General features: G+C 62.3%; 177 protein-coding genes, 2 pseudogenes and 2 riboswitches. Of the genes and pseudogenes, 100 read left to right on the top strand and 79 right to left on the bottom strand.

What is annotated here, in order from left to right:
* The first annotated feature begins 31 nt into the window (after positions 1-31).
* Both ABIC35_RS20025 and ABIC35_RS20020 read left to right on the top strand, forming a co-directional pair.
* Positions 32-460 (top strand): hypothetical protein, encoded by a 429-nt coding sequence (locus ABIC35_RS20025; protein ID WP_183049524.1) that lies wholly within the window; start codon positions 32-34, stop codon positions 458-460.
* An 86-nt stretch (positions 461-546) separates the two neighbouring features.
* Positions 547-816, top strand: coding sequence for a DUF3768 domain-containing protein (locus ABIC35_RS20020; RefSeq protein ID WP_354278574.1), 270 nt, complete (start codon positions 547-549; stop codon positions 814-816).
* Here ABIC35_RS20020 and ABIC35_RS20015 read toward each other — a convergent pair.
* The gene (locus ABIC35_RS20015) at positions 794-1,066 is read right to left on the bottom strand and encodes a DUF6894 family protein (protein WP_121079904.1); all 273 of its coding nucleotides are present in this window, start codon (positions 1,064-1,066) and stop codon (positions 794-796) included. The two genes, ABIC35_RS20020 and ABIC35_RS20015, sit on opposite strands and share 23 nt — an antisense overlap.
* 331 nt (positions 1,067-1,397) lie before the next feature.
* Between ABIC35_RS20015 and ABIC35_RS20010 the strand changes: the two genes are divergently transcribed.
* The 4 genes from ABIC35_RS20010 to ABIC35_RS19995 all read left to right on the top strand — a co-directional run bounded on the left by ABIC35_RS20010 (position 1,398) and on the right by ABIC35_RS19995 (position 5,567).
* Entirely contained in the window at positions 1,398-1,766 is a 369-nt protein-coding gene (locus ABIC35_RS20010; RefSeq protein ID WP_121079906.1) for a response regulator, read from the top strand.
* 716 nt (positions 1,767-2,482) lie between these two features.
* Complete coding sequence (locus ABIC35_RS20005) at positions 2,483-3,589, top strand: DNA adenine methylase (protein ID WP_220667405.1); 1,107 nt, start codon at positions 2,483-2,485, stop codon at positions 3,587-3,589.
* 65 nt (positions 3,590-3,654) lie between these two features.
* Positions 3,655-4,425, top strand: coding sequence for a DpnII family type II restriction endonuclease (locus tag ABIC35_RS20000; RefSeq protein WP_220667406.1), 771 nt, complete (start codon positions 3,655-3,657; stop codon positions 4,423-4,425).
* An 83-nt stretch (positions 4,426-4,508) separates the two neighbouring features.
* Entirely contained in the window at positions 4,509-5,567 is a 1,059-nt protein-coding gene (locus ABIC35_RS19995) for a hypothetical protein (protein ID WP_147425988.1), read from the top strand.
* Here the strand turns inward: ABIC35_RS19995 and ABIC35_RS19990 are convergent.
* The 6 genes from ABIC35_RS19990 to ABIC35_RS19965 form a co-directional block, all read right to left on the bottom strand.
* Complete coding sequence (locus tag ABIC35_RS19990; RefSeq protein ID WP_121079912.1) at positions 5,530-5,871, bottom strand: helix-turn-helix domain-containing protein; 342 nt, start codon at positions 5,869-5,871, stop codon at positions 5,530-5,532. The genes ABIC35_RS19995 and ABIC35_RS19990 overlap by 38 nt on opposite strands.
* 340 nt (positions 5,872-6,211) lie before the next feature.
* The gene (locus ABIC35_RS19985; RefSeq protein WP_354278573.1) at positions 6,212-8,236 is read right to left on the bottom strand and encodes a TonB-dependent receptor; all 2,025 of its coding nucleotides are present in this window, start codon (positions 8,234-8,236) and stop codon (positions 6,212-6,214) included.
* Positions 8,237-8,407: 171 nt separating this feature from the next.
* Positions 8,408-8,626, bottom strand: a riboswitch (cobalamin riboswitch).
* 167 nt (positions 8,627-8,793) lie between these two features.
* Complete coding sequence (locus ABIC35_RS19980) at positions 8,794-9,822, bottom strand: methionine synthase (protein ID WP_121079971.1); 1,029 nt, start codon at positions 9,820-9,822, stop codon at positions 8,794-8,796.
* A gap of 26 nt (positions 9,823-9,848) precedes the next feature.
* The gene (locus tag ABIC35_RS19975) at positions 9,849-10,832 is read right to left on the bottom strand and encodes a DUF1852 domain-containing protein (RefSeq protein ID WP_121079914.1); all 984 of its coding nucleotides are present in this window, start codon (positions 10,830-10,832) and stop codon (positions 9,849-9,851) included.
* Between the two features lie 124 nt (positions 10,833-10,956).
* A riboswitch (cobalamin riboswitch) is annotated at positions 10,957-11,177 on the bottom strand.
* A gap of 115 nt (positions 11,178-11,292) precedes the next feature.
* The gene (locus ABIC35_RS19970) at positions 11,293-12,309 is read right to left on the bottom strand and encodes an IS30 family transposase (RefSeq protein ID WP_121079916.1); all 1,017 of its coding nucleotides are present in this window, start codon (positions 12,307-12,309) and stop codon (positions 11,293-11,295) included.
* Positions 12,310-13,105: 796 nt separating this feature from the next.
* Positions 13,106-13,273 carry a type IV toxin-antitoxin system AbiEi family antitoxin domain-containing protein gene (locus ABIC35_RS19965; RefSeq protein ID WP_121079918.1) on the bottom strand — a complete coding sequence of 56 codons (168 nt, stop codon included), beginning with the start codon at positions 13,271-13,273 and terminating at the stop codon, positions 13,106-13,108.
* Between the two features lie 284 nt (positions 13,274-13,557).
* Between ABIC35_RS19965 and ABIC35_RS19960 the strand changes: the two genes are divergently transcribed.
* From ABIC35_RS19960 to ABIC35_RS19950, 3 genes are read left to right on the top strand one after another with little or no spacing between them, the layout of a single operon-like run.
* Positions 13,558-16,074 carry a TonB-dependent receptor gene (locus tag ABIC35_RS19960; protein ID WP_121079920.1) on the top strand — a complete coding sequence of 839 codons (2,517 nt, stop codon included), beginning with the start codon at positions 13,558-13,560 and terminating at the stop codon, positions 16,072-16,074.
* On the top strand, positions 16,074-16,772 hold the full coding sequence (locus ABIC35_RS19955; RefSeq protein ID WP_121079922.1) for a tetratricopeptide repeat protein: 699 nt from the start codon (positions 16,074-16,076) through the stop codon (positions 16,770-16,772). Before ABIC35_RS19960 ends, ABIC35_RS19955 begins: the two co-directional genes overlap by 1 nt.
* Entirely contained in the window at positions 16,766-17,449 is a 684-nt protein-coding gene (locus tag ABIC35_RS19950) for a Fe2+-dependent dioxygenase (protein ID WP_121079924.1), read from the top strand. Before ABIC35_RS19955 ends, ABIC35_RS19950 begins: the two co-directional genes overlap by 7 nt.
* Before the next feature lie 378 nt (positions 17,450-17,827).
* On the opposite strand, the gene ABIC35_RS19945 is transcribed toward ABIC35_RS19950, so the two are convergent.
* From ABIC35_RS19945 to ABIC35_RS19925, 5 genes are all read right to left on the bottom strand, one after another.
* The gene (locus ABIC35_RS19945) at positions 17,828-20,386 is read right to left on the bottom strand and encodes a TonB-dependent receptor (RefSeq protein ID WP_121079926.1); all 2,559 of its coding nucleotides are present in this window, start codon (positions 20,384-20,386) and stop codon (positions 17,828-17,830) included.
* Positions 20,387-20,575: 189 nt separating this feature from the next.
* On the bottom strand, positions 20,576-21,280 hold the full coding sequence (locus ABIC35_RS19940) for a phosphatase PAP2 family protein (RefSeq protein ID WP_121079928.1): 705 nt from the start codon (positions 21,278-21,280) through the stop codon (positions 20,576-20,578).
* A complete protein-coding gene (locus tag ABIC35_RS19935) occupies positions 21,277-22,278 on the bottom strand; it encodes a YncE family protein (RefSeq protein ID WP_121079973.1) in 1,002 nt (333 codons plus the stop codon). The genes ABIC35_RS19940 and ABIC35_RS19935 overlap by 4 nt, the downstream gene beginning before the upstream one ends.
* A 55-nt stretch (positions 22,279-22,333) precedes the next feature.
* Complete coding sequence (locus ABIC35_RS19930) at positions 22,334-23,731, bottom strand: sensor histidine kinase (protein ID WP_121079930.1); 1,398 nt, start codon at positions 23,729-23,731, stop codon at positions 22,334-22,336.
* The gene (locus tag ABIC35_RS19925) at positions 23,718-24,395 is read right to left on the bottom strand and encodes a winged helix-turn-helix domain-containing protein (protein ID WP_121079932.1); all 678 of its coding nucleotides are present in this window, start codon (positions 24,393-24,395) and stop codon (positions 23,718-23,720) included. Before ABIC35_RS19925 ends, ABIC35_RS19930 begins: the two co-directional genes overlap by 14 nt.
* Before the next feature lie 149 nt (positions 24,396-24,544).
* On the opposite strand from ABIC35_RS19925, the gene ABIC35_RS19920 reads away from it, so the two are divergent.
* From ABIC35_RS19920 to ABIC35_RS19905, 4 genes are all read left to right on the top strand, one after another.
* Positions 24,545-24,862, top strand: coding sequence for a PepSY domain-containing protein (locus ABIC35_RS19920; protein ID WP_354278571.1), 318 nt, complete (start codon positions 24,545-24,547; stop codon positions 24,860-24,862).
* Positions 24,863-24,935: 73 nt separating this feature from the next.
* The gene (locus tag ABIC35_RS19915; protein ID WP_354278570.1) at positions 24,936-26,306 is read left to right on the top strand and encodes a TolC family protein; all 1,371 of its coding nucleotides are present in this window, start codon (positions 24,936-24,938) and stop codon (positions 26,304-26,306) included.
* Positions 26,303-27,334 (top strand): efflux RND transporter periplasmic adaptor subunit, encoded by a 1,032-nt coding sequence (locus ABIC35_RS19910; RefSeq protein WP_354278569.1) that lies wholly within the window; start codon positions 26,303-26,305, stop codon positions 27,332-27,334. Before ABIC35_RS19915 ends, ABIC35_RS19910 begins: the two co-directional genes overlap by 4 nt.
* Complete coding sequence (locus ABIC35_RS19905; RefSeq protein WP_121079934.1) at positions 27,334-30,390, top strand: efflux RND transporter permease subunit; 3,057 nt, start codon at positions 27,334-27,336, stop codon at positions 30,388-30,390. The genes ABIC35_RS19910 and ABIC35_RS19905 overlap by 1 nt, the downstream gene beginning before the upstream one ends.
* A gap of 23 nt (positions 30,391-30,413) precedes the next feature.
* Here the strand turns inward: ABIC35_RS19905 and ABIC35_RS19900 are convergent, their stop codons facing one another.
* The 3 genes from ABIC35_RS19900 to ABIC35_RS19890 all read right to left on the bottom strand — a co-directional run bounded on the left by ABIC35_RS19900 (position 30,414) and on the right by ABIC35_RS19890 (position 33,176).
* Positions 30,414-31,490 carry a sulfite exporter TauE/SafE family protein gene (locus ABIC35_RS19900; protein WP_121079630.1) on the bottom strand — a complete coding sequence of 359 codons (1,077 nt, stop codon included), beginning with the start codon at positions 31,488-31,490 and terminating at the stop codon, positions 30,414-30,416.
* 276 nt (positions 31,491-31,766) lie between these two features.
* On the bottom strand, positions 31,767-32,783 hold the full coding sequence (locus ABIC35_RS19895; protein ID WP_121079632.1) for an IS30 family transposase: 1,017 nt from the start codon (positions 32,781-32,783) through the stop codon (positions 31,767-31,769).
* 129 nt (positions 32,784-32,912) lie between these two features.
* Positions 32,913-33,176, bottom strand: coding sequence for a hypothetical protein (locus ABIC35_RS19890; protein ID WP_121079634.1), 264 nt, complete (start codon positions 33,174-33,176; stop codon positions 32,913-32,915).
* Positions 33,177-33,383: 207 nt separating this feature from the next.
* Between ABIC35_RS19890 and ABIC35_RS19885 the strand changes: the two genes are divergently transcribed.
* On the top strand, positions 33,384-33,578 hold the full coding sequence (locus tag ABIC35_RS19885) for a hypothetical protein (RefSeq protein ID WP_121079636.1): 195 nt from the start codon (positions 33,384-33,386) through the stop codon (positions 33,576-33,578).
* Positions 33,579-33,586: 8 nt separating this feature from the next.
* Here the strand turns inward: ABIC35_RS19885 and ABIC35_RS19880 are convergent, their stop codons facing one another.
* Complete coding sequence (locus ABIC35_RS19880) at positions 33,587-34,081, bottom strand: hypothetical protein (protein WP_147425955.1); 495 nt, start codon at positions 34,079-34,081, stop codon at positions 33,587-33,589.
* Positions 34,082-34,187: 106 nt separating this feature from the next.
* Between ABIC35_RS19880 and ABIC35_RS19875 the strand changes: the two genes are divergently transcribed.
* Positions 34,188-34,358, top strand: coding sequence for a hypothetical protein (locus ABIC35_RS19875; protein WP_183049511.1), 171 nt, complete (start codon positions 34,188-34,190; stop codon positions 34,356-34,358).
* 176 nt (positions 34,359-34,534) lie between these two features.
* Positions 34,535-35,338 carry a hypothetical protein gene (locus tag ABIC35_RS19870; RefSeq protein ID WP_220667396.1) on the top strand — a complete coding sequence of 268 codons (804 nt, stop codon included), beginning with the start codon at positions 34,535-34,537 and terminating at the stop codon, positions 35,336-35,338.
* 357 nt (positions 35,339-35,695) lie between these two features.
* Here the strand turns inward: ABIC35_RS19870 and ABIC35_RS19865 are convergent, their stop codons facing one another.
* Complete coding sequence (locus ABIC35_RS19865; protein WP_147425957.1) at positions 35,696-36,358, bottom strand: hypothetical protein; 663 nt, start codon at positions 36,356-36,358, stop codon at positions 35,696-35,698.
* 910 nt (positions 36,359-37,268) lie between these two features.
* On the opposite strand from ABIC35_RS19865, the gene ABIC35_RS19860 reads away from it, so the two are divergent.
* The 7 genes from ABIC35_RS19860 to ABIC35_RS19830 all read left to right on the top strand — a co-directional run bounded on the left by ABIC35_RS19860 (position 37,269) and on the right by ABIC35_RS19830 (position 42,240).
* A complete protein-coding gene (locus ABIC35_RS19860) occupies positions 37,269-37,802 on the top strand; it encodes a DUF736 domain-containing protein (protein ID WP_121079937.1) in 534 nt (177 codons plus the stop codon).
* Between the two features lie 80 nt (positions 37,803-37,882).
* Positions 37,883-38,914, top strand: a complete 1,032-nt coding sequence (locus tag ABIC35_RS19855; RefSeq protein ID WP_121079640.1) for a DUF2493 domain-containing protein — start codon at positions 37,883-37,885, stop codon at positions 38,912-38,914.
* A 472-nt stretch (positions 38,915-39,386) separates the two neighbouring features.
* Positions 39,387-39,692: a hypothetical protein gene (locus ABIC35_RS19850; protein WP_121079642.1), complete on the top strand. Its 306-nt coding sequence runs from the start codon at positions 39,387-39,389 to the stop codon at positions 39,690-39,692.
* Positions 39,693-39,717: 25 nt separating this feature from the next.
* Positions 39,718-40,209, top strand: coding sequence for a hypothetical protein (locus tag ABIC35_RS19845; protein ID WP_121079644.1), 492 nt, complete (start codon positions 39,718-39,720; stop codon positions 40,207-40,209).
* Positions 40,210-40,465: 256 nt separating this feature from the next.
* Positions 40,466-40,831 (top strand): hypothetical protein, encoded by a 366-nt coding sequence (locus ABIC35_RS19840; RefSeq protein ID WP_147425959.1) that lies wholly within the window; start codon positions 40,466-40,468, stop codon positions 40,829-40,831.
* 319 nt (positions 40,832-41,150) lie between these two features.
* Positions 41,151-41,426 (top strand): hypothetical protein, encoded by a 276-nt coding sequence (locus ABIC35_RS19835; protein ID WP_121079648.1) that lies wholly within the window; start codon positions 41,151-41,153, stop codon positions 41,424-41,426.
* Positions 41,427-41,658: 232 nt separating this feature from the next.
* A complete protein-coding gene (locus tag ABIC35_RS19830; RefSeq protein WP_121079650.1) occupies positions 41,659-42,240 on the top strand; it encodes a hypothetical protein in 582 nt (193 codons plus the stop codon).
* Positions 42,241-42,472: 232 nt separating this feature from the next.
* Here ABIC35_RS19830 and ABIC35_RS19825 read toward each other — a convergent pair whose 3' ends face one another.
* The gene (locus tag ABIC35_RS19825) at positions 42,473-42,697 is read right to left on the bottom strand and encodes a hypothetical protein (RefSeq protein WP_121079652.1); all 225 of its coding nucleotides are present in this window, start codon (positions 42,695-42,697) and stop codon (positions 42,473-42,475) included.
* A 288-nt stretch (positions 42,698-42,985) separates the two neighbouring features.
* Between ABIC35_RS19825 and ABIC35_RS19820 the strand changes: the two genes are divergently transcribed.
* The 7 genes from ABIC35_RS19820 (at position 42,986) to ABIC35_RS19790 (ending at position 52,240) form a co-directional block, all read left to right on the top strand.
* Positions 42,986-44,275 (top strand): tyrosine-type recombinase/integrase, encoded by a 1,290-nt coding sequence (locus tag ABIC35_RS19820; RefSeq protein ID WP_354278568.1) that lies wholly within the window; start codon positions 42,986-42,988, stop codon positions 44,273-44,275.
* A complete protein-coding gene (locus tag ABIC35_RS19815; protein WP_121079654.1) occupies positions 44,272-45,474 on the top strand; it encodes a tyrosine-type recombinase/integrase in 1,203 nt (400 codons plus the stop codon). The genes ABIC35_RS19820 and ABIC35_RS19815 overlap by 4 nt, the downstream gene beginning before the upstream one ends.
* A gap of 291 nt (positions 45,475-45,765) precedes the next feature.
* Entirely contained in the window at positions 45,766-47,202 is a 1,437-nt protein-coding gene (locus ABIC35_RS19810) for a deoxyguanosinetriphosphate triphosphohydrolase family protein (protein ID WP_121079655.1), read from the top strand.
* Positions 47,202-47,987, top strand: a complete 786-nt coding sequence (locus ABIC35_RS19805; RefSeq protein ID WP_121079657.1) for a hypothetical protein — start codon at positions 47,202-47,204, stop codon at positions 47,985-47,987. Before ABIC35_RS19810 ends, ABIC35_RS19805 begins: the two co-directional genes overlap by 1 nt.
* Positions 47,988-48,234: 247 nt before the next feature.
* On the top strand, positions 48,235-48,486 hold the full coding sequence (locus ABIC35_RS19800; RefSeq protein WP_121079659.1) for an HTH domain-containing protein: 252 nt from the start codon (positions 48,235-48,237) through the stop codon (positions 48,484-48,486).
* On the top strand, positions 48,483-51,602 hold the full coding sequence (locus tag ABIC35_RS19795; protein WP_183049513.1) for an HsdM family class I SAM-dependent methyltransferase: 3,120 nt from the start codon (positions 48,483-48,485) through the stop codon (positions 51,600-51,602). The genes ABIC35_RS19800 and ABIC35_RS19795 overlap by 4 nt, the downstream gene beginning before the upstream one ends.
* A complete protein-coding gene (locus ABIC35_RS19790; protein WP_121079663.1) occupies positions 51,599-52,240 on the top strand; it encodes a hypothetical protein in 642 nt (213 codons plus the stop codon). Before ABIC35_RS19795 ends, ABIC35_RS19790 begins: the two co-directional genes overlap by 4 nt.
* A 33-nt stretch (positions 52,241-52,273) precedes the next feature.
* Here ABIC35_RS19790 and ABIC35_RS19785 read toward each other — a convergent pair whose 3' ends face one another.
* Positions 52,274-54,367 carry a hypothetical protein gene (locus ABIC35_RS19785; protein ID WP_121079665.1) on the bottom strand — a complete coding sequence of 698 codons (2,094 nt, stop codon included), beginning with the start codon at positions 54,365-54,367 and terminating at the stop codon, positions 52,274-52,276.
* 6 nt (positions 54,368-54,373) lie between these two features.
* A complete protein-coding gene (locus ABIC35_RS19780) occupies positions 54,374-54,586 on the bottom strand; it encodes a hypothetical protein (RefSeq protein ID WP_121079667.1) in 213 nt (70 codons plus the stop codon).
* 725 nt (positions 54,587-55,311) lie between these two features.
* Here ABIC35_RS19780 and ABIC35_RS19775 point away from each other — a divergent pair.
* The 8 genes from ABIC35_RS19775 (at position 55,312) to ABIC35_RS19740 (ending at position 63,985) form a co-directional block, all read left to right on the top strand.
* Entirely contained in the window at positions 55,312-55,602 is a 291-nt protein-coding gene (locus tag ABIC35_RS19775; RefSeq protein ID WP_147425961.1) for a hypothetical protein, read from the top strand.
* Positions 55,589-57,877, top strand: coding sequence for a type IV secretion system DNA-binding domain-containing protein (locus ABIC35_RS19770; RefSeq protein ID WP_121079671.1), 2,289 nt, complete (start codon positions 55,589-55,591; stop codon positions 57,875-57,877). The genes ABIC35_RS19775 and ABIC35_RS19770 overlap by 14 nt, the downstream gene beginning before the upstream one ends.
* Positions 57,878-57,880: 3 nt before the next feature.
* The gene (gene mobF, locus ABIC35_RS19765) at positions 57,881-61,003 is read left to right on the top strand and encodes a MobF family relaxase (protein ID WP_121079673.1); all 3,123 of its coding nucleotides are present in this window, start codon (positions 57,881-57,883) and stop codon (positions 61,001-61,003) included.
* A 29-nt stretch (positions 61,004-61,032) separates the two neighbouring features.
* Positions 61,033-62,220, top strand: coding sequence for a nuclease-related domain-containing protein (locus ABIC35_RS19760; protein ID WP_147425963.1), 1,188 nt, complete (start codon positions 61,033-61,035; stop codon positions 62,218-62,220).
* Positions 62,213-63,019 (top strand): CsgG/HfaB family protein, encoded by an 807-nt coding sequence (locus ABIC35_RS19755; RefSeq protein ID WP_121079677.1) that lies wholly within the window; start codon positions 62,213-62,215, stop codon positions 63,017-63,019. The genes ABIC35_RS19760 and ABIC35_RS19755 overlap by 8 nt, the downstream gene beginning before the upstream one ends.
* 69 nt (positions 63,020-63,088) lie before the next feature.
* Positions 63,089-63,343 (top strand): hypothetical protein, encoded by a 255-nt coding sequence (locus ABIC35_RS19750; RefSeq protein ID WP_121079679.1) that lies wholly within the window; start codon positions 63,089-63,091, stop codon positions 63,341-63,343.
* Positions 63,333-63,539, top strand: a complete 207-nt coding sequence (locus ABIC35_RS19745) for a DUF5818 domain-containing protein (protein ID WP_121079681.1) — start codon at positions 63,333-63,335, stop codon at positions 63,537-63,539. Before ABIC35_RS19750 ends, ABIC35_RS19745 begins: the two co-directional genes overlap by 11 nt.
* A gap of 8 nt (positions 63,540-63,547) precedes the next feature.
* On the top strand, positions 63,548-63,985 hold the full coding sequence (locus ABIC35_RS19740; protein WP_121079683.1) for a hypothetical protein: 438 nt from the start codon (positions 63,548-63,550) through the stop codon (positions 63,983-63,985).
* A 421-nt stretch (positions 63,986-64,406) separates the two neighbouring features.
* On the opposite strand, the gene ABIC35_RS19735 is transcribed toward ABIC35_RS19740, so the two are convergent.
* A complete protein-coding gene (locus ABIC35_RS19735) occupies positions 64,407-64,775 on the bottom strand; it encodes a hypothetical protein (RefSeq protein WP_147425965.1) in 369 nt (122 codons plus the stop codon).
* Positions 64,776-64,902: 127 nt separating this feature from the next.
* Between ABIC35_RS19735 and ABIC35_RS19730 the strand changes: the two genes are divergently transcribed.
* Positions 64,903-65,364: a hypothetical protein gene (locus tag ABIC35_RS19730; protein ID WP_147425967.1), complete on the top strand. Its 462-nt coding sequence runs from the start codon at positions 64,903-64,905 to the stop codon at positions 65,362-65,364.
* 93 nt (positions 65,365-65,457) lie between these two features.
* A complete protein-coding gene (locus tag ABIC35_RS19725; RefSeq protein WP_121079690.1) occupies positions 65,458-65,634 on the top strand; it encodes a DUF3606 domain-containing protein in 177 nt (58 codons plus the stop codon).
* Between the two features lie 59 nt (positions 65,635-65,693).
* Here the strand turns inward: ABIC35_RS19725 and ABIC35_RS19720 are convergent, their stop codons facing one another.
* From ABIC35_RS19720 to ABIC35_RS19695, 6 genes are all read right to left on the bottom strand, one after another.
* Complete coding sequence (locus ABIC35_RS19720) at positions 65,694-65,963, bottom strand: hypothetical protein (RefSeq protein ID WP_121079692.1); 270 nt, start codon at positions 65,961-65,963, stop codon at positions 65,694-65,696.
* A gap of 14 nt (positions 65,964-65,977) precedes the next feature.
* The gene (locus ABIC35_RS19715) at positions 65,978-66,211 is read right to left on the bottom strand and encodes a hypothetical protein (RefSeq protein WP_121079693.1); all 234 of its coding nucleotides are present in this window, start codon (positions 66,209-66,211) and stop codon (positions 65,978-65,980) included.
* An 8-nt stretch (positions 66,212-66,219) separates the two neighbouring features.
* A complete protein-coding gene (locus ABIC35_RS19710) occupies positions 66,220-66,486 on the bottom strand; it encodes a hypothetical protein (RefSeq protein WP_354278567.1) in 267 nt (88 codons plus the stop codon).
* A 33-nt stretch (positions 66,487-66,519) separates the two neighbouring features.
* Positions 66,520-69,783, bottom strand: coding sequence for an error-prone DNA polymerase (locus ABIC35_RS19705; protein ID WP_121079696.1), 3,264 nt, complete (start codon positions 69,781-69,783; stop codon positions 66,520-66,522).
* Positions 69,780-71,321 carry a DNA polymerase Y family protein gene (locus tag ABIC35_RS19700; protein ID WP_354278566.1) on the bottom strand — a complete coding sequence of 514 codons (1,542 nt, stop codon included), beginning with the start codon at positions 71,319-71,321 and terminating at the stop codon, positions 69,780-69,782. The genes ABIC35_RS19705 and ABIC35_RS19700 overlap by 4 nt, the downstream gene beginning before the upstream one ends.
* 163 nt (positions 71,322-71,484) lie before the next feature.
* Positions 71,485-72,246: an ImuA family protein gene (locus ABIC35_RS19695; protein ID WP_183049514.1), complete on the bottom strand. Its 762-nt coding sequence runs from the start codon at positions 72,244-72,246 to the stop codon at positions 71,485-71,487.
* A gap of 160 nt (positions 72,247-72,406) precedes the next feature.
* Between ABIC35_RS19695 and ABIC35_RS19690 the strand changes: the two genes are divergently transcribed.
* Positions 72,407-73,045, top strand: a complete 639-nt coding sequence (locus ABIC35_RS19690; protein WP_121079698.1) for an SOS response-associated peptidase family protein — start codon at positions 72,407-72,409, stop codon at positions 73,043-73,045.
* A 104-nt stretch (positions 73,046-73,149) separates the two neighbouring features.
* Here ABIC35_RS19690 and ABIC35_RS19685 read toward each other — a convergent pair whose 3' ends face one another.
* Both ABIC35_RS19685 and ABIC35_RS19680 read right to left on the bottom strand, forming a co-directional pair.
* Positions 73,150-73,809, bottom strand: coding sequence for a hypothetical protein (locus ABIC35_RS19685; RefSeq protein ID WP_147425968.1), 660 nt, complete (start codon positions 73,807-73,809; stop codon positions 73,150-73,152).
* A 50-nt stretch (positions 73,810-73,859) separates the two neighbouring features.
* Positions 73,860-74,198 carry a WGR domain-containing protein gene (locus ABIC35_RS19680; protein ID WP_121079702.1) on the bottom strand — a complete coding sequence of 113 codons (339 nt, stop codon included), beginning with the start codon at positions 74,196-74,198 and terminating at the stop codon, positions 73,860-73,862.
* Between the two features lie 159 nt (positions 74,199-74,357).
* Here ABIC35_RS19680 and ABIC35_RS19675 point away from each other — a divergent pair, with 159 nt between their 5' ends.
* Positions 74,358-75,023 carry an alpha/beta hydrolase gene (locus ABIC35_RS19675; protein ID WP_121079704.1) on the top strand — a complete coding sequence of 222 codons (666 nt, stop codon included), beginning with the start codon at positions 74,358-74,360 and terminating at the stop codon, positions 75,021-75,023.
* Between the two features lie 456 nt (positions 75,024-75,479).
* The gene (locus ABIC35_RS19670) at positions 75,480-76,781 is read left to right on the top strand and encodes a PDDEXK nuclease domain-containing protein (RefSeq protein WP_121079706.1); all 1,302 of its coding nucleotides are present in this window, start codon (positions 75,480-75,482) and stop codon (positions 76,779-76,781) included.
* Between the two features lie 334 nt (positions 76,782-77,115).
* On the opposite strand, the gene ABIC35_RS19665 is transcribed toward ABIC35_RS19670, so the two are convergent.
* From ABIC35_RS19665 to ABIC35_RS19645, 5 genes are all read right to left on the bottom strand, one after another.
* Positions 77,116-77,928 carry a class I SAM-dependent methyltransferase gene (locus tag ABIC35_RS19665; RefSeq protein WP_220667397.1) on the bottom strand — a complete coding sequence of 271 codons (813 nt, stop codon included), beginning with the start codon at positions 77,926-77,928 and terminating at the stop codon, positions 77,116-77,118.
* Positions 77,929-78,042: 114 nt separating this feature from the next.
* Positions 78,043-78,672: a hypothetical protein gene (locus tag ABIC35_RS19660; protein ID WP_220667398.1), complete on the bottom strand. Its 630-nt coding sequence runs from the start codon at positions 78,670-78,672 to the stop codon at positions 78,043-78,045.
* Between the two features lie 232 nt (positions 78,673-78,904).
* A complete protein-coding gene (locus ABIC35_RS19655) occupies positions 78,905-79,216 on the bottom strand; it encodes a DUF1971 domain-containing protein (protein ID WP_183049515.1) in 312 nt (103 codons plus the stop codon).
* Positions 79,217-79,280: 64 nt separating this feature from the next.
* On the bottom strand, positions 79,281-80,495 hold the full coding sequence (hmpA, locus tag ABIC35_RS19650; RefSeq protein WP_121079710.1) for an NO-inducible flavohemoprotein: 1,215 nt from the start codon (positions 80,493-80,495) through the stop codon (positions 79,281-79,283).
* A gap of 25 nt (positions 80,496-80,520) precedes the next feature.
* Positions 80,521-80,910 carry a group III truncated hemoglobin gene (locus tag ABIC35_RS19645; RefSeq protein WP_121079712.1) on the bottom strand — a complete coding sequence of 130 codons (390 nt, stop codon included), beginning with the start codon at positions 80,908-80,910 and terminating at the stop codon, positions 80,521-80,523.
* Between the two features lie 165 nt (positions 80,911-81,075).
* On the opposite strand from ABIC35_RS19645, the gene ABIC35_RS19640 reads away from it, so the two are divergent.
* The 5 genes from ABIC35_RS19640 to ABIC35_RS19620 all read left to right on the top strand — a co-directional run bounded on the left by ABIC35_RS19640 (position 81,076) and on the right by ABIC35_RS19620 (position 86,283).
* The gene (locus ABIC35_RS19640) at positions 81,076-81,753 is read left to right on the top strand and encodes an alternative oxidase (RefSeq protein ID WP_121079714.1); all 678 of its coding nucleotides are present in this window, start codon (positions 81,076-81,078) and stop codon (positions 81,751-81,753) included.
* An 82-nt stretch (positions 81,754-81,835) separates the two neighbouring features.
* Positions 81,836-82,327, top strand: a complete 492-nt coding sequence (locus tag ABIC35_RS19635) for an Rrf2 family transcriptional regulator (protein ID WP_121079716.1) — start codon at positions 81,836-81,838, stop codon at positions 82,325-82,327.
* Positions 82,328-82,379: 52 nt separating this feature from the next.
* Complete coding sequence (locus ABIC35_RS19630) at positions 82,380-83,696, top strand: aminotransferase class I/II-fold pyridoxal phosphate-dependent enzyme (protein ID WP_121079718.1); 1,317 nt, start codon at positions 82,380-82,382, stop codon at positions 83,694-83,696.
* Between the two features lie 164 nt (positions 83,697-83,860).
* Positions 83,861-85,336, top strand: coding sequence for a catalase (locus ABIC35_RS19625; protein WP_121079720.1), 1,476 nt, complete (start codon positions 83,861-83,863; stop codon positions 85,334-85,336).
* A 65-nt stretch (positions 85,337-85,401) separates the two neighbouring features.
* Positions 85,402-86,283, top strand: coding sequence for a dihydrodipicolinate synthase family protein (locus tag ABIC35_RS19620; protein WP_121079722.1), 882 nt, complete (start codon positions 85,402-85,404; stop codon positions 86,281-86,283).
* Here the strand turns inward: ABIC35_RS19620 and ABIC35_RS19615 are convergent.
* The gene (locus ABIC35_RS19615) at positions 86,280-86,993 is read right to left on the bottom strand and encodes a MarR family winged helix-turn-helix transcriptional regulator (protein ID WP_121079724.1); all 714 of its coding nucleotides are present in this window, start codon (positions 86,991-86,993) and stop codon (positions 86,280-86,282) included. The genes ABIC35_RS19620 and ABIC35_RS19615 overlap by 4 nt on opposite strands.
* Before the next feature lie 104 nt (positions 86,994-87,097).
* Between ABIC35_RS19615 and ABIC35_RS19610 the strand changes: the two genes are divergently transcribed.
* The 5 genes from ABIC35_RS19610 (at position 87,098) to ABIC35_RS19590 (ending at position 90,453) form a co-directional block, all read left to right on the top strand.
* Positions 87,098-87,832 (top strand): hypothetical protein, encoded by a 735-nt coding sequence (locus tag ABIC35_RS19610; RefSeq protein WP_121079726.1) that lies wholly within the window; start codon positions 87,098-87,100, stop codon positions 87,830-87,832.
* A gap of 79 nt (positions 87,833-87,911) precedes the next feature.
* Positions 87,912-88,469 carry a redoxin domain-containing protein gene (locus tag ABIC35_RS19605; RefSeq protein WP_121079728.1) on the top strand — a complete coding sequence of 186 codons (558 nt, stop codon included), beginning with the start codon at positions 87,912-87,914 and terminating at the stop codon, positions 88,467-88,469.
* 50 nt (positions 88,470-88,519) lie between these two features.
* Positions 88,520-89,221, top strand: a complete 702-nt coding sequence (locus ABIC35_RS19600; RefSeq protein ID WP_121079730.1) for a glutamine amidotransferase — start codon at positions 88,520-88,522, stop codon at positions 89,219-89,221.
* 4 nt (positions 89,222-89,225) lie between these two features.
* Positions 89,226-89,933: an MOSC domain-containing protein gene (locus ABIC35_RS19595; RefSeq protein WP_121079949.1), complete on the top strand. Its 708-nt coding sequence runs from the start codon at positions 89,226-89,228 to the stop codon at positions 89,931-89,933.
* A gap of 7 nt (positions 89,934-89,940) precedes the next feature.
* On the top strand, positions 89,941-90,453 hold the full coding sequence (locus tag ABIC35_RS19590; RefSeq protein ID WP_183049516.1) for a GNAT family N-acetyltransferase: 513 nt from the start codon (positions 89,941-89,943) through the stop codon (positions 90,451-90,453).
* Here ABIC35_RS19590 and ABIC35_RS19585 read toward each other — a convergent pair.
* On the bottom strand, positions 90,431-91,825 hold the full coding sequence (locus tag ABIC35_RS19585) for an NAD(P)-binding protein (RefSeq protein WP_220667399.1): 1,395 nt from the start codon (positions 91,823-91,825) through the stop codon (positions 90,431-90,433). The genes ABIC35_RS19590 and ABIC35_RS19585 overlap by 23 nt on opposite strands.
* Before the next feature lie 241 nt (positions 91,826-92,066).
* Here ABIC35_RS19585 and ABIC35_RS19580 point away from each other — a divergent pair, with 241 nt between their 5' ends.
* From ABIC35_RS19580 to ABIC35_RS19565, 4 genes are all read left to right on the top strand, one after another.
* Entirely contained in the window at positions 92,067-92,612 is a 546-nt protein-coding gene (locus tag ABIC35_RS19580; RefSeq protein WP_121079737.1) for a carboxymuconolactone decarboxylase family protein, read from the top strand.
* A 58-nt stretch (positions 92,613-92,670) separates the two neighbouring features.
* Positions 92,671-94,869 carry a TonB-dependent receptor gene (locus ABIC35_RS19575; RefSeq protein ID WP_354278565.1) on the top strand — a complete coding sequence of 733 codons (2,199 nt, stop codon included), beginning with the start codon at positions 92,671-92,673 and terminating at the stop codon, positions 94,867-94,869.
* Between the two features lie 91 nt (positions 94,870-94,960).
* Positions 94,961-95,215 carry a hypothetical protein gene (locus tag ABIC35_RS19570; RefSeq protein ID WP_121079739.1) on the top strand — a complete coding sequence of 85 codons (255 nt, stop codon included), beginning with the start codon at positions 94,961-94,963 and terminating at the stop codon, positions 95,213-95,215.
* Positions 95,216-95,258: 43 nt separating this feature from the next.
* A complete protein-coding gene (locus tag ABIC35_RS19565; RefSeq protein ID WP_121079741.1) occupies positions 95,259-95,636 on the top strand; it encodes a nuclear transport factor 2 family protein in 378 nt (125 codons plus the stop codon).
* Between the two features lie 295 nt (positions 95,637-95,931).
* Here ABIC35_RS19565 and ABIC35_RS19560 read toward each other — a convergent pair whose 3' ends face one another.
* Complete coding sequence (locus ABIC35_RS19560; RefSeq protein ID WP_354278564.1) at positions 95,932-96,054, bottom strand: hypothetical protein; 123 nt, start codon at positions 96,052-96,054, stop codon at positions 95,932-95,934.
* Between the two features lie 176 nt (positions 96,055-96,230).
* On the opposite strand from ABIC35_RS19560, the gene ABIC35_RS19555 reads away from it, so the two are divergent.
* Entirely contained in the window at positions 96,231-97,412 is a 1,182-nt protein-coding gene (locus ABIC35_RS19555) for an abortive infection family protein (protein ID WP_220667400.1), read from the top strand.
* Positions 97,413-97,650: 238 nt separating this feature from the next.
* Here the strand turns inward: ABIC35_RS19555 and ABIC35_RS19550 are convergent, their stop codons facing one another.
* Both ABIC35_RS19550 and ABIC35_RS19545 read right to left on the bottom strand, forming a co-directional pair.
* Positions 97,651-98,571: a hypothetical protein gene (locus tag ABIC35_RS19550; protein WP_121079745.1), complete on the bottom strand. Its 921-nt coding sequence runs from the start codon at positions 98,569-98,571 to the stop codon at positions 97,651-97,653.
* 249 nt (positions 98,572-98,820) lie between these two features.
* Complete coding sequence (locus tag ABIC35_RS19545; protein WP_121079747.1) at positions 98,821-99,291, bottom strand: DUF3885 domain-containing protein; 471 nt, start codon at positions 99,289-99,291, stop codon at positions 98,821-98,823.
* Between the two features lie 816 nt (positions 99,292-100,107).
* Here ABIC35_RS19545 and ABIC35_RS19540 point away from each other — a divergent pair.
* Together ABIC35_RS19540 and ABIC35_RS19535 are read left to right on the top strand one after the other, a co-directional pair.
* Positions 100,108-100,347 carry a hypothetical protein gene (locus ABIC35_RS19540; protein WP_121079750.1) on the top strand — a complete coding sequence of 80 codons (240 nt, stop codon included), beginning with the start codon at positions 100,108-100,110 and terminating at the stop codon, positions 100,345-100,347.
* A gap of 18 nt (positions 100,348-100,365) precedes the next feature.
* A complete protein-coding gene (locus tag ABIC35_RS19535; RefSeq protein ID WP_121079752.1) occupies positions 100,366-101,301 on the top strand; it encodes a DUF3829 domain-containing protein in 936 nt (311 codons plus the stop codon).
* Between the two features lie 76 nt (positions 101,302-101,377).
* On the opposite strand, the gene ABIC35_RS19530 is transcribed toward ABIC35_RS19535, so the two are convergent.
* On the bottom strand, positions 101,378-101,743 hold the full coding sequence (locus tag ABIC35_RS19530; protein ID WP_121079754.1) for a hypothetical protein: 366 nt from the start codon (positions 101,741-101,743) through the stop codon (positions 101,378-101,380).
* A 334-nt stretch (positions 101,744-102,077) separates the two neighbouring features.
* Between ABIC35_RS19530 and ABIC35_RS19525 the strand changes: the two genes are divergently transcribed.
* Positions 102,078-102,428: a hypothetical protein gene (locus ABIC35_RS19525; RefSeq protein ID WP_121079756.1), complete on the top strand. Its 351-nt coding sequence runs from the start codon at positions 102,078-102,080 to the stop codon at positions 102,426-102,428.
* Positions 102,429-102,668: 240 nt separating this feature from the next.
* On the opposite strand, the gene ABIC35_RS19520 is transcribed toward ABIC35_RS19525, so the two are convergent.
* Complete coding sequence (locus tag ABIC35_RS19520; protein WP_121079758.1) at positions 102,669-103,544, bottom strand: NAD(P)H-hydrate dehydratase; 876 nt, start codon at positions 103,542-103,544, stop codon at positions 102,669-102,671.
* Complete coding sequence (locus tag ABIC35_RS19515) at positions 103,541-104,344, bottom strand: histidine phosphatase family protein (RefSeq protein WP_436286792.1); 804 nt, start codon at positions 104,342-104,344, stop codon at positions 103,541-103,543. The genes ABIC35_RS19520 and ABIC35_RS19515 overlap by 4 nt, the downstream gene beginning before the upstream one ends.
* Before the next feature lie 969 nt (positions 104,345-105,313).
* On the opposite strand from ABIC35_RS19515, the gene ABIC35_RS19510 reads away from it, so the two are divergent.
* The 3 genes from ABIC35_RS19510 to ABIC35_RS19500 are packed head-to-tail and all read left to right on the top strand — an operon-like array spanning position 105,314 to position 108,376.
* Positions 105,314-105,949, top strand: coding sequence for a DUF47 domain-containing protein (locus tag ABIC35_RS19510; RefSeq protein WP_121079765.1), 636 nt, complete (start codon positions 105,314-105,316; stop codon positions 105,947-105,949).
* A gap of 10 nt (positions 105,950-105,959) precedes the next feature.
* Positions 105,960-106,970: an inorganic phosphate transporter gene (locus tag ABIC35_RS19505; protein ID WP_121079767.1), complete on the top strand. Its 1,011-nt coding sequence runs from the start codon at positions 105,960-105,962 to the stop codon at positions 106,968-106,970.
* Positions 106,967-108,376: an alginate export family protein gene (locus tag ABIC35_RS19500; protein ID WP_121079769.1), complete on the top strand. Its 1,410-nt coding sequence runs from the start codon at positions 106,967-106,969 to the stop codon at positions 108,374-108,376. Before ABIC35_RS19505 ends, ABIC35_RS19500 begins: the two co-directional genes overlap by 4 nt.
* A 1,122-nt stretch (positions 108,377-109,498) precedes the next feature.
* Here ABIC35_RS19500 and ABIC35_RS19495 read toward each other — a convergent pair.
* On the bottom strand, positions 109,499-110,620 hold the full coding sequence (locus tag ABIC35_RS19495) for a collagen-binding domain-containing protein (protein WP_121079771.1): 1,122 nt from the start codon (positions 110,618-110,620) through the stop codon (positions 109,499-109,501).
* Positions 110,621-111,126: 506 nt separating this feature from the next.
* Entirely contained in the window at positions 111,127-112,023 is an 897-nt protein-coding gene (locus ABIC35_RS19490; protein ID WP_220667401.1) for a class I SAM-dependent methyltransferase, read from the bottom strand.
* A gap of 31 nt (positions 112,024-112,054) precedes the next feature.
* On the opposite strand from ABIC35_RS19490, the gene ABIC35_RS19485 reads away from it, so the two are divergent.
* The 6 genes and pseudogenes from ABIC35_RS19485 to ABIC35_RS19460 all read left to right on the top strand — a co-directional run.
* Positions 112,055-112,465: a helix-turn-helix domain-containing protein gene (locus tag ABIC35_RS19485; protein WP_121079773.1), complete on the top strand. Its 411-nt coding sequence runs from the start codon at positions 112,055-112,057 to the stop codon at positions 112,463-112,465.
* Between the two features lie 282 nt (positions 112,466-112,747).
* Complete coding sequence (locus tag ABIC35_RS19480) at positions 112,748-113,146, top strand: VOC family protein (protein WP_121079775.1); 399 nt, start codon at positions 112,748-112,750, stop codon at positions 113,144-113,146.
* A gap of 463 nt (positions 113,147-113,609) precedes the next feature.
* Positions 113,610-114,998, top strand: a complete 1,389-nt coding sequence (locus ABIC35_RS19475; RefSeq protein WP_121079777.1) for a methyl-accepting chemotaxis protein — start codon at positions 113,610-113,612, stop codon at positions 114,996-114,998.
* 468 nt (positions 114,999-115,466) lie between these two features.
* Positions 115,467-116,084, top strand: a complete 618-nt coding sequence (locus ABIC35_RS19470) for a trimeric intracellular cation channel family protein (RefSeq protein WP_121079779.1) — start codon at positions 115,467-115,469, stop codon at positions 116,082-116,084.
* Positions 116,085-116,338: 254 nt separating this feature from the next.
* A complete protein-coding gene (locus ABIC35_RS19465; RefSeq protein WP_121079781.1) occupies positions 116,339-118,300 on the top strand; it encodes a beta-N-acetylhexosaminidase family protein in 1,962 nt (653 codons plus the stop codon).
* A gap of 166 nt (positions 118,301-118,466) precedes the next feature.
* Positions 118,467-118,763 (top strand): annotated as a pseudogene (locus ABIC35_RS19460) (HU family DNA-binding protein); the annotation flags it as partial.
* An 82-nt stretch (positions 118,764-118,845) separates the two neighbouring features.
* Here the strand turns inward: ABIC35_RS19460 and ABIC35_RS19455 are convergent.
* The 6 genes from ABIC35_RS19455 to ABIC35_RS19430 form a co-directional block, all read right to left on the bottom strand.
* Positions 118,846-119,475, bottom strand: coding sequence for a Crp/Fnr family transcriptional regulator (locus ABIC35_RS19455; protein WP_121079955.1), 630 nt, complete (start codon positions 119,473-119,475; stop codon positions 118,846-118,848).
* 1,296 nt (positions 119,476-120,771) lie between these two features.
* Positions 120,772-121,407, bottom strand: coding sequence for a DUF4198 domain-containing protein (locus tag ABIC35_RS19450; RefSeq protein ID WP_354278563.1), 636 nt, complete (start codon positions 121,405-121,407; stop codon positions 120,772-120,774).
* The gene (locus ABIC35_RS19445; RefSeq protein ID WP_121079785.1) at positions 121,407-121,703 is read right to left on the bottom strand and encodes a DUF3325 family protein; all 297 of its coding nucleotides are present in this window, start codon (positions 121,701-121,703) and stop codon (positions 121,407-121,409) included. The genes ABIC35_RS19450 and ABIC35_RS19445 overlap by 1 nt, the downstream gene beginning before the upstream one ends.
* A complete protein-coding gene (locus ABIC35_RS19440) occupies positions 121,700-123,292 on the bottom strand; it encodes a PepSY-associated TM helix domain-containing protein (protein ID WP_121079787.1) in 1,593 nt (530 codons plus the stop codon). Before ABIC35_RS19440 ends, ABIC35_RS19445 begins: the two co-directional genes overlap by 4 nt.
* Complete coding sequence (locus tag ABIC35_RS19435) at positions 123,289-123,552, bottom strand: hypothetical protein (protein ID WP_121079789.1); 264 nt, start codon at positions 123,550-123,552, stop codon at positions 123,289-123,291. The genes ABIC35_RS19440 and ABIC35_RS19435 overlap by 4 nt, the downstream gene beginning before the upstream one ends.
* Before the next feature lie 38 nt (positions 123,553-123,590).
* Positions 123,591-125,813 (bottom strand): TonB-dependent siderophore receptor, encoded by a 2,223-nt coding sequence (locus ABIC35_RS19430; RefSeq protein WP_354278562.1) that lies wholly within the window; start codon positions 125,811-125,813, stop codon positions 123,591-123,593.
* A gap of 19 nt (positions 125,814-125,832) precedes the next feature.
* Between ABIC35_RS19430 and ABIC35_RS19425 the strand changes: the two genes are divergently transcribed.
* Entirely contained in the window at positions 125,833-126,165 is a 333-nt protein-coding gene (locus tag ABIC35_RS19425) for a hypothetical protein (RefSeq protein WP_183049526.1), read from the top strand.
* Positions 126,166-126,696: 531 nt separating this feature from the next.
* Here the strand turns inward: ABIC35_RS19425 and ABIC35_RS19420 are convergent.
* Positions 126,697-127,095: a MarR family winged helix-turn-helix transcriptional regulator gene (locus ABIC35_RS19420; protein ID WP_121079791.1), complete on the bottom strand. Its 399-nt coding sequence runs from the start codon at positions 127,093-127,095 to the stop codon at positions 126,697-126,699.
* A 147-nt stretch (positions 127,096-127,242) separates the two neighbouring features.
* Between ABIC35_RS19420 and ABIC35_RS19415 the strand changes: the two genes are divergently transcribed.
* From ABIC35_RS19415 to ABIC35_RS19395, 5 genes are all read left to right on the top strand, one after another.
* Positions 127,243-128,964, top strand: coding sequence for a chloride channel protein (locus ABIC35_RS19415; protein ID WP_121079793.1), 1,722 nt, complete (start codon positions 127,243-127,245; stop codon positions 128,962-128,964).
* Positions 128,961-129,662, top strand: a complete 702-nt coding sequence (locus ABIC35_RS19410; protein ID WP_121079795.1) for an HPP family protein — start codon at positions 128,961-128,963, stop codon at positions 129,660-129,662. Before ABIC35_RS19415 ends, ABIC35_RS19410 begins: the two co-directional genes overlap by 4 nt.
* A 65-nt stretch (positions 129,663-129,727) precedes the next feature.
* Positions 129,728-130,021 (top strand): hypothetical protein, encoded by a 294-nt coding sequence (locus tag ABIC35_RS19405; RefSeq protein WP_147425975.1) that lies wholly within the window; start codon positions 129,728-129,730, stop codon positions 130,019-130,021.
* Between the two features lie 480 nt (positions 130,022-130,501).
* Positions 130,502-131,191 carry an alternative oxidase gene (locus tag ABIC35_RS19400; protein ID WP_121079799.1) on the top strand — a complete coding sequence of 230 codons (690 nt, stop codon included), beginning with the start codon at positions 130,502-130,504 and terminating at the stop codon, positions 131,189-131,191.
* 59 nt (positions 131,192-131,250) lie between these two features.
* Entirely contained in the window at positions 131,251-131,697 is a 447-nt protein-coding gene (locus ABIC35_RS19395; RefSeq protein ID WP_121079801.1) for a globin domain-containing protein, read from the top strand.
* 72 nt (positions 131,698-131,769) lie between these two features.
* On the opposite strand, the gene ABIC35_RS19390 is transcribed toward ABIC35_RS19395, so the two are convergent.
* The gene (locus tag ABIC35_RS19390) at positions 131,770-132,687 is read right to left on the bottom strand and encodes an SH3 domain-containing protein (protein ID WP_354278561.1); all 918 of its coding nucleotides are present in this window, start codon (positions 132,685-132,687) and stop codon (positions 131,770-131,772) included.
* 861 nt (positions 132,688-133,548) lie between these two features.
* Positions 133,549-134,298 (bottom strand): SDR family oxidoreductase, encoded by a 750-nt coding sequence (locus ABIC35_RS19385; RefSeq protein WP_121079805.1) that lies wholly within the window; start codon positions 134,296-134,298, stop codon positions 133,549-133,551.
* 98 nt (positions 134,299-134,396) lie between these two features.
* On the opposite strand from ABIC35_RS19385, the gene ABIC35_RS19380 reads away from it, so the two are divergent.
* Positions 134,397-135,302: an AraC family transcriptional regulator gene (locus tag ABIC35_RS19380; RefSeq protein ID WP_121079807.1), complete on the top strand. Its 906-nt coding sequence runs from the start codon at positions 134,397-134,399 to the stop codon at positions 135,300-135,302.
* Between the two features lie 294 nt (positions 135,303-135,596).
* On the opposite strand, the gene ABIC35_RS19375 is transcribed toward ABIC35_RS19380, so the two are convergent.
* Together ABIC35_RS19375 and ABIC35_RS19370 are read right to left on the bottom strand one after the other, a co-directional pair.
* The gene (locus ABIC35_RS19375; RefSeq protein ID WP_121079809.1) at positions 135,597-135,983 is read right to left on the bottom strand and encodes a type II toxin-antitoxin system VapC family toxin; all 387 of its coding nucleotides are present in this window, start codon (positions 135,981-135,983) and stop codon (positions 135,597-135,599) included.
* Positions 135,980-136,225, bottom strand: coding sequence for an AbrB/MazE/SpoVT family DNA-binding domain-containing protein (locus ABIC35_RS19370; RefSeq protein ID WP_121079811.1), 246 nt, complete (start codon positions 136,223-136,225; stop codon positions 135,980-135,982). The genes ABIC35_RS19375 and ABIC35_RS19370 overlap by 4 nt, the downstream gene beginning before the upstream one ends.
* A 443-nt stretch (positions 136,226-136,668) precedes the next feature.
* Between ABIC35_RS19370 and ABIC35_RS19365 the strand changes: the two genes are divergently transcribed.
* Positions 136,669-137,253: a recombinase family protein gene (locus tag ABIC35_RS19365; RefSeq protein ID WP_121079958.1), complete on the top strand. Its 585-nt coding sequence runs from the start codon at positions 136,669-136,671 to the stop codon at positions 137,251-137,253.
* Between the two features lie 666 nt (positions 137,254-137,919).
* Here the strand turns inward: ABIC35_RS19365 and ABIC35_RS21730 are convergent.
* Positions 137,920-138,024, bottom strand: a pseudogene (locus ABIC35_RS21730) (PEPxxWA-CTERM sorting domain-containing protein); the annotation flags it as partial.
* A 1,003-nt stretch (positions 138,025-139,027) separates the two neighbouring features.
* The gene (locus ABIC35_RS19355) at positions 139,028-139,603 is read right to left on the bottom strand and encodes a YdeI/OmpD-associated family protein (protein ID WP_121079813.1); all 576 of its coding nucleotides are present in this window, start codon (positions 139,601-139,603) and stop codon (positions 139,028-139,030) included.
* A gap of 719 nt (positions 139,604-140,322) precedes the next feature.
* Here ABIC35_RS19355 and ABIC35_RS19350 point away from each other — a divergent pair.
* Both ABIC35_RS19350 and ABIC35_RS19345 read left to right on the top strand, forming a co-directional pair.
* Positions 140,323-140,775: a MarR family winged helix-turn-helix transcriptional regulator gene (locus tag ABIC35_RS19350; RefSeq protein ID WP_220667402.1), complete on the top strand. Its 453-nt coding sequence runs from the start codon at positions 140,323-140,325 to the stop codon at positions 140,773-140,775.
* A 32-nt stretch (positions 140,776-140,807) separates the two neighbouring features.
* Complete coding sequence (locus tag ABIC35_RS19345; protein WP_220667403.1) at positions 140,808-142,151, top strand: S41 family peptidase; 1,344 nt, start codon at positions 140,808-140,810, stop codon at positions 142,149-142,151.
* A 419-nt stretch (positions 142,152-142,570) separates the two neighbouring features.
* On the opposite strand, the gene ABIC35_RS19340 is transcribed toward ABIC35_RS19345, so the two are convergent.
* Positions 142,571-143,431 (bottom strand): class I SAM-dependent methyltransferase, encoded by an 861-nt coding sequence (locus tag ABIC35_RS19340; RefSeq protein ID WP_220667404.1) that lies wholly within the window; start codon positions 143,429-143,431, stop codon positions 142,571-142,573.
* 67 nt (positions 143,432-143,498) lie between these two features.
* Here ABIC35_RS19340 and ABIC35_RS19335 point away from each other — a divergent pair, with 67 nt between their 5' ends.
* On the top strand, positions 143,499-143,909 hold the full coding sequence (locus tag ABIC35_RS19335; RefSeq protein ID WP_121079819.1) for a helix-turn-helix domain-containing protein: 411 nt from the start codon (positions 143,499-143,501) through the stop codon (positions 143,907-143,909).
* A 487-nt stretch (positions 143,910-144,396) separates the two neighbouring features.
* Here ABIC35_RS19335 and ABIC35_RS19330 read toward each other — a convergent pair whose 3' ends face one another.
* Positions 144,397-144,912 (bottom strand): hypothetical protein, encoded by a 516-nt coding sequence (locus ABIC35_RS19330; protein ID WP_121079821.1) that lies wholly within the window; start codon positions 144,910-144,912, stop codon positions 144,397-144,399.
* Between the two features lie 549 nt (positions 144,913-145,461).
* Between ABIC35_RS19330 and ABIC35_RS19325 the strand changes: the two genes are divergently transcribed.
* Both ABIC35_RS19325 and ABIC35_RS19320 read left to right on the top strand, forming a co-directional pair.
* Positions 145,462-146,199 (top strand): PEP-CTERM sorting domain-containing protein, encoded by a 738-nt coding sequence (locus tag ABIC35_RS19325; RefSeq protein ID WP_183049519.1) that lies wholly within the window; start codon positions 145,462-145,464, stop codon positions 146,197-146,199.
* A gap of 357 nt (positions 146,200-146,556) precedes the next feature.
* Positions 146,557-147,141 carry a PEPxxWA-CTERM sorting domain-containing protein gene (locus ABIC35_RS19320; RefSeq protein WP_147425979.1) on the top strand — a complete coding sequence of 195 codons (585 nt, stop codon included), beginning with the start codon at positions 146,557-146,559 and terminating at the stop codon, positions 147,139-147,141.
* A 573-nt stretch (positions 147,142-147,714) separates the two neighbouring features.
* On the opposite strand, the gene ABIC35_RS19315 is transcribed toward ABIC35_RS19320, so the two are convergent.
* From ABIC35_RS19315 to ABIC35_RS19305, 3 genes are all read right to left on the bottom strand, one after another.
* Positions 147,715-152,418, bottom strand: coding sequence for a putative Ig domain-containing protein (locus ABIC35_RS19315; protein WP_183049520.1), 4,704 nt, complete (start codon positions 152,416-152,418; stop codon positions 147,715-147,717).
* A gap of 494 nt (positions 152,419-152,912) precedes the next feature.
* Complete coding sequence (locus tag ABIC35_RS19310) at positions 152,913-153,539, bottom strand: FxDxF family PEP-CTERM protein (protein ID WP_121079829.1); 627 nt, start codon at positions 153,537-153,539, stop codon at positions 152,913-152,915.
* Between the two features lie 838 nt (positions 153,540-154,377).
* Positions 154,378-155,004 (bottom strand): FxDxF family PEP-CTERM protein, encoded by a 627-nt coding sequence (locus ABIC35_RS19305; protein ID WP_121079831.1) that lies wholly within the window; start codon positions 155,002-155,004, stop codon positions 154,378-154,380.
* Between the two features lie 259 nt (positions 155,005-155,263).
* Here ABIC35_RS19305 and ABIC35_RS19300 point away from each other — a divergent pair, with 259 nt between their 5' ends.
* Positions 155,264-156,046, top strand: a complete 783-nt coding sequence (locus ABIC35_RS19300) for an N-acyl amino acid synthase FeeM domain-containing protein (RefSeq protein WP_147425980.1) — start codon at positions 155,264-155,266, stop codon at positions 156,044-156,046.
* A 530-nt stretch (positions 156,047-156,576) separates the two neighbouring features.
* On the opposite strand, the gene ABIC35_RS19295 is transcribed toward ABIC35_RS19300, so the two are convergent.
* Entirely contained in the window at positions 156,577-156,843 is a 267-nt protein-coding gene (locus tag ABIC35_RS19295) for a hypothetical protein (protein ID WP_121079835.1), read from the bottom strand.
* 877 nt (positions 156,844-157,720) lie between these two features.
* Between ABIC35_RS19295 and ABIC35_RS19290 the strand changes: the two genes are divergently transcribed.
* The 3 genes from ABIC35_RS19290 (at position 157,721) to ABIC35_RS19280 (ending at position 161,428) form a co-directional block, all read left to right on the top strand.
* Positions 157,721-158,092 carry a DUF6894 family protein gene (locus tag ABIC35_RS19290; RefSeq protein WP_121079839.1) on the top strand — a complete coding sequence of 124 codons (372 nt, stop codon included), beginning with the start codon at positions 157,721-157,723 and terminating at the stop codon, positions 158,090-158,092.
* 501 nt (positions 158,093-158,593) lie between these two features.
* The gene (locus ABIC35_RS19285; protein WP_121079842.1) at positions 158,594-159,448 is read left to right on the top strand and encodes a flagellin; all 855 of its coding nucleotides are present in this window, start codon (positions 158,594-158,596) and stop codon (positions 159,446-159,448) included.
* A 1,386-nt stretch (positions 159,449-160,834) separates the two neighbouring features.
* Positions 160,835-161,428, top strand: coding sequence for a PEP-CTERM sorting domain-containing protein (locus tag ABIC35_RS19280; RefSeq protein ID WP_121079844.1), 594 nt, complete (start codon positions 160,835-160,837; stop codon positions 161,426-161,428).
* A gap of 366 nt (positions 161,429-161,794) precedes the next feature.
* Here the strand turns inward: ABIC35_RS19280 and ABIC35_RS19275 are convergent, their stop codons facing one another.
* From ABIC35_RS19275 to ABIC35_RS19225, 11 genes are all read right to left on the bottom strand, one after another.
* Positions 161,795-162,106: an ArsR/SmtB family transcription factor gene (locus tag ABIC35_RS19275; protein ID WP_121079846.1), complete on the bottom strand. Its 312-nt coding sequence runs from the start codon at positions 162,104-162,106 to the stop codon at positions 161,795-161,797.
* A gap of 121 nt (positions 162,107-162,227) precedes the next feature.
* Complete coding sequence (locus ABIC35_RS19270) at positions 162,228-162,479, bottom strand: hypothetical protein (protein ID WP_147425982.1); 252 nt, start codon at positions 162,477-162,479, stop codon at positions 162,228-162,230.
* A gap of 171 nt (positions 162,480-162,650) precedes the next feature.
* Complete coding sequence (locus ABIC35_RS19265) at positions 162,651-162,911, bottom strand: hypothetical protein (RefSeq protein ID WP_147425984.1); 261 nt, start codon at positions 162,909-162,911, stop codon at positions 162,651-162,653.
* Positions 162,912-163,829: 918 nt separating this feature from the next.
* Complete coding sequence (locus ABIC35_RS19260; protein WP_121079848.1) at positions 163,830-164,987, bottom strand: serine hydrolase domain-containing protein; 1,158 nt, start codon at positions 164,985-164,987, stop codon at positions 163,830-163,832.
* Positions 164,988-165,196: 209 nt separating this feature from the next.
* Positions 165,197-165,754: a recombinase family protein gene (locus tag ABIC35_RS19255; protein ID WP_121079850.1), complete on the bottom strand. Its 558-nt coding sequence runs from the start codon at positions 165,752-165,754 to the stop codon at positions 165,197-165,199.
* A gap of 167 nt (positions 165,755-165,921) precedes the next feature.
* Positions 165,922-166,569, bottom strand: coding sequence for a glutathione S-transferase (locus ABIC35_RS19250; RefSeq protein WP_121079852.1), 648 nt, complete (start codon positions 166,567-166,569; stop codon positions 165,922-165,924).
* Between the two features lie 36 nt (positions 166,570-166,605).
* Positions 166,606-167,157, bottom strand: coding sequence for a hypothetical protein (locus ABIC35_RS19245; RefSeq protein ID WP_121079854.1), 552 nt, complete (start codon positions 167,155-167,157; stop codon positions 166,606-166,608).
* 599 nt (positions 167,158-167,756) lie between these two features.
* Positions 167,757-168,770: a ParB/RepB/Spo0J family partition protein gene (locus ABIC35_RS19240; protein WP_121079859.1), complete on the bottom strand. Its 1,014-nt coding sequence runs from the start codon at positions 168,768-168,770 to the stop codon at positions 167,757-167,759.
* A 79-nt stretch (positions 168,771-168,849) separates the two neighbouring features.
* Positions 168,850-170,055, bottom strand: a complete 1,206-nt coding sequence (locus ABIC35_RS19235; protein ID WP_121079861.1) for an AAA family ATPase — start codon at positions 170,053-170,055, stop codon at positions 168,850-168,852.
* Between the two features lie 161 nt (positions 170,056-170,216).
* Positions 170,217-171,299, bottom strand: a complete 1,083-nt coding sequence (locus ABIC35_RS19230; RefSeq protein ID WP_121079962.1) for a replication initiation protein — start codon at positions 171,297-171,299, stop codon at positions 170,217-170,219.
* Positions 171,300-172,750: 1,451 nt separating this feature from the next.
* Positions 172,751-173,716 carry a lytic transglycosylase domain-containing protein gene (locus ABIC35_RS19225; protein WP_121079863.1) on the bottom strand — a complete coding sequence of 322 codons (966 nt, stop codon included), beginning with the start codon at positions 173,714-173,716 and terminating at the stop codon, positions 172,751-172,753.
* Positions 173,717-173,826: 110 nt separating this feature from the next.
* Between ABIC35_RS19225 and ABIC35_RS19220 the strand changes: the two genes are divergently transcribed.
* Positions 173,827-175,113, top strand: coding sequence for a hypothetical protein (locus ABIC35_RS19220; protein ID WP_121079964.1), 1,287 nt, complete (start codon positions 173,827-173,829; stop codon positions 175,111-175,113).
* A gap of 13 nt (positions 175,114-175,126) precedes the next feature.
* Here ABIC35_RS19220 and ABIC35_RS19215 read toward each other — a convergent pair whose 3' ends face one another.
* On the bottom strand, positions 175,127-175,396 hold the full coding sequence (locus tag ABIC35_RS19215) for a hypothetical protein (protein ID WP_121079966.1): 270 nt from the start codon (positions 175,394-175,396) through the stop codon (positions 175,127-175,129).
* Between the two features lie 466 nt (positions 175,397-175,862).
* Between ABIC35_RS19215 and ABIC35_RS19210 the strand changes: the two genes are divergently transcribed.
* The 3 genes from ABIC35_RS19210 (at position 175,863) to ABIC35_RS19200 (ending at position 182,036) form a co-directional block, all read left to right on the top strand.
* Positions 175,863-176,720: a DUF7146 domain-containing protein gene (locus ABIC35_RS19210; RefSeq protein WP_121079867.1), complete on the top strand. Its 858-nt coding sequence runs from the start codon at positions 175,863-175,865 to the stop codon at positions 176,718-176,720.
* A 36-nt stretch (positions 176,721-176,756) separates the two neighbouring features.
* Entirely contained in the window at positions 176,757-180,974 is a 4,218-nt protein-coding gene (locus ABIC35_RS19205; protein ID WP_121079869.1) for a strawberry notch-like NTP hydrolase domain-containing protein, read from the top strand.
* Between the two features lie 75 nt (positions 180,975-181,049).
* Complete coding sequence (locus tag ABIC35_RS19200) at positions 181,050-182,036, top strand: sensor histidine kinase (RefSeq protein WP_121079871.1); 987 nt, start codon at positions 181,050-181,052, stop codon at positions 182,034-182,036.
* Between the two features lie 31 nt (positions 182,037-182,067).
* On the opposite strand, the gene ABIC35_RS19195 is transcribed toward ABIC35_RS19200, so the two are convergent.
* Positions 182,068-182,328, bottom strand: a complete 261-nt coding sequence (locus ABIC35_RS19195) for a hypothetical protein (protein ID WP_121079873.1) — start codon at positions 182,326-182,328, stop codon at positions 182,068-182,070.
* Between the two features lie 117 nt (positions 182,329-182,445).
* Positions 182,446-184,308, bottom strand: a complete 1,863-nt coding sequence (locus ABIC35_RS19190; protein WP_121079875.1) for a methyl-accepting chemotaxis protein — start codon at positions 184,306-184,308, stop codon at positions 182,446-182,448.
* Positions 184,309-184,519: 211 nt separating this feature from the next.
* Between ABIC35_RS19190 and ABIC35_RS19185 the strand changes: the two genes are divergently transcribed.
* From ABIC35_RS19185 to ABIC35_RS19170, 4 genes are all read left to right on the top strand, one after another.
* Positions 184,520-186,832 carry a ParB/RepB/Spo0J family partition protein gene (locus tag ABIC35_RS19185; RefSeq protein ID WP_121079877.1) on the top strand — a complete coding sequence of 771 codons (2,313 nt, stop codon included), beginning with the start codon at positions 184,520-184,522 and terminating at the stop codon, positions 186,830-186,832.
* Between the two features lie 78 nt (positions 186,833-186,910).
* The gene (locus ABIC35_RS19180; RefSeq protein WP_121079878.1) at positions 186,911-187,801 is read left to right on the top strand and encodes an ArdC family protein; all 891 of its coding nucleotides are present in this window, start codon (positions 186,911-186,913) and stop codon (positions 187,799-187,801) included.
* A 14-nt stretch (positions 187,802-187,815) separates the two neighbouring features.
* Entirely contained in the window at positions 187,816-188,463 is a 648-nt protein-coding gene (locus ABIC35_RS19175) for a DUF6927 domain-containing protein (RefSeq protein ID WP_121079880.1), read from the top strand.
* Entirely contained in the window at positions 188,454-189,002 is a 549-nt protein-coding gene (locus ABIC35_RS19170; RefSeq protein ID WP_121079882.1) for a thermonuclease family protein, read from the top strand. Before ABIC35_RS19175 ends, ABIC35_RS19170 begins: the two co-directional genes overlap by 10 nt.
* On the opposite strand, the gene ABIC35_RS19165 is transcribed toward ABIC35_RS19170, so the two are convergent.
* Entirely contained in the window at positions 188,999-189,334 is a 336-nt protein-coding gene (locus tag ABIC35_RS19165) for an ArsR/SmtB family transcription factor (protein ID WP_121079884.1), read from the bottom strand. The two genes, ABIC35_RS19170 and ABIC35_RS19165, sit on opposite strands and share 4 nt — an antisense overlap.
* A gap of 174 nt (positions 189,335-189,508) precedes the next feature.
* Between ABIC35_RS19165 and ABIC35_RS19160 the strand changes: the two genes are divergently transcribed.
* Positions 189,509-190,156 (top strand): hypothetical protein, encoded by a 648-nt coding sequence (locus ABIC35_RS19160; protein WP_121079886.1) that lies wholly within the window; start codon positions 189,509-189,511, stop codon positions 190,154-190,156.
* A gap of 16 nt (positions 190,157-190,172) precedes the next feature.
* Here ABIC35_RS19160 and ABIC35_RS19155 read toward each other — a convergent pair whose 3' ends face one another.
* Positions 190,173-190,547: a response regulator gene (locus ABIC35_RS19155; RefSeq protein WP_121079888.1), complete on the bottom strand. Its 375-nt coding sequence runs from the start codon at positions 190,545-190,547 to the stop codon at positions 190,173-190,175.
* Positions 190,548-190,929: 382 nt separating this feature from the next.
* On the opposite strand from ABIC35_RS19155, the gene ABIC35_RS19150 reads away from it, so the two are divergent.
* From ABIC35_RS19150 to ABIC35_RS19135, 4 genes are all read left to right on the top strand, one after another.
* On the top strand, positions 190,930-192,279 hold the full coding sequence (locus tag ABIC35_RS19150; RefSeq protein WP_147425986.1) for a hypothetical protein: 1,350 nt from the start codon (positions 190,930-190,932) through the stop codon (positions 192,277-192,279).
* A complete protein-coding gene (locus ABIC35_RS19145) occupies positions 192,276-193,187 on the top strand; it encodes a hypothetical protein (RefSeq protein WP_121079896.1) in 912 nt (303 codons plus the stop codon). Before ABIC35_RS19150 ends, ABIC35_RS19145 begins: the two co-directional genes overlap by 4 nt.
* Positions 193,188-193,232: 45 nt before the next feature.
* Entirely contained in the window at positions 193,233-193,694 is a 462-nt protein-coding gene (locus ABIC35_RS19140) for a hypothetical protein (protein WP_121079898.1), read from the top strand.
* Positions 193,695-193,872: 178 nt separating this feature from the next.
* On the top strand, positions 193,873-194,055 hold the full coding sequence (locus tag ABIC35_RS19135) for a hypothetical protein (RefSeq protein ID WP_121079900.1): 183 nt from the start codon (positions 193,873-193,875) through the stop codon (positions 194,053-194,055).
* Positions 194,056-194,122 lie beyond the last annotated feature (67 nt).

Raw genomic sequence — 194,122 nt, 5'->3', positions numbered from 1 at the left:
CCCATTGCCGCCTCCGTCGTGACGGACGCCTATGAATCACACGACCACCGAAAAGGGAATCCCTCGCGATTCCGCCCATCGTGAAGATGCTCTAGTCGAACTGCGCAACCCCCACGATTTCGGCCGCTACTTCACTCTCGGCATCCGTATCGCCGACGAGGACGCCGCGATCTCAGCCGCGGCAGACTATATCGAGCAGGTCGAGAACGGGCTCGGGAGCTGGTTTGAGGCCGGCTTTCGAGCGCCCGTCAGAAACGATGACGCCGGCAAGCCGACCGAAGTCCGCGACCTGGCGGACGTCATCGTATCGGCTCTTCTGATCACGCGGCCCGCACCCGATGGGGTGTTCGCTCTCCCCGAGAACGCCGCCATCCATCAGCACCTGGTCGACGCCTATCCCTCCGCGGCGGCGATCGCCGCGGCGCGCCTAACGGGCGCCTGCGCGGGAGCTGCGGAATGAGGGCGGAGACCGTATCCCGAACGGAGCGCATTGCGCAGCTGAATGATCTCTGCCGCCGTGGCGTGTACCCTAACGGGCGCCACCAAATGACGCGGACGCTTCGCGCTACGCTCGAAGAGCCTGGTCCGGTGCCCGGACTGCTCGCGACCTCTCGCCTCATGAAGGCGATCCGCGAATACGAGTTCACCGCCGACGATGGTCCGGAGCGCGACTCTGGAGCCTTCGATTTCGACGGACACCGGGTTTGCTTCAAGATCGATTATTATGAGCCGACCATGGTGTATGGCTCGGAGGATCCGAGCGACCCATCGATCACGGTGCGCGTCATGACGATCATGCTGACGAGCGACTATTAACGCGCTGCCGGCCCTCAGCGATGACGATGACGCATTCGGCGAAGGCTATGGTCTCGACGACGGCGCCGTCGAGGAGGACATCGATTTTCCCGTTCATATCGATGCACCCTAACCCTAGGTCCTCGGCGAGGATCGAGCGAACATAGTCGATCGCGACGCGGCGCGCTGCCTCGCGATCGGAGCACATCGTGCCCTCTGGGTCGAGGAGCGATCCGTTTTGGTCGTGGACGTTGAAGAAGTAGCGCTGCATCGGCGCGGTCCATTTCGCCCCGCCTAAGCACCAGAAGAGCCCGCCAACGCTCGGGGGGAGGGGCGGGCTCTTCCTTGTGTCGCTCGGGGGGAGGGGATGCCCCGGCGCCATCGCGACCCGGCATGTCTTGTGGACTGGTCCCGGTGGAGAAGTCCTGCCTCAATCAGGGTAACGTCGCAATTAGGTACATAGACTGTATTTTGGATAGATCAGCCACCACGTGCGTTCGGACGCCTAACGTCCCGGCCAGTTGTGGTTAACGCGTGTCAAGCAACGCAGGTTGGGCAAAGAGCGTATTTTCGCCGGACTTGTACGCGCATAGGGAGAGGTAATGGGACAGCGATTTTCTTCGACGGTGCTGATTGTTGACGACGAGGAGTATATTCGTACCCTTGCATGCGCTGTGCTGAAGGACGAGGGCTTCGAGGTTCTCGAGGCTTCCGGGACAGCAGAGGCGCTGGAGCTAGCGGCGAGGCACAACATCGACGTGCTTCTGACCGACCTGCACATGCCTGGCTCGTTGGACGGCCTCCAGCTCGCGGCCGAGATCCGCGCAACTGACCCCTTGATCCGCGTGATCGTCTCCTCCGGAGACGATCCATCGGTGCTCAAGGACGACGCCAGCGGCGCGATCTTCCTCGCGAAACCATACCGACCACATCAGCTAATGGGCGCGGTCCGGATGCACAGCATCGGTTAGAACGGGTTGTTGCCGCCAGTTAGAAAAGGCACATTCTGCAGCCAGATAGAAATGGCACACCGCCGTTGGCAGCGGGGCTGCGTGGAGCCCTCCTCATAGCGACGCGCTGCCCCCGCTGATGCCCCACATGCTCGGTTCCGGCACTCTGACCCGCTGCGCGCGAAGCGGGCCCGGTCACATCGCCCCAACCTTCGGCGCTCGTGCTATCGGGCGTTTGATAAACCAGCAGACCTATATGGGGGTCGATTGCGGCTGTGGAATTCGGCGGAACGACCGCAGTGGAAAACGTTTGCCCTGGGCTATGTCGTACAGAGCCCCAACCCTCTCTAGAGGAATGCTGCATGCCTTCGGTGGCACGCGGCAGCCGTCGACCCTTCACCGCTGACGACCTGAGGGGCAGGACGGCAAGTTCCGAGCAGTGTCGATCACGTCAGAATGTGAGGCTCTCCCTTGACCGCCTCTGCCCATATTGGCTCGATGCAGTCTAAAGCGCAGCCTAAGCGTGCAAGCCATCGCATTTGACCTGACATTGTGGACGAGACCGATCTCGCTCGCGTAGCCCCGAGCACCCGCGTCGAGCAGACGGCAAGGGGAGGGGAGGAGAGGCCGATAGCGTGCGTTCGTGATCGGCATTCCGGATACAGGACTAGCAACCGCAACCCCGACCCGATACCACAATATTCCGGCGGGCGCTGCTCGCTCCAAAGTGAGGCACAATGACTCAGGCTCTGAAAGCTTTTCCTACGACCCCGGCCAAGGTCATGCCGCTTCGCGCCAAGCCGAAGGGGCCGGCCTCACTTCCGAACCGAGCCATGAGCTACCCCGAGTTGCGCTACATGGGGTCCAAAGCGCGGCTGCTGCCCTGGATCCATAGCGTTCTAGATGGTTTGGATTTTGAGACGGCGTTGGATCCTTTCTCCGGCACCGGTTGCGTTGCCTACATGATGAAGGCGATGGAGCGACGCGTCATCGCGTCGGACTTCCTGAACTTCACCAGCACCGTTGCCAGAGCGACCGTTGAGAACAATAACACTCACCTCGACGGCAAGGCGATCAAGCGCCTGCTCGATCGCACACCAGCGACACATCACTTTATCGAAGAGACTTTCAACGGCGTGTTCTACACACCTGACGATTTGCGATTTCTAGATCGGCTCTCAGGTAACATTGGCCAGCTTCAGGATCGCTACCAACAGGCGCTTGCCTATGCGGCTCTGTTCCGCTCATGTCTCAAACGCCAACCCAGAGGCGTGTTTACTATATCGGGCGACCTATCCCGCTACGACGATGGTCGTCGTGATCTTCAACTTTCGCTTGAGGAGCATTTTCTTGAGCAAATAGAAGTTTACAATGCGGCGGTTTTCGACAACGGCCGACGTAACCAGGCGCTGCGGTCCGACCTGTTCGAGCTGCCCCGCCGCAAGGTAGATCTCGTTTATCTTGATCCCCCTTACGTCCCGCGTGCTGATGATAACTGTTACATTAAACGCTATCACTTCCTGGAGGGGCTTTCCTGCTACTGGCAGGGACTGCCTGTGAATCCCTCGACCAAAGTGAAGAAGATCGCGAAGCGCTTTACGCCGTTCAGCTACCGCCGGACGGCGGTGGAGGCGTTTGACCGCATGTTTGCCCGCTTCGCTAAAAGCCAAATCGTGCTTTCCTACAGCTCCAACGGCTTCCCCGATCTCGGTCAGTTGGAATCCCTGATGAGGCGCTATAAGGATAGCGTTCGTGTGTTCGAGAAGCCGCACAGGTATCATTTTGGTACTCACAAATCTGTCGAGCGCGCCGCCGTAGTCGAATATCTAATCGTGGGGAAGTAATGCAAATACGGGACCAAACGATCCAGGAAATCGAGGATAGTCTAAGCCCGTTGAATGTTAACTGGATGGACGACACGGCAATCGAAACCCTCGCTTTGCTTGCCGAAATTCCTGTTAAAAAAAAATATACCAGAGAAGACGTCAAGAACATACTTGATCAGGGATATGATAAGGGGATTCTTTGCATCCGGCTTTTTCTTGGGTTGTCAAAAGACGCCATGGAAACTGCCCTCTCTGAAATATTGTCGCCGGGTCTGACTGGTGCTCTACGGTACAAGCGGGAATGGGAGGTTTTTCTAGACGCTCTCGACGCGCTTGGAGTGCCGGAGCAGATGGCTGCCACAATCAACTATCAGCCGGTATGGAGTGATATTTTAAAAGAGCGGCTGCGGTCGGGACGAGGATCTGCCATCCAAGGGCAGAAGAGGGGCCGTGAGCTCGAAAACTTTGTCGAAGAACTGGTCAAAGCCGTGTTTGGAAACGCTTACGAAGCGCGCTGTTCCTTTACGGGTGCAGACGGCGAACTCGCGAAGTGCGATTTCGCCATTCCAAATAAAAACCGGCCACAAATTGTGGTCGAAGCTAAAGCTTACAATGCTACAGGATCTAAGATGACCGATATCATCGGCGATCTAGATGCTATTATCAAATCGAAACGGCATGATACAAGACTGCTTTTTGTAACTGATGGTTCTACGTGGCGGGCTCGACGGTCAGACCTAAGAAAGATCGTTGAACGCCAAAACCAGGGGAAAATAGCGCGTATCTACACTATGAAAATGGCTGAGGAGCTGTTGTCGGATCTTCAGAGCCTCAAAACCGCTTTGAGGCTCTAGTATTTGCGAGGCCGGCACTCGATTGTGCGGCCAGCCGCCCATACCCTAGGTAGCTCGAAACAAATCGACGAAGGTTTCATTTGATGTCTGACGCCTCCAGGGAGATGACGATCTTTTATGCTTGGCAGAGCGATTCACCGCCGGCGACGAACCGCAATGCCATTAGGACTGCGCTGACACTTGCAGCTGCCGACGTGGAGGCAAAACGGCCAGGGGTCACGCTTCGGATAGACGAAGCCACGCGCGATATGCTCGGCGCCGACAATGTGCCCGATAGCATCCGCTCGAAGATTGAGGCCGCTGATGTCTTTATCGGCGATGTCTCCGTTGTGACCTCTGCATGTCCCGAGGGCGACAAGATGCGTCCCTGTCCTAACCCAAACGTCACATTCGAGGTCGGTTATGCGGCGGCGCATCTGGGATGGAAGCGCTTGATACTATTGCTAAATGTAGCATTTTCTAGATTCGAGGATTTACCTTTTGATTTCGATCGGCAGCGTGTCTCGTCGTATAAAATCGCGTCAGCGACGGATCGCTCCGGGAGCCAAAATCTCAGGTCCCTCCTTGCTACCGCACTTACTGCCATACTCGATCGTCCTCCGCAGCGCCCCGCGGAGCTCAAGGCGGTCGACCCTTCTGAGATTCGTACACGCCGAGACATCGAGAACGCCACCTGGGCGCTCGAACAGCTCCACATTCCGATCGTCGAGAGCCACATCGAGGCGCTCCCACACGTAGTTGAAACCGGGGCACTCCACTTTTACCATAATTATCTGGGCGTGATCGATAATGGTCTCTTCCACATCAACGATCCCGAACTAGACGCGCCGTTTCGCAGCTTGGCTGACGCGTGGAGACGGGCTCTACTCCCGAGCAGTAACTACCATACGAATAGTGGAGGAAACGCGATTTTCAGCAGCCCAGGTGATGCTCCTCTTACGCCGGATCAACAGAAGGACTGGGACGATATTCTTGCGGCTCGGGAGGAAATGGCGGCTCATTTGAGCAGGCTGCTTGATGTTGTTCGAAAGAAATATGTGACGATCGAGCTAAAGGAGACCAATCGGGTAGCTTTTCAGACGTGGCAGCGAGAGAAGGCCGCTTTCAAAAGCAAATATGAGATGGAAGTAGACAGAACTTAAAAAGGCACTCGGCCAGATATTCGACCGCCAGCGTCGGGACGAAATCGGCATAGCGCTCGCGGACGATGCCAAAAATCTGCTCGCGGTAGATTTCGCTCAACCGGCGGTTGCTCGGCCGACCGCGCTTCCGGGATATCAGGCCAGCGGCGCCGTCAGCGCGAAACCGGTCGAGCAGCCGATAGACCTGGCGCCGGCATAGCCTGAGCAGATCGCCAGCCTCGCTTGCGGTGATCTCGCCGCGCTCGACCCGCTGCAGCCTTTCGTACCGTGACAACTCGCTCCGGCTCATCGCGACCACCGTCATCAGGGTGCCCCCAATTGCTCGGGCGGCATACCACTCGGAAGGCGCCGACCAGAAAATGTGACATCTCTATCTGGCGGATGAGTGACGTTTGTACGTTGCGCTTACAGCCGTTTGAGCTTTCCATTCGAAGTGCGAAAACGGCTGTAGCAGCAGGGGCTGCGTGGAGCCATCCTCCTAGCGCAGCGCTGCCCCTGCTGGTGCCCTGGAGTCGGGGCTCCTGTCCTCGGACCCGCTGCGCATGCAGCGGGCCCGGTCACACCGTCTCAGCTATTCAGCTCGTGCTATCGGGTAACGCGTCGACGGTGACCCCGCTGCACAAGCGGAGGGGAATACCAAACGCTTAGAAGGAGACGCGACCACCGATCCGAAGCGTCCGCGGTTCCACGACCCGGCTCAGTCGCCCTTCGACCGGGCCGTCGCGATCCACCGAGGGGATGTAGGACTCGTAAAAATAGGCGATGTCCTTGTCGCGGCTGTCGAGCAGGTTCAGCACCTCGCCATAGATCTCCAGCCGCCCGATCTTCCGCGCGGCGCGGAGGTTGACTACCGTGCTGCCCTTGTCCCGCGCGCCGTTGTCCTCGATCAGCGGGTAGGGCCCGAGGTGACGGACGCGGAGGCTGGCTTCCCACGGCGCCAGCACTATGGCTACCCCTGCAGATGCCGCGTTCTCGAACGCGTTGGGGATGCGGTCGCCATTGTCGTAGCGCGAGCGGCTCGCCGTATAGTTGCCGTCGATCGCCAGCCATGGGACAGGCCGCCAGAAGGCGACCAGTTCATAGCCGTGTCGGCGACTCGCACCGGTCGGCTCCACCGCGTTGGAATCGCCGACGAAGCGGAGTTCGCTACCGACCTCCAGCCACCAATAGGTGCCGGTCAGCGTCAGCCCGCCACGCTGCCAGCGCGCGCCCAGTTCTTTGCCGGTCCCGCGTACCAGCACCGGCACCGGCGTCTCGACATTCACCGCGCCGCGCACGTCGTTGGAATGGAAGCCGCGGCCCCAGTTGGCGTAGAGTTCGATCTGCGGGGTGAGGGCATAGGCGACCGATGCCTTGGGCGAGACGATGCTGTCGCTGCCGGCACCTTCACCGAGCGCCGCCGCCGCGGCGTCCCGCGCGCGCACGGCATAACGATAGGCATCGCCGCGAAGCCCGCCGATGACGCGAAGACCCGCAAGCGGTGTCCAGATCGCCTCACCGTAGAGCGCGGCCGAGGCTTCCTCGACATGGTAGCGCCCTAGCGAGAACAGCGGTGTGCGCTGGGCGGTTCGGGCCACACCGACATTGCCGATATGGTCGTAGCGCCCCTCGCTGCCGATCGACAGCGCCAGCGCGGGCGCTACCTGCCAGCGCTTCTCGGCGCGTCCGCCGACGATCCAGCGCTTGTCGAACTGGCGGATCTGGGCGCTGGTCCCGTCGGGATCGGTATAGGTCGGGTTGGAGTACATCGACCAGTCGTAGAACTGGCCATAGAGGTTCGCGTCCCAGCTCTGCTGATGCACGGCGACGTTGCCGACCAGCCGCGTGGTGCGGCCCCGCGCGCTGGGGTCGGGCGAGCAGAACACGTCGGGGCAGGCCGCGGTGCCGATGCTCCGCTCGGGGATCTGCTCGGTCGGGCGCCAGGTGGCGTGATAGGCGTGCAGCGTGACGTCGATCGTGCCAGCGCCGAGCGGGGCGGCATATTTGGCGAAGCCGGAAGCGTGGCGCAGATGCTCGGGCTCCTGCCACGGGCCGTCATAGGCGCGCAGCTGGCCGACCAGCGTCAGTGTGCCCGGGCCGACGCCGTTCGCCGTGCCGCCGGCCGCGATCCGGCGATAGCCATAGGAGCCGCCCTCGACCGAAAGCCAGGGGCGCGCGAAGCCGCCGATGGTCGACATGTAGGCGGCACCGGCGAGCGCGAAGTCGCCGCCGTCGGCGCGGTACGGGCCTTTGCGGAAGTCCTCGCGACCGACGACCTCCGGGATCAGCCCGTTGAGGTCGAGATAGCCCTGGCCGTGGCCGTGGGTGCGCAGGTTCATCTGCACGCCGTCGACATAGGTGGTGAAGTCGGTACCGTGGTCAAGGTTGAAGCCGCGCAGGAAATACTGGTTGGCCTTGCCGCTGCCGGAATGCTGGGCGGCGATCATGCCGGGCACGGCCTCCAGCAGCTCGGCGACCCGCAGCAGGGGGCGCACGAGCAGGTCGGCCCCGGTGATCGAGCCTTCGCTCGCCGCCTGCGCTACGCCGATCTTGCTCTCGCCGCGGCCGAACACGACGATGTCGTCGCTTTCCTTGGCGGGAGCGGGCGGCGGTGTCTCGGACTGCGCATGGGCTGCGGTCGCGCCGCACGCGGACAGCGCGGCAAGGCCGGTCAACAGGATGGTTTTCAATCGTCTTCTCCGGGCGTCGTGCGACTGCCGGCGGAGGCCTGCCGTTCACGAACGGTCGGCACGTCCCGAGCGCGGACGCCGGGAGCGCCACAAGACGAACCGATGCGGCCTCCACCGCTCGTTCGTCGCTCAGACGGAGAACCGTGCCACGGCCATCCCCTGGGCCAGGGCAAGAGCGACCTCTCGCTGGCAGGTCTCCTGGCTCACGGGTCGTCGCTCGATGCGCACCTTCCCAGGTCGGGTGACCCAGTGGCTGCTTCCATCGAAGGAAGCGCGTGCATCTCGCTCGCCGCTTACAGTTGCAGGGACAGCCTCGGCTTCGGGGCGCAAGCGCCCACACCGTGTTCCCTTTTAAGCTCCTCTCGGAGCACCAGCGCGATCATGGTTCGGCTGAAGCGGACTTCAGCCGAATGGAGGCGGCGGTAGCGGCAAGAGATCGCGACCGCAACAAATCTCCATCAGTGAGCCTTCTCGTTGCCTCTTTTGAGAAACGAGCGGTGGCGGCTACAAGGTTGTCATCCCCAGCATGGAAAATGCGGGATGCTGTCTTGCGATGATCAAGCCGCGAGTTCTTTGCGGATGATCTCCGCCCCGGCGCCAAGCGCCTTGAGCTTGCCTCGTGCGACATCGCGCGAGAGCGGTGCCATCCCGCAGTTTGTGGCTGGATAGAGCTTGTCCGCATCGACGAAGCGCAGCGCGCTTCGCAAGGTGGCAGCGACCTCTTCGGGCGTTTCGACAATATTTGTCGCAACATCGATCGCACCGACCATCACCTTCTTGCCGCGGATGAGTGCGATCAGATCCATCGGCACGCGCGAATTCTGGCACTCCAGCGAGATGATATCGATCTTCGACTTCCGGAGGTTGGGAAAGGTCGCCTCATACTGGCGCCATTCGGAACCGAGCGTCTTCTTCCATTCGGTGTTGGCCTTGATGCCATAGCCATAGCAGATGTGAACGGCGGTTTCAGCCTTCAGCCCTTCGGCCGCGCGCTCCAGCGTGGCGATGCCCCAGTCGTTGGCCTCCTCGAAGAAGACGTTGAAGGCGGGCTCGTCAAACTGGATGATGTCGACGCCGGCCGCTTCAAGCTCGCGGGCTTCCTCATTGAGGATGCGGGCGAACTCCCAGGCCAGCTTCTCGCGGCTTCGATAATGCGCATCGTAGAGCGTATCGATCATCGTCATGGGCCCCGGCAGCGTCCACTTGATCGGTTGATCGGTTTGGGCGCGCAGGAAACGGGCGTCGTCGACGAAGACGGATTTGGGGCGTGAGACGGCGCCTACGACCGACGGCACGCTGGCGTCGTAGCGGTTGCGGATCCGCACCGTCTCACGCTTCTCGAAATCGACACCGTCCAGATGTTCGATGAAGGTCGTGACGAAGTACTGGCGGGTCTGTTCGCCGTCCCCAAGGATGTCGATGCCCGCTTGCCGCTGGTCGTCGACCGCCAGGCGTAGCGCGTCCTGCTTGCCCGCGATCAACGCCTCGCCCTCCAGCTTCCAGGGCGACCAAAGGGTTTCGGGCTCGGCGAGCCAGGATGGTTTGGGCAGGCTGCCCGCCGTCGTCGTCGGCAACAATGTCGTCATGGGGAATACCTTGATATGCATGGAAATCAGAGGCCGCAGGTCGCGGACCAGCGCTGGAGCGCGGCAATGTGCGGCTTGATGAAATGCTCTTCGGCGAATTTGCCTTGCTCGACGGCGAGGCGGGCACGCTCCTCGCGATCATAGACGATGCGGGTCAGCGAATAGTCCTGGTAGGTCAGGCTCGGTTGATAATGCTCCGCCGCTACGGAATTGGCGTTGTAGATTTCCGGACGGTAGATCTTCTGGAAGGTCTCCATCGTGGCGATCGTGCTGGCGAGTTCGAGGTTGGTGTAGTCGCTGACCAGATCGCCGATATGGTAGAAGGCGAACGGTGCAACGCTGTGCGGCGGCATGAAATACCGCACCTTCATGCCCATCTTCGCGAAATACTGATCGGTGGGCGAGAATTTGTCGTTTCGGTACTCTACCCCGAGGATCGGGTGGATGTTGGCGGTCCGGTGATAGACTTCCTTGCTCGACACGCTGAGGCAGATTACCGGCGGCTTGCGGAAATGATCGCGATAGGCGCTCGACGCCAGGAAGTGCTTGAACAGATTGCCGTGCAGATCGCCGAAATCCTCCGGCGCGCTGCGACCCCCGGCCTTGAGATGGTTGGGCAGGACGACGCTGAAGTCGTAGTCCCGCACATAGGAAGAGAAGTTGTTGCCGATCATGCCATCGGACCGCTCGCCGCTGGCCTTGTCGACCACAACGGTATGCAGGATCTCGATCAGCGGGAACGCTTCGTCGTGCGTGCCGTCCCCGAGCGTGAGCGCGGCCGACACGATCTTCAGTTCCAGCGTGTAGCGGTCGCCCTTCGGATTGTCCCAGTGCATCAGTGCGTTGAAACGGTGGTCGATCATCACCAGCGTGTTGCGCAAATTCTCCCGGCGGCGTTCCCCGCGCGCGAGATTGGCGAAGTTGGTCGTGGTGCGTGTGCTGTCGGCCGGACGATACTCCTCGTCGAAGGGCAAGCTGCTGATCGAGAATGTGAACCCGCTATTCGTCATGACTCACCTGGCGTTATGGGCAGAGGTCAGGCGAAAGCGCGCAAGGCGTGGAAAGGCCCGGAAAGGCGTGTAGCCCCGGAGCCTAGCGTCGAGCGCGATCCACCGGAGGAACCCCCGTCCGAGGAACGTTATGGCGTCGGAGGCAGGTCTCCTGGCTCACGGGTCAACGCGGTGGCTCCGGCCTTCCCGGGCGCTGTGCGAGCCCAGTGACACAAATTGGAGCCGCCGCTCGCCGCTTACAGTTGCGGGGGCAGCGCCGGATTCTGCCCTGACGGACACCACCGGCTTCCCGTCTTAGCCCCATCGCCATGCCTGGGATGGGGAACCTCGACAGGCTCTTTCAACACGATATACCCGTCATTGTCAATGCTGATATAAAGATATGTTTATATCTTGATGCGAAGTGCCTGTAGCTGATATTGGGATGGAAGCAGCCTCTCTGCTTACAATCCCCTCCCGGTCATAGATCCACCGAAGCCGGTAGCGTCGGAGGTTCCAGCTGCTGGCTCAAGACCTCCTGCGGGGTTTGATAGCCGAGACACTTGCGAGGCGTGTTGTTCAGCCGATCGACCATGCCTTGAAGCTGGCGGTCAGATATCGCGGCGATGTCGGTGTCGAAGGGTAGGAATCGCCGGATGCGACCGTTGGTGTTCTCGACGCTGCCCTTTTGCCAGGGTGCTGACGGCTTGCAGAAATAGGACACGATGTTCAGCGCGCTCTCGAGCGTGGGATATCGCGCGAACTCGGTGCCGCGATCGAACGTGATGGAGCGCCGGAGGGGAGGGGGAAGGGAGCGAAGACGTCGCTCGATGCCGGTGATCACCTCGGTCGAGTGCTTGCTCGGGTTGGGGCACAGGATCGTGAAGCGGCTGCGCCGCTCGACGAGCGTGGTGAGGTTTGCTTTTCCGTGAACCGCGCGGAAGGCGATCAGATCGCCTTCCCAGTGACCGAAACTGTTCCGCTCGGCGATCTCCGGCGGACGCTGGGCGATGGTGTTCGCCTCGGGGATGCGGGCGGCGCGCGGCTTCCGCCCATAGCGCGATCGTCGCTTCTTCCTGGCCATCGGGAGCAGCTTCCACAGGTGTTGGCGCTTGCCCTCCTCGCTGTAGACGTACTGGTAGATCGTCTCGTGACAGACGTTCCCGGATCCGATGCGGTGCCGACGCAGATAGCCGGCGATCTGTTCTGGAGACCAAGCTGCCTGCAGGCGGTCCAGGATATAGGCCGCCAAGGGCAAGTTCCGCGAAATCTTGAGCCCTCGGCGACGGCGAGCCGCTGCCTTGTCATTCGCAAGCGTCGGGAAGTAGCCGCGGAACATCGGCTCGTCGTCCAGATGCCGGTTGCGCTTCAGCTCCCGATAGATGGTCGACTCGTGGCAACCGAGCTCGATGGCAGCCTCACGAACACTTCTGCCGGATTGCCGAAGCTGATAGAGACGTCGCCGTTCGTCCAGATCCAGATGCCGATAATGGCGCATGCTGCGAAACCCTCAAGCGGCTGGACACCGCAGATTGCCTAGGTTTTCGCACTTCGATTTGGAATGCGCCACCGATCCGAAGCGTCCGCGGTTCCACGACCCGGCTCAGTCGCCCCTCGACCGTGCCGTCGCGATCCACAGAGGGGATGTAGGACTCGTAGAAATTGGCAATGTCCTTGTCGCGGCTGTCGATTGTGAGGGCACTGTCGAGGGACGCATGAGCCGCGTCGTGGAGCCCAGGACTCTGCGGATCGGCACACGCTTCTCCTTCTAACCAGCTTAGTCGCCTGGGCCTTAAGGAGCTTTCTAAAAGAAGGCACACTGCTCCGTGGGCGCGAAGTCGGATCGAGGCAGGCTTGGTCCGTCGATCATGGGCGTCCGATAACCGGGTAAGTAAACTAACCGGGTAGGTGGACGCGCATAATAGGCCACCCTTAGGACACGCGGCGGCTGCGCGCCCGAGTCCAGCGGTTCAGAAAGTCGATCAACCTTCCGAGCAAGGACGTAAATGGACTGCCTCCGGCTGGTGAGGGCGTTGGAATCAGTTGGGCGCACGCGAATAAATCGATGAATTAGAGCACACCGACGCCGGAAGCATCTCCAAACAGAGAATATTGAGCTCAAAGCCAAAAAATATGAGCGGCACTTCATGCCTTATCTAAAAAATAATTTAGATGAAGTTTTAGTTAGAATTGTAAATGTGCATTGTTGACTGCAGGTAATACTTCGGAATCTGGTTTACCTAACATGTAAGGTCGATTATTTTCTATTGATTAGGCAAGGCAAAAATGCATGGTCAGCACAGAAAAGACGAAATCTTATAATATCCATGCCGTACCCGTTTCAATATTCCTCTTTTTCTGAGTTGACTTATATGTTGACGTGAAATGCCCATGCTCTGCAGATAGCAGCTAGAGACTACACCGCGATCTTTGAGTGCATGGATAATCTCAAAAGATGTCACGGAATCGGCTCCGTATAATCGAGCTTTCCGGCGATATTAAAGGCGGCCGTGGGCTTATCCATCCTTTAAAATGTGTCCCTAAGGTTTAATAGGCGTGCCAATTCGGGGCTGACGGCGTTTGGCGTGGAACACGCGGCGCCCAGATCCGCCGGACGGCCTGCGTCGGCGACCGCATAGCCAATCGCCGTGAGGGGCGGGTCGGGTTACTGCAAAAAGCTCGCATTAGCATTGACTCTGCTGAGGGAGAGACCGATACGGTGGCAAAACGTTAAAAGGGGTTATAGTTGTTCAAGTCCCATTCAGTTCATGGGGGGCGCGTTCCTTCCTTCCTCGCCATTGCATGTGTGGGCTTTGTCGCCACTGCGCCAGCGCAGGCTAGGTCGGACACAAAAAGCTCAGATGCTGATGACCAGGACCGGATCGTAGTCACCGGCCAAAGCGTGCGAGAACAAGCCAACCCCAAGGCTGTTGCGCCAGTCGTGAACACTCCGCGCTCGGTGGTGGTTCTCTCGGCGGAGATCATCGACCAGACTGGCTCCACTACGTTGGCTGAGGCGTTGCGCACCGTGCCGGGAATTACGTTCGGCGCGGCCGAGGGCGGTAACCCGATCGGGGATCGTCCCTTCATCCGCGGATTCGATAGCCAGGGCTCGACCTTCGTCGACGGCGTGCGCGACATCGGCGCGCAGACCCGCGAGGTGTTCGCCACCGATCGCGTCCAGATCGTCCGCGGCTCGGATTCGACTTTGGGCGGCCGCGGAAGCGCTGGCGGCTCGATCAACATCATCTCAAAGCTGCCGGTGTCTGGCAATTTTGTCTCCGCCTCGGCCAGTGTCGGCACGGCCGATTTTCGGCGCTTCACCCTCGACGTGAACGAGAAGGTCACGGACAAGATCGGGGTCCGCATCGCCGGGATGTTCCATGATCAGGATGTCGCCGGCCGCGACGCGATCTGGAACCGCCGCTGGGGCATCGCGCCATCGATCACGCTGGGCATGGGCACGAATACGCGCCTGACCGCGGCCTATTATTACTACGAGACGCACGAACTGCCCGACAGCGGCATTCCCTACAGCTACACGCTAGCCAACGCGCCGGGCACGGGCACGATCTACAGCCCGCCCGCGATGGGCGACTTCACCACCATCGGCGGCACCAAGGGGCATATCGATCGCTCCACCTTCTACGGCCTCGCCAATCGCGACTTCCGCGACACGCAGGTCCAGCAGGCGACGCTGCGTGCCGAGCATGATTTCGGCGGCATCACGCTGCGCAATACGGCACGCTACGGCTATACCAACCAGTCCTATATCTACACGCAGCCGGACGACAGCCAGGGGAATGTCTACGGCACCAGCGCCACGGCGGCGACCGGCGCCGCGGCAGCGCGCGGCGACCAGATCCAGGGCGGCTATGTGTGGCGCCGGGCCAACACCCGCTATGGCTATACCGAGACGCTGACCAACCAGACCGACCTGTACGGCACGTTTAAGACCGGCAGCATCGAGCACAGCTTCTCGACGGGCGTGGAAGTGAGCTGGGAGAAGGCGCGGCGCGGCACCTATGTGCTGGCGACCGGCTCGACGGCCAGCCCGCGGTGCAACACGAGCACGATCGCGCGCTACAACTGCACCAGCCTGTTCAACCCGAATCCCAACGATCCGTGGGTGAACTACGCCAGCGACACCTCGCCGACGCCGGCCGCAATCACCAAGGGCGCGCCGATCACCGAGACGCAGAACGACGCCAGCACCGTTGCGGTCTATGGTTTCGACTCGATCACGCTGCTGCCGCAGTTGATCCTCAACCTCGGCGCCCGCTATGATCGCTTCAAGTCGACCGTCACGCCGGGCCAGACGGCGACCGCGACCAGCACCTTCAGCCTCAGCAAGACCAACAACCTGTTCAACTGGCAGGCGGGCCTGGTGTTCAAGCCGACGTCCAACACCAGCCTTTATGCCAGCTACGCCACCGCCGCCACGCCGCCGAACAGCTTGATCGGTGAGGGCCAGGAAGGCAATGCGCTCGGCACCACCAACACCACGACCGCGCTGGCGCTGCTCGACAGCCTGAAGGTGGAAAAGACCAAGTCGTACGAGGTCGGCGCCAAGGCCAGCCTGTTCCAGGAGCAGCTCGCGCTGGGCGCGGCACTGTTCCAGACCGACACGGACAATGCCCGCGTGACCGGCCCGGACAACACGGTGGAGTTCGTGGGCAAGCGCCGGATCCGCGGCGTGGAGCTGACCTTCAACGGCAACGTCACCAAGTGGCTGAGCGTGTTCGGTGGCTACACCCATCTCGATGCAAAGATCCTCGATGGCGGCTCGACCATTCTCACGGCCGCGGCGATCACGCAGACCGTGAACGGGGTCACGACCACCATCCAGGCCGCGAAGCCCGTGCCTGTGCCCTCGGTCAACACCGGCCGCCAGGCGACGCAGACGCCGGAGGACAGCTTCACCCTGTCGGCCAACTTCAAGCCGACGCACCGCTTCAGCTTCGGCGGCGGCGCCTATTATATGAGCCGGGTGTTCGGCGGCTATCAGGACAATCGCAGCGCCACCCAGGATGCATCGGGCTTGGTGACGGTGAACCCGGCCACGAAGCTGCTGGTGCGCACCGTGCCCTCCTATTGGCGCTTCGATGCGCAGGCGGGCTACCAGCTGACCGACAAGATCCGGATCAGCGCCAACATCCAGAACCTCACCGACAAGACCTATTATACCCAGGCCTATACCTCGCATTACGCGACGATCGCGCCGGGCCGTTCGGCCTTCGCGACGCTCAACGTGAAGTTCTGATGCGGGTCGCGCTCGACGCACTGACCGCCGACGATATCACCGCCCGCCTCTCCGGTTCGCCGGAGGCGCGGGCGGCGCTGATTCGGGAAGGGGCGGAGGCCGGCGTGGCGGAAGCGCAGACGGTGTGGGGCCAGATGCTGCTCGACCAGGGCCGCAAGACCGAAGCGTTCGAATGGTTCGGCCGCGCCGCCCGCGCGGGCCATCTGATGGCGCTCAACATGCTGGGGCGCTGCTACGATCTCGGCTGGGGCACGGCCATCGACAAGGTCCGCGCCGCCGAATGCTTCCGCGTCGCCGCCGAGCGCGGGCTCGACTGGGGCATGTACAATTACGCAACCGCGCTGGCGCTCGGCGAAGGCTTGACCGAAGACAAGGCCGCAGCACTCGGCTGGTTCGAAAAGGCCGCGGCGACGGGCAATGTCAAGGCGATCAACTATGTCGGCAGCTTCCACGAGGATGGCTGGGTGGTGCCGCAGGACATGGTCAAGGCAGCTTCCTGCTATGCCCGCGCGGCCGAGGGCGGCGACTTTCGCGGCGCGTTCAACCATGCCCGCATGCTGGCGGGCGAGGGGCTGCTGGACATGGCGGCCCACTGGCTGACACGCTGCCGCGAAACCGCGACCCCGGCCTTTGTCGAAAAGGCCCGCGAGTGGCTGCGCCGCTCGCCCTGGCCCGAGCTGGAGACCCATCTTTGCTGATTTCCATTCCCGACCTGCTCAGCCTCCAAGAGGTCGCGCAAATCCGCGCCATCATCGATGCGGCGGAATGGGTCGACGGCAACGTCACCTCGGGCGCGCAATCGGCGCTCGCCAAGCGCAACGAGCAGTTGCCGGAAGGCAGCGAAGCGCACCGCCAGGCCGGCGCGATCATTCTCGACGCACTGGCGCGGTCGCCGCTGTTCGTCGCCGCCGCATTGCCGCTCAAGGTGTTTCCGCCGCTGTTCAACCGTTACGCCGGTGGGCAGGCGTTCGGGACGCATGTGGACAATGCCATCCGCATCCAGCGCGGCAGCGACTTCCGCATCCGCTCTGACCTGTCGATGACCGTATTCCTCGAGCCGCCCGAAGCCTATGACGGCGGCGAGCTGCGGATCGAGGGGCTGTTCGGAGAGCAGAGCGTCAAGCTGCCGGCGGGGCATGCGATCCTGTATCCATCGTCGAGCCTGCACCGGGTGGACCCAGTGACGCGGGGTGCTAGGACCTCCAGTTTCTTCTGGCTCCAGTCGATGGTGCAGGACGACGGCGAGCGGCGCGTGCTGTTCGATCTCGATCGCTCGATCCAGGCGCTCGCCGTGGAGGTGGGGCAGGGCCATGGCGAGGTGGTGGCGCTGACCGGCGTCTACCACAATCTGCTGCGCCGCTGGGCCGACGCTTAGAGCTCGCGATTGAGTGTCGGCTTCTGCGACTACTGCGCCTTTAGGCAGCACGGTCTAAGCCAGAGCCCCGCAAGGCTTCGAACTACAAGCTGGCGGGCAATTGCGCGCCGAAGCTCAGACATTCAACATGGCGATTTGATCACCCCAAAAGCGGACGCGAACGACTGGCTTTTAGATCCGCCCCGCCAGGGACGCAAACCAGGACTGCTGCCGTTGGCAGATTTCACGGCGAAGTTCCGCTCTCGCCCAGAGCCGACATCTAATCGTTCGCAACCGTGCACTCGGAAGAGCAATTGGGCTGCAGACTGAGCCGAGTACGCGTCGTGCCTACAACGGTCGGTTACACCAGCCTAAGGCGGGCCATTAAGGGGGCTGCATTCAATACCGAAGCCGCACACCAGCCTCAAAGCTTTGTCTATAGAATTCGCGCTGAACGGTGCGATTCGAGAATCCCTCATAGTAGCGGAGCGGGGAATTGTTGAGGTTTCGCGCGTTAAAATACACGCCCACACTTCTTGCGATCTGATACGAGGTAGTCAGGTCGAGCTGGGTGCGCTGATCTTCGAACGTGTCGAAGTCGGGGCCGCCGCCGACGCCAAAGATCGCCGCATCGACATGGCTGAGGGACAGCCGCAATTGTAGGCCGTGCGCCTCGTAAAAGGCCGCGACGTTGTAAGTAAGTGGCGAGGTGCCTGGAAGGCGGCTCGTCTCGCCGGGTCGGATTGCAAACTTGGACCAGACATAGGTGATGTTGCCAAGGATGCCGAAACCATCGAATGGTGCCGGGAGGAAGCTGAACTTCTGGCTATACTGCGCTTCAATCCCACGCGCATGCGAGTTCTTGACGTTGCTGTAGCTGGTGACGTCATACCCGGCATAGGATGTGCCGCCCGCGTCGACATAGGTCGTGTTCTGTTGCAGATTATTGATGATATAGTTGTTGAACTCCTTGTCGAAACCACCAATCGACAGGATACCCAAGTCCGCAAGATAATATTCGAGCTGCGCATCGAACGCGTTGACGGTGGTTGGCTTCAACTTCGGATTGCCGACTGATACGGCGAGGTTCCCGGTGTCGATCACCGCGCCCGACAGCAGTTGAAGGAAGCCGGGCCGGCCGATGCCGGTGGAGTAGGTTGCGCGCGCGACCACGTGCGGCGCGAGGTCGTAGCGCAGCTGTACCGTCGGAAACACATTGGTGTACCGCGACGCCCTGCTCGACGGGTTGAACGTGCTGCCGTCGGTGATCGACGTGCCGCGATAGGTGCCTTCGGTATCTTCGACACGAACCCCGGCAAGAACCCCGAGCTTGCCGAAGGTGCCGGAATATTGCGCGTAGCCGGCATAGACATTCTCGGTGTCGTCGAAGAAGCCCTGCGCATTGCGCTCCGCATTGGCAGCGCTCGTCACCTGGGTGAGCGGCGCCAGCACTGCACGGACCCGAAGGATGCTGGGCGCATAGCCGATATTGTAGGTGCCGCCGTAATAGTTCGTGTATGGACCGCCACCGAGAACGGCGTTCAGGGACGTGGCCGGTACGCCCACATAGCTGCGATTGTCGGGCTGGTCGATCTTGTCGCGGAAGCGCAGCTTGCCGCCGACCTGGAACTTGCCATCCCCCCCAAGCAGCGTGGTCGGCACAGTGAGGTTGAGCAGGCCGGCATATTCGCGGTCGTGCGCCCGCTCGCTGGCATTGGTGGCGCTGGCCAAGGTGAACTGGGTCGGGTCGCTCGGGTTGAAGCCCCTCGGCGTCAGCGTCGGATAGACCAGTGACGTGTTGTCATAGGCCACGGTGAAGCTGGGTTGGCCCGATCGCTTGAAGGTCGAGTTGCGGTCATAGTCGCGGTGGTAGGTCGAGGCCGTATAGGAAAGCTGGTAATCGACGATTACCGGCCCAAGGTCGTTGCGGCCGCCCGCCGCAGCAATGAAGTTCAGATGGGTTTCCTGCTCGTCCCGCAGCGTTACCCGCGCATCAACGCCTGTCGCCGTGATGGTGCTGCGGCTGGTTGTGGTCGTGTCGCCGAGCCCACGATATTGCAGGATCGAGCGATGCACCGACTCGGTGTAGCCGGCATTATTGACGCGCACATAGTAACGGCTCTGGGCATCGGGGTTCCAGTCCATTTCCCCACCGAAGCCGAACCGCCGTCGGTTATAGGTATAGCGACGCAGATCCAGCGTATCGAGCACCCGGTCTCCCGGCGTACCCGGCTGCACGGCATCGAGCAGGCCGGGCTCGACATCGTCGAAGCCGCGCTTGTCGGTGTGGAAAGATCCGGTCAGGACGATCGCGAACCGCCGCTCGGGGCCGAAGGCCGTGCCCACCGCTGCCTCGCCGACGAAGACGTCCGCGCTTTTGTGCGCATTCTGATAGCCGCCTCCGATCGTTCCTTCGAAGAACGACTTTGTCAGTCCTACGGCAGTACGCGGGGTCAGTTCGACCGAACCGCCCAGGCCTTCGGCCTCCTGGTCCGGCAACCCCGTCTTGCGGACGACGAGCCGATCCACCGCGCCGATCGGCACGGTATCAAGCTCGACCGCACGGCCGCCACCGCCGAAATAGGTGCCGCCCGGCTGGGTGTTGAGCAAGGTGACACCGCCGAAGGTGGTGCCGTTCAGATTGCCGTCGATCCCGCGAATGTTCACGAACCGGCCCTCGCCGGTGTCGATCGCAAGGCTGACGCCCGGAACGCGGCCGAGCGCCTCCGCAGCGTTGAAATCGGGATATTTGACGATGTCTTCCGCCGCCTGAACGTTGATCAGATTCGGTGCTGCGCGTTCCTCGGCGCGCGCAGTCTCCGCGGCGCGCTTGCCAGTAACGACAATGTCGCGACTGTCCGCCTGCGGCTGCGAGCCCGGCGTCGTCTGCGCGTGAGCAGGCAAATGAGCGAGCGAGATCATCGCCGTCGACAGAAGCGACAACGTCCGATTCTTCATGTTGGCAATCCCCAATATGTTCTCGCACCGGCCTTTTCGAAGCGGTTGGGCGGTGCTGCGAACAGGGACTGGGTGAGCGCCGAATGTTACAACAATGGGACTTTCAGACTTGTTTTGCGTAGGTTGGGAAGAATCAATCTTGGACCAACGAGGACCGCGTAACGGGCGAGCAACTCCCTCAAGGCGAGGCTATCGCTGATCCGTGGCTGCTGCCGGCCGGTTGAGGAGCCACCAGGCGATTGCCCACCAGAGCAGCGCCCAGACTGCGCCGGTGATCCACCCCATGGCGACATCGGTGGGCCAATGGACACCGAGATATACCCGCGAGACGCCGATCGCCGCGGTCAGCGCTACCGCACAGGCGATCGTGTAGATGCGCAGCCGGGCCGTTGGCACCACACGCATCAACAGGCCAGCCAACGTCAGATACACCACCGCCGAGTCCATAGCGTGGCCGCTTGGCAAGCTCGCCGATCCGAAGCTGGTCAGGTGCGGGACGACGTCGGGACGCGGTCTATTGAACAGATGTTTCAGGATAGTCGCGACCCCGCCGCCGCTACCCGTTGCCGCGAGGAGCAATAGAGCGAGGTTTCGTTCGCGAGCAAGCAGAAGAAAGCCGAAGATCATGGCGACGACGATTGTCAGAATGTCGTTGCTGCCCAGCGCCGTGATGCTCTGCATCAAGGTCAGCAAACCGGTCTTCCACGGCGCGTCGCCATCAGTCGCTCGGCGCAGGTGTAGGAGTAACGCCCGGTCGAAGGCGAGCGTGTCTCCCTCCAATATCTCGGCGCCTATATACAGAACGGCAAGAAGCGTCAGTCCCGTAATCGCAAACGCCAGCAGGACGACCACTTCGGGTCGCCTGCTTGCGAAGGCGCGCAGCTTGTCGATCACGTCCGCTTGACGACGAGGATGCGGAACGATCCGGGGACCATCGCAGGACGAGCTCCAGGCGCCGCGGGTCCACCGAAATCTGCAGTCGGCAGATAGATCGTTCCGGTCTTGGGATCGAGGGCGCCGGTTCGTGCTCCGACCGCCGTCTTTACCGTTCCGACATGCGTGACCTTTGGTCCGGCCAGGGACAGGATATCGAGAACGCCGTCCTTCCCGCAGGGGATGAAGGCCAAGCCGCGCGCGTCGTCCAGAAGGACGGCATCCGGACCGGCTCCAATGGCAACCAAGCCCGCAAGCTGCCGCTTGTGCACGTCGACGATCGCGGCCTTGCCGTTGGCGCACGCGGCGATCAGGCGATCATGCCCCTTGTCATAGGCGAGGCCAGTCGGGCCGCTGCAGCCGGGAAGGGCAATCGGCTTGCCGGTCGAACCATGGGCGACATCCACGACGTCTACTTCGTTGGCATCCTCGTTGTTCACGAACAGCGTTCCGTCGGCTCCCAAGGCCGCATATTCTAGCCCAGGCTTCACCGGGATGGTCTTGGTCACGTTCGCCGACGCCAGATCGATCACCGACACGGTGCCGCTTTCGGCGTTCATGATGAAGGCGCGCGTCTTGTCGGCATTCAGGATCGCGGCATCCGGCTTCTTGCCGACCGGAATGCGCGCGGTTTCGCTACCCGAAGCGAGGTCGATCAGCCGCACCGTGCCGTCGGTCCCGCTCGTCACCAGCAGTTTGCCGCCGGGCAGCGGAACCGCGGCGTGCCCGCGCTGCACCGCGCCGAGCGAGGAAACGGCGCCGGTGGCCAGATCAACGACCGTGACGCTGGTGCCCCGCGCGACATAGAGATGCGCGCCGTCCGCATCGGCGCGCGCATAGTCCCAGGGCCCATCCGGGCCAGCGATGGATTGGGCAACCGTGTATGTAGGCGCGGAGGTGGTGGCGACGGTCAGCGGCAAAGCAGCAGCGAGCAGCAGGAGGAGGCGTGAGCGGCGCATGGCGGTCTCCAGGATGTGTTCATCCCTTTTGGCGCCGTGGCTGCCCCAGGTCACGTTACCGATTGCCAACCTGTTCGGGCGGCGAACCGATGGCCAGCGCGGGAAAGGTCAAGCGGACGAGCAGCCCAGGCGCGTTGTCGAGCAGTTCCAGGCGCACGTGATGTAGCGAGGCAATCGCGGCAGCCATCGACATCCCCAGGCCGGAGCCCGGCAAGTTGCGGCTGCGATCCAGTCGATAGAAGCGCGTCAGAACATTGGCCCGCTCCTCTGCTGGGATACCGGGCCCGTCGTCTCCGATCGTCACCACAACGCTGCCTTCGATCAGTCCAATCTCGCTGCGGATGCGGCTGCCGGCGGGTGTGTGCCGGATCGCATTGTCGATCAGATTGGTCATCATCTGCGCCAGCAGGCCTTGGTCGCCCTCCACCAGCAGATCCGGTGCATGCTGCGCGATGAGCAGCTTGCCTTCGTCTTCGGCAACGGGCTGAAGCGCTGCGACGATCTGGTTCAGTAGTTCGCTAAGGTCGACCGACGCAAAATATTGGCGACCATCGCCCCCTTCGAGCGTGCCGATCCGCAGCAGCGCCCTGAAAATGCCCAGAATCTCGTCGGTCTGCGTGATCGCATGTTCGATGCTCGTTTCGTAATGCGCCGGACTACCCGCTTCGAGTGCAGCCTCGAGCTGTTGCCGCAGCCGGGTCAACGGGGTCCGAAGATCATGTGCGATGTCGGTGGTGACCTGGCGCAGGCCGTTGATCAATGTGCCGATCCGATCGAGCATCGCGTTCAGGTTGATCGACAGCGCGTCGAATTCGCGGCTGATACCGATCCGCGGAAGACGTTCCGCAACGTCGCCGGCCATCACGCGGGCGATCGCAGCGTTGACGCGATCCAGCCGCCGCATGAAGAGCCCGCCGATCAGATAGCCGCCGATCAGCGCGAAGAGCGTGATCGTCAGGCCCGCAGCGATCGTGAATTGATCGAGGCTGGCGCGCAGCTCTTCGATGTCATAGGTGTCGGTGGCGACGACGAGCGTTCCGCCTTGCGGCAGTGCGACGCCCAAGGTCTTGAGAGTTTCCAGATGCGCACTTGGCTCCTGCGGGTCGTCGCGCAACGTGACATGCCCCCAGCCGAGACCGGTCGATCGCGTACCGAGGTCGTCGACCAGCAGCTTTCCGCCGATGTCGATCACCTGATAGCGATAGGCTTCCTCGCCGCCCGCGCGACGGTGCAGCGCGATCGCGCGGAGCAGGCCGGCCCGCCCGCCCTCGCGATCCTCGGCTTGCAGAATCGCGGCTTCGCTCTTCAGGCCACCGTCCGTGGCGACCGTCGCATACTGCGAAATGGAGCGCTCGACGACGAAGAGAAGCAGCGCCGCGCTGACCGCAAACATTATCGCCAGCAGGAAGGCGAAGCGGAAGGCGCCGCTCCGGAAGCCGTTAAGCAGGGGCATCGATTCGATAGCCGGAGCCGCGGATCGTGCGGATGAGTTCCTGGTCGAAGCCGCGATCCACCTTCGCGCGAAGGCGGCTCATGTGGCTCTCGATAATGTTGGTCTGAGGTTCGAAATGGAAGTGCCAGACATTCTCCAACAGCATCGAGCGCGTCACGATTTCGCCCGCGTGCCGCATCAGATATTCGAGAAGCTTGAACTCCTGGGCCTGTAGCTGAATGGGCCGGCCACCGCGCCGCACGCTGCGTTTGAGGAGGTCCAGTTCAAGATCGGCAACGCGCAGCACAGTTACGGTGCTGGTCTCCGGCTGCCTGCGCGAGAGCGCATGCACCCGGGCGATGAACTCGATGGTTGCGAAGGGCTTGATCAGATAGTCGTCGGCACCGGCGTTCAGCCCTTCCACCCGGTCATGCACGCCGTCCATGGCGGTCAGGAAGAGCGCGGGTGCGCGTATTCCCGCTGCGCGCAGGGCTTTCAGGACCGCCAGGCCGTCCACCCCGGGCACCATCCGGTCGAGGATCAGCACCGCGTGCTCGTTACTCGATCCCAGAAAGATCGCATCGCGGCCATTGTCGCATACATCGACCACGAACCCAGCTTCGCCCAACGCGCGCTCCAGATGGGCCCGCGTCGCTTCGTCATCTTCGAGCAGCAGCAGTTTCACGGCGCAAGACTACTCCCGGTTGCACCGCGGGTCACTAGCCGCAGGGCGGACCTCGCGCGCAAGTTGGGAATAATCAATCTTCAGGTCATCTCCGGCGCAGGGCGGCTGGTCTAGGAGGGGCAGTCCCGCACTTTCAGGAGCATGCACCGATGAAGCGCAGTCTTGCCAGCCTCGCCATGATGACCGCCCTGGCGGTGATCACGCCCGCAATCGCCGGCGGCGCCGGCAAGCTGCACGGAGCCAAATACCTGCCGCTCGCGCGCATCCCGCTCGCCAAGGCACGCGCAGCGGCGCTCAAGGCGCGCCCCGGGACGATCACGGATCAGGAGCTGGAAAAGGAAAAAGGCGGCAGCGGCCTTCGCTATTCATTCGACGTGCGGCGGCACAGCAAGACCTATGAGGTTGGCATCGACGCAAAAACGGGCAAGATACTCGAGAATCGAGCGGAAGGCCCCCACCCGGACTGACCGGATCTTGCACGATCGAACAAGTGGCGCCTGCTTGTTCTGGAGGACGGTTTCCTTGCGCCAGTCGGAATTCATGAGCGACAGATCACCATTTCTACGGAGCCGGGCCATCCGCATCGCTGCGGCGTTGGCGGTCGATTTCGTCGCCGGATGTAGCCATTACACGCCGCTTCCGCTGGCGGCCGCGCCTCCCTTGGCCGCCGACCTGCACGCGCTGCAGCGGCGCGATGCGGGCCTCCCCCCCGAACCTCTTTCCGTTGCACGGGTCGTCGACCTTGCACTGGCGAACAATCCTGACCTGAAGGCGGCGCGACGCAGGCGGGCAGTGGCCGCGGGGCAAACCCGACAGGCCGGCATCTTGCCCAATCCCCAGCTCACCGGCGCTTTCCTGCCGCTGCTGTCCGGGGTGGGATCGGTGCCCGCCTGGAACATAGGGCTTGCGCAGGATGTGCGGGCGCTCGTCACCTATCGGTCACGCCGTCGCGCCGCTACCGACAGCGAAGCCCAGGTCGCCGCCGATATCGTCTGGCAGGAATGGCAGGTTGCCGGACAAGCGCGCCAGATCGCAACCGATCTGATCGTCAACGCCAACAGCCGAGCGAGCTATGTCGGGGCGTATCGGCTGCTGGCGGCGCGGAACGCGAAGCTCGAGCAGGCGCTCGCCGCCGGCAACGTGACACTGGTGACGGTCGCCCCCGATCGGGTGGCGCTGCAGGCCGCCCGCAGCGCGCTGAACGCGCTCGACCAGCGCCAGCTGGCGCTGACGCACCAGCTCGACGCGCTGCTGGGCCTTGCACCCGATGTCGTAGTCCCGCTCGCAACACGGGCGGACCTGCCGCCCTTCGATCCGGCTGCGATCCGGGCAGGGCTGGCCAGCCTGCCAAAGCGACGCCCGGACCTGATCGCCCTGCAGATGGGCTATGCCGCAGCCGACGAACAGCTGCGCCAGGCGATCCTCTCCCAATTCCCCGATCTGGTGCTCGGCACCAGCGTCAACAGCGACAATTCCAGGGTCGTCAATGGCGGACCCAATCTGGCCGTGGGCCTCCCGATTTTCGACCGCAACCAGGGCAATGTCGCGATCGCACGCGCCACCCGGCTGCAGCTCCATGAAGAATATGGCACCCGTCTCGCTGCCGCCGTCGGCACCGTGGAAGCCATGCTGCGCGAGATGGAGCAGCTGTCGGCGCAGCTCGCCGCCGCGCGGGCGGATCTTCCGGCGGCACAGCGCGCCGCGACCCGTGCGGAGGCGGCCTTCGGCGCGTCCAATCTCGACGAACGCGGCTATGTCGACCTCGTCTCGAACCGCTTCATCAAGGAACAGGACATCATGACGCTCGAGTTGGCGCTGCTCGATCGACAGATCGCCATCCAGACGCTGGTCGGCGACGGCCTCCCCGCCGTCACCCTGCCGGCGGCCGATGCGGACGCGATGCCGCGATGAGGCGGTTGCTCTGCCTTGCGGCCGCGTCGATGCTGGCCGGCTGCAGCACGGGCGCGGCGCCCGAGGCATCCTCCACGGCGACGCCGAGCGTGCTGGTTTCCACCATACTGCCCCGCCAGGGCGCATTGCCCCAGACCGTTACCGCCTATGGCGCGGTCGCGCCGGCGGTGACCGGCACCCAGACCTTCAGCGAGGCACAGCCGGGCCAAGTCACGCGGCTGCTCGTCGCCGCGGGCGCGGCAGTGCGCCAAGGCCAGGCGCTGGCGGTGTTCGCCACCGCGCCGTCCGCGCGCAGCAGCTACCTTCAAGCGGTCGACGCGGTCGCCGCGGCCAGCAAGCAGCGGGCGACCACCGCACAGCTGCTGTCGCAGCAGCTCGCGACCCGCGACCAGTTGGTGCAGGCGGAGAAGGCGGTTTCGGACGCCGAGACCGCGCTTGCCGCCTTGCGCAGCGAGGGCGCGGGGAGTGCATCCCACACGCTCACCGCCCCCTTCGACGGCGTGGTCACCAGCGTCACCGCGGCACAGGGGGATCGCATCCAGCCGGGCGCCGCGATCCTGACCGTCGCCAAGGCGGGCAGCATCGTCGTCAGCGCCGGCGTCGATCCTGCCGAGCGCGGCAGGCTGGCGGTTGGCCAATCCGCATCGCTGACGCGGCTTTCCGGGGGCGCCCCGCTGTCGGGGCGGGTAATCCGCGTGAACAGCGCGCTTAACCCCAAGACGCGCCTGATCGATGTGGACATCGCCTTTCCCGCGGGCACGCTGCTCGCCGGGGAGGGCATGCAGGTGGCCATCGCCACCGGGCAGGTGCAAGGCTGGGTGGTGCCGCATCGCGCGGTGGTGACCGCCGGCGGGCCTGCCCATGTCTTTCAGGTGGATGGCGCGAAGGCGAAATCGGTGCCCGTCGCGATCGCGCTGGCGTCCGACACGGGCGACGTGGTCACCGGAGCGCTGGATCCGCACCGCCGGCTGATCGTCGACGGCGCCTATCAGGTCGGCGACGGCGATGCCGTGCGGTGGGCGCACTGATGCTCGAACGGCTGCTGCGCGAACAATCGCGCGCGTTCGTCCTTATCGCGGTCGCCGTGGCGCTGGCCGGACTGGTCGCGGCTTGGTCCTTGCCGATTGGCCTGTTCCCGCAGGTTTCCTTCCCCCGCGTCGTCGTCGATCTGGATGCGGGCAGCCGTCCGGCCGATCAGACCGCACTGACCGTCACCCGCCCCGTCGAGGAGGCGATCCGTGCCATCCCCGGCGTGCAGGACGTGCGCTCGGCGACGAGTCGGGGCGCCGCGCAGATCTCGATCGATTTCGGCTGGGGCCGCGACATGATCGCGAGCACGCTGCTCGTCGACTCCGCAGTGGCGCGCGCGCTCCCGGCGCTGCCGCAGGGCACGCAATATACCGTCCGGCGCATGGACCCGACGGTCTTCCCGATCATCTCCTATGCGCTCGTCTCCAGCTCGGCCAACCCGGTCGCGCTCCAGGATCTTGCCAAATACCAGATCACGCCGCTGCTCTCTGCGATCCCCGGGCTCGCGCGCGTTGGCGTGCAGGGTGGCGATACGGCGGAGGTGCAGGTTCTTGCCGATCCGCACCGGCTGGCCGACCACAATCTGTCGATGGCCGATGTCGCCGCGGCGATCCGCAACGGCAACGTGCTCAGTGCCGTCGGCCAAGTGCAGGATCGCGGGCGCCTGTCGCTGGTCATCGCCGATCGCAGCATGGCGAGCGCCGCGCAGATCGGCGCGATCGTCGTCAGCGCCGACCCGCAAGGGGTTGTGCGCATGCGTGATGTCGCCACCGTTCAGGACGGCGCGGTGCCGGTGTGGCAACGCATCGTCGAGGACGGCAAGCCGGCGGTCCTGTTCAACATCTACGAACAGCCCGACGGGAATGCGGTCCAGATCGCCCAGGCCGTGCAGCAGCGGCTTGCCGGCCTCAAGCTGCCGCCTGGCGTCCAGCTGGTCTGCTGGTACGACCAGAGCGAGCTGGTCACCCAATCGGTGGCAAATGTGCGCGATGCCGTGTTGATCGGGCTGGTTCTCGCCGCGCTGGTGCTGCTGTGGTTTCTGCGCAGCTGGCGGGTGACGCTGGTCGCCGTGATCGTCGTGCCGGCGACGCTGGCCGCCACCGTGCTGGTGTTGCGCATCCTGGGCATGAGCTTCAACATCATGACCCTGGGCGGGATCGCCGCCGCGGTGGGGCTGCTGATCGACGACGTGATCGTGATGGTCGAGCATATCGCCCGCCGCGCCGCTGCGCCGGGGGAGGACGGCCAGCCGCTCGGCGACGCCGCCGTTCTGCCGGCGGCGCGCGAGTTCATGGCGCCGCTCACCGGCTCCAGCCTGGCGACGCTGATTGTGTTCATCCCGCTCTCGTTCCTCAGCGGAGTGACGGGCGCGTTTTCGCAGGCGCTGTCGTTGACGATGGCGGCGGCGCTGGCGATTTCCTGGGCGATGACCGCCTTCGTGGTACCGGTCCTGGTCCGCTGGCTGGTCGATTTCCGGCGCTGGCACGATCCCGGCGAGCCGGGCCAAGGCAGGATCGCGCGCGTGCACGATCGCGCGCTGGGCGCGCTTGCGGCACGTCCCTGGCTGCTCGCCGTCGTCGCGGTGCCGCTGCTGATCCTCGGCTATGTCGGCTATGCCAATGTCCCCAGCGGCTTCATGCCCAAGGTGGACGAAGGCGGCTTCGTCATGGATTACTACACCGCGCCCGGCACCTCGCTCGACGAAACGAGCCGCCAGGTCGGCCAGATCGATGCGATGCTGCGCGCCAACCCGGACGTCCTGACCTTTTCGCGACGTCTCGGCACCGGGCTGGGCGGCGACCTCGGGCAAAGCTATCACGGCGACTATTTCGTCCGGCTCAAGCCGACGCATTCGGCGCCTACGGAAGAGATCGCAGCGGCGGTGGCCGATCAGGTTACTGCCAAGGTGCCGGGCGTGCAGGTCGAGGTCGCCCAGCTGATCGAGGATCTGATCGGCGACCTGACCGCCGTGCCCCAGCCGATCGAAGTCAAGCTCTACGCCGCCGATCCGTCGGTGCTGCAGGGAGAGGCGCGCAAGGTCGCTGCCCGCATCGCCAAGATCGACGGCGTGGTCGAGATCAAGGACGGCGTGCAGCTCGCCGGGGACGCGCTCAATGTCCATATCGATCCGGTGCGCGCCGGCCTCGAGGGGGTGACGCCCGCCGAGGTGGAGAACCAGCTCAACACGGCGCTTAGCGGCACTGTGGCCACGACGCTCGCGGGGGCGACCAAGGCGGTCGACGTGCGTGTGCGGCTACCCGACGCGCTGACGATGAGCGAAACCGGCCTGGCGCAGCTGCCGATCCGGGCGCCGGATGGCCATATGTTTTCCTTGTCGCGCGTCGCGACCGTCCAGTCGGTTACAGGGCAACCCCAGATCAGCCGCGAGAATCTGGAGCCGATGGTGGCGGTGACCGGGCGCATCCAGGGGCGCGGCATCGGTGCGGCGGTGGGCGACGTGAAGGCGGCCCTCGATGCGCCGGGCATGCTCGAGCCCGGCGTGCGCTACGAGTTGGGTGGGCTCTACCAGCAACAGCAGATCGCTTTTGCGGGCCTGGTCAAGGTCTTCGGGGCGGCGCTGGTCGCCGAGTTCGCGCTGCTGCTGGTCCTCTATCGCCGCATCTGGCTGCCGGTGATCATCATCGGCTGTTCCCTGCTCTCGACCACCGCGGTGTTCACCGCGCTGTGGGTCGCGGGCGTCGACCTCAACATCACCGCGCTGATGGGCATGACGATGATCATCGGCATCGGCACCGAGATGGCGATCTTCTATGTCTCGGAATTCGAGGAACTGGCGAAGACGATGCCGCCCGCCGATGCCGCGCGCGAGGCCAGTCGTAACCGCCTGCGCCCGATCACGATGACGACGCTGGCCGCGATCCTGACGCTGCTGCCGCTGGCGCTCGCGATCGGCCAGGGCTCGGGTATCCAGCAGCCGCTGGCGATCGCCATCATCTCCGGGCTGCTGCTGCAATATCCGCTCGTCCTGCTGGCGATGCCGGTACTCGTCCGCTTCGGCTTGTCGCGCAGGGACGTTGCCGGCGCAGAGGGATAATCGAGATTGCCCGCCGCCAGCGATCAACCATCCGGGACCAGCAGCGACAAGGCGCGGTGGCGCGGTGTTCCTCCGGGCGTCACCTCCGCCTTGTGGAGCATATCGTCATGCCGCCAGTAGATTTCATAGTAATGCCCATCGCCGTGCACCTCTTCGATCAGGACGATCGTACCCGCGGCTTCGATGCCCGGGAGAACCGCAGAGACGGGTGCCGGCAATTCCGAGCGCGCGATGGCGCGCTCCACGACCAGACCGCCATGCTCCTCGCGCTCGAGCGAAATGCGGGGGACACCGCCCCAATATAGCTGGATCTCGTGCTCATCCCCCGGCGCGACGTACGAAACCCAGGCGCGATGGACCGCCATGATCTGGCTGCCGGACAGGCTGAACATCGCAATGCCCGATGCGACCATTGCGAGCAGCCCTGCACGGCGAAAGATGCTCTCGCGCATCAGCGAGAGAAGATGCCGGGCGGCGAACGATGCGGCGACCGCGGCGACAGCGACCAGGGCGCCGGCAATCAGCGCGGATCGCGGCAGCAGCCCAAACGCCGTGTAGAGCCCAATTTTCAGAATATGCAGCAGCACTTCGTTGGTCGCGCGGGTCGCGACGATCTCCTCCTTGTCGAGCCCCATGCGATAATAGGCGCGGTTGAACACCACGCCGACGGCACCGGTGAAGCCGGACAGGAGCCCCGCCGCAGCCCCGAGCAATGGGAGCCGGCCGAGCGACAGCGGGCGCTCCGTTCCCGCCGGGGACGGCCGGCGAAACAGCGCGGGGAGGTTCAGGAGCAGGAAGCAACCCAGCAGAAACTCGACATAGACGGGCTCGAAGCGGGTCAGCAGCCACGCGCCCAAAGCTGCTGCAGGGATTGCGGTCGGGACGAAACGCCGCACGACGTCCCAGCGGATCCGTCTCCAGAACAACCAAATGCGAGATAGTGAACTCGCCGCGGTACCGATCGACAGGGCGCCGGGGATAGATGCCACTGGAAGGATCAGCCTGAGGAGCGGCACAAGGACGAGGCCTGCCCCACCGCCAGCCACGGCACTGACGACGAATGCGAGGAAGGCGCTGATGACAACGAGCGCTACGATCATACCGTCTGGTAGCCTGTCAACTCCGCGGCGCCCATGGCTGTGCATGTTATGTTTTGTTGCGGGCTTTATTCAAATCACGGGGTGGCCTCGCTGGATCTGTAAGGAAAGCAAGAGTTGTCAGGATAGGACGGTGCGAACGCCGGTTGCCGGTTGACGGCCAACATAAACCCCAGCGTCGCTAAGGGCCGCTTACGGGCTAAGCTGCCATTGTCGGCAACCTCCCGGAACGGCGTATTTTGGGCGGGAGCCGCCTGTCCGCTTTTCGTCGCGTTCCGGTCATGGATCCACCGGAACCGATAGCAAGGGAGCGTCCAGCTGCTGGCTCAAGACCTCCTGCGGGGTTTGATAGCCAAGGCACTTCCGAGGCGTGTTGTTCAGCCGATCGACCATGCCTTGCAGCTGCCGGTCAGATACCGCGGCAATGTCGGTATCGAAGGGCAGAAACCGCCGGATGCGACCATTGGTGTTCTCGACGCTGCCCTTCTGCCAGGGAGCTGACGGCTTGCAGAAGTAGGACACGATGTTCAGCGCGCTGGCGAGCCTTGGGTATCTCGCGAACTCGGTGCCGCGATCGAACGTGATGGAGCGTCGGAGGGGAGGGGGAAGGGAGCGAAGACGTCGCTCAATGCCGGTGATCACCTCGGTCGAGTGTTTGCTCGGGTTGGGGCACAGGATCGTGAAGCGGCTGCGCCGCTCGACGAGCGTGGTGAGGTTTGCTTTCCCGAAAACCGCGCGGAAGGCGATCAGATCGCCTTCCCAGTGACCGAAGCTGCTCCGCTCGGCGATCTCCGGCGGACGCTGGGCAATGGTGTTCGCCTCGGGGATGCGAGCGGCGCGCGGCTTCCGCCCATAGCGTGATCGACGCTTCTTCCTGGCCATCGGGAGCAGCTTCCACAGGTGTTGGCGCTTGCCCTCCTCGCTGTAGACGTACTGGTAGATCGTCTCGTGACAGACGTTCCCGGATCCGATGCGGTGCCGACGCAGATAGCCGGCGATCTGCTCTGGCGACCAAGCTGCCTCAAGCCGGTCCACGACATAGGTGGCCAAGGGCAAGTTCCGCGAAATCTTGAGTCCTCGGCGCCGGCGGGCCGCTGCCTTGTCATTCGCAAGCGTCGGGAAATAGCCGCGGAACATCGGCTCGTCATCCAGATGCCTATTGCGCTTCAGCTCCCGATAGATGGTCGACAGGTGGCGACCAAGCTCGGTGGCGGCCTCATGAACACTTCTGCCGGACTGCCGAAGCTGATAGAGACGTCGCCGTTCGTCCATATCCAGATGCCGATAATGGCTCACGCTGCGAAACCCTCAAGCGGCTGAACACCGCAGACTGCCTAGGTTTTCGCACTTCGATTTGGAATCCGCCGTTAGAACGGGTCCGCAACGATAATAATAGTTATGTAAAATCAGGTACTTAGTGTCTCGCTATGGGCACCGATTGAACACGTAGCAGCCCACAAAAGTCGCGTTCACCGGTGCGCTGGCCAAGCCGACGATGCTGATGCCGGTAACCGCGCAAGCCACGCTCGGTCGCGTGAACGAACAAGCCGACCAGTTGGCGACTGCAAACCAGACCACGATCAGTGCCATGAACCCTATCAGGTTAAACGGCATGTTGAGCAGCTGCGGCGCGAACAGCAGGAGCAGATAGCTCGCGACAATCAGAACTGGTGTGATCCATGCCCGCATTCGTGCGGGTTTATTGGGAGCAGGCACGCCATGCCAATTAAACGGATCAAGGCCCAGAACGGAAACGGGGCTACGAACCGGCAGTGTTCGCAGCCCCGCATCCCAAGGAGATCACTTGCGTAAGATCTGATCCAAACGCGCACCACTGGGATCAGGATCCGATGCCTATCACGGCCTTCCTTTCCACTCCATTGACGGAAATCGCGTATGTGCAGCCACAATCTCTCGCCGCTCCGCGGCAAGCTCGCTTCACCGGAAAACGCCTACGCTGTCGCCGTGCAGCTCCGCGCCGCCAGCGGCACCGAGCAGTTCGTCGTCTCCACCGGCAACCCGATGCAGCCCTTCCGCGTCAGCGAAGAGCCTCCGATCGGCCAGGAGCGGTTCCTCGCGCTCGTCGCTTGAGGAACCACTCAGCGGAAGGCGTCCACCTTCATCAGCTCCGCGGCCGTCGGGCTCTCCACCGTATCGGCATCGGTGAAATACCGCACCTGAACGTGCTTCGATGCCGCCTTCGCCATGCTGCCGCGCGCATACAGGATGGCCTTGAGCCAGCTCAGATCTACCACCGCCTGCGAAAGATGCAGGTCGCACACCAGATGCCAGATCCGCTTCTGGAACGGCCCGCCATCCTTCAGGATATCCTCGATGGCGAGGTAGCCGGCGCCGAACCGCAACCCCTTGCGGTGATCAATCTCCAGATCGGCGATACCTTCGAGCAGCTGCGCGACCGAATAATAGGCCGCCGCGAGATCGATTCCGATCGACGCACCCGCGAGCATCCGCCGCGAGTGGCTTAGCTTCGTATCTTCGAAAGCATCGCGGAGCGCGATGTCATAATCGAAGTCACGCAGAGCATCGTTGACGTCCATGGGTACTCTCCTTTGCAGGCGCGCCGTATAGAACATAATAAGAACACAGGCCAGCATTATTTGCTGTTGCCTGCGCAGAAGCTTGCAACGCTCGCACACTCAACAGATGCTAGTTTACCGACTTCTTGGATAGGATTGCTGCATGAACCCCGTTGACGATGCTGAGCGCCTTGCGCTCTGTCTGCCTGAACGCATCGCCGGCCTTTCCGACGAGGAACTCCGCCAGGAATACCTCAGCAGCTCGGCTGAAGCTGGCGATCCTTTGCAAGACGCGCTGGCGGCGGAACTCGAGGTTAGGGGCATCGACATATAGGCTGTCTCGAAGTACCCGGGGAAACAGGGCGACGCAGCCATCCTGTGCTTCATGTTGCAAGGGCGGCGAGCTGGCCGCGGCGGAACGCTCGCAAGGTGAGCTGAAGATTCAGGTGGGCACAATCTATGTTTAATCTTGTGATGGGTAACCACAATTGGGACGAGAGATCGTTCTCGATGGACCTTGAAAGGGTGTTTCAGTACACAAACCCTGACCTCATCCAGCGCTTCAGCCAGAATGAGACACCGTTATTCGAAGAGTTGCGTCATTACCCAGCGCTTTTCCTAAAGGAGGGAACGGGGCAGGAGCGGGCGCTTGTCGGTACGATAACAGCTGCGCGCCTCACAGGAAAAGAGGTGCGCTGCGATATAGCTGTTGATGACAACATTCCACCCATAACCAATGCAGCCCTATTCGCCGTGCGGCAACAGCTCGACATGAATTGCCACGTCCGGCATTGGGATTGGAGTAGGAACCATTGGGCGGTTAAAGACCCGGATCTCTATAGAGTTCTTCTGCGTGTCATTGCAGGCCAGAATCGACCGACTGCTTTCCAGATCGGCGGAGGAGTATCGACTAGGCCACGACAGCTATCCGTCATGATGCCGTTCAGCGCCGATTTCGCTCCAGTATATGAGGCCATCAAAGCTGCAGGGATCGAAAACGGCCTGCATGTTGCTCGCGCCGATAATGTTTGGGAACACCAGACGGTCATCCAGGATGTGATAAGCTTAATCGACCAGGCATCGATCGTCGTCTGTGACCTGTCCGGCAGAAATCCTAACGTATTCTACGAGACTGGAATTGCTCACTCACTTGGACGAGAGGTCATTATGATAACTCATAGTGACGGCGACGTGCCTTTCGACCTAAACCATCACCGATATCTTAAGTATCTCCCAAATACGGAAGGGTTGGAAAAGATGAAAAATGCTCTTTCCGGGCGAATCAGCACCATTTTAAGTTGTCTCGAAGCTTAACCGGCAATTGTCGGTGGTTCAGTGGAGCTGCAGGCAATGGTCCTGTTCCTTCGGCCGACCCGGGTGTACTATCCCAGCGACTGAGGCCGCTCCGAGCTAGTTCGCGGGCCGCCTGCCCTGTTGAGTAACGCCTACCTATCAAGTCGAATCGCGACGATCACGCTCCCACCGCACCTATCGAAGGCTAAGCTGGCATCCGCAGCAGCCTTCCGTCGTCAAATAATGCCCATCGGCTGTCATAGCTCGCTTTTGAGCCTTTAATCTGAAGGCCCTCGCAATCGCCTCCAGCAGGCACTTGCCAGCGCTCCGGGTCGCCCACGTAAGAGAAGTTAGCCAGCGCAGCAGACACCGAATAGATCAGGGAAGGCGCCCGAAAGCGAGGAACTTTAGCTGACCCTGGCGATCCATTCGATCCCACATATACTTAATGAGTTCAAACGCGGCATCCTCCTGCTCTTGCAGTGACGCTCCGCTGTCTTCCACAAAAGAGAGGAATGAAAGCAACATACTACGACCCTGAATGCCCTGCAGCAGGGTATAAAAATATGCTGTAGCGACATCGCTCGTGTTGATGTGTTGTCCCAGCGAAGACAGAAAGCGCTCACATATCTGCATATCACCGCGCCACGGACGACGTTGTTCCATCTCGGCGGGAGACAAAGATTCCAGAAAATGCAACCCGTCCTTCAAGTAAGCTGAACCAGAGCGATGAGATGAAGATGAAGGCGCCGCCCGCGTATCGGTTTCGTTAGCGATTGATCTATGCGTTAGACTGATACTTGTCCCGCGCCCCGCACGCCCACGTGTGAAAAAAATCCAGTAGATGCGACCCGAAATTTGTTTTTCAAAGCCAATAGAGTCCCGCATGTCTGGGTATGAAGTCGCACCGTTGCTTCGAGCATATGCACGAGCTGCGTCAAACCCTAAGGATGGGTAATCCGCCTCAGATTGGCCATGCTCAATCATCCCGTAGACATACTTCTCTACGTTTTTAGCAATTAAACGATCTAAAATCCCCACGCGCCCCACCCGAAAAGAGCTTGCTATATAGCCGAGCTAAGGCTGGCACCATACTCTAGATGATATCTCCCATCCAAGCCGTCATGAATGGACTTGTGGCGATTGCCGGCGTTGGAATTGGCCTGCGGCCAATGCGTTTGTTCGTTTGGCCGGCACCGGTGCCCTATCTCCGCGCCTGAAGGCGCTCCGACCGAGCCCGCAAGCGGTCTCAGCCCTGTCGGGTGACGACCACCTATCGTTGGACCCGCGGCGATCGCACGCCCCTCCCCCCAACCTGGCGCCTGCTCAGCCTGCATCCCTAGCAGCCTTCGGCTGTCGAATGACGCGCATCGGCGCGTCATGGGCTGCTTGTGAGCCCATGATCTCAACGCACCCTTCGCCGCCTCTCAATGTCTCTGCGTTGCAGGCCTGCCCGCCCCGGTCGGGGGCATTGATGTATCGGCCTACGGCCGATGCTTTTGTTTATTGGTAGCCCCCTCAACAGAAATACCGGGTCGCTTCTGATTTGGCCTGCGGCCAATGCTTTTTGTTTGTTGGCCCTACGGTTTCCAACGCGCAAGCGCGTCGGAGCCTCCGTCATTTATGTTGCCCGCGTCGAACAGGCCTGCCCCTTGAGCCCCTGCGAGGACGGCTCCGGGTGCGATGAGATCAAGGGCGAGCCGCGCTCAACGCAGCTATAGAGACAGAATTGGCCGCATGAGCGGCCAATGCGTTATTTGCCTTTTTCTTTGCGCCCCTAGTCGGGGCTTTTTCTTTGCTCGGACTCACCGAGTACGATGAGTTTCTGTCAAGAAATCAATGCGCTTCAATACTTAGAGGAGAGGGAGTAAAAGGAAGATGTCGGAAGGGAAGGGGAGAGGCCCCAACCGAGACACAGGGGGAAAAGCCCCCGCCTAATGGAGTAATGATCATGAACATCGGTCAGTTCAAGCGCGCGGACAACGGCGATCTTATCGGTTCGATCGCCTCGGTTACTATCGACCTCCCGCGCCTCGGTCTCCGTCCCGTTCGCAGCGACAATGATCGCGCCCCCGCTTTCGAGATCATGGCCCTGAACGTCGCCCGCCGCTGGGTCGTCGTGGGTGCCCTGTGGGAGCAGAAGAGCAACACGAACGGCGAAACCTTCTATCAGGGACGGCTCGAAGATCCGAGCTTCCAGAACCCGCTTCCGATCATGCTTTTCGGTGACGATGTGGACGGCTTCCGCGTCGTGTGGAACCGCGAAGAACGCGGCAACCGCGACATGGACGGCAACCGCCGCCGCCGCAATCGGTCGGATAACACCGCCGAGGAAGCAGGCGAACCCGCCATCCCGCCGCTGTCCGATATGGCTGGCGAGGGAGCCGCACCCCGTCGCCAGCGCGGCCAGCGCGGCCAGCGTAGCGACGCCTTCGAGGGCAATGCGACCGAGACAGGGAAGCTGATCGACGCCGCCGCCGAATAACCAACCGTCAGACGGGCGGGGAGAGCGGTGGAAACGCTCCCCCGACCCTGATCGCAACCGACTGCCAAGGATTGCATGCCATGACGAAGGAAACGACTAGCCGCCGCCTTACCAGCTTTGCCCAGCTTGGCGAAGCCCTCCGCACCGAACGGGAACAGGCGATTGCCGCCGCGTTCGCCGAAGAAACCGCCGCCCCTCAATTTGTCGAAGCGTTCGGCGACGTCGGCGCGCTTTCCATCGTGGAAGCTGGCGCGCCCGCGCAAGAGCTGGACATGCCCGAGCCCGCCGAGGCGCAGCACGATTGCCATGCAATCATGGTCACCCTTTTCGACCTCTTCCGCGATACCCGCCTAGAGACGAGCGCACAGGCGATTGCGTGGGGGTTCGTCAACAGCTTCCACTTTGAAGCCGCCAAGCTGGCCCGCGAAGAAGACGCCCTTTCGCTCGAACTCGGCGAATTGATCCGGCACCCGGACCCCTCGGAAATCTATGCGGCCGAGCTCGAGGAGCTGCAGCTGCGCACCCAAACCAAGATGGAGCAGCGGGCCGCTATCGAGTGCATGCGCGACTATGCCGCCGAATGCTACCGCAGCGAGACAGGCCGCCCGTGGAGCAGCGCGCGCGGAACCCGCGTTTCCAGCGCCACCAACGCAAGCCAGATCGCCGCCGCGGACTTCCTCAAAGCCCACGCAACCGCCCTTCGCGAACAGCGCGCCCCGAGCGGCCCGCTTGTCGTCTTTTCCGGGGGGCAGGAATGGCACGACCACGAACAAATCTGGACCCGGCTCGACCAGATCAAGGAGCGCGTGCCCAACATGACGCTTTGCACCACCGCGCAGCGCAAAGGAGCCGACGCGATCGCCACGGCATGGGCGGCAAGCAAGGGCGTGCCGGTTGTCGCCTTCACCCCTAACACGGCCCGCCATGGCAAGCGCGCGGGCTTTGTTCGCAACGACCAGTTGGCGGGCCTGCGCCCCGTTGAGGCAATCGTCTGTGAAGGTTCGGGCATTCAGGCAAACTTGCTCGACAGCCTGAAAAAGGCAGGCGTTCCCACCCACGCATTCCGCCATTCCAGTCAGGCCCCCGCCCCGCAGCGTAGCATGTGGGGATGAGGCAAAGGGCGGCGCCCCTCGCGCCGCCCTCCCCCGTTTCCTTGGCAGGAAAGAGACTGGCCAGCCCCGGGGCGATCCCTCCCCGGCGCTGGCCCTTTGTCGTGCTTTCGGGAGTGGGGGAAACCCTACAGGTTCCCCCCACGCCAGGTCGCCGCGCGCGCCACCACCAGCCTCGCCCCCGCCGGGGCTCGCTGGCGGCGTCGCGCGCGGCGACCTTCCCCCCTCCGGTAAAGGGCTGCCGCAGACTTTCATCATAGATCAACCGCGCATTCCGTAGCGGCCCACCCGGCAATTCTTGCCGCCTTTTGCGACGAACCGGGAAATCCTTGCCGCCCCATCCGGCTCGCTCGCAACGCGGCCAAGCCCTTCGGCTTGGGCGCGCTGGCTACGCCTCGCCGGCGGCCACGCTTCGCGAGCCCGATCGGCCTGTAGCCGAGAGTGGAGAGGGAGAGAAAAGAGCGGTCTCAACCGCGTGAAAGGCAGCATCATGCTCCTCTCAACCTGCATCGCTATCATCGCCTCGGATTATGCTCGGATCGTCCGATATGCGGAGCGGCGATCGCGCTTCCTCGACGCTTTGGACTGGTCGCAAATGACCCCGGAGTTCTGCCGCCGAACCTCAATGGCGGACGAGTGGGTCAACGATGAAACCGCCGAGGCATGGCTCTACCTCCAGCACCTTGATTCCCGGCTCGCGCGCGAAGGCGACGGCCCAATCGAGATGTTCGCGCGGTTCGTCATTCCCCCGCATCTCCTGCTCGCCGCGGTGCCCGCCTGAGAGCTTACCGGAAGGGGTAAGGACGATGAAGATCACCCTCGAGAAGATCCGCTTCTGTCACGAGCTTTCGCACGAGACCTGCGCCTACACCGCAATATTGTGCGTCGACGGAACGCCCGCGTTCCATGCAAGCAACCAAGGCTGCGGAGGGGCAGATCTTTACCGCCCGCTCCCCGGCTTTGCTGGTCCTACCATCGAGGAAATCGATCGTTACCTGACGGCCAACGGACCGCCCGTTCAGGCTGGGGGAGAAACCTTCGCCTGCGACCTCGAGCTGACGGTCGCCAGGCTCCTCGATCAGAAGCTGGCAAGGAACCGCCTCTCAAGCTTGCTGACGCACAAAATCGTCCTGATTCAAACGGAGGACGATCGGCCAGTTCTATACGCGTACCCGTTTGCACCCACCGCATCTGCGCTGGCGAGAGTTCGGCTCGACGTCGAGCGCGGGAAGCTTAGCGGCGTTTCGGTCAACGGCGCTGAAGAGTCCGTCATCGCCCGCGCGCTGGCGCTGGTATGATCAGGCTCGCTCGCGTCGGTACGGCCCCTTCGGGCCTCCCCTAGCTACGCATTGCCTCGGCCACAGGGGGAAATTCTCTCTCAAGTCGTCCCAGTATGTTGGCCGGCGCGACGAGCCTCAAGGACGGCGGGGCCCCACCATTTTCCCTGCGGGAAAATCGTTGCCCCCACCGCCGCTGCGCGGCCGCTGCGCGGTCCTTGACCCCCGCCACGCCGGCCAACGTGAAACCTTCGTCATCAAGACAAAGGAGACGAACATGCCTGCCATCAATCCCACTTCCGAACGTGCTGCGCCAAGCTTCAATCCGCTGCGGAACTATGCGCCTCATGAGGCCGGGTACTGGACGGCTCAGAGCTACGGCTTCGAGATGATCAGCCGCGTTGAGAATGCGATCCGGGATCGGGACAGCTGGGCGGGTCGATACACCGGCCAGCTTAATCCGGATACCGAGGAATATGACGACATCAGCGACTGCTCGGGTGAGTACGATGCTGCCGACCTCTACGCTCGGGACCTCGCTGCAGACGCAGCGCTGGGCAACGCTCGGATGATCGTCGTGGCGCAGGGACGCACCGATGAAGCCGCTCAGATGATCCTCGCCGTGCCGATCGAGCCGGGATGAGCGGGAATCGCATCGCTCGGCTCGCTCGCGTTGGTACGGCCCCTTCGGGCCTCCCCTAGCTACGCATTGCCGCGCAAAGGCGTGAACCGGGGCATCGAGCCCCGGCCCACGCCATGGGCGCGTGTGGGGATCTCTTTCTCAAAGATGTCCCAGTGTGTTGGGCGCGGCGACGAGCCTCAAGGACGGCGGGGCCCCACCATTTTCCCTGCGGGAAAATCGTTGCCCCCACCGCCGCTTACGCGGTCGCTGCGCGATCCTTGACCCTCGCCGCCGCACACAACGCGAGGGACCGTCTTTTCGACGATCTAGGAGGATCATCATGGAGGTTCTGTTGTTTCGTGCTCTGAAGAGCGCTAATATCGATGAGGAAACTGCCGCCAAAGTGGTGGAAGCGCTCGAGGAGCACATCGACGTGGCTATCGGTCAGGCAAACAAGGCGCTGGAAGCGAAGCTCGACGGCATCAAAATGAGCGTCGACGCGGTGAAGGCTGGCAACGAGCAGATGCGCGTGTGGATGGTTATCATCACGAGCATTCTTGCAATCATCGCGCTGCTTGGCAGCGTCGCGAGCGTGGTGGTGCAGGTGCTGAAGTAACATCGGGGGAGCGCTCTGCTCCTCCTTTTTCAGGGCCGCGAGGGCAACCTCGTGGCCCTTTTTCATGCCTGCTCGACAGCCACTCCCGCCGGCTCGCTCGGCCTCTGGCTTCGGCCCTGGCGGGCCTCGCGAGGCACTACGCATCGCCGGCGATATCGAGACGATCAGAAACGCTCAGGGGCGCAAGAGAGGAGAGGGAAAGAGAGGTGCGGTTCAACCTAAGGAGGTGGCGATGTCCATCAGGTTCCGCGTCGACGACGGCTTCAATCCCCTCACCATCACGCCAGCGATCATCAGCTCCGACCAGCTGGTCGAACTCTGCCGACTGCTTCGCCGGGAAGCGCAGCGGCTCGGCATCGACCTGATCATCCCGGAGAAGGCGACGATCGTCGAACGCAGCTTTTCGTTCAGCGCGCGCGTCTGCCCTCTATCGCTCGCCTCGGTATCTGCGTGCTTCGACCACTATCCCGGCGTCATCGAGGTGCTTGAGGAAGCCCAATTCCGCGGCCGTCGCATCCGGGTCTGGCGATCCGACGATCGAGATATCTGGCTCGGCCTCTCCTGCGATTCCGACGCTGCGCCCGCACTGGAAGTGCCTGACGAGCGCGGCTCTGCAATCCTTGAAATGCTGGGGCTCGACGGCTCGGAAACCATGGGCGCAATCCCATTGGATGAGCTGCGCCGTCGCCTGTCTGATCCGATCATTCACCGACGGATTTCGGACGAGCCGGACTTGGTGACCTATTTGCCCCAGCTCAACGAGATGGCGCGCGTGAAGACGCTTGAAGGTGCACCGCATCTCGCTTGGGCCTGATAGCCCAATCTCGGCCCGCAAGATCGAATGGGAAGCACTGGCCTGGCGGCCACGCTTCCCATTTTTTTGCCTGATACCGTTGAGCCGGCGGAGCCACGCCCCTGCCCTGCTCGCTCGGCTTCCGGCTTCGCGCCCACGGCGCTCGCCGTCGCCTCACATCGCCGGACAGGCAAACGGCCGCACGCGGGTTCCTGTCGCGTGCGGCCGCCGCATCGCTTGGATCCCGGGGAGACTAGGCTGAAGCCTCCAGCCTCTTCTCCACGGCGTCCAAGCCCAGCTTCTTCACCGCCTTCATCAGGCCCTCCAAACGGTCGATCGGCATCCGGAGCAATCCGGCCTTCTCGACCGCTGCGATCGCCGCTTCCCGCTGCTTTGCCTGAAGCGCCTTTCGGCGCTCAGCCAGCTTGCGTTCGTCGGCCTCGATCGCGGCCTGTTCAGCATCCAGTGATTTCGCCATTTCCATGCCTTTTCGGTCAGGCTGATCGGGCTCTGAACAGGCCCATCTTAACCGCTCCCGGATCGACGGAAAAGACCCCCTACCCCCCTACAGGATCGCCACCCATGCAGACCAGTTTGCAGCGAGCCGTGACCCCGCGCGAAGCGCCTTCCAACAACCAGTTTCGCCGTTCGGCGAGCCGGTGCCCCGCGGAATCCGCAACGGCATCCCAACGATCTGAATCGATCAGCGGCAGGATCAACTCCACCCACGATATGGGACTACAGAGAGCACACCCTACGCACCAAGGTGCTCAAAAAGACCACAGTTAAAAGTAGGAAGGCCAATGAAAACAATGTGATAGCTCTGCCGCTACCGGCGCCTAAACGCGGTCTTTCGACACCATCCACTGGCGCCCCGCTTCCCAAAACCGGCGCCGATCAAGGCCTATCTGAGAGCCCGAATCAGAAGAGAAAATTCAGGCTGGACGGCCACTTCGCGCGGCGCCTGAACCTTGCGCCGGGGCTGTATTGGGACGACCGGCTCCCTGGCTTCGGGCTAAGAGTTGCTTACAAATCCCGGTCCTGGATCGTGCAAACCCGCGACAGAGGCGAGACGCGACGGGTGACGATCGGGAAGTGCGGTCTGGTCAGTGCGAAGCTGGCTCGGCGCAATGCACGACAGGCGCTCGCCGCCCGTGCGCTGGACGGTCTGCCGGTTAAACCCGTCCCGACGAGCAAAGATGTGTCGACAACGTTCGCTGCGTTTCTTCCGGTCTTCTGGGAGCATTGTGGCGACCAGTGGAAACCGTTGACCCAACGGCGGGCACGCTCTGGCATTCGAGCGCATCTAGAGCCGGCGTTTGGCGATTTACGGCTGTCCGAGATCCGCCGTGCGGACGTGATGGCCTGGCGCGACGGCATGGCGCAGCGGACAGGCGCGTTTAATCGGACGCTCCCTACCTTGTCCGCGATCCTTCAGCGCGCCGAACTCCTCGGCTATCGCGCGCGCGGCACAAACCCGTGCAAGGGCATCGCCCGCTATAAGCGGCCGAAGAAAGAGCGCTTCCTCTCGCTTCGCGAATTACAGCGACTCGGCAACGTTTTGCGCGAGTTTGAGGGGGAGCGATCGCTTGCGATCGCGGGCATTCGACTGCTGATCTACACAGGCGCGCGGAAGAGTGAGGTGGTTGGTCTGCGGTGGGAGTGGGTCGGCCAGAACTATGCGGACCTGCCCGACAGCAAAACTGGACCGAAGAGGCTTTACCTCAATCGCCAGGCGAATGCCGTGCTGGATCGGCTGGGACGAAAGCCAAGCGGGCGGGTGTTTGAAGCCGCGGGCCGATCCGATCCATTGGCTTGCTGGCCAGCCATCCGCGATGCTGCGGGATTGAATGATCTGCGCCTGCACGATCTACGGCATAGTTTTGCGTCCATCGCGATCATGCAGGGCATTTCGCTCACCAAAATCGGCGCGCTACTGGGGCACGCGCTACCAGAAACGACCTTCCGGTACGCGCATCTGTCCGATGACAGCGTACAGGAGGCGGCGATCCGCGTGTCAGGCTCGATTGCCAAGGCGATGGGGGTGGCGCGATGACGGCGCCTCTCCGCCAGGTGGTGGACGATGCCCTCCTTGAGGGGGGGCTTGAGCCTTCTCCAGGCACCGGCGGCGGGAAGGTGAAAGCCACGATCTGGGCAGACGATCAGCCGTGCTTCGGCCTGCGCACCTATGCCTCCGGTCGGCGCGTCTACATCGTCCAGGCGAGGATGGGCGGGAGAACGCGCACGGTGACAATCGCAAATGCCGCGCTCGTCTCGCGGGCGAACGCGCGCGACGTCGCGAGGCGGGTGCTACTTCGTGCGCAGACCGGAGGCGATCCCGCGACCGATCGCCAACGAGCCCTGGCAGTGCCGACGTTTGACAGCTTCATCGCCCTTTATTGGGAGCGCATGGAGCCACGCTGGAAGCCCTCCACCCGCAGGAGCCAAGCGGTTTACCGCCGGCACTATATCGATGGGGCATTTGGTCGGAAGTCTGTGGACAAGGTCGATGCTGCGGACGCAGCGCGGTGGTTCGCGAGGACGGCTAAGAAGGCCGGTCTCGGAGGTGCAAACCGCTGCCTGGAGATCGTGCGCGCCGCTTTCAACAAGGCGGAAGCGTGGGGCATGCGGGCTCCCGACACAAACCCGACGCGCGGACTGAAGCGGTATCCGCAGCTGCGACACGCACGATTCCTTCGCCCGGAGGAGATAGCGCGTCTCGGCGCGGCATTGGATGCAGAAGCGGAGGCCCATCCGCTGCAGGTAGCCGCCCTCCGCCTTCTACTGCTCACCGGATGCCGATCGTCAGAGATTCGGGGGCTGCTTTGGTCGGAGGTTGTTGGGACCCGCCTTAAGCTAACGGACTCCAAAACGGGTCCCAGGACCGTATGGCTCGGCCACGAAGCGCGGTCGCTGCTCGGCAGCCTTCCGAAGCCGGAAGGCTCGGACCTCGTGTTCGCACGGCCGGGCCAGGATCAGCCGGTCCAGCTCGATTGGTTCTGGCGCTATCTGCGTGGCAAAATCGGCTTTGAATGCGTGCGGATACACGATCTTCGCCATAGTTTTGCAAGTCATGCAGCGATGGGGAGCGAAACTTTGCCGATGATCGGCAGCCTACTCGGACATGCGAGCGCGAGCTCAACTGCAATATATGCCCATTTAGACGATGCCGACTTGATAGAAACGGTTCAGAGTATCGGCGACGTATTGGAGGCGCATCTAGGTGGCACACTATGCCGATCATCGGTATCGTGAGCGGCGAGCTGTGGGACAACCCGTCGTTGGTGCGTACAGCTGGGAGCGCCAGGTTTCGGATGAAGCGGCCCTTTGAGGGACGGCGTTGGTCATCCAGCGAATGACCAAATACTGAGCCGCCTGCCGACCGACAGCTTTCAGGTCAACCAGCGCGCTGAGCTGCCCTTCATTAGGGTCCCAATGCCGCTGGGCACCGGCGAATGAGCTATCATCGATCTGGAAATTCGGCTCCCTCTGGAGTAGCCAGCGTTCACGCCCATCCGGGCCAATCGAAACTGACGGAGTAGTGGAGTGGCGGATCTGTGGTCCAAGCGCCGATGGGCGAATCGGAACGATCCGGCGCCTTCCGCCGAGCAGCAGGCCGACGCCGACGCTGCGGAAGCCGTTCGCTCGCGCTATCAGCAGGACTATGACCGCCTGCTATTCTCGACACCTGTGCGGCGCCTCTCGGACAAGACACAAGTTTGGCCGATGGACGAGAATGACGGCGTCAGGACCCGCCTAACCCACTCGCACGAGGTCGCGAATCTCGCCCGATCGATTGGCACCCGCGTCCACCATGGCGATGCCTCGCTCTTTGGCGATGCGGACGTACATCACGTCGTCCAGCCGATGCTCTCAGCGATAGGTCTCGCGCATGATCTAGGAAATCCACCCTTCGGGCACCAAGGAGAGGCCGCGATCGGCGGCTGGTTCGAACGTCACCAAGACTGGATATTCACCAAGGTGAGCGAGGACGGAGCGGATCTGCCCGTCGAGATAGAGAGCGAGTACCGCAAGGAGTTCACCAGCTTCGACGGCAATCCGCAGACTATCCGGCTGCTCGCCAAGCTGCAGACGTCGATCTCGCACTCGGGTCTCGATCTGACCGCCGCTACGCTAGCGGCGACGATCAAGTATCCGGTCGGCGCGCCCAACCAGGATGACAAGAACCTCATCGCCAAGAAGCACGGCTACTTTCTCTCCGAACAGTCGCTGGTCGACTGGCTTCGAAAGGAAACGGGGCTCGAGGAGGGACAGCGCCACCCGCTCACCTGGATCATGGAAGCATGCGATGACATTGCCTACTCGATCCTCGACGTCGACGACGCCATGAAGAAAGCGGTGATCTCGCCGGACGACGTCATGGCGATCCTGATTAACGATAGCCGCACGAAAAATCATGCCGTTGTCAAAAAGGCGCTGGCCGCGTTCAAGCGTGTCAATGCCGCCAAACGCCGTCCTGAGGTCGCCCGGGACATTAAGATTGGATATCTCCGAGCTTTTTTCATCGAGGCGCTGATAAGCGACGCGAGCGACGCCTTCGTGACAAATGGCAAGGCCATCAACGACTTCTCGCACACGACGCCGCTTATGGAGAAGAACGGCTTCTGCGACACGTTGAAGGGGATCGCCCGGCAATATGCCTTCAACAACCCGGCGGTGCTCAAAATGGAGACGATGGGCGCGGAGGCGCTCAATGGCTTGATGACAGCGTTCTGGGATGCGATCAGCGACCGCAAGCCGAAGGATTTCGACAATCTCAATGCGAAACGTCGCGGCGCCAAGAACAAATACGTATTCGCCCTAATCAGCCAGAACTACCTCGAGGATGCGCTCCGTTGCGCGGAAAAGGGGATCGCTGGGTCAATCCGCTATCGCGAACTTCGGTTGTTGACGGACATGCTGTCCGGTATGACTGACACGTTCACTATCAAGCTCTGGAACGACATCAAGAGCCTTAGCTGATGAGCGTCGCCGCCAGCATCCCGCTGCTTAAGAATCGAATCTACAGGTATCTCAGGGAGACCGGCTCGCCGCACAAGGCGCTTCGCGAATTCCTGAACGTCGAGCTCAAGGACTTCGACCGCATCGCGATTGTCGGCGGACTCGTTCGCGATCTCGCCCGGAGGGGCAAGGTCGGCTTCAGATCGGATATCGACATCGTAATTGACGGCGAAGTGGAAAAGGTCACTGAGTTGGCGCGGAGACTTGGAGCCACGCCCAATCGGTTCGGCGGCTTCGGCTGGAAGAGCGATCGTTGGAAGATCGATTTCTGGGCACTCGGCACGACGTGGGCCTCGACTAACGGTCACGTTCTCGTCGCCGAGCTGAGCGACATTCCGAAGACGACGTTCTTCGACTGCGATGCAGTGTGCTACGACTACAGGGCGAAGACAGTCCATGCCTCGCCGGACTACCTGCCGCGCCTGCGCGCACGAACGATCGACATAAACCTCCTCCCCAACCCGTCCGTCGAAGGCAACCTGCTGCGCGCTGCGCGCAGGATACTGCTATGGGGGTTTCGGCCAGGCGAAACTCTTCGAACCTTCATCGACGATCATCTCGATGAGGCCTCATTCCGATCGATCGCTGGCATCGAGGCCGGCCTTTTCCATAGTCCGGTGACTCAAGCCTTCGACGGAGCTGCCGAACTCAAGACCGCGCTGTTGGCCGACCAACTGACCAGTTTGCTAAACACCGCTGCGAACGAGCAGCTCATCCTCCCCGGAATGCGAGACGTGCGCACCTAGCGATCTAATCGAGATCGACGGCGTTGAGAATGGTCGGCGAAGAGCCCCGTCATCTCTTCACCGCTGCGGAGGTGACGATCGGCAAAGCGCTCTCGCCGCAACCTCAGCTTGTCGATCATGGTCCTCTCGCGGATTCGGGCACGAGCAGTTGCGGGGATGCCGTGACTGCTACTTTATCGTTCTTCGAACGTTCTTGCCTTCCCGGCACTGCGAGTCTATCGATTCATGATAGACTTGGGGAGAAAGTGTGCCGTACGATCGGAGCCTAGCTATCGCGGAGAGGCATAAAGCCCTACTCGCGCTCATCGAGACCGGTGGGCGCTCGGCTGCAACCCTTGCAAAGGCGCTCGGCGTTTCCGAGGCGACGATCAATCGCGATGTTAGCTTTTTGCGCGGCAGGGGGCACTCGATCATCGCCCGGCGCCTCGCATCTGGTTGGGCCTTCGAATGCAATGGATCGGGCCAAACGCGCTTCGCCGCCAGCGAGCAACAGCGATGACCGTTCAGCCGACCGAGGAATGGTGTAAAAGCGCCGGGATAGACCGCGCGCACTATCCCAGCCTCTTCCTTTCGTCCGATGAGGTTACACCCGCGACCCCCCAAGCGCACATTATCCGGCATGCGTTCGAGACTCTCGGACTCGATGGCGTTTTCTGCACGGAAGGCGCTCCGATCGTCTTCTTCAAGCTCATCGAGAGCTTTGCTTTGGATGAAGTGCTCGTAACCCACAAAACCTTCTGGAATCATGGCGGTGCGCCGGTTTTAGTTTTGATGTCAGGCGGACGTGCGGAAATATACTCTGGCATGTGTCGACCGGTCAGCCGTGAAGACGTCGGTACCGTCGTTCCCGCGCTCATTACCACGCTCGAGCAATTGACTACTGCCATGCCGCAGTTCCTTCTTGCCATCGAGACTGGCGCATTCTTTAGAGAACATGCCCGCTCGTTCGACGCCAGCAAACGCGTCGACCGAGACCTCTTGTCCAATCTCGGCGACGTGCGCACCAAGCTCAGCGAAGGAGCGCCCGACGCAATACCGATTGATACCCTCGACGCGCTGCTCTGCCGGCTCGTCTTCACGTGCTATCTTTTTGATAGAGGCGTCGTTGGCCATCGGTACCTGGAAAATCTTGGTTTAAGTCCTGCCAGACACTTGCGAGATGTGCTTGGCCAGAGGCCGCTTTCCCAAGCAAAGGCAGGTCTATTCAAGATATTCAGGCAGCTAAGCCAGGACTTTAATGGCGACTTGTTCAGCGACAATATCGAGGCCGAAGCACGCTTGGTTTCTAATGACCACGTGGCGATCCTCGACGCCTTCTTCCAGGGCACTCAAGTCCGCACCGGGCAGCTGTCGTTCTGGCCTTACGATTTCCAATACATTCCGATCGAGACGATCAGCGCTATCTACGAGCATTTCCTCAAGGCTGAGGATCAGGAAGACGGCGCCTTCTACACGCCGCGCTTTCTAGCCGAAATCGTTCTGGATTCCGCGCTCGAGGGAATCGGCTCGCTTCTCGGCAAGCGCTTTCTCGATCCGGCATGTGGGTCGGGGATTTTCTTGGTAGGCCTGTTCAACCGGATCGCGGAAGAATGGAAGCTAGCCAACCCAGGAGCGCGCAACGACCGCCGTGCACGGGAGCTGAGCCGGATTCTTCAGCAAAACCTATTCGGAATCGACATCAACGCGACGGCCTGCCGGATTGCCGCATTCAGTCTCTACTTGGCCTACCTGGATCAGCTCTCGCCGCGCGATATCCAAGGTCTCCAGGAGAAGGGGCGCGCCCTACCGCGCTTGATCGCCGAGCCATCCAATCCCTGCGTCGTCGCGCGCGCGGACGAGCCGGTAACGATACGCTGCGCCGATTTTTTCAATGATCAGGAATTTGCGCGGGATATCGACCTCATCATTGGCAATCCCCCCTGGGGAAGCACGGCAGGGTCGAAAACCCAGGCCGGGTTGTGGTGCGCCCGCGCCGGAAAGCCGCTTCCGGACAGCCAAATCGCGGCTGCCTTCGTGTGGAAAGCGGTGGAGCATGTGTCGGGCGCGGGGCGGATCTCCTTTGTCCTGCCGCACGGCGTCCTATTTAATCACAGCCCTGCAGCCGTGCGCTTCCAACAAAAATGGGTTGAAGAACATGCCATTGAGCGGGTTCTGAATCTCGCTGACCTTCGATTGTTTCTGTTCAGTGAGGCAATCCATCCGGCGCTTGTCGTCAATTATCGGGCACCTAGGGGAGACCGGACACGGGATTCTATCGAGTATCTTACACCGAAGGCGACCTGGACCACGACGCAGGCCGAGGTGATCGTTATCGGCGCGACCGACCGCCGTTCAATCCGCCTCGACAAGCTGCTCCTGGATCTTGATGGACCAGACGCCCCGCAGGTCTGGAGCCAAAACTTCTGGGGCTCCCCGCGCGATCTTCGTTTCATCGACCGGATGCTGCTGCAACCCCGTCTGCGCGACCTTGTGAGGCTGCCCTCCGAAGAACCGGGTGGAAAGCGCTGGGTTAGAGCCGAAGGCTATCAGCCAGCAGGAAAGAATGACGATCCGAAGCGTGCCAAGCGCCTCAAGCTTCCATCGGGACGCTTCATCAAGGCCACGCACCCCGCGATCGACCTCTTCGTGCTGCCGGAGGACGCGGTCGACCTTCCTGAAAGCGAAGTTCTGGTCAGGAGCCGGTCAAACACGAACACCGAGATTTTCCGCGCGCCGCACGTCCTGATTACCAAAGGCTTTCAGCGGATCGCTTTTGCTGACTTCGACGTCAGCTTCCGGCACGCGGTGCGGGGAATCCATGGTCCGCAGGAAGATCGCAGCTTGCTCATCTTTCTCGCGGCCTATTTGAGAACCTCGCTCGCCAAATACCTCATGTTCCACACCTCCTCTAACTGGGGCATTTACCGCCCGGAGGTCCACGTCCAAGAGATCCTCAGACTGCCAATGGTCCTGCCCGATGGCCATGAGGATCCGGTAGCTGCGCGCGTGATCGTGGAACAGGTCGTCAAGATTATTGACGGTGCTATTGGCGCGGCCTCGATGAATTATCTTATCCGCAACAACGCCGTCGCCGACGCAACACGTGCGATCGAACCGCTTGTCGACGAGTATTTTGGCGTACAGCCTTCCGAGCGGCTGCTGATCGACGACGCCATAAACGTCGTCATTCCCAGTGTGCAGCCGACCCGCTCACGGGTCGCCGTCCCAACGATGATGCCGGCGGCTGATGCCGTGCTGGCAGCGTACAAGGAGCGGCTTTGCGCGACGCTAGGTCAGTGGTCGCGAACCAATGCGGTCATTGGTCGAATCGTGCGGTCCCAGAAGCTCGGCATTGCCATGGCCGTTATCGAACGGACGGACGCGCAGAGGCCACGCGCGGCCGACGTCACGGTCGACGATATGGACGTTCTGACAACCATAGACAGGCTGCAGAAGGCTTTCCCCAGCACGAGGCGGACTCTTGATTTTGTAAGGGGGCTAATGGTTTTTGATGGTCCAAGCCTCTACATTGTTAAGTCAGATGAATGCCGATACTGGACGCAATCCTCCGCCGTGAACGATGCTGATGAGATCGCGGGGAAGCTGCTCACTCATCCGGCTCAAGCCCGTCGATGAGCTTCGGAGGCGACCCGACGGCCTGGCTGGATCTGATCGATTCCCAGGTGCCGGACATTCTTCGCCTTATCCTCTCCGCGTGGGACGAAATGCCGCCCCTCTCACCGGATGCGCTCGAAGATCCGACGACGGAGGCGCTTTGCCGCGCTCTGCGCAAGAATCGGACCAGCGCCAGCCTGCCGTTTCGCATCGATATTCAAATGGTCGAACTAGATCCAGCCGTGGGTCAGGATCAAGGTCGAATGGATATCGCGTTTTCACCAATGGTTCCACACGAGGCCTTCTACTTCTGCTTGGAGTGCAAGCGCCTAAACGTCACCCTCATGGGCCGACGGCGGACCTTGGGCACAGAGTACGTCACTCAGGGCATGTCCCGCTTTGTAAATCGGCAATACGGCGATCAAGTCCGTCATGGCGGCATGTTGGGCTACGTTCTCGACAGCCGCGTTGATCTCGCAATCACTTCGGTTCAGACTGCGATCCGAGGCCGGCGACAAGATCTAAAAATTGCCGAAGAGGGCGGTCTGCGGCAGTCGAGCGTCCTTCCCGAGGCGGAGAACGTTTTCGAGACGGCGCATGTTCGCGACGAGGCAGTCCCCCATTTCCTACTACAACACATCTTCGCGGCGGCGACGTGATCTAATGGTCGCCGGTTGAGATGACGCTCCGTTTCACGAAGCGTCTTTTCCGCCCAACACGGGAAAGTGATCGCCGCGCGCCAGTGCATCCCAGTTGGTCTTCACCAGCATCTGAAGGCCCGACAGATTGTTCAGGAACAGCACCTCGTTGTCCGTGTCCGTGACATCGCCCATCATGAGCAGCGCTGGCTCGGTTAGGTTAATGGTGCCAAGCACCCCGTTGGCACCCAGTGCGATGGCCGGCCTTCCACCCGCTGCCCTGACCTCGCGCACGCCTTGTTTGAGCCAATCCCAATCGTGATTGCTAGGCGCGACGGCGTTCAACTGATGGGCCACGGCGGGCACCAGCGTATCGAGCAGGCGGAACACATTCATTGCACTGTGATCATCCCAGGCCGTGGTCCTCGCGACCAAGTCGGCTAGGCGCAGCTGTTCATGATGGAGAGGACCGTTGGCTTTGGCTTCGGCCAGCAGGGAGAGTGCTGCGGCACGGACCTCGGAGAGTTCAGGCTCGAGCTTTGCGCGAGTAGAAGCAAAACTGTCGCCAGTCGCACGCGCCAGCGCGCTTGAGAGGGCGACTCCGCCGCGCATTCCGAGGTTGAATGCCCGGACAAAATGGGATTCGTCGCGCAGAACTTGTCTCGAGATCCAGCGGATCAGATTGCCCGTCTGCTCCTCTGGCAAAAGCACCGCCCGCAGCGAGAAGTGGAGTTCGTCTAGGGGGGCCATGCTGCTTGTCGAGCTGGCGACCAGCATGAGTTCCTCCAGCATATGTGCCGTGGTGTACGAATTCCAGAGGAATGCGGGTTCAAGCACCGGCAGTGCGGAAACCGCATTCGGATTGTTGATGATCTCACGCAGGCCACCATCCATGCCGAGCGCCGAACCAAGGGCAAAAGCGTCTGACAGATGGATTTCGCCGTCGCGTAAGAACTGGTTACCGCGAAAGGACTGAAGCAAGAAAAGCCCGAGAAAGGGATGGGTCCAGTCCATCCTGCCGCCATCAAGCAAGGACCTGCGATATCCGCGTACCGCTGGGTTAGTGAGGTAGGCCCGCGCGTGATCGCCGAGCATTCCCCAAAACTCGAATGAAATCGGCTCGGCGCGACAGAGATAGGTCTCCCGTGCTGTTTCCCAGTCGAAAAAGCCCTCCATCGTGACGCTGGCAAATTCCTCGATCACCGGACGGATGCTGCGCACGAGCGCAGATAAGGACTCGGGTGCCGTGCGCGGAGCCGCCGCCACTGCCTCCTGAAATGGAACTGTGAAATGTCCTTGAGCGCGGGTGACCTTCCCGGTGTCGACAGCCGCGTCGAAAAAGGCAATAGTATCGACGCCGCCGACCGTAATGTGGAATGTGCGATTAGCGGGATCGAGGCGGTCTCGCCACAGCATGGCAAAACCGTGTGCGCCCGCACGATCACCGGAACGCGCGAGCAAATTCATCGCGACGTATAGGCGCTGGTCGGGATCACCCTCTTCATCGGCCGCAGACCCCTCTAGGGTGAGCTGGAACGTCTGCAGACTCTCTCGCGGAAAGGCCGTTACGCCGGTGATTGACCAAGCCTCCGGGATGCGCGGCGTCAACGTGACGGCACCGCTATCGAGGCCCGCCTCAAGGCAGAGCAACTTTTTGCGCGACCATGCGCAGGCCGAGGCAGCGCTATGGTCGAGCAATGTTGACCATTCCGACGAGATCAGGACGAAGTTGAGATCGTAGTTGGCGAGAAACGGTAGATAGTTTTTGATCTCGTGCTCATAGCCAAGAAGCTCGGTGATCGCCTCTCGCGCGGTCTGTGCTGATTTTTTCAACTCGATCAGATAGACCGAGTTGGTCGACACAGAAAGGCAGATGAAATCGGGACGCAGTGTCTCGCCCCGACTCATAGATATATTGGCATCGCTTGTCAGCACGATGAGGTCGTCGATGTCCTCCAGCACATCACGCGCCGCGGCGAGCATCGCCGCGCGGGCCACCCGGTCGATAGCAAAGATCGGCAACACATCCGGCGCCGGTGCCGCGAGCCGGTCGATGTTATCTCGGCCCACGATCGCGTTGCCGAACACGCCGTCTGAAAGCAGTTCCTCGATCAGCCGCTGCATCTCCGCTTCACTGCTAAAGGTCATGACATTTTAATTCCTGTTCGTGGCAGCGATGCGGCCCACACCGTGGTCGAATGAGCGAAGCTGCATGCGCTCCAGACTGACCAATTGCTCGTCGATAAGCGACAGTTTTCTTCGGTAACAGACATTCATGGACGAGCGGCCGAGCGGCGTATGTTGGTCGGGGGCTGCCTGCGGATCATCGGCGTCTTTCGGGACATTTCTGCCGGTCGCGAGCACCATGCGGAATGTCAGGTCTTGTCACACGCCGACGTTCGGAAATGCGCGCTCGGTTAGACGTGGCTCAATGGCCAAGTATTGCAAATTTACTTTGGTGGAGGGCCGTCCACCCCATCACGTCATTTCCGGCAAACCCGGCGCGGTTTAGCCTGTTACAATCGTCGCGCCATTTAGCCCCGTTGTAGCGATACGAGGCGCGTCGAGGCTCAGAGTTTTTCTATAATCGGGTCGGCTTTGGACGCCGCCTGAGCCAAGATTACAGCGGGGTCCAAGCCGCTCGCCAACAGCAAGGCTTTCGAACGGGAGGTGATGGCTATTTGCTTTCGAAACGCCGATTTGCTTACTGAAAACGGTGTCTCTTAGGCGCCGTTTCGGCTATGGAAAGCCCATCGGAAGCGCAGTTTTCAGCCGTTTTTTGCTCAAGCTGTGGCGACCGGACCAAGCAATCTTTCGAGGCTATATGCAACACACCGTACGCACCAAGGTGCCAGTTTTTCCGTGGACTTACAGAGGGTTATCGGGGAAATTGGAGGAAACCCGGCGCAACCCACGGCGCAACCCAGTGCAACCCAGGGAGAAAATCGCGCTACATCAATCACGTAGGCGAAATACAATGCAACCCAGCAACTCACCGCAACCCAGCAATATACTTGCAGCGGCACAGGATGACGGGTAAGAGGATTCCGCCTTACGTAACCCACTAGCCTCCATCGCCAATGGAGGTGGGCTTGAAAAACTCTACCCAAACATCGCTACGGTTCGACCCGGAGCTATACGCCCGTGTAGAGAGATTTGCTGCGTCTCAGAGCCGCTCGATTGCAGACGTAGTTCGCTCGGCCTGTGAGCAATATCTGCTCGGCCAGAAGCTCCTTCATGACAGCGATTTGCGGCTTCGACGCGTTTGCGAATATGGGCAGCTCGCGCTCGACGCGATTCTGCAAGAAAACCATCCCGAGTTCCGCGATCCAATTCTCCTGGAAGTCGACAAGCGCATGGAGCGTTTCCATGGCGCGCGCTGACATCAGGAGTGACGGACGTCCCGTCACGGTCCAGCATCACTCCGCACGCGGCGAGGTTAAGCGCAATTCGGGCAACTTTACCCGCGGCAGCCAGCTCCTCAGCCATGAGGTTTTGATGTGGCTGTCGGGCGCGAAAATGCCTGTCCTGATGTGGCTGGTGATCTTCGCCCTAGCGTACACGATCGTGCTGTCGATCACGCTCGATGAGAACAACATCCAGCTCATCTGCATGCGCATCCTTTCGGCGCTTTGGGGCTGGGTCTCGCTTGATCCCATGAAGCAGGTGAATCTCCTCCTACCCGACGGGTCCGTGCGCCAAACCTACATGGGATATGTACCGTATGTCCCCGAGGTCGCGCTGGCCTGGCACAAGGCTGTGCGGGGCCTGATTGGCTGCCTGTTCATCGCCACCTTCATCACCGTCCCAGCGGCTGTCTGGTACGTCGATTTCTCCCGCCGTCGCGGCAAGAACATCCTTGAGGAGCGGCACGAGCGCGGCGCCATGCTGGTGACCCGGGAGGTGCTCCATGCCGAGATCGTCCAACACAACCAGGTCGAGTTCGAAAAGGAGGCTGCAAACCTCTTTCCCGGCCACACGCCGCAGCAGGTTCTTCGCATGCCCTTCGGGGCTCGGAAGGCCGCTGGCATCCACCACCCTTACACCCTCGCCGGCATCCCCTATCCGCACCGCCTAGAGCAGTCTCACACGATGCTGATCGGTACCACTGGTGCCGGTAAGACGACCGCGCTGCGCAAGCTCATTAAGCAGATGCAGGAGCGCCAGGATAACGCCGTCGTGTTCGACCTGACCGGTGCCTATGTGGAAGCCTTCTACGATCCGGAACGCGACACGATCCTGAACCCGCTGGACGCTCGCTGCCCCGCTTGGTCGATCTTCAACGACTGCGTGACCTACTCGGAATTTACCGCCGCTGCGGCCGCGCTGATCCCGTCGGACGGCGGCTCGGCAGAGCCTTTCTGGGCCATGGCTGCGCGTACCCTTTTCATCGAAATGTGCATGAAGCTGATCGAGAAGAAGCAGACCAGCAACCGTGCGCTCGCTGAGAACCTGATGACGGCCGATCTGAAGGCGGTCCACAAGTACCTGGCCAAAACGATCGCAGACCCGCTGACAGCGCCGGAAGCAGCCCGAATGGCAGAGTCCATCCGCGCCGTTTTCAACACCAACGCGCAGGTGCTCCGCTTCCTGCCGGATGACGGTGAACCCTTCTCGATCAAGGACTGGATCACCCGCGACAAGAAGCCGGGTTCGATCCTCTTTATCACGTCGAACTACACCGACCTCGAGATGAACCGCGCGCTGCTCACGCTGTGGAGCAACCTCGCCATCTACGCCCTAATGGAGATGCCGCGCACGCGGTCGCTCCGCACCTGGTTCATCTTCGACGAGCTCGGCGCTTTGCACCGTCTGCCGGCGATCGAGAGCGGCCTGCAAACCGCCCGAAACTTCGGCGGCGCGATGATCCTCGGGCTGCACTCTTTTGACAAGCTCGTGCATGTCTACGGCGAGGAAAACGCTCGCAACCTGTCATCCCTCGCACGCACCAAATTGATCCTCGCCGCCGCCGACCTGGAGACCGCCGAACAGTGCAGCCGCTACATCGGCAGCCGGGAAGTTCGGCAGATGGATGAGGCCTATAGCTACGGCTACAACAACACCCGCGACGCCTCGACGTTGACGCCCCGCAAACAAGTCGAACCGCTCGTCATTCCTGACGACATCACGAACCTTCCCTCGATGCACGGGTTCGTCAAATATCCTGACGGCTTTCCTGCCGCGCGCATCCAGCTGCAGTGGGAGAATTACCCCACGGTTGCACCCGGCTTTGTGAAGCGTCCGCCGGCCTCGCCGGCGGCAAGTGTTCGCGGAAGGGTTGGTGGAGGTGAGGACGGCGAAGAGGCGGGTGGCAGAGACGGATCGCCCGAGCTGGCGGAAGAGGTTGAAACCTCCCCAAGCGCCGCCGCAGCTTTGGCTGCTGGCATCCTGGCACAGCCTTCGGAGGCGTCTGAGCAAGAGGCGCAGATTAACCGGGAAGCGCAGGATCGGATAGATCCGTCCGCCCCACGCCCGACCACCGACAAAGGAGACGGAGAACGCGACCCGGAGATCACGCGAGCCGCCGAGTTGGAACGGCCGCAGACTCTTGAGCATCGAAACGACATGGCTGCTCCGCGTCCCGCAGAGGTCGAGGACCAGACAGCCATTGAGCTGCGCCAGGACTTCGGTCCGAGCGACGACGGGATGGGGATGTAGGCCATGCATTCCATCGCCTCGATCGGCTCCGCAGGCGGCGCTGCTGACTATTACGGCAAGGATGATTTCGCCTCGGCCGACTACTACGCGGGCGAGAATGCCGCCGACTATAGCGAGTGGGGCGGCGCCGCCTCCGAAGATGCCGGCGTCTCCGGCGAGGTCACCAAATCGGACCTGGGCAAGATCCTGAACGGCCAGCTCGCATCCGGCGAGAAGGTCGCCGACTATCAGGGGCGCCGCCCAGGCTACGACCTGACCTTTTCAGCGCCGAAGTCCGTATCGATCATGGCCCTCGTTGCCGGCGACAAGCGGATCCTCGGCGAGGACGGCGCACACACGAAAGCGGTGCGCGCCACGATGGCGTGGGTTGAGAAAAACCTCGCCGAAACACGCAAGGACATCGACCGCAAGAAGGTGCCGGTGAAGACCGGCAACCTGGTCTACGCGCTCGTGCAGCACGACACCTCTCGCGCGCTCGATCCGCAGCTCCACATCCACGCGCTTGTTGCGAACCTGACCAAGGGCCCTGACGGAAAGTGGCAGGCGCTCCACGCCGACAAGATCTGGTCGAACAACACCGTGATCGGCTCGATCTACCATGCCTTCCTGCGGGCCGAGATGGAGAAGCTTGGCTACCAGATCGAGACCAAGGGGAAGCACGGCACCTTCGAAATCGTCGGAGTGCCCAAGGACGTGATGGAGGTGAACAGCCAGCGTCGTGCCGAGATCCTGAAGGCCGCCGCAGCGCTCGGTATCTCGTCTCCCAAAGGGCTGGATGGGGTGACGGTCCGAACCCGCGATCCCAAGCTTTCGCTCGAAGATCGCGACAAGATGATCGCGGATTGGCGGGAGAAAGCCGCCGCCTACGGATTTGACGGCAAGGAGCTTATTGCCGCTGCTGTGCGGGCCTCAGCCGCGCCGGAGAACGCAAGCACGCTGCAGCGAGGCTATGCCTTCATGGCCGAGGTTGTGCGCGGAGCTCGGGAATTTGTCAGCAACCTCACCCGCACGCCAGATCCGTTGGTCGACAAAGGTGTCGCACGATTGGCCTCCTCCCCGGAGGCAGCGCGGGCGCAGTTCGCGGTTGCCTCGGCGATCAGGATCCACGCCCAACGCGAGGCGGCATTCGACGTCAATCGGCTCTCCAAAACCGCACTCGACCTCGGCCTCAAGGGCGTGACCATCCAGCACGTCACCGAGCGGATCGAGAAGCTGGTCGAGCAGGGGCGCATCATTCCTGGTGTCACGCGAGAGGGCGAGACGAGCTGGACGATGGTGACCACCCGCGAGGCGCTGCAAGCCGAGCAGCACATCCTCGACCGCATCGAGGCGACCAAGGGCCAGGCAACCCCGATCGTCAACGCAGAGGCCGCGCCTGACCGCGTACAGGCCGCATCCAAGCACGAGCTCAACCCGGGGCAGCTTGCCGCCGCGACCCTGATCGTCTCGAGCACCGACAAGATTGTGGCAATCCAGGGCGTCGCCGGCTCGGGCAAGTCGACGATGCTGCAGGCGGTTGCCCAAACCTTTGAGGGCGCTGCTCGCGTCGCAGAGACCGGTGGCAAGCGCCTGCACGGCCTCGCCTTCCAGACTAAAATGGTCGGTGACCTTAAGGAGGGCGCAGGGATCGAGGCGCAGACGATCGCCGCCTTCATCTGGCAAAACGAGCGCTTCCTCACCGACAAGACCAGCCCTGAAGCCGTCGCGAAGCGCGCTGAGATGAAGAACACGATCCTCGCCGTCGATGAGGCGTCGATGGTGTCGACCGACGACATGGTGAAGCTGATCAACATCACCGAGGCGCTGGGTGCCGACAAGCTCGTCCTGGTCGGAGATCGCAAGCAGCTCGGCTCGATCAACGCCGGCAAGGCATTCTCGCTGACCCAAGCGGGCGGGATCACCATCACCTGGATGAACGAAAACCTTCGCCAGAAGACGGCCCAGCTGCGGACCGTGGCAACGCTGGCGAACACCGGGAAGGCAAGCACAGCGCTGAAGGTGCTGGGCGACAAGGTGGTTACCAACGAGAACCCCGCGCTGCACGCAGCCGAGCGCTGGCTTGCTCTGTCGCCCGAGAAGCGTGCCGCCACGGCTGTGTTCGCGTCGGGGCGAGATTCCCGTGCAACGATCAACAACCGCATTCAGGAGGGCTTGGCGGCGGAGGGCACACTCAAGGGTGAGGGGCTAACTCTCACCGTGCGTGAGAGGATTAACCTCGCCACCGAGGAGCTGCGCTACGCCAAGAGTTACGAAAAGGGGCAAATCCTCGCCGTCGCCGAGAAGGTCCCCGAACTCCGCCTACACCGCGGCACCTTTACCGTTGTGGGCGTCACCGCGCGCGGCAAGGTCGAACTGGACATGGGCGGCCGCCGGCTGAAGATTGACCCGCAAAGGCTGGATCCCACCATTAAGCGAGATCGCCTCGAGCTCTCGGTGCCAAAGCAGATCCGGATCCATGAAGGCGACACGATCCGCTGGACCGAGAAGGACAAGGATCGGGATTTGCAGCGGTCCGCCCTCGCCCGCGTGACGTCGATCGACAGCAAGGGCGTGACGGTCGAGACGGCCAACAAGCAGGTACTGACGCTTCAGCACGGCGACGCGATGCTCTCGCGTCTTGACCTCGGCTACTCGCTCAACATGCACATGGCCCAGGGCGTGACCGCCGATAAGGGCATCATGGCGCTGTCGAGTGCCGAGACGAACCTCACCAACCAGCAGCTCTTCAACGTCGGCGTCACCCGCGTGCGCTCGGACCTGACCGTTGTGGTGAACGATCAGGAGAAGGTCTCCCGCCAGCTTGATCGGAACACCGGCATTAAGACGTCGGCCATGGAGACCGTCGGCCGCATCAACATCGATGGTCCGGGGAGCAGCGGCTCGCCGAACACCGGCACCGGATCGAAGGCGTCGAGGGGGCCCTCCATGAGCTTCAGCCTCAGCTCGAGCGACCTTGGCTCGCTGCCGCCCCTGCCCCGGTTCGATGAGAAGGATGCGGCCCGCTACGCCAAAGGCGGCGACGACATGGGGCTCAGCAAGAAGCCCGACGACATGGGGCTCGGGGACGCGGCCAAGAGCGCGAAGGGGCCGCCGGTGCCGGAGAAGAACCTCGGTCTGGAACTCTGACAAGTTGCACATTCAACAGGGGGAAAAGGGTGATTTCCAAGCCATCTACACGAGCTGACGAACTGCTCGAGGCGAACGAGATGATTGCCCGCGCAATGGCGCGTGGACCATCAGATCGGATCAAAAAGAAGATGCTGGCGCACAGGCGCGGCATCATTGGCGAGAAGCAGACCGCGCATATCCTGGATCGACTATTCTTCGATTCGAAAGATCATCTTGTAATCCACGACCTGCGGATACCTGATGGCATTGGGAGCTTCGCCCAATTCGATCACATCATCCTGTCGCGCTTGTCGCGTAAGGCATCTGTGGTGGAGGTGAAGAATTATTCGGGCCGCATGTCGCGCAACCAGCACGACGAATGGATGGTCTGGTATGAGGGCCGCCGCAGGCCTGTTCCAATCCCCAACCCCGTTGCCCAAGCGCGCCGGCAGCGCGACGTCTTACGGGCCTGGCTGAAGGCCCATGACCACGACAAGGCGTTCAGTGAGGTAGGCACCTTCGTCGTCATCCCTGCGGATGGGCAGCTCGATCGCACGAAGATCACCGAGGCGCTGCCGGTCTACAAAGTCGATAACTTCCACCGGGCCTGGGTAGAGTTCGCCGGCGTCAGTCCCATCGGCAAGCTCTTCTCGAGCGGCGTGCCCAGCGGCACTCTAGCCGCGATCGGCGCGCAGCTCGCAGCCGCCCACGTCTCGGACGAGCAAACCATGGCGCAGCGGCTCGGCCTCGAACCGCGATCCTATTCCCACAAGGGCGATGACGCTGCTGCCCAGGTGGATGAGCCCGCAGACGAGGAGCAGCTGGCGGCTGAAGCAGCAGAAGCCGCATTGGACCCAGATCTATCCCTACCGGTGCGGGAGGAAGAGGGAGAGATTGTGGTCATGTCGGCCGAGGAGGAAGAGGCCGATGCTCCCACCCCGCCCCTGCCCGAACAGGAGGAGGAGGCGCTCCCAGTGGCGAAGCGCAAGGCGTCGGCCGCGGTCGTGATCTCGCCGGGAATCGCAGAGCGCGAGCTGCCCGATGGACGGATCGCATTCCTCGCAGCGAGGGACAATGAAGCGGCGAAGGAGCGGCTTACTGCCGCGTGTAAGGGCCGCGCGCGCTGGCAGCCGCGCTTCCAGAACTGGATCTGCAGCGACAATGCAACCGCGCTCGAGATCCGCACCATGATCAAAGACCAAAGCAACGAGCACCAGGAGGAACAAGATGCGTAAGGATCTACTCACCGCGGCCGCATTGGCTCTTTCGATCGGCACCGCCAATGCACAGAAGATGGGCAAAGGCGGCACAGGGGTCGACGAGACCTCCGAGGTGCCCAAGTGCGCTCAACCCTTCGGCACGATGGCGATCGTCGAGAAACGCAGCGCAGCGTCGCCAACGGACGGCCTCCCTCCTCAGATCGCGGCTATGATGCGGATGGCAGAGGCCCAGCAGAACGGCGGCCAGGCCCGAGTTGACCCGATTCCGCTTCTGAAGCTGCTCGCGGCCAACTCGAACTGCTTCCTGATCGTGGATCGCGGCGAAGGCTTCGATGCCCTGCAACGGGAGCGCGAGATGGCAGGCTCGACCACTGCCGGCGCAAAGACGAACACGCTCCGAGCCGCAGACTATCTCCTCACCGCAACCGTGGTCTACTCGGACGGGAACGCGGGCGGCTATGGCGGCGGCGTCGCCGGCATGTTCGGCGGCGGCATGGGCTTCAAGAGCAAGAAGCTGGAAGCCCAGGTCATGCTGGCGCTCGTGGAAGTGTCTACTGGCATCCAGCGCGCGATCGCCAGCGGCCAGGTCCGCAAGAAGGATCTCTCGATCGTCGGCGGCGGCGTGCTCCTCAACGCCGGTATTGGCGCTCTCGGCGGCAGCTATACCAGCACCGACATGGGCAAGATCACCTCTCTGGCCCTGCTCGACGCCTACCGGAAGCTCACCGCGGACGCGAAGGTGCGGCTTGCCCCGCCCGCTGCGGCGGCAGCTCCCGCGCCTGCTGGCGCCGGCGCTGCGCCAGTGCAGCAGTGAGGAGAGGGGGAGAGGAAGGGCGAGGATGCCAGCTGGGCAGCCTCCCCTTCCCTTCCTGAGAGGTGCGCGATGGAGCAGGCTGATCTCTTTTCGGACGCCACGACACGTGAGATGGTCGAGTTGGAGGCCGAGACTCGGCAGCCAATGGCCGCGCCATGTGCTTGGCGGAACGCTGCGAACAAGCCGTGCCGGCGGCTCGCGCACGAGCCGGTTCTGATGGACGGCGAGCAGTTCTTCTACCGAGGGCATCCGATCCTTCACTGCGTGTCCGAGTGCTTTCGAGTGGCGATCAATCCAGCAACGGAGATTGACGATGGCGTCTGATCCCCCGATGCGGCTCTCCGGCAAAATGACCAGGACGCCGCGCGGCCGCATGCTCTGCGACAATGGCGGCATGCGTTGGCGCCTGACCGGAGAAGCTCTCTCACAATGCGACGACGCCGAGGAGGTCACGATCGAAGGTGTTCGACGCGGCCTCTCCGTGATCGAGGTCTATTACGTCGGAAGGGCAGGCGCATGAATGCTCCCATGCAGATCCAGGCAGCGCACTGCCCATATTGCAAGAACATCCTGTTCCAGAACCTGAAGCGCCATAAGGTTCGAGGCTGCCTCACCTGCAAGCGACCGCTCGTGATCGCCCGCAGTCCCTTCGGACGCCCGCGGCTCTACCGGATCTACAGCGTCCTGGACGTCGGCATGCTGGTCTATGCGCTGCTCACGATGGCACTAATCGCCTTCTTCGCGCTCACCGGCCACGGCGTCACTGGCTTCGTGAAAGGCTTCAGCATCGCGCTCTTCATCGTGGGTTCGGTTCTCTGCGTCGATGGGGTGCTCGCTGTACGGACAGCGAGAGACAAGACTTGGGGGAAGCAGCGCCGAGGCATCTCCGCGCGCACCATCGGCGCAGGCAAGGTGATCACTGGCCTAATTGCGTTCTTCATGACCTTTGTGGGTGTTACACTCTGAGGACTTTGTAGCGAACTGTCGCAGGTAGTTGAACCCTGGCGGCGTGTTGGTATTAGTGCCGCACGACCCAAACTTAGTAGGCGCTCCGTGGTGGAGCGCCCTTTTTTTGCCTATGCTCTTCGTCCGCGCGCGCTCGCAAAATGTTTGGGCAGGCACCTATTTCGCTGCAACGTTCGATCAATCATGGCGTTTTACGCCCCCAAACGAGGGGAAGTCATGATCGAGAGCCCAGCTTACTGTAACGACCGCGCGCGCGAGCACCGTAAGGCCGCTGAGGCAACGCCGCTCACCAACGTCCGCCAGAAGCACTTGCAGGCCGCGGACACGTGGGAGCGAATGGCTGCGCGGAAACCCACCCTCAGCCGCCATTTGGATACGCCGGCGGGAGACGGATCCTCGGAATAGCGGCAGCCGCGCAGGCTTAGGCCTGGCTATCGCCTTGTGCTTCGATCTCTGCCAGTTCGGCACGGTACTGTTCGATCGACCGCATTAGGAAGCTTGGCGCATCAGGGGATGGGCGTTCTTCCCGCAGCCGGCGGGCCCAGCGCCTCACAAACGTCTCGATGCTCTGCATGGCGTCCTTCGTGTGCTTCGGTGTCGTGATGTGCGTGTCGTTCTCGAGCAACGAGGCGATGCAAAGGGACAGAGTGTCGATAAGGTCATCGGCCGTCGCAACTCTGTCGGAGGACATGGCTCGAAACGTCTGCATCATCGCAGGTACGATGTGCGCTGCGACCTCCTTCTTGTTCTCGTCCGACACGGTGAAATCAGGGGTAGGGGTGGCGGCCAACTTTAGTCTCCTGAGCCAAGGCGAACGCCTAGCAGGCGATCATGCTTGCGCAACGTCTGCAACGAACACCGTTTCCTGAGAAGCTCATCAGCATTTCATGCGTTCTCCTTCGCTTAGGAGAGCAGCTATGTTCGACGAGCAGGAGCACAACCGGGCAGTTGAGCGAGCCCGGGCCCTTCACGCCCAAGAGGAACGTGAGAAAGCGATCGCCAGAAGCCTGCCCCCAGGTCCCGAGCAGGACGAGCACTGGATGCTGGGAGAGCGCCTCTCGGATACTGCTTGGTCGATAGAGGAGGAGTTCGACCTCGATGCTGCGCCGAGCGGCCTATGGCCGGAGGAACAGCTCCCCGCAGGAGGAACCGCAACCCGCGCGCGCAACGAGAGTTCAGCCCGCATGACAGCAAAGCCAAATAAGAAAGCCCGCCCCCAAAACGTCGAAGCCAAACGGCCGTCAAAGGGGTTCCTCAGAAGGAATCGCGGCCTGATTGCAGGAGCCGCAGGTGTGGCGGCCCTTATTGGAGGGGCAATCTACCAAACGCGGAAGCACGCTGATGAGCCGGGTAGCCCCTCAGGCGATACCAGCGCGTAGCTCCGAACACCCGCTAATTGGCAGCGATCGATATCACCCGCCGAGGCTGCGATCTCGGCGAGGCTCAGCGGTTTCGCTTTGAGAGGAGAAGATATGGCAGACGATAAGACGCAGGTTGGTGGCCAGGACCGCCAGCGGATCTCGCTGAGCGAGGACTATGAGGTTCGTGACTGGATGGAATCCTTCGGTGTGTCGAAGGAGAAGCTCGTCGAGGCAGTGAACGCCGTAGGCGATCGTGCTGACGACGTTCGCGAGTATCTAAACCGCTAACACGACGAGTGGCACCGCGCTGAGCAGAGCTGAACCTCGCTCGGCGCACTTCCGCAGTTTCAGCGAGCGGCGCCTCCCGCGCGAGGAGACGGCACATACGGGTAGGCCAAGCGCACCACTTCGGCGGCTTTCTCGATTGCCTCCAGCTCCCCGGGTTTGCCCTTGGGATCGATCCGCCAATTTGATCTGGGCGCGTCGATGATCGGCAGAGCGGTCACTGGTCCGATCAGCTTCAGCCAGTGCGCTTCATCCTCACCCGCCGCGCCGGCTAGAAGGTGCGCAAGCAAGTCGCGGATATCGTCGGTCGTTGTGGGCTTCGTCTCCGGCATGGTGCCAACCCTTCCTACCGCTTCAACACCGGAATAGGAGAAATGGTGGCATGCCCGCGGCGCCGGCACGTGCTGCACCGCAAGCGGATCACGGCTTGCTGGACGCTGCTGTCCGTGCCGAACCGCGAGAGGATCTTGTCTGCGGGCACGTTGATCGTCCGCCCGCATTCGCAGACGATCCGCATGTCCGCGCGCTCCACCGCCCACTCGCCCAGAGTCTTGTACGGACCTTCAACCTTAGCCGGCATATAGCGCTCTATCGAAGATCATGCGGCGTCACCTCCTCGTAGCAGCCGGCGCGCCGCAGCTGCCGCACAATGCCGTTGAACGCAGCAGTCACCCCTTGGGACCGCCCGATCTCATTCTCCTGGCCCGCAGCGTCCCAATAGCAGGTGAGCGGCCACTTCTCCGGGCAGTGGGGCAGCAGGCAGCGCAGCGCCAAGCGGATCTCGGGCAGATCGACACGGGATTGCGCGCACCTGGTCACCCCGCTTCTCAGAATATGCACCGAGAGCGCGATCACGACGCGCTGGTGCCTCGGCAATTTGGCCATGGCTCAATGGAAATCGTGCGACTTGAACCGCACGACGTCCTCCGGATCCATGCCGTCCGCATGCGGCGGCCAGTATTGGTTGCGCGCCTCGGGCTTCCAGGCTTCATCGCCGCGGTCCGGCGAGCCTGCATGCCGCGCGCCGTCGCCGCGGCCAGTCCTGTGCGGGAACGACATCTCACCCACCCGGTGCAGGAGATCGCCGTGGTCGATGATGCGGTCGCAGATGACGTGGATGACCTCGCCTTCCTTCTGCACCCGCCCCTTCAGGCCCACCATCGACGCTGACATGATGGTGCGGCGCTGCGCCTCAAAACGGTCGGGCCAGAGGATCCCATTAGCGATTCCGGTCTCGTCCTCGATCGTGATGAACAAGACCCCCTTTGCCGATCCCGGCTTCTGGCGGACCAGAACGATGCCGGCGACCTCGACGTGTCGACCGTCCCGGATGTTCGCGAGATCGGCGCACTTGGTAACGCCCCGCCGCCGCAAATCGTCCCGCACGAAGGACAGCGGGTGTGCGCGCAGCGACAGCTGCAGCGAGCGATAATCCTCGATCACCTCGCGCCCGTCGGTCAGCGGTCGCAGCGCTACCTCAGGCTCCATCCCTTCCGCGTTGAAGCGCTCGGCCGCGCGATCGGCGGCAGCGAAGAGCGGCAGCGGCGCTTCGCCGAGCCCCCTCACCTTCCAGAGCCCTTGCCGACGATCGGCGCCGAAGCTGTGGAAGGCGTCGCCATCGGCCAGCTTCTCGATCGACGCCCGCGGAACGCCCGACCGCCGCCAAACCTCTTCGACGCTGGTGAAGGGGGCGGTGCCCCGCGCCGCCACGATCTTGGCGCCATCGGCATTCGACAGCCCGCGAATCTGCCGCAGTCCAAGCCGGACAGCCAGGTAGCGGCCGCCCGTCCTCTCGAGCGTGCAGTCCCAGCGGCTCGCATTGATGCAGGGCGGTCGAACCTCAACGCCGTGCTCGCGCGCGTCCCGCACGATCTGCGCCGGCGCGTAGAAGCCCATCGGCTGCGCGTTCATCAGCGCCGCGCAGAACACATCCGGGTGATGGTGCTTCATCCAGCACGAGGCGTAGGAGATCTTCGCGAACGAGGCGGCATGGCTCTCCGGAAAGCCGTAGGAGCCGAAGCCTTCGAGCTGGCGGAAGGTGCGCTCAGCAAACTCGCGCGGGTAGCCGCGCTCGACCATGCCCTCGATCAGCTTCTCGCTGAAGTGGGACACGCCGCCCGTGAACTTGAAGGTCGCCATCGCGCGGCGCAGCTGATCCGCCTCGGCCGCGGTGAAGCCGGCCCCAACGATCGCGACGCGCATCGCCTGCTCCTGGAACAGAGGTACGCCCAGCGTCTTCTCGAGCACCGCGCGCAGCTCAGGGCGTGGGTACTCGGGTTTCTCCAGCCCTTCGCGCCGGCGCAGATAGGGATGCACCATGTCGCCCTGGATAGGGCCTGGCCGCACGATCGCGACCTGAATCACGAGATCGTAGAAGCGCTGGGGCTTCATGCGTGGGAGCATCGACATCTGCGCGCGGGACTCGATCTGGAACGTGCCGAGGGTGTCCGCCTTCTGGATCATGCCGAACACTGCAGGGTCATCCTCCTGCAGATCCTTCATCTCGACGTGCAGCCCCTTCTCCGCCTCAAGCAGGTTGAAGGCGCGGTTCATGCAGCCGAGCATGCCCAATCCCAGGATGTCGACTTTCATGAACTTGAGCGCGTCGATGTCGTCCTTGTCCCACTCGATGATCTGGCGATCCTCCATCGCCGCCGGTTCGATGGGGACCAGATCGTCGAGGCGATCATGGGCGAGGACGAAGCCACCCGGATGCTGACTCATGTGCCTCGGCACCCCGATCAGCTTGCGGGCGAGCTCCAAGGTCAACCGCAGCCGGCGATCTCCGATATCGAGGTTGAGCTCCTCGACCTGCTTGTCCCCCACCCCTTCGGCCGACCAGCCCCAGACCAGGCCAGCAAGCGAGGAAGTCAGGTCCTCGGGTAAGCCGAGCGCCTTACCGACATCACGCACGGCGCCGCGGGCGCGGTAGCGCGTCACGACTGCGGTCAGCGCCGAGCGATCACGCCCATAGGTCTCGTAGATCCACTGGATGATCTCCTCACGGCGCTCATGCTCGAAGTCGACGTCGATATCCGGTGGTTCCCGCCGCTCGCCGGAAACGAACCGCTCGAACAGCAGCTCGTGCTTGATCGGATCAATCGAGGTGACGCCCAGCACGAAGCAGACACAGGAGTTGGCGGCCGAGCCGCGGCCCTGGCAGAGGATCCCGCGCCGGCGCGCCTCGCGCACGATCGCGTAGACGGTGAGGAAGTAGGGCGCATAGCCAAGCTCCTCGATCAGCTTCAGCTCGTGCGCGATCTGATTGGTATAGGCCTCCGGCACGTCGCCATCGAACATCTGGCTCACCGCCTCAGTGGCCAGCTGCGAGAGCGCTTCCTGTGCGGTCAGCCCGTCGATCAGGCGCTCATGCGGGTATTGGTAGGCCAGCTCGCCCAAGTCGAAGGTGCAGGCGCGTGCGATGTCGACGCTCGCTTGCAGCGCATCGGGATAGGCGCGGAAGCGTCGGATCATTTCGTCGGGCGACTTGAGCGCGCGATCGGCGTTTACCTCGCGCCGGTAGCCGAGCTCATCCACCGTGCATTTCTCGCGCACAGCCGTCACCACGTCCTGCAGCAGCCGCGCGTCGGCTGCGTGATAGAGCACGTCGCCGGTCACGACCGCGCGCACGCCGGCACCGCCCGCCTGCCTCGCCAGCGCGTCGATCCGCACCGCGTCCCCGGGGCGACGACGCTGGAACAGCGCCATGTAGCCGCGGCGGCCGTAGACCTTCTTCAGATCGCGGAGGGCGGCCAGGTTCTCCTCGTCGGCCTCATGGGGCAGCAGGATGGCGATGACGCCCTCCGACCAGGTCTCCAGATCGTGCCAGTGGAGCAGGCATCCCCCCTTCCCTGCCCGCTTCTTGCCGACGGTCAGCAGCCGCGTGATGCGGGACCAGGCAGGGCGGTCGGTCGGGTAGAGCAGCAGCCGGCGGCCGCAGGACAGATCCACGCGCGTGCCCGCGATCGAGCGAACCCCCGTCGCCTTCTGTGCTTCCCATGCTCGCACGACGCCGGCAACGGTGCCGATGTCGCTGATGCCGATCGCCGGGTAGCCGAGCAGCGCCGCCGCGGCGAACAGCTCGTCAGGGCTCGAGGCACCGCGCAGCAGCGAGAAATGGGTGAGCACCTGCAGCTCGACATAGCGGCTCATCCGAACACACCGTGCATCCACCAGGACAGGTCGCCCGTGTTGTCCTGGAAGCCGTCGCCGCGGCGGAATACCCAGTAGCGACCGCCCTCCTCGTCCTCCACGCGGTAATAGTCGCGCACCGCCCAGGTCTCAGCATCGCGCCGCCACCACTCGCCGTGGACACGCTCGGGCCCGTCGCCGCCGACGATGGTGTAGCGCTTGCCCCGCCACTCGAAGCGGCGTGGAGGCTGATCGGGCAGCAAAGCCAGCACGTTGAAGAGCGGCTCGGGCCGCGCGAACAGGCGGATCGGTCGCTGCCAACCCGGCCACTCTCCCGGTTGCTCATTGGCATCGACCCGCGCGACCGCGCGCTCGGGCACATGGCTCTCGACAGGCGCAATGCGGAAAACGGCGCTGGGGCCGATCCTGCCGGCGATGACGTCGACGAGGCGCGAGGGGTCGCGGACCATCGTGTCGCCGGCGAGCACAGCGCCAAGGTCAAGGGCATCGAGCGGCTCGGTGTGCGGCGCGACGAGCCAGAACTGCTCGAGACCCATGCCGGGATCGATGCGATCGATGCGCAGCTTCAGTAGCCGGAGAAGGTGCGATACCTCGCGCGTCGGCCGAGATGTGCCGATCGCCACCACCTGCTCGCCGCCGTCGACGCGCAGACCCGTCAATCGAAGGGATCGAGCGCCGAGACCCCTCTCCTGCAGCACTTGGGCCAGGTCGCCCAGCAGATCGCCCATGACCTGCTCGATCGCCTCGGCCGTGCCGATCGGCTCCAGCAGTCGGCGCTCGACGAACGGCACCTCAGCGTCCTCACGAGGCGTGATGGGCTCGGCCAACGCGCCCAGCGCCTGATCGAGGCGCTCGATTGCCGGCAGACCGAGGCGTCGCGCGAGCGGGCCACGCGCGACAGGCAAGAGGTCTGCAATGCGCTCGAACCCGAACTTGCGAGCTGCAGCTTGTGCAGTCGCGGATAGGCGGAGGGCTGCGATCGGCAGCGGTGCGAGCGCGCCAGCGGTCCGGCCAGGCTCGACCCGGATCAGATCCTCTATGCCATAGCGGGCAAGGGCATGTGCCGCGCCGGGAGTGTCGGCCACTGCGACGCGCGCGGTGAAACCCGCGCGTCGGCAGAACTGGTGGAGCCGTCGGCAGAACCGCTCCTCGCCGCCATGCAGGTGCTCGCAGCCGGTGAGGTCGATCCAGATCCCGTCGGTCGGCGTCACAGCCGCCGTCGGCGACCAGCGGCGCACCGCCAGCAGCGCTAGGCGATCGAGAAGCGCTGCGTCGGCCTCGGGCTCCGCGGGACGGAAGTCCAGGTCAGATACCAAGGCGCGAGCGTGCGTGGCGGCCATGCCGGGGCGAATGCCCAGCGCCTGCGCGCCTAGGCACGCGGCCACAACTTCCTCGCGGCGGCCCACCTTCCCCACCAGCGCCAGCGGCGACTCTGATGTGATTTCAATATGAAAACGCGATGATTCCGTGGTGCTTACACTGTGAATTGCCTTGTACGGGTTGCTGGCGGGCTCCGAGCGTCGGCCGAGCTCGCGCATCGGCGGCTTCGCGTGCGAGGGCAGCGCTGCGATCTGCGCTTCGACGTCAGCGCGGGGATCAGCACCTTGCCGCGCCCAGCGGGCACCAGGTCGCCAGCCTCCGCGCCTCGGCACCGAGCAAGCGCCGGGATCATCGTCGACGGGGAGCTGAAGTGCTGGCCGCTCAGGCGGTCGCGATGCGGGCCGTTCCAACCGTCTCAGCCGCTCGATGGCCAAGTTCGGCAGGAACAGCGAGACGACCCGTCTCATCGCTACCCTCCACGATCAGGGAGAAGGATGCCCCACCACGCTGGCGTGCCAGCTCCACTGACCAGCGCGGCCGCCCCACCCCGGCGACGCTCAACCGCTCGGACGGTGCGGCGCCAATGCGCCACCGAGTCCATGCAGCCGACGGTTCGTCCAGCGGATCCTGGTCGCGGGCTCGCCGGCGGCGCAGCAGCAGCACCGGCATGTCCGCCTCGGCGGCCACAAGCTGAAGGCGGCGCGTCGCGACCATCGACACCCGGGTTGCCTCGGCCACGATTACAGACGGGGTGCCGTCGCGCACCGCGTCCTCGATGACGGCCAGGAGTGCGGCATCGTCACGGGGCTGCGCGTAGATCACGCTGGAGGATGGCAGGCCCGCTTGAGCCAGCCCTGGCGCGTACAGGTCGCTGCGGCAGCTCGCCCACAGAACCGGTCCATTCGCCTCTGCGGCTTCGCGCGCGGCGATACTGGCGAGGAAGAGCGTCGTCGCGGCATCGTCGACCATTGCGACGCTCCGCGCCGACGCCTCGTGCAGCGCACCGGCACGCAGCCCCCCTGCCCCGAGCCTGCTGTCGATCGCGTCGACGCCGAAAGGCAGCACCCGGTAGTCGGTCGCGGGCGTCGCGATCGTGCGGAGGTGCGCTATGCTGGGCGCAAGGGACTCGAGAGCGACGGTCATCGTGTTCTAAGACTCTACTCGTTCCCTTTATGTTCCCTTAAGGGGCTCGATCGGTCAAGGCGGGGCAATCACGGAGCTGTGGATTGACGGAACGGACGTGGAACAGCCCATGGCTTCCGAGGTTCGTTGCAGAGGAGGATCCGGATGCTAGATTGCCCCCATGTGCAATAGAGCGCGCTATAGCGGTGAACCCGAAACGCTGTTTGGATCTGCGGCCGAGCTGTTTGAGGAGCGGCCTCGAGACAACCGGTTCAACCCGGTCGAGCTGCGGCCGAAGTCGCGGAATTATGTCATCCGCGAGCAGGATGGGAAGCGGGCCTGGGACGTGATGACGTGGGACGTCCTCGGCGGGCAAGCCGCTTACCCGATGACGAACGTGAGGAACCTCAAGCTCCGCCAGTGGCGCCGGCTAGCTGAAAAGCCTGAGAACCGGTGCATCATCCCGCTAACCGAGTTTTGCGAGTTCACCCCGGAGAAGCACGATCTGGGTGACGGCAAGCCGCCGCTGAAGGGCGAAATGTGGTTCAGCGTTGTGGATCAGCCGACCTTCGCCGTTGCCGGCTTCTGGCAGCACACGGCCATCGGCCCCAGTTTCACGATGGTGACGTGCGACGCCAACGCCTTGGTTGATCCGATCCATCCCAAGGCGATGATCACGATCCTTGAGCCTTCCGATGTGGACCGATGGCTTAGTGGATCGTACGAGGACATCGTGGACCTGCAGCGGCCCTATGATGCTAGCCGCATGACCGTTGCTGGTCCGGTTTTCCCGACGAGGCAGCAACCACCTTCGGCATAGACCTGGACGCCCTCCGTCGCTGGCCAAGTACGGCTCACCCGCCGCGCGTTCTCGAGATTAACGTACAACGGCGGGCGCGCGCGCTGCGGTACGAGTGCGTTTCCTCAGCCGATCGGGGTGATGCGAGCCTCGAAGAAGGCCCAGTTGCCATCCTTGTCCTTGAAGTCCGGTCCATCCGCCCAAGCCGATTGAAGGGACGCAAAATCCTGCATCAGGAACATCACCGTCTCGCGGTGCCCCTCTGAAATTTTGATCGTCTGATGCTCTTTCGCGTAGAGCTCGAACGTGGGATCTCCCGAAGGCCAGTCGTAGGTAAAGACGTCAAGCTCCGCCAGCATTAGAGACGAGGGTGGGTTCTTGAGATAGATAGCTAGCTGAGGCCGCTCGATCGAGTATCCACTGCTCTCTTGCTTCTCGAAGATCAGATCGAACGCGGCAAACATGTAGTCGCCATCATCGAAATGCCCCATGCCCACGGAGCTCGGGCTGGTGTACTCGATCCACCCTTTGTCCGGGACGCTCGGGCGATCCGGCCTCAGCGTAAGCCACGGCGTTTTCAGGTCATAGGGAGTGGTCTTGCCTAGAAGCTTGGCGACGCGAGCACCTCGCGTGCGCATCAGCTCGGCACTGCGGGCCTGGTCGATCCGGACCCTCTTTGGATCAAATCGCTTCGTGGTGATCGTTCGTAGAATTCTTGGAGAAAGCATCGTCGAATCCCCCCAGGTGAGGCCTCGAACTATCGCTGAAAGCACGGAGATCTTCAAATTAAAGTTCGGCTTCTGAAGATCTTGAACTATCTTGTTTGGCAGGCATCTTATTCCGCTCGCCTGACTGCACCGTCGCTAATCTGATGGCCCGATTTCGATCTCTTTGGCCGCCGCACCAGTTGATACTCGACGCCGATGCGTCGAGGCGCGCTGGCGCGTCTTGAGAGGGTTCGCTCAACAAACTGCCGCGCGGCGGATTCTGATTGGAATGACACGCGCAGGCGTGAACCAGCCGCCCCGATGCGTCCCCACGCGAGCTCTACGAGCACGCACCCGAATAGATCTTCGCTGACGGTGATCTCGTAGGATCGCGCCATATTCTTGGCATCACAGCGAGCCTCGAGCTCGCAACGCCAATCGATCAGCTTGGTCGGCAGGTCCAGCATGGCTGAGACCTGCTTTGTTCTCCGCGACGAAGCCAACGGAGAGTTTGAATCAGTGGATGCTTGGTGATTCAGCCGTTCGATCAATGCCTGAGGCCCCGTGCCTGAGTCGGGCGGCAGGCGCCGGTGGCGAGTTAGGTTTTGAAGACCTAAATCCCGGCAATGACAGCTCACTCAAAACCGTTGCTTGATGGCCCCAGGCTCGCTCCTGTCGCGGGCGGTAAACCAACTGGCTTAGTCGTACTCCTCCACGGATACGGGTCCAATGGCGACGACTTGATCTCCCTTGCCAGGATGATCCAACCCTCCCTGCCGGGGATAGCCTTCGTTGCTCCAAACGCGCCATCGCTGATGCCGCGGATGGCAAACGCTCACCAGTGGTGGCCCATTGAGACGTTCTCGGCCGCGGAGCGGGCGATGGGTGTTGCAAACGCGGCGCCTGATCTGGACCGATTTCTCTCAAACGAGCTGAAATCCCATGGTCTCGCAGACGACCGACTGCTGATTGTCGGCTTCAGCCAAGGCGCCATGATGGCGCTCCATGTAGGGCTGCGCCGACGGAACGGGATTGCTGGGATCATCGGTATCTCGGGGATGCTCGTCAATCCGGCGAGCCTGAAGGCGGCGATTACCAATCGGCCGCCGGTACTGCTGATCCATGGGTCGGCAGATGATGTGGTGCCGTTTCGATCTCTGGAACTGGCGTCGCAGGCACTGAGCGCTGCACACGTCCCCGTCACCACGCACATTTCGAGCGGCCTCGGACACTCAGTGGATCAGGAGGGGCTTGCGGCGGCCGCAGCCTTCGTAGCTCGCGTGTTGTCCTGATGCACGAGTGGTTACGCGTGCTCTTGGGCCGTATGCCGCCAGGCAGCTTTTAGGGCGAGAAATGCGAAAGCGGACATCGGCTTGCGGCGGCCGACTCGTGCTTTCAGGTATCGCGTCCCCTGTCCGCCTCTGGGCCGTAAGCTGCCAGGCGGCTTTTGGGCTCCGAAATGCGAAAGCGGACATAGGCTTGCGGTGCCTGACTCGTGCTATCAGGTATCGCGTCCCCCGCCCGCCTCTGGGCCGTGAGCTGCCAGGCAGCTTTTGGGTGCGGAAGTGCGAAAGCGGACATAGGCTCGCGGTAGCTGACTCGCGCTATCAGGTATCACATCTTCTGCCAGATTGAGTTGGAACGGTAATCACCAGCGGTGTGCCCCATTGCGGCAGCAGGCTCCGAGGGCCTCAATCCCTTATTGTTCCCTCCTGTCTTTGCCTTGGCCCGGTGCTAATTGCAGACCCATGAGCCGCCTCTCTTCACCGTCCGATTCGAACGAATATGTCCAGCTTCTTGAGACGCTGAAGGAGCGCATTCGGTCGTCTCGCCTCAAGGCTGCGCTCGCGGTCAACGAGGAACTGATTCTCCTCTATTGGGGTATCGGACGAGACATCCTCCACCGGCAGGAAAGCGCCGGTTGGGGGGCAAAGGTCATTGATCGGCTGTCGTCGGACCTGAAGCGCGACTTTAGCGAAATGACCGGATTTTCGCCACGGAATCTCAAATACATGCGAGCCATGGCCGAGGCCTTCCCTGATCGCGAAATCGTGCAACGGGTCATTGCACAATTGCCATGGGGGCACGCAATCACGCTTGTCGAGGCGGTCAAGGATCCCGCTCAGCGCACTTGGTATGCCGAACAAGCAAGGGAGCATGGCTGGAGCCGGAAGGTGCTTACTCACCAAATCGGCAGCGACCTGTTCGGGAGGCAGGGGAAGGCTATCACCAACTTCGCTCGCACCCTCCCCGCACCGCAATCGGAGCTCGCCCAAGCACTCCTGAAGGATCCCTACAGCTTCGACTTCCTGGGCTTGGGACCGGACATATCAGAGCGCGAACTCGAGCGTAGTCTTCTCGATCACCTTCGCTCATTGATTCTCGAGCTGGGCAAAGGATTCGCTTTCGTCGGTAGCCAATATCACCTCGAGGTAGGCGGGCAAGACTATTACCTCGATCTTCTGTTCTATCACCTCCAATTGCGCTGCTTCGTTGTCGTCGAGCTCAAGATCGAAGAGTTCAAGCCAGAGTTCGCCGGCAAAATGAACTTCTACCTTTCGGCGGTTGACGATCTGCTGCGTCATAAGGAGGACGCGCCAACGATCGGCATCATTCTGTGCCAAGGCAAGAACGCTGTGGTCGTTGAATATGCGCTGAGGGACTCTCTGAAGCCCATGGGCGTAGCGGAATATAAACTTTCCCAAGCGCTGCCCACTCCGCTTCAGGCCGCCCTGCCTACGGCCGAGGAGCTTTCCCACGAATTTCCGCTTCTTTCCTTGGTGAAGCTACGGATCGACATCGAACGGCAACTGCGCGCCCTTGCCGAGGAAACCGGGGTGGCGTCCGAAGGGCCGATGGGATTGAACGAACTGGTTAGGGCTAGCGAAGGTGTGCGCCAGCTGCCGTCCACGGCCAAATTCATGCGGATCGTAGACGTTCTTCACAAGGCGGCCCACGGGGTTGAGGTGCCAAGGAACGATGCGGATCACGCGACCAAGATCTCTCAGCTCTTCCTCGCCGACATCCAAGAGTATCGAGCGGCTCGCTAACGCTAAGGCCGCCTCAACGCCTGCCATCGGCCGGGGTGCCGGGGGCGATCGCAAACCTCGCAACCGAAGCATCTGGGACATTGCTGCCCTTCTGGAAAAATAGGCTGAATGGCGGCTTTTGACATACGCCGACGATCAGCGTCCCCACAGGCAATATCGAAGAATGACAGAAAAGAGGCTACCACGCACCTCGCCGTCGCCAAAAACTTGAGAATCGCTTGAGGCCTCTTGTTGCCGCCTTTGGTTCTGCGGCACGCCCCCCGCAGCATAATGCTGCGCGGCATTGAGCATCGATTAGTCTGGCGCGAGCTCAACAACCAAGCGATAACAGCAACTACGCTTTGCTCCCAATCGCCACAACCGCCCGCGTTGTCAGTGTGATCTGCCCGTTTACCGCATGCTCGTCGACCAACGACTGGATCGCCTCTTCCACCTGCATCCGTTCTTCGGGCTGCAGCGCCCTATAGGATGGCATATATCCATGAAGGTCGCGAAGCGCGTCGAGATAGGCCGGTCCGGCGACGCCCTTCCACTCCGCCTCAATCTCCTCGACCCGCACCTCGTGCAGCCCGCTATCCAGCAGAGCACGTTCCATGCGCAGGGGATCGGACAGTGCGACAAATCCTTCCGGTGCAGGCGGCGCCGGCCGATCGGGGAAGACGGCGCGCATTGCGCGCGCCATGAGAAGGAAAGGCCCACCGCCCGGGAGCGTACGCCAGGTCGCCAGTGCCACGATGCCTCCCGGGCGGACTACACGGATCTGCTCGGCGAGTCCGCGCCGCCAATCCTGGAACAGGCTGACGCCGAGGATCGAGACGGCGATGTCGAATGCGCCGTCATCGAAGTCGAGCGCCTGCCCATCCATGACGAACGCGTCGGCGTCCGGAAAAGGCTTCAGGCGATCGTTGAGCAGTTCGACCATACCGGGAGCAATGTCGACCGCCGTCACTCGTGCGCCGCTATGCGCTGCGGGGATCGCCAGCGCGCCGCTACCGGCACCGATGTCCAGCAGGCGCGTTCCGCGGCCTATCGCCCCGAGCCTTTGAAGGACCGAATGCGCTATCGGTCCCGTGATGCGCGTCGCCGTCTTTTCGTAGGTCTGCGCGAACGCCAGGGTCATGTGCGGCGAGATCGAGGACGCATTCATTCTCGTTACTTTCTGGTAGTGCCCTTGAGCGAGGCAGGTGCAGCCGGCGAACGTCGGACCATCGTCCAACGTCTGCGACTTGGCCCGCCGCTTTCAGGTGATTTTTGCCGGACGCTACTTGCTCACTTTTTCGATCTTCCCGCAGGCGATCGGCAGCGTGACATGCGACGGCACCGGCCCGAGCGAGGCCACCGAGGTGGGCAGGCCGGAATTGCTCTCGACGCCGTGCACGTAGAGCACGCGCTTCTCCAGATCGATATGTCTGCCCTTGTAGGTTCGATCGAACGTCGCGGCGAGTTGGGCGAGCGGCACCGATTTCACATATTCGAAATCGCCGGCACGGGATGCGTGCGGATAGGTGTGCGTTGGGATCTGCATGTCTTCGGGTCGGTCGTTGAACGGCACCATCGTCGTCCCGGACATCGGCTCGGTCTCGATCAGGTCAACAAACCCGTCCTTGTTGGTGTCGTCTCGGGCGGCGGCGCACGTCGCGTTACGTGCGTCCGGGAAGCCGTGGAAATGCTCCCAATGCTCGATATTGGCCGGAACGCCGCGCATCTTGATCCGCACTTCCAGGTGGTCGCCGACGATCCGTAGCGTGGCATCACCTTCGGCCGCGCTTCCGATTTTGCCGCTGTTCAGCGCGGTGAGATGCGCGCGGTAGGTCTGCGCCTGTGCCGTCGCAGCAGCACAGGTCAAAACGAACGCCGCGCCGATCAGCGTGGCGGAAATTGGTGCGCCCATTTGTGGCCTCCATGAAGGACGGAGAGGACCAGACGCCTCCCGACAACGACTGGGTAAACGCCTTAAATGGCATATGTCAAAGATATTTATGTCATATATTATTTGTCGATTACTGAGCTTGATTTGCGCAGTCGCCGCTCGATCTCGACGCGCGCGCGTGGTTGCGTGCCGCACCTTTTCGGCGGCGGTGGGTCGATCCAGTCCGCGATAGCGCCGGTTTCGGCGGCGAAGCTCAAAAGGTCCGTCTGGCATCTTCCAGCGGCGGTTGATCGAAGAAATCGATCTGAAGCTCGACGGGCCCGACGAGCTGGACGAAGTGTGCTTCCTGCGGCGCGACGGTGACCCAGCGCGTCGGCGTCAGCAGATAGGGTGGCGTGCCATCCATCGGGTTATACTGCAGCGCGCCCGCCAGGATGCGGATTTGCGCCCACACACCCGCTTTCGTGCGGTGCTCGCGCTGCAACCCTTGCGGCAAGGTCGCCGCGGTGAATATCGGCGATGAACGATAGGGCTGCGCCGCAGCCAGGATGTCGATGGTTTTCATTGCAGCTCCTCTTTTCGATGCGGTCCGGGCGGTGCGCCGAGGATCGTCGCGCCGCCCCCGGTCGTCAGGCCGCGATGAGTTCGTCCGCGGGGCCGAAAAACTCATAGTGGATACGATCCGCGGCGACGCCGGCCAGCGCCAAGCCGCTTACAAAGGCACGCAGGAACGGCTTGGGACCGCAAAGATAGATGTCGGCGTCGTGCAGCGGCGTGGTGCGCGCCAGCCAGTCGATCGAGACGAAACCTTCGCCATCATGCGTTTCGCCGAGACGATCCGCGGTACCGGGCTCGCTGTAGAAGGTTGCGACGCGCAACTTGCCATGCTCGGCAGCCAGGCCGCGGACATGCGCGTCCATCGCGTGCGTGTCGCTGTTGGTGGTGGCGTGCACATAATGCGCCTCCAGGTCCGCGTGCTGGGCGGCGATCGTCTCCGCCATGCTGACCATCGGCGTCAGGCCGACACCGCCGGACAGCAGGATGACGGGGCGTTGCGGCGCGTCGCTAAGGAAGAAGTCGCCTGCCGGCGGTGTGGTTTCCAGCACGTCGCCGACCTGTATATCGTCGTGCAGGTAGCGGGATCCCCCCTGCCCGTCGGCCTCCCGCTTGACCGAAATCCGATAGAAGCGGCCATTGGGTGCGCACGAGATCGAATAGTTGCGCTTGAGCTCGGGGGCACCCGGAGGCTGCAGGCGGAACGTGAGATATTGTCCCGGGCGATGGCGCAGGACCGGTCCGCTATCTGCGGGGCGGAGCACGAACGACGTGATGGCGCTGCTCTCGCGAATCTTCTCCGCGACGACGAACTGGCGCCAGCCGTGCCAACCGCCTTCGGCGCGTTGGATCTCGCCGCGCAACACCGCCTCGCGCGCGGTCAGGAGGTTGGCGAGGAACCAATAGGCTTCGCCCCAGGCCTTCAGCACCGCCTCGCTGGCAGCCTCGCCGAGGACCTCCTGGATGGCGCCCAACAGCGCGTTGGCGACATAGGGATAATGTTCGGGCAGGATGTGATAACCGACATGCTTGTAGGCGATCCTGTCGATCACCGGCGCCAGCGCGCCGAGATTGTCGATATTCTGCGCGTAGGCGAGGATCGCCGCCGCCAGCGCATGCACCTGCGCGCCGCTCTCTCCCTGGTTGGCGTGGTTGAACAGGTTGCGGATATGCGCGTCCTCGAAGAGGCGCGCGTACATGGCGGTAGTGATCGCCGTACCGTGCTGGGCGAGGGCCGGGACGGTCGCCTTCACCGTCTCGATGGTGGCTTGGCTGAGCGGTTCGGTCATGATGGTCTCCTTGGCAGATGCAGGGTCAGAGCAACGCGCCGCGGGACGCGGAGCGGTAGTGCAGGGCGAGTTGCAGGCTTTCGGCGATGCGCGCGGCCTTGGCCTGCATCGCCTTGGCGGTCGCGGGCGGCAGCATTTCGTCGGTCGTATGTCCCCAGAGCTGGAGCCACCGCGCGAAGGCCTCAGGGGTCAGCGCCTCGGCATGGCGGGCGTGCAACGCCACGGGATTGCCCTTGTACCGGCCGCTGGTGAGCATCACCGACGACCAGAAGTCGGTCAGCCGGGCATGATGGTCGTTCCAGTCATCGATCGCGGCAGCGAACACCGGGCCCAACGCCTCGTCAGCCCGGACCCGCGCATAAAAGCGTTCGACGACGGGGCGGATCTCCCCCTCCTCCAGCGCGGCATCGGTCATTGCGGCACTCCCGAATCATAACATCTATGTCGGATGCATCTTATTCGGCTAAAAAGATACATAGCAAGTGAATCTTTCTCTTGCGCCGTCGCCCAGAAAGAGTCATTTCGATTGCACCTTATGCGACTCGCCACCCTGACGCGCCGCGCATCGAGGGAGGAAGACATGATCCACCACGTTCCCGTCCGCATCGACCACCGCCGGCCCGAAAACCTCGGCGACCGGATCGCACTCGACTTCACCAAGACGATGCGCTTCTTCGCGGATGCGCTTTTCCGCGAGCGTCACGGCCACCGCGCGATCGTCATCGAAACGGTTGCGGCCGTACCGGGCATGGTCGGCGCTACCCTGACGCATCTCCGCTGCCTGCGCCGAATGAGCGACGACCAGGGCTGGATCCGCACGCTGATGGAGGAAGCCGAGAACGAGCGGATGCACCTGATGACCTTCGTCAACGTGGCGCAGCCCAACCTGTTCGAACGGCTACTAATCCTGCTGGTGCAATGGGGCTTCTACTGCGCCTTCTTCGCGCTCTACCTGGTCGCACCCCGCATAGCGCACCGCGTCGTCGGCTATTTCGAGGAAGAGGCGGTGATCAGCTACACCCATTATCTCGAAGCGATCGACGCCGGACGGATGGCCAACGACCCCGCCCCCGCCATCGCGTGCCATTACTGGAAGATGCCCGCGAGCGCGACGCTGCGCGACGTGGTGCTCAAGGTCCGTGCCGACGAGGCGCATCACCGCGACGTCAACCACGGCTTCGCCGACGAACTCGGCGGCAAGGAGGCCCGCGAGAGCGCGCCCTATCCGGAACATGCCGCGCAGCTCGACGCGGCATGAAAAGGGCCTACCCAGCGCTCGAACGGCCCGGCCCGCGCCGGGCCGTTTCGCGCGTCCCGCGGCGATCTGCTAAGCACCGCCGATGCAACTGACCCGATATACCGATTACGCCATTCGCGTGCTGCTGCATGTCGGCGCGCGGGACGAAGGAAGCCTGTCCTCCATCGCCGAGATTGCCGCGGTGTACGACATCTCCAAAAGCCATCTGATGAAGGTGGTGCAGGACCTCGGCCAGGCGGGCTTCCTCACCACCGTGCGCGGTCGCAACGGCGGCCTCAAGCTCGGCAGGCCGGCCGAGGAGATCTCGATCGGCCAGATCGTCCGTCGTACCGAACAGGGGTTCGACCTGGTGGACTGCAGCGCGTGCATTATCGCACCGGCCTGTGGCCTGCCCAATATCCTCAGCGAGGCCACCCAGGCGTTCCTCGCCGTTCTCGATCGCTACACGCTTGCCGATGTGCTGCGCCGGCGCGCGGACCTTCGCGGTCTGTTCGGCGGGTTTCAGCAACTGAAGACGACAATCAAGCAGGTCGTGAACGAGGCCGAGGCGGAAGGCGCATTGGATCAGGCATAGCGCGTGGGCAGCCCCGCTTTACTCGCCGACAAGTGCCCACTAGGCGTGCAGGATGCCGCACTCCTATCTACACGGCGAAACGGCCGCCGACATCGCTGCCTCGATCGAGCGCGCCGTGCGTCTCGAACACGTACTGCCCGGGGACCGGCTTCCCAGCGTGCGCGATGCAGGCGAGTTGCTGGGAGTGAGTCGGAACACCGTCGCCGCAGCCTATGGCCGGTTGCGCGACGCCGGCCTGCTGATCGGCGGACCCGGGCGCGGCGGCATGCGGATCGCGCGCGTCCATCCGTTCGAAGGGCGTGCGCTGGAGCTGCCGAGCGGCGCGTGCGACCTTGCCTCCGGCAACATCGATTCCGCCTTCCTGCCCCGGCTGGAGCATGTCCTCACCGACGTCGACCTGCGCAGCAGCGGCTATGATGCCGAGAGCGACGATCCCGGCTTCGTCGCCCTTCTCCGCGAGCGCCTGGGCTTCGAAGGCCTCGACACGCGGCACTTGTGCCTGCTGTCCGGCGCCCTGGACGCGATCGAGCGGGCGCTCCGCACGCATATTCGCCCGGGTGCCTATGTCCTGGTCGAGGATCCCGGGTTTCCGCCGCTCTTCGATCTGCTGCGGTCGCTCGGCGCACGCCTGAAGCCGATGCCGATGGATGCAGAGGGCCCGACGGTCGAAGGCGTCGCCGCCCAGCTTCGCGGGGGCGGCGCGGCCGCGGTCATCCTTACGCCGCGCGCGCAGAACCCTATGGGCGTCGATATCAGCCCGGCACGCGCCCGCGCGCTGACCGCGCTCTTCGCGAACCATCCGGACATGCTGGTCATCCTGGACGATCACTGGGGCCCGCTGTCCGAGCACAGCCTGGCCATGTTGCCGCCGCGACAGGGCCGCTGGCTGTTCATCCGATCGGTATCCAAGTTCCTCGGACCCGATTTTCGCCTGGCGATCGCCTTGGGCGACGAGGTGACGATCGATCGCATCCGGCGCCAGCATGCGCTCGGCCCGCGCTGGGTCAGCCGGTTGCTGCAACGCATGGCCGGCGCCCTGTGGCAGTCGCCCGAAACCGAGCAGCAGATGGAGAAGGCTCGGGTCGCCTATCGCAAGCGGCGGAAGGCGTTCCTCGCCACCCTCGCCGAACATGACATCCCGGCGATGGGCACGTCCGGGGTCCATATCTGGGTTCCCGTTCGACGCGAGGCCGAACTGGTGCAGGCAATGCTGGGGCTTGGCTGGGCCGTGCAGGCGGGCGAACCCTTCCGCATCGACAGCCCGCCGGCCGTGCGGATCGGACTTGCCAACTTGACCGTCGACTCGGCCCGAAAGGCAGCGAAGGACCTGGCCCAGTGCCTCACCGGCCCCCGTCGCTTTCTTAGCTGACACAAGCACCCCGCTGTAATCCCACCCGTATCGACGCTACGCACATCGCGGCAGATTGCGCCGTTTTAATGCAATTTTATGTCATGTGTCATTGAAAATATTTGTTGTGCCAAAACCTGAGAATGACCCTATCCCATTGTTAACCGAGGATTGGGAGGGGTTCGATGACCAAGCTGACCACCGCATTCGGCGCGCCTGTCGCCGACGACAACAACATCCAGACGGCGGGGCCGCGCGGACCAGCGCTGCTCCAGGACGTGTGGTTCCTCGAGAAGATCGCGCATTTCGATCGGGAGGTGATTCCGGAGCGACGGATGCATGCCAAGGGCGCGGGGGCGTTCGGCACCTTCACCGTAACGCACGACATCACCCGCTTCACCAAGGCGAAAATCTTTTCCGAGATCGGCAAGCAGACCGAGATGTTCGTCCGCTTCTCCAGCGTCGCCGGCGAGCGTGGCGCCGCCGATGCCGAGCGCGACATCCGCGGCTTCGCGATGAAGTTCTACACCGAGGAAGGCAATTGGGATCTCGTGGGCAACAACACGCCGGTGTTCTTCATCCGTGACCCGCTCAAATTCCCCGATCTCAACCACGCTGTGAAGCGCGATCCCCATACCGGCCTGCGCAGCGCCGAAAACAACTGGGACTATTGGACGCTGCTGCCGGAGGCGCTGCACCAGATCACCATCGTGATGAGCGACCGCGGCATCCCGAAAACGTGGCGGCACATGCACGGGTTCGGCAGCCACACCTTCAGCTTCATCAACGCTGCGCAGGCGCGGGTGTGGGTGAAGTTCCACCTGCGCACGCAGCAGGGCATCGCCAACCTGACCGATGCCGAGGCGCGGCAGGAAATTGGCGGTGATCGTGAAAGCCATCAACGTGACCTCCATGCGAGCATCGCCGCGGGCAACTTCCCCAAGTGGACGATGTACGTCCAGGTCATGACCGAGGAGGAGGCACTGCGCTCCCCCTTCAATCCGTTCGATCTTACCAAGGTGTGGCCGAAGGCCGACTACCCGCTGATCGAAGTCGGCGCATTCGAGCTGAACCGCAATCCGGAGAATTTCTTCCAGGATGTCGAGCAGGCGGCGTTCGCTCCGTCGAACATCGTGCCGGGCATCGGCCTGTCGCCGGACAAGATGCTGCAGGGACGCCTGTTCTCCTATGGCGATGCGCAGCGCTATCGCCTCGGCGTCAACCACGCCCAGATCCCCGTGAACGCGCCGCGCTGCTTGGTTCATAGCTATCATCGGGACGGGGCAATGCGTGTCGACGGCAATGGCGGGCGCAACGTGCACTATGCCCCCAACAGCAAGGGCGTGCTGCAGGACCAGCCCGATCTTGCCGAGCCGCCGCTGCCTATCGATGGCGCCGCCGCGCATTGGGATCATCGCGAGGACGGCGACTATTTCAGCCAACCCGGCGCGCTGTTCCGGCGGATGACCCCCGATCAGCGGCAGGCGCTGTTCGAGAACACGGCGCGGGCCATTCACGGCGCGTCGGCGCCGGTGATCGCGCGGCACATCGCCAACTGCAGCCAGGCCGATCCGGCCTATGGCGACGGCGTGGCCGAGGCGATCGCCAGGCTGCAACAGCCCAGAAGCGAGCCCAACGCCGTCACCGATCAGGCCGCTTGATCGGCGTTACCGATGGTCGGCGCGGCGCGCCGGCCATCCTTTCGCGCCACCGGGGGAAGCCGCGCATGTTCACAGGCCTTTCTGCCTTTCCGCCGACGCCGAGCGACGCAGACGGCGTCGTCGATGCCCAAGCCTTCGCTATGCTGATCGACCGCGCGGCCTCGGCCGGCGTCGATTCGATCTGCATTCTCGGCAGCACCGGCGGCTTCGCCTATCTGGATCGGCCGCAGCGCGTCCGCGCGGTCCGCATTGCCGTCGAGGCGTGCAGTGCGCGCGTGCCGATCGTGGTCGGGATCGGGGCGATGCGCACGCGCTGGTGCACCGCCCTCGCCCAAGACGCCGAGCAAGCCGGTGCCGACGGGCTGCTGCTTCCACCGCTCGCCTATCTGCCCCTGACCCAAGGCGAGGTGGTGACGCACTACATGGCGGTCGCCGGGGCCACCGGGTTGCCGCTGTGCATCTACAACAATCCGTCGACCACCCCCTTTCACTTCACCGGCGATCTGATCGGACGCCTGGCAGGCGTGCCCAACATAGATGCCATCAAGATGCCGCCGAGCGGCGATCCCGCGGCGTCGCTGGCCCTGCTTCGCGCGACAACTCCGTCCGGGTTCAAGATCGGGCATAGCGGCGACTGGGAAGCGGCCGCCGCGCTCGGCGCGGGCATGGACGCCTGGTTCAGCGTCATTGCTGGCCTGCTGCCCGCACCCGCTCTGCGCCTCACGCGTGCGGCACAGCATGGCGACATCCAGCAAGCCCAGGCGGTCGATGCGGCCTTCGCACCCTTGTGGGGGCTCTTCCAGACTCACGGCAGCTTTCGTCTGCTTTCGAACATCGGCGACCGGCTGGGCCTGCGGCTCGGCGATCCGCCCCTGCCGCTCCAGCGAGTCGATCGCGAGGTCGCGTCGCAGATCGATGCCTGTCTGGTGCAGCTGGCTGCGCTCTAGCCTTGCCGCGGGACGTGACCGACCACTGCCTCGTTCGCCGCGGCCGAGCCATCGGACACGCGCCCCTGTTCCGTGAACCGCTCCCATGCATCCTCCTGCGCGCTTGCGGGCGCCTCGGCATGTTCGGGGCAATTGAGGCGCAGATGGCGATCGCCGAAGGCCGCATCGACATAGGCGCAATGATGCGGGTTCAGCTTGTCCGCATGGACGAACGGACGGAAATGCTCGCAGGTGACGCACATGCGCTGATGCGGGATTTCGTCGCGGACCTGCAAAGCCCGGATCACCTTGACCAGCGCCCGCAGCAACGCCGCCTGCTCGGCCGCATCCAGCGTATCGACCGCATCGGCAAGGAAGTCCGGCCACTCGCGGGTCTGATCGGCAAGCGCCTCGCCCTCCGACGTCAGGACGAGGCTGATCGAGCGCTTGTCGAGGCCGGGCGTCTTGGCGGCGAGGCCCTTGGTGACCAGCGTGTTCATCGCCTCGCTGGCGGTCGGCGCGGAGATCCCCAGCAACTTGGCAATCGCACCCAGCCGCATGCCGTCCGGCGCGTCGCGCAGCAAGCCCAGCGCATGGCCCTGGGTGGGGGTGACGCCCGCGGTGCCTGCACCTTTCCAGGCGCGGCTCCGCAGCACGAGCCCGATCTTCGCCAGGCCGGAGGTCACGCGCTTTGCGATCGGTTCGCTGATGGCATCGAAGATAGCGGTCAAAAGATAGCACTCCTAACAATCAGCTTGACGGCTGCTTGGTCATTAGTTAGCACACCTAACATTCCTTGTCCAACCACAGGGGCACGGAGGAACCGGAGGATATCATGAAGATCAAGTCCCATCTCTTCGCCGGCCTGGCCATCCTGGCCGCGCTTCCCGCCAGCGTGCCCGCGCAGCAGATCGCGGCGAAGCAGGGCAACGCTGCCAATGCCGACTTCGACATCGTCCACACCGAGATAACGCGCGCCGGCAAGGACCTGATCTTCAAGATGGCGGTGAGCGGCAAGGCCGGCGCGACCCATCCGACGCCCTCGGGCAAGCTCGCCGGGTCCTCAGTCTACTCTTATGTCTGGCCCACCAGCATCAATTCGGCCGCGGTCGGGTTCGAAAAGGATCAGGGGATCCTGGCATTCGCCGTGACGTCGCATCCCGACTTCGACGATACGCCGCTCTACGACGAGAATGGCGATGGCGATAAGACCAACGACGGCAATCTCTGGCACAGCCACTGGGTCGTCCTGGTGCCGGACGAGGCCTGCGGCAAGGGCGCGCTCAAGATCCGCGACATCCCGGAAGGTACCAAGCCGAAGCTGCCGGCAACCTGGCCCGGCCTGCCGATCCTGATCGACAGCCCCAAGATCACACCCAAGCTGACCGGCACGACGGTTACCGTGCGCGTGCCGGCCGCCAAGCTCGGCAACACCGCGGGCGTCAAGTTCGACGGGGTGACCTCGGGGCTGCGGATCAACCAGTCGGTGCACGCGCCGCTGGTCTGCGTCGCCGATGTCTTCGACGTGGCGAGCGGCGACCTCAGCCTGCCGGGCCGCATCCGCAACTGAAGTGAAGCGGGATCGGGCAGGCATCGGCTTTCGGTGGAAACCTGGACGCCTGCCCACCGCAGAAGGAAAACACATGCCAATGCCAATTTCCGCGGCGCCCGAATGGCAGGTCGAGCGCTGGCTGAACACCGACGCGCCGCTCTCGCTTTCGGCATTGCGCGGCAAGGTCGTGCTTGCCGGCGCCTTCCAGATGCTGTGCCCGGGGTGCGTCTCGACGCTCATCCCCCAGCTGATCGAGGTCCACCGGACCTTCCCGACCCAGGACCTGGCGGTGATCGGCCTGCACACCGTGTTCGAGCATCACGAAGCGATGGGCCCAGCCGCGCTTGCCGCTTTCGTTCACGAATATCGCATCCCCTTCCCCATCGGCATCGACCACCCAGGCCCGCGCGGGGATCTCATGCCGCGGACAATGCGCCGCTACCGCATGCAAGGCACCCCCACGCTGCTCTTGATTGACCAGGAGGGGAGGCTGCGTCGCCAGATGTTCGGGCATGTTCCCGATTTGCAGCTGGGCGCGCTGCTGGCCTCGTTGCTGGAAGAACAAGCAGGGCCGATTGTCGACGCGCCCGTTCTCGATGAGCCGTCGGCATCTGCCGGCGGAACCTGTACCGAGGCGGCCTGCACTCTGCGCTGAGCCGCATTGTCCAACCGAGCCGCACTCTACCTCGAGCGTGGGAGCCACCCGTGCCAAAGACCGTCGTCGCCATTCGCCACCTGATGTTCGAGGACGTCGGCTGCTTCGCGCCCGTGCTCGAATCGTCAGGCTATGAACTCCGCTACGCCGATGCTGGAATCGATGCGCTAAGCGAACCGATGATCGAGCAGGCGGATGTTCTGATCGTGCTGGGCGGGCCCATCGGGGCCTATCAGGAGCGGGAATATCCCTTTCTGGCCGAGGAGTTGGCGCTGCTCCACAAGCGTCTTGAGCGTGATCTCCCCACCTTGGGCATCTGCCTGGGTGCACAGTTGATGGCGCGCGCGCTCGGTGCAGAAGTGAGACCGGGACCTCGGTCCGAAATTGGCTTCGCACCGCTGACGCTTACCGATGCAGGCGCTCGCTCGCCCCTGGCCGCCTTCGTAGATGCGCCCGTATTGCATTGGCACGGGGATGTGTTCGGCTTGCCACGCGGCACGACACGCCTCGCCTCCACCGAGGCCTGTACCAACCAGGCCTTTTCGCGCGGGCCCAACATACTGGGCTCGCAGTTCCACCCGGAAGGGGCTGGCGACGCGTTCGAACGCTGGCTGATCGGCCATGCCGCACAACTGGTGGCAGAGGGCGAAGACGTCCCGTCGCTGCGCCAGCACCACGCCGCACTCGCGCCGCAGCTTCGCGCCAATGCGGAAAACTTCCTCCGCACGTGGCTTGCGGGATTGGCGGGCTGAGCTGATGGTGTCGATCGACACCTTGCGTGTGGGCCGGGCCGCACCTCACGGCAAAGATGGCTATCGCAGCGGCATTGCCAAATATCCCGTCGATGTACCGACCAGGCTAACTCGCGACGGGTTCGTCGGAGACGAACAGGGCGACCGGCGCTTCCATGGCGGCCCCGAAAAGGCAGTGCATCACTATGCGGCCGAACATTACGGCCATTGGCGCGAGGCGCTGCCGAGGGCCAATTGTCTAGAACCCGGCGGCTTCGGTGAAAACCTCTCGACGCACGGAATGGACGAAGCCGATATTGCGATCGGGGACGTTTTTCGCATTGGCACCGCGCTTGTGCAGGTCAGCCAAGGCCGCCAGCCCTGCTGGAAGCTCAACGATCGGTTCGGCATAGCGGACATGGCCGAACGCGTGCAGTCCACCGGGCGCGCCGGCTGGTATTACCGCGTGCTTGAGGAAGGCATCGTGGCAACCGGAAGCGAATGTCACCTGATCGATCGACCGACCCCCGAATGGACGGTGCGGCGCGTATGGCAGATCTTCTATCTCGATCCGCTCGATCGCGCGAGCTTGGAAGGGATCACCGCACTTCCCACCCTATCAGACTCCTGGCGCGGACATGCTCGGCGACGTCTTGAGACGGGTAAGATCGAAGATTGGCGCCAGAGACTGTATGGACCCTCGGGCGCCCCAGCCCGCCTTGCGACGGAGTAGCATTCACGTGACGTTGATCGACGCAGACACGCACGACGCGGAGGAGATCGCCACGCTCGTGAACGCGGCATACCGCCCCCGCGAGCGTGGACAGGGCTGGACCGACGAACAGGGTTTGGTGGAAGGAGATCGGATCCTTCCCGCGGCCGTGGTACAGGCACTTGCTTGCGATCGCTTCGTCCTGCTGCGCGATTCCCCCGGAAGCCCCATCCTTGCCTGCGCCCGGGTGTCGATGGCCGAAGACACGGTGCACCTGTCGACGCTCGCCGTCGATCCTGCCGAACAAGGTCGCGGCCTTGGCACCATCTTGATCAAGCGAGTCGAAGATTGGGCGCGCGAATCCGGCATGCGCAGCTTGTCGCTATCGGTAATCGAACAGCGCGAAACGCTGATCGCGTGGTACGAACGGCGTGGTTTCGTGGCGACGGGCGAAGTCGAGCCGTTCCCCTACGACAATCCTGCCGTAGGGCGGCCGCTGCGCGAAGATCTGGCGCTGGTCACTCTGCAGAAGCGGCTGTAATCGCATCGAGCAGCCGCGGCAGGTTGCCATAGGCTGCCTCGGTCGATTGGCGTACCCGGCGCAGCAATGCCTGACGCGATGCGTCCGCCGGGTCCACCTGCGCCGCCTGCCGGGCAAAGCCGTCCAGCCGGGATTGCCGGATCCATTCGCGCAAGCGGGGCTCGCCGGCCGCCCGCAATCGGTTGTCGAGATCGGGGACCAAGCCGCGGATATAGTCCTCGACCGTCGTCGTCACCGGGACTGGGGCTGCAAAGCGGTTTTTCTCGACATCCTCCTCGAAAGCGGTCTCCACCACTGCCAGATAGGCCGCGCTGAAAGGGATCTGGGGAAAGCGGATCGCTTGCAGCACGATGCGTCCGGACTGGAAGACCGGCTCCGCCGGCACGGGTGCAAGTGCCGAAGCGGTACAGTCTACGTAGAGCGTGCCAGTCCGCGCCTCGATCGAACCACGCTCAAGGTGCAGGCGGTTGGGATCGATCGCATACACCCGTCCAAGCCGAACCACGTCTTCAATTTGTCGGAGCACCGCCAGCTCGCCTTCGGAGACGTGCGCCGCATGGAACATTTCCGGAAGGCGCCGCGGGTCGAGACGAAGCCAGAGCCCGGATCGTTCATGGCGCAGCGCGAGATCGATCGCCGAGGTGGCGGCAGCGATATCTTCCCGCCCTTGGACAAAGCCTTCGAGCGCGTCGTCGAAGAAATCCTCGCCTGGTTGAATGCGGGCACGGTTCACGAACCATTGGTCCCGCGGCACCACCCAGCGGATGCGATCGGGCGCGACTCCGCCCTCCAGCAGCCAAAGGCAGCTGTCCATTCCCGTCTTCCCGCCGCCGAGAACGGTGAAGTTGGTGAAGTTCGCGGCCATCCGCGGCAGATCATTGGGCGGAATGCAGGCGAGGTCCTCCGCGGCGGCAAAGCCGCGGCGGTGAGTCAGTGGTATGCTGTTCGTATAGCGCGTGGCGTCGACCCGCTTCCGCCGCACGGCGATGTGGGTCCGAGCACCCGACAGGAGGTGACGCACGGTACCATCCGCCTCGACGCGCGCTCGCGGCAGGTAGTGCACCCGCCCCGAGGGCAACAGCCTGTCCCGCATCAGCGCATGGCAATAGCCGGTGATCTCAGGACCGCCGGCAAGGCTGTGAAACCCGGCGTTGGGACCCTCGCGATCGCGTGCGTCACTGCCAAGCGGCCGCGACTCGACGCCGTAAAAGCTGGATGGCTGATGCAGTTTCACGAACGGATATGCGTCGTTCCAGTGGCCACCGGGCGCATCGCGCATATCGATGATCGCCATCGTGGCGTCGCTTCGCGAGAGCAGTGCATCGGCAAAAGCCAGGCCGCTGATGCCGGCACCAACGATCAGATAATCCACGCTTATTTCCATCTGCGGCATCCATGCCTCCGCTAAGATTTTCCGCGCTGACGCCAGCGGTTTTCATAAAGCTGTAAATGTCATGGGTCATAAATCATGTCAAATTAGTTCGGAGTGCGAAATTTCAGATTGACGCATCCAATTTTAATTAGTACTCCGAATTATCGGCAAGCGAGATGGCTGGTCGAGCTTCCACTGGCCTCCCCCATGGGTCCGGCCGCACGATAAAAGGACATTCATCATGAGCAGAGTTCCGCTGATCGATCCGAAGACCGCAACCGGCGAGCGCAAGGCACTGCTGGACCAAATCACCGGCGCCTTTGGCGCAACCCCCGGCATGTTTCGCGCCGTTGCCAACTCGCCCGCTGCCCTCAAGATGATGTGGGCCGGTTTCGGCGCGCTCGGTGCCGGGACGCTGGATCACAAGCTGGGTGAGCAGGTCGCGGTGCTGATCGCCGATCGCAACGCCTGCGAATATTGCCTCGCTGCACACACAGTGCTCGGCAAGAAGGCGGGCGCTTCCGCCGAGGAGATGCGCGAAGCACAGGCCGGCCGCTCCACGGATGGCAAGACCGCCGCTGCGCTCGTTTTCGCTGCGAAAGTGGTCGCGGATCGCGCCCAGTTGGGCGACGCGGACGTCGAGGCGCTCCGCCAGGCCGGCTTCTCCGACGAGCAGGTGGTCGAACTGCTCGCCCACATCGCGCTCAACCTGTTCACCAACTATGTGAACGTGGCGTTCGACGTGCCTGTCGACTTCCCGCGCGTGAAGCTGCTGAACGCAGCCTAACCTGCACTTCGGGGCGGCGACTTTGCCGCCCCCCATTCCTCCTTCCGGGAACAAGCCGTTGATCAGGATCTCGATCGCGACGCTGCTGGCGTCGACATCGATTGCGCCGGCGTTCGCCCAAGCGACAGCGAATGCGCAGGAATCGGAGACGATCCTGGTTGTCGGCCAGCGCGACCTGCTCGCCCTAGAGGCGCGCACCCAGGCGGGCAGCCGGCTGCCGCTCACCGCGCGGGAAACGCCTGCCACAATCGAGGTGATTACACAGGACGAATTGCAGCTTCGGGGCCTGCGAACTGCGCGTGAAGCGTTCAACGACGTCGCAGGCGCCGTTTCCGGCAACGTGCCCGGCAACCCTGCCGTGATCTCGTTGCGGGGCTTTTCGGGCAACGCGGTTTCGATCCTGCAGGACGGGGTGCGGATTTCCACATCGACCGTCGTGCAGCGGGACAGCAACACCTGGCACTATGACCGCATCGAGGTGCTGAAAGGCCCCGCGTCCGTGCTATATGGCGAAGGCGCGCTGGCGGGCGTGATCAACAAGGTGACCCGCAAGCCGACGCTGGACGGCCGACAATTCGACGCGCTCGTGTCTGGCGGGAGCTTCGGCACCGTCTTCGCAGCGGCCGGCGTCAACCTGCCGCTCTCCGCGAAGGTGGCGCTGCGGGCCGACGCCAGCTATCGACGCTCGGACAGCCTCTACGATGTCGACAACAACGGCACCATTTCCGCAGGGCTGACCGCCAGCCTGTTGTTTCGCCCGAGCGATCGCCTGACGGTGCTGGTGGCCATCGATCATTTCGAAGATCGCTACGACGCGACCTATCAAGGTTTGCCGCTGGTTCCCCGCGCCTATGCGCGCGATCCGAGTGATGCGGTATCTTCGATGTCCGATCTCGTCGCCGACCGTGCTTTGCGGCACCGCAACTACAATCCGCACGGGGCCTTTTCCAACGCCGACGAGACGACGGCGCGTGCGCGGGTCGACTGGCGAGTAGCGCGCGCTTGGACGCTCGCGCTCGATCTCACCGGCTATACGGCAAAGCGCGCCTTTGTGTTGAGCGACGACCAGCGTTTCGTTGCACCGACCGCGACCTTCCCGAACGGCAGTTTCCGGCAGAGCTTCCAGGACTTTCGCCACGACCACCGGTTCGTGAACGCACGCGCGACGATCGTCGGCGACACCAGCATCGCCGGCATGCGCAATCGCATCAGCCTTGGGGCAGAGGCGAACCATACCGACTTCGAAACCCTGCGGCAGGAAACAGGTGAGCAGGCGCTTCCGCCCATCGACGTCGCCACGCCCCGCCCCTCACCTCTCCCGACCGGACCCGGCATCTTCGATAGTCTCGACGTAACCTTCCGCTCAAAGCTCAACCAAGTGTCGCTGTTTGGCGAGAATGCACTGAACCTCACACCGCGCTGGCTGGTGGTCGGCGGCGTTCGCTGGGATCATATCGCCCTGGATCGCACGACAATCGCCAATGCGACGGGCAGCACCGACCGAAATGCACCAAGCTTCGACCCGGTGACGTGGCGGGTCGGTACGACCTACGCGGTGCGGCCGGAACTGACCCTGTACGCGCAGTATACCACCGCCGTGTCTCCGGTGTCCTCGATCCTGCTGGCGTCGATCGCCAATTCGCGGTTCCGGCTCACGCAGGGGCATGCCTATGAGGCCGGCTTTAAAGCCAGCGGCGCGAACGGCCGCTTCGACCTCACCGGCGCGGTCTTCCGCATCGAGCAACGAGATATTCTGACGCGGGACCCTGGGAATCCCGCGCTGGCGGTGCAGGGCGGTCGGCAGTCCGCACAGGGGGCGGAACTGAGCGCGGCGATGCTGCCCTCGCCGCGCCTGCGCTTGACGGCCGGCCTGTCCTATACTGACGCGCGCTACGATCTGCTCGCAGAGCGGGTCGGCGGCGTCCGCTTGGACCGCAGCGGCAATCGGCCGATCAACGTGCCTGCCACGACCATGAATGCAACAGCGCTATACAAGGTTACAGATGCGATCACCGTGGGCGGCTTTGCCCGGCATGCGGGCAGCTTCATGACCGACACCGCCAACACCATCCGGGTCGCCGGGCATACGGTGGTGGATGCCAGCATCGCTTGGCGCGTTCGGCCCGGAACGACGCTGACGTTCCGTGGCCGAAACCTGACCGACGCCTTCTATGGCGAGTTCTCCGGCTACCCGTCGACCAACGTATATATCGGCGCGCCACGATCCTTCGAGATCGCGCTCGCCGTTCGGATCTAGGCGGGGGAGGCCGCATCTTGATGACAACGACCACTACCCCGAAGCTGGCCAGCACCTGCCCCAGCGCCGCGCGCACCATAGGAAAGCCGCAATGACGCGGCTTGCGCTGACCGTCACCCGGCACGGGCGCCAATGGTGTGACATCGTGATCGACACGGCTGGAGCAGAGGACGTCGCTCGTGACCTGCTCCAACGGCTACCCGAAATGCAGGGCTTTCGGTGTCAAACGTTCCGCGAGGAAGAGGCGCGTCGGATTGTGGAGATAACCGACCAGGCGCGCCTGCTGAGCGTCAAGTATATCCGGGCCCCCTTCGTTATCGGAGATGAAGAAAGAGGGACTGACTGAGGCCGAACCAATAAATGAAATCCTTACTGCGAGGAGCATCTAGATGATGACACCCGAAGAAATCGCAAAAGCATTTTATGGCGCTTTGGCAAAGCGCGACTGGGAGGCGTTGCGAGCTCTGTTGCACCCAGACGCCACTTGGACCCTGCCAGGAGAAAACGCCGTGTCGGGAATGACCGTAGGAGCGGCAGACGTTATCGACCGCGTGAAACTGATTATCAGTTATGGAGTTTCTGTTAAATTAGAGAATATTCTTCTGAGCCGAGACAATATGGCATTGAGTCTCCACAACACAGCGGAGCGCGATGGAATTTTTTTGGACGAGAAACTCGCAACAGTTTGTCACCTTGAAAAAGGACTAATTGCCAGTATAGAGACTTTTTTATCCGATGTTCCTGGTATGAATAATTTCTTCGTATGATTATTTTCCGGACCCGTCGATGTTAACGTTTTGGCTCGTTCGAATTGCGCGGAGATACCCGAACAAGCGACTCCCTGAATGTCCGACTTTGGGCGCGCTGCTGCCTGGCGCCCCCGCCCGCCTCCCATCGGCCGCTTCCGACCAGACCCGGCCGTTCCGGTGTGCTTCTAAGAGCGTCAGCTTACGCCAACACCGGTCCTCCCGAGAACATTGAGGCCTTCGGCCGCAGACGCCGAAAGAGGCGACAATCCCGGCCCCGAATTGGTTCACCGATAGCTGCCGCACATTCAGCAGCTTACCGACGACGGTCGCTGGGTCGAAAGCTGACTGGCAGGTTCTGGTCGTTGAATGCCAGATAGCCGCCATTGCAAATAAGGCCGCCGCGAATGACGCTGGCGAACACCGACGTCGTGGTCATTGCGGCAGGCCTTCCGGGCGCAACGGTCTTCGCCGCGTTACCGCATGATCGCGCGTTCCGTTACCGAACGTGCAGCGAGAAACAACGCGCTGAGAAGTTGCTCCCGGATCAGCTAACCCGATAAGTCGCGTCTTGTCTGTTTGGCACGCACTGGGCCGATGGTCTATCATGGCTGGATGAGCAGCATACGCGTCCACGACCTGCGAACACGCATCGCCGAGGTCGTCGGTGGCAACAAGGCCTATGACGTCCCGGCCGTCTGCATCCGTCTGGGTCTGGCTGAGGGAACCGATGACGAAGCGATGCGGGGCAAGTTCCGATACGTGCACTCCCGACTAGTGCCCCTCTCCACCGTCCGCGTGGTAGCCGTCGCGAGGGAACTGCTGGAGCAGGACTGGGACTTCTGGCTCGCCGAGCTGGTCGCCAAGGTCACGGAGCACGGAACCCCGCAGGTCTCCACATTGACCCGTCGTCGCATCTTCGACGTCTTCGATGGGCAGCCGCTTTGCACCGAATATGACCAGTTGGCCTTTCTTGAGGACGTCTTCCCGATCGGGACAATGCCGTCGGCCTTCCCCGACGTCGACGTCTGGGGCCACCGATCGCTGAAGGACGACATCATCCAGCACACCATCCGGAACGACGACTGGAGCAATCGCGAACTGTTCGAGCGGCTCGGCCTACTGGACGCGTCGAAGGCCCTCCTCTTCCGCTTCCTGGAGGCCGCGGTGCACCCGACGGCCATCGAAGAGGCCTGCCAGAAGCAGCGGGTAGAGAGCATCAACCGGCACCTCCAGCATGACGGATACTGCCTGTCGCGGACCGGCCGGATGTCCGGCAGCCCGGTCTACACGGTCTACGCCGCTGCGATCGGCTCACCCGCGGACGCCGCGATATCGGACACGCTGGCCAGGTTCGAACCCGATCAGGTGCACGCCCGGTGGACAGCAGCCCTAGACCGGCGCAGCGACGACCCCGCCGGGGCCATCACGCTCGCCCGCACCCTGCTCGAGGACGTCTGCCGATGGCTGCTCCACGACCTCAACATAGTAGCTTCGGAGAAGGACGATCTGCCAGCGCTCTACCGAATGCTTTCGAAGGCGCTTAAGCTGGCACCCGACGATCACAGCGAACAGGTGTTCAAGCAGATCCTCGGCAACTGCCAGTCCATCGTCGAGTCGCTGGGGGCGCTTCGAAACAAGCTGGGCGATGCGCATGGCGGCGGGCCGAAGCGGGCGCGACCAGCCGCCCGCCATGCGGAACTCGCAGTCAATCTCGCGGGCTCGATGGCCACGTTCCTGGTATCGACGTGGCAGACGAGGCGCACTTCGACAGTCGCGACGCCAACCCCCGCATGATTAGACAGCAACGCGGGAGGTGAACAAGGTACATTGGACCTACCCTTGGCCGAGCAGACCCCACGATCTCCTGATCACCGGACAGGAGCATATCGGCCTGAGGCCGTGCGACAGTACCCTAGGCGTCCACAGTAGCAGATTGCGGTGCGCGCGTCGAAACCTTCGCTATCGGATCGACCGGCGCTCGAGGTGTCGGCAGGGGTGACAATACTTTGGCTAGCTTGCTTGCTGGCAGGCGTCAGTCCTTTGCGCCGGTCTCGTGTTGTTCAGGCTCGTCGAGGGATCTTGATACCGAATGAGTAAGCAACTCGCCTATCATCTGGCCGGTGTCCGAAAGCCGCTCGCCATGATATCGTGCCTTCATCGAGAACATGAAGTCGGTCGCGGCGTCGAATGCCGCTCCATGGTCCAACTCCGGGTTCTCCTGCATCAGACGCTCGGCCCGCTGTGCGCGAATGCGATCCATCAGTTTGCAGAAGTCGACATAGACGCGCGACGCGAGTCTTGCGATCTTACGATCCTCCTCGATGATGCGGCGCGTGAGTGCGTCTCCGGCGACCATGTCTGCATCGCAGAAATTCGTCGTGCTCGACATCTTGATGGCCAGCTTCCGCCCAACTCGCTCACCGAGCTGCTCCGCCTCGGAGAACAAGGCGTCGTGCGCAGCCGAGAGGGCGTCAGAAGTCGCTGATTGGCTGTAGCCGTAAGCTTGGCGAGCGACTTGTTCGTGCAGTTCGAACCAATCGGTGCCCCTTTTATCTGTAAGCCACCGCGTGACGAAGTAGTTCGCGCCGAGCGTGACGGCGATTCGTCCGCGCACCTCTCCGGCAGTCATGTCGAACCGTTCGTATCTGCTCTCCAGCCATTCCCGGTAAAACTGCTCGACGACGGCCCACTCGATGCCGCCCATGTAGGACCAGCCCGACCCGACCTGTTCATTTCGCGTTTCGAAGATCGAGGGCGCGTGGGCCCTAACGGCATTTAGCTTCTTCTTATGGTTTCTGGGAGGCTCAATCCCCGCTTCCAGCAATACGGCGGAGAAAAGGGCGTCGATCGACGAGAAACCATCAGCTATCGCTTGTCGAGTGGTGCCCGCGAAGCGCGCGTTGTGCATGAACTGCTCGGCTATCGCGAGCGTCTCTATGACCTTCGAATCCATGTACGGCGATATGCGCCTTCATCCTTCCTGCGGCAACGACGCGGCACATTTTAGGCGGCTTTCGGGAGCTGCCGCCACGTTACTTTGTGATCGATACTGGAGCTGAAAGACCGACTTCGCGATATCCAATCCGACCACATGTACGTCCGCCATGGCACTTCTCCTCCATTCGAGCGGAGCAGATTAAATCGACTCCGCGATATTGGAGAGCCGTCCACGGCATCAATTGCGGACGTTTTAGGGCGAACCTCACAGCCCCGCGGGATGATCGGAAAGCCAATTAGGCCATGCGGCCTTCAACTGGCGAACGCCTTCCCGCGATTCCGGGAACAGGTCGAAGCCGCCGTCATAAGGCGCGAACACCGCACCGTTGTCGCACCTCATCCAAACCGCACGCCGAGGCTCATCGTCGGCAATCGACAGCAGCTTTGCGTTGCTCGATCCCGCGCGCCAACGTTCGTGGCGGACGTAAAAACTCCAGACGGGATCGTCGGGATCATCGGTTTCTCGGCCCGAGAGCGCTACTTCGCCCGCAGCGGTCGGATCATCGGCGTCGCCCTCGATCACCCAACACCACTCGTTCTCCCCGAGCAACCAGTCGGCCAACGCATTTGCTCGCGAGAGGATGATGCTTCGCTCGGCTTCATCGTCTGCGTATCTCTTCGAACCGGGGAGAGCGTGAAACCGGACCCAGGGCGCTCTCGCGCAGCTACGGAGCATCCATCCCAGCGGCAGGCATGTCGGATGATACCGCGCCCAATCGCGTCGAAACTGTTCGCCAGTGGCGCTGTCTCCGGTCATCGCTGCTACCTACAATGAACGTCCGCTTTCCACCAGTTTCAGCCGCCGGGAGGGTTCTTCGGGCTTCGCACGTCCTCGTCCGCTTTCAGGAAGGCCGATCGGACCGCTGAATGTCCAACTTTGGGCGCGCTGCTGCCTGGTGCCCCCACCTGCCTCCCCGTGGCCGCTCCCGACCAGAATAGGACGTTCGTCAGCTGCGCCTCGAAAGGCAGCCTCCCTCAACAGCCGACGTCTAGCACTGCCTCAACCGATCATCGAAGTGCCCCAGAAATGGACTTTAATCGGCGAGACCGCTGTCCGGCGAGGATATGCGAGAGCGGACATCGGCTTACATGGCTCGAACGTGCTATCGGGTATCGCGTCCCGCCCGCCGCTGGGCGCGCAGCCGTCTACGTCTCCAACAGCATGCGCAACTAGTTCTCGGCACCGCCGCTGAATACAGCAATGAGAAGCGGATCAGCGCTCCAGCTCATTCGCCCGGCTGCTGTCTAGACCTGCTGGGCGCCTTGAAAGGCGCTGCACCTACCCACTGGACGACGCGCGTTGAAAATTGAATACCGCCTGTTCTTACCCATGTTTGGGCGCGATCAAGCCTCTGAACAGGTGAAGCGGCCGCGTTATTATTCAGGTCCCGTGCCCTGCTCAGCTCCCAATGCGCGATTTGAGCGGTCGGAAGGTTGAATTTCGTTCAGACGACCTTCAACGAGGAGCCCTACGTCACAACGAGGGGCTCGAGTGAAGAAAATTGCGCAGGTTGTTTGCATTGTGGTCATTGCCGCCGCGGTGATGTTTGGAGGGCGTTGGTACATGTATGTGGCTCACGCAGGCAGCCCTTATGACGAGGTCGGCATCGCTCTGAACAGCCAAGCGCCGAAACCGTTGCGTCGCTGGGGATGCCACCGGCTCCAAGAGCGGTTCCCACGACAACTGCCGCCCTACGGCTGTGCAGGACAGGAAGGCCGCACCTGGCTCTAACTGCCTGCAGCGCAACTGATGGGGATCGGCCATTTCGCCGACGCACGTCGGACTGATAGAACGGAAAGCAACTGGAACGTTATGAAACATTCTAAATTCGTTATCGCAGCGCTGGGTGCAGCATGTCTATGCTTGGGCGCATGTGACAAACCCAGCGGCAATAGACATAGTGATGCCGTCTCGGCCGCCGCCACCCCGAATCAGCTAAATGCCTTCATCGCGGCTCACAATCGTTTACTCGATTCTTTTGGCCTTACCGAAATGGCGACAAACTATCGCAAGGCTAATGTTGTACATGCCACGACCGACGGCGAGTTCTTGGTCGGTCCAGGCTCGATTGACAAGGGCATCGAGCAATTGAAGGCCGCTCGGGCGCTATCAGGCGCTTCCGCTGATCTGAACGGAGCAGCGGACGCGTTGATCGTATCCTCGACCAAGGCGCGAGACCATTTGGCGGATCTTGCTCCCTATTACACCAGCAAGGCGTACCTGAATGACAAGCTGGCTCGCGGGCGAAAAGAAGATCCGCAAATGCTCGCCGAGCTCGATGCTGCCGATGCCGATTTAAAGCGGTTCGGCGAGATGCTCGATCGCGAGACGATGAAACGGGACATCGCGGCGATCCAGAAGCTGAAGGCTGAAGGCAATGTGCTGGATTATAATCGGCGACTGGCAATGTTCCACGCAAATGCCATGATCAAGCGTTTTGTAGCGCCCCAAGCTCCCAACGAAGCTCTGTTTGCTTCCTCCGATGCCGATGCGGCGATCATCGACAAGGCGATCGCAGCCGCGCACGCTGCGGCAGTCAAGTCGGGCGGGAAGGATCCTGCTGAGCTTCATTTCCTGTCATCGATGCTGGGAAGCTATCGGACATTCAAAGAGACGCGTCGCCCTACGCATGTTGAGCAGATGGTGGGAAGCTACAATACCGCGGTTGAAGCGGCCAACTGGTAAACAGCGACGAAAAAGCGTACTCAGCCGCGTCTCAAGCTAGCGAGCTTGCTGCAACGGCCAGATCGCCTTAACGCGGTTACTTGACGCAGCGGACGAGATCCGTCGTACGATCGGCCCCCAACATCCGGCCGCCATCCGCAGAAAGGCGCAGGAGACCCTTGGAGGGCTCCTCGCCATCGGTGGAGATATACTTGCTCGTGTATGCAAGGCTGTTGGGGCCGGTCATCCGAACCTGCTTCACCTCTTCGTGATCTTCGTAGTAGACAATGGTCTTGGCTGTGACGGTAAAGCCCGCGCTATTTTCGCCTCCGCGCAGGTTACAGTCTCCCAGTGTGCGAGCCCACTCACCTCGGAACTTGGCTGGGATCACGGCGCCTGCTTGTCCAACTGAGCCGCTCGCCAGGGACACGGCTGCCGCGAGGATGAGTGGTAGGCTGTACATCGTTTTCCCCAATCCGGATCGTCGCGGCCGCTATACCCGCTCGTGCTCATATAGCTAGACTGGACGGATGTCGCCCGCTGGCCGCTGAGCGCCCTTTGAGGCGGACTTGGGCAACGCCTTAAGGGGGGGGGGCTGGCGGATGCTCCTTTAAGGAAGCGCGTACATGATAAGAATGGCCGGTTCTGGGCAGTTTACTGGGCCTTTTGAACGGCCAAATGGGTGCGCAGCTGCGAAGGAGCGCCAAGCTCTGCGCCTCGCTCGCTCAGCTCGCCGATGTCCAAGACAAATTCATTCCGCGTCTTGCGAACGGAACGCTGCCTGCTAGACCGTTTACATGCTTATCGCTGCCTTCTTTCTCCTTCAGGTTCAGGAAGACGAGAACCCCGTCGTCGCCGATTACGTGACGTGTGTCGTTCACCAGGTGGAGAAACTCTACAAGGCTGCGGACTCGGCTGAGACTGTTGCACACGCTGCCATGAAAAGCTGCAAAGATAAAGAACCCGGACTGAAGGCGTCAGTTCGTGATGACCTTGTCAATGACTTGGTTAAGCAAGGCATGTCGGTTCATAATGCTGAGCGAGCTGCCGATAAACAAGTCGGGGAGGCCTGGACTGAATATATGAGCAACCTCGAGCGCAACGCGGAGGAGACAGTCGTGCGCTTCAGGGATCGTCTTCAGCCCTGATAAGGGCAATTGAGCTAACGCCAGCGGCGCCAGCCTCTCGCCAGTTCGGCTGAGCCAACTTCGAAGGATTGAAACGTCGATCGATACTCGGCCTTTTTTTGGCTGCTTCATTGAGACAAAGAAATCCTGCCGGCGCTACACCGCTCCGCAAGGAAAGTCCGCTTTTAGGCGAATCACCAAGCCCCCTGAAAGGCTACTTTTGGGCGCGATACGGCCGCCCCGTCGCGGGATGTGAAGGAACTAGGCCTCGGCCATCAACCTAGGGATCTCTCCGGGAAGTTCGCGACTAAGGAAGCCAATCGGCCCGATCCGGTCGGCCAGGCGACGCCCCGCCTCACCATGCAGCCATACCCCCCAAGACGCAGCAACAAGCGGGTCCACGCCGCGCGCTAGCAACCCACCAATGATGCCTGCCAGAACGTCGCCGGAACCACCTGTCGCCAAGCCGGGGCCGCCGCCCGGATAGCGAAGGACCATCCCTTCGGGAGTCGCAACATGGGTGTCGGCCCCCTTCAGCGCCACGACCGCGCCGAACCGGCGCGCGGCCGCCTTTACGACGTCGACAGGAGAACGGGCAATCCGATCTGGATCTTCGTGCATCAGTCCTGCCATCTCGCCCGGATGTGGCGTTAACACGGTGCGACCCACGTGCGTCTTGATCGCCTGGTGACGATCTGCCGCGACTCCGAGCGTGGCCGCGTCCAGCAGCAGCGTTGGCGGAGGCTCCTTCGCAGCGAGCACTGCATCCAGTAACGCTCCTGCATCGGCTTCTTTACCAGTGCCTGGACCGAGGATCAGCGTGTCGCATCGTCCCAGAAGTCCGACGAGCTGGCCTCCAGCTGCGGCGCCTAGCTCGCCCGCGCCATTCGCCGGCAGCTCGAAGACCGCTGCTTCAGGCATTGCAAGCCCCAGCGCAAGGGCTGCGCGTTCCACCGTAGCGAGTTGAACCTTGCCGGCGCCAGCGCGCAGCGCGGCCTCGGCTGTCAGCCGAAGTGCGCCGGGCACCCGCTCGGATCCACCCGCGATTAGTACCCGTCCGCGCGCATTCTTGTCTGTGGCTGTCTCGCAAGGGGGCAGCGGGTTGGCAGCTAGCCAAGCGCGATCAAGCGGTTTCATCCGCGAGCCCCGACCATAGCGTCGGGAGCTGCCGTTACAGTCGTGCCCGCACCATCTTCCATCGGCGCGGTGACGTTGTAGCGTACCAGTTCAAGACCCTTGTCGTCACAGACATATTCGGTGACCGAACAGTTGGCGACGTCTCCCTCCTTATCGACTGCGAGGATCTCTGCCTCGCTAAGTCCTTCGAGAATATAGCGCATGCAGAGCACCACCACCTGGTGCCCGACGATCATCACCTGCTTCCCGGCATAGTGCAGCGAAACAGTGTCGAGCAAGGACCGCAAACGTAAGATTACATCACACCAGCTCTCGCCGCCCGGCGGGCGATGATAGAATTTGCCGAGCAGCCGCCGAAACTCGGCTTGTTCGGGAGCCAGCGTTGCGATGCCCGCGGTTGTGAGCCCGTCGAGAATGCCGAACTCCTTCTCGCGCAGCCTCTCATCGATGCAGAGCTTTGTCTCAACCGCAGCCCCGCCCGCCCCTCGGAATAGCGTCGCAGTCGCGTGCGCGCGGGCGTACGGGCTGCAGAGGATCGCATCCGGGACGCCGTGCCCCTCTCCTGCCGAGAACCATCGCCCCAGAGCGCGCGACTGTCGCTCACCTAGCGCAGACAGCTTTACGTCTACGTCTCGCTGATCGAGCGCGATCCGCGCCGCTCCGGCGCTATGGGCCGCGTCTCGCGCGACGTTACCGGCACTTTGTCCGTGCCTGACTAGCCAAAGACGAGACGGCCAGCGGGAAGTAGCTGAGGTCATTTCCAGTAAATGCGGACCGGGCGCGCTCGTTCCTCCTTGCATAGCATCGCCAGAGGCTGACATGCAGGAAAGTGACCAGACCCGAGACGGACAGGGACGTTTGGACACCGTCTACTCCCGTCCGCTTTTGGGAAGGTCGATCGGCTTGCTGAAGGTCCGACTTTGGGCGCCCAGCTGCCTGTACACTGTACCGGAGGGGGACGTTCGGTGCTGACCTAAGCAACGAGCAGCTTGCTAGCTGTGCCACCGGCGAGGAGAATGAAGGCACAGGAGAGAGAACAGATGTTTGACGGGGGCAACCTTCAGCACGGATCAATAGATTTCTTTGGCGGAATCGCGCTTGAGCCTTCGTCAGGGTCGACGCGCGAAACATCCCTTCCACCGGCGCGGGTGAGGCTCATGGAGGAGGAGTTTGTTGGTACGCCCCAGCTCCTTTTTCGCCTTGCCTCAAGGGCGGCAGCCACCCTTCAGTACAAGCTCGAGGAGCTAGACGAACCTGGCTACTTCATCAGCGTCCCCGCAGGATCGGGACTACGCAGGCTCATCGCCGCGCCGTGTGCGCTTCAGTTCGAAAAAGTGGGGGTCTATCGGTTCCGGGTAGCACCTCCTGCGGAGGTATCCGCCTCCAGGCGCAGCAGCCGGGCCGCGCGGAAGCTGCTAAAACAGATGCGGCGCTTGGCTCAATAGGCGGATAGCACCCACTTCCAGCCGGCAGCCGCGAGGATTGAGGGCCCGCCGTTTGCGTCCGCTTTCAGGAGGGCCGATCGGCCCCCTGAATGTCCGACTTTGGGCGCGCAGCTGCCAGAGGCCGATTACGACCGAGTGACCTGCCGAAGCTGAAGTGAACTAATCATGTTGTCATTGCGCACTGCCGGAGGAGGTACGGGGTGTTGTTACAATATTATGACGATATGTTAGAATAATGTTGGGGAACCTTAACGCATGAAGTGCCTTTTCGCGTAGGCACAGCGCGCCGTAGTGGCTGGCTGCCTGGGGGCGTCGAAAGTTCTCATGACAAATTGGCTCCGATCCATCTTGCCGCGTGAAGAGAAGTTCTTCCCACTTTTCGATAGTCACAGCGATCTAATCCAGCGCGGTGCCACGCAATTGCAAGAGATCCTCCGCGATCCAGGCGCTTCAGCTCCGTTCGATCAGCTTGATCGGACGATTGAGGAGGGCGACAAGATTAGCCGCCAGGTGCTGGAGCGCCTGCGCGCCTCGTTCGTGGTGCCGTTCGATCGTGCCGACATCAAGGAAATGACGGTCGCGATGCAGGCGTCACTGAAGGCGATGATGGGCGCCGCTACCGCCCGTCGCTCGCCCCGGCTAGACGGCGTGGCCGCCGTGCTGCCCCCCTTCGGTGCGCGCATCGTAGCGCTGGCCAGCGATGTTCGTACAGCAATCCCGTTGCTGGAGGGCTTGGATCGGAACACGGAACAACTGCACCAGATCTGCCAACGTATCGGCGACGGCCATGCTGATCTGGTCGAACAGCGCGACGCTGCGATGATGCAGCTGTTTGACGGCGGCAGCGATCCCGTTGCGATGCTGGCCGGCGTACGCCTGCTGGAACGCGTAACGCTGGTCGCCGAGCGTCTGGACGCGGTCGCCGATCGGATCGACGACCTCGTACTCGATTACGTCTGAGAGCGGACAAATGGATGCCGGACAGCTCCCCTTCGCCCTGCTGATCGCGCTGATCGCGATTGCCCTCCTATTCGACATGATGAACGGGCTGCACGACGCGGCCAACTCGATCGCCACCATCGTGTCCACCAACGTGCTGTCGCCGCGCGCGGCGGTGGTGTGGGCAGCGTTCTTCAACTTCGTCGCCTTCCTGGTCTTCGGGCTGGCGGTGGCCAAGACGATGGGCACCGGCATCGTTTCCGAAAAGGCGATTGACGTGACGGTCCTGTTCGGCGCGCTGGTCGGCGCGATCGTATGGGATGCGATCACCTGGTGGTGGGCGATGCCTTCCAGCTCGTCGCACGCGCTGGTCGGCGGCATGGTCGGCGCGGGGCTTGCCAAGGGCGGAACCGCGGCGATCGTCTGGGGCGGCGTGCTCAAGACGGTGGTGGCGATCATCCTCTCCCCGTTGGTCGGCTTCGCGCTGGCCGTGCTGCTGACCGCGCTCACCACCTGGGTCGTGCGCAGGTTCAACCCCTACAAGGTCGATCGCGGCTTCCGCGTGCTGCAATTCTGCTCGGCGTCGCTCTACTCGCTCGGCCATGGCGGCAACGACGCGCAGAAGACGATGGGGATCATTGCCGCGTTGCTGTTCACCCAGGGCTATCTGAAGGGCGGCTTCCACGTGCCGCTCTGGGTGGTGCTCGCCTGCCACGCCGCGATGGCGCTGGGCACGATGATCGGCGGCTGGCGGATCATCCGAACGATGGGCATGCGGATCACGTCGCTAAAGCCGTTCCAGGGCTTCTCCGCCGAGCTGGGCGGGGCGCTGACGATCTTCGCAGCGATCGGCTTCGGCACGCCGATCTCGACCACCCACACCATTGCCGGTGCGATCGCGGGCGTGGGCACGATGAAGAGCAGCTCGGCGGTGCGCTGGCCCATCGCCGGCGAGATGGTGTTCGCTTGGGTGCTGACTCTGCCGGCCGCTGCTGGCGTGGCGGCGCTGGTTTACTGGCTCACGCATCTGGTGACGGGATGACCCGCCTACGCACGGCGCTCCTCGCGCTGAGCGGCACGCTGCTGCCAGCCAGCGCCTGGGCCCAATCGCCGCCGGCGTCGCCTGCTTCCTCCACGGAAAAGCCCGGCAAGGAGGAAACGGCGCCCAAGCAGGACGAGACCGGGCTCATCCTCTCGCTTGCCAGCCGCGCCCGGTACGAGACGGTGAGCGGCCGGCCGCGACCCGGCTACGCGACCTCCGAGGACGCGTTCCTGCTGCGCACCGGCCTAGCGATCGAATATGGACCCGGCCCACTGGCGATCGGCGGCGAGCTGATCGACAGCCGCGCCTATGGTCTCGACCGGCGCAGCTATATCGGTCGCGACGACATCAACGCAGTCGAACTGCCCCAGCTCTACGTGAAGCTTAAGCTCGATGGCGCGCTGGGCCCAGGCGGCAAGATCGCCGCCGAGGCGGGTCGCTTCTTGCTCAATCTGGGGTCCGGCCGGCTGATCGCCACCGATGAATATCGCAACACGGTGAACGGCTTCACCGGCCTGCGCGTCGATCTCGAGCCCGATGCCGATACCGAATTCGCCTTCTTCTACGTGCTGCCCCAGGAGCATCTGCCGAGCGACGCCGACGACTTGCGCCGCAACAAGGTCGTCTTGGATCGCGAGACCCTCGACCGCGTGCTGTTCGGTCTACACGCGCAGCGCAAAAAACTGCTTGGCGGCGCGACCGGCGAACTCGCTTATTATCGGCTGTTCGAGCGTGACACGCCGGGCCATCCCACCGCCGACCGCCGACTTCACTATCTCGACATGCGCCTGGCGCGGGAAGCCAGGCCGGGCACAGTCGATTACGATGTCGAGGCGGTCTATCAGTTCGGGCGGGCAAGTTCGGGCACGGAACCCGGGAAGTCCCCCGCCCGCGTCTCCGCCGACTTCGCCCATGGCGCTGTCGGCTACAGCTTCGACACCCCGCTCAAGCTGCGCCTGGGGCTGTTCTACGATTATGCCAGCGGCGACCGGCCGGGAGGCAGCTTCGGCAGGTTCGACACGCTGTTTGGGAGCCGCCGCGACGATCTCGGCCCGTCCGGCAGCTACGCCATGGTGGCGCGGGAGAATATCAGCGCCCCCGGCGTCCGTGCCGAGGTAAAACCGGGCAAGCGCTTTGAGGGGCTTCTGGACTACCGTCCGATCTGGCTCGCCTCGCGCTACGATCGCTTCGCCGGCATCGTCGATGCCAGCGGGCATTCGGGCAGCTTCGCCGGTCACCAAGTGGAAGGTCGGGTTCGTTACTGGCTCATACCCGAGCACGTCCGCCTGGAGTCTAACTTCGCGCTGCTCGCGATGGGAGAGTTCATGAAGAACGCCTCTACGGCAACAGCCAATGGCTCGGGCACCGTGCGCTTCCTGGAAGCGAATATCCAAGTGACATTCTAATGCGTCAAAGGGCCGGCTTTTGCCTCCTTCACCAACGAGGAAGCACGTGTAGCAAATGACCGGCCTGGGCTTGCGAGATTGGGTTGCTTCGAGTTTCGAAAGGATATGGCAGGCTTCTCGAGCTTCCCTCTCTGAGCCGTAGACCACATCTACAAAGCGCTTCTCCTTGAAATCGAAAATGCCCCATGACCCGGTGCTTGCCTTTTCAGGAAGCACCGCCGCCTCGTATCGAGCGTCCACCTTTTGCAAGCGCAACCGTCCCCTTGAAAACTTTGCCCACGTTTCCGCGCTTGGGAGGAGGGGCAGCCGCACCTCCGTCCGACGTCGCTTCTCATAGCGGTTGAAGCGAGCGAAATGTAGCTCGGCGTCTTGTGGTACTGCTGCCAGCCCCAAGTAGGCGTTTGCAGAGAGGCTGGAACCGTTCGACGCTCAGGATTGGCGCTCCGGCGCTCCCCAAGCGGTAGATCCTCACAGTCAATCATCGCTCTTTTGGTACTCGCCGCGACGAGAGGGTTCGACGACCTCAGTCTTGACTCGGAGCCGCCTCGCTCCCTTGCCCTATCCAGATTCGACGGCGGACTTCCCCCCCCCATCGCGAGCAGCGCGTATCGGCCGCCTGTTACTTTGCGTCCGCTTTTAGGGGGGTCGCTGAGGAAGGCCGGTGTCCCGCTCTGATAGAACTCACCGTTCGTAAGTCCGGTCTGGAACACACGCCTCGTCCCACTCCCAGTCCCCGGCAGTGCAGACGTGAGTGCCACTCGTCCGAGTCGGCCTCCGGGTTGATCAATTGCGTCGCTGGCGCTTGAAAGTAGCTGCGCAGATGCCCTGCTTGCGAGGGGCGGGACCTATTGCGAATCAAACCCCCGTAATGTCAGCTTCTGGGAAGTCCTCAAGCACCTGCTAACGGCGGGAATTGGGCGCGCAGCTGCCTGCCTCTCGTAACGTCCGGGCCCCGGAGGATGCCTTCTCATGGGAAAGGCCAGCCCCTGTAAACTGAGGCTGGCCCTGCGACCCGAGATCTTACCGCTCGGAAGTTTGTGATGATAGCTCACAGATCATGGGGAACACCTCAGTACATCACCTGATCTGATGATGCGGAAGCGACGTTCACGAATAAGTTGGCTAGGCTGCGACGGCCTGCCGATCGCGACGCCGACGAGCGGCGAGACCCAGTGCTCCCATCCCGGTCAGGAGCATAGCCCAAGTGCCCGGCTCAGGCACCCCCGACGGCGGGGTGAGGAAGCTGCCGCTACCATTGTAGGTCCCCAGATGAATCTCGCCATTGAGGGTGAAGTTGCGGGCGACGATGCTGCCTTCCAACGCACTGCTGTTAGACACGCTTGCGTTCGGCGCCAGCACGCTCCCGTGGAACCCCTTCAGCGACAGGCTCTGGGCTTCGTTGAAATTCCAGATGACCGCTTGGTTGAGCAGCTTGCTGTTCAGGTTGCCTTGCTCCACAAGATCGGCGCCCAGTACGTTAATGATTGTCGTCACGCCGCTTGGCATGCCGCTGAACAGCGTGTCGAAATTGGCGTTCTGGTTTTCGAACGCTGCCTCCGTCATCGTGAACACCGCGAAGCCCTTGGTCGCGCCCGAATAGTCGAGCGCAGTCGCCGTCGAGGTTATTGTGGCGAGCGACGGCATTGCCGCCAGCAGGTTCGACAGCCCGGTTAGGTTCGCCTGTAGCGAGCCCATCTGCACCTGCAGAGCAGCCGCGACGTCATTCGCGCCGCCAGCTGCGAGGCTGGCGTCCTTCACGGCTCCGTTCAGGCCGCCCACGGCGGTGCCGCCATAGCGCACGCTGTTATTGTTGACGTTGAACGAAGACGTCAGATTACCGCCCGCGACTAGAGCGCCGTTCACGCCGCCCGTCGTGTTAAAATCCATCTCGCCAACATTGCCGCCGATGCGCGCCGTGGTGCCGACGATGCCGTTGGCGCCATTCTGATACCCAGCCTTTAGGCGGAACGGGCCCGTGGCGTTACCCACCACGCTCAGCACGTCGAATGACGAGGGAGCGGCGCCTTGGCTGCTGTTGCCGATGCCAAAATTGGTAAAGTTTGCAGATGCCAGCGTTCCGACGAAGCTGCGGCCTTCAACCTCCTGACCATTGGTGGTCAGCGTGTCGAACACCACGAGGTTGAGTTCGCGCAGTGCCTGGAGGCCAGCGGCCGGGTCCGCTGCGGCGACCGCCGGTGTTGACACGAGTGCAGCGGCGATCGCTGCGATGGAGATAATCCGCATTTAGCCTCCCCTGGAATGGCCGAGTGGCTCCTTCGGAGGATCTCACGCGGCAGCTAGTTCACTTGCGCAGCTAAAAGATTCGCGGGACGACGGACAGATCTCATCATCAGCGAAGATTCTCGTTTCGGCACAGGCACAATGATGCTGGCCGGATGCGCGTGCGCGAAAACACTCCGTCAGCGCCCTCCGCCGCCCCTAGCCGGCAGCGTCTATCGGATATGGGCGGTTTGCGCGCGCGATGTGGTGGAAGATCAACTCGCCATTCACTCCCTAGCGCCGGCTGCTCGCTCTTTTGCGTCCGCTTTCGGGCAAGCCGAGCGACCCGTGCAAGGTCTGAAGTTGGGCGCGCTGCTGCCTGGCGCCCCTGCCCTTCCGCCCTGCCTTCAACTGCGGCCGCTCACGACCAAAATGCGCCGTTGAAGGAACGGGCACGGAGCGGCGGCGTGTTCCAAAACGCGCCGTTCGCCAGACACCTGCTCCTCCGACAGCAAGGTTACTTTCAAGGGCTACTCTGACAAGCCGGCCTTTGCCCGGATGATCCAGCACGCGGCGTTAAATGCCGCATGGCCTTCGACGATAAAGTCGGCAAACGCCGCGTCGAGCTTCGCGATAACGTCTTCACGGAGCGCATCGTCTAGGTGGGGCAGGATCGCGCCAACGCGCCCCATTCGCCGACTGTAGGTAATAAGATCGCCTGCCGTCAGGCTGCATGCCACGTCTGCGGGCGTGATATCGACATCGCGCCACCCCGCAGCGCCCAGGATACGAAAAACGTGGGTGGCACTGGCGAAGGCGAACTGGCCTGGTGCTTCGGGCTTGGCCTCGGGCGCATCCTCCCACCCGAGCAGCGGCCCCGCCGCGCGTTCCGCCGCCGTCATGAAGGGGTTTTCCTCGCGGCCCCGCCATACCACGCAGGTCATCGTGCCGCCGGTGCGCACTGCGGCGCCGATATTCGCGAAGGCGGCGACAGGATCGTCGAAGAACATGACCCCGAAGCGCGACACCACGGCGTCGAATGTACCGGGTGAGAACCGATGGCGCTGCGCATCTCCAGCGATGAAGCGCACGTTATGCGCGCCTGTCGCAAGGGCGCGCTGGCGCGCATGGTCCAGCATCGCCTCCGACACATCGACGGCAGTGCAATGCGCCGACTGCCCCAGCCTGTCAGCCAGTGCCAGCGTAATGGCTCCGGTGCCGCAGCCTATATCGAGCACCGCCTTTGCAGGCTCGGTCGTCACGATATCGACCAGCATCCGCTCGAACGGCAGGAACAGCCGATCGAGCATCGGCTGAAGGTCCACCCAGACGTTTCCACGCTGCTTGTTCCAGCGAAGCCCGCCGCTGTCCTGATCGTGGTCGTGGTTCACTGGCTTATCCTTGATACGGTTGATGATTCGCTGCACGGTGCCACTTCAAGTCAGCTTGAGGTCAAGGATGGGATTGATCGATATTGCTGAGGTCGCGCGCCGTTCCGGCCTCCCGGCCTCGACCTTGCGCTATTACGAACAACAGGGATTGATTGAGTCACTTGGCCGCCGGGGGCTGCGGCGTACATTCGCCGCCGACGTGATCGACCGGCTGTCGCTGATCGCCCTGGGCCGGTCCGCCGGCTTGTCGCTGAGCGAGATTGGCGGGATGCTGAGCCCCGACGGCGAAATTCGGATCGATCGTGGGCTACTCGCGGCGAAGGCGGACGAGATCGATCGCACTATCAGGAAGTTGGAGACGCTTCGCGACGGTCTTCGAAGCGCAGCGCGTTGCCCAGCGCCGAGCCATGCCGAATGTCCTACCTTTCGCAGCCTGCAAGGAGCCGCCCTGGGTTGCTGCCGTGGTCACAGGCAATAGCTCGGCAGGATCAATGTGGCGCGCACCTTCGCGAGCTTCTGCTTCTGCCGGAAGCCGTCATTCGAACTGCCTGCCTCTGATGACGGCTTTGTCCCAGTTCCAGTCTGCTGAAGCGCGGATCTGAGCGTCGGTCATTTGCGTCCGCTTCTGGGAAGATCAATCGCCGCGCTGAATGGCCGAAAGTGGGCGCCGAGCTGCCTGCTCCCTGCCCTTCCCCTCTTTGACCGGTCTCGCCCAAATGCGGTCGTTGGCGACTCGCGCAGGTTCCGCCATGATAAGGCGATGTCGCAGAGATTGAGCCTCACTACCCTCCTCGTCGACGACTATGATCGAGCGATATCCTTTTATGTCGACCAGCTCGGCTTCGAAGTGCGTCAGGACACGCGACTGACAGACGAAAAACGATGGGTTGTTGTAGCGCCGCTAGGTGCAGAGGCGGGCCTCCTACTCGCACAGGCGGCGAACGAGCGGCAGCGCGAAGCAGTTGGCGATCAGAGCGGCGGGCGAGTGTTCCTGTTCCTCGAGACGGACGACTTCGAACGAGACCATTTCGCCTTCACGCAGCGGGGTGTCCGCTTCACCGAGGCGTCTCGCCACGAGCCCTACGGTACGGTGGCAGTGTTCGAAGACGTGTACGGCAATCGTTGGGACTTAATCCAGCTCGCGTTCAACGGCAGCTAACCACCTACTTCCAGCCGCCAGCCGCGGGTGTTCAATGCGAGCCGTTTGCGTCCGCTTTCGGGAAGGTCGATTGGCCTCCTGAATGTCCGAAACTGGGCGCTTACCTGCCTGGCGTCCTGCCCCCGCGTCAGGCCGCTAATCGCCAAAAGCCGACGCGGATCTGGTGATCGACACATCCTGCGGCCAGGAGCGGTAATTAGGCGGGCAGCCTCCGAGCGCGTGTTTGCTGCAGCTGGCGCTGCAAGAGTAAATGGAGCTTGATAAGCTGGGAATGCGGGCTCCCTTTCGTTCGGCAAGCTGCTCCCGCTTTTCCTACGTAGAAGTGCATATCGAGCCCTTCGAATCGAGTAAATGTTTCCGCGGTATGTCCCCTAGTTACGGGGTAAGGGCTCTGCCCCCGTGAGTAATCGGAGCGGTTCCCTCAATTCGGGAGCTTCTCGCTAGCTGTCCATTGAGAGGTAGCATGAATATCGATTGGTTTCGGGCCACCGCCCCCATCCGCCTCAAGCTCCAGATCGCACGCAATGTGCTGCTCGCGGCGATGGTAGTGATTGCACTAACCGCGCTATTCCTTCCAACTACCGTAGCCGCGCCGATAATTGTGTTGTTGATATTTGGCGTCCAGATTCAAATGCGCCGCTACAGTAGTGCCATCGCTGATCCGTATGTATCGACCGTTGTGCGGATGGAAGGTCTCGCCGCAGGCGACCTCACCAGCCCAATTGAGTACACGGATTACAAAGATTGCGTCGGGCGGATGACGACGGCGATGCACGCCTTCCGCGATGCCGCTATCGAGCAGAAGCGGCGCGCGGAAGAACAGCAAGTCGCTGTAAGCAGCCTCAGCGCAAGCCTTGACCGTCTCACCCAGGGCGACCTCACTGCTGAAATCGGTGATGATTTCCCAGCCAGCCGTGCAGAGCTCCGCACCAACTTCAACACCGCGCTCGCCTCCCTGCGTCAGCTTGTAGGCTCCGTGATGGAGACCTCCACGACGATCCAGACCGGCTCGAATGAGATTGCGCAAGCCTCCGAAGACCTGGCGCGACGCACCGAAGCGAATGCCGCAAGCCTTGAGGAGACGACCGCCGCGGTCACCCAGATGGACGCGCGTCTGAAGGCCACGGCGGCGTCCGCAGGACGTACCGTCGAGCGCGCGGATGGGGCGATGTCGACAGTCTGCGGCGGCCGCTCGATTGCCGAAGAAGCCGTGCGGGCAATGAGTCGGGTCGCCGATGGTGCCAAGGGCATCGACAGCGTCATCGAGGGCCTCGATAAAATCGCTTTCCAAACCCGCGTTCTCGCAATGAACGCCGCCGTCGAGGCGGGGCGCGCCGGCGAGGCGGGCCGAGGCTTCGCAGTTGTTGCGGATCTTGTGTCCGCGCTCGCCATGCGCTCCGAAGAAGAAGCGGCGCGAGCTCGCGACCAGCTCACCGCAACCCAGACCGACATCGTTGCCGCGGTGGGAATGGTCCAGAAGGTGGACCATGCTCTCGCCGACATCTCCGGCGATGTCGGTGAAGTCCATCAGCTTTTGGGGATGATGGCAGCCGACAACCAGGCGCAGTCGATTGCCATCAGCGAGATTTCAATCGCGATAGGAACAATGGATCGGTCTACACAGCAGAACGCTGCGATGGTGGAGCAGACTTCTGCGGCAGCTCGCAATCTGACCGGCGAGGTTGCCGCGCTTGCAGAACGAGCCGCACAGTTTCAAGTCGGCACCGGTCCGCGCTCGTCGATCGTCAGACCTAACAAGGCCAAAGTCGGCGGACCCGTTAAGCCACTACCGGCAGCGGCGGTCTCAGCGCTGAAACGAAGCCCGGCATTCGACGATTGGGCATCATTCTAAACGCAAAAAAGACGCAGCTTTGAGCTCTTGACGCACCTCCTACGACGAGCGGCGCGAACACCTCGTTGTCAGTCGGTCTTTTCGGAACTCTACATCGGCCTAGGAGAAAAGTATCAAGGGCCGCCTTTCCGCTTCGGAGGCAGGAGCTGCCGGTCCGCTGCCGCCCCACTACCGGTCCTTGGCGAGGTGGATCTGCGTGCCGTTCGCCCGGGTCCTCTTGTGGGTTGATCAGCCGCCTTGCGTGGCCGTCTGAGAGCAGGTGCGCAGCTGGGTGGCCTCCTCCCCTGCCGGTGCGTCGGGACCTACTGCGAATCAGGATCGGGCCATGTCCGCTTCTGGGAAGCCGTCGAGCACCTTCTAACGGCCGGAAGTGGGCGCCGAGCTGCCCAGTGCCCCTGCCGTTAAGCCCGCGGCCGGTATCCCACAAGCGGACGTGACGCTGATAAGACTGGAAGCTAGACGCTTACTATGAGTGCACCGTTCTACTCGCTGCTTCCTTGGCTCGACATGGCTGGCCTATCCGTCTTTGCCGCCTCTGGGGCGCTTGCCGGAGCCCGCAAACGTTTGGACTTTGTAGGGGCTTGTTTCTTCGCCCTGATCACCGCGACGGGCGGAGGCACGCTGCGCGATGTACTTATCGGAGCCCCCATCTTTTGGATGCACGAGCCTGCACCTGTTCTCCTCTGTGTGGCCGTCGGGGTAGCGGCTTGGTTGGTTCCGCTGCGCTGGTGGCCTGAACGCGGGTTAGAATGGCTAGATGCAGTCGGGCTTGCGGCTTACGCGGTATATGGAGCGGGGAAAGCGTTGGCCTACGGCATCAATCCAGCTCCCGCCGTGGCCGCCGGAGTAATCACAGGCTGTGTTGGTGGTATCATTCGTGACATCACCGCTGGCGTGCCTTCTGTCCTCATGCGCCACGAGCTGTACGTCACCGCAGCTTTGAGTGGCGCGGGACTTTTCGTGGCGCTGTCGGTCTTAGGCATGCCCGCGCCGTGGCCTGCAGCCCTCGCCACCACACTCGGATTCGCGCTTCGGGGCGCGGCGATAAGGTGGACAATCAGCTTGCCACCTCATCGAGGCAGCTAGCGCAGTTTCCCACCACATTTTGCCACCCGCAGGGGCCGGTGAGTTCGGCACTGCCGCATCCGCTTTTGCGGAGGACAATCAGCCTCCTGAACGTCCTGAAGTGGGCGCGCTTCTGCATGATGGTCCGTACCTCGCGCTATGTGGGTGAGATCCGCATCAGGAAGCCTGATGCAATTCGGACATGACTGAGGACTTGTAACGGGAGAAACTGCAACGTACGTCAATCTAATACCAATACGATACCGGAGATAGAAATGGCAGCGCCTAAGGTTGAACTCACGGCATCGGCTCTGTTGCTGGTAGCCACTGCGCTCGCCTCACCCAACGCTCTGGCAGAACCAACGGTTCTTCCTGCCATCTTCCCCGCCCCCGTTTCGATCGCGCTGGAGCAAGGCCGTGTGACGTTAGGGAGCGAAGTCGTGCTCGTCGTCGGGTCAGGCGTCGAGCCGGGGATCGTGCAGGTCGTGAGAGCGACACTCGCCAACGCGGGCGTTCGCACTGTCCAAATGGCGCGTCGGGTGCCCGCGAATTTGGATCGTCCACATCTTTTGCTGAGCGTAGGCGACAGCGGAGCTGTCCGCGAGGCGCTGGGCCCCAGCGGCGTCACACTTGATGCAAACGCGGAAGGATACACCATCGTGGTGCGAGCGCAGGGCGCGGGCGGCCTGATAACGCTCGCTGGGCGCGACAGCGACGGCCTGTTCCATGCGGCTCAAACCTTCCGGCAGCTCGCGCAGCGAGGCACCATACCGGCACTCGTTTTGCAAGATCATCCCTCTATGCCGGTCCGCGGTACCATTGAAGGCTTCTACGGCGCGCCTTGGACGATGGCCGATCGCACCAAACACCTCGACTTCCTAGGGACCATGAAGGCGAACACGTACGTGTACAGCCCCAAGGACGATCCCTATGCTCGGGCCCGGTGGCGGGATCCCTACCCCGCTGAAACGCTAAAGGCCCTAAGCACGCTGGCAACGACAGCTCGGCGCAATCATGTCGACTTCGTGTATGCGATCTCGCCCGGGCCAACGGTGTGCTTCTCCGACCCGGCCGACGCACAGGCGCTCGAGCGCAAGTTCGACGCGTTGCGCGCTATTGGCATTCGCGACTTTTACGTCGCGCTGGACGACATCGAGTACAAGAAGTGGAACTGCGACCGCGACGCTACGGCGTTCGGGCCTTCGAGCGCTGAAGCGGCCGGTGTTGCTCAGTCGCAGCTTTTGAACGTGGTGCAAGCCGACCTCGTCGCGAAAGACCGCACAGCGCGCCCGCTAATTGTGGTGCCGACCGAATATTTTGACGCGAAGGAGAGCCCTTACAAGGCGGCGCTTCGCAAACACCTAGATCCGAGAGTGGTTGTGCAATGGACCGGCACCGATGTGGTGCCGCCTGCAATCTCGGTGCCGGATGCCAAGGCAGCAACCAAGGCATTCGGCCGTAAAACTCTGCTTTGGGACAATTATCCGGTCAATGATTACGCCCAGACGACCGGTCGACTGCTTATGGCGCCTTATGTGCAGCGCGAGCCCGGGCTTTCGGGCGAGCTGACCGGGGTACTTTCCAATCCGATGAACCAGGAGGCACCTAGCCGCGTCGCGGTGGCGGGAGTCGTCGCGTTCGCCTGGAATGACAAAGGCTACGATGCTCAGCGCACCTGGCACGCTGCCGCCCGTGATCTGGCCGGAGGCGATGCCCAGGCGACCGAGGCGCTGCTCAGCTTATTCGACACCCAGCACCTTGCTCCGACGTTTGGGACGCAAGCCTGGCAGGAACAGGCGCCGCAAATGCGCACGCTGCTCGACGGCGTACGCGAGACGATCTCCGAAGGCGATGCCTTAGGGCGCCAGGCAGCGCTCGCAAGCTTAGCAAGGCAGGCAGACGCCCTTGCGGGTGCATCAGACCTTATTCGTGCCGGCACCGTTGATCCCAGCTTTGTCGAGCAGTCGCGCCCTTGGCTCGACGCCTTGCAGCTCTGGGGACGGGCGCTTCAGCAGACCGCCGCAGGGCTGCGGGCAGCTGACCAGCAAAGCGAAGCAGCCGGACGCTATTTTGCTCAGGCGAAGGCGCTTGCTGGGCAAGCGGCAGCGGTGCAGAGCATACCAGGTGCCACCCGCTTCAGCGGTCCGATCAAGATCGCTGATGGCGTGCTCGATCGCTTCATCAAGGATGCTCCGACCCTCATCAGCTGGGAACGGGCAGTTCCTACTGAGCGCTGAGCGAACCAGCCTCTCGCAAGGTCCGATTTTGCGGAGCGCCCAACGCCTTTTGATGGCCGAAAGTGGGCGCGCAGCTGCCTGCTGCCCTTGCCCGGCGGGAAGGGGTAGCTGTACTCTTACCTAGTGGCATTCTCATAAAGTTGCCATCTAGGCCGCGTACGCCGACCTTGTTCGGGAGGAAAGAATGGTACGTTCAGAGTTGGTTAGCTGTCTGCTTCAGGAGAACGTGAGTCTCTCGGTCGCGGAGGTAGAGCACATCGTATCTGTCTTCTTCGATGAGATCGTGGGCCAGCTTCACCGTGGCGGTCGTGTGGAACTGCGAGGCTTCGGCGCCTTCTCTGCTCGTAGCCGAGATGCCCGGATCGGGAGAAATCCGCGTACGGGAGCATCCATCGCGGTGCGGCCGACGAGCGTGCCGTACTTCAAGCCCGGTAAGGACATAAGGCAGCGGCTGAACGCGTAATCGCTTCCGGCGAGCTTGCTGATCCTGCCTGCCCTCGGCCGCAGTCATCGCTGATCGTTAGGCCGGGCAGCGATCAGATCGCTCACGGCAACCAGGCCGGCTCGAATGCTAGCCGTCGGAGCGGCAAAGGCGATAAAGACTGGAGCTTCGGCACGTCCGCCAACTTGATCCTGTGATCGCTGCGAGCAATCAGCCCCTCCCGCTCCATGTCTCGGATCGTCCGGTTTACATGCACCGATGTCAGCCCGAGAAGGTCGCCCAGCATTTCTTGCGTAAGCGGCAGGTCGAAGGCGTCATGCTCCACCAGCCCGAGCGGTGAAAGCCTTGCGCGAAGGTCCAGTAGAACCCTGCTCAAGCGCGCCCTTGCTGATGCGTGGCCGACTGCCGCGAGCATGTCCATGAGACTTAACCGCTCGATCTGAACCGCCATGGTGAACAGGGCGGCGACGCGAGGGGCACGCGTGTAGAGGTCGCGGAATCGAGCGTAGGGCACGAACGCGGTCACCGCGTCCGTGATACACGTCAAGGTGTCTGCGGCTGACTGGAGGGCCATACTTGGAGTCCCCAAGATGTCCCCTGGCAGATGCACTTTCTGGATTAGCCTCTTGCCGCTGCGGAGCACGATCGAGGACGATATCCACCCGGCATTGTGGAGATGGAAGCCACTGAGTTGGTCCCCTTCTCGCTGGAAGGTTTCTCCGCGTCGCCTCATGGTCTCAATGGGCCCGAGCTCACGGAGAGCAAGCTCCTCTTTGTCAGTCAGTTCGGCTAACGCCCTGTACCTGTGGATCGGGTATGCCACCGCCAAATGCCTGCTCGATCTTCGTAGGGACCAAAGCCCCACCAACCTCCATAAATCCTACTGCGCAAGGAGACCGCGCGTGTCTAGGTGCAGAGCGCACTTCAAGAGGTGCACACCGGCGCGACATTCTTTGCCAGGTCAGCCAGTAGCTGATGTGCTTAGACTAACCTAAGCCAGCTGGGTCGCCCCTTAAAGCTCGCGTCGTTGTCGTTCGCCGCTGCGAACAGCCAAGTGGGAAGCCGTTTACCGAAGTGATCGAGGTCGACGATGTCCATCGCTGTGCCGCTTCTTAGGAAAAGGATCGGCTTAGATGAGAATGGTTAACAGGATGCGACGGGCGCTCTGCTTGAGGGCCAGCACTCCTAGATGTTGAGCGAAGCGCGAGCAGTTGCCCAAGGCATATTCGCCTTGTCCAGGAAGTGCGACAGAGCTTCGGTCGGCAGGAAGCGTGCCTGCAACAGCTTGCCTCCCCCCTCCCCTGCCAGCGGCTAGGAAATAGGCTGATCATCGGCAACGGGTGCATTTTGGGTATACCCTCAGGGCATCGGCCCACGCTGGTTCATTTAGTGTCTGAAAACGGGGTATAAAAACACCGCCCGATTGCGTGGCCGGTCCGCTTGGGGTCTTACGCCAAGAGGACCATACGGCACCCATCCAAACGGCACCTCTGTCGCTCGAGGAGAGGCGACCAGTTCTGAAAGTGCCATGGTTGCGGCGATATCTTGATGGGGCGACTAGGCACAGTCTGCGCAGACATTCGCGATCTACTGCACCGAAAACACCTGTTTGTCGTGCATTCGTAACGACAACTAGGCTTTCCCTCATCCTGCGCATGCAGGGGCTGCCGCTGATACTTTTCTGCCGTTCTCCACAGAGTTCTCAATCGGCGGCTTCATGCGCAAGCGGACACTCGACCTAACTGATAAGCTGGATGTCGGCTTGGTCCACAAGCCTAGCGACCGGCCGATGCTATGCATTGCTCGCGTCCCCCGTAATTTGGCCATCAAGCTCAGCATCGGCTCGCCATGTAGTCACGGTCAACGGACCGCGGGCAGCCGTGAAACTGCCTGTGGAAGGGGCGCTTCTCGTAGAGTCGATTTCAACACCTATAGACGAACACTATCTCGCCCAACGCGGTGGCCGCACGTTTCTCCGTGCACGCCACCCGCATGCGATGTCTCGGAGCGGGTGGGAGCTTGGCCGAAGTTATGGCACCTTGAAGGTGGTGGTCGTCATATTATGGACGGTACGTACAGCGCCGCCTGCCAGTACGGCTTCGCCATCCTCCTTGACCGCTGCAGACAGGATGTAGCGACCCCGCGCTTGAATCGGCACTTCGACCACGCCTTGCGCATTGGTGACAAGCACCTTGGATATCCTGTCCGGGGTGATCACTATCACTTTACTGCCGGCAACCGGCTTGCCATGACGGACGAGCTGGAACCGGCTAGAGTTGGAAGCGACTGGCGCAATCTCGAACGGGAGTTGCGTGGCGACTTCGGTTCGACCGGCGCGGGCATAATAGACCACGCCTTCCTTGGCGCCGTCGGCGCCCCAGGGCTTGAACACATCGTTGTCCCAGACGCGAATGTCGCCAGCTGGTACCACCGCCTCGATGTACCCGGCCTTGCGGACCAGAGTGGGGTGGTTCACCTTCAGGATCCGGGGCGCCTTCAAGTTCGCGAACTCGGGATCGCCGCCTTCCGGTGCCGCTTCCGCCGGCTCGCCAAGATAGATCCGCACCGGGCCGGTGCCATCGCGCTCCACCCACACTTCATGCGCCTGCGCGGCGCCGGCCATCGCCGCGAGCAGCACGGCCGTCAAAGCCATTTTCATGGTCATCACTCCCTTGCCTTAGGTGCTGAAGATGTTGGTTGCGGCCAGAAATTCACGGCGAGAAACACCAGCGCAGCGGCAAGCATCACCGAGCCGCTCCACAACACCGGCCCAAAAACTGCGCCTCCGCTCAGGCAGGCGAGCGGCAACGCTGCGGACAACGCGGTCCATGCCGCCGCCCGCAGCCGCCGTTGTCGTGCCGGCGTAGCCCGCCCGCTCAGAAAACGCTGGTGATGTTCCTGCGTCGCCAGCGCGAGGAGCGTAAAGCCGCCGACGGACAGTAACAAGGCGAACAGGCTCATTCTGCGGGCTCCAGTGCGGGCTCGGCCGAGGTTGCGGCTCGACGTCCGCGGGACGCGGGCCGGGCAATCGGGCGATGGCGCGTAACGCGTATCCCAAGCGCGAGGTATGTTGCGCCGAACGCGAGCATAGCCAGATCGATACCGGCCAGCATCGCGTCGCCGCGCGAGAGGGTTGCAGGCAGCCCAGCCGGGGTGGCGAGCAGGTTATATGCCGGGAGAAGCGCCAGCAGCGCGCCGGTTGCCGCGAACAGCGCCGGCCAGACCTGTTGCGGCCGACGCAGAAGGGCCAGCAGCGCGGCGGCCGCCCAGGCGAGGAACAGGCAATGGACTTCCCACTCCGCCCTCGCCTGCATCCCCACCGGCAGCAGTCGGTTCGCCCAGAACATGCAGGCTATTCCGAGCGGAAAGCCGCCGATCGTCGCCACATTCAGCCGCTCAACCATGCGAAAGCCAAAATGCGGGCGCTGCGGATCGGGCAGCTTCTCGCGCCGCTTGACCGTCCATAAGACGAGGCCGCTAGCCACCATCACCGATCCCGCGACACCGCACAGGAAATAGATCCAGCGCAGCCAGCCGTCGGCAAAGCGGCCGGCGTGCAGCCCGACCATCGCCCCCGCCGTCACAGCTGCGGCACCAGGCGCAGGCGATTGCCAGACGCGCTGGCCCGTGCTGCCGTCATAGGCCAGCATCGGCGTCCGCGCGGAAAGCAGCGAGCCCGGATGCTGACTAACGAGCACGCGCGCGGCGGCATTCCCTGGATTGCGCACTTCGAAATAGCCGAGCGGCGACCCCAGCCGCCGTTGCGCATCGCGCGCGATGATCCGTAGATCTACCAGCGGCGCGGGGCGTGCAGCGGGCTGGGTTTCGGCAGGTTGGGGGAAGATCGTCTCGCTGAACTTCGTGGTGTCGGCATAGTTGGCGACCACCGCCCAGGGCATCAACATCGCCATCAGCGTGACCAGGCCGGTATAGGTGATCATCAGGTGGAATGGCAGGCCGAGCACCGCCGTGGCGTTATGGCCATCGAGCCAGGAGCGCTGGCCCTTGCCACGCCGCAACGTGAAGAAATCCTTGAAGATCTTCTTGTGCGTGACGATGCCGCTGATGATCGCCACCAGCATCATCATCGCCGCGAAACCGACGATCCAGCGCGCCCAGACCACCGGCATATAGTGGAGATCGAAATGGAAGCGGTAAAAGAACTCCCCGCCCCGCGTCTGGCGCGCGACAGCGGGTTCGCCGTCCGCCCCGATCAGCGCCTGGTTCTCGCGCCGGCCCCGTCGCCGCGGCGGCTCGCCCCTTTTTGGCTGGGGCACCCAGAATAGCTGGGCCCGGGGTGCCGCCGGGTCCGGCATGGCGATGAACCAGCTTCTGGCGCCGGGCGCCTTGTGCTCTAGGAAGCGCTGCGCGCCCGCCAGCACCTGCGCCGGCTGCTCGATGCGGGCCAGCTCGGGCCGCATCCACCGGTTCAGCCCCTCTCGGTAGAAGGCGATGGTCCCGGCCACGAACACCAGGAACAATACCCACCCGAGCAACAGGCCCGACCAGGTGTGGAGAAACGCCTGCGACTGGCGGAAGCCCTTGTTCATAGTCGCCCCGTCATGCTGATCGAAGCCCAGCCGATCGCCGAAGCAACGGCGCCAACGAGGCACAGGGTCCACAAAGCCCGCCAACCGCTACGGGCGGCGAACGCCCATACCGCCGCCGCTGCGCACAGGACGAGCGCCAGCAGCGTTGCAGTGACGCTCGCCTCCGATCGCGTGCCCGGAAGGATCCGGGCAAGCGCGATCGCCCAGAGGCTCGCCACCGCATAGCCGAGCGGGATCGCGGCAATCACGCGCAGCACCATGTCCCCCCGCCGCCGCCAGGGAGAGGCGAAGCCCAGGCTCACGGGATGGCGAACCGCAGCGTGGCGAACACCGTTCGCGGGCTGCCGTAATAGTTGCCCCGGCCCGCCGCAGCGATGCGGGCATAATAGGTGCGATCGAGCAGGTTGTTAACGTTCACCGCCAGCGACACGTTTTTGTTGAGTTTATAGCCGGCGCGAAGGTCGACCACGGCATAGCTGCCCTGACGGACGATCGTGGAGAGCACGCGCTGGTTATTCGCCGGGTTGATGTAGGAGGGAGCGCCGCCATATGTCGCGTCGAACCAGGTAACCCCGCCGCCCACGCTGACTCCGCCCAGCTTCCCCCCGACCGGTGCGTAGTTGGTGAACAGCTTCACCATGTGTGCCGGCGTGATCGGCGTGAGCGGAATGCCCTCGAATGCGGTATTCGCATCCTCGAGATACTTGGTCTTGGTATAGGTGTAACCGCCGTTTAGGCGCCATCCGGGCAGGACTTCGCCGGCGATTTCTGCCTCCACGCCGCGCGCCCGCACCTTGCCGATTTGGAGGTAGACGGTCGCGTCGTCGGGATCGTTGAAAAGTCGGTTGGTCTGCTCGATCTGGTAGGCAGCCAGCGAGAGCAGCAGCCTGTCGCTCATTACCGACAATTTGGCGCCGCCTTCGAACTGCTTGCCGAGCAGCGGCAGCACATCCGACCCATCGGGCTTGCTGCGCCCGCTGGGCGGGGCCTGCGGCGAGAAGCTGTCGGCATAGCTGGCATAGAAATTGAGGTTGTCGGTCACGTCCCACACGATGCCGGCATAGGGAGTGAAGCGCCCCTCAATGCCCTGGCTGGTGCGGCTGCCGAGCCGTGGCAGGAGCACCTGATTGCTGCTCTCCCACCAGGTCAGGCGGCCGCCGCCGGTGATCGTCACCCCTTCGATCGGGGACAGGCGGAGCTGGCCGTACAGACCATATTGCTCGACCTGGGTGCTTGTGCCGCCATAGACCTGCGCCACGCAGGTTGCGGTGGCTATCGTCAGGCCCACGCAATTCGCATTCGATCCCTGCACCGGATAGAGGGGTGAAGGGCCGTAGGGATTGAGCGGCGGTTCGGCCGGCGAGACCGGATCGAACACGTTGATGCGCGCATAGTTCGAGAGGCGCGTGTAGTAGCTATCGTAATCCTGCGCTTGATAATCGGCGCCCAAGATCAGCGTCTGATCGCGGCCGAACAGCGGGAAGCTGCCGATACCGTTGAAATCGAACGCGGTGGTCTTGGCAAAGCTGTCGCCGCGATAGGCGATGTGGTTGGTCAGCCCGTTGTTGGGCGTGCCGCTGGTGTTGGCGGGCGTGGTGATCGCTTGGCTGCCGATATAGCTGTAGACGTCGATCCGCTCGACATCGCTGTACAGACCACTTGCGCGCAGCATCCAGCGATCGCTGATCCTGTGCGACAGATCGGCGAAGGCAGTCCAGCTGTCCGAACGGAAGCGGTTCCAGTCCGCGCCGAGATAGGTCGAGCGATCGACATCGAGCAGGCGCCCTTCGCTGCCGTCCGCTCCGCCGGCATAGCCCGGCAGGCCGGACTGGATCGCCGGTTGATAGCGATCATAATTGCCGCCGACGGTCAGCGTCGTGTTCGGCCCGAGTTCGGCGGAAAGAACGCCGAAGCCGGCCAGGCGAAAGCGATGGGCGACATCGAAGAACTGGTCCTGATCCTGCACCATCGCGCCGCCGCGCACCGCTATCCCGCGCCCGAGCGGCGCCGAGACATCCAACTCGCCGCGGACGTTGTTGTAGCTGCCATAGCCGGCAACCGCCTGCGCCTTGAAGGTGTCGAGCGGGCGTTTGCGGACCAGGTTGATGCTGCCCGCCGGATTGCCCGATCCGCTGAACAGACCCGCCGGGCCGCGCAACACCTCAAGCCGATCGTAAAAGAACAGGTCCGGCACCACTGAGGGGAAGTTGAACGCGAGCGTCGACACCCCGTCGACGGAATAGTTGTTGATCGCAAAGCCGCGCGACATGAACGAGGGGTCCTCGCTGCCCACGCCGGTTACCGTGATGCCGTTGGTCGCGGACATCGCATCTTCCAGGTTCTGCAGGTTCTGGGCTTCGATCTGAGCACGATCGATGATGGTGATCGTGTTCGGAATATCCTTCAACGGCGTGATGGTCTTGCCGACTTCCTGGCCATAGCTTTTGCCGACGACAATGATTTCGTCCCGCCGATCCGATGCAGGTGCGTCGGGGTCATTCGGCGTCCGATCCCCCGCCATTGCGGATCCCGGCAACGCAATGACCGCAAAACTTGCCAATAAACCTCTTATACTCCGCATCGTACGTCGCGCCCCTGTTTCGCTCTTCCGGCGCACTTATCCGCAATGCGAGTGCGAGTCACTCGCAAGAAAGGTTAGCAACAATTTGTTACATTTTTCGGTGTTCAATCGCGGTGGATTCACCGAGAGTCTCTGCGTGTTGAAGCTCAAAAAGCTTTGGTTGGCGCCCGTCAGCTTTTCGACGCGAGCTGTGGGGTTGGCTTTTGGTTTTGAGGTGACACTGCAGCTTTATACTATCTCCTGCCCGGACGGCGGCTCTCGTCAGGCTGGTCTGTCGCCGCCCCAATATTGAACGTCAGCCTTGTCCTCGATCCGGTCCGACGCATCCCACGGGCAGGTTCTGCACGAGCGTACGTTCACGGCTATCTTTGGAATGAGCTTATCGGAAGCGGCTTCGCCTTACTGTCGGGAGACACATGATTGCGGGCGAGCTCTGCCAGCCGGGCAAGCGTAACGGCCGATCGCTGCAGAAGGCGAAAGGCGCTTCGGCCAGCGCCCTCAGTGGGGCTGGCCTTGTCTGGGGCCGTCCGAAATCACCTGTTTGTCGTACATGCGCCTAGCGCTTTATCCGGAGTGGGTTCCGCCGCTTCCTGAGCTAAGCCCTCCACTTCGCTCTCGCGTCTGCGGATCGCATTTTCGCGCCGGGCCAGTTCCTCAAACCGGCAAAGGGGTGGGCTGGACGTGTCTTCCATCTATCTCTCCCACGACTCAAATCTTGGGCGGAGCTGCTAGGCCGTAAACGCATGTGCAGGAGAATTGAGCCTCCGAGTGCGCCTCAACGCCTCCTGCCAAAGCGGAGACGATCCGCGGTGGCGGCGCACCGTCAAAGCTCAGCCAGCAGCGCCGAAAGAGTGGGTCGCAGCCGCCGAAGCTCCGCACGGTGCTCTTCGGAAAGCGACTGCAGCGTGGCCTTCCCCGCCTCGGTCAGGTCGAGCTCGGTTCGGCGGCGATCGATTGCTGAAGGGCGGCGCTGAATTAGCTCTAGTCGTTCCAGCCTATCTGCCAACCCGCTCACGCTATGAGGGCGAAGGAGAAGTCTTTCTGCGAGCTCGCCAACCGTCAGACCCCGCTCAGCGCGGATCGCAAGGAGTGCCTGGTGCTGCTGCGGGGTGAGTCCAGCTGCCTCGGCGGCCCGCTCGCTGAAGTGGGTGAACTCCCGCAAGGCACGGCGGAAGCCCGCCAACGTCTGGAAGTCTGTGTCACTAAGTTCCTCTGGTTTCACATGCACTCCATCAGCTTGTTGAAACGTATCGTAGTGCGATATATCTGTCAGCCGCGTCGTTGCCAGCAGGAACCTCTCTTGTCATCTCCCCTTCCGTCTCATGTGGCTCCAGGTCCACGTCTTGCCGACCATAGCGCCGACCGGCGTATGCTCCTCCTTGCCGCTATGGCCGTCGTCGTCGGCAGCGGCGGTGCCGCGGCCGCGTGGTTGCTGCTCAAGCTGATCGGGCTGGTCACCAACCTTGCTTGGTTTGGGCGCGTCTCGACTTCCGCTGCAAACATCGCTGACGCTGCATCCGGTCCCATGGTTATCATCATTCCGGTCACTGGAAGCATCGTGATCGGACTGATGGCGCGGTTCGGCTCGGAGAAAATCAGAGGCCACGGCATTCCCGAAGCGATTGAAGCGATCCTATTCGGTCAAAGCAGGCTTTCCGCCAAAGTAGCGGTGCTCAAGCCCTTATCCTCTGCGATATCCATCGGCAGCGGCGGCCCCTTTGGCGCTGAAGGTCCGATTATCATGACCGGCGGAGCCATTGGCTCTTTGTTCGCGCAGTGCTTTCATCTGAGCGCTGCGGAACGCAAGACGCTCCTGGTCGCCGGCGCTGCATCGGGAATGACAGCGATCTTCGGAACGCCCGTCGCAGCGATCTTGCTGGCGGTCGAGGTGCTGCTGTTCGAGTGGAAGCCTCGCAGCTTGGTCCCCGTCATAGCGGCCGCGCTGACTGCCCTAAGCTGGCGGCCATTGATGATCGGGGTCGGCCCGCTGTTCCCCTTTACCGGCGACGTCGTGACCGGCGCTTTGCCGCTTGTCGCTGCGGCTGGTCTTGGCGTCACCGGCGGAATGCTAGCCGCGCTGCTGTCGAGCACGCTGTACCGCATTGAGGACCTGTTCCATCGCCTGCCGATCCACTGGATGTGGTGGCCAGCCATCGGAGCCGTTGCCGTCGGGTTGGGTGGCCTGGCCGACGCACGGGTGCTCGGGGCTGGTTACAACAACATCCAGGATTTGCTGGACGGCTCCGTGATTGGAGAGGCCCTCGCCCTGCTGTTGCTAGTCAAAGCCTGTGTGTGGTTGGTTGCACTCGGATCGGGCACCTCAGGGGGTGTACTCGCGCCGCTGCTGATCCTCGGTGGAGCCCTCGGAGCGCTGGTTGGGACCCTGCTACCAGGCGACACCGGCTATTGGGCGCTGCTCGGGATGGCAGCGGTAATGAGCGCAGCCATGCGTGCACCACTGACGGGAGCTGTATTCGCCATTGAGCTGACGGGGCGGCTCGACGCCCTCCCTGGCACCGTAGCCGCCGCGGCGGCGAGCTACGCGGTTGCGGTTTTAGTTCTCCGCCGCTCCATTCTCACCGAGAAGATCTCGCGACGGGGTCGCCACATCCTCCAAGAGTATGCCGTAGACCCACTAGCCATTACCCAGGTGGGGCAGATTATGACCCAGGACCCGCAGACACTGCCCGCGGAGATGCTGGCGAGCGCGGTTTCGGAATTCTTCGCGAGTGACGCCCGTCACCGCAGCTACCCGGTGATCGACGACGATGGTCAGGCTGTCGGCATGGTCTCTCGCGCTGATGCTTTGCGGTGGCAGCTGATCGAGCCTGACGGTACGTCCACCTTGGGTGAGCTCTTGTCCGACCGGTCCCTCCCATTGGCTTATCCTGAGATGCCATGCTCGACGGTCGCTGAGCTAATGGTAGCTGAGGATACCGGTCGAGTGCCGGTCGTGGACCGGCAGAGCGGTCGTTTGGTCGGCATTGTCGCGCGTCGGGATCTGCTTCAGGTGCGGGCCGAGCAGCGGCGGGACGAACATGAGCGAGTTCGCTTCGTGCAGCGGACCCGGCGAGCGGACGCAAAAGCATGAACTGGCTTCGTAGCTTCCTCCCGGAGCAGGTGCCCACCACCTACGCAGAACGGCTGCGGGCGAGCGTTGGAGCGTTCCTTGGGATCGCTGTGACCGGCATCCTCTCCACCGCTTGGTACGGCCACTCTAGCGCGGCCCCGTTGCTGATCGCGCCCATGGGCGCATCCGCGGTGCTGCTGTTCGGTGTGCCAGCGAGCCTCCTTGCCCAACCATGGTCCATCTTAGGCGGCAACCTCGTTGCCGCTCTCGTCGGTGTCACGGCTGCGAGAGAAATTGGATCGCCCCTCGCGGCCGCCGCCGCAGCAGTTGCGGGAGCGTTCGCGGTTATGTCGCTGCTCCGATGCATTCACCCGCCCAGCGGCGCGGTGGCGCTAACTGCTGTCCTGGGAGGGACGCATGTGACAGCTGCGGGCTATAGCTTCGTTCTCCTCCCGGTTCTTGTGAATTCCGCGGTGCTCGTGGTCGCAGCGCTGGCCTACAACAACTTGACCAGGCGCTCCTATCCTCACCGCCCACACGCGCCAATCCATCCTCATCCCCCAATCAGCCGTCTTCGGCTGACGAGCGAGGACATCGAGGATGCGCTCACGGACTATGGTGAGGCTCTCGATATCAGCAGGGATGACCTCCACAAGCTATTTCACGAATTGCTCGGTCGCGCACAGCGCCGCGCGATCGCGGAGTTGTTCGAGCCGTGAGGCAGCTCCGACCAGAGGGGAGGTAGAGAGTGCGGATAAATGCCTGACCTTGAAGGGAGCCCGCTATGATAAACGACCGTGATTCCGAACTTCATCACTCGCTTAACCTCGCTGGATTTCGAGCCTTGGCTACGGCGGCTGGGCTCCTGCAGTTATGCAGAGAGTTGAAAACTGCGGGCATCCTGAATGCTGAAGCCATCGACCGTGTTCGCGACGCGATGTTCAAGGAGTTGATCGAGGGCGCTGCTCCGTCCCGCAGGCATGACCCGGCATTCCGCGATCACCTCAGCCACCGGCTGGAAGGTCTGTTTTCTGGTGTCGAGAGCCTGAACGACAAGCCGGTTGTACCAAGCCGCTAAGCGTGCGCCGTGACCGCCGGTCATCTTCTTTGCGTAATGGCCTCCGCATTCAGGAACTCGCCGTAGTGACGAGCCTGACGGTGAGTGCAAAAAATCGAAGCTAGGTCGCAAAGCCGTCGAGATAAGGCAGCTGCAGCGCTGCCGTCCACGATGCGCATGTCAATCTGATCCAAGTATTATGCCGATCAGGGCTTCAAATGCGCGACTTGAACTACGAGGAAGTTCCACCCGTCGTGCCGGCGAATGTCGGCGGCAGCGACGGGCGATCACCTTCGCGCGCTGCCTGAGCGCGACCGCCGATAATGAGGTCTTGCGCAAGGGCAAAGGGCCTCGACCTCACTCCCATCCCAAACACCCCGCACGTCCGCTACGTACATCCCCCTAAGGGCTGCACACTAGGGACAACATCCAATTTCGCGCCCATCTCGCGGAGCATAGAGGTGCTCCAACGATCACGTTGCAAGTTGCTGGAGAATTTCTGTGACCCCTCCCCTGATAGATCTTAGTGTTCACCATCAGGCGAAAGGTTTGTCTGACCGCATTGCGCTTGGCTTTACCAAAGTGCTGCGGTGGACGGCCGACACGTTCTTTGCTGAACGGTACGGCCATAGGGCGGTTGTGCTCGAAACGGTCGCGGCCGTTCCCGGGATGGTCGGCGCAACTATCACGCACCTCTCCTGCCTTCGCCGCATCTGTGACGACAAGGGCTGGATTCGGACGCTGATGGATGAAGCAGAAAATGAGCGTATGCATCTGATGACGTTCATCGAGATTTCGAAGCCCACCTGGTTTGAACGAGCTGTTATCATCGGTGTGCAATGGGTATTCTATGTCTTCTTCTTCGCTCTGTATCTCATTAGCTCGAAAACGGCACATCGCGTTGTCGGATACTTCGAAGAAGAAGCGGTGATCAGCTACACGCATTATCTTGCCGAGATTGACGAGGGGCGTAGCGAGAACGTTGCAGCTCCCGAAATTGCGAAGCGCTACTGGGGTCTGCCTGAAGACGCGACGCTGCGTGACGTTGTCCTGGTTGTGCGCGCTGACGAAGCTCACCATCGGGACGTCAATCACAGCTTCGCCAACGAGCTTGGCGGCTTGCCGACGGGAGAGATCGCGCAATGCCCGCCGCATGCAGCGCTCGAGCCGATCTGGAAGAAGGTAGCCTAATCTACTCCTTTGAGGGCGGGCCCGCAAAGCCCGCCTTTTCGCTTGCCCGGAGCTTGACCATGCGCAGCATATCCCCGACCGCCGCCGCTATCGTGAAATCTACTGCGCCGATCATCGAACGGCAGGGGGTCGCAATCACGACGGCCATGTACGCTCGTCTTTTCCAGGACGCGGCGATCAAATCCCTGTTCGATATGGCCGCGCAGGAAAGTGGCGAACAACCACGCCGGCTAGCCGCCGCCATACTCGCGTACGCCAAAAATATCGACAAGTTGGAGAACCTCGGTCCTGCCGTTCAACGCATGGTAACCCGCCATGTCCAGACCGGGGTACAAGCAGACCATTATCCCGCCGTGGCTGCGGCGTTACTCCCGGCGATTCGTGACGTGCTGGGTGATGAGGTTGCTACAGACGAGGTGCTCGCCGCGTGGGGCGAGGCCTATTGGATGCTGGCCGACATACTCATCGCCGCTGAATCGGCCGCGTACGGGCAGATTGCTAGATAACCGATCATCTAAAGCGAATGGCGACAGCTGCCGCGGGCTTCCCGCGGCAGCTTCTTAGTTATCGGGCCCTTATCAGTTCGACGGCGCGAGCTTGGTGTTCAGGACCCACCCGACATTGTCGTTCTCGTCGGCGACTTCCCACCACAGGCCGTCCTTCTTGCCAGTCGGGTAGAGGATCGCACCGACCGGCACCGTGCGGATCACCTTGCCCGTGGCCGCGGGCATGGTGCGCATCGCCACCGGCGCCTGCGCGGTAAAGGTCTTGGTTGGTGCCGCCTGAGCGGTGCCGGCATCGCCCGGCTGGACCAGGCCGAGTTCGTTGACCATCTTGGAATAGGCGTCGATGAATGCCAGCGTGACGATGCGGCCGATGTCGGTATTGTCATAGCCGCCGCCGACGGCCCCCAGGCCACCTCCGATGAAGCCGACGCCACCGCCCGCACCCCAGCTCACGCTGTTCTTCGAGGCATAGCCTTCCTGCGTCGCGATCGTCTCGGTGGTGCGGACGTTGGTGAGCGACAGGACGGTGTTCGCTTCCATCTTGCGCGACTTGATGCCGCCAATCAGGCCGCCGATCGGCCCGCCGAGCACGCCGCCGGCTGCGCCGGCAATGCCGTTTCCGGCTGCATTGCGGTTCGACGCCTGCACTTCGGCAACGAGGACATAGTCCGCCGCCTTGATTTGGCCCTGGCCGACATTCGCGCCACGCTGGTGGCCGAGATCGCCGCCGATGTTGCGCTCCAGCTGCGCGGCCTGCAGGCCCGAGCCGCGATCGACGAGGTTGAAGCAGCCAGAACGCTGCACCAGCACCTTCAGCAGCTTCTGCGGCGGCGCCAGCGAATATTGCGTCCAGCCCCGGGGATCGTCGCCGTCCACGATCGACAGGGTGCCGAGCTTACGGGCGCAATGCGGCACATCCTGCATCGCTTGTTCCTGCGTGCGCTGGGTCTTGGTCGGCTTGCTCTGCGCGAGTGCGGGTAGCGCGCTCATGCAAACCATAGCCGCTCCGGTAACCAGTAAGTGCTTCATCATGTCTGCCCTGTTGATCTAGAAGGTCCGCGCGATGCACTAGCGGAACGTTCAGCGTAGACAAGCGCGTGCTGCTTGCCCCCGACAACTCTTGGCGCTGGCTTTCCCAGCAGTTAGATCGAACTGATCGCTTGTTCGTCGAGAGACGGCGAGAGGTCAGGCAACAGCTTACGCGCCCTCTGCAGCGGGTGACGCAGATATCAATCTGCTTGGACATGATTGTAGGTTTTGCGGCCACCAGCCCCGCTGCAGGTTGATGATTGCGGAGTATCCGGCTCTCCTCGCCCACTGCGCCAGCTCGTCGGTCGTTTCCTCACCTAAGACGATGCCGGTACCCGACCAACCTCGCGAGCGAAGGCGCGGCAGAAGCTGCTCGACATCGCTCTGGTTGTTACGATGAGCGGCTGCAAGCAGCAGTCGTGCCAAGAGTGCCCCAGGGCTCTCAAGAGCGTTGAAAGCGAGTGAGTGGGACAGCACATGAAATCCTGCTGCAGCCAAACGCAGGTGCGTGTCACGTCTGGACTCTTCATCGGGATCGACCAGCAGGAGTGTCGTACGCCCAATAGCGGATGGTACCTTCATCGACCCTGCCTCCGCGACGGTCATAACCGTTGGGGGCTGTCTGATCTGTACGTATAGCTCCGCACCAAGAGGCCCCTTGCCGAAGCCGCATCATCGGCTCAAGCGACAGAGCAAATATCTTCCGCGGGGACCATCCGCCGCCCTCAACAACTGATGCGCACAAACCGCCCGCCCCTGTCCGGGACGGTTCCGCGAACGGCAGCCCATGATGGGAGCCGCCATTCGCTTAGTCGATGAGTTTTACTCGGCGGCAGACATCCACTGCACGGCATCCGCACCTGCCGCGATCCTAAGCGGCGCGTTCGGATCGATGGCTGCCCGCCAGACCGCCGCGGCGACATCGACTGCATGTGTGACCGGGCCGCCGTTCTCACGGGCATGGGTGATGAAACCTTCGATCATAGGCTTGTAATCGGGATTATCGAGCCCGCGCAGATGCGGCATCGCGTTGCTGCCGAAGCTCGTCTCGGGCGCGCGTCCAGGCAGCACGATGTGCACGCGCACGTCGAATGGCTGCATTTCGATCGCGAGGCTCTCGGTAAGCGCGTCAACTGCCGCCTTGCTCGCCCGATAAACGCTGACCAGCGGCAGAGGCCTGAGCGTCGTCGCAGACGTGACGTTGATGACCGTGCCGCTACGACGCTTGCGAAAACCCGGTAAGACAGCCTGCACCATCGCCAGTGTCCCGAGCGTGTTCGTTTCGAACAACTGGCGAGCGGTAGCCGGGTCGATCAGCTCGATCGGCACGGCGGCACCGAAACCTGCATTGTTTACCAGCACGTCGATGTCGCCGGCCTGATCCAGCGTCGCTGCGATGCTGTCCGGGTTCGTGACGTCAAGCGGCAGAACCGTGAGATTATCGGATGCGGGCATTATATCGGCTTTGGGTTGCCGCATCGTGGCGACGACCTTCCAGCCGTTCTCTAGGAACAGTTTGGCCGTCTCAAGGCCGAAGCCCGAGGAACAGCCGGTGATAAGGACGGTGGACATAAGCGCGCTCCGAGGTTGTTGGCGTCACCCGGATATGGCAGCCGATCGAGAGATCGGCTATGCGTTGCTGTCTCGATTCCATTGGCGATAGTCCTGATATGAATGTCGATCCGCTTGCCGAGATCGTGACGCTTCTCCAGCCCTCGGCCAGCTACTCCAAGCTTGTCGAATATGCCGGACGGTGGCGCATCCGTCGCAACATCGAAGGCAAGCCGGTCTTTTTCGCTGTGCTTGATGGGGAGTGCCGCGTCGTATCGTCCGGTCGTCCGCCTATCATCGTGAAAAAGGGCGATTTCGTGCTGTCCCCGTCGACCAACGATCACATTGTCGAAAGCATCGACGCGCCGCGGCACGGGGTCGAGTTGATGCCAACCGAAATGGGTGAGGGACGATTTCGAGTCGGGCCGTCTGGCGAACCCGTGAATCTGAAAATGCAGGTTGGCGTGTGCAGCTTCGCCTCGCCAGATGCCGCTTTGCTCGTCTCCCTATTGCCGGCAATGATTGTCGCGCGGGGCGAGCCACGCCTTGCCTTGTTGCTTCAGTTGGTGGGGGACGAGAGCCGCCAGTCCCGGCCGGGCCGCGAACTGGTGCTTGAGCGCTTGCTTGAAGTTCTGCTGATCGAGACGCTTCGGAGCGGGGCCGATACAACCTCGGTTCCGAGCGTTGCGCGAGGTTTGTCAGACGATCGCCTAGTCTCGGCCTTGCGCGCCATGCATGCGCGCCCCGCGCACGGATGGACGGTCGTCGATCTTGCTGCAGAGGCTGCAATGTCCCGTTCGGCTTTTTTTGCCCGTTTCAGCCGGATCGTCGGGCTGCCGCCGATGGAATATCTCTTAGCATGGCGCATGGCCCTAGCCAAAAGACTGCTGCGCGCGGATCGGGTCTCGATCGAGCACGTCGCAACTCAGGTTGGGTACGGCTCGGCAAGTACGTTCAGCACCGCTTTTTCACGGCATGTCGGGATGGCGCCGATGCGATATGCGCGGATGGCATTTGCCGCTTAGCTGCAACGAGCGGATTCCGGCCCATCGCGATCATCTGCATGGCGGGCTAAGCGATCGCGGCAGCTATCGCTGAAAGCCGTCATCAGATCCAAGCATTGTGAACGGCGGCTTTGTCCCACTTCCGGTCTCACGCAGAGCCGATCGCGAACTATCCGTTTGCGTCGGCGTTGAAGTGATCGGTCTGCCTGCTGAATGGCTGAAGTGGACATACATCTGCGTAGGTCCCGCTGCCCTCTCGCGGCCCGCCGGCTCACGCCGGGCAAGAACCCCTCCCCTGTCCTACCGTTCGCTGCGTCAACGGATCGCTACAACCTTGACGTCGACCGCGTCTGCGACCTTCTTCCAGTTCTGATCACTCGTCCAAGCTGGTAGACCATCCCGCCGAGCCAGAGCGAGACAGAACCGATCACCCAAGCTCAAGCCCGCCTCCGCTGTCGTGCCACGAAGCCTACCAGCGATCTGCGCGAGCGCCTTGTCCGCAGGAATGATGGTCATGGGGAGCGGATCTAGCATGGCGTCAACCTCTCGCTCCGGCATGCCGGCATGGACGAAGTGAGTGACGACCTCAGCATAGTTCACGCTGCTGACCCGGGCCTCGGCAATGGCCGCTGCAACCTTGGCAGCGCCACGCTCGCCTCGAAGCATGGCGATTATGGCACTTGCGTCGAGTACGATGCTCACTCCCCGCTTTCCTCCCGCCGTCGCGCTAGAAATGCATCCACCGACGCACCCGGATTGTCGCCGGTGTACCGCTTGGCCAAGGCCTGGGCTCGAGCCACAGCCTGATTGGCTGTCCGCAACACGACACCATCTTCGGTTTCGTCCAGATACACCGCTCCGCCGCCCGTGAGTCCCAAGCGCTTGCGAACGTCAGCTGGCAGGCTCATGCGCCCATTTGGGGTTATATTGATCTGCAGCGTCATAGGGTACCTCCGAAGCAGATTGGCACGGCGTACCTAATCTAAGCAATTGTGCTCGACACGGCAAGGAACTTCCTCCGGTGCATAACGCCTTCCGTATGGCATGACCGGTCGCCTTTGTCTGAACACCCTCCCCTGCCCTCCCGCTTGCCTTGGATCCTCAAGATGGTCGCTGGCGATCGGTGCGTTGTGGGTATCCCTTTCGGGCACTGGGCGGGAGCAGGTACTTCAAGTGCCCCGCAACCACTCAAAACAGACTGGGCCTTCGGGGACCACGTATCGCAGACCACTTTGATTCGGACGGCAAGGGGTGTCGGAAAACACATGATTTTCGACACTCTGAGCGACAACCCTGCTTCCGCGGTGAGCTTGTCTCGGAAAATGATCGACAAACCCTGTCGCTTTGGCGCAGTGTACGGAAAGCTTATTTCGAGGGTTTGTCGTACATGCTTATTGGATACATGCGGGTGTCGTCCGCCGATGACCGCCAATCGGTGGATCTGCAGCGTGACGCACTCACGATGGCGGGTGTCGATCCGCGGCACATTCATACCGACAAGTCTTCCGGCGCACGGGACGATCGACCAGGCCTTAAAGCCTGCCTCAGCTATCTGGCTGAAGGTGACACACTGGTGGTTTGGAAGCTCGACCGCCTCGGCCGCTCGTTGCCCCACCTACTCTCGATCATAGCGGACCTCAAAGAGCGCGGCATCGCATTCCGCTCGCTTACCGAGCATATGGACACGACGACCCCGCACGGTGAGCTGCTGTTCTCCCTGTTCGGTGCTTTGGCACAGTACGAGCGAGCTTTGACGCGCGAGCGAGTAATGGCCGGCCTCGCCGCTGCAAAGCGGAGAGGCCGTAAGGGCGGCAGGCCGCCGGCGATCGATGCGGAGAAGATGGAAGCGGTTATCCAAGCACTGGCATCTGGCACCAGCAAGGCGGCGGTGTGCCGGAATTTCGGCATCGCTCGATCTACCCTCGTGGGCACCCTTGCTCGTACCGGGTGGAGGGGTCCTTCAGACATTTAGCCGCTTCCCCTCACGGGTCAGAAGCCGCCGGTCCGCTCTCGCCCCACTTGCTGCCGCTGCGTTGGATGATATGCTCACAATGATTGACTGAAGCCGCGGGCATGGGCGGGCGCTATGATGTCGAAATGGTATGCTGCTGTTTGGATTGGCGCAGTTTTGGCCGTCCCGATGTGGACTGAATTTCATGAGCCTAATCAGCTGATCTGGAACGTATTTCTCGCGGCCTTTCTAGTGGGTATGGTGACCGCCGCGTTCTTTTGACTGCGCCATCTGGAGCGGAATCAGGTCTCGGTAGGCGAGGCCCGTTTCGAAGCGCACCGGCAACGTAGCGACGGCCGCTAACCACCCACTTTCAGCCGCTCGGCGCCGCGTCGGCGCCAGGAGCTGCCGTTCCGCTTCGGATGGAAAAGCAGCCGGTCTGCTCCCGCCCACTAGCGGACATCGCGATCTCCTGCGATCTGTAGTTGTTGAGCTGAGACGCAGGACACGTGCATCGCGTGAGGGGGCGGCATTCCCCCGAAGGGCGAGAATGGGCATGTCGCAATTCTTCTGACGCTAACCTGCCTGCCGCCCGTAAGCTGAGGCGGCCCCGCATGTCCTCTCATGATACGTAAAGGAAAAGGGCGGCCGAAGCGGGCCGCCCTCCATGCGAAGATGTACGTTGCTTCAGGCGGCAGCAGCGACAGTCTTGCGACGTCGACGGCGAATTGCCGCGCCGGCCATTCCGCTACCGGCAAGCATCATCCCCCAACTAGCGGGTTCGGGCACGCTGGTCACAAATGTCAAGTTGTCAACAAAGGCGTCACCCTCTGCTAAATCACCGTCTCCTAGAGTAATATCGGCATCGAGGAGGAAATAGCGCCGAAGCCTTATATTCTCGCAACCAGGACGTGCATCAGGAAAATGAATCTGATCCATGCTAAACTGGTCCCATACTGTCACGGGAGTTGAAGCGCTTATGTCAAATCGCAGCAAACTAGTTTTTGAAAAGTTATAGGGACCCGAACAGCACAGGTCATCTATGGACAAGCCCCCATTGGTTGGGATATAAATCGAGCCATCAACGATGAAGTTATCGACTTGTTTTCCCGAGCGGTCGAAAACGAAAAATTCAAAACCATGAGAAAGCCAGGTTCCATGGTCAGTCATCGATCCTGAATTTGGCGAAAAATCTACCGTGAATACTTGTGCGTCGACAGGAACAGAAAGCAAGCTGATTGCCGTTGCCACGGCCGCCGTAAACCAGTGTCTCATCGATTTTCCCCTGTTCGCAAATATTTGCCAATATTGGTTAATGGATTATTCCCTAAATCGCAATCTAGATACGGCGCGTGACCTGGCCCTACGAGCCCCGTTGCATCCGGCGGTTTTGGCAGCTTCCCACCCACTCTCGGCCGTTCAGTCGGGCGGTCCTGCCAAAAGCTGCCGCTTCAAGCCTTCCTCATGTTCCAAGCAGGCGCTAACTCTTGCGTCGAAATACGCGAGCGCATCGGTTCTGCGTTTTCCGGAGAGCTTGGGTAGCGCGGACGGTGCTGCTCGTCCCATTGCGAGGGCAGCTCCGCAAGCCGTGGCCCCCTCTGTACGCCGTGAACAGGCACGGCTTGCATCTTGAGGCCGGGCACTATGCACCGCCGCAGAGCACGACCGAACCTTATCTGCCAGGCTCGGTTCAGCCAAGCTCACGATGAGAATCGTTAGGAACATCGTGTGATCCATTCAAAAAAGCCTAGATGATCAAGGCGGGTGCAGACCGGCGGTCGAGGATGGCAGGACCTCAATGAAAGCGCTCTCTACGCTGCAACTGATCGAGGATCTGTTGCATTTGGCGTGCGCGCGTCTCAGGCCTCTTGGCAGTCTGAAGCCGATAGTAAATCGGGTAGAGGTTCTTGCGATCGAGGGTTTGAAAAAAGGCCTCCGCTTCCGGATAAGCCGATAACGCCTCCAGAAAGTCCTGCGGAATGACCATGGATGCAGACCCTTCATAAGCGCTATCCCACCGCCCGTTCGCACGGGCCGCCTCTACGTGCGCAAACCCCGAGGGAGTCATGCGAGCTTCGGCGATCAAGCGCACCGCGTGCTCGCGATTCTTCGTCGACCAGTTGGAGCCGGCTCGGCGCGGCGTCAGCCGCTGATAGTAGAAACTCTCGTCACCGGCTTGCTTCACCCCATCGATCCATCCAAAGCGGATCGCCTCTACAACACAGTCCGTCCAGGTGACCGATCTGATGCCAGAGCCCGCCTTGAAGATACGTACCCACAGCTCATTCACTGTCTTGTGGTTCTGAGAAAACCAGTCCGCGAGGTCTGCGGCCTGCTCAAAAGCGAGCGCCTCCTTGGGGATAATCGTCATAGTACAACGTTATCGGGGCACCACACGGCTGAAAAGGCGTGTCCGCACCACTGGTCGTCCCCCGCCCGAGTCTGTCCTCTCCGGCTCGCTTTGGCCACGCAGCTGCCCTGTCAATTGCCCGGGCGCAATCGAGGCCAGCTGACGGAGTTGCCGCGCAGCTACTTGGGCACCGCCTCAACCCGTCAGCTGCTCCTCCACCGTCGAGCCAGAACTGGTTGAGAGACAGGTCCAGGTATGTCTGCTTCTGGGAAACGCGTCGGAACGTCTCAACGGCTAAATTTGGGCGCGCACCTGCCTGGCGTCCCCAACTCCCGCCACGCGGCCGTCACCGCGCTAATCTCGGACGTTCAGGGGCGCACCGGGATCCGCCGGAAGCAGCCATTCGCGCGCCTCATCTTCCCGATCTCTTGGACTGGATTCGCCCGTGCGTAAAAGAGTGATGGTAGCGGCGTTTTGGGAAACCGAAGGCCGAGCGGGTCGCCTCGGCAGTAGGCTCGCCCACTTCCCATGCGTGGGTTCCTGGACCGGCGCTTCCGGCTGTCCCAACAGCTCTTCGTCGCGGGGCCTTGGAAAAGCGGTCCGTCTCCGCACACCGAACATTTCGCCGCCCGCCTTCGAAAATGCGTTACGCGAGCCACAGAGATATGCCTCTTGACCATATATAACAGCGCTTATACATGACTCGTATGGACATTCGCTCACCTACATTAGGCACGCTCATGCGTCATCTGATCGATTTGCTTGATGCTGATGTCGAGGCGGCTTACGTCAGGGCGGGTCTCGATTGGCGGCCGCGCTACACCCCCGTGCTGCGCGCGCTGCAGCAGGAAGGCGCCATGTCCATTCGGGCGTTGTCCCGCGTGATCGGCATCACCCATTCCGCTGTCAGTCAAACGGTCTCGCAAATGCAGCGGGACGGCTTGGTCGAGCTGAAGCCAGGCGCAGACGCTCGGGAGCGGATCGTCGTGCTCTCAAGCAAGGCGCAGGCGATGATCCCGGCGCTGCAGAGACAATGGACTGCAACCAATGCCGCGGCCGATCAGCTCGACGCCGAATTGTCGGCGCCGCTCTCGAAAATCGCGACCGAGGCGATTGAGGCGCTGAAGTTGATCCCCTTTGGAGAGCGGATCGAGCGCGCGGCAGAGACGCTCAATTTCTCCAACGACTTCTAGATCTTTCCTTTTCCTCATCCGGAGTATGTGAATTGAAAGTCGTATCTGCGGCAGCGATGGCGCTCGCCCTTTTTTTGTCTACCGGCGCTGGAGCGCAGGTGGCACCCGTTCCCTCGGCCCCAAATTCGCAGGCCTTGAGCCAAGCGCAGCGGGCCGCGGTCGTGCAGGCGGTGAAGGCGGCGTACGCTAAGTCCTATGTGTTTCCCAACAAGGTTCCAGCCATTCTGGCGCAGCTTGACAAGGGGATGAAGTCGGGCCGCTACAACGTCATGAGCGCAAACGAGCTTGCCGGGCAGATTACCAGCGATCTCCAGGCGGCGAGCAAGGACGGCCATGCCTATCTGCAATATGATCCTCAGCGTTATGCGGCCGCTACAGCTGAAGGCGGAGCTGGTGCTTCGTTGCAGAATTTGAGTGTATTCGAGGCCTCCGCGAGCCGCCGCGATCATCATGGACTGGCGGAGCTCCGCATCCTTCCGGGCAACGTTCGCTATCTCAAGATCAGCGGCTTCCGTTGGGTGCCTGACGAGAGCGGGCAGGCCTATGACGATGCTATGCGCTTTCTTCGCGACGGAGACGCTGTCATCATTGATTTGCGTGGCAATGGCGGCGGCGCCTCGGAAGCGGTGCAATATCTCGTCAGCCACTTCCTGAAGCCGGGCACGCTCGAGATCACGTTTCTCCAAGCCGGTCATGAGCCCGTCCAGACACGCGTGCTAGACAATCTTCCCGCCGGTCGAATGGTCGGCAAGCCGCTCTATGTGCTGACAGACCAAGGAACCGCCTCAGCCGCGGAATCCTTCGCCTATGACGTGCAGCAGTTCAAGCTCGGCACGTTGGTCGGCTCCGGCACGGCAGGAGCGGCTAACAACAACGACTTCGTGGCGATTGCGCCCGGCTTCATGCTGAGCGTCTCGACGGGGCGACCTGTGCATCCGGTCAGCAAGACAAATTGGGAGGGCACTGGTGTGCAGCCGGAGGTGGCGGTGGCCCCGCCTCAGGCGCTCGACGAGGCGCAGGTGCTGGCGCTGCAGGCGCTTGCAGCGCGCGCGCTCACGCCGGAGCTGAAGGCTGACTATGCTTGGGCGCTGCCGGAAGCGGAGGCACGGCTTCACCCAGTCACCATATCGCCTGCAATCGTGCAGGCCGCGCCCGGTTCTTACGGCAAATACATCGTGGCGACTGACAAGGGCGGGCTCACCCTCGCGCGTCCTGGCCATCCGCTGTGGCCGGCACCGCGTCGGCTGAGTCTTCTGACCGCAGATGGCCTGTTCGCCGTCGACGGCGTTGACATTCTCCGGGTCGGCTTCAAGCCCGGTGCGCTCGAACTTTTCTGGAAGGACGAACCCGCGCCCCGCTTGATCAAGCGGGATTAGGACTTAGGCTGAGCTGTCCTTCTTTCGGGTGGACAGCTCTGGCCTCGGCAGCACCTGTCGGGGCCTCGCACATCCGCAGCACGACTAAAATGCCAGAGAATCAATCGTTTTCCAGGCGGCAGCAATTTAGAGCGCAGTCGCGAAAGCCGCCTGTCCCCTTTTCACCACTTCCAGCCGCCAGCCGCGGGGATTGGGGGCCCGCCGTTTGCGTCCGCTTTCAGGAGGGCCGATAGGCCCCTTGAATGTCCGACTTTGGGCGCGCTGCTGCCTGGCGCCCCTGCCCTTCCGCCCTGCCTTCAACTGCGGCCGCTCACGACCAAAATGCGCCGTTGAAGGAACGGGCACGGAGCGGCGGCGTGTTCCAAAACGCGCCGTTCGCCAGACACCTGCTCCTCCGACAGCAAGGTTACTTTCAAGGGCTACTCTGACAAGCCGGCCTTTGCCCGGATGATCCAGCACGCGGCGTTAAATGCCGCATGGCCTTCGACGATAAAGTCGGCAAACGCCGCGTCGAGCTTCGCGATAACGTCTTCACGGAGCGCATCGTCTAGGTGGGGCAGGATCGCGCCAACGCGCCCCATTCGCCGACTGTAGGTAATAAGATCGCCTGCCGTCAGGCTGCATGTCACATCTGTGGGCGTGATATCGACATCGCGCCACCCCGCAGCGGCCAGGATGCGAAAAACGTGGGTGGCACTGGCGAAGGCAAACTGGCCAGGTGCTTCGCGCCTGGCCTCAGGCTCATCCTCCCACCCGAGCAGCGGCCCCGCCGCGCGTTCCGCCGCCGTCATGAAGGGGTTTTCCTCCCGGCCCCGCCATACCATGCAGGTCATCGTGCCGCCGGTGCGCACTGCAGCGCTGATATTCGCGAAGGCGGCGACAGGATCGTCGAAAAACATGACCCCGAAGCGCGACACAGCGGCGTCGAAGGTACCGGGTGAAAACCGATGGCGCTGCGCATCTCCAGCGATAAAGCGCACATTATGCGCGCCTGTCGCAAGGGCGCGCTGGCGCGCATGGTCCAGCATCGCCTCCGACACATCGACGCCAGTGCAATGCGCCGACTGCCCCAGCCTGTCAGCCAGCGCCAGCGTAATGGCTCCGGTGCCGCAGCCTATATCGAGCACCGCCTTTGCAGGCTCGGTCGTTACGATATCGACCAGCATCCGCTCGAACGGCAGGAACAAGCGATCGAGCATCGGCTGAAGGTCCACCCAGACGTTTCCACGCTGCTTGTTCCAGCGAAGCCCGCCGCTTTCCTGATCGTGGTCGTGGTTCACTGGCTTATCCTTGATACGGTTGATGATTCGCTGCACCGTGCCACTTCAAGTCAGCTTGAGGTCAAGGATGGGATTGATCGATATTGCTGAGGTCGCGCGCCGTTCCGGCCTCCCGGCCTCGACCTTGCGCTATTACGAACAACAGGGATTGATTGAGTCACTTGGCCGCCGGGGGCTGCGGCGTACATTCGCCGCCGACGTGATCGACCGGCTGTCGCTGATCGCGCTGGGCCGGTCCGCCGGCTTGTCGCTGAGCGAGATTGGCGGGATGCTGAGCCCCGACGGCGAAATTCGGATCGATCGTGGGCTACTCGCCGCGAAGGCGGACGAGATCGATCGCACTATCAGGAAGTTGGAGACGCTTCGCGACGGTCTTCGAAGCGCAGCGCGTTGCCCAGCGCCGAGCCATGCCGAATGTCCTACCTTTCGCAGCCTGCAAGGAGCCGCCCTGGGTTGCCGCCGTGATTACAGGCAATAGCTCGGCAGGATCAATGTGGCGCGCACCTTCGCGAGCTTCTGCTTCTGCGGGAAGCCGTCATTCGAACTGCCTGCCTCTGATGACGGCTTTGTCCCACTTCCGGTCCTTGGCGAGGTGGATCTGCAGGCCGTTCGCCCGGGTCCGCTTTTGGGTAAATCAGTCGCCTTGCTGGCGCTCTGAGAGTACGTGCGCAGCTGGGTGCCCCCTCCCCTGCCGGCGCATCGGCACCTAATGCGAACCAGGCTCGCGCCATGTCCGCTTCTGGGAAGCCGTCGAGCACCTTTTAATGGCCGGAACTGGGCGCTCAGCCGCCTGGCTCCCTAGCCCTCCCGCTGTTCGGCCGGTCCCGCCCCGCTTGCGGACGTTCGATCGCGATCGTTGCACGTCTCAAAGCAGACGTGGAGACATCATCTGGGCCGGAGTTCCCACCTAGGAGAGAAGAACCGTTCGACGGCTTCTCACCAGAAAATTTGGCTCGTCAAGCCTTTTACTTCGCGCGGCTATAGGTAAGTCTATATCGTATCGGCGTAGAGAGCAGTGGACTTATGATTGTAGTCTCCTCCACCAACTGCTGTCCAACGCTACGATACACCGTCGTTCGCTCACTGTCGTCCCCGTGGAATTTCAGGGATACAGCTTCATCATTCGCTTTCGCTGATACATCGAAAATAAGGCCTTCGATGAGCGTCCACTTGATCGGCTCTCCGCCAATCCAAACGACGATAGGCGCTTTGGCATCGTACGTGATCGAGAGACGGTCTCCTGTACTTGAGATTCTGATTATGGACACGGCAATCGACTTGCGCAAAATCATGCGCGCGCGAGGGCGCTTAGCGTCAGGGACGGCGGCAATAGCGCTCTCGATCGCTTGAAAGGCGGTGTCGCGCGACTCCGAGTCGCGGTTATAAATGCCTGAAATCACACCGTGTGACGGGCTCGCTGAGCTTGTGCTGGAGATCATGATGGCAGCTCCGATCGCCGCCGGCAAAGTCCAATAGCGCATCACGCCCTCCTCGAATCCGGCTGCTCGCCGTCATCGGTGTAGTGACGATCCGGTTCCACGCATAGGTGATGACTTGGCTGTTAAATCGAGGGACTTCCTCCTCTTTGTAGCCGCACGTGACGGCGAAAGGCTGGCTATATCGAAGGGTCGGGCCTGGCGACCGCCAACTCGGTCCGCGAGCACAGAAGCGGACAGTCGGCTTCCCACCCACTTCCAGCCGCCGACCGCGAGGATCGAGGGCCCGCCGTTTGCGTCCGCTTTCAGGAAGGCCGATCGGCCACCTGAATGTCCGACTTTGGGCGCCGAGCTGCCGGCGTCCCTGCCCATCTCTTCTTTGACCGCTCCCGCCTCAAAGGGGACAATGAAAGTCGCGAGATGCTTCCCGGAAATGGACGTTAGCCGCCGGGCTTGACCAAAGTAGTTGTCCCAGTTTTGGACCAAGCGTGAGGAGGCTTGGCCGTGTAGGCTTTGAAGTCCCATCGGCGCTTGTATCGCAACGCTGAAGAACGCATGCTGGTGCTAAGATTTAGAAAACAGGGGAGAGTTCTCATGCGCCGTACGCCAGTCGCGATGATCGCCAGCTGTTTCATCGCAGCTGGATCCGGGGCCGCCGCGGCTCCCGTGACGTATAGCGGATCCGGTACGCTGTCGCAGGTCTCAGGCAAGCTCCCGCTGACCGGCTCGGTTCCGCTCGGCAGCGCCTTCAGCTTCTCCTTCACCTTCGACCCCGCGAGGGCGGCGCTATTCGAAGCGTCCCAGGGCTATGCGATCTATGATTTATCCCTTTCAAGCGCGGCAGTTACGCTTGGGGGCTATGCGTACCCGCTGTCTTCCGAAGCTGTGTACACCCCTTTCATTGAACTCTATCGCGGCTTCTCGTTCTTCCCTGGATCGAACATGAGCGAAGAATCACTTGTCTTCACTTTTTTTCTGGCAGGGAAGGCGACCGTTGGCGACCCGGCTGAGCCCTTCGGTGGGAGTGCGGGCAAAAACCAAATGGTCTCCATCGGTGGTGTTCTCCGACAGGCCGACGACGGCATGCCACTCACGCTCGACGGCATCTTCGGTCAAGGTCCGACTTACTACTCCAATTTTGAATACGGGACGCGCGACCCGATCACTAGGCAGACCGGCTTTCTCAGTGGTACATACGTTGGAGGCTTCGCGAGTGGCGTCCCCGAACCCCATCATTGGGCTCTGATCATCGCTGGGGTCGGTATTAGCGGTGCAATTCTCCGCCGACGGAGGAATGCCCGACGGTCGCAGGAGCGTTCCACCGCTTGTTGAGGCAGCCGTTGCTGCGCTGATGCGGCTAAATGAGCGAGCATCTCGCTTCCGTCACTCTCGGCCGCTGGGAGGGTTCTTCGGATTGCAGTCGACGTCCGCTTTTGGGGATGTCGCTCAATCTTCTCAATGTCTGAAAGTGGGCGCCGAGCCGACTGAGGCCTACTGCGCCCTGCGATTCGACGCTCATGACCACGGCCAGCCAGTGGATTCTGTGGGCAGGCCATAGCTAAAAATTTGAGGAGCACACCTGCGGCGTGGCAGCCGCAATGAAAGTGCAACAGTTATAGTTATCTACCGTTCTCTCTTCGCTGCCTAAGCGTTGCAACGACCTCTCTAGGTCGAACCAGGGGAACCAACATGAAGGCTATTCTCGCAGCTGCACTTGCCGCTCTTTGCACGCCTATCGCAGCTCAAGCTGCTATTGTTATCAACGTCCAGCAAGTCGGCACATCCGTCGTGCTCAAGGGTTCGGGAACGTTCGACACAAGTGGGCTGACGCTGTACGCGGCAAATCTGCAGGGTTCTCCGAGGATCAATCCAGCCTTCGGTTCGATCAGCGTCGGAATTTCAGCACCGATCAACATGTTCACAGGGATCACGGGGCCAGGGCTCGGTTATCTTCAGCGCTCTCAGCTTGCTTCCTCAGCAACCGGAGACGTGTTTGGCATCGCGCAGTATATGGGCGCGATCAACCTTCCAGTTGGCTACCAGTCAGGCTCCCTCCTGAGCGGCTCGGCTACCTATCTGGATGCAACGATCGCCAGCCTCGGGCTGAAGGATGGTCAGTATGTCTTCCGGTCGTCGAACGACTCCCTCACGGTCAACATCGGTGGCTCCGCAGTCCCTGAGCCCGCGATGTGGGGGATGATGATCGGTGGGTTCGTGTTTGCCGGTGGGACGCTTCGTCGCCGCAGCGGTCGGGCCATGCTGCGCGCAGCGTAATGGTTTCCTTGGCGTCGCCCGCCCAGCGAGGCGGCGCCACTAAGGTATTGCGGTCACAGCTCCGCTAGAGAGCGCGGCGCGCGGGCTGCTCATGGGAGGCCATGCCCAGGTTCGATGATGATGTCCGCTTCCAGGTGCTGAGCAAGCGCTGCTCAATGGCCGGAAGTGGGCGCGCTGCGGCCTAGCACCCTGCGAATGGCCAATGCTGCGCATCCACTTACCCGGTTTCTCGACTTATCGGATTAGTCGACTAACCGGGTTATCGAAGCCCCCGGCCAGCGGACAAAGCCGGCCTCGAGCTGACTTTTAGGAAGCTGCTGGAGGCCGACGGATGGCGATGAGCCGAGGCGCGCACTGCCCCGTCCCTCTTCGACGGACCTCGAGACAAATTGCGAACCAAACCCCCGCCATGTCCGCTCCTGGAAAACCCTCGAGCACCTCCTAACGGCGGAAGTTGGGCGCGTTGTGGACGAAGTTCAGCCTACGACGCCCCAGTTTCTGCATGCTCCGTACCTGGAGAGTCTTCGCTTCGAGCTCACAAGTTAGGTCACGCTGCTGATCGCCTCCCCTGGATCAAAATTGTTTGCGTGCCCGAACGCTCGTCGACATCGCCCTCTCGTCCTCCGCTCCGCGGAAGCCGAGATTGATCGAGAACTGCCAATCCGCGGGCAGGTCGAGATCAATGCCCGGCGCCAGCACGAACTGTTCGCGCCCCCAGTTTTGTGCACGCAGCCGGTAAACGGAAGGGCCGGCGATGTCGGCATAGTCGACGCCTTGCAGCGCCCCGCCCTGGAACTCATGCTGCCACTCGCCGCGCAGGTTCACCGTCATCGAACCATTTGGAAAGGGCTGGCGAAGCGCGGTGCGAAAACCAAGGGTTCCCGTGGTGGAGCGGATAGCACGGGAGTCGAAGCGGAGGTCGTAGACGCCGGCGCCCTCCTCCACATAGCCGTGAAGGTTGCCGTTGCTCGTGGCCGCCCTCCCATAGACCGACCAGCCCAACGGTCCGCTTACGCGGTCAATGCCGATGGATAGCGCGATGCTTGTGAGGCGGCCGGAGCGCTCACCCGAAGCAAGCGCTCCCGTCGTCGCGTCGGTGCGGCGCGTGCGGAAGGTCATCCAACTGGTAGTGGCCACCCCATCGACGAACAGCCCAGGGACAGGTGCGGCGCTGCCGTACAAAGCAAGCGTGGTTCCTTTGGAGAAGAGGCGGCCCTTGCTACCATCAATCCGGCTGATGTCACGGCTGAGACCCGCACCGGCGCCGAGATACAGCCCATCGCCCACCTTTGCATCGACACCGCCGCTGAGCCCGCTCGTCGCAGCGCTGATCTTCGCGCGGCCTGTAGCAGCGTCGCGTGTTCCAAGTTCCACCGTGCCACCGCTCCAGACGGCCATGCTGCGACAGCCCGTTTCGACGCCACGCTTTGCGTTGGCGCGCTGCTGCTGTTGCGTTTCCTTGGTGCGCTCACCGCGGCGGATCTCGGCTGGATCGTCGCTACGGGGTTCCGCTGCAGGCGGAGCGAGGTCGCGCGATGCCACGCGCACACCGTTGAAGGAATGTCCGCAGTCACCGTGCAGCGTTTCGGCACGCCGCAGGAAGTTGGAGACCTGCGCCTGAGAGAAGCGACGCGCAGCTTCGGCTTGCCCGTCGCTGATCGCCTGTACCACGGGATCGGCGGACGGATCGGGTCGGCGGGTGACATTGACCGTCACCACCGCCGGCGCCGATGTCCCGAACGCATTGGTGAGGGTGTATTGGACCAGGACGGCACCGCTGAAACGCGCCTTGGGCGTGACACGAACCTTGAAGCTACGGCTGGTTCCACTGCCGCCAGGCACTATTTCGGCTGCCGCCTGCTGTGCTGGCGACACGCTGATGATGGCGGCATCGACAAACGGGCCCTCGGTAGCACCTGCGGTGAGGTCGACCAGCACCGCCTGCCCGTCCAGCGTGTTCGCCGTCAGCGCCTGCGCCGTCGGGATCCTCCCAACCACGTTGATGACGACCGATGCAGGAGCCGACACGCCGCCGGGGCCAACCGCAGCGAATTGGAAGCTATCCGGACCGTGATAGTTTGGATCTGGCGTGTAGATCGCGATGACTTGGCTGGGCAGGTCAAGCATTCCGAACACAGCAAGCGCCGCCATTATGCCGGGCGTGCCGCCGGCTCGCATCGCCACCGTGCGGGTGATTGCTACCGACCCGTGCTGCGGCTGACGCATAATCCGGATGTCGGTGTATTCGCCTGACACTAGGCTGGTCAGGTTGATCGCGACATTCTGTCCTGCTTTGGTTTCGGTGTTCGCCGGGACGCTTGCTGACGTCGAGTCTGCGGCCACCGGTGGAGGCGGCGGTGCGATGACGATGGAGTAGTTTTGCGCGAGCACTGCGCCAAAGGCATCGGTGGCCGTTACGCTGGCTTGAAAGCTGCCGTCGGTCGTGGGCGTGCCGGTGATCGCCCCAGTTGTGGCGTTGAGGGTCAAGCCTGCCGGCAATCCGGTTGCGGTGAAGCTGTACGGCGCGGTGCCTCCAGAAATCGTGATCGTCTGGCTGTAAGCCGTCCCAACGGTACCATTCGGCAACGCTCCGGGTGCTGGGCTGAACACCAACGTAGGTGCTGAGACCGTCACCGTTACGGTCGCTGGTGCACTGATGCCGGCGGCGTTGGTGGCCGTATAGGTAAAGCTGTCGGTGCCGGAGAACCCGGCATTGGGCGCATAGCTGATCGCGATACCGGATGCGCTCGCAGTGCCATGGGCAGGCGCGGTTGCAACTGCCACGCTGGTGGCAGCGCCGCCAGCAAGACTGAGCGGGATGGCGGTCGCGCTGCTGTTCGCTCCCACCGCGACGGTGGAGGCACCGGCCACGGGCGCCTGAACACTGATCGCGATCGTATAGGTCGCAGCGCCCGTCACGCCATGCGCGTCCGTAACGGAAATCGTCACGTTGTAGCTGCCGGCGGTCGTCGGCGCGCCGCTGATCACGCCCGTCGCGGCGTTGACAATGAGGCCTGCGGGCAGCCCCGCCGCGGTGAAGCTATACGGAGCGGCGCCGCCCGTTACCGTGATGGTCTGATTATAGTCGGCTCCGACGGCGCCATTGGGCAGCCCACCAGGTGCGGGTGCGAAGCTGAGGGTCGGCGTAGAGACCGTCACTGTCACTGTGGCAGGCGCACTGGTGCCAGCGGCGTTGGAGGCCGTGTAGGTGAAGCTGTCACTACCGGAGAAGCCAGCGTTCGGCGCATAGCTGATCGCCGTACCCGACACGGTTACAATGCCGTGGGCGGGAGCCGCGGCGACTGCAACGCTCGTGGCAGTACCGCCGGAAAGGCTGAGCGGTACGGAGGTCGCAGCGCTATTCGCAACGACGGCGAGGCTCGTAGATCCCGTCAATGGCGCCTGCATAGCGATGTTCAAGGCATAGGCTGCTGTCCCGCCGGCACCATAGGTATCGGTGGCGGTGACCGCGATGGTATAGTTCCCCGGCGTCGTGGGAGTACCGATGACTGCGCCGGTGGCGGCGTTGAGGGTCAAGCCTGCGGGCAGTCCCGTCGCGATGAAGCTGTACGGGGCAGTGCCGCCTGTTGCCGTAATGGTCTGGCTATAGCCGGCGCCAACGGTGCCGTTCGGCAACCCGCCGGGTGCGGGGCTGATGATCAACGCGGGTGCTGAGACCGTGACGGTTACCGTTGCCGGCGCGCTGTTACCCGCGGAGTTCGTGGCGGTATAGGTGAAGCTGTCGCCTCCCGAGAAGCCGACGTTGGGCGTATAGCTGATCGCCGTGCCCGAAGCGGTCGCGGTTCCATGGGAGGGGGCCGTCGCGACGGCCACGCTGGTGGCGGCGCCGCCGGTGAGGCTCAGCGGCACGGTGGTTGCAGTAGTGTTCGCTGCAACTGTGACAGCAGAGGCGCCGGCCACCGGCGCCTGAACGCTAATCACTACGGTGTAGGTCGCCGATCCCGTTGCGCCATGCGCGTCTGTCACGGCGACGGTCATGGTGTAGCTGCCGGGGGTCGTCGGCGTGCCGCTGATCGTTCCCGTCGTAGCGTTGAGGTTCAGCCCCGCGGGTAGCCCCGTAGTGGTGAAGCTGTACGGAGCGGTGCCTCCGGTGGCCGTGATGGTCTGGCTGTACGCAGTGCCGACCGAACCGTTGGGCAGGCCTCCTGGTGCAGGTGCGAAGCTGAGCGTAGGTGCGGCCACAAGGCTCGAGTAAGGCGAGCCGCTTATATTGGTGCCGTCGAGCTTGATGCTCACAGCGTCGGTGCCCGCAATCGTGGGCGTGTAGCTGAAGCCGTAACTGCCGCCGCCACGATCGGCGATCGCTGAAACCGAGGTGCCGGCGTTGCTGCCACCGATGCTCGCTGACAATGCTGCGGCCGCACCGGTGACCGGATTGCCGCTGCTGTCCCGTACAGTGATGGTGACGAGAGTAGGAAGGCCTGCGCTGCCGTTGGGAACTACGGCACTGGACTGCGCCGGGCTTCGCACGCCCACGGATGTCACTGTCACCGTGGCGGTGCTCGTGAAGGTGGAGCCGTTCGCGGACGCTGTGGCGCTGTAAGTGACGCTGCCAGCAGCATTTGATTGGACGGAGAAGGTCGCCTGACCGCTGCTGTTCGTGACTGCAGAGGCTGGCGAGATGGTGGTGTTCGCGGAGGGATTTGCATTCAAGGTAACGTTAGCGCCGGCCAGCCCAGCTCCGCTGGACAGCTTCACCGTCACAAGGATCGTAGCCGTTTGCCCGACAGAGACGGTAGCCGACAAACCGCCGTTTACGCTGAGAGTAGTCTGGCCCGCATCCGGTGCGGTAGCGTCCAGATATTCGTTCAGCTTCGTGACGACGGCGTTGGAGCTGCCGCCATAGCTCGTGCCGGCGGTGTAGCTGCCTCCCAGGACAAGCAGGCGGTCACCGCCAGAGTTAGCGGTGAAGGCCACGGCGTCGATCATGGTGTTGCCGTTAGGATAACGGGAATTCAGCACACCCACTTCTGAGTACTGGACGCCGTTCACCGTATAATACAGCGTGCCGGTGGTGTTCTGAAATGCGCGTTGCGTACCTCCATCGGCAAACCGGATTGAGCCGGGATCAGCGTTCAAGAGAGTGGTTGTAGCGAACGTTTGGCCGGTCAATGTGCCAACGTACGCCCGGTTGAAGCGCAATTCGGCTGCTTGCGAGGATCCCGCCCACCCATACATGAGCAGCATGGAGGCCAAGAGCGCGGAGAGCGCGAGCTTCAAGAGCTGGCGACCTTCTTCAAACCGCAGATACGTCATGCACGCCTCGAACTGAAAACCGTTCGAATGCATAATCTTGCTTGGTTAATGGGAGTGGCTTGATCGCCCTCCGTTCAAGCACGTACCATGGCTGAAAGAACATAGGGCCAATTGATCGAAGCTCGTCCCCGTGCATCACTGGGCAGCCAACGGCGCATTGAGACAGTTGCGAATCAGAATACCGCTACGTCCGCTTTTGGCGTGCCTGCGAGCTTCTCCGAATGGCAGGAAGTGGGCGCGCAGCTGCCTCGGGCGCCTGCCTCCTGCCGTGCTCGGCCACGCCTCGCCTCCCGGCGGTCCAGATCTACGGATTCGGCGTGTGGGGGCGCTTCGGGCGCAGCATCTGGGTTTCGGAGCAACGGGCAAGACAGGGGCCCAGGTTTGTCCACCTGAGCCCCTTTGACCCGTTACAATCCGATGGGAGCGTTTAGCTCCTGCGCTTCGCTGCCGTTCGCTTGCGCGATTGCGGAAACTCCAAGCGCGTCATTCTGGCCCTAGCCCGCTTGAGCCAGCCGGCGGGCGTCGCTGGAACGGCGGCGGCGGAGGCTCAAACCCGCAGCCCCAAAGCCAGCGATCATGAGACCCCACGTAGCGGGTTCGGGGACTGCCGAAGGATCGAAAGTGGCGTTGCCGCCGTAAGAGCCAAGGCCTCGTGACACGCCGGTTACGGTGATGGTGTTGAGCACGCCGGCCTTCACCATCGCGTTAGTGAGTGCAAAAGACTCACTAGCCCCACAGCTACCGACCCCACGGGTCGTGCATACATTGTTATCAAGGTCGAAAAGCGTCCGCTCTGCGGTTATGCCGTTGAAGAGAACAGAGGTGATGTCGAGATCCGTCGACATCAGGAAGGCAGTCTGCGTTACGCTGGTCGTCACCGACCCGCTTCCAGTGCCGTCCTGCCCGAGGGTGAATTGGAAGAGATCGGTGAAGTCACCCGCTGCAATGCCGGTGTGGCCAAAGGTGGCGGCAACGGGGCCGGAGAACGGATTGCCGGCGACAACGAATGTTGTTCCCGTAGGCTGGACACCAGGAGTGATGATCGTGGTTGCCGCATTGGCTGCGGTCGTGCCGAGGATGCTCGCGGAGATCATGGCGACGGCCGCTAGATAGCGCTTCATACAAACTCTCCCTGCTTACATTAACAGTTCGTTAACGAACCTGTTGTCGCCGGAACGTTTGGCTTTGGCCTCGGTTGCGCCCCCTTGAATTGCATTTTAGCGGGACCTGTCCCGAAATGGAGCACATGGAACATAGCTTTCAAGTCGCGGCCAAAGGTCTGAGCTGCTGCACCTTTCCTCACCTCATTAGCCAAAAGGTCTTGGAAGCACCCCGTCTCGCCGCCGCCGATCACTTGCAGCAAACCATCCACTTCAATTCGCTGGCAAACCGAAAAGGCGTCATCCTGTGGCGGCGGCTCTGCGAAATAAGTTGGCCTGGGAACACCGTGCGGTGGACGAGCAGCTGCGGGCGTCATCCGCCGGCGTAATGGTTGAGGGCGGGGATCGGCTCCCAGCCTTCTTGGCGTTCGCTCTACGATCGGCTGGGTGCGACTTCAGAACGCCCAGGCTTGGCGTCCCCTCGACTCACCGCTGATCTGCTTGACCTTCGCTACTGACCAAGTCAGGTTCGCTAGAATCGACGGTTAACCATGTTTTGCTGAGGACGCCATTATCAGACGATCCTGCACCAGTTGCAGAGGCTAGCTGTAGCTAACCTCTCCACTACCCTCAGAACGGGAACACCCCCTCAAAGAGGTGGAGCAGCGAACGAGTGGGCTCTATTTTTGAAACAAACTTGACTGCCGCCTATATCCTAGGTGGACTGGCAAGCGAAGGGCCCAGGGGTGTCTACCTGGGCCCTTCTGCCTTTGGCGCTTTGCGAGAGGCGCTTCTGATCCAACACTCTTTGGTGCTGTTGCTCCAGAAGATGCAACAGCACCAAAAGCACAGATTAACGTCAGGCCGTCTGGATCGAACGGCGAGCGCTGCTGGAACGACGGCGGCGCAGGCTGAAGCCGGCCGCACCGATGCCGCCGATCATGAGACCCCACGAGGCGGGCTCGGGGACGGCCGACGGATCGAAGGTTGCGTTGCTGCCATAGGAGCCGAGACCGCGCGAAACGCCGGTGATGGTGATGGAGTTCAGCACGCCAGCCTTAACCATTGCATCCGTGAGAGCGAAGGACTCGCTAGCTCCGCAGCTACCGACGCCGCGGGTAGAGCAGACGTTTCCGCCGAGGTCGAACAGCGTGCTGGCCGCAGTGATGCCGTTGAAGACGACCGAGGTGATGTCGAGGTCGGTGAACTTCAGGAAGCCCGTCTTGGTCACGCTGGTCGTGACAGATCCGCTTCCGGTGCCGTCCTGGCCGAGCGTGAACTGGAAGATGTCGGTGAAAGCGCCCTTGGCGATGCCGGTGTGACCGAACGTTGCAGCAACCGGTCCGGAGAACGGATCGCCCGAAACGAGAAAAGTCGTGCCCTTCGGCTGCGAGCTCGGGGTGATGATCGTGGTTGCAGCCTGGGCTGCGGTCGTGCCAAGAAGGCCCGCCGAAATGGCGGCGACGGCCGCGAGATAGCGCTTCATACAGTAGACTCCCTGAAAAGGTTACCAAGCCGTTAACGATGTTCGGCCGGAGGGCCGAACGCTTAGCTAAGTAATTGGTTCCATTCAGCAAAAATGCGACCAGCGGATACGCTTTGCCGTCTGCAGTCTGCATTTCTCCACATCGTTTCAGCTCTCCAGAATTTTTGCCGTGTTTTCAGCACGGTATGGCCGAGATGCGGTGGGCCCTTAGCGCAAACGTTACGCCGTCGCGGTACCGGTTGCTCGGGTCGAGAGCAAAATGACGGGGCTTTTCATGACATCGGACGCAGTGAATGCGGTTGCCGGACGTGCGTCAGCGGCAAGCGGAACGTTGGCGACAGAATGGCTGCACAAGACACCACGTGGGGCCCTAGCGGAGTTTGGGATTCAGATCGCCACAAGTTGTCAGCAACGATCTCAAGCAGCGGACCTGCTGAACAGAATGTATGGTTGGCGGGGTTATGGCCGCGATCACCAGATTCCCGAGGGGGAGGGTTGCACAACATTCCTCGCCGCCTCGACGGAAGGGTTGGTCGGCACTCTCACACTGACGGTCGACGGCGCTGCTGGCCTTGCCGCTGACCGTACCTTCGGAGATGTCCTAGACGCCTTTCGTGCCGCTCCGGGCTCCAGCATTTGTGAGCTGACCAAGTTCGCCTTTGACGCGTCCACTCCGGCTCGGCCCCGATTGGCCCACCTGTTCCACGCAGTGCTGATTTTCGGATCAGCAAAACACCAGTGCACAGACCTCTTCATCGAAGTGAACCCTCGGCATCGAGCCTTCTACGAAGCCATGCTAGGCTTTCGCCCTGTGGGAGACGCCCGCACAAATGAAAGCGTAAATGCGCCTTCCCATCTGCTCTGGCTCAGCGTCGATGCGATAAGGGCGAACATCAGCAGCCACAGGGAAGGGGACAGAAGCAATTCACGATCGCTGTATCCTTATTTCCTGCGGGAAGGCGAAGAAGCGGCGTTGGCCATGGCTCTCGATGAGATTGAGGGTACTCGCGCCATCGATCGCTATCCCTCTGGGCAGGCATAAACCGCACCTGGGTTGTGCCAGCTCGCGTTGTGGGTGGCTTCATCGCATCACTGAAGACCTAGGCGATCGAGTAGCTGGCAGTTTAGGAGACCGCTTTTCGACAGCGCAAAAGAGCCCGCCGGCTGCGAAGCTCGTCGGGCTCTTCTACCAGTCGACGGACGGGGGGTGCGAGAGCCCGCCAACTGCGTGACCTAGTACACTGTTCAGGGAACATAAAAACGAGCGTGGTCGAAAAAGGTTGCGAGATCAGAGCGAGTTATCTTGCGTCGTTCAATACCAAGGTGTGCAAACGAGCATGCGGTATGGGCCCTTATGCACCTACGAGCCTCAAACTAGTTGCCGTTTTCCCTTTCCCACCCAGACCGCTCGCGAACCCGGGATCGGCCTCCAGCGGAGCCGCCAGAGGTCGCCCGGTTTGCATCCGCTTTCGGGAGTGTCGATCGGTCCGCTGAATGGCGGCAATTGGGCGCCGAGCTGCCTGGCTCCCTAGCCCTCGCGCTGTTCGGCCGGTCCCGCCCCAATAGCGGACATCATTGATGCTTGAACGTCCAGCTTCGATCCTCGCCGGGTTCGCCGTTGAAGAGGTACCGAATACCGTCGATGTCTCCGTTCGGCCAGACCACCAACTCGCGTTCGTTGATGAAGTCGATCTGCAACGTGTCGCCAGAAGTGGGACCGTCCCAGATGAGTGTCAGCTTATCGCCGGGTTCCAGTTCAAAGCACTGTGGCCAAGGCTCGACTGAGACGTAGATCGGACCATCCTTTCGGTTGACGAAGGTGTGCTGCGCTCGTGCCATGAGCCCAACCTAAGGCTACTCACCGCTGTGGCCAACGGCCGTTTTCCACCCATTCTCTGCCATGCGCACAATGCAGGGCGCGTGAAAGCTGCCGATGCGACTATCGACAATTGGCACGCGACGTCAGCACGGCCCTTGAAGCGCCGCAAACGTTCTCTGCTTTTAACGATTGCAGGCAATTTGAGCCGTGGCATCCTGTCGTCCAACGACTCGAAGGGAGAGGATCACCATGTTCCGTGTGTCCACGATCACCGCCGCGGTTTTCCTGATCATCACACCGGCTCTAGCAGCTGGACCGTGCAAGGACGCTAAGGGCAAATTCGTGAAGTGCCCGCCGGCGGCTGCAGCGGCAGCGGCGAGCGGCATCACAAAGGACAAGGCTGGAAAGTGCCACATCGCTAGCGGGCCTAAGAAGGGCCAGTTCACGAAGTGTCTGTGAAAATCCGCCGTCCTACAGCTCTTGATGTCGGGGCCGTTGTCCTAGCGGCACTCCTGGTGGCTGCCTCGTCCTTTCAGCTGCTTTCGCTACTCCGATAGCACCTGCGGGGAATCTGGAGGCGTAGACGGTAAGTTCGTTAAGCTTGCGACTCTAAGAGAGTTTCGCCGCCTCCGATTCCCCCCTGGTTTCCGGAGGCGGCAACCTCCCCAGCGAGAAATCGCGCGCTGGCGCGGAGGCAACTGCCAGGTAGCCTCAGAGCGTCTGCCCCCAGACCGGTTCTCGTCTGAACCTCATCGTGGATGACCAAGGAAGGCTGGATTGCGACCTGCGGTTGCTCCGGCGTCGTACGCCTCGCTGCCAGCTTGCCGGGGATGAAGGTCTCCGCTTGGAATTAACAATCTAAATGGTGGTACATCCCGCCAAAGCTGCGAGGTGCTGATGCAGTACTTCTTCAACTCGGTAGACGGCGGCATGGAGACTGATAAGGTTGGTGCGGAGTTTGAGAGTCTCGAGGCGGCGAGGGTGCATGCGATCGCAGTCAGCCTTTTACAGGATAGTGCACAGTCGGTCTGGCATGAACGCGACTTTCGCATAGAGATCACCAACGACCGAGGTTTGGTGCCCTGCACCCTCATCATCATCAACATCGACAGCGCCGCCGTAGCCCAGCAGCGTCGGTCTGATGCTGCCTGCCGCCGCACGTCTCAACGTAGGACCTTGCGCTTAGGGAGCAAATTGACACAAGGCCAGTGGCCGGTATCGTGGCCGGCGCAGTCAATGAACCTTCTGCGATGTTCTTCGGAGCCTTGAAACCCGGTCACCCCATGCCGCGGCTGGCCGGATTTTTTGTGTCAAAAGGAGATTAGTTACGTCCGTGACTCGCGTAACTATCTGCAATATCGTCTGAGCGTTGCCCTCTCTTGCGTTCTGACTTACCCCACCCCGGGCGCTGAACGCACCCCCTGAGAGCGCGGCAACCTTGCAAGCATTTCAAGTCAGATCCCAAGCGTCTCAGCAGGCGATATCTCGACCGAGCCGACTTGGTCGGGCATTCATAACAACTCCATAGCGTATCACCGTCTGCAGGCGTCCTTCGTCTCGGCATAACAGCGGGCGGTGACCCTATTGTCCCGCCTTTTAGCTGTTGTTCACGAATCTAAATATTGGAGTAACCATCAGAATTATCGCGGGAATCGTCAGCAGCACAATTTTTTTCCCAAAATGGTCTGGCGGGGCAGTTGTGCCCGGTAGCGGGTCGGCGCTTCCGATCCGGGCTGCAGAAGCGGCCCGTGTACCAAGAAGGAAAACATCATGGCTTTTTCGGTTAACACGAACGTCGGCGCAATGGCGGCTCTCCAGAGCCTGACTGCGACCCAGAAGGACCTGGCCACCACGCAGAGCCGCATCAACACCGGTCTGTCCGTGTCCTCGACCAAGGATGACTCGGCTTCCTACACGATCGCTGGTGGCCTGCGTGGCGACCTCGGCGGCCTGAAGGCGGTTTCGTCGTCGCTCAGCCGCGCGAAGAGCGTGACTGACGTCGCCGTTGCCGGCGCCGAGCAGATCAACGACATCGTCAACCAGATGCAGGCGAAGGCCAAGCAGGCTGCCGACGCTGGTATCGACACTTCGACCCGCGACGCCCTGAACAAGGATTTCACCGCGCTTCGTGACCAGATCACCACGATCGTCAACGGCTCGGACTTCAACGGCACGAACCTGCTGAAGGCTTCGGGTGGTCAGGTGACCGCGCTGCAGTCGCTGCAGGACTCGAACACGGCGACCACCGCGTGGAACCCGGACTCGCTCACCGTGGCGAACCAGGGTCTGGACCTCGGCGGCTCGACGATCACCGTCGCTTCGACCGGCCAGATCAACACCCAGGCCGCTGCGCAGACGATGGTCGACACGCTGAAGACCACTTCGGCGAACCTGAAGACCACGCTCAGCACGCTCGGCGCCGCTTCGCGCAAGATCGATGCTCAGCAGACCTTCACCAGCAAGCTCTCGGACGTGATCGAGGGCGGCATCGGCAACCTCGTCGACGCCGATCTGGCGAAGGAATCGGCTCGACTGCAGGCTCTGCAGGTCAAGCAGCAGCTCGGTGTTCAGGCTCTGTCGATCGCCAACCAGGCGCCGCAGACGATCACTTCGCTGTTCCGCTAATAGCCCAAGGCCCCAACCCTGGGGGGCCGAAGGCTTGCGAAGGGCCGGGATGGTACGCCATCCCGGCCTTTTGCGCCAGACTAGCTCTATCGATGGCAAGCGGCGCGAAGGCGGTATAGGAAAGCCGAGGGGCGCCCGACGCCCGCCTGCCGACTGATTGCATTGACCGCGGCAGTCATCTTCTGACTGCCCCCGTAGGTGTCGGAGCCCTGCCCCGCCTCCGATCGCCCAAAGTCAGCTTCCAAAACCCGTCGATCCACCTCCGCTCCGCACCGCAGAGGTGCACAAACGCCAACCAACCGCAACGCAGCCGAGGCTAGCCTTGAAGGTCTGCGCGTTCTGGCATCCGGGAAAGAGCGGATCCCAGTTGAGCGCATTCGTTAAGTGTGCCCGCTTAAAAGTGCAGCACCACCTCTGAGGTCGCCCCATCCCCTCAGAGGTGGCCCCTTCGCCCGCGACGCCGGTCAGAGCTGCATGCCGACCGATCAGCGCTAACTCGGATTTAGAAAAATATCCGTACAGAGGAGCAGTCGCCTCACGCGACACCCTTTCGCATCCATTGCAAAGCGGCGCGCAGATAACTCGACGCGACCCCCGTCAGCGACTCGCTAAAATGCAAAACGGCCCGGAGGCGAAGCCACCGAGCCAAAGGTGTAGGCGCAGTCCGCCAACGTCCTTTCTATGCGTGATGCAGAATCGATTATCAACTGGGCGATTTCATCTCGCATCAGTGAATTGTCGCCTCACCTGGAGATGCGGAAGGGAACCGCGTGAGGCGACGGACTTGGCTTACGGGATTATCCATAAGGACCAGTTAAGGCTGATCAAGCGGTGTCACCCCTACCCGGCAGACCCGTCGGCTTGCGCACTCGAGGTGTGGATTGAGTGCGGCCGAGAAGGAGTGACCAGCGGCTTCTTACCGCTGACGACCCAGAAGGCAACCCGCGCAAGGCATTCTAATGGCTCGACTTCAGGGCGTATCCGAGCACCTTTGCTCGGACGCCACCGTGCCGAGCCTGCGAACTAAGCACCATCACGAAGGGGAAGTTGCCGCCCCCAATCGAAAGAACGAATCACTCGATTTTAGGGCCCGTTTGCGCGCGGGAGGGGGCGGCAAAACTTAGATAGGATTGGAACTCGCAGCTGTCCACAAAAGTTGACGTCTTTCGGTCAAAAAATCGCTGCTATTGCAAACGTTTGAGCGACAGTGACCTTCATCGTACTGCAAGTGCGGGGCGAAAAAAAATCGCTGATCTATGAGTAAGATAGTCGAGTTGGAACGGTTGCATCTCGCAACTGCAATATTTCACGATTGACAAGTTGCGGCCTTCTGGAGAGTGCTCGGCTGCCGGCATTAACCGGTCTTTAACCAAAGTAGGGGAATGTATGCGCACTCGTGTTCTCGCGTTGCTCGCTGCCACGACGGCAGCGGTTGTAGCTCCCACGGCCGCGTCGGCGGCCACCATCGTCGGCACGCTTGCTGGCGCAGTGTTCAACGTCGGCACCTCGACGCCGGTAATCGGCGCTGGCACCACCTTCACCAACAGCGGTACGGTCACCACCAGCAACGGCACGGGTGACCTGAGCCCCGTCTCGTTCTTCTCCCTGTTCACCCTCTCCAACGTGACCGCCACCTCGGGTTCGGCCGTCACTCTCAGCGGCGCATACGGCACCTTCGTGGGCACCATCTCGAAGGTGGACCTGTCGACCGTAGGCACCAGCGCCGTGGTCTCGCTGTACACGCTCGGCACCTTCACTCCGTCGGTCGCTCTGGCAGGCTTCGACCCGGGCGCCGCTTCGCTGACCTTCAGCTTCACCCAGACCGGTGGCGCTGGTTCGGCCGTGTCGGGCAGCTACACGCTTGCTTCACCGCCGAGCGGCGTTCCCGAGCCGGCCGCTTGGGGCCTGCTGATCGCTGGCGCCGGCATGGCTGGCGCGGCTGCGCGTCGTCGTCGCAGCGTCAAGGTTTCGTACGCCTAAGACGCAATCTGCGTAACGTGAAAGTGGGCGGCCTCTTATCGAGGTCGCCCTTTTTCATTTGGGCCATCGTTCAAAGCTTCACGGGATCGTTCGAGCCGAGGCAGTGACATGACAGCCAACACAAATGCTATCCTGATGGACGCTGCGGCTCGCCTCGCGAAGCTCGACGCTCTAGCTCGAGAACTGAATGATCCGCAACTGGCAGAGTGCGTACATGGGCTGTCGGTGTTGATGCAGGCGGTGCTAATTCTTCTCTCTGATCTACCGAGAGCCGTCAATGAGGATGCCAGCTTCGTTCGAGATATCCAACCTGAGTGTACCGCAGACTAAGCATCCTCGCATAGTGCGCGGCCTCGGAGGCTTCCTCTACCCTGTAGCCTCTACCTCGGCCTTCATTGTCAACTTTCGAACTATCTCGAGAAGCTGCCGAGCATCGTCACTTGCCAGCGAATAGAAGATCTTTTGCCCTTGACGGCGGGTTGAGACGAATCCCGCTGCTTTCAGTATGGTAAGCTGTTGCGAAACCGCCGTCTCCAGCACACCGATTGCAGCGGCAAGCTCGCGAACCGACTGCTCGCCGTCGAAGAGTTCCCGAAGAAGGAGGATGCGAGTGCGGCCCCCCAAGACCTTTAAGAAATCGGAATCACGTGCCGCCTGCCGATGTCGGTTCTCTATCATCAACGCTAGCCTATGAACCCGGCCTGCGGCGTGCAACCTGGCAGGTCCAAGCACCTAACGTAAGTTATTCTATTCGGCTCACTTTGAGTGCCGAAGCATACCCATTTGACAGCGCTGCAAACTACGCCATGCCGTCGACAACACGCAGCCCTCGAGGAGAGTACTTCGCTCCAACAACAGCGCTGTACGTCACGTCGTGAACGGCGTTGCAGGTACCTTCCAGCCGCACAGTGAGCGGCGTGCGGTGCACGCGAACCACTGAAATGGGCTCGTTGCGACCTCTGAGATAAACAGAGACGGTAGATCCATCGCCAAGAGCCAGTTCAACGTTTTTTATGATCTCCTGACCGGCTTCACCGTCATCTGCGCTCATCGTGAAGTCTCCTCAGGTCCACAATGGACGTGTTGCCGACGAACGCGCATTAATCCGAAATGATGCAACGCAGCAAGAGTGCGCGCGGCAAACTGATGGTTAACCGAGTTAAACTATTATCGCGCATACCAGTTCCGGTGACCCTAGCCAACTAATTGCAAGCAAAAGGAATCACGCGCACTTGATTGAGAGCCGCTGCACACCGGCACATTCCGCTAGCGCTTCCAGGGCGGTAGAAAGCCAGCTCCAATCCTCTGCACTGCCCTCCCGCGCCAATAGGCGGTCCAGCCGCAGCGGACCGCAATCTGGATTGATGTCCACCACCATCTGATCGAACAGCACGCGAACTGAATGACCACGCCGTCCTGCGATCCGCAACGTGTCGTTGAGCCAAGCCTCCTGCCGGCGATGCCGCTCGACGTCTTTCCTCACCGCAGCCCGCTCCGGTCAGTCAGTGCGCAGCCTAGCGGCTAAATGCAGTTTCCCACCCCTTATTGCCGCCCACAGGGTCCGGCGAGCTCGGCACTGCCGCGTCCGCTTTTGGGGAGGACAATCAGCCTCCTAAACGTCCTGAAGAGGCGTGCACCTGCCCGCGTCCCTACCCCCGCCCCGCGGCCGTTACCGCGCCATGAGCCGCAGTTCCAGACACGCTCGATGCTGACGTCAGGAGCTCGAGCATGGATGCTTTGCAAAGGTGATATCAATGACGACGATGCTACCGCCTTGCTCAGAGGACTTTCGACTGTTGCTATAGGAAAGCAGCGGGCGCCCTTGGGCGCGCTGCCGCCGAGATTTCCGCGTCTGCCCGATGCTGCGCATCCACTTACGCGGTTAGTCGAGTTACCGGGTTATTCGACTTAGCCGTTATCGATACTCTGCGGCCGATGGATAAAGGCGCTTCGGGGCGACTTCGCGACGCGCGGACCAATGTGCGCTTTAGAAAGCTGCTAGGGGCAGGCGAATGGCGACAAGCGGGGGCGTGCGACGTCCCCCCTTCCCCTTCGGCGGGCCTGGACAAGTCGCGAACCTGAATCACGTGATGTCCGCTTCTGGGAAGCCTTGGAGCACCTTCTAGCGGCAGGAATTGGGCGCGCAGCTGCCAAGCGGCTTCAAGCCGGTCAAGGGCAGGTTCTGGCGAGAGCTGCCGTCACACTCCTGGGGCGGGAACGGCAGGAATGTCCCAGTTCTGGTCACGGGCGGCGCGGACCTCCAGGGCTTCGAGGAAGCCTAACGGGGCACGAAGCTTCGTGCCCCCCTCCCCCGGTACACAGGGATCGATTGCGAACCAGTCAAAAGACATCTCCGCTTGCGAGAAGCGGTCAAAACTTCCGAACGATGCCAAGTGGGCGCTCAGCTGTCACCGCGCTCAAAGCCATATTCCCAGCTATAGGGCACACCTGTGGGACCTATAGCGGCACGCACTAGGGCCGGAAAAGCCGTCTCGATCCGGACGTCGTTACCAAGAATCACAACGCATCGGCGTCCGCGCTCCAGGCAGACAAGTGTGTTGGCTGTTACTTCGTTGTGTCCGCCCTTCAGCCATCCGGGGCCTTGGGGGCCGTTGAAGGCAATAACGCCCAAAGCAGCTTTAGCCGTAGTTCGCTCGCCTGCTGGTGCAGCATTCTGCATTGTGGGAAACTGCGTCTTGCCGGTAATCACTTGCGTCCCGCGTGCGAATTCAGCTCGCCAAGCTGCGGGCAATCCATAGCCTCGGACCATCGCCGCGGCCATTTGGGCGAAATCGGCGATCGTGGTGTCCATCGATCCAGCCGCTCGCACGCGACTGCGATCGTCATGCCGCTCGCTTTTGCCGCTCTCGTCCCATCCATCCGCCAGGTTTGTGCCGAAACTGCCCTGCCATACCAATGACGTCCGCGTCATACCCAAAGGACGGAAGAAACGGCGTTGCAGCTCGTCCTCCACGCTTAATCCCAAGCCCTTCTCAACCCCAAATTGTAGAAGAGAAATTCCCTCTCCAGAGTACGCGTAGCGGCTCCCGGGGTCGAAGTGAAAGCGCAGCTTGCCATCAGGCTCAAGGGAGGAGAAATTCGCAAATCCGGTAGAGTGATTGAGCGCGTGACGTGGGGTCACCTGCTTCCATCTAGGGTCATTGGCTAAATCTCCCCAGGCTCCATAAGCGTCGATGTTCCCATAGGACGGGAGCGGCTGGGGCAGCATAGAGGCGATTGGTCGATCGAGGGCTAACTTCTTTTCGGCCGCAAGCTGCGTGACCAGGTAGCCAAACACGGCTTTGGTCAGTGAAGCGCCGTACATAATGGTATCTGGACTGAGCGGGTCCCACGCGGCGTTCCGGACTCCATAAGTTCGGACAGAGACGACTTTGCCTCGGTCGATCAGCGCAATGGCTACACCCTTGGCCCCAGTTCTCGCCATCGCAGCATGAACCGCAGCATCGAGTTCGCGATTTGCAAAAGGTTTCGCCTGTGCTGATCCGCTGCCGAGCACCGCCACCAACCAAAGTGAAGCCAAAGAGTTTCGGGCAAGCATTATCACCCCTTCTGCAGCTGGAGGAATCCAGCGTCAGGCAAATCAGGCGGGTTGTCAAATTACCCATGTCATCTACTCGTGGAGTTAAGACATCCCTCTATGATCGGGGGTTTTGCGGTACCGATGACCGTTGGTCTAAACGCCTAGGCAGACTAGCCTGCAGATTCACATTGTGCGGCGAGAGCATCAGCGCTCCATTCAAGCAGGTATTATGTCATGATCTGACGCTTGGACGAAAAGCGATAAACACTTCCCCGAGAGATCCCGAGCTCGCGAGCGACATGTGCTGGTCGAACACCTTGCGCGAGCAGGTTGCGAACCGCTTCCGGGTCGATACGGGGCTTGCCCCCCTTATAGACGCCCCTCGACTTGGCCGCTTCAATCCCTTCCGCCTGGCGTTCTCGCCTGAGATTCGTCTCAAACTCCGCGAAAACGCCAAGCATGTCGAGGAAGGCTTTGCCAGCCGCTGTACCAGTGTCGATTGGCTGCTCGGTCGCTTTGAGAGCCACCCCCCTCCCCTTCAGCTCATGCACAATGTCTTGAAGATCCTTCATGGAGCGTGCGAGCCGATCGATCCGTGTGACCACCAAGGTGTCGCCTTCCCGCAAAAAATCCAGGAGCGTCTGAAGCTCCGTTCGGCCATTGCGGTCCGATCCAGGCTTCTTCTCTGATCGGATAGTCTGACAGCCGGCAGCTTTCAGGGCATCCAGCTGGACTGCGAGGTCCTGCCCCGCCGTCGACACTCGAGCATAGCCAAAAAGCGTCATTGTACCCTCTTTCTGTTCGAAGAGGGTCTAGACCGTTATGACTAAGTGTTCAATGTATCTGAAAGCGACCCTGATTTAACACACTATCGTTCAGTCGTATGTGTGCAGTCAGGGTATACCCATCCTGGCTACGGGAGCGCCGATGGCTAGAAGGGTGACCTGGGAGGTCATCGAAGCCTAGCTCGCCACCCAGATCCTAATTGGCCGTCTCGCTGGCACGGGGCAGAAGGCGCCGTGCGAACCATGACCCTCTTGAACAGGTCTGAAGCTATATGGCCAGCTAACCAAGCATTCAGGTGCGGCAGCGCCTGCGTTCCGAACCACGCAGGATCTGTTGCGGCGAATTGGCGAACAAAGGGCATGATCGCCGCGTCTGCAAACCCGCGCTCGAATCCGCAGAGCTGACCAGCTGCAGCGAGGCGCAGATCGAGTTCCTGTAGAAAGCTGAGGGCGCGCGAGCGGTGAACCACGGCATCCGAGCCATAGCGATCAGCATATTTGTAGCGGTTCAAGTGGTGTTTGAACTCGCGGTCATTAGCCTCGATCAGCGCGACGTCAGTGCGGGATAGCCAGTTCTCCGGATCCCGGGCTTGAAGCACATGCATCATAATCTCCAAGCTCTCGTCGATCACAATTCCGCTGGGCAACTCGAGGACAGGAACAGTGCCCTTCGGCGAGATCCTCAACATCTCAGCCGGCTTGTCGGCCAGCCTGACTTCGCGAAGCACGTACCGAGCATCGCTTACTGTGAGCGCTAGACGCGCCCGCATCGCATACGGGCAACGACGGAAACTGTAGAGAACCGGCTCAGCCATCAGCAGCGTGTGCTCGTCGAATTGGGCATACCGGGTCTAGGTGTGAGTGAGGCCGAAGAGGGCCTGAGCCGCTGCCGGTAGGATGGTGTAAACAACCTCACGTTGCGCGCCCCGATTGATGTGATCAACCCTGTAGCCCTTATAATGGCGGCGGACCAAGCCCGCACGAACCAAATCAGAGACCGCCCGACTGACGTTGCAGCGTCCTGAACGGCGGACCCGTTCGCGCACCTCCTCGTCGAGGCACCTAGCCGCTTCAGCGGCATCAGTCGGCAGCGTGCCTGCGCGCTCAAGTTCAATCCGCACATCGTCAATCTGCGCCAGTCTTCTGGCGTCGCGATTAGCCATCGGCAGCAAGGCATCGCAGAGCCAGTCGCGTAAGGGAATACGTCGGTCTCCTACCCCGACATAGGGTCCTGCGCTCAAAGCGCTGGGAGCGGCAGCACGGGCAATCAGCTGCAGCACCATGAATGCATATCGCGGCCGCAATGACACTTCAGCGATGCGCTCGATGACGGCAGGGAGGGTCATGGCCTCAGCAGTGTGCTCAGGTGACGGGGTGTCAAAGAGGTCGGCCTGATAGAACATATTGCGAATCTAAGCGCTAATCCGACTGCTGTGAATCCCTCAAACGTCGCCTTTCCGCGCTTTTCCACGGCTGACACTCAAGGGGCCAGCTCGCAACGAGGCATGCTGTCTTCCATGACACTTTACCGCAAGCGGAGGTAAAGTGTCAGACGTGAACCGGTATCTGTAAGGCAACACCGCCTGAGAAGGGGGCGGGCCAAAACATGGCGCTCGTGGGCGATTCCTCTCCGATCGCGTGACCGCAACTGGCTAATCGCCGCCGCCATGCCGCTGATGATGCACCGCGCCGGTTTCACGACCCGCGTCATTCCGTCCCTGGTCCTACTGCCGAAGTTCCTCCCCCACTCCCCTGCCGCGCTTACAACGGCGATCGCCGAGGCTCTTACTGCTGCGGCCACGAGCGGCCTCCGCGAGCTCGGGGCCATCGAGCGGGTACTGGAGCGGGGCAAGTCAACCGGCAGGTTACCAAGCGAAGCAAGGCCCCTGCCCTCGCTCGTCTCCTGGTCGCCTACCCCGGGCTTCAGGCATCAGCGGTGGCCCGCCTGCTTGGCGTTACTCCACAGGGCGCCAGGAAGCTCCTAGCAGGCCTCTCAGCGCCATCAGCTCCAGTGCTGGTCTAGGATCGCCTGCAAAGCCTCCTCGGCATCCTGCCGCGACGCGCCCCCCTTGTTGAGCAGTGTGAGCCGAATGCCCTTCCGATCGGCGCCCTCAATTCGAAGGACCGGCTTGCCCCCTGCAGTTGACACGGTCTCGGCTTTTCCTGACCTCTTGGGGGATCCTGACTTTTTGGGGGGGTCAACCGCTAGGCTCAGGATTTTGATTGTCTCGACCACCGATTGCGCCGGTGCCCCCGCGTTGCGTGCATCGGCGATACGCGCTGCTTCTGCGAACGCCCTCGCCTTGCGATCTTCAGGCTTCAGCAGTGCCTTGAGTGCGATCGCGTTCCGAACGCCGAGGTCCTGAGGGTTTGCAAAGGCACAGGTTAGCTCTGGAGGTAGGCGCGCAAGATCGAGGTAGCGGGTCAGCCAACTCTCGGTGACGTTGAGGCGTTCTGCCATCGTTCTCTGACGACCGTCGTAATAGCGACCGAGCGCACGAAGGTAATCCTTCGCCCGCTCTAGATCGGTCAGATCATCACGTGCTCGGTTTTCGATGTCGGCTAGGCGGAACGCCTCCTCATCGCCAATCTCGCGGATATCGATGAGGAACTTGAAGTCGGGATAGTTGTGCGATCGTAGCCAGCTGATCGTCCAGTGCCGCCTAGCACCGCAAATTACCTCGAAATCGAAGTCCGGATCGTTTGACAGGCGCCGAACAATCGCCGGCATCTCCTGCCGGCCCTGAGCTTTGATGCTCTCGATTAGGTCGGCGCAGCGCTCCTCCGTAAGCAGCGCGTAATCGCGGTTATGCCCCGCCCACATCCTGCAGCGCGCAGGATCGACAAGCTCGTGCATTCGGTTTACGACGGCACCAGAAGCGAGGTCCGCAAGTCTGTTTGAACGGCCTGTCAGAACATTCGAGGCGATGCCAGTTCGGCGCTGCGGCGCAGGCTCCTCCGAAAGGTTGATTCCAGCCGCAAGATCGGCTGCAAAGCCGCTGTTTCTCCTGCTCATAGGAGCATCCTTCTTCCGAAATTGCACGCGTGCAATTTACTCATATTTTTCGTTCCGGTACGCGTGCAACGCGCACGCCTCACGCCAGCGCCGCCTTACGAAGCGCCGCTTGATGGCTCGGCCACATCGAGCGAATGTCGACTTCAATCTCTGCGTTCACCCCATCAAGATACCCCAGACAACGATTGCGGACCGCCGAGCTAGTCGCAGGTCCGTCAAGCTCGTAGACGGTCATGAGCCGAGCGGTCGCGTTGTCGATCTCGGCCGAATCCTTAAGCGGCGTCCGGATCATGGCGTGGCCGAACAGCGTTCTCATCAACTGCAGCAGTTCTTTCTGCATCGACTTGTTCTCATCGACCTTGGAGCCGACAAACCTGAGAAACTGGAGCTCCGGCGCCATGCCTCGTTCGGCAAGCTGCTCAATTGTCTCGTCGAGCATTGAAAGGAATGCGGCCGTGGACGAAAAGTCCATTACAGTCGGCGGCACCGGCACGACGAGCGCGTTCGCTGCACGAAGGACGGATAGCGATATCGCTCCCAGTGCGGGCGGAGGGTCCATTACGATGACATCGAAGCGGTCGGCGATGCTGTCGATCCCGACCTTCAAACGATTGAGGAGCGCGTCGAACCCTCCTCGCGCCATACGCGCGGCGAGTTCGTACTCGGAATTGAAAAGCCGCAGGTTTGCGGGGATCAGTTCGAGGCCATCGAAGTGCGTCTTGCGAAGTGCATAGTCGAGTGACGTCCGCTCGTCTTCCCGCAAGAAGGGATAGAGCGTGTCATCCTCGTCTAGGTCAAGATCGGGCACATAGCCGAACAGTGTTGTCGCCGAAGCCTGGCTATCGCAGTCCACCAGTGCAACTCGGTAGCCCCGTATAGCGAGATACTGAGCGAGGTGGACCGCCACGGTGGATTTACCAACGCCGCCCTTGAAATTCTGCACTGCAACCACGCAACAGGGGTCTCCCGCAGCGCGGTAAGGCCGAGTTCCGAAAACGCCGCGCATATCGTTGAGCTGCGCGAGCGTGTAGCGTTCGCGGCGATTATTGTCGGTGCGCGATGGCTCGGGGAGTCGACCGTCCTTCTCAGCGTCGCGGATTGCCGCCGGTGTCCGGTTCACCAGCTCTGCCGCTTTGCCGATCGTGAAAGTCGGCTCCCTCCGGTCGTCCGAGCGCGCACTGCGCGCCGAATCTCTCAGCTTCTCGAGTACCGACGACGTTCGCCCCGCAAGCGCAGCGACCGATACCAGCCGATCGGCTTCCTCAAGATCGAGTCCGTTAGCCACATTTCACCTTTCGCAATTCAATGGGTGGTATCTCAATTTGCGCTTTTCAGTCAAGATAACGGCTAATTTCGAAAGTTACGATGGCATTTCGAGGCGTTTTGGGCATTCAACGCTTCAACCTGACTCGCTGGGGGATGGCAAATTGCACGCGTGCAATTCTCTTATGACGGGCGTCCGCGCCGGTTCACCCAACCTTCGCAAAACCCCTTCCAAGATGCGATCATTTTGGCACCACGCAGCTTTTCTAGTCGCTCGCCCATATGCTCTCGATAGGCGTCCGCGATCATGTTCACGTCCCAACCACCGCCATGGGCTCGGCCTATTGCCAGGAGATCCTCCGCGCCGAAGCTGATCGACCCCCTTGGGAATGTTCGCTCTTCCGTTTTCTTGGGCGCAGCAGCGGATGACGGCAGGGCGGCTCGCGCAACCTGACCTATCGACACCCCCTCCACAGTTCCATCACGCCGCGCCTTTCGGCCTACAGAATGTCGGTCTAACTCGCCGACGGTCTCAATGACATCCGGTGGTCCCTTGGGCTCGAAACGAAGTTCGAGTTCAGTGACAGTTCGGCCCTTGCGGATCTCACGCCACTCCACCTTGAAGTGCGCAAGCTGGTCTACCTCCGCCTTCGCTTTCTCGAGCACCTTTCGCCGGAGCTGGGCAAAGTCGGTGTATACCTCGGGCGGGATGCCGAGGGCCGCTCGAAAGCTTGCCATATCGCCCTTCCATGTCGAGTGCCGGCGGTGAAGGCGAAGCGCACCAAGTTCATAGAGCTTGAGTGCATAGCTTGATCGAAAACCAAGGACCGCTTGCCGATTAAGCACTGCGTAGGTCTCGGAAGCCTGGATCAATCTGCGAGCGTCAGGCGTGAACTCCCATTCGATCCACCCTGCTTCGCCATCCTCGTCACTCTCCTCCCGCGATCGGGATATCAGCGAGAACCGGAGCGTGGCCTTTTTTCCACGCCATGACCTGTCATCCACAGCAAACAGTGTGCGGTGAAGCTCCTCGAGCATGTCGCTGATACGCTCGTTGCCTTTGTGTCCGCGGCGGATGTCGGCTTTGCGCATCCGATGAGGGCGATCTTCCCAGGCATCTCCGCCCGCTGTCAGGATCATGAGCGCCAACAATCGGGATGCTGTGAGGCTTAGAGACTCGCCCTTCACGAATTTCACTTCGATGATATTGCCCGGCTTGGCGAATTGGTCACCTCCCTTTGCCTGGAGGGCCGCAGCGACACGCATCGCCCGCCCTGGAGCGTTCGCCTCGGTCTCTTCTCGTGCCGCCTCAATCATTTGGTCAGCGTTATCATCCATGCGCTACTTCGATCTGAATCAGGTCGCGGAACCTAAGGGCTGCCTGACCTGACCTCATCCGTCAAGGCAGGTCAGGATGACGCAGTCTCTTGCCCCCCGTCTGGTCAGGATAAAAAATGACCGCAAATTCGCACCAATCCCTAGGCGAACTGCCGAGTCGGGACAGGGTTGTTCTTGGCCGCTTGAGGCACTTGAAAACACAGTCTTTCCGTGATCGACCACCAGGATGCAGCTCCGAACGCGCTGATTACGGGCCGCCCCCAAAAGGTCAGGAGTGCCCCCGAGCGGTCAGGAAAAGCCCCCCAAGAAGTCAGGTTGCAGCCCCCGCGAGGACAGGCAAGTTCCCCCATCCGGTCAGGACGACCGTTTTAACCGACTGAGACTGCACCACATTTCAACCGCTGAATCTGAATCTTTCGAATCTCGAATCCTTCCGCTGCGAGCAGCGGCGATTGTAGATAGGTTTCTTCAAACAGAAGAAACCGACTCGCCCGAGGCGAACGGATGCGCAGGCTTGTCGCGCCACAGCCTATATTCCTCGATCCCGATCCAACCGGCTATGTTCACGGAGCTATTCAGGGCCGGCAGGAGGGGCAGCCTTGGCGGCGTGCGGCAAGGCGCGCGAGGCTAGCATTCCTGAAAGGGGTCGAGGCCAGGATGAGTTCACCCGCAGGAATGACAATGCGTGTTGCGCATTCCCGGGCGCTTGACCAGATCATCATCGGCAGCACTACGACCGTGCAGCTTCAGCCATTGTCGCCGGCCAGGCACTGCTGCGACACGCAGCATGTGGCACTGAAGGATCACGGCCCAGGTGAGCAAATGCTAACGCGATCCGGGTCCAAGGAACGTTGGCGGGAACCAGCTTGCCTACGCTGATGCGCAAACCGCTCCGGTCATGCAATGCTTCAGCCCCGGCGTCGAACCACCTTCCTTCGCCCAGGTGCGGAACAGTATGGAGGTGAGGGCGAGCACATCTCTCGCAACGGCCGCCGGCTCGCTGGAACCTTATCAAACTGGAACGTTGGCACCAACCGATCGGATTTAGCCATAGGGTTTCGGGGCTGATCGGCATGCCGATCCGATGAATCGATGACAGCTTGATGCCAAGTACAAAAATGCCGTTTCGTTCTCTTTACAGTCATATCATGTTTTTTGCGGGAGTCGAAAATGGCAACCTCAGCTGGACCTCTGGGCTAGCGGGTAGGGGAGGCGCCAACCAACCGCAGCGGCCGCACGAAGATCCGTGCCTCACCGATAAATGCTCGCCCCAGGTACGCTGCCGAGACCATGACCCTATGTACCTGTCCGACACGCTCATCTCTCCCAAAGGAAGAGCACTGCAGCTATTGCGATGCAGCTGAGAGAAAGCCAAATCATCACTTGACCGTAGATATGCAGCACGAGGCGGAGCCAAGGATGCCGCTTACGTATGAGCGTTGCTGACGCGACCGCAGCGAATAATACGATAGCACCCGGCACCGTGGCGCAATCTGCGCCGGCGGGGCGAGGGGATGCGCGTGACCCGTGCTGAGCCGAGACCAGCTCGAGAGAATGGCGCTGACATAGGCCTGCGTTTCCGCGATCCGCGGCACGGTGGTTTTCACACGCCCCGGGCCCGCATTGTAGGCCGCGAGTGCGAGGTGGACCTGCCCGTAGCGATCGAGCTGCTGGCGTAGATAGCGCGCGCCGCCGCGGAGGTTCTGGACGACATCGTAGCGGTTCACGCCAAGGCCATAGGCCGTACCCGGCATCAACTGGGAGAGGCCGAAGGCATTGGCCGAGGAGACGGCCTGTGGGTTGTACCTGCTCTCGCGCATGATCACCGCGTCAAAGAGCCCTACGGGGATCCCATGCTCGCACGCGATCGCGCTCATCATGGAGTAGTAGGTCGCGCGCCGCACCTCGGCCGCATAGCCGAGCAGGCCCGAGGGTGCGTAGGGCACCGAAGTACACTCAGGTGTATACGGGATCGACGGGAATGCCGCGCCCGCGCGTATCCAAGCCGGCACCGCGATTGATGAAATAGGCGCGACACGGGTGAAGCCTGTCGCAGGCTGTTCAAGGGAAGGCGCTGCCGGGCTGCCGAAGCCCTGTGCCATCTGAAATTCCACATAGCGGCGGCTCAGATCGTGGACCCGAAAGGCGCTCAACATGGCGTCAGAGACCGCTGGTTGAGGTTCTTCTGGGACGCTGCCCCCTGCCATAGCGCCGCCTTCCGGGGCGAATAGTTGTGCGGCACCCAGGTGGATGAGCTGCACCCCCCGAGTGGGGCGGTTTTGGGCCGCAGCTGACGGTGCAAGGGCGGCGCTCAAAACAGAAGCGAAAAGGATCGAGCGGAGCATTCTGGCTCTCCAGGGGCTGTTTCATGAAGTGGAGAGCGAGGGGGGAAAGCTTGTCAAGCGGGCGCAAGGTAGAGACACTCTATTCGACCGCTGATTTGGAAGTCAGAGCGATGTGGCTTATAGACCGCGACACCCCAGGACTTGACGGATCCAGGATCCCACTTCCCAACATCGTGCGGGAGGCGTTGGTCCGCTGGTACGTCGGCGACGGCACTCACCACGACGAAATTGCCGGCATCAACCTGGTGCAGCAGGCGCGCATCGGCATGAAATGGATCGCTTGCGATTGCCTAGGCCGCGAGAAGGCGCCTCCGATCCTGACGCCAGCATACCTCTCGGAGGCCGAAACCTATTATCTGCGGCGGCTTACCCAGCGGCCAGAGCATCGCGAGGACTGCCCGTTCTTCCGCGACCAGGCCACGAACCGGGTGACTGAGGTGCGGTCCAGGGCGACCGCGAATGATGCGCCGGCAGGGTTTTTCTCGGTTCTGAAGCCGGCGCCGGAGAACCTGTCGAAGCGCCCCGAGAGCGATGTCACGGACGATCGGACGCGAAATGCATCGACACCGCGCCTCGCGCGGCTGCTCTGGCGGCTGATGGACACGAGCGGCGTGAACGTGATCGCGCCCCTGGCCGCCGGAGAGGAATGGTCAATCCGCGAAAACTTTCAGGCGATCGGGCGGGCGGCAGCCCAGATCGAGATCGCTCCCGGTATAGAGCTCGCCAGGGCATTTTGGACCCACCACCGCCCACTCGAGGCGAAAGCGGTTTACGCCACACTCCGACGCCTCAGCCATGATTGGCCCGCCGAGCATGAACCCCAGGGCTTCGTTCTGCTCTTCTCGAAAGGCCATAAGGCGAACGAAATCTTCCTCACGAACGGGGAGAGCGTCTCAGTCGCCAATCGGGTGCAATCACCGGCAGTTCGGGGCAATCCGGTCACCGGCCCCTTTCTCACCATGATCGTCGTCGGCAAATATCCGGAAGCGCGGGGATACTCGCCACTCCGCGCCTATGCGCAGCCCATCTACAACGGCCGCCTGTTCGTGCCCGTGGATTCTCAGCTCGAGCGCGATGCCTTTCGCGGCCTGCTCGAGGTGCAGCGCCGACTGCACCGGGGAGATATCGATGTGGCGATCAGAAAGCCGATTTTTGACAGCCAGACACCGGCGGGGAATTGCCGACCCGATTTCATCCTCGAAGCCCGATCGAGGCGAACCGGCGAAATCAAGACGCTGGTGATCGAGGTGATGGGCTTCGAAAACGACACGTACAGAGCTTCAAAAGCCGTGACACATCCGAGGATGTCTCACCTCGGTACACTCACCATGCTGTCCGCAAGGGAAATTGAAGCGGGCAAGGGAGCCCACAATATTCTACAGGCATTGAACCTGTAGCGAGGCGTTAGCCTCAGCTCCAAGCCATGGAGGCAGCAAAATAGCCTACTATACCGAGCGTCACCGGCGTCGAGAGCAGGTATAGCTTCTGCCAGCGCCACCATGCCTTCGGCAGAAAGAGGACGGCGCCCCTTACCGTCGCAACGTCAGCCCAGGCACGATCCCTCCAAAGTCCATGGAGCGTCATCGATACTGAGAGAACCATGGCGATCGTGCAGCAGAGGCCAGCGGCGAGATAGATGGCAATCCAGTTGCTGATTTCGAGCGAAGAAAGCTGGGTCACGAAAACCTCGAAACTTGGGCACCTGTGTCGGTTCAACCGGTGCGTCATGGTCACAGTTCCGAAACTATAATCAAGCGGCCTTAGCGCACGGTAAATGCATGAGGCGGAGAGAGGAGAGGGAAGGGGAAGATCGCTTGGGAAAGTGAGGCATCACGGACCTGAGCGGATCCGGCGCAGCCCGCTGCGCCAAACCTCACTTCCGAAAGGCCGCTGCCATGTCCAAAATACTCTTGCTCATCCGGCGACCCGGAAAGCCAGATCATGCGGAGGTTCACCCAGACCGTGAGGCGGCTCGGGCGGCACTTTTCCGCTACGTGCGCGACCATTGGCGCTTCAATGACATGCGGTGCCCCGCAGACCAGGAGACCGCCATCCGGATCTTCTTCACGCGTTCCCCTACGACTTATGTTCTGGTCGGTGTCGAGCAGGGCTCGATCGCGGGCCATGGCCAGATCGGAGAGGCGTGATGACGATCATCGCAAGGCGCCCGAGCCAGGAACTGGTCGATCTCGTAGCAACACTCGATGGGCATTGGGACGGCTACAAAGGCATGTGCCGGTGCCCTGCGCACGAGGACTCCACGCCAAGCCTTTCGATCCGACAGGGCGATCGCGGCATTCTCGTGAACTGCTTCGCCGGATGTGCGAGCGAGGACGTGCTCCGGGAGCTGGCGCGGGTTCGCGTGACCGGAAGGCACCCGATGCCGGAGGATCGCCCAAGCGGAACCGCCAACGTGGCGAAGATCTGGGAGGAGGCAGGACCGGTGCGCGGGACGTTGGCGGAGCGCTACCTACGGCGCCGCGGCCTGCCACCAGACCTGAACGACCTGCGCTTTCATCCGCGTTGCCCGCATCATCCAAAGCCGCACACGGTCTACAAGCCGGCGCTGCTGGTGGCGGCCCGCGAGGGCAACACCCTGGTCGCAGTCCAGCGCATCTTCCTCGATCCGGAAACCGCTTGGTACACCGAGAAGGTCACGCTTGGTCGCCTAGGCGCCGGGGTGTGGCAGGGCGGCGGCTATTCAAGCACCATCGGTCTTGCCGAGGGCATGGAGACGGCTGCCAGCTACTCGGAGCTGAAGGAAGTTCCCTGCTGGGCATCGTTCGGCACGCGCCGGTTCGATCTCTGCCGGATCCCTGAGAGCGTCACCAAGCTGATCCTCGCCGGCGATCCCGATGGCCCTGGTCGCCTCGCGGTCACCAAGGCCATCCAGCGGTACGTGACGGATCAGCGGATCGTCCTTGTCGACTATTCGCCAAGCGGCGCTTCCGATTGGGCTGCGGTGCTCCAGCGACAGAAGAGAGGAGAGGGAGGGGAGGGGTGAGGCTGCGCGTGGGCGCGGCCAAGCCAGGAGATCCCCATGCGCGACCTTATCGACCTTGCGACGCGGCCGCCGGCGGATGCAGCCACGGCGATCGCCGAACTGCTGGCAACCGGCGAGAACATCACGCGAAAGCACCTGAATGCAGCAATGACCGAGGCTCTGGGCGGTACGGATGCCGAAGGGCATTGGTCGCAGCGCGATAGCTTCGAGGCGCTCGAGCGCGCGCTTACCCTCTACCTGCGGGCCAAGCCCTATGGCCTCACCGGCTTCGGCGATGTGGCGCATGCGATTCGGTTGATGGAGCGGCTTCCGACGCAGACCGTGCGCAGCGAGCAGCAGGTGCAATTCCAGCAGTTCTCGACGCCCGCAGACATCGCGGCGATCGCGGTGCTCATGGCGGCGATCGGGCCCGATGACGTCGTGCTCGAGCCGAGCGCCGGCAACGGCCTGTTGATTGCCCAAGCGCCAACGTGCGCCGCGCTGCAGCTGAACGAGATCGATGACGCGCGGCGCGCCGGACTGACGCGAGGCTTCGTGGCCGCGACCATCACGGCCGATGACGGCGCCATGCTGGTGACCAAGCATGCCGCGCTGGCGCGGCCATCTGTGGTGCTGATGAACCCGCCCTTCGCACGCAGCTTGGGCCGCGGGGCCGACGACCTGGCCGCCGCTCGCCACCTGATGGCGGCGCTCCGACGGGTTCGCCCCGGGGGCCGCGTGGTGGCGATTATGCCGGATTGGTTCACGAACAGCGCGCGCATGCGGGACGCCTATGCCAAGGTGCTCGCCGGTTCTTCCGTGCGCACCTCACTTCGGTTCGAGAGCTGCTACCGCAAGCAGGGCACCGACGTCGCGGTGCGGCTCTACGTCATCGACAAGGTGCCGGAGAAGCTGGAAGCGGTGACGATCCAGCGCGGCAGTGTCGCCGAGTTCTTGGACGTCATTGAGGTGCCCGCGCGCGCGGAGCTGAAGGCAGACCGAATGCCGATCGCCGCCGCGCCGGCTCGGCCGTCACTATTCGGGGCGAGCCGGAACGCGAGGCCAGCGGCCGAGCGCAGGATTGAAGCGGCGAAATCGCATGCCGTTCTGCCGGTCACCTATGCGAAGCTGGAGGAGCCGGCACCGCTCGGCGAGCAGGTCGGCATCTACCTGCCGTATCGTCCGAGCCGCATTGTCTTCGACGCTGCCGGCGAACACCCGACGGCACTGGTCGAATCCGTCGCCATGGCCTCGATCGCGATGCCGGTGCCGAACCATGTCCCGCAGCTGCCGGAGCGCATCGTCTCCGAACGTCGACTGTCGGCGTCCCAGCTCGAGACCGTCGTCTATGCAGGGCATGCCTGGGAAAACTACCTCCCCGGCAAATGCCGTCCCGCCAAAGAAGGCGTGACCCTGGTCCTGCACGAGGAAGGCCGCCTCTACCGGATGGGCTTCTTCCTTGGTGACGGCACCGGCGCCGGCAAAGGACGCCAGATCGCTGCCAGCATCCTCGACCAGTGGCTGCGCGGTAAGCGCCGGCACATCTGGGTCTCGAAGAACGAGCCGCTCCTCGAGGACGCGCGGCGGGATTGGTCCGCACTCGGGGGGCTGTCGGGCGACGTGCAGCCCACTTCCAACTGGAAGATCGACGAGAAGATCACGCTGCAGGAAGGCGTGCTCTTCGTCACCTACCCGACGCTGCGCTCAAGCCGCGGCGATGCCGATCGGCTGCAGCAGATCCTGACCTGGGCCGGCGAGGATTTCGACGGCGTGATCGCGTTCGATGAAGCGCACGAGATGGGCGGGGTTGCCGGCGGTGAGGGCGCGCTCGGGCCCAAGGAAGGATCCCAGCAGGGCATATGCGGCGTCCTTCTCCAGAACCACCTGCCCGACGCGCGCGTGCTCTACGCCTCGGCGACGGGTGCCTCGGACATCAACAACCTCGCCTATGCGGTCCGTCTCGGTCTGTGGGGGCCGGAGACGTCCTTCGCCACCCGGGAAGAGTTCATCTCGAACATCCGGCTTGGCGGGATCGCCTCGATGGAGCTGGTCGCGCGCGACCTGAAGGCGCTCGGCGTCTACATTGCCCGCGCGCTCAGCTTCGCCGGCGTCGAATATGAGGTGCTTCGCCACGAACTGACGCCGGACCAGATCGAGATTTACGACACCTATTCCGAGGCCTGGTCGATCATCCATCGGAACATGGAGCGAGCACTCGAGATGACGGCTCTGGTCGACGGCTTCGGAGGCGGGACGCTCAACTCCGGCGCCAAGGCGGCGGCCCGCTCGCGTTTCGAATCCTCCAAGCAGCGGTTCTTCGGGCAGGTGTTACTCAGCATGAAGATGCCCACCGTCATCCCGGAGGTGGAGCGCCACCTGGCCGCAGGGCAGTCGGTCGTGTTCCAGCTGGTGACGACGGCGGAGGCGTTGCTCGATCGCCGGCTTGCCCAGATGAGCCCTGAGGAGCGGGCCGAGATCACCCTGGATCTTTCCCCTACGCAGATCTGTATCGACTATCTGATGCGCGCCTTCCCTACGGCTCAGATGGAAGAAAGCGTTGATGCAAACGGCCATGCCTTCTCACGGCCGATGTATGAAGACGGCAATCCGGTCCACAATCCGGAGGCGATCGCCGCACGCGACAATCTCATCGAGCACATCTGCGCGCTGCCGCCGATCAAGACGGGGCTCGACGCGCTTCTGGACCATTTCGGGCCCGACCGCGTGGCCGAGGTGACGGGCCGAACAAAGCGCCTCATCACCGGCGCCGATGGACGCCAGCTCGTCGAAAGCCGCTCGGCGCGCATGAACCAGGTCGAAGCCGCAACCTTCATGGAGGGCCGCAAGCGGATCCTCCTTTTCTCCGATGCCGGCGGCACGGGGCGGTCCTATCACGCGAGCTTGGACGCCAAGAACCAGCAGCAACGCGTTCACTTTCTGCTCGAGCCGGGTTGGCGCGCCGATCGCGCGATCCAGGGGCTCGGCCGCACCCACCGGACCCATCAGGCGAACACCCCGCTGTTTCGTCCCGTCACCACCGACTGCAAGGGCGAGCTGCGCTTCACCTCGACCATCGCCCGCCGGCTCGACACTCTGGGGGCGCTGACGCGCGGTCAGCGGCAGACTGGCGGACAGAACCTGTTCGATCCCAAGGACAATCTGGAAAGCCAGTACGCCAAGGATGCGCTGCACACCTGGTTCCGCCTGCTTCACTACGGCAAGCTGAAAAGCTTGACCTGCGAAGCCTTTGAGGCTCGCACAGGGCTTTCACTGCGCGATCAGGACGGAGCGCTGAAGGAGGAGCTGCCGCCCATTCAGCGCTGGCTCAACCGACTGCTGGCGCTGCCGATCGGCATGCAGAACAGCATCTTCGAGGAGTTTCTCGCGCTCGTGGAAACCCGCGTCGAGAAGGCTCGCGAAGCCGGCACGCTGGACGTGGGCGTAGAGACGATCATGACCGAAACGGCGCGCGTGATCGATGACACGCTCCTGCGCACCGATCCTCGCACCGGCGCTACATCGCATCTGCTGACGATCGAGATCGCACGGAAGCGCAGCGTACTTTCGCTTAGCCGGGTGCTCGAGCGGGCCGAAGCCTTCAGAGACGCTACCTTCGTCCGCAACGCCCGCTCGGGCATGGTGGCGCTGCGCACGCGCGCGGACTCCTGGATGGGGGACAATGGCGAACCGATCCTGCGGGTCGAGCTCCAGCGCCCGAGCCGGCGGGAGTTCATGCGCGAGGCCGATCTGTTCGAGAGCGCGTGGGAACCCGTGGACCGCGCCACCTTCATCGCTCAATGGCAGGCAGAGGTGGAGGAGGCGGCCGAGAAGCTGGATGTAGAGACCATTCGGCTCGCCACAGGCCTCCTGCTGCCCATCTGGTCTGCGCTTCCACGCGACCACCTCGCCGTCCACCGCGTCGTCGACAAGGCCGGCAACAGCTGGCTCGGCCGCCTCGTGTTCGACCAGCACGTCGTGGACCTCTTCACCAAGCTCGGCATCTCCAAAACCGAAGATATGCCCGCAGGTTCGATCATCGATGCCGCGCTCTCGGGGAGACCGATAGAGATCAAGCAGCCTTTCCCGATGACCATCAGGCGCGCCCGCGTGAACGGGAACGAGCGGATAGAGATCGAAGGCGCACCGGCGGGCCAGCTCCCCTGGTTCAAGTCGCTGGGCTGCTGGACCGAGCTGATCAACTTCAAGACCAGGCTCTTCATCCCGGTGAACGATCAGTCGCGCGAGATATTGAAGGCGATCATGGCGCAATGTTGATCAGGATCGCGGCGCATGCGGGAAGTCATGCTATGCTCGGTTCCTCGACGGGTGAGCTGAGGGGGCCGTGCCTGCATGCACAGAGTGATCCTGGTACTAATTCCAAAACGTAGTTTGCCGCTTTGGCTGCAGCTCCTGGCCGGTGCCGGGTTTGCGATCATCGGCTTCGCTCTCCAGCTGAGCCTCAGCGGAATTCTAAACGGATTTCCCCTCTTGCTGTTCGTGCCGGCGGTTTTTTTATCTGCGGTGGTCCTGGGGAAAACAGGGGGGCTTACCACCACCCTGCTTGGCGCCGGATTGGCCGCGTACTTCATTGTTGAGCCCAAATTTTCCTTTGCCCTTCAGCCGAGTGCGACCCTGGCGATCTCGATCTTCGTGGCCGTGGGTTGCGGTATGTCGATGCTGATCGAGGTGCTTCGGCGAACGATCGACAGATTGAATGAGAGCGAAGCCGCGAAGGCGCTGCTGCTGGAGGAGCTTGCCCACCGGACCAAAAATGACCTGGCGATCATAAGCTCGGCCATCACTCTCCAACGGAATGCGAGCAACGATCCAGCGGTTCGCGATGCGCTGGAATCTGCAAATGCCCGCTTGATGGTTGTGGCCCGAGCGCAAGAACGCCTCAGAATGGCTGAGGGCGGCAGTCGGATCGATCTGAGGGCCTACGTGTCGGACCTGTGTCGAGACCTCGGCGACTTGCTAAGGGACGTGCGACCGATTGCAGTCTGCGTGTCTTCGCCTCGGCTGCTTGCACCAACCCCCGTCGCGGCCAATGTGGGCCTCATCGTCAACGAGCTCGTGACCAACAGCTTGAAGTACGCCTTCCCTGGCGATCGAGGAGGTACAATCGACGTCGCGCTGGTATGCGATAGTCAAGCACTGACCATCGAAGTCCGGGACGATGGCGTCGGATGTGCTGACTTATCGAAGGCTGGGCTGGGATCGAAGCTCGTCCGACTTCTGGCAAAGCAGCTCTCGGGAACGATCGAGCGTGAAGCCGCAGATCCGGGGTACCGCGTGCGGGTCACCCTGAATGCGGAAGGCATCGAGCGGCTACCCTAGGCGGCAGGATCCTGAAAGCAGGCATGAAGCCTCATGTCTTCGACTCAGATGGCTCGGTCGGTCCGCTGCGGAGCAACGCTTGAGCCGCTGACCACTTAGACCACCACGGAGAGGTTTCATCGAAGGCGTCAGGTAGCTCGGAGATGAACAGGAGCAGGTCCCGGAGCAGGTCGGCAATTCGATACAAGTCGGCGACCAGCGACGAATCGGGCATCAGCTTGGCAACGGCGACAATCTCCTCGATGTGGCCTGCGATTTTCGACAGCGTTTCAGTCCTACTGACGGTCACCATTTCACCTCGAGAATGCGCGCTTAGGGAATGCAGCCGACCGCGCGTGAAACGCGTCGATCCTGCGATCCCACCCCCGAGAGGGTCCATGCGCGGGGGCGGGATCGCGATCAGACCAGCTTAGAAGCTGGCCCAATCCTCGCTCTCGAGCGTCACAGCTCGAACCTGAGCAACGCTGCGCGCCTTGGGCTGATAGGATGAGGGAGCCGGTTCCTTATGAACCGGCTGAGGCGCGGCGTGCGATCGCCTCCCGCCGGTATTGAAGCGAAGGGCCTGAGCCTTAAGCGCGGCTACTTCGGAATTGAGGTTGCGAGCTGCAGCGGAGGTCTGCTCGACCATGGCGGCATTCTGCTGCGTCATCTGATCGATGCTGTTCACTGCGGTCGAGACCTGCGTAACCGTAGTGGCCTGTGCCTGATTGTCGGTTGCCATGGTCTCGAGAAGGCCGTGGACCTCGTTCACGTCGCCGACGATCGCTCCCAAGGCCGCATCCACGCGCTTGACCATCTCGGCCGCTGCGGTGACGTCGGCCTGCGTGGCGGTCAGTTGGTCACGAGCGCGGCCAGCCTCTTCTTCGGCGCGCATTGCGAGCGCAGAGACGAGATCGGCCACGACCGCGAAGCCGCGGCCTGCTTCACCGGCACGGCCAGCTTCCACCGCGGCGTTCATCGCCAGAACCCGGGTCTGGAACGCGATCTTATCAAGGCCCTCGATAACCGTGTCGATGCCTTTGGCGCTCTCAGACACTCGCGACATCGCCTGCATCGCTTCATCGGCAACGCTGCGGCCAGAGTCCACGACGCCGATCGCGCCCGTTGCGCGGTCAACGGTCTGCGTTGCTGCCGTTGCGGTGTTCTTGATGCGCTGATTCATCTCCGTAACCGCCGCCGAGGTCTCCTCGAGGCTTGCTGCAGCACCTTCCGTGCGGCGCGCGAGGTCCTCGCTGGCCTGCGCGATTTCCGCCGAACCGGTAGAAATGGTCTCCGCACTCTCCATGACGGAGGCGATGAGGTCGCGCAGCGCTGCGACGGCGGCGTTGAAGTTAGACTTCACGCCCTCGTACTCGGGGGCAAAATGCGCGTCGATCGAGGCGGTCAGATCGCCCTCGGCGAGCTTCTTCAGGCGATCCTCGAGCATGTCGACGACCGTCTTTTGGGCCGCATCGCTCGCCTCCTTGATCTTTTCAGCTTTCGCCTGCTCGACCGCTGCCTGCTTGAACACCAGAACAGACTGAGCCATCGCGCCGACCTCGTCCTTGCGCCCCGTGCCGGGGACGTCGACTGCGTTGTTACCGCGGGCAAGCGCCCGCATCGCATCTTGGAGACGCTCAAGCGGCTTCACGATCTGACTCTTCGAGAGGACTGCGGCGACGCCGATGGTCGCGATGAGCGCAATTAGGGACACCGCCAGAAGTGTCGTGCGACTAGAGACCGAGGTCGCAGTAAGGTCGTCGGACGTCTTGGTAGCTTGTTTGATACGGCCGTCGTTGATGGCCGCAAGCGCCTCGGTCAGTTTCGATGCGGTCTGGTCGGCGCTGACGAGGGCCTGCCGAGCACCCTGGTCATCATTTCGAAGGCCAAAGGCGATCGCGGTTTGAACTTGCTCGTGGAGTGTAGCGGCCAGGTCACGGAGCGGGCTGATCGCAGCGGCCTGTTCCGGCTCTGCTTTGATCACCTCGTCAAAATACTTTGAGACCTTCTCGAAAGAAGCCCTCTCTTGGTCCGCGGCGGCACGGGCTGTGGAGGAAGCACCATCGTACGCCATCACCTTGTAGCCGGCATAGATCATCTCGATCGTGACGCGATTGGCGCGCACGAGCTTCACAGTGTCGGGCATGGTTTCGCCAACGATCTCGCTGTAGCTGTCGTCCGCCTGCTTAATAGCGCTACCGCCGTACCAGGCTACGCCCAAGGTAACGAGACCGAGTGCCGCAAGCAGAAGGATGATCTTCAGCTGGATCTTCAAATTGGCGAATATAGTCATGTTGCGTCCTCTCCACGCCAGCTCGGCCAACGTACTGGTGCGAAATTAATCCTGAGATCATTGTAGATTGGTGAAGGCCAACGTGGCCGAGTAGTTCTACCTAGACCGGCTATGATCTTCATTGAGCGTCTCGAGGATCTGCGGCTCAAGAGAGGAGGGAGGAAGGGAGGGGTGTCCGGAAAAAGCCGGACATCCAGAAGGAGATCCGACCATGACGAAGCCCGCAATCCAGTCCGTGAAGCTGGCGAAGCTGCAGCTGTCCGCGATAAACGTCCGCACCCCCAGGAACGACCTGATCGAGCAGCTGGCGGCCGACGTGGACGCACGCGGCATCATCCAGAACCTGATCGTGGCGCCGCTGAAGAAGCCCCGCGGCAGCTTTGCGGTGATCGCGGGAAGCCGGCGCTACCGCGCGCTGATGCTCCTCTCGGAGCGCGGCCAAATCGATGCAGCGCAGTATGACGTGCCGGTGATGGTCATCGAGGCCGATGACGCGGCGCTCTCGGAAACCTCGCTCGCCGAGAACTTCCACCACCTGGCAATGTCGCCGGCGGACGAATGCCGCGCCTTCCAGCACTTCATCGGCGAGAACGGCAACCTCGATGCGGTCGCTAAGCGGTTCGGCGTGACCCGCAAGTTTGTGGAAGGCCGCCTGCGCCTCGCAGATCTGGCCGAACCCATCTTCAACGCGCTCGCTGAAGGTAAGATTACGCTCGACATGGCGAAGGCCTATGCGACCACCCCCAGCCACGATCGCCAGCTGACGGTCTGGAACAGCTACAAGAACTACAACTACAACTCGGACGCGATCCGCCGCGTCATCCTGAACGAAACGATGAAGTCGACCGAGCCGATGGCGATCCTCGTCGGCGCCGACCGCTATGTCGCCGCCGGCGGCGTGATCGAGAGCGATCTCTTCAGCGACAACGGCGATAGCTGGGTCAACCGCGAGATCGCCGAGGGGATCGCCGCCAAGATCATGGAAGAAGAAGCGGCTCGCCTCGGCGCAGAGCTGGGCCTGGGTTGGGTGCGGCCGATTGCATCGAGCAGCACCTGGGAGGTCGCGCGGGAGCTGCACCGCGTGACCTTGCCGAGCGAGCCGATGACTGAGGCGCAGCGCGCCCGTATCGACGAGATCGATGCGCGTCTCGAGGCGATCGAGACCGAGATGGAGGACGAGGAGCTCAGCGAGGAGGCATTCAGCGTCCTCGAGACCGAGGCCGAAGCGCTCCAGGAGGAGCGGAACGACCTTCACAATCTGCCGAAGATCCTGCCCGACGAGCTGAAGCCGCGTGTCGGACGCATCCTTTCGCTGAAACAAACCGGCGAGATGCTGCTCGAGGCCGAATATTACAGCGAGACGCCGCTGCGGGTGACGCCGATCGTGGAAGCGCCGGAGCGCGGCCAGGGCGATGATGGTGAAGGCGTCGATGACGGTGGCTCCAGCGAGGCCGAAGACCGCGATGAGGGCGAAGGCCGGATCACCGGTTGGCAGATCGAAGAAGGCCAGAGCGGGCGCACCGGAAGCGGCGGTCCGACGGCGCCGGTGAAGCCAATCGCAGCGGCGCCCGACGGCAAGGCGCTGAGCCAGGTGCTCTTCGACCAGCTGGCAGTGCAGCGGCGCGATGTTCTGGGCGCTGCGCTTCTCGGCAATCCGGCGCTCGCGCTCGACTTCATGCTTTTCGCCATGGTCGACGAACGCGGCTCCTACAGCATGGGTCAGAGTGGCACCACCATCAAGGCGAGCCGCCCCGATGATCCAGTGCGGGGCGATGCCGTGCCGCCGTCCAAGGCGCGCGCCTATATCGACGAGTTCGCCGAGGCCATGGAAGACGGGTGGCGCGACGGCGAGACGAAGGTCGATCGGTTCGAGGCCTTCCGGCTGCTCAGTGACGAGGCCAAGGCGCAGTGGATGGCTTGGGTGGTCGCAACCTCGCTGACCGCGAAGGACTGCTACGGTCTGGCGGACTCCAATCCGCTGCAGAACCGGCTTGCGACCATCCTCGAAGTCGATGTCGCCTCCTGGTGGCGGCCGACGTCGCTCAACTACTTCGATCGCATCTCTAAGGGCGCCATCCTGTCGCTCCTTGATGAGGTCGGGGGGCCTGCGCTCTCGGGTCGCCACGCGACGCAGAAGAAGTCGGAAATATCCGAATCCTGCCAGAAGCTGTTCGCCGGCGAAGCGATCATCGAGGCCGAGGTTCGCGAGGTGGTCACGCGCTGGGTGCCGGAGGCGATGCGGTTCACTGAGGCCGCACCGTCGACGCCCAGCGAGACCGATGACGACGACGATCTCAGCCTGACGGACGAGAGCGGCGCGGGCGAGGACGAGCTGAGCATCGACGATGAGGAACAGCTCAGCCTCGGGGACGACGACGATCTGGAGCTGGGCGAGAACGAGGACGACCCCGAAGAAGACGGCGTGGGTCTGCCGATCGGCGACGAGGACGATCTGACCAGCGACCGCGAGGCCGAGGACGACTTCGGGGTGAACGACAGCCTCCACGCGATCGCGGCCGAATAGCTTCCAGCCTCCTTCTGGAACCCCTGGCACCGCCGGCGGCAACCCCGTCGGCGGTGCTCTTTTTGGAGGACACCGACCATGAACAGCATCGCCGAAGAGGTGACGAAGCTTCTGCTGCAGAAGCTCGAGCAAGGGATTGTCCCCTGGAAGCGGCCTTGGTCGCTCACCGGCGAAGGCGGGCGCCCGCTGCGGCATGAGGGCACGGCGTACACCGGCATCAACTGCCCATGGCTTTGGAGCATTGCCGATAGCCGCGGCTACAAGAGCCGCTATTGGATGACGAAGCGTCAGGCCGAGGAGCTGGGCGGCCGCGTCCGCAAGGGCGCCGAGGCAACGATATCGATCTACGCATCGAGCTTCCGCAAGCAGGGCAAGTCACTGCTGACGGGCGAGACCACCGCGCAGCTGATCCGCTTCCTGCGCAGCTACCTCGTCTACAACGCGGATGAAATCGACGGCTTGCCGGCTTGGCACTACCCGAGGCCCGTGGCGCCGACACCGACGCTGCTGTCGCTACGTCAGGAGGCGATCGACGCCTTCTTCGAGCAGATCCCCTCTGTGGTCCGTTATGGCGGCAGCCAGGCATATTTCTCACCGCTCAGCGATCACATCCAGATGCCGCGGCTCGCTCATTTCACCTCGGTCGACCTGTTCGCGTCGACCCTTGCGCACGAACATGTTCACTGGACAGGGGCGCGAAGTCGGCTCGATCGCACCTTCGGCAAACGGTTCGGCGACAAGGCATATGCTTTCGAGGAGCTGGTTGCCTGCCTTGGGCAATCCTTTATCTGTGCCGAACTCGGGCTGCCGACCGAGCTTCACGACAACCATGCGAGCTATCTCGGCTCCTGGATCCGTGTCTTGAAGGACGACAAGGCCGCGGTCTTCCTCGCCTCCACCAAGGCTGAGCAGGCGGTCAGATACCTACAAGCATTCGCCTCGGTGACGCCCGTTGCCAAGGCCGCCTGACGGAGGAGCATTCCATGGGTTGGCTGGAAATGAGCCGCACGTCGATGGGGGGGCACGACACGCCCAAGGCCTATCTGGACGCGCAATTCACCTACGAGAGGGCTGTCGACGGCGGCACCCGCGGTCACAAGGTGCTTGCCTCTTCCTGCGTGAACAACAGGGTGTGGTACGGCGCCGTGCAACAGGTGGAAAATGGCGTCGCCGACGAGGTCTTTGCGGTCGTTTGCCTGGTCAAATGGAACCCGCGCTCCAGGAGCGGATATCATTTCGCGTACAAGGACATGGACGAGTCCATGGGTCCGCATGAGGCGGAATGCCCCGAGCGGATCCTCGACCTTCTCACCGAGACGGACCGGCCACACGCCCTCGATTGGCGGGCGCGGTGCCGTGCCGCGATCGCGAGCCGGCGCCGCGATGCGCCCGATGGCGCCCTGGTGCGGTTCGAGAACCCGCTCACCTGCAGTGACGGCCAGGAGGCCACTGACTTCCGCGTGCGAAAAAACGGCACCAAGCTGCGCTTCTTCCGCGCAGACGGTGCCGGTCCCTATCGGGTGCGCAACTTCTACAAGCTTAGCTGGTCGATCGTGCCCGAGACGAAGGTGCACCGCACCGTCTTCGCGCGCGCCGGCGATCCGAAAAAGGAGATGCTGAAATGCGCCTGATCGCGACTCTACTCCTGTTCGGAACAAGCAGCTGCGGCGTTCTTCCCAACGCGAGCGCAGGGCAGCGGGACCACGACGGCTTCGAGGCGCAGGCGCGCGCGATCGACGGCGACACGATCGCGGTCGACTTTCGCCTGTTCGGCGCCGATGCCGTCGAGCGGAAAGCGCTTTGCGCGAAGGGGCCTTCCTGTTGGCCGTGCGGCAAGGCCGCGCAGGACTTTGCCTCCAAGCTCATGAAGCGTGAGCCGGTGTCGATCCGGCTGACGGGCCAGCAGAGCTATGGGCGGCCAATTGCGGTGGTCGACGTAGGCGGCCAGGATTTGGGGGAGACGATGATCGCCGCCGGCTACGCGGTGCCGACGCCCAACTTCCTCAAGACCGATCCGATGCGAGCACGTCGCTATGAGGCAGCCTTCGCCCAGGCCGAGGCCAAGCACCTAGGCGTCCACGGCGGCGAGTTCATCGAGCCAAGCCGGTGGCGCAAGGGGGCGCGCCTTTCGTGCGAGCGCCGCGGACGTTTCGGGGGAGATGAACGCTAGGCGGCTCGCTCGTGGTCCTTCTGGATCTCGGCCGCGCCGGCGTTCTGCAAAAGCAGCTCGCGAAGCGCGGTCACGAAATGTCGCGCCTCGGCGCTGGTGAGAGAATAGAACCGCTTCTGGCCGCTTCGCCGCGTCGAGACGATTCCTTCGCCTCTCAGGATCGCGAGCTGCTGTGAGACTGCAGTGGTGCTGGAACCGACAGCCTCGGCGAGGTCGCTCACCGACCTCTCACCGTCGAGAAGCTCCCAGATCAGCATGCTTCTGGTCCGCCCAGCGAGAACCTTGAGGAACGCTGATGCGCGCGAAGTGAAGTCGGACAGATCCTCTCTCATGCAACGACGACTATGGAGCCCGTAAAGCCCATGCAAGGCTCTGCATCTTCCAGATTATCGCAGGTTAGCAACTATCTCGCTCCGCGATGACCGGGAGCGCCCAAGGCGATCAGGAGAGGAGGGGGGAGAGAGGAAGGGAGCGTGCTTTCGCGCTCAGCTTCCCGGAGACCGTCCATGACCTTTGATGTCGCTTTCCGTCACCAGCAGGCCCTCGATCCCAGCGCACTGACCACAATCAGCAGCACGCTTCATGCGATCAGCATGGCCATGGAAGACTGTCGCAACGCTGGCGTGAGCGCCGAGGAAGATCCTGCGGTCATCCTGCTCGCTCGGCACTTCTCGGCGGTCTGCGATCAGCGTCCCGCTGCGAACGAGCTGCAGGGCCGCTGCATGCGGGCGATCAAGGATCTGCGCGGTGCGCCCGTCCTGCTAACGCTCGCGCACCGCGGCGTGTACCATGAGGCGGCCGCGAAGAACGCGTTCCACTCAGAAGGTCAAAAGGCGATGCGCGCGCTGGCCAAGGCCCTGCAGCTGGACAGCAGCGAATATGAAGTGCGCTCCTGCCGTGGTGGACCTGCTGTCTCTGGTGAGATCATCCTGCACACCGACAAATGCTACGTGCAGCTCAGCCTCGGTCTCTGTGGTCTCGATAACGAAGTGCTCTATCGGACCTGCCGCGGCCGTCAGGACTATACCGGCGGCCGCAACCATTTCGCCGGGGTTCGCGACCTGGTGGACCCGGACCGTTTCGCAAGGCGAATCGTCCACGAGCTGCAGCTTGGGTACGCCCTGCCCGATCAGGCGGAGACGCTGTTCGGCTAAGCTGCGATCGGAGCGCTTAATCCGCGTCTCCGGTCTGTTCCTCGATCAATTGCGTCAGCTGCGCAGCTCGGTACGGTTTGGGGAGAAAGACGCTGTGGTCGGGGAGGTCCTCAGGGCCGAGCCATTGCTTCCCGGATGTGACGATCACCTTCACCTGGGGACAGGTCTCCGTGACGATCCTTGCCAGCTCGAGACCATCGATCGGTCCAGGCATGTTGATGTCTGTGAAAACGACGGCAATCTGATGCTGCTTTAAAAGTTCGAGAGCGACAGATGCGTCGGGCGCTTCGAGTACGCGAAATCCGCTCTCTTCAAGCATATCGGCGGCGATCATCCTGACGAAGCTCTCGTCTTCGACAACGAGGACCGTGGAATCGTCGGCTTTATTCATAAATGCCTCCAACCAAACAACTGAACGGCGCCGGTCCTGTTCCTCATGAATAGGAATTTGCTCGGATTATATTTTCACGAGGCGTTCACGGATACGGAAAGGGAAGGGTGAACCATGGCCTTGTTCGATGCTCGCTTAACTGACCTACACCCGAGATTGTGGGCGCCGTACTCGATCGTCGCATATCCCTACGGCTTCCACGCGTGGCCCGAAGAGTGGGCCGATCCAGCCTGGGAGCCCCACGCGCGGGTGATGACGGACGCCGGCTCGAGCTCACAGAAGCTCGGTGAGTGCAGCACGCTCGATGACGCCCTCGCGGCGTGCTGGGAGCATCTCGTAAGCCTTGGCCAGGCCTAGCCATTCAACAGATGGGATCAGGTCGATGGAACAGTTCGATCCTACCTCTGCATCAGCTTGGACCGCGCGCGGCCGCAGCGCTGGTGACGCCGAAGCCTTGGCTTCGATCTGGCGCGACTACCCGGATTTGCCACCGACGGCGCCGAGCGAAGAGCGCTTGATGCGCTGCCGCGCCCGCATTGCAGCGATGCGGCCAATGCATGAGGCAGCCCAGGCAGAGCAGGAACGCGCGCGCCGCGCGCGAAACTTCGCGTTCGTCGAGGGGAAAGCTGCAGACGGCACGATCGACGATCGTGATCTCGCAATCCTGCGCGCCCGCGACGCGCACGGTTTCGATTGGAATGAGGCAGTCCGATACGCCGAGGGATGGTATGCCGCACGCGCGGGATGGTCGTACCGCGAGCGCATGCCCCATCTCCGCGAGGAGCCCACCGAGCGAGCCGCATACGACGTCGGCTTTCGAGACGGGGGTGGCGACCGCACCGACCTCTTCGACGCGGCGCGCCGCGCTTTCATTGCTGCCGCACCGTCCAATATCGTGGACAGCAAGGCGCCTGCAACGAGACCAGGGCGCTTGCCGAGCACCTGGCCGAAGCCCAGCGACGCGCCCAGGCCAGTGCGGTGGTCACGGCGCTTGGCTATCCTTGCGCCTGAGGATCTGATCGCCCGCGAGCAGGGAGGCTCCGGGTTGGGCATCGACGTCCTGGAGCACGAAGATCAGGGCCTGACCGTGATCGTCTTTCGACAAGGACAATGGGAAACACCCTCCGGGGTGCAACTCGCTGCTGAAGATCTGCACGCGCTGCTCCGAGCTAAGGAACTGGAGGACATCCTCACTACGATACAGGGCGACGAGCTTGAACGCCTCGATGCGGCCACGATGCTCCTCCCGATCGTCGGAACATGCGAGCGAGCGCAGAACTCCTTGCTTCAGCGACGAGCGCATGTGCGCACCTGGCTCTCTCGGGGGCTATCTGACGGGCAGAACGCCGGCGCGGGCCACATCCGATGGAGCAAGGCAGCGAAAGGCCTGAGGGCATCGCTCGGCGAGTTCACGGCTGTCTATCAAGGCAGCACGGGGCGGCGATCGCACACGATAGCGGTGCTGCTCGATGACGGCTCCACCGCCGGCGGGTTCGTGGACGCGGTTGGAAACCCGATTAACCCGTTCGTTCGGTTTTCAAACAGAGCGCATGTCAGGCGCGAAATGGAAAAGGCGCTAAGGGCGTTCGGCGGTGCAACCCAATTGAGCGTCGACCCGATGCGACCTGCCGTTGCTACACCTCTCAGGGCAGGTAGCCTGACAGGCACCGGCGAGAAGAGGGGGAAGAAGATGGGCAGGCATGTTGCCGTGCAAGCGGGAGCCTCCCCATGATCTCAAACCGTCGCCCCACCGTGCTGGCCTATGGCGTTGGCGTGGACAGCACCGCAATGCTGGTCGAGCTCGTCTCGCGCGGCGAGAAGCCCGACTTGGTGCTGACCGCCGACACGCGCGTAGAGAAGCCGCTGACCTACGCCTATCTCGACATGATCAGGCCCTGGATGGCCGCCCATGGCATCCACTTCGAGCTGGTCACCTATCAGACCAAGCGGTTCAAGCATTGGCCACCCTATCAAGGCCTGGCTGAAATGGCGCTGACGAACGGTACGCTGCCGAGCAAGAGCCTCGGAGGCTCCAGCTGCAGCTTGAAGTACAAGAAGGCGCCACAGGACACCTATCTGCGCACATGGCAGCCGGCGATCGACGCGTGGGCGAGGGGCGAGAAGGTCGTGCGCCTGATCGGCCTCGATGCCGGGAAGCAAGACAGTCGCCGCTACGCACACGCGGCGACGATCGAGGATCCGCTGTACGAGTACCAGTATCCGCTCCGCGAATGGGGCTGGGACCGGGAGCGCTGTATCAAGCGCATCCGCGAGGCAGGCTTGCCCGTCCCGCCAAAGTCGTCCTGCTTTTTCTGCATCGGCATGACCCCGGAGGAGGTGCGCGAGCTGCCACGCTGGTGCCTGCGGACGATCGTCCTGGTGGAAGCACGCGCCGCCCCGCGTCTCCATACGGCAGAAGGGCTCTGGCGCCGCGGCACCAAGATGCGTCCCGGGTCGATGACGGCCTTCATCCGGCATGAGCTGCTGCTGCCGGAGGCTGAGATCGATGCCATCGTCCGAGATGCTCCGACCGAGCTGGTCAAGTTCCAGGACGGTGCTGCGCGACTTCCACTCGAGCAGCGGCCCACCCTCACCGATTGGCTCTCCCGCTTCAATGCCGGCGCGAGGCGCGCCGCATGAAACTGCCAGCTCTCTTCCTCAATCTCTCAACCTGCAGGTGTTTCAATGAGCCGCTATAAGCTGACTGCGCGGGAGGACCGCACCGACATCGATCACGCAGTGGTCGGTTGGGATCGGCCCCTTGAAACCTTTTTCGCTCAGGTCTTCACCAAGGCTTCGCCCGAGGAAGACGCAATCGTGTGGGTCGGGACCGACTATCGGGAGATCCGTAGCGCTGAGGCAGCGATCGCGGCTGTCGAGCAATATGCCGTCGTCCCGGAGGAGATCCGCTCAAGGTTGATGAGCGACTTCGCCGACAAACCCGCACGTCACCCCGATGCCCGCCTCACGCATATCAGGGTTCGCGTGCAAAAGAGCGAAGATGTTGATCCAGATTTAGTGGGCCGGGAGGGTAATCTTGTCCGTGAGCACCTGAGTGGCTACATCGTAAAACTGGATCCTAGCAGCACCGAGACAGCATCACGTAGCGAGTACTTCGCTGCGAGGTCCTTGGTCCGACTCCGCTGAAGGCATGTAGATTAGCAGGCAGACCCTCACGTGGCCCCCCGCGTGAGCAGCGGTCGCCTGCTAAAGGACCCCGCTCCGCCAACCCCCCTTTCGGTGGAGCGGGGTCCGCCTTCGAGCCGGTGCGATGAGAGAGGAGGGGGAGGTGGAGATCGGATCTTGGTGATCCGGGAGAACTCCGATGCCTCACATCATCGATATCGGCGGTACGCCGGCAAACGAGAACTGCGCCCAGCTGGGGCAGACCGATGACTTCGAGCGGCTCAACCGCCTCGAGGTCGCCGCTTACAAGGCGGCACTGATCGGGCGCTATGGCCCGCCTCCAGCGGGTTGTGAGCTAGAGCAATTTCACATTGACCGTTGATATCCAGCGGCCTGGAAGAAGTTGGCACATTGGCAGGGCGGGAAGCGATCAAGCAGTTCGCCGATGC

It is taken from the genome of Sphingomonas trueperi, from assembly GCF_040545965.1.
In the GTDB taxonomy this organism is placed as follows: Bacteria; Pseudomonadota; Alphaproteobacteria; order Sphingomonadales; family Sphingomonadaceae; genus Sphingomonas; species Sphingomonas trueperi_C.
Note: the sequence above shows the minus strand (reverse complement) of the source record. Positions and strands in the feature narration are given on the sequence as shown.

Bases quoted from the DNA above. Each gene is read 5' to 3' on its own strand.
- ABIC35_RS20025 (WP_183049524.1), top strand. From the start codon at position 32: ATGAATCACACGACCACCGAAAAGGGAATCCCTCGCGATTCCGCCCAT.
- ABIC35_RS20020 (WP_354278574.1), top strand. From the start codon at position 547: ATGACGCGGACGCTTCGCGCTACGCTCGAAGAGCCTGGTCCGGTGCCC.
- ABIC35_RS20015 (WP_121079904.1), bottom strand. From the start codon at position 1,066: ATGCAGCGCTACTTCTTCAACGTCCACGACCAAAACGGATCGCTCCTC.
- ABIC35_RS20010 (WP_121079906.1), top strand. From the start codon at position 1,398: ATGGGACAGCGATTTTCTTCGACGGTGCTGATTGTTGACGACGAGGAG.
- ABIC35_RS20005 (WP_220667405.1), top strand. From the start codon at position 2,483: ATGACTCAGGCTCTGAAAGCTTTTCCTACGACCCCGGCCAAGGTCATG.
- ABIC35_RS20000 (WP_220667406.1), top strand. From the start codon at position 3,655: ATGGACGACACGGCAATCGAAACCCTCGCTTTGCTTGCCGAAATTCCT.
- ABIC35_RS19995 (WP_147425988.1), top strand. From the start codon at position 4,509: ATGTCTGACGCCTCCAGGGAGATGACGATCTTTTATGCTTGGCAGAGC.
- ABIC35_RS19990 (WP_121079912.1), bottom strand. From the start codon at position 5,871: ATGACGGTGGTCGCGATGAGCCGGAGCGAGTTGTCACGGTACGAAAGG.
- ABIC35_RS19980 (WP_121079971.1), bottom strand. From the start codon at position 9,822: ATGACGACATTGTTGCCGACGACGACGGCGGGCAGCCTGCCCAAACCA.
- ABIC35_RS19975 (WP_121079914.1), bottom strand. From the start codon at position 10,832: ATGACGAATAGCGGGTTCACATTCTCGATCAGCAGCTTGCCCTTCGAC.
- ABIC35_RS19970 (WP_121079916.1), bottom strand. From the start codon at position 12,309: ATGCGCCATTATCGGCATCTGGATCTGGACGAACGGCGACGTCTCTAT.
- ABIC35_RS19955 (WP_121079922.1), top strand. From the start codon at position 16,074: ATGCGGGTCGCGCTCGACGCACTGACCGCCGACGATATCACCGCCCGC.
- ABIC35_RS19945 (WP_121079926.1), bottom strand. From the start codon at position 20,386: ATGAAGAATCGGACGTTGTCGCTTCTGTCGACGGCGATGATCTCGCTC.
- ABIC35_RS19935 (WP_121079973.1), bottom strand. From the start codon at position 22,278: ATGCGCCGCTCACGCCTCCTCCTGCTGCTCGCTGCTGCTTTGCCGCTG.
- ABIC35_RS19930 (WP_121079930.1), bottom strand. From the start codon at position 23,731: ATGCCCCTGCTTAACGGCTTCCGGAGCGGCGCCTTCCGCTTCGCCTTC.
- ABIC35_RS19920 (WP_354278571.1), top strand. From the start codon at position 24,545: ATGAAGCGCAGTCTTGCCAGCCTCGCCATGATGACCGCCCTGGCGGTG.
- ABIC35_RS19915 (WP_354278570.1), top strand. From the start codon at position 24,936: ATGAGCGACAGATCACCATTTCTACGGAGCCGGGCCATCCGCATCGCT.
- ABIC35_RS19910 (WP_354278569.1), top strand. From the start codon at position 26,303: ATGAGGCGGTTGCTCTGCCTTGCGGCCGCGTCGATGCTGGCCGGCTGC.
- ABIC35_RS19905 (WP_121079934.1), top strand. From the start codon at position 27,334: ATGCTCGAACGGCTGCTGCGCGAACAATCGCGCGCGTTCGTCCTTATC.
- ABIC35_RS19900 (WP_121079630.1), bottom strand. From the start codon at position 31,490: ATGATCGTAGCGCTCGTTGTCATCAGCGCCTTCCTCGCATTCGTCGTC.
- ABIC35_RS19890 (WP_121079634.1), bottom strand. From the start codon at position 33,176: ATGCGGGCATGGATCACACCAGTTCTGATTGTCGCGAGCTATCTGCTC.
- ABIC35_RS19885 (WP_121079636.1), top strand. From the start codon at position 33,384: ATGTGCAGCCACAATCTCTCGCCGCTCCGCGGCAAGCTCGCTTCACCG.
- ABIC35_RS19880 (WP_147425955.1), bottom strand. From the start codon at position 34,081: ATGTTCTATACGGCGCGCCTGCAAAGGAGAGTACCCATGGACGTCAAC.
- ABIC35_RS19875 (WP_183049511.1), top strand. From the start codon at position 34,188: ATGAACCCCGTTGACGATGCTGAGCGCCTTGCGCTCTGTCTGCCTGAA.
- ABIC35_RS19870 (WP_220667396.1), top strand. From the start codon at position 34,535: ATGGACCTTGAAAGGGTGTTTCAGTACACAAACCCTGACCTCATCCAG.
- ABIC35_RS19860 (WP_121079937.1), top strand. From the start codon at position 37,269: ATGAACATCGGTCAGTTCAAGCGCGCGGACAACGGCGATCTTATCGGT.
- ABIC35_RS19855 (WP_121079640.1), top strand. From the start codon at position 37,883: ATGACGAAGGAAACGACTAGCCGCCGCCTTACCAGCTTTGCCCAGCTT.
- ABIC35_RS19845 (WP_121079644.1), top strand. From the start codon at position 39,718: ATGAAGATCACCCTCGAGAAGATCCGCTTCTGTCACGAGCTTTCGCAC.
- ABIC35_RS19840 (WP_147425959.1), top strand. From the start codon at position 40,466: ATGCCTGCCATCAATCCCACTTCCGAACGTGCTGCGCCAAGCTTCAAT.
- ABIC35_RS19835 (WP_121079648.1), top strand. From the start codon at position 41,151: ATGGAGGTTCTGTTGTTTCGTGCTCTGAAGAGCGCTAATATCGATGAG.
- ABIC35_RS19830 (WP_121079650.1), top strand. From the start codon at position 41,659: ATGTCCATCAGGTTCCGCGTCGACGACGGCTTCAATCCCCTCACCATC.
- ABIC35_RS19825 (WP_121079652.1), bottom strand. From the start codon at position 42,697: ATGGCGAAATCACTGGATGCTGAACAGGCCGCGATCGAGGCCGACGAA.
- ABIC35_RS19815 (WP_121079654.1), top strand. From the start codon at position 44,272: ATGACGGCGCCTCTCCGCCAGGTGGTGGACGATGCCCTCCTTGAGGGG.
- ABIC35_RS19805 (WP_121079657.1), top strand. From the start codon at position 47,202: ATGAGCGTCGCCGCCAGCATCCCGCTGCTTAAGAATCGAATCTACAGG.
- ABIC35_RS19795 (WP_183049513.1), top strand. From the start codon at position 48,483: ATGACCGTTCAGCCGACCGAGGAATGGTGTAAAAGCGCCGGGATAGAC.
- ABIC35_RS19790 (WP_121079663.1), top strand. From the start codon at position 51,599: ATGAGCTTCGGAGGCGACCCGACGGCCTGGCTGGATCTGATCGATTCC.
- ABIC35_RS19785 (WP_121079665.1), bottom strand. From the start codon at position 54,367: ATGACCTTTAGCAGTGAAGCGGAGATGCAGCGGCTGATCGAGGAACTG.
- ABIC35_RS19780 (WP_121079667.1), bottom strand. From the start codon at position 54,586: ATGGTGCTCGCGACCGGCAGAAATGTCCCGAAAGACGCCGATGATCCG.
- ABIC35_RS19770 (WP_121079671.1), top strand. From the start codon at position 55,589: ATGGCGCGCGCTGACATCAGGAGTGACGGACGTCCCGTCACGGTCCAG.
- mobF (WP_121079673.1), top strand. From the start codon at position 57,881: ATGCATTCCATCGCCTCGATCGGCTCCGCAGGCGGCGCTGCTGACTAT.
- ABIC35_RS19755 (WP_121079677.1), top strand. From the start codon at position 62,213: ATGCGTAAGGATCTACTCACCGCGGCCGCATTGGCTCTTTCGATCGGC.
- ABIC35_RS19750 (WP_121079679.1), top strand. From the start codon at position 63,089: ATGGAGCAGGCTGATCTCTTTTCGGACGCCACGACACGTGAGATGGTC.
- ABIC35_RS19745 (WP_121079681.1), top strand. From the start codon at position 63,333: ATGGCGTCTGATCCCCCGATGCGGCTCTCCGGCAAAATGACCAGGACG.
- ABIC35_RS19740 (WP_121079683.1), top strand. From the start codon at position 63,548: ATGCAGATCCAGGCAGCGCACTGCCCATATTGCAAGAACATCCTGTTC.
- ABIC35_RS19730 (WP_147425967.1), top strand. From the start codon at position 64,903: ATGTTCGACGAGCAGGAGCACAACCGGGCAGTTGAGCGAGCCCGGGCC.
- ABIC35_RS19725 (WP_121079690.1), top strand. From the start codon at position 65,458: ATGGCAGACGATAAGACGCAGGTTGGTGGCCAGGACCGCCAGCGGATC.
- ABIC35_RS19720 (WP_121079692.1), bottom strand. From the start codon at position 65,963: ATGCCGGAGACGAAGCCCACAACGACCGACGATATCCGCGACTTGCTT.
- ABIC35_RS19715 (WP_121079693.1), bottom strand. From the start codon at position 66,211: ATGCCGGCTAAGGTTGAAGGTCCGTACAAGACTCTGGGCGAGTGGGCG.
- ABIC35_RS19705 (WP_121079696.1), bottom strand. From the start codon at position 69,783: ATGAGCCGCTATGTCGAGCTGCAGGTGCTCACCCATTTCTCGCTGCTG.
- ABIC35_RS19700 (WP_354278566.1), bottom strand. From the start codon at position 71,321: ATGCGCGAGCTCGGCCGACGCTCGGAGCCCGCCAGCAACCCGTACAAG.
- ABIC35_RS19695 (WP_183049514.1), bottom strand. From the start codon at position 72,246: ATGACCGTCGCTCTCGAGTCCCTTGCGCCCAGCATAGCGCACCTCCGC.
- ABIC35_RS19690 (WP_121079698.1), top strand. From the start codon at position 72,407: ATGTGCAATAGAGCGCGCTATAGCGGTGAACCCGAAACGCTGTTTGGA.
- ABIC35_RS19680 (WP_121079702.1), bottom strand. From the start codon at position 74,198: ATGCTGGACCTGCCGACCAAGCTGATCGATTGGCGTTGCGAGCTCGAG.
- ABIC35_RS19675 (WP_121079704.1), top strand. From the start codon at position 74,358: ATGACAGCTCACTCAAAACCGTTGCTTGATGGCCCCAGGCTCGCTCCT.
- ABIC35_RS19670 (WP_121079706.1), top strand. From the start codon at position 75,480: ATGAGCCGCCTCTCTTCACCGTCCGATTCGAACGAATATGTCCAGCTT.
- ABIC35_RS19665 (WP_220667397.1), bottom strand. From the start codon at position 77,928: ATGAATGCGTCCTCGATCTCGCCGCACATGACCCTGGCGTTCGCGCAG.
- ABIC35_RS19660 (WP_220667398.1), bottom strand. From the start codon at position 78,672: ATGGGCGCACCAATTTCCGCCACGCTGATCGGCGCGGCGTTCGTTTTG.
- ABIC35_RS19655 (WP_183049515.1), bottom strand. From the start codon at position 79,216: ATGAAAACCATCGACATCCTGGCTGCGGCGCAGCCCTATCGTTCATCG.
- hmpA (WP_121079710.1), bottom strand. From the start codon at position 80,495: ATGACCGAACCGCTCAGCCAAGCCACCATCGAGACGGTGAAGGCGACC.
- ABIC35_RS19645 (WP_121079712.1), bottom strand. From the start codon at position 80,910: ATGACCGATGCCGCGCTGGAGGAGGGGGAGATCCGCCCCGTCGTCGAA.
- ABIC35_RS19640 (WP_121079714.1), top strand. From the start codon at position 81,076: ATGATCCACCACGTTCCCGTCCGCATCGACCACCGCCGGCCCGAAAAC.
- ABIC35_RS19635 (WP_121079716.1), top strand. From the start codon at position 81,836: ATGCAACTGACCCGATATACCGATTACGCCATTCGCGTGCTGCTGCAT.
- ABIC35_RS19630 (WP_121079718.1), top strand. From the start codon at position 82,380: ATGCCGCACTCCTATCTACACGGCGAAACGGCCGCCGACATCGCTGCC.
- ABIC35_RS19625 (WP_121079720.1), top strand. From the start codon at position 83,861: ATGACCAAGCTGACCACCGCATTCGGCGCGCCTGTCGCCGACGACAAC.
- ABIC35_RS19620 (WP_121079722.1), top strand. From the start codon at position 85,402: ATGTTCACAGGCCTTTCTGCCTTTCCGCCGACGCCGAGCGACGCAGAC.
- ABIC35_RS19610 (WP_121079726.1), top strand. From the start codon at position 87,098: ATGAAGATCAAGTCCCATCTCTTCGCCGGCCTGGCCATCCTGGCCGCG.
- ABIC35_RS19605 (WP_121079728.1), top strand. From the start codon at position 87,912: ATGCCAATTTCCGCGGCGCCCGAATGGCAGGTCGAGCGCTGGCTGAAC.
- ABIC35_RS19595 (WP_121079949.1), top strand. From the start codon at position 89,226: ATGGTGTCGATCGACACCTTGCGTGTGGGCCGGGCCGCACCTCACGGC.
- ABIC35_RS19580 (WP_121079737.1), top strand. From the start codon at position 92,067: ATGAGCAGAGTTCCGCTGATCGATCCGAAGACCGCAACCGGCGAGCGC.
- ABIC35_RS19570 (WP_121079739.1), top strand. From the start codon at position 94,961: ATGACGCGGCTTGCGCTGACCGTCACCCGGCACGGGCGCCAATGGTGT.
- ABIC35_RS19565 (WP_121079741.1), top strand. From the start codon at position 95,259: ATGATGACACCCGAAGAAATCGCAAAAGCATTTTATGGCGCTTTGGCA.
- ABIC35_RS19560 (WP_354278564.1), bottom strand. From the start codon at position 96,054: ATGACCACGACGTCGGTGTTCGCCAGCGTCATTCGCGGCGGCCTTATT.
- ABIC35_RS19555 (WP_220667400.1), top strand. From the start codon at position 96,231: ATGAGCAGCATACGCGTCCACGACCTGCGAACACGCATCGCCGAGGTC.
- ABIC35_RS19550 (WP_121079745.1), bottom strand. From the start codon at position 98,571: ATGGATTCGAAGGTCATAGAGACGCTCGCGATAGCCGAGCAGTTCATG.
- ABIC35_RS19545 (WP_121079747.1), bottom strand. From the start codon at position 99,291: ATGCTCCGTAGCTGCGCGAGAGCGCCCTGGGTCCGGTTTCACGCTCTC.
- ABIC35_RS19535 (WP_121079752.1), top strand. From the start codon at position 100,366: ATGGGGATCGGCCATTTCGCCGACGCACGTCGGACTGATAGAACGGAA.
- ABIC35_RS19530 (WP_121079754.1), bottom strand. From the start codon at position 101,743: ATGTACAGCCTACCACTCATCCTCGCGGCAGCCGTGTCCCTGGCGAGC.
- ABIC35_RS19525 (WP_121079756.1), top strand. From the start codon at position 102,078: ATGCTTATCGCTGCCTTCTTTCTCCTTCAGGTTCAGGAAGACGAGAAC.
- ABIC35_RS19520 (WP_121079758.1), bottom strand. From the start codon at position 103,544: ATGAAACCGCTTGATCGCGCTTGGCTAGCTGCCAACCCGCTGCCCCCT.
- ABIC35_RS19515 (WP_436286792.1), bottom strand. From the start codon at position 104,344: ATGCAAGGAGGAACGAGCGCGCCCGGTCCGCATTTACTGGAAATGACC.
- ABIC35_RS19510 (WP_121079765.1), top strand. From the start codon at position 105,314: ATGACAAATTGGCTCCGATCCATCTTGCCGCGTGAAGAGAAGTTCTTC.
- ABIC35_RS19505 (WP_121079767.1), top strand. From the start codon at position 105,960: ATGGATGCCGGACAGCTCCCCTTCGCCCTGCTGATCGCGCTGATCGCG.
- ABIC35_RS19500 (WP_121079769.1), top strand. From the start codon at position 106,967: ATGACCCGCCTACGCACGGCGCTCCTCGCGCTGAGCGGCACGCTGCTG.
- ABIC35_RS19495 (WP_121079771.1), bottom strand. From the start codon at position 110,620: ATGCGGATTATCTCCATCGCAGCGATCGCCGCTGCACTCGTGTCAACA.
- ABIC35_RS19485 (WP_121079773.1), top strand. From the start codon at position 112,055: ATGGGATTGATCGATATTGCTGAGGTCGCGCGCCGTTCCGGCCTCCCG.
- ABIC35_RS19480 (WP_121079775.1), top strand. From the start codon at position 112,748: ATGTCGCAGAGATTGAGCCTCACTACCCTCCTCGTCGACGACTATGAT.
- ABIC35_RS19475 (WP_121079777.1), top strand. From the start codon at position 113,610: ATGAATATCGATTGGTTTCGGGCCACCGCCCCCATCCGCCTCAAGCTC.
- ABIC35_RS19470 (WP_121079779.1), top strand. From the start codon at position 115,467: ATGAGTGCACCGTTCTACTCGCTGCTTCCTTGGCTCGACATGGCTGGC.
- ABIC35_RS19465 (WP_121079781.1), top strand. From the start codon at position 116,339: ATGGCAGCGCCTAAGGTTGAACTCACGGCATCGGCTCTGTTGCTGGTA.
- ABIC35_RS19455 (WP_121079955.1), bottom strand. From the start codon at position 119,475: ATGAGGCGACGCGGAGAAACCTTCCAGCGAGAAGGGGACCAACTCAGT.
- ABIC35_RS19450 (WP_354278563.1), bottom strand. From the start codon at position 121,407: ATGACCATGAAAATGGCTTTGACGGCCGTGCTGCTCGCGGCGATGGCC.
- ABIC35_RS19445 (WP_121079785.1), bottom strand. From the start codon at position 121,703: ATGAGCCTGTTCGCCTTGTTACTGTCCGTCGGCGGCTTTACGCTCCTC.
- ABIC35_RS19440 (WP_121079787.1), bottom strand. From the start codon at position 123,292: ATGAACAAGGGCTTCCGCCAGTCGCAGGCGTTTCTCCACACCTGGTCG.
- ABIC35_RS19435 (WP_121079789.1), bottom strand. From the start codon at position 123,552: ATGGTGCTGCGCGTGATTGCCGCGATCCCGCTCGGCTATGCGGTGGCG.
- ABIC35_RS19430 (WP_354278562.1), bottom strand. From the start codon at position 125,813: ATGGCGGGGGATCGGACGCCGAATGACCCCGACGCACCTGCATCGGAT.
- ABIC35_RS19425 (WP_183049526.1), top strand. From the start codon at position 125,833: ATGACCGCAAAACTTGCCAATAAACCTCTTATACTCCGCATCGTACGT.
- ABIC35_RS19415 (WP_121079793.1), top strand. From the start codon at position 127,243: ATGCTCCTCCTTGCCGCTATGGCCGTCGTCGTCGGCAGCGGCGGTGCC.
- ABIC35_RS19410 (WP_121079795.1), top strand. From the start codon at position 128,961: ATGAACTGGCTTCGTAGCTTCCTCCCGGAGCAGGTGCCCACCACCTAC.
- ABIC35_RS19405 (WP_147425975.1), top strand. From the start codon at position 129,728: ATGATAAACGACCGTGATTCCGAACTTCATCACTCGCTTAACCTCGCT.
- ABIC35_RS19395 (WP_121079801.1), top strand. From the start codon at position 131,251: ATGCGCAGCATATCCCCGACCGCCGCCGCTATCGTGAAATCTACTGCG.
- ABIC35_RS19390 (WP_354278561.1), bottom strand. From the start codon at position 132,687: ATGAGCGCGCTACCCGCACTCGCGCAGAGCAAGCCGACCAAGACCCAG.
- ABIC35_RS19385 (WP_121079805.1), bottom strand. From the start codon at position 134,298: ATGTCCACCGTCCTTATCACCGGCTGTTCCTCGGGCTTCGGCCTTGAG.
- ABIC35_RS19380 (WP_121079807.1), top strand. From the start codon at position 134,397: ATGAATGTCGATCCGCTTGCCGAGATCGTGACGCTTCTCCAGCCCTCG.
- ABIC35_RS19370 (WP_121079811.1), bottom strand. From the start codon at position 136,225: ATGACGCTGCAGATCAATATAACCCCAAATGGGCGCATGAGCCTGCCA.
- ABIC35_RS19365 (WP_121079958.1), top strand. From the start codon at position 136,669: ATGCTTATTGGATACATGCGGGTGTCGTCCGCCGATGACCGCCAATCG.
- ABIC35_RS19355 (WP_121079813.1), bottom strand. From the start codon at position 139,603: ATGACGATTATCCCCAAGGAGGCGCTCGCTTTTGAGCAGGCCGCAGAC.
- ABIC35_RS19350 (WP_220667402.1), top strand. From the start codon at position 140,323: ATGCGTCATCTGATCGATTTGCTTGATGCTGATGTCGAGGCGGCTTAC.
- ABIC35_RS19335 (WP_121079819.1), top strand. From the start codon at position 143,499: ATGGGATTGATCGATATTGCTGAGGTCGCGCGCCGTTCCGGCCTCCCG.
- ABIC35_RS19330 (WP_121079821.1), bottom strand. From the start codon at position 144,912: ATGCGCTATTGGACTTTGCCGGCGGCGATCGGAGCTGCCATCATGATC.
- ABIC35_RS19325 (WP_183049519.1), top strand. From the start codon at position 145,462: ATGCGCCGTACGCCAGTCGCGATGATCGCCAGCTGTTTCATCGCAGCT.
- ABIC35_RS19320 (WP_147425979.1), top strand. From the start codon at position 146,557: ATGAAGGCTATTCTCGCAGCTGCACTTGCCGCTCTTTGCACGCCTATC.
- ABIC35_RS19315 (WP_183049520.1), bottom strand. From the start codon at position 152,418: ATGACGTATCTGCGGTTTGAAGAAGGTCGCCAGCTCTTGAAGCTCGCG.
- ABIC35_RS19310 (WP_121079829.1), bottom strand. From the start codon at position 153,539: ATGAAGCGCTATCTAGCGGCCGTCGCCATGATCTCCGCGAGCATCCTC.
- ABIC35_RS19305 (WP_121079831.1), bottom strand. From the start codon at position 155,004: ATGAAGCGCTATCTCGCGGCCGTCGCCGCCATTTCGGCGGGCCTTCTT.
- ABIC35_RS19300 (WP_147425980.1), top strand. From the start codon at position 155,264: ATGACGGGGCTTTTCATGACATCGGACGCAGTGAATGCGGTTGCCGGA.
- ABIC35_RS19295 (WP_121079835.1), bottom strand. From the start codon at position 156,843: ATGGCACGAGCGCAGCACACCTTCGTCAACCGAAAGGATGGTCCGATC.
- ABIC35_RS19290 (WP_121079839.1), top strand. From the start codon at position 157,721: ATGCAGTACTTCTTCAACTCGGTAGACGGCGGCATGGAGACTGATAAG.
- ABIC35_RS19285 (WP_121079842.1), top strand. From the start codon at position 158,594: ATGGCTTTTTCGGTTAACACGAACGTCGGCGCAATGGCGGCTCTCCAG.
- ABIC35_RS19280 (WP_121079844.1), top strand. From the start codon at position 160,835: ATGCGCACTCGTGTTCTCGCGTTGCTCGCTGCCACGACGGCAGCGGTT.
- ABIC35_RS19275 (WP_121079846.1), bottom strand. From the start codon at position 162,106: ATGATAGAGAACCGACATCGGCAGGCGGCACGTGATTCCGATTTCTTA.
- ABIC35_RS19270 (WP_147425982.1), bottom strand. From the start codon at position 162,479: ATGAGCGCAGATGACGGTGAAGCCGGTCAGGAGATCATAAAAAACGTT.
- ABIC35_RS19260 (WP_121079848.1), bottom strand. From the start codon at position 164,987: ATGCTTGCCCGAAACTCTTTGGCTTCACTTTGGTTGGTGGCGGTGCTC.
- ABIC35_RS19255 (WP_121079850.1), bottom strand. From the start codon at position 165,754: ATGACGCTTTTTGGCTATGCTCGAGTGTCGACGGCGGGGCAGGACCTC.
- ABIC35_RS19250 (WP_121079852.1), bottom strand. From the start codon at position 166,569: ATGGCTGAGCCGGTTCTCTACAGTTTCCGTCGTTGCCCGTATGCGATG.
- ABIC35_RS19245 (WP_121079854.1), bottom strand. From the start codon at position 167,157: ATGTTCTATCAGGCCGACCTCTTTGACACCCCGTCACCTGAGCACACT.
- ABIC35_RS19240 (WP_121079859.1), bottom strand. From the start codon at position 168,770: ATGAGCAGGAGAAACAGCGGCTTTGCAGCCGATCTTGCGGCTGGAATC.
- ABIC35_RS19230 (WP_121079962.1), bottom strand. From the start codon at position 171,299: ATGCGTGTCGCTGCGGCCCTCCAGGCAAAGGGAGGTGACCAATTCGCC.
- ABIC35_RS19225 (WP_121079863.1), bottom strand. From the start codon at position 173,716: ATGCTCCGCTCGATCCTTTTCGCTTCTGTTTTGAGCGCCGCCCTTGCA.
- ABIC35_RS19220 (WP_121079964.1), top strand. From the start codon at position 173,827: ATGTGGCTTATAGACCGCGACACCCCAGGACTTGACGGATCCAGGATC.
- ABIC35_RS19210 (WP_121079867.1), top strand. From the start codon at position 175,863: ATGACGATCATCGCAAGGCGCCCGAGCCAGGAACTGGTCGATCTCGTA.
- ABIC35_RS19205 (WP_121079869.1), top strand. From the start codon at position 176,757: ATGCGCGACCTTATCGACCTTGCGACGCGGCCGCCGGCGGATGCAGCC.
- ABIC35_RS19200 (WP_121079871.1), top strand. From the start codon at position 181,050: ATGCACAGAGTGATCCTGGTACTAATTCCAAAACGTAGTTTGCCGCTT.
- ABIC35_RS19195 (WP_121079873.1), bottom strand. From the start codon at position 182,328: ATGGTGACCGTCAGTAGGACTGAAACGCTGTCGAAAATCGCAGGCCAC.
- ABIC35_RS19190 (WP_121079875.1), bottom strand. From the start codon at position 184,308: ATGACTATATTCGCCAATTTGAAGATCCAGCTGAAGATCATCCTTCTG.
- ABIC35_RS19185 (WP_121079877.1), top strand. From the start codon at position 184,520: ATGACGAAGCCCGCAATCCAGTCCGTGAAGCTGGCGAAGCTGCAGCTG.
- ABIC35_RS19180 (WP_121079878.1), top strand. From the start codon at position 186,911: ATGAACAGCATCGCCGAAGAGGTGACGAAGCTTCTGCTGCAGAAGCTC.
- ABIC35_RS19175 (WP_121079880.1), top strand. From the start codon at position 187,816: ATGGGTTGGCTGGAAATGAGCCGCACGTCGATGGGGGGGCACGACACG.
- ABIC35_RS19170 (WP_121079882.1), top strand. From the start codon at position 188,454: ATGCGCCTGATCGCGACTCTACTCCTGTTCGGAACAAGCAGCTGCGGC.
- ABIC35_RS19165 (WP_121079884.1), bottom strand. From the start codon at position 189,334: ATGAGAGAGGATCTGTCCGACTTCACTTCGCGCGCATCAGCGTTCCTC.
- ABIC35_RS19160 (WP_121079886.1), top strand. From the start codon at position 189,509: ATGACCTTTGATGTCGCTTTCCGTCACCAGCAGGCCCTCGATCCCAGC.
- ABIC35_RS19155 (WP_121079888.1), bottom strand. From the start codon at position 190,547: ATGAATAAAGCCGACGATTCCACGGTCCTCGTTGTCGAAGACGAGAGC.
- ABIC35_RS19150 (WP_147425986.1), top strand. From the start codon at position 190,930: ATGGAACAGTTCGATCCTACCTCTGCATCAGCTTGGACCGCGCGCGGC.
- ABIC35_RS19145 (WP_121079896.1), top strand. From the start codon at position 192,276: ATGATCTCAAACCGTCGCCCCACCGTGCTGGCCTATGGCGTTGGCGTG.
- ABIC35_RS19140 (WP_121079898.1), top strand. From the start codon at position 193,233: ATGAGCCGCTATAAGCTGACTGCGCGGGAGGACCGCACCGACATCGAT.
- ABIC35_RS19135 (WP_121079900.1), top strand. From the start codon at position 193,873: ATGCCTCACATCATCGATATCGGCGGTACGCCGGCAAACGAGAACTGC.